We start from the raw sequence: 230686 nt of genomic DNA on the forward strand, positions 1-230686 counted from the left end.
TCAGCAATGTGCTCGTAATACGCCGACATGATGTGCGCAGGGATGTAGACCAAGCCGGTTTTGGGGTTGTAAGACATTGGGTGCCAGTCATGCGCGCCCCAGAATGCGGGGGTCACCAACTTACGCTTACCGTCCTTCCAGTAGGCCGCAGCCTCATCATCCACAATCGGCCGACCGGTCTTCATGTCCATGCCCTTGGTCCAGTTCTGCGGCACGATTCCTTTGGCCGAGAGCAACTCACCTGTGGCCCGATCAATCACATAGAAGAAGCCATTCTTCGGCGCCTGCATCAGCACTTTGCGCTGCTTACCTTTGATCTCAAGCTCAGCCAGGATCATGTGCTGGGTTGCAGTAAAGTCCCACGCATCGCCCGGTGTGGTTTGGTAGTGCCACACGTACTCGCCTGTGTCTGCATTAACCGCGACGATGGACGATAAGAACAGGTTGTCACCCTTAGCTTGACTGCGCCATTTGGGGTCCCACAGCGAGCCATTACCAACCCCGATGTAAAGCAAGTTGAGTTCGGGATCGAAAGCAAATGAGTCCCACGCGGTACCGCCGCCGCCCTGTTCGGCGAAGGCATCGCCAAACCAGGTTTTCGAGGCAATCTCCATGGCCTTGTTTTCAGGTGGTAGCTTAGGATCACCCGGCACGGTGAAGAAGCGCCACACTTGCTTGCCGCTCTCAGCATCGTAAGCGGTCACGTAGCCACGCACCCCAAACTCAGCGCCACCATTACCGATCACAACCTTGCCGTTGACCACACGAGGTGCGCCGGTGATGGTATAGCTGCGATTAACATCGCTGCGTGTGTCTACCGACCAGACCTTCTTACCGGTCTTGGCATCAATAGCTTCAAGGCGACCATCAAGTACGCCGACATAGACTTTGCCGTTCCACACCGCGACCCCTCGGTTGACCGCATCGCAACAGGCTTCACCCGCACGGTTGCGATCAGATTGCGGGTCGTACTTCCAGATCAACTTGCCGTTACGAGCATCCAGCGCATAAACCACTGAAAACGGCCCGGTGGTGTACATGACGCCATCAACGACAATCGGAGTAGCTTCAACACCCCGGTCAATGTCGATTTTGTAGCTCCACGCCAAACCGAGCTTATCGACATTGCCATCGTTAATATTTTCCAAAGGGCTGAAGCGCTGCTCGTCGTAAGTACGGCCGTGGCTCATCCAGTTACCCGGCTCTTTATCGGCAGCGATAATGCGTTTGCCATCCACATCAGCGGGCGTAACAGCCGCCCATGTTGGCGTAGCGAATACGCCAAACAATAAAGCAGCGAGCAAGGGTTTGAGCGCAACACCTACAGGCTGAAGCCGAGAGGTGTGATTTGAGGCAATGGCAATCTGTTGCATGGGGATCTCCCGATTCTTATTAGAGACCGGCGTTTACACGCGGCGGTAACAAGAGAGGGAGCAATCGTTATGCCAGGCCGGTTAACTCATGCCTAGCCCAGCAATTACGGGGAGATACTTGATAAACGAATAGTTGTCGCGCCACAGTATCGCGCTACAGGTGTTGCATTAACCGCTACGGCTGTTGCATGCATAAAACTTTCTGTTGCAAGCCCCATGCAGTTAAGCACTGCCTAATGATGATGCGTTTAACCGCTGAAATTGATTTAACTGCGAGCGATTAGGTTAAGTGCCAAACGGCCCTAGCCTATAAGCGATGTCACACTCAGCACTGTCGTTTTTAAGGGGGGGGCTTAGGTGCTGGCTCGCTCAATGATTTCGAAACCGGTATCCAAACGCAATGGCGTGCGTGCCAGGGATGGATCAGCAAAGCGTGCCAGCAAGGCTTCAGCAACCGACCGACCAATGCGCAGGCCGTCAACACGTACAGTCGACAGCGGTGGATGCGTATGGGCCGCGCTGGATAAATCACCAAAGCCCATCACCGCCAAATCAGATGGCACCGCTATTTGCCGGCTGGCCGCCTCTGCCAACACGCCCTGGGCAATGGTGTCTGAACTGCAAACCACAACATCGCCCGCTTTATGCTTGGCCAACAGGCGACTCAAGCCTTCACGGCCAGTAGCCAAAGTTGCAGGTGCAGATAAATGCTCAACCGCCAAGGCAGTTACACCCTGCTCCGCCAGAGCTTGAGCCAGGCTTTCGCTGCGCCTGATGCCACGCGGGTCGTCGAGGGTGATGACTGAGACACGCCGATAGCCTTTGTCCAGCAAATAATCCGCCACGGCCCGGCCAACCGCTTCATGGGAAAAGCCCACCAACATATCCAGCGGGCGATCGCACAGATCCCAGGCTTCCACCAGCGGAATCCCGACCCGCGCCAAGCGTTGACGACTGTCCAAAGTATGCTCGGTGCCCGTCAGGACGATCCCGTCCGGCCGACGTCCCAACAACGCACTGAGTAAAGCCTCTTCCTGCTCGGCTTCGTAGCCGGTCAGGCCGAGCAGGGTTTGATAGCCCGCCTCGGCCAGGCGCTCGGTGAGCGCTTGCACGGTGTCGGAGAAAATTGAATTGGCAATGGTTGGCAGCATGATCGCCACCAGACGGCTACGGCTCGAAGCCAGTGAACCTGCGGCGAGATTGGGCACATACCCAGTGATGCGTACAGCATCGAGCACACGACGGCGGGTTTTATCGGCAACCACCTCGGGGCGCCCCAGGGCGCGGGATACCGTAATGGGCGAGACACCCGCAACTCGCGCAACATCGATCAGGGTTGGTGGGCTGGAGGGACCAGAACCGGCTGGCTTGTGGCTCGCCATGATCAAGCTCCTGGCAACTGACTAGCGGCCTGACTAGATCGCAGCAGTCTGCTGGGCTTCGCTTTCGGCTTGCTCATGAGCCTGACGCAAACGCTCGCGGCTGTTCGTGAGGTGCAGGCGCATCGCCGCTCGCGCAGCCTCTGCATCCTGGCGCTCGATAGCCTCGAATATCTGCTCATGCTCACGCTCAAGGCGAGCCATGTACAAGCCTTTGTCGTCATGGGCCAGGGTCGCCGAGTTCACCCGCGTGCGCGGAATGATGTTGGTGCCCATGTGACTCATGATGTCAGTGAAGTAGCGGTTACCCGTGGCCTCGGAAATCGCCACGTGGAACTGGAAGTCAGATGCGACTGCATCACTGGCATGGGCCACGCTGTCTTTCAGTGCATCCAGTGCGGCCCGCATCGCCAGCAACTGTTCAGGGCTGCGGCGCTGTGCCGCCAAACCGGCAGACTCAACCTCCAGGCTGATGCGCAGTTCAAGGATATTCAGCACATCGCGCAGGGTAACAATGGTGGCAGGATCAATCCGAAAACCGTTGGCGGTAGGCACATCGATCACAAATGTGCCGATACCGTGACGCGTCTCAACCAGGCCCGAGGCTTGCAGCCGCGACAGTGCTTCGCGAACAACCGTACGACTTACACCCTGCGCCGCCATGATCGCCGACTCGGTTGGCAGCTTTTCACCGCGCTTGATTTCGCCATCGCGAATGCGCTGCGACAGCTCAGCGACAAGCTCTTGGGCAAGGCTACGATGCTTACGACGTGGAAGCTGCTGGTTGTTTTGGTTGAGCATGACTCTTAGGGCCTGTGGGTCAATGTGTATACATCATAACTCAATAGTTGTATGACAACAGCGCAATGATGGCAAGTCAGTTTCAATGCTGGATTGTGGAGCCAATCAAAAGTTTGGAGCAAGCAAGCTTCGTCTGATTTACGCCCCATATATCCCTCCTTGGACAATGGCTTGCCAGCGCCTGCGACTCAACCTTGTCGAAGCACCTGCACATACAAAACCTTCACCCGGATAACCGCTCAACGCGGGAGCGGATGCCAGGTCTAATCAGCCCAGCAATATTTATCTTTGTGTTACAGCCTGCCATGCTTGTTTGATTTGCACTCAGGCGCAGTCAACTTGATCCAGTCTTTAACCGAAGCATGGCGTCACCGCCCAACTCATAAACGCGTGTGGGCACTGGCTGCACCCATGATCCTGTCGAATGTCTCGGTGCCCATGGTCGCCTTGGTCGACAGCGCGGTGGTTGGCCATTTGCCGCACGCTTACCAATTGGCTGCGGTTGCGGTGGGCGGCACGCTATATACCCTGCTGACCTGGGCCATGGGTTTTCTGCGCATGGGCACAACGGGCTTTGCCGCCCAAGCCTCTGGTCGCCAAGATGGTGGCGCATTACGCCAGGTGCTCTGCCAGGGCTTGCTACTCGCCTGCGCCCTCGCGGTGCTGCTGATCATCCTTGCCGTTCCCTTCAGTCACCTCGCTTTAAGCTTGATGCAACCCTCGGCTGAACTTAATCAACTGGCACTCGACTACTTCCAGATTCGTCTGTTTGGCCTACCAGCTGCGCTGGCGACCTATGCCTTGATTGGCTGGTTACTGGGCACCCAGAACGCGCGCGGTCCGCTGGCAATATTGCTGGTCACGAATCTATTGAATGTCGGACTCGATCTGCTTTTAGTCCTGGGCTTGGAGTGGGGCGTCAGTGGGGCGGCATGGGCCTCGGTCGTTGCCGAATGGACAGGTGCCGTGCTCGGTTTATGGCTGGCACGCAAGGCCTTGCGCCCGTATGTGGGTGAGATCAACTGGCCAGTGCTGCGCTGCTGGATAAGCTGGCGGCCATTGCTGGCAGTCAACCGCGATATCTTCATCCGCACCCTCGGGCTACAGCTGGTATTTTTCCTGATCACCGTACAGGGCACCCGACTGGGCGATGCAACTGTCGCCGCCAATGCTCTGCTGTTAAATGGCCTGCTGCTTACCGCCCATGCCTTGGATGGTCTGGCCCATGCGGTGGAAGCGCTCTGTGGACACGCATTGGGCGCCAAGGATCGCAAGGCACTGCGCCGTAGCCTGATCGTTGCCACCGGCTGGTCATTAGTTGCCAGCCTGCTGTTTGCCTTGTTCTTTTTTCTGGCCGGCGACTGGTTCATTCAGTTGCAAACCAATATCGAACCCGTGCGTGACATTGCCCACATCTATTTGCCCTACTTGGCACTCTTGCCGCTGATTGCAGTCTGGAGCTATGTGCTGGACGGTCTTTTTATTGGCGCCACCCGGGCCAGAGAGATGCGTAACGCCATGCTGATTGCAGTCTCTATTAGCTTGCCACTGGGCTGGCTGCTGCAAGGTTTGGGCAATCACGGCCTGTGGCTCGCATTTCTAGGTTTCATGGCGTTACGCGGTATCAGCCTTGGCGCCTATGCTTATCATATGAACCGGCAAAACAGTTGGTGAAACACCGAAGCGAGCACCCCAAATTATGCTAAGTCTCAAACTGCCCGAAAACGAAACACAACGCCAAGCAGCCCTCGACGATCAGGAGTTGCTGGACACACCCGCCGATCCCTATCTGGACACCATTGTGCGCGTGGTGCGTGACCTGTTTTCCGTGCAAACCGTGCTGGTGAGCCTGATCGACCGTGATCGCCAATGGTTCAAGTCGCGCCTCGGCCTTGATGTGGCCGAAACGCCGCGCAGCATTTCGTTCTGCGACCAGGCGATCAAAAGTGCAGATACCTTCGTCGTCAACGACGCCCATGTTGATCCGCGTTTTCGCGATAACGAACTGGTCACCGAAAACCCCTATGTGCGCTTTTACGCAGGCCAGCCGCTGTTCTCCGAAGAGGGCCAGGCGCTGGGTACACTGTGCTTGATTGACCCAAAACCGCGAAAACTAAGCCCGCGCGAAACAGCGCTATTCAAGGACATGGCAACGCTGGCCGAGGGCTACCTGAAACTACGCCGCGTCAGCCACCAGACCGAGCAACTGCGCGACGCCCTGAGCCGCGAACAACGCAAAAGCATGCTCGATCAACTGACCCAGTTGTGGAACCGCGCTGGCCTGGAGCACTTTCTGCTCCATGAGCAACGCGCCGCACAAGAGCGCGGTATTTATCTGGGCATACTGTTTTGTGATCTCGACCGCTTCAAGCAAGTCAACGACACTCACGGCCATGACGCGGGCGATCAAGTCTTATGGCAAACCGCACGGCGAATCTCCAGCGCAGTACGCCCCAATGACATAGTCACCCGAAATGGCGGCGAAGAATTCGTGGTGCTGGCCCAAGTCCATGACGCGCATGAACTGGAACATATAGCCGAACGCATCCGCAGCAAAATTGGCAGCAGCCACTTCACCCTTGAGCAAGCAGAGCTACCATTGACTATCAGCATTGGCTGCGCCCTCATTGGCGAAGCTGAAACCGGAGCCAATGCAATGAAGCGTGCAGACCGAGCACTCTACCGGGCCAAGCACAATGGTCGCGACCGGGTCGAAACCGCAACGGACTGACGCACCACCCTGATTAGCCTGAATAACGACTAAGGAAATAACATGGGCGAAGCAATTGCGGCTTACCTGCATTACCTATCGATTTTTGGCTTGTTCGCGCTGCTCAGCATTGAGCATGTGAACTTCAGCAAAGAGCTGGATGTGGCACGCGCGCGGCGCCTTGTTATCACCGACATGGCTTACGGCGCCTGCGCTGGCCTGGTCCTGCTGACCGGTTTGGCCCGGGTCATCTGGTACGGCAAAGGCTGGCAATACTACCTTTCCAACAGCGTGTTCCACACCAAGGTCGGGCTGTTTATATTGGTCGGCCTACTCTCGGTATATCCCACCTACGTCTACCTGAACTGGCGTAACACGCTAAAAGCAGGACAACCGCCAGTGATCAGCCAGCGCGAAAAATTCCTGGTGACCATGACCATTCGCCTGGAGTTGCTACTGCTTCTGATCATCCCCCTGTTTGCCACATTAATGGCCCGCGGTTTTGGAGTGATCAGTTCAAGCTAAGGCTTGTAGAGGTTCGCCACTTGGGGAACATCTAATATGTTGAAAGTTCTATGCAGCAGCCTAATCGGCTTGCTTGATTATTTCACGGGGTTGAGTTCAGCACACGCGTCAATGCGCTGCAGCAACGGCATTATTGACGAAGGCGATATGACCTTTGTCGTTCTGGAGAAATGCGGCGAACCTAACACTAAACAAATCATCCCACCCCAGACCGAGAGCAATGGCCAGAACACGGCCAAGTCAGTCACCGTCGAAAACTGGGTTTATGGGCCAGATAACGGCGCCTATAAATATCTGAAATTCATTGATGGCAAACTGATGAAAATCGACAGCGGTCGTCTTTAGAACTATTGAAAAAAAACGGAACAGTAAGGGACAGACCACGTTTAATTCTAAAAACCGGCCAGAAAACCGTGGTCTGTCCCCTATTTACGCAGAGCTGTCTCACCAATACCCAGTGAGCGACTGGCCTCGATGAAGCTGTAGTTTTGCTTGAGCACGAGATCAGCAGCCTCTCGTTTGAATTCAGGGGAAAAGGTACGGCGTTGCTTGGTCATATGACACCTCGTTCTGACGAGTATTCTCGCCTAAATGGGTGTCCGGTTTCATTAGACCACTACATCAGCCTGTACAACGACAGGTGTAAGGCAAACACAAGCCCAAAAAGTAGCTAATACAAACTTGTTCATCGATAACTCCTTGTTATTGGGATTTCCCTGAGTGATGAATAGGGCACAGGCCACTGCTTAATCAAAGCCTCAGCTTGAGTAGCTTAAACGGCTTTTCTTCACTCCCTGCAACCCTAAACCAGAAAAACCGGCACATGGCCGGTTTTTTGATCAGCAACAGCTTAAGACGATAAGTACGAGGAGCGCGTCAGGCCCAGGCGTAGCGCATCAAGGAAGGTGGTGCGTTCGCGTGCGGTGATCTTGGCGCTGGCGACTTTGTCGCGGTAATGGGTCATCAACTCTTCTGGCGACAAGTGCACGTAGCGCAACATGTCTTCGATGGTGTCGTGGGTTTCGATACCGGCGTGGTAAACACTGCCGTCCGGATTCTGGTAGATATTCACCGAGTCGGTGTCACCGAACAGGTTGTGCATATCGCCGAGAATTTCCTGATACGCACCGACCAGGAAGATACCCAACAGATAGTCTTCACCCTCGCGCACCTCATGCACCGGCAAGCTGCTTTCGATGCTCTGCTCATCGACGTACTGCCGAATCTTACCGTCGGAATCGCAGGTCAGGTCCTGTAGTACGGCACGGCGCAGAGGCTCTTCCTCGAGACGATTGAGCGGTAGTATCGGCAATACTTGGCCAATCGCCCAGGTATCCGGCAGGCTCTGGAAGACCGAGAAGTTGCAGATGTATTTGTCGGCCAACTTGTCGTTGAGTTCATCAAGCACTTGGCGATGCGAACGCTGGCGCGCCTTCATCGAGTTGTACAGACGACGACACACCGCGAAGTAGCACTGCTCGGCCAGGGCTTTTTCAACCAGGCCAATCTTGCCTTCGGCATACTGGCTGGCGACATCACTCATGTAATGGGTGGCGCGCCAGTAGGTTTCGGTGGCCATTTCAAAATCAGTCGGCGCCAGCAAGTCCGCGAGGTAACCCACGGTTTCCGGAAGGCTTTGGCGATCCTCGATAACCGGCACGTCATCGTTGTGCTTTTCAACGTCGGTGACCTGCACCACCAGCATGGCGTGATGCGCGGTCAGCGAGCGGCCGCTTTCCGAAAAGATATTGGGATGCGGCAACTCCTGCGCATCGCAGAACTCCTTGAGCATGCCGACGACAACGCCTGCGTAGTCATCCATGTCGTAGTTGATCGAGCTGGCATTGCGCGAGTGGGTGCCATCGTAGTCAACGCCCAGGCCGCCGCCCACATCGATGTGATCGACCGGCAAGCCAAGGCCGCGTAATTCGCCGTAGTAACGAATCGCTTCCTTGAAGCCGTGCTGATAATCAGCCAGGTTGGCGATTTGCGACCCCATATGAAAGTGCAGCAGGCGAATGCCCTGATCCAGCTTGGCCGCGCGAAACCGCTCAACCACCGAAAGTAGCTGCGCGGCAGACAGACCAAACTTGGACTTTTCACCGCCCGTATCAGCCCACTTCGAGGAGGCCAGCGACGACAAGCGCACACGCAGACCAATCTGCGGCGCCACCTTGAGCTCAGCTGCCTCATCGATCACCAGCTGAACTTCGGATTCCTTCTCGATGACGATAAATACATTGTGACCGAGCTTCTGGCCCATCAATGCCAGCCTGATGAACTCGCGGTCCTTGTAGCCGTTGCAGACGATGGTGCCGCCCTTCGGCGCCAGCGCCAGCACGGCCAACAGCTCGGGCTTGGAACCGGCCTCAAGACCGATGGCGACGTCCTTGGTGGCGATGATGTTCTCAACCACCGCCTCTTGCTGGTTAACCTTGATCGGGTACAGCGCCATGTACTTGCTCTGGTATTCCAGGCGCGCAATGTTGGCGTCGAATGCGCCGGTCAACTGGCGCACACGGTCTTGCAGAATATCCGGAAAACGCACCAGCAACGGCAAGCTGAGGCCGCTGGCGCGCAGCTCGTCAACCTGCTGATAAAGATCAATCGGTGTACTGTCAGGGCCATTCGGGCGCACTTCTACGCGGCCGCTGTCATTGATGGCGAAATAACCAGCGCCCCAATGACGAATTCCGTAAACGCTACGGCTGTCGGCAACTGTCCATTGGCTGCCGTCATCTTTACGTGTGCGTCGCGCAGACATTGAAGTCTCCCTTGCTTGCGATAGATAGCCCTGGCTAAACCAGTGCCTGTACAGATTAAAGTTTGGAAATGACGATTTCTCAGTAGTTGACTGGCAATCCACCGAGCAAGTTTAGAATAGCCGCTTAGGGAGCCCCTGAAAAAAGGTAGCGAGCGACGATAGGACAAGGCAAAAAAATGCGAAAAACGACCGGGGTCGCGCTCGACTTTAGTGGTCTAAATGAGCATTTTGAGCAGTTTTTTAACGCAGTAATATCGAGCACAGTAGTTTTTCAGAGGTTCCTTAGCTTAGCCGCCAGACTTCTTCGCCTTGAAACCGCGCTTTGTGAGTTCTTCGAGCAGCAGCTCGACGTGATCGCCCTGGATCTCAATCACCCCATCCTTCAGCGAACCGCCACAACCGCAGCGTTTTTTTAGCGCAGTGGCAAGCTCTTTCAGGGGTTCCTCAGGCAATGGCACACCGCTGACGGTGCTCACAGTTTTACCACCACGGCCTTTGGTTTCTCGGCGCACACGGGCAATGCCGTCGCCTTCAGGGACCCGATTGGTTTTACAGATGCAGGCGTCAACCGGCTGACTGCAATCCGGGCAATGCCGGCCTGTGTCAGTGGAATACACCAAACCGCTTAATGCGGCGAATGACGAGGCTTTCTTGACCACCGGCTATCCTCTTTGGCAGGTCAGAAACATGCTGGGCAATAATCAACCCAACAGGTTTGAAAGCGATAGGCTGACAAGCGTCAACCGCGAAGCCCCACTCTGGCAGGGGCAGCGCACCACAACCCTTGGGATCCCCTTGGACTGTGGTTTAAAGGGCGCGCAGTGTAACGAGAAAACAGCCGAATGCTAAGCATAAAAACGCGCCATTAATCGCTGATTTAGCGACGTTTACTGGCAAGCGTTCAACATCATGGACAACCCGCCTGCATATCCTGAACAAAATGGGCCTACGGCCAAAAAATGGCTTAACACCCGCTGTTTTGCTTCTGGACTTCAAGATAGGCGCGCAAGGCTTGCAGTGAGTCTGGGCAGTAGTCTTTGACCGCAGATTCGGCGAGAGCCTGCTCCACGCTGACGAACCGCGCTTCGAGCACTTCTTCGGGCTGCAGGATCAGCGGCGCATCAGAGATGGCGGAAAACACGGCGCACCACAAACGGTTGTCAGCCTGATCAAAAAAGAAGCGCTGGCACTCGCGCAATATGACCCCACCGATACCCAGCTCTTCTTGCAGCTCACGGGCAGCCGACTCAGCGTAGCTTTCATCCGCCATGACCATGCCGCCAGCGGCCACATCCCAGTAACCGGGGTACAGCGCTTTGCTCAGCGTACGCCGATGCACGCAAAGCAAGCCGGCGGAGTTGAATAACAGGATAAAGGTTGCGCGACCAATCAGGCCGCGCTCTCGCAACTGTGCGCGGGGCAAGGCACCGAGTTGACAGTCTTGCTCGTCAACCCAGGCGATTCGCTCCGCGTCTGAGGCCGCTCGATGTGCGATCTCGGCTTGCGAGATAGGCATCGATCAGCCCTGCGACAACAGTTGGCGCAAGTCGATAATCCCAGCGTTGGCGCGGGAAATGTAGTTGGCCATGACCAGCGAGTGGTTGGCCAGCAATCCATAGCCGCTACCATTGAGGATCATCGGGCTCCAAATAGGCTCTTGCGCCGCCTCCAGCTCACGAATGATCTGGCGCACGCTTACCGTGGCATTCTTCTTGGCCAGCACATCGGCAAAGTCGACTTCTACTGCACGCAGGAACTGGGCAAGTGCCCAGGCTTGGCCGCGCGCTTCATAGAACACGTTGTCAATCTGCATCCACGGGGTTTCGTAAGCGCTCTCGTCAACCTTGACCGCAGTACCGGCGGCAACAAGTTCTTGTTTAACCTCGGTATTCAAACGTACTTGACCGACACTGGCCGACAAACGCTGCGACAACGAGCCCAGACGTGTTGCGGCATCGCCCAGCCAGTTGTTGAGGTTATCGGCACGGGTATAAAACTGCGCCGCTGGCTTGGCATCGCCCGACAGGCGTGCGAGGTAGCGATCCAGCGACTGGATACCTGCGCGGTATTCAGACTCGGATGCAGGCAGCGCCCAGCTCTTGTTATCAAAGTTGAAACGTGGCTCAGCCTTGGCCAAATCAGTGTCTTCGGTCGACTGCGACTGCGAGCGCGAGAAGTCTTTACGCATGGCCCGCGACAGGTCACGTACCTGGACCAACACCCCCAGCTCCCAGCTCGGCATGTTATCCAACCACAGGCCAGGAGGCGCGAGGTCGTTGGACAGGTATCCACCCGGCTTTTCAAGCAGGGTTGTGGCCACATATTTAAGGGTTTCAACTGTGGTGTAACCATTGACCATCTGACGCTGTGCATTCTGCGCCGCTGATTCGGCGTGCTGCTGCACAGAGAACTGATCAGGCTCCTGACTCCAATACCAGCCAACAACCAGCGCGGCCAATAGATAGATGCAGAGCAGCGTGCCAAATATCTTGGTCACCCAGCCTCCGCGAAAATAACTGCGTACGTTGCCGACTGAGTCGTCGACACTGTCACGCGCGCCAGTAGTGCGTTTCTTCCAATCCAGCATGGCAATGTCCTTCTTTTACGGCGTTCGGTAGTTCGACCGCAACCTCAGGCAAGGGTTGCGCGACAGGTTTCCACTATAAGGGAAACGCGCAGTAATGCGCACCGTGAACCACAACCTTAGCATTGCACGCTGCGTTATACCCGCGCTCAATACCCAGCGGCGCCCCGCAGCCAATGCAGCACCAACACAAAGACTGGCGCGCTGAGTTGCAGGCCACTTGGCAATTTCCGACAGCGTCATACTCCTGTAATGAAAACGCAATAACTTCATGGACTTACGGCACATCGAAGTCTCTCGATATGCCCATACCGTTACGTTGTCGGTAGAGCCCTATGCGCCTTAAGTTTCTCACCAATCTCAATACCGCCTTGCTCGTCACCGCCTGCATCGCCCTCGGTGCAACGCTCTGGTGGTCTCAACAAGCCCTTGAACGCCCCTACGCGCTGATGGAGCGCTACATGAATTTGTCTGAACGTTTCCAAAAAAACGTCAGCCGCAATATTTATGCGTATCTACAAAGCGGCGATGCGTTGCGCCACAGCGAAGCACTCAAGGCCATTGATGAGCTGCAACCCGAGCTTGACCAGTTACCCGCAGCGCTCGCCGGTGATGTGCGCAGCAACCTCGATTCACTGCGTAGTTTTAGCGCTGGCGAACTGCTGGCTGCCGGCAAACTGGCGGGTGACCCACAAGGCTTGTTGGTTCAGGCCGAGCGAGAAATGGCCAGCGCTCTGGAGCAACTCGCGCAGTATGCCGCCAGCGGTGATCCACAAGCGGCCAGCCGCTACCACGCGCCCCTGTTCAATGCGGCGCAACATTTGCTCAAGCTTGCCCACGCACGTAACAAAATGGTCGCCAGCGCCAACAGCGAATTAGCCGCCGACGTTGAGCGCGAGCACCAGGCATTGGAGCAACAGGCCCAAATACTGGGCGAACTTCCCCTGCTGGGCATAAAAGAGAGCAATGAATCGGCCAGCGAGGGCTTTGCAGCCATGCTCGGGCTCGACACCGCCGACCAGCAAGAGCAGGCAGAGGATCGCGGTATCGGCCTGAAGCGTGAGTTCGCAAGCCTAGTCAGTCGTTATCCGAACGAGCTTAAGCGAACGATCAACCTGATTGAGCAGCGCAATCAGCTGAGCCAGGCCACTCGCACGCAAATCGACAACCTCAGCCAGGCCCTGAACGAACTGGAGCCTCTGGTCCGCGCCGAGCACGGCAAGATCCAGGGCGAAGTCCGTCTCTTGCAGGGCGCGATGATTATACTGATCCTGTGCATTGCCCTGATCATTGACACCCTGCAGCGACGCCTGACGCGCGTTCTGGCTTTGTTGGTTCCAGCACTGTCGAGCTGGGCGCAGGGCAACTTTGCCACGCCGATCAAGCTCAACAACAAAACCCGCGAGCTGGTGGATATCGAGGACTCGCTGAATCACTTGCGCAGCTATCTGGTCGAGCTGGTTGGCACTATTCGCCAGCACGCCGAGCAAGTCGCAGGTTCAAGCCGGACCTTGGCCGACCTTAGCGGCGGAATGCACCAAGGTGCCGAACGCCAAGCCGCGGACACTGCCCAGATCCGCGATGCCCTGGGCAATTTGGAGTCGACCATTGTTCAGGTTGCTGACGATGCCAGCGACGCCGCAGATGCCAGCCGCAATGCCGACAAGGCACTGGAACAAGGCCAACAGGTCATCAGTCAGAGCCTTTCCGGCCTGCACACGCTGGCCGGTGAAGTGCAAAACAATGCCCAGGCCATTGAGCGTCTGGCCGAGGAAACCACCACCATCGGCAATGTGCTGACGGTTATTCGCGGTATCGCCGAGCAAACCAACCTGCTAGCCCTCAATGCAGCCATCGAAGCCGCACGCGCCGGTGAAATGGGCCGTGGCTTTGCGGTGGTCGCCGAAGAGGTGCGTTCACTGTCACAGCGCACCAGCGGTGCAACCGAGCAAATCCAGGAATTGATAGCCCGCCTACAGCAAGCGGCCCGGCATTCGGTCGATGCAATGCGCAGTCAACTGGAGCACGCGCAGGTCAGCGCCAACCAGGCGGCAGAAGCGGATGGCGCCCTGGATGAGATCGTCAATTCGATTCGCACAATCACCTATATCGCCGAGCGCATTGCTGCCGCCACAGCCCAGCAGAGTGGCGCCGTCAGCGAAATCCGCAGTCACAGCGAGCGGATTCACAGCCTCGGCGATGACAATTTGCAACGCATCGGCAAGGGCCGCGACCAAGGCGAACAACTGCTCCAGCTCGGCGCGCAATTGCGCACGGCAGTGCAAGCCTTCCACCTGTAGCCGCTAAACAAGGGCAGCCGCCGGATGCGTATATTTGTCGCACCTGCGCTGCGCCTTGCTATCTGGACGTTTTGCTGCATTTCATCGGCCTGACAAAGCCGCTTACAGCTCAGTCGATGCCATCGCTTACCCGGCTCCGCTATGATGGGCGGATACTTGTTTGTCGAGATCCACATGCGTCGCCTAATCAGCCTGATCCTGCTTATCATCGCAATCCCGGCCAGTGCCAGCCTGCTCGACAGTCGGCCAGCCCTTGCACCTATTGGCGCCGCGCTGAATAACAGCGCCGACTTTTTGCCGGTTCGCGAAGCCTTCAAGCTCAACCTGATCAGCAATTCGGCCGACGGCGTAAAGCTGCGCTTCGTTGCCACCGACGGTTACTACCTGTACAAGCACCGCTTCAAATTCAGCACCGAGCCTGCCGACATTGGCCTCGGTGAAGCGCAGATGCCTGCTGGCGAACAGAAGACCGACGAATACTTTGGCGAGGTCGAGGTTTACCACAACATTGTCGACGTGGACCTGCCTATCAGCTCGCCGACCGATCGCGCCTACACCCTTAATGTCACCTATCAGGGCTGTGCTGACAAAGGCCTGTGCTATCCGCCAGAGACCGAGCAGATTCAAATTGGCGGTGGTGCGGCGACCGACAGCAACAGCACCGGCGCTGTCGCCAGCAAGTCCAGCTGGAAGTGGACAGACCTGGCGCTGTTCTTTTTGGCGGGCCTGGGCCTGACCTTTACCCCTTGCGTCCTGCCGATGCTGCCGATCCTCTCCGGCGTGGTGCTACGCGGCCGCCCGAGCAACCGTCGCGGCCTGGTGCTATCGCTGGCTTACGTGCTGCCAATGGCCGCCTGCTATGCGGCGCTCGGCGCATTGATGGGCCTGTTCGGCGCCAGCCTCAACCTGCAAGCCATGCTGCAATCGCCCTGGGTGCTGATCCCATTCGCCTTGTTCTTCAGCCTGTTCGCCATTGCCATGTTTGGCATGTTCGAGATTCGTTTACCGGCGTTTGTTCGTGAACGACTCGATCGCAAGGCTTCGCAAACCCAGGGTGGCTCAATTGCCGGAGCTGCAACACTGGGCGTGCTGTCCAGCCTGATCGTCTCGCCCTGCGTGACAGCGCCGCTGACCGGCCTGCTGCTCTACATCAGCAGCACTGGCGATGCATTGGGTGGCGGCTTGCAGCTGTTTGCCCTGGGCCTCGGCATGGGTGCGCCGCTGGTGTTGATTGGCGCAGGCGGCGGGGCATTGTTGCCACGCAGCGGTGCCTGGATGAACGGCGTGCGCAACCTGTTCGGCGTGATGTTGCTGGCCGTTTCCATCTGGCTGCTTGATCGCTTGCTACCCGGCCCGGTGACCTTGGCGCTGTGGGGCTTGCTGGCAGCAGGTTCGGCGCTGTTTCTCGGCGCCCTGGAATTCAATGTTAAAAGTTCGAGAGGCAAACTCGCGCAACTCGCGGGCCTTGCCCTGCTGGTCTACGCGCTTACCGCCTGGGTGGGCGCACTGCAGGGGCATGATGACCCGCTGCGTCCACTCGGGCGCATGCAGCTGAGTAGTGCACAGGTTTCCTCAGGCGTACAGGCTCAGCATGGCAGCTGGCAAACCGTTACCAGCGAGGCAGAACTTGATGCCGCACTGGCCTCTGCCAAAAGCAGCGGCAAGCCCCTGCTGCTCGACTGGTACGCGGACTGGTGCATCAGTTGCAAAGTCATCGAGCGCGAAGTACTCACTGATCCCAATGTTGTAACCCGACTGAGCGACTATGCCCTGGTGCGCTTCGACATCACCGACAGCACCCCAGCTCAACGTTCGGTTTTGGATCGCTATTCGTTGTTCGGCCCCCCCGCCATTCTGTTTTTCGATAAAAACAGCGACGAATGGCTGGATCTGCGCGTAGTGGGTGAAGTAGACGCTGAAACCTTCTCTGCCCGGCTGGATAAAGCCCGCGAACGCTTTTAGGCATCTCGGTCATAAAACTGGCGCAAACACCGGCTATCGTGCTGGCTACTGCATAGAACTAGACAGTCACGAGGCGACTCCGGCATAGTTCTGCGTGTAAAAACAACAAGGAACACCGAACATGGCGACCTTATTGGTCCTGCACGGCCCAAATCTCAACTTGCTTGGCACCCGCGAGCCGGGCGTCTACGGCGCCACGACACTGGAACAGATCAACCTTGATCTGGAGCGCCGCGCCCGTGAAGCCGGGCACCATTTGCTGTATCTGCAAAGTAATGCCGAATACGAGTTAATCGAACGCATTCACGCTGCCAGAGGCGAAGGCGTCGACTTTATTCTAATTAATCCAGCCGCTTTCACACATACAAGCGTCGCATTACGTGACGCATTGCTGGCGGTGAGCATCCCATTCATCGAAGTGCATTTATCAAACGTGCACAAGCGCGAAGCATTCCGCCATCACTCCTACTTTTCGGATGTTGCTGTAGGCGTGATCTGCGGCCTTGGCGCCAGCGGTTATCGGCTGGCCCTGGAGGCTGCACTCGAACAACTTGAACGGCCCTGACCCAACTGGGAGTTGAAAAGCTATGGATATTCGTAAAGTCAAAAAACTGATCGAGCTGCTGGAAGAGTCCGGCATCGACGAACTGGAAATTCACGAAGGTGAAGAGTCGGTTCGCATCAGTCGTAACAGCAAGCAACCTGCTTATGCGCAGCAACCTGTGTACGCACCGGCGCCTGCTCCGGCTGCAGCACCTGCCGCGCCAGTCGCCGCCGCTGAAGCCGCCGCGCCTGCAGCGCCAAAACTCAACGGCACTGTAGTGCGCTCGCCGATGGTCGGTACTTTCTACCGCGCTTCATCGCCAACCTCGGGTAACTTCGTTGAAGTTGGCCAGAGCGTTAAGAAAGGCGACATCCTCTGCATCGTTGAAGCGATGAAGATGATGAACCACATCGAAGCTGAAACCAGCGGCGTTATCGAATCCATTCTGGGCGAGAACGGCCAGCCGGTTGAATACGACCAGCCTCTGTTCACAATCGTTTGAACCGAGGAGAGCCAGCGATGTTGGAAAAAGTTCTGATCGCCAACCGCGGCGAGATCGCATTGCGCGTCTTGCGCGCGTGCAAAGAATTGGGCATCAAGACAGTTGCCGTGCACTCCACAGCTGACCGTGAATTGATGCACTTGGCTCTGGCTGACGAGTCTGTTTGCATCGGCCCTGCGGCCGGCACGCAGTCCTACCTGAATATCCCGGCGATCATCAGCGCAGCTGAAGTCACCGGCGCCACCGCTATTCACCCGGGGTACGGTTTCCTTGCGGAAAACGCAGACTTCGCGGAGCAGGTGGAAAACTCAGGCTTTGCCTTTATCGGCCCGAAAGCTGAAACCATCCGCCTGATGGGCGACAAGGTTTCTGCGAAAGAAGCCATGATCAAAGCAGGCGTACCCGTGGTACCTGGCTCCGATGGCCCACTGCCTGAAGACGAAGAAACTGCACTGGCAATTGCTCGTGAAGTTGGCTACCCGGTGATCATCAAAGCCGCAGGTGGCGGCGGTGGGCGCGGTATGCGCGTGGTCTACAAGGAAGAAGACCTGATCAAGTCAGCTCGCCTGACGCGCAGCGAAGCCGGTTCGGTGTTTGGCAACCCAATGGTTTACTTGGAGAAATTCCTCGGCAACCCACGTCACGTGGAAGTCCAGGTCCTCTCCGACGGCCAGGGCAACGCCATTCACCTCGGTGACCGCGACTGCTCGTTGCAACGTCGCCACCAGAAAGTGCTTGAAGAAGCACCGGCGCCATACATCAACGAAAAGGCTCGCGCCGAAGTGCTCAAGCGCTGCGTCGATGCCTGTATCGAAATTGGCTACCGCGGCGCCGGTACATTTGAGTTCCTTTACGAGAATGACAGCTTCTACTTCATCGAGATGAACACTCGTGTGCAGGTGGAGCATCCGGTGACTGAAATGGTTACCGGTATCGACATCGTCAAAGAGATGCTCAGCATCGCGGCTGGCAACAAGCTGTCGTTCACCCAGGATGACGTTGTCGTCCGCGGGCACGCCCTTGAGTGCCGGATCAACGCAGAAGACCCGGATAACTTCATGCCCTGCCCGGGCAAGGTTAAGCACTTCCATGCACCCGGCGGCTTTGGCGTTCGCGTTGATTCGCACCTGTACAGTGGCTACACCGTACCGCCGCACTACGATTCGTTGATCGGCAAGCTGATCACTTACGGTGCTACCCGTGACGAAGCCATGGCGCGCATGCGCAACGGCCTCGACGAAATGGTAGTCGACGGCATCAAGACCAACATCCCGCTGCACCGGATGCTGGTTCGCGACAAAGGTTTCAATGAAGGTGGCGTGAACATTCACTACCTTGAGAAGAAACTGGGCATGGACAAGCACTGATACCAGTGCCTGCATGACCTGCTACAACAAGGGCTGCCGTTTGGCGGCCCTTGTTGTTTATACAGCTCTATATCTGGAAGCGCGCCAGCCCCTACAGTAAGCTTGCCCGCTGAAAAAGTTCACTTCTTTGCGTCTTCGAGGTTCCGCCATGCCCTGGTTACAAGTACGTCTCGCCATCACTCCGGAACAAGCGCCGACCTATGAAGACGCCCTGCTCGAAGTGGGTGCTGTGTCTGTGACCTTTATGGATGCCGAAGACAACCCGATTTTCGAACCCGAGTTGAACACCACGCCCTTGTGGTCGCACACCCATTTGCTGGCACTCTTCGAAGCAGACACCGACGCCAGCGCCCTGCTCGCCCACTTGGAGCTGCTCACTGGCGGCGCGCTTCCCGAGCACCAGATCGAAGAAATTGCCGATCAGGACTGGGAACGCAGCTGGATGGATAACTTCAAGCCGATGCGATTTGGCCAGCGCCTATGGATTGTTCCGAGCTGGACCGATGCCCCCGAGCCCGACGCCGTCAACCTGCTGCTCGACCCAGGCCTGGCATTCGGCACGGGCACGCACCCCACTACCGCCTTGTGCCTTGAATGGCTCGACGGTCAGCCCCTTGAAGACTGCAGTGTTATCGATTTCGGCTGCGGCTCGGGGATCCTGGCAATTGCTGCGCTGCTGCTCGGCGCTCCACAAGCGGTGGGCACCGATATCGACCCGCAAGCGCTTGAGGCCTCGCGTGACAACGCCGGACGCAACGGCATCGACCCAGCGCGTTTCCCACTGTACTTACCAGCCGATATGCCACAACAGCCAGCCGACGTGGTGGTTGCCAATATTCTTGCAGGCCCGTTGGTAGCACTGGCAGCGCAAATCACCAGCCTGGTTAAACCCGGTGGCCGTTTGGCATTGTCTGGAATCCTCGCCGAGCAGGCTAAAGAGGTTCGCGCAGCCTATGCAGGCGACTTCGACCTAGACCCTACCGCGACCAACGACGGATGGGTACGCATCAGTGGCGTACGCCGTTAAACACCTCGCCTCTATGCAGCGCTATCAATACTTGCGTTAGACTTGTGCCAGTTGCCGCTGCATCAACTGGCTTGAGCCAAACAGCAGCAGACCCAACCCAATGTTTTACCGGACCGCCGCATGACCGAGAGTTTTGTCACCCAGTGCCCACAATGCCAAACCAGCTTTCGCGTGAATTCCGCGCAATTGGCTGCTGCGCACGGTGCGGTGCGTTGCGGCGCCTGCCTGAACGTATTTAATGCAGCCCAACAGCTGCAACGCCAGGGTCATATCATTGCACCGGCGACCAGCAAAGCAGTCACTGGCGAAAAAACCACTGCTGTTGCCAAATCCGCGCCACCTGAACCGACCAAGACCAAGGAGCCTGAAGACACCCTGTGGATTCATGACGACCTCGACCTTGGTGAACTGGACCTGGACGAAGAACTGGCCAAGCTTGAAGAACGCGAGCAACAACTCTCACAAGAGATTCTCAACCTTGAGCGCAGCACCCACTTCAGCTCTGTATTCGCCTCACCACCGCGTGACACACAGGTGGAGCACGATGAGCGCTGGGCTGAAGAGTTGCTGCGTGAAGATGACGCCAAGCCAGAACAAAAGCCTGCCTTCGAACCCTTGGGCTTAAAGCAACATGACACCCGCAACAGCCCGCCACCGGCGACCCAGCCCTTTGCGCAACAACCCCTGGCGCCACAACCAATAGAGCGCGAGCCGGAGCTGAAACTAACCGACGCAGATTTCGGCGCGACCGACACCGAGGCAACACACACCCTCAAACGCGATGAGCCGCGCCTGAGCGACATTGAGGATGGCGACGACGAACCGGAACCCGCGCCTTTTATCCCCCTTGCGGTTTCTCGCCAGGAACCCAATGTAAGCCACAACAAACTGTTTGAGCTCGAAGACGAACCCGTTGAGTTCGAATGGCAAAAACCAGGACCTTCCTGGGGCCGTTTTTTTGGCTGGGCAATCTTGATATTGCTGGCTGGCGCAGCATTGGCTGGCCAATATGTGGCCTACCATTTCGAGCAACTGGCGCGCCAGGACCAGTACCGCCCAATTTTTGAGCAACTGTGCCCAAAAATTGGTTGCGAACTGCCATCAAAAGTCGACATCAGCATGATCAAGAGCAGCAACCTGGTTGTACGCTCCCACCCCGAGTTCAGTGGTGCATTGGTGGTCGATGCAATCATCTACAACCGTGCAGCTTTTTCGCAGCCCTTTCCGCTGCTGGAAATTCGCTTTGCCGACATTAATGGCAAGCTGCTTGCCAGTCGTCGCTTTACCCCTGGTGAATACCTGGCAGGCGAACTCGCAGGGCGCACGGAAATGCCCCCGCAAACGCCGATCCACATATCGCTGGATATCCTTGATCCAGGCAGCCAGGCGGTCAACTACAGCCTGAGCTTCCACTCGCCGCAATAGCTTAACCACGGCCATAAAGATACGGCTTATCGCCCTCATAACCCTTGGCGATAAGCTGACAACTGTTCAGATTTTGTTCAAAACAGCCTTTATCCGGTCATCCAGAGCAGGTATGATTCTCCCCCTTTTTCGCCGTCTCCTATTTGTCTCATCAGCTAGTCTCTTGAGCAGGGAACCCTATGTCGACGTTACGCATCGGCCCGTACACACTGCCGAACCAGTTGATCCTGGCGCCTATGGCCGGAGTCACTGACCAACCATTTCGCAAGCTCTGCCAGCGCTTGGGCGCGGGCATGGTGGTATCTGAAATGGTCACCAGCGATGTGCGGTTGTGGAATACGCGTAAATCAAGCCTACGCTTGATCCATCAGGATGATCCCGAGCCACGCTCGGTGCAGATCGCCGGTGGTGACCCGCAGATGCTTGCAGACGCGGCTCAGCGGAACGTCGAATTGGGCGCCCAGATAATTGATATTAATATGGGTTGTCCGGCGAAGAAGGTCTGTAATAAAGCGGCAGGTTCTGCGCTATTGAAAGACCAAAACCTGGTCCGTGAAATCTTGCATGCCGTGGTCGGTGCAGTCGATGTGCCGGTCACCTTGAAGATTCGCACCGGTTGGGACAGAGATAACAAAAACGGCGTTGAGGTGGCAAAGATTGCCGAGCAAGCCGGGATTGTCGCGTTGGCGGTACATGGTCGCACCCGTGCAGACCTTTATACCGGCGATGCCGAATACGACACAATTGCAGCGATTAAACAGGCGGTTTCAATTCCGGTGCTGGCCAATGGCGACATCACCAGCCCGGAAAAGGCCAAGGCCGTACTCGCTGCAACAGGAGCGGATGGACTACTGATAGGCAGAGCTGCTCAAGGGCGGCCCTGGATATTTCGTGAGACCGATCATTACTTGCGTACAGGCGAAAAAATGCCAGCACCAAGCCTGGTCGAAGTAGAAAGCATTTTGCTGGAACACCTCAGCGCACTGCATGCCTTCTACGGCGAGGTGATGGGCGCTCGAATCGCCCGCAAGCATGTGGGCTGGTATCTAGCAACTCTGCCGGGCGCCAGAGAGTTTCGCGCTGAGTTCAATCGCCTTGAATGTACGGACGCACAGTGCGCCAACGTTCGCCAGTATTTCCGCGAACGGCAAAATGATGGAGATGGGGTGGCTGCATGACGATGTTGACCGAGACTTTAGGAAGTGGAATTGCACCTGTGAGTGACAACACCAGCTTGAAACAGCACCTCAACACGCCAAGCGAAGAAGGGCAAACCTTACGCGGCAATGTTGAGAAAGCGCTGCATAACTATTTCGCCCACCTTGAGGGCGCGGATGTCTCTGACGTATACAACCTGGTACTGACCGAGGTTGAGGCGCCACTGCTTGAGACAGTGATGAACTACGTCAAGGGCAACCAAACCAAGGCATCCGAACTGCTCGGCCTTAATCGCGGCACCCTGCGCAAGAAGCTCAAGCAGTACGATTTACTCTAATTTCTTCCTCTCAAAAAGGGCGACCTAAACAGTCGCCTTTTTGTTTATATCTCTGCTCTGATGGACTCTGAAATGACCGACCAGACCACCCGCCTCCCCGTTCGCCGCGCCTTGATCAGCGTATCTGACAAGACTGGCATCCTCGAATTCGCTCGCGAGCTCGTCGCCCTCAATGTGGAAATTCTTTCCACGGGCGGCACCTACAAGCTGCTCAAGGATAACGGCGTCGCGGCAGTTGAAGTCGCTGACTACACCGGTTTCCCGGAAATGATGGACGGCCGGGTCAAGACCCTGCACCCGAAGATTCACGGCGGCATTCTCGGTCGTCGCGCGATTGACGGCGACGTCATGACCGAGCACGGCATCAAGCCGATTGACCTGGTTGCAGTCAATCTGTACCCCTTCGAAGCCACTGTCGCCAAGCCTGACTGCGATTTGGCCGACGCCATCGAAAATATCGACATTGGCGGCCCGACCATGGTCCGCAGCGCTGCCAAAAACCATAAAGACGTGGCCATTGTGGTTAACACCAGTGACTACGCCAGCATCGTCGAAAGCCTTAAAGCTGGCGGTCTGAGCTACGCACAACGCTTCGACCTAGCCCTCAAGGCCTTCGAGCACACCGCCGCCTACGACGGCATGATCGCCAACTACCTGGGCACCATTGACCAGAGCGCCGAAAAGCTCAGCACTGGAGATCGCGGCGCCTTCCCGCGCACCTTCAACAGCCAGTTCATCAAGACCCAGGAAATGCGTTACGGCGAGAACCCGCATCAGAGCGCGGCGTTCTACGTTGAAGCGAAAAAAGGCGAGGCCAGCATCGCCAGCGCCGTGCAGCTGCAAGGCAAAGAACTGTCTTACAACAACGTTGCCGACACTGACGCTGCACTCGAGTGCGTCAAGAGCTTCGTCAAGCCGGCTTGCGTAATCGTCAAGCACGCCAACCCATGCGGCGTGGCCGTTGTGCCTGAAGACGAAGGCGGCATTCGCAAAGCCTACGACCTGGCCTACGCCACCGATACTGAATCAGCCTTTGGCGGCATTATCGCCTTCAACCGTGAGCTCGATGGCGAAACCGCCAAGGCCATTGTCGAGCGCCAGTTTGTTGAAGTGATCATTGCACCACGCATCAGCGCAGCTGCCCGCGAAGTGGTCGCGGCCAAAGCCAACGTGCGCCTGCTTGAGTGCGGTGAGTGGCCAGCCGAGCGCAGCCCGGGTTGGGATTTCAAACGCGTAAATGGCGGCTTGCTGGTTCAGAGCCGCGATATCGGCATGATCACCGCTGACGACCTGAAAATCGTCACCGCACGCGCGCCAAGCGAGCAAGAAATCCATGACCTGATCTTCGCCTGGAAAGTGGCAAAATTCGTTAAATCCAACGCCATCGTCTACGCCAAGAACCGCCAGACCGTGGGTGTTGGCGCCGGGCAAATGAGCCGGGTCAACTCAGCCCGTATTGCCGGTATCAAGGCCGAGCACGCTGGCTTGCCAGTACCGGGCGCAGTAATGGCCAGCGACGCCTTCTTCCCGTTCCGTGACGGTATCGATAACGCGGCCAAGGCTGGTATTACCGCGGTGATCCAACCGGGTGGCTCGATGCGCGACAACGAAGTGATTGCTGCCGCAGACGAAGCAGGCATCGCAATGGTATTCACCGGTATGCGCCATTTCCGTCACTAGGGCCGGTCGCGCTGAAGCATCCGCCTGCGTTGTTAGAAGTTGACTCCCTGATGCTCATTGCCACTTGGCAACTGCGCTCATTGAGCCAACTTCTGCCCAGCATGCAGACGCTTGATCGCAACCTCGTATAAAAGTTGCGAGTGATGTACCAAGATTTTTTGTGGGTGAGTGGTTTTACCGTTCACCAATGGAGCATCAGCTCCACCTCCTGTAGGGGATTGATATGAATGTTTTGATCATTGGCAGCGGCGGTCGTGAACACGCACTGGCCTGGAAAATCGCGCAAGACCCGCGCGTCGAGAAAGTTTTTGTTGCACCCGGCAATGCGGGCACCGCGACCGAGGCCAAGTGCGAGAACGTAGCGATTGATGTGCTGGCGCTCGAGCAACTGGCTGATTTTGCCGAGAAGAACGTCGAGATCACCATCGTAGGCCCGGAAGCGCCGTTGGTTGCTGGCGTGGTTGACCTGTTCAACCAGCGCAGCCTGCATTGCTTCGGCCCCACCGCTGGCGCTGCTCAACTGGAAGGCTCAAAGGCCTTTACCAAGGATTTCCTGGCGCGCCACAAGATTCCTACAGCCGACTACCAGAACTTCACCGAAGTCGAGCCTGCCCTGGCCTACCTGCAACAGGTTGGCGCACCCATCGTGATCAAGGCCGATGGCCTGGCTGCAGGTAAAGGCGTGATCGTTGCCATGACCCTGGCTGAGGCCGAAGAGGCCGTGCGCGATATGCTCGCGGGCAATGCCTTTGGTGAGGCCGGTTCACGGGTGGTGATAGAAGAATTCCTCGACGGCGAGGAAGCCAGCTTTATTGTCATGGTCGACGGCGACAACGTGCTGCCAATGGCCACCAGCCAGGACCACAAGCGGGTAGGCGATCAGGACACCGGCCCGAACACCGGCGGCATGGGCGCTTATTCACCAGCGCCGGTTGTCACCGCTGAAGTGCACAAGCGCGTGATGGATGAAGTTATCTGGCCGACCGTCAAGGGCATGGCCGCTGAAGGTAACCTCTACACCGGCTTTTTGTACGCGGGCCTGATGATTGATAAGTCCGGCGCGCCAAAGGTCATTGAATTCAATTGCCGCTTCGGCGACCCGGAAACCCAGCCAATCATGCTGCGCCTGCAATCTAGCTTGTTGCTGCTGATCGAAGCTGCGCAAGCCAAGGCCCTGAACATTGTCGAAGCGCAGTGGGACCCACGTCCAAGCCTTGGTGTGGTCATGGCGGCAGGTGGTTACCCGGCCAACTACGCCAAAGGTGATGTCATCAAAGGGCTTGATCAAGCCGCGACCACTGACGGCAAAGTCTTCCACGCTGGTACCGCATTGAAAGACGGCCAGATCGTCACCTCCGGTGGTCGCGTCCTGTGCGCAACCGCCCTTGGTGAAACAGTGCAGCAAGCGCAACAGAACGCTTATGCCTTGGCCGCGAAAGTTGATTGGCAAGGCTGCTTCTATCGCAAAGATATTGGCTACCGTGCAATCGCGCGTGAAAACGCCGAAGACTGATCGCTCCCGCACAACAATTGATGACAAAGGCGTCCAATTGGCCGTCTTTGTCATACTTTCCCTCTACTCGATTACCCTATAATCCTTGAACCAACTTTTGAAGGGAATTCACTGTGCGTCGGCCCGGGACTGCCACCAAACTGCTGATCGGCTTACTGCTGACAGTTTTTCTGCACCTGCCGGCATACGCCGCAGCGAGCGCTAAGTGGTCAATCCTCAACGATTCCAGCGGCGAACTGCAACTCAGTGATATCCGCTCCCCGCAACACAGCACCCAGTTCGCACCAGTCGATATCAGTGACCTGCTGACCAGTGGCGGCAATACGGCCGCGTGGCTGCATTACCGACTTGAACCGAGCAATCAGCAAACACTGATTAGAATCTTCGCGCCCTATCTCGCCTACCTAGACCTCTATGTAATGGATGGCGACAAACTGCTCGACCATGTCCGTACTGGTAACAAGCTGCCGCTGTCGAGCCGTCCGTTGAGAAGTCGTGATTTTTTGTTGCCCCTGCCGATTGTCCAGAAACCTATCGACATCTACCTGCGGCTGGCCTCACCACAAATGCTGCGCCCGGCCATTTCATTGAGCAGCGCCCAAGACATTGCCGCCAATGAAAACCGGCCCTTGCTCTATGGCCTTTTATTGGGCTGCGTCGTCATGCTCGCCTTGTATAATTTTGTGCGCTATTGGCTGAGCCGCGAGCTCTCTAACTTATGGCTGTGCGCAATCAATCTATTCCTGTTGTTTGCCGCCTGTACCTTGCTGGGTATCACCAGCTACGGGATTAATGGCCTGCAGCGGTATCAGGTGCTGGCGGCCAACCTGTCGATGTTGGCCGCGCTGGTCTGTTCCCTAGCACTGACCCGGAGCTTCTTCCGCGACGGCCCATCCTATGCTTTTCTCAAGCGCCTGATACTCTCGGAATTTATTCTGATTACGGGTTTGTGTGCGGCCGCGCTGACCACCACATTCATGCCGTTCTCGCTGTTGCTTTATATCTCTTCCGGCCTTTGCGGCCTGAGTATTTTGCTGGTTGCCCTGCACCAGTGGCGCAGCGGCTATGCACCAGCGCGGTTATTTTTCGTCTCGATAGCCATACTCTGCGCGGCTTGCATCGCATCGTTACCCATCCACATTGGCATCTGGCCGATGCCTTCGGACTGGCTGGGCTACAGTTTCCTGCTCACCATCATCAGCAGCAGCAGTGTGCTGTGCCTTGCCATCAGCGAAAGACAGCGCCGCATCACCCAGGAGCGATTCAGCTCAAGCCGCGAGTTGGCAGCCAGCTCAGCCGAACTCAAGGCCAAAGGCGATTTCCTGGCCAAGATCAGCCATGAAATTCGCACCCCAATGAATGGTGTCCTGGGCATGACCGAGTTGCTACTTGGCACCCCGCTCTCAACCAAGCAACGCGACTATGTGCAAACGATCCACAGTTCTGGCAATGAACTGCTCAGCTTGATCAACGAGATCCTCGACATCTCCAAACTCGAATCCGGGCAGATTGAACTGGACGATGTACAGTTCGACTTGAATGCATTGATTGAAGACTGCCTCGACATTTTCCGCGCTAAAGCCGAACAGCAAAAAGTCGAACTGATCAGTTTTATCCAGCCCCAGGTACCGCGTGTTATCAGCGGTGATCCGACGCGCATACGCCAAGCCCTGTTGAGCCTGCTGGACAATGCATTCAAGCAAACCGACGAAGGCGAGATCCTGCTGATCGCAGCACTTGAGAGCAGCGGCGGCAAACCGCGCCTGCGCCTTGCGGTGCAAGACAGCGGCAAGCCAATGGCACCGAGCGAACGTAATGCATTGCTGCATGCCGAACTGCACAGCAAGGACTTCCTCGCGGCCACCAAACTTGGCGGACGCCTGGGACTGATCATCGCCCGGCAACTGATCCGCTTGATGGATGGCGAGTTCGGTATCCAGAATGGCAGCAACCAGGGCTCGACCCTATGGTTGAGCTTGCCAATCGACAGCAAGCTCCTTGAGCAGCCGACCGCCGATCTCGATAGCCCGCTGCAAGAAGCCCGCCTGTTGATCGTCGATGACAACGAGACGTGCCGCAAGGTACTGCTGCAACAGTGCAGCGCCTGGGGACTCAATGTCAGCGCAGTGCCGTCGGGCAAGGAAGCGCTGGCGTTATTGCGTAGCAAAGTGCATATGGGCGAATACTTTGATGTGGTCCTGCTCGACCAGGAAATGCCCGGTATGAACGGCATGCAACTGGCAGCGAAAATCAAAGAAGACCCCAGTTTGAACCGCGACATTTTGTTGATCATGCTCACCGGTATCAGCAACATGCCAAGCAAGATCATCGCCCGCAACGCCGGGATCAAACGCATCCTGGCCAAGCCGGTCGCTGGCTATACGCTGAAAGCAACACTGGCCGATGAATTGACCCATCGTCGCGATGACAAGCCGATCCTGTCAGCTTCAGGCAAGGCTTCCGTCTATAAGCCACCTGCTGACTTCCAGATCCTGGTTGCCGAAGACAACACCATTTCCACTAAAGTCATTCGTGGCATGCTCGGCAAGCTCAACCTTGAACCAGATACCGCCAGCAATGGCGAGGAAGCCCTGCAGGCGATCAAGTCAAAACATTATGATTTGGTGCTGATGGATTGCGAGATGCCAGTACTCGATGGTTTCTCAGCCACCGAACTGCTGCGCGCCTGGGAAGCGGCCGGGCACCGTCCACGCACCCCAGTGGTTGCGCTCACCGCCCACATTCTCAGCGAGCACAAAGAGCGTGCGCGCCAGGCTGGCATGGATGGACACATGTCCAAACCCGTCGAGCTTTCACAGCTGCGTGAACTGATCAATTACTGGATAGAGCAGCGCGCGTCACGCGAAACCACCGCACCTTGATCAACAAACCCCAGGCTCGCGGCTAATCAAGGCTGGAGATCGGTTGCTCAATCGCTGATCATATGCCCCATCGCGGGGCGACGCTCTACACTTGGCCTGAGCCACAACGTTCGCCCATCAACCATTCCTGCAGTTAAGAGCCCGCTAACGGTGTCCGATTTATTCAGCCTGTACCTGAAACTCCTTGTGCTCTACAGCCCGTTCTTCGTGTTGTCGTGCTTTATTGGCCTGAGCCGTGGCTACACGGTGAAGGAGCGCAAGAAGCTGGCCTGGAAAGTCGCCACCGGCGTTCTCATTGCCAGCGTATTGCTGTACCTATTCGGCAAATACATTTTCACCTTGTTTGGCATCACTATCGATGCATTCCGGATTGGCGCTGGCAGCGTGCTGTTTATTTCGGCATTGGGCATGGCCCAGGGAAAATCAGCCGTGCAGACCGATAACGTGCAGCAGGACGTGACCATAGTGCCGCTGACCATCCCACTGACCGTCGGCCCCGGAACCATAGGTGCGTTGCTGTTGATGGGCGCCAGCCAACCGCACTGGGCTGATAAAGTCATCGCGATCCTGGGCATCGCCCTGGCCAGCGTTACCGTTGGCATCGTGCTCTACTTGTCCAACCAGTTTGAGCGCTTGCTCGGCGACCAGGGCTTGCAGATAGTTAGCCGCCTGATGGGGCTTTTTGTCTGCGCATTGGCTGCACAAATCATCTTCACCGGGGTTAAGAACTACCTGATGCCCTAATCCGGTGCGCGACCGTCCGTCGAGTGTTGGTCTCGGCGATTCACGCACCAATGCAGCGCAAAAACCAGTCTTTCGACTGCCTAAAAAACAAATAAAACACTTATAAAACAGACAGTTACATTGTTTGGCACGGATGCTGCCATTGGAATCAAGACTCAAAGTCTCTTCCAACAGCTGCGCATGGAGCCATAAGAATGAAACGCCGTCCTTTTCTGAAAACAACACTTGCCGCAAGTGCATTGCTTCTCAGCGGTCTATTCCCGTTCAGTGCACACGCAGCCGATACCATCAAGGTCGGCATTCTCCACTCACTCTCCGGCACCATGGCCATTTCAGAAACCTCCCTGAAAGACATGGCGCTGATGACCATCGACGAAATCAACGCCAAGGGCGGTGTACTCGGCAAGCAGTTGGAACCAGTGGTGGTGGACCCTGCATCGAACTGGCCGCTGTTTGCTGAAAAAGGTCGCCAATTACTGACCCAGGACAAAGTCGCAGTCACCTTTGGCTGCTGGACCTCGGTCTCGCGCAAATCAGTAATGCCGGTCTACGAAGAACTTAACGGTTTGCTGTTCTACCCGGTTCAGTACGAAGGTGAAGAGCTTTCACCCAACGTGTTCTACACCGGCGCAGCGCCAAACCAACAGGCGATTCCAGCAGTGGAATACCTGATGAGCGAAGACGGCGGCAGCGCCAAACGCTTCTTCCTGCTGGGCACCGACTACGTCTACCCACGCACTACCAACAAAATCCTGCGTGCCTTCCTGCATAGCAAAGGTGTGGCTGACAAAGACATCGAAGAGGTCTACACCCCTTTCGGCCACAGCGATTACCAAACCATCGTAGCCAATATCAAGAAGTTCTCGGCGGGCGGTAAAACAGCGGTTATCTCGACGGTCAACGGCGACTCCAATGTGCCTTTCTACAAAGAGTTGGCCAACCAAGGCATTGAAGCCACAGACGTTCCGGTTATTGCCTTCTCGGTCGGTGAAGAAGAGCTGCGCGGTATAGACACCAAGCCTCTGGTCGGTCAGTTGGCCGCCTGGAACTACTTTGAATCGGTTGAAAACCCGGTCAACGAAGACTTCGTCAACAAATGGAAAGCCTACGCCAAGGCCAAGAACCTGCCAGGCGCTGACAAAGCGGTGACCAACGACCCAATGGAAGCCACCTACGTCGGCATCAACATGTGGGCCCAAGCGGTTGAAAAAGCCGGAACCACTGATGTGGATAAAGTTCGTGACGCCATGGCCGGGCAAACCTTCGACGCGCCATCGGGTTTCACCCTGACCATGGATAAAACCAACCACCACCTGCACAAGCCCGTGATGATTGGCGAGATTCAGGACAACGGTCAGTTTGACGTGGTCTGGCAGACCGACAGCCCAATCCGCGCCCAGCCTTGGAGCCCTTATATCGAGGGTAACGACAAGAAGCCGGACTACGCCGTTAAATCCGAGTAAAGGACTGGCGGCTCGCTTCCGAGCCGCCAGCGTTAATACGCCCAGCGCCTGGGCTTGCTAGACAAGCGCTGGTCACGCCAAAACCTCCATCAAGAGAGGTGGTGCTTTAACAGGAAACTGCATGATGACCTCTGCCCTTTACCGGCTTTTATTCGCGTTCTTGCTCTGCCTGTCATGGTCGAGCAGTCACGCTGGAGACGCTGCTGATTTCAGCGCCGCCAACTCATCCCAAAAGGCCAAGCTGCTGCAAGCCTGGGCGGCTGAACCCGATGCGACTCGCCTGCCATTACTTGAGGCGTTGCAAAACGGCCGCGTTGAAGCCGACAGCAACAAAATCCCCTTTTATAAAACCGACACGGGTTACCAAGCCGCTGAAGGCGGTGATCTGGAACCGGTCGGCAAGCTGCGCAAACTGCGTTTGAATAACCGCTTGCGTGGCTTGATCGCCATCACCATGGCCAGTCACCAATTATTTTCCACAGACTCGGCCGCTCGCCTGCAAGCCGCACAAGAACTGCAGAAAAGTGCCAAGCCCGCACAGCTGCAATTGCTCAATGAACGCGTGGCCCAGGAAGATGATCCCGAGGTCAGCGAAGCATTGTCACTGGCCCTGGCCAGCCTGCAGTTGATTGACAGCGACCCGCAGGTGCGGCTGGCAGCCGTGCGTTTGCTGGGTGAGACCGGCCAGCCGCTGGCCCGTGTACGCCTTGAAAGACTGCTCGCCGACAGCAACGAAACCGATGCGGCTGTGCGCACTGCAGCTGAAACCAGCCTGGCGCAAGTCAAACGTCGTTTGATGGTGGGTGAACTGCTCGGCCAGGCCTTCAGCGGCATGAGCCTGGGCTCGATCTTGCTGCTCGCGGCGCTGGGCCTTGCAATCACCTTTGGCCTGCTCGGCGTGATCAATATGGCCCACGGCGAGATGCTGATGCTGGGTGCCTACTCGACCTACATGGTGCAGGTCATGTTCCAACGCTTTGCCCCTGAAGCGATTGCCCTGTACCCGCTGGTTGCGTTGCCCGTGGCCTTCTTTGTCACCGCAGCCATTGGCATGGCCCTGGAGCGTACAGTTATTCGCCACCTGTATGGCCGCCCGCTGGAAACCCTGCTGGCAACCTGGGGCATCAGCCTGATTCTGATTCAATTGGTGCGCGTGCTATTCGGCGCGCAAAACGTCGAGGTGGCCAACCCTTACTGGCTGTCTGGTGGTATTCAGGTGCTGCCAAACCTGGTGCTGCCCTACAACCGCATCGTGATCATCGCGTTTGCCTTGTTCGTCGTGGTCTTGACCTGGCTGCTGCTGAATAAAACCCGACTGGGCCTCAACGTTCGCGCCGTCACCCAGAACCGCAACATGGCGGCGTGCTGCGGCGTGCCAACCGGACGTGTGGACATGCTCGCCTTTGGCCTCGGCTCGGGCATTGCCGGCCTTGGTGGCGTGGCCCTGAGCCAAATTGGCAACGTCGGTCCCGACCTTGGCCAAAGCTACATTATCGACTCGTTTTTAGTGGTCGTGCTGGGCGGTGTCGGCCAGTTGGCTGGCAGCGTCATGGCAGCCTTTGGCTTGGGTATCGCCAACAAGATTCTTGAGCCGCAGATCGGCGCCGTACTCGGCAAGATCCTCATCCTCGCCTTGATCATTCTGTTTATCCAGAAGCGCCCGCAAGGTTTGTTTGCACTCAAAGGACGGGTAATCGATTAATGACTATGCCCCTGAATCAAACCTTGCTGGCACGCACCAGCGCCAAACTTGGCCCGAGGCTATCAATTGCCATTGGCATTTTAGTCCTGGCGCTGTTGATCGCCCTGCCGCTGCTGCACCTGACGCCCGCTGACAGCGCATTTCACGTTAACGCCTACACCTTGACCCTGGTCGGCAAGATTCTCTGCTACGCCATCGTCGCCCTGGCCCTGGACCTGGTCTGGGGCTACGCCGGGCTGTTATCCCTAGGCCACGGCTTGTTCTTTGCGCTGGGTGGCTACGCGATGGGCATGTACCTGATGCGCCAATCCGCCGGTGATGGTTTGCCAGCCTTCATGAGCTTTCTCGCCTGGAAGGAACTGCCTTGGTACTGGATGGGCACCGACAATTTCATCTGGGCCCTGTGCCTGGTGGTGTTGGCGCCCGGCTTGCTGGCCTTGGTTTTCGGATTCTTCGCCTTCCGTTCACGGATCAAGGGCGTGTACTTCTCGATCATGACCCAAGCACTGACCTTCGCTGGCATGTTGCTGTTCTTTCGCAACGAAACCGGCTTTGGCGGCAACAACGGCTTCACCGACTTCAAGCGCATTCTCGGCTTTGATATCACCGCGCCAGCGACCCGTGCGGCGTTATTTTTAGCCACGGTCATCCTGTTGGTTGCCAGCCTGCTGCTCGGCTGGAAACTGGCCAGAAGTAAATTTGGCCGGGTGCTGACGGCGCTGCGTGACGCAGAAAACCGCTTGATGTTCTGCGGCTATGACCCACGCGGCTACAAGCTGTTTATCTGGGTGCTGTCGGCAGTGCTGTGTGGCTTGGCCGGGGCGCTGTATGTACCTCAGGTCGGCATCATCAACCCCAGCGAAATGTCGCCTACCAATTCGATTGAGGCGGCGGTGTGGGTTGCCTTGGGCGGGCGCGGCACCTTGATCGGTCCATTGCTCGGCGCGGGCGTGGTCAACGGCATGAAGAGCTGGTTCACCGTGGCATTCCCCGAATACTGGCTGTTCGCGCTTGGTGCGCTGTTTATCCTGATCACCCTGTACTTGCCGCACGGCATCATCGGCCTGCTGAAAAGAGGGGAAAAGCAATGAGAGCCACACCCATCCCTGAAGCCATGCTTGAACCTGTTTACGATCCGCTGAGCAGTGCCCGTGATGCAATCGGCGCCGGGCGTCTGGCGGAGAAAGGCCTTAACGTTCGTCACGGCACCATACTGACGCTGGAAGATATCAATGTCAGTTTTGATGGCTTTAAAGCCCTGACCAACCTCAACCTGTACATCGGCGTTGGCGAGCTGCGCTGCATTATCGGCCCCAATGGCGCTGGCAAAACCACGATGATGGATGTCATCACCGGCAAAACCCGTCCGGATAAAGGTAGCGCCTACTTCGGCGAAACGTTGGACCTGACCCGCATGAGCGAAGTCGAAATCGCCCAGTCCGGCATTGGGCGCAAGTTCCAGAAGCCAACGGTGTTCGAGGCGCTTAGCGTGTTTGAAAACCTTGAGCTGGCGCAGAAAACCAATAAGTCAGTCTGGGCCAGCTTGCGCGCCAAACTCAGCGGCGAGCAGCGTGAGCGGATCGATGAAGTACTCGAAACCATCCGCCTGGATGGCTCGCGCGAACGTCAGGCGGGCTTGCTCTCCCACGGCCAGAAGCAGTTTCTTGAGATCGGCATGCTGCTGATGCAGGACCCGCAACTGTTGCTGCTTGATGAGCCCGTAGCGGGCATGACAGATGCCGAAACCGAGTTCACCGCTGAGCTGTTCAAGTCACTGGCTCGCAAGCACTCGCTGATGGTGGTTGAGCACGACATGGGCTTTGTCGGCTCAATCGCCGATCACGTCACCGTCCTGCATCAAGGCAGCGTACTTGCCGAAGGCTCGCTCAATGATGTGCAGGCAGATGAACGGGTGATCGAAGTTTATCTTGGCCGTTAAGCCCATAAGTAGCTGACTCCGGGTGCGAGTCCCCAGCATCCGGAAATACGCACAAGCAAGGAACATCCCTATGCTGCAAGTTCAACAATTGCATCAGTACTACGGCGGCAGCCACATCCTGCGCGGCTTGTCCTTCGACGTCAAAATCGGCGAAGTCACCTGCCTGTTGGGTCGCAACGGCGTTGGCAAGACCACGCTACTCAAATGCCTGATGGGCCTGATCCCCGCCAAGCAGGGCGACATCAAGTGGGAAGACCAGGCCATTACCGGCTTCAAGCCACACCAGCGCGTGCATGCGGGTATTGCCTACGTGCCGCAAGGGCGAGAAATATTCGGCCGCCTCACCGTAGAAGAAAACCTGTTGATGGGCCTTTCGCGCTTTCCCGGCAGCCAAGCCAAGGAAGTGCCAGGGTTTATATATGAGCTGTTTCCAGTGCTCAAAGAGATGAAACTGCGCCGCGGTGGTGACCTGTCAGGCGGGCAGCAGCAGCAACTGGCTATCGGCCGTGCCCTGGCCAGCCAACCACGCCTGCTGATACTCGATGAACCGACTGAAGGTATTCAGCCTTCGGTAATCAAGGAGATCGGCGTGGTGATCAAAAAACTGGCTGAACGTGGCGACATGGCGATCCTGTTGGTCGAGCAGTTCTACGATTTTGCTGCAGAACTGGCCGACCAGTATCTAGTGATGTCACGGGGCGAAATTATCCAGCAAGGTCGCGGTGAAACCATGGAGGCAGACGGCGTAAGAGGCTTAGTGGCGATTTAAAGTTTCGGGCTTTTAAAAGCCGCAAGCAGCACCCAAACTAGCGCATACGCTTAACTGAAGTCTGAATAGCCAGCTCCTTATGAATGCACCTATTACCCAAGGCATTTTCACGCCCAGCTGGCACGCCGAGCTGGAGCTTGGCTATGCCCGTGACGCCGACACCACCCGGCCGGTGATGCGCCGCCACAAAGGCCCGCTGCGGGTGCAAAAGCACCTGTACGCCGAAGGCCCGCAGGTGTGCCAGCACATTATTGTCCACCCGCCGGGAGGGATTGCCGGAGGCGATCGCCTGGATATCGACGTCAACCTCGGTGAGAACGCATGGGCCCAATTAACCAGCCCTGGTGCCGCCAAATGGTATCGCGCCGCTGGCCCGGCTTATCAGCAATTGAATATACGGGTTGAAGCTGGGGCGACACTGGAATGGTTGCCCCAGGAAACCATCGTCTATAGCGCGGCCCAAGCGGAGCTGACAAGCAATATCGAGTTGCTCGGCGATGGGCAATTATTTTATTGGGATATCGTTGCCCTCGGTCGCCCGGCCAGCCATGAACGCTTTGACCTTGGCCACTTTCAAGCCGAGCTCAACATTCGCCGTGACGGCGAACTGCTCTGGCATGAGCGCCAACGAGTCGTCGGCGATGACGGCTTGCTCGACTCGCCGATCGGCCTGGATGGCTACCCGGTATTCGCCACCCTGCTGCTCAGCGCCGAGATCGCCCCAGAGCTGCTTGAGCAATGCCGCGAGCTGGCCGCAGACAACAAGCTGGAGCTACGCGGCGACCTCAGCCAGCTGCCGGGCATGCTGGTCGCTCGCTGCCTGGCCCGCGAAGCCCTGCATGCCCGCGCGTGGTTGATCCAGCTGTGGCAACTTCTGCGCCCTGCGGTGCTTGGCCGCAAAGCGGTACCACCAAGAATCTGGAATACCTAATTATCGACACCTTGTCGGGAGATACACAGATGGATTTAAGTCCACGGGAAAAAGACAAACTGCTGATTTTCACTGCCGGGCTGGTCGCTGAGCGCCGCTTGGCTCGTGGGGTCAAGCTCAACTACCCGGAAGCCATTGCCTTGATTTCCGCAGCGCTGCTCGAAGGTGCTCGCGATGGCAAGACAGTTGCTGAGTTGATGCACTTCGGCACGACCCTGCTCAGCCGCGATCAGGTCATGGAAGGCATACCGGAAATGATCCCGGAAATTCAGGTCGAGGCGACTTTTCCAGACGGTACCAAGCTGGTCACCGTGCACCAGCCCATCGCCTGATCGCCGCATTGCACCAAGGAGCTTCGCGTGAATATCGACAACGCAACCGAAGATGATCTACCTGAGCTGCTGGCGATTTATAACGATGCGGTGCTCAACAGCACCGCTATCTGGAATGAGACAACGGTTGATCTGGAAAACCGCCGCATCTGGCTGCGCGAACGGCAGGGTTCGGGGTTTCCGGTACTGGCCGCACGCAATAGCACCGGGCGCTTGGTCGGCTACGCCACCTATGGCACCTGGCGCAGTATCGAGGGGTTCAAGCACACCGTTGAGCACTCAGTCTATGTCTGCGCCGACCAACGCGGCCTGGGTATAGGTCCGGCGCTGATGAAAGCGCTGATTGAGCGCGCACGCAGCGCCAAGCTGCATGTGATGGTCGCGGCAATTGAGAGCGAAAACCGCGCTTCAATTCGCCTGCACAAACAGCTGGGGTTCAGCACCACCGGGCAAATGCCGCAAGTGGGACGCAAGTTTGACCGCTGGCTCGACCTGACATTCATGCAGCTCAACCTGAACACGGACGAACAGGACGACACCGAGGAGTAACGCCGAATGAGCAGGGCCCAACTACGTCGCGTACACCCGGAAAGCTTTGCCCACTATCGCCAAGGCTTGATTGAACTGCTGCTCGATGCAGTCAAACACGGCGCATCAGTCGGTTTCCTGGCTGACCTGAGTGAAGACGAGGCATACGACTACATGAACCTTGTTCAAGCCGAGGTTAACGCTGGCAACCTGCTGCTTTGGGTGGTCGTCGACAACGAACAGGTGCTGGCCAGTGTACAGCTCGATTTGTGCCAAAAAGCCAATGGCCGCAATCGTGCAGAGGTGCAAAAACTATTGGTTCTGCATCAGTTCCGTCGCCATGGCCTGGGCCAACAACTGATGCGTGCAGTTGAACAAGAAGCCATCAAGCAAAAGCGCGGGCTGCTCTATCTCGATACCGAGGCAGGCTCCAGCGCCGAACTTTTCTATCGCAGCCAAGGCTACCAGCGGGTCGGTGAGCTGCCCAATTATTGCCAAAGCCCCGACGGTAATTACTCACCGACGGCCATTTATTTCAAAACCATGGGACAACCCGCATGATTCCAGGTGAATACCAGGTCCTGCCCGGCGACATCGAGCTCAACCCCGGCCGGCGCACCATAAGCCTTGACGTAGCCAATAGCGGCGACCGCCCGATTCAGGTGGGTTCGCACTATCACTTCTTCGAAACCAATGATGCACTGACCTTTGACCGAGCCGCAGCCCGAGGCATGCGCCTGAATATTCCGGCGGGCACCGCCGTGCGCTTCGAGCCGGGCCAGTCGCGTCAGGTCGAGTTGGTTGACCTGGCAGGCGAACGCCGGGTGTTCGGTTTTGCCGGACGAATTATGGGTGACCTTTGATACGCCAGCCTGACACAGGACATATTCAATGAAAATCAGCAGACAAGCCTACGCAGACATGTATGGCCCGACCGTGGGCGACAAGGTGCGCCTGGCCGATACCGAACTCTGGGTCGAAGTCGAGAAAGACTTCACCCACTACGGTGAAGAAGTGAAGTTCGGCGGCGGCAAAGTGATCCGTGACGGCATGGGCCAGGGTCAACTCTGCGCCAAGGATGTCGTCGACACCCTGATCACCAACGCCTTGATCATCGACCACTGGGGCGTAGTCAAAGCCGACGTTGGCATCAAGGACGGGCGCATCGCGGCCATCGGCAAAGGCGGTAACGCCGATATCCAGCCGGATGTAACCATCGCCGTGGGCGCGGGCACTGAAGTCATTGCTGGCGAAGGCATGATCCTCACCGCCGGTGGTATCGACTCCCATATTCACTTCATCTGCCCGCAACAGATTGAAGAGGCGTTGATGAGCGGCGTGACCACCATGATTGGTGGCGGCACCGGCCCGGCAACCGGCACCAACGCCACCACCTGCACTTCCGGCCCCTGGCACATGGCGCGCATGCTCCAGGCCGCCGATGCATTCCCGATGAATATTGGCTTCACCGGCAAAGGCAACGCCAGCCTGCCGGAGCCACTTATCGAGCAAGTCAAAGCTGGAGCCATTGGCCTCAAGCTGCATGAAGACTGGGGCACCACGCCAGCGGCTATCGACAATTGCCTGAGCGTTGCCGACCAGTACGACGTGCAGGTGGCCATCCATACCGACACACTGAATGAGTCGGGCTTCGTCGAAACCACCCTTGGCGCTTTCAAGGGCCGCACCATTCATACCTATCACACCGAAGGTGCCGGTGGCGGCCATGCACCAGACATCATCAAGGCCTGCGGCTTTCCCAACGTGCTGCCCAGCTCGACCAACCCGACCCGGCCCTTCACCAAAAACACCATTGATGAACACCTCGATATGCTTATGGTTTGCCATCACCTGGACCCAAGCATTGCTGAAGACGTGGCCTTCGCTGAAAGCCGTATTCGTCGTGAAACCATCGCCGCCGAAGATATCCTGCATGACCTCGGCGCGTTCTCGATGATCAGCTCGGACAGCCAGGCCATGGGCCGCGTCGGCGAGGTCATCACCCGCACCTGGCAGACCGCCGACAAGATGAAGCAACAACGCGGCGCCTTGCCCGGTGACGGCGAAGGCAACGACAACTTCCGAATCAAGCGCTATATCGCCAAATACACCATCAACCCGGCGATCACCCACGGCATCAGCCATGAAGTCGGCTCGATCGAAGTCGGCAAATGGGCGGACCTAGTGCTTTGGCGCCCGGCGTTCTTCGGCGTTAAACCAACCTTGATCCTCAAGGGTGGGGCAATTGCCGCCAGCTTGATGGGCGATGCCAACGCCTCGATCCCAACGCCGCAACCGGTTCACTACCGCCCCATGTTTGCCAGTTACGGCGGTTCTCGTCATGCCACTTGCCTGACCTTTATCAGCCAGGCCGCAATGGCAGCCGGGGTTCCTGAGCAGTTGGGTTTGAAGAAACAGATTGCGGTGGTCAAAGGTTGTCGCGAGGTTAAGAAAACCGATCTTATCCACAACGATTACCTGCCCAATATCGAGGTCGATGCGCAGAACTACCAAGTCAAAGCCGACGGCCAGCTGCTCTGGTGCGAGCCCGCGGAAGTCTTGCCGATGGCCCAGCGTTACTTTCTGTTCTAGGAAACTGCTGAAAACGACAGCTCAGCGAAGCAACGGTTGGCTGCACGCGACAAAAACAACAAGGCCCGCAATCGCGGGCCTTGTGCCAGAGTCGTCAACAGCGCCCTAGCGTAGCTGGCTGTCTTTACTGGCGCGGCGATTGTAACCCGTGGCGCCTGCGTTGGCTTTGTCTTCAGCCGCCTGACAGCTCACGCACAGGCGCACACCTTTGATGGCCTCACGCCGCGCCTGCGGGATCGGCGCATCGCACTCTTCACAGTGATGCAGGCTCTCGCCTTGCGGTAACTGGCTGCGCGCCCGCGCGACGGCATCCTCGATACTGCTGTCGATCTGCTCTTGCACCGCACCATCACTTGCCCAGCCGCCTGCCATGGGAACCTCCTGAGAAAGAAGCCTGAAGCATCAGCATATGCGCCAAACCTATGTGATTGGCAAGCGCAGGTCGTCGCTCGGGTTACTCCTTCACGTCCATAAACTCTTCGGCCCAGACAATGTACTCCTCGGGCAGGGTGTACTTGAGCGCCAGCTCCGAGGCGCTCAACTCCGAGGCAACAGCCCCGCGCTGTTCACGCAGGCAATCGTAGGTTGCCTTGATCGCCGCGAAATAAGCGGCGTGGCCATTCACCACGATACGCACGCCAAGCTTGGCCAGGCGCGCGTCATCACGCAGTTTCGGGTTGCCGTAAGTCACCAGCATCAATGGCACGCTCAAGTGCTCGGCAATTTTCTCAAGGTGCTCGAAATCTTCGATACCCACGATGCAAATGCCATCGGCTCCAGCTTGTTGATAGGCCACAGTGCGGCTGATCACCTCATCCACACTCAGTACACCAGCATGGGTCCGGGCGATGATCGCCAAATCGGGATCAACCCGCGCCTCAAGTGCTGCACGAATTTTACCGACGCCTTCCGCGACACTGATCAAGTCTGTTGATTTACGCCCGAACTGCGCTGGCAGCAAGGTATCTTCAATGGTCAACGCGGCGATACCCGCTCGTTCCAACTCAACCACAGTACGCATGACATTAAGCGCGTTGCCATAACCATGGTCGGCGTCGGCAATAACCGGCAAGCGGCTGACGCGGCCAATACGGGTGGCCTGTTCGACAAATTCGCTGAGGGTGATCAAGGCAAAGTCAGGGGCGGCGATGACCTGCAGCGAAGCCACCGAACCGCCGAGAATACCCACTTCAAACCCCAGGTCGGCAGCGATACGGGCAGACATCGGATCAAAAACCGAAGCCGTATGAAAACAACTCTCTGTGGCGAGCAAAGCGCGAAAAGCGCTGCGCAACTCATGGTGGGAAGCTCGTTGCATGATTGGCATAGACTGAATATTCCAAAAAACTGATAGTGAAACGACACTCGCTCTCGCCACGTTCCGTATCGGGCAGGGTCAAAGCTTTCCAGATAGCGCACTTTGCCGAGGATCGGCATTGGGTAGCCAGCGCTTTAAAATGGCTGAGAAACTGCCGTCATGGCGCATATCATCAAAAGCCCGTTGCCAAGCCGCGACAATTTTCGGGTCTGTCTTTAACGAAAAAGCGATGTAATAAGCCGATTGCATAAAGGGCACATGGCTCTGTACCTCAGCAACTTTCAGACCACCCGTGGCCAGTTCGTCCTTGAGCGTGACATCCTGCGTGGCAATCAGCTTAACCCGACCATATTTCAACATGGTCACCATATTCTTCGGGGTGCTGACGCCGTATAGATTTTCAAAGCCCAACTCAGTCAGCGCATCATAGGTGTACCACTTTTTGGGTACAGCCAATGGGCCGCTGGCCTTGGCATCAAGCAAGCTATTGAACTTCAAATTGCGGGATTTGAGCGAGTAAAAGCTGGTTGTACCGACCAGAATCGGCCCCACCCATTGGAACAGTTTTTCACGCTCAGGGGTACGCACCGTTGAGAAAATCGCGGTGTCGGGCTCATGCGAGGCTTTATAGTAGCCGCGCGCCCAAGGCCTGATCTTTATCACCGCATCATGGCTGCCGGTACGCGAAACCAACTCGCGCGCGATCTCCACCGACATGCCACGCAACTGATTATCCTCGGTAAAAGCTAGCGGCGCGGCCTCTTCGGTATACAGGCGTATGGCCGCACTGGCGCTGGCAGTTAACAGACTCAGCAGCAGAACGGCGATACACTTTTGCTGCAATGAACGCATCAAGCCCAACCCCTGTACTCACAATTATGACGGCGGTCATTGACCCCCAATGCTCCAAGGCATTGTCCAGTAGACGTCCGAACAGGCCTGTGCATTACATTGATCCAATGCTATCGGCCAACGCTTGGCGTTTGCTTAGTAAATTCCTCGCGCAGCGCAGTTTATCAATGCGTGTCAAAAACGATCTTTAGACCCTAACATGACTCAATTGGGCACAATTTGCAGCCGAAAACGCGCTCTTTGATGACGCTATTGCCGACAGCCTGAACAAAAATCACACACTTGAACCGACAATCGGACTAGCCTCGAAGGCTCAAGCAGGCGATGATCGCCATTCAACCCAGTGCTATGACAGATATGATCGACACTACAGAAGCCACAACGCCTAAACACAAACCTCGCCCGCTTATTGATTTGCTCGTCAGCATCGTCATACCGTCATTGGTACTGATGAAGCTCAGCGGTGAAACACGTCTCGGTCCAGACGGTGCCTTGATGCTGGCATTGGCATTCCCCATTGGCTGGGGCGCGTTCGAGCTGATCAAGTACCGTAAATTCAATTTCATTGCCCTGCTGGGGCTTGTCAGTGTCTTGCTGACCGGCGGCATTGGCTTGCTACACCTGAATAACCAGTGGCTGGCGATCAAGGAAGCTGCAGTACCCGGCGTAATTGGTATCGCCGTGCTCGTATCGACACGCACACGTTACCCGCTGATTCGCACCATGCTGTTCAACAAGACCGTACTCAATGTCGACAAGATTCAACAACGGCTTGAGGAAGGCGGCAACACTAAGCAGTTTGAGGCACGCCTGCTCAAGGCCACCTACCTGCTCAGCGCCACCTTCTTTTTCTCATCGGTAATGAACTACATTTTGGCGCGCTGGATCGTTGTCAGCCCTGCAGGCAGTGAAGCCTTCAACGATGAACTGGGCCGCCTGACGCTCCTGAGCTATCCAATGATCGCGATCCCGTCGATGATCATGATGATGGCTATCTTCTATTACCTGTGGCGCACCATTCATGGCCTGACCGGTTTGAAGCTAGAAGAAATCATGCACCAAGCTGAGCAAGACAAGCAGTCCTGAGCCCCAGCAACGAGCATGGCGTCTTCTCGCCCAGGCACAGCTGAGCACGCGCCAGTAAAGCGGCGAGTCGTGCCTGCGTGCTGACACTTTCGGTTTACCTGGGTTTATTTCTCTCAGCCCTGGGCGCGGCCACCTTACTGCCGCTGCAGTCTGAAGCCCTGTTGGTTGGCCTGCTGCTCAGCCATGACTACTCGGTCTGGCTGCTGCTACTGGCCGCCAGTCTGGGCAATATTCTCGGCTCGGTGATTAACTGGTGGCTCGGTCGCTACATTGAACACTTCAGTCAGCGCCGCTGGTTTCCGGTAAAGCCGCAGCAGCTTGAGCGCGCGCAGGCTTTTTACGCGCGCTACGGCCGCTGGAGCCTGCTGCTCAGCTGGGCGCCGGTCATTGGTGATCCTCTGACCTTGGTCGCCGGGGTTATGCGTGAGCCGCTGTGGCGTTTTCTATTGCTGGTCACCCTTGCCAAAGTCGCACGCTACGGCATTTTGACCGTGATTACCCTGAATCTCAGCTAGCCAGCAGCCCTTCATTTGTCGCAAAGCGCAACACATGGGGAGCATTCGTGCGCCAGCTCGCATAGAATGCGCGGCCGTTTTTCAGGAACAGCGCGCAGCATGTCTTTTTCTACTCCAGCCCGCGCCTGCGGCATCGACTTCGGCACATCCAACTCAACCGTCGGCTGGCAGCGCCCAGGCGTTGACGCCTTGATTGAGCTCGAAGATGGCAAGATCACCCTGCCCTCGGTTATTTTCTTTAACTTTGAGGAGCGTCGCCCGGTTTACGGCCGACTGGCCTTGCACGAATACCTTGAAGGTTATGAGGGGCGTTTGATGCGCTCCCTGAAAAGCCTGCTTGGCTCAAAACTCCTGAAGAGTGAAACCACGGTGCTCGGCAGTGCCTTGCCCTTCAAGGACCTGCTTGGTTTCTTTATTGGCGAACTGAAAAACCGCGCCGAAACCGTTGCTGAGCGCCCCTTTGAAGAAGTGGTGCTCGGTCGTCCGGTGTTTTTCGTCGACGATGACCCGGTTGCCGATCAGGAAGCGCAAAACACCCTGATCGCCGTTGCCCACAAACTTGGGTTCAAAGACGTTTCCTTCCAGTACGAACCCATTGCCGCCGCATTCGACTACGAAAGCACCATTGCCAAGGAAGAGCTGGTCTTGATCGTCGACATTGGCGGCGGTACTTCCGACTTCTCGCTGGTACGCCTGTCGCCCGAGCGCCGTGCCGTTGCCGAACGTCATGAGGATATTCTGGCCACCGGCGGCGTGCACATCGGCGGCACCGACTTCGACAAACAACTGAGTCTGCAAGGGGTGATGCCGCTGTTCGGTTACGGCAGTCGCATGAAAAGCGATGCATTGATGCCAACCAGCTTTCACCTCAACCTGGCGACCTGGCATACCATTAATGCGGTGTACGCGCAAAAATCCCAGCTGTCGCTGAAAAGCATGCGTTACGACATCGTCGATCCAACGGGTATCGACCGCCTGTTCAAACTGATTGAACAACGCGCCGGCCATTGGCTAGCCATGCAGGTTGAAGACAGCAAGATCGAGCTGACCGAGAAAGATGTGCGGCCGATTGACCTCAAGCGCGTAGAGCCTGGCCTGGTTGCAGAGCTAAGCCGTGAGCTGTTTGACAGCTCTATCGAGCCGCTGCTTGAACGCATCCGCGCCAGCGTCAGCCAACTGCTGAGCAGCGCAGGTGTCGGTGTGGCCGACGTCGATACAGTGTTCTTCACCGGCGGTTCCAGCAGCATTCCGGCGCTGCGCCAAAGCGTCGCGGCCATGCTGCCCAACGCCCGCCATGTTGAAGGCAATAACTTCGGCAGCATCGGCAATGGCCTGGCAATTGAGGCGCACAAACGTTACGGCTAAGGTGAGGGCGACAGACTCAGGCTTGCGGATAGGCGCAAGTACGCGGCTCCAGAGCGCTGGATTCGATATTGAGCATGTCGCCTTACTGAATAATTTCAGGCGCGATGTGGCGGGATCGAGCCTGTTGCCTGCCGGGGTCAGTTGAGCCGCTTTTCGAAGTAGACACGCTTGAAGCCGTCCTCGGTACGACGCCCCACTTGCACATAACCGAGCCTGGAATAGATTGCCAGGTTGGCGCTCATCAGCTCATTGGTATACAGCTGCACGGCATCAATTGCGAGCTTGCGGCCAGCCTGTTCACAAAAACCAATCAACAACTTGCCCACGCCCTGGCCAGCAGCGCTGGGCAAGACAGCCACATTCTCCAGAAGTAGCTTCCCGGCGCTGGCATAAAACACAATAAACCCAAGCAAACTGCCGTTTGCATCAGTCGCGACGTAGACGATACCCGCGGCAATCTGCGCGGCATAATCGGCGAGCATTGGTGCGGGCTTGCGCCCGATCACAGGCACATAGCGCGCATAGGCTTGTTCAGCACAGTCTCGAATGCTCGACTCATCACTGGCGATGGCCAACCTGATCATGGCAACCTCTTGAGCAGTTGATCCACCGATAGATTTAGACGCGCTGCTCTGCAAAGCCCAAAGCCAGGCACGGGATGCCTGGCTTGTGGCTTGACGACTGAAGAGACCAGCAGTGGCACCCGTCAGGAATGCAGGTTAATTAACGCGGAACAGCAGGCGCCTTGGTTGGTTTCTTGCCTTTGCCTTTCTTGGCATTGGCGCGCTCTCTGGCCGCTTCCTGGTTCTTGGCAAAGGCTGCAGCCTTGGCTTGCTCGCGCTTGTCCCATGGCTTGCTGCCATCGCTGGCGCGTGGCGGCAGGCCTGTGTGTTGGGTCAGCATTGGCTTGCCGACTTTCTTGCTACCCGCAGGCGTCGAGTTCTTGCGCCGCGCACTTTGATAACCATCAACCGCTGGCTGGAACGCCGGGATCAGCTGGTTCTTGCCATTACCAATCAAGTCGCTACGGCCCATGCGCTCAAGCGCTTCACGCAGCATTGGCCAGCCACGCGGGTCGTGGTAACGCAGGAAAGCCTTGTGCAAGCGGCGCTGGGCCTCGCTCTTAACAATGGTCACGCCATCGCTCTTGTAGGTCACCTTGCGCAGCGGGTTTTTACCCGAGTGATACATGGCCGTCGCTGTCGCCATTGGCGATGGATAGAAGGCCTGGACTTGGTCGGCACGGAAACCGTTGCCTTTGAGCCAGAGCGCCAGGTTCATCATGTCTTCATCAGTGGTGCCCGGGTGCGCAGCGATAAAATAAGGAATCAGGTATTGCTCCTTACCCGCCTCTTTCGAGTACTTCTCGAACATGCGCTTGAACTTGTCGTAGCTGCCGATACCCGGCTTCATCATCTGATTGAGCGGGCCTTCTTCGGTGTGTTCCGGCGCGATCTTGAGGTAACCACCTACGTGATGGGTGACCAGTTCCTTGACGTACTCCGGTGACTCGACCGCAAGGTCGTAACGCAGGCCGGATGCGATCAGGATCTTCTTCACGCCGGGCAACGCGCGGGCAGAACGATACAACTGGATCAGCGATGAGTGATCGGTATTGAGATTCTCGCAGATGCCGGGGAACACGCAGGATGGCTTGCGGCACGCGGCTTCGATTTCCGGGCTCTTGCAGGCAATGCGGTACATATTGGCAGTCGGTCCGCCGAGGTCAGAAATAACCCCGGTGAAGCCTGGCACCTTGTCGCGGATCTCTTCGATCTCGCGAATAATCGATTCTTCGGAACGGTTCTGGATAATCCGCCCTTCGTGCTCGGTGATCGAACAGAAGGTACAGCCGCCAAAGCAGCCACGCATGATGTTCACCGAGAAGCGAATCATCTCGTAAGCCGGAATTTTCTCTTTACCGTAGGCCGGGTGCGGAACACGGGCGTAAGGCATGCCGAACACGTAATCCATCTCTTCGGTGGTCATCGGGATCGGCGGCGGGTTGAACCAGACATCGACATCACCATGACGCTGCACCAGAGCGCGTGCGTTGCCCGGATTGGTCTCCAAGTGCAGCACGCGATTGGCGTGGGCATAGAGCACGCCATCACCGCGAACTTTCTCGAACGAAGGCAAGCGGATCACGGTTTTGTCACGCTCAAGGCGCGGGTGCGGCAGCAGTTGGACTACCTTGGCTTCATTGGGGTCTTCAACCGGGCCTTTTTCCTGCTCGATGGCGCAGGCCGCAGTATCTTGAGTGTTCACGTACGGGTTGATGATCTTGTCGATCTTGCCCGGACGGTCGATGCGTGTGGAGTCGATCTCCATCCAGCCTTCAGGCGTGTCACGGCGAATAAAGGCGGTGCCGCGAATGTCATTGATGTCTTCGATCTTCTGCCCGTAAGACAGGCGCTGGGCGATCTCGACCACTGCGCGCTCAGCGTTGCCGTACAGCAGGATATCGGCGCAGGCATCAATCAGGATCGAGTGGCGAACCTTGTCCTGCCAGTAATCGTAATGGGCAATGCGGCGCAAGGATGCCTCAATGCCACCGAGCACAATCGGCACGTGCTTGTAGGCTTCCTTGCAGCGCTGGCTATACACCAGGCTGGCACGGTCCGGACGGCTGCCCGCCTGGCCACCCGGGGTGTAGGCATCGTCCGAGCGGATCTTCTTGTCCGCAGTGTAGCGGTTGATCATCGAGTCCATGTTGCCGGCAGCGACGCCGAAGAACAGATTCGGCTCGCCGAGCTTCATGAAGTCGTCTTTGGACTGCCAGTTGGGCTGGGCGATGATCCCGACACGGAAGCCCTGCGCTTCAAGCAAACGGCCAATAATGGCCATGCCGAACGAGGGATGATCGACATAGGCATCACCGGTGACGATGATGATGTCACACGAATCCCAGCCAAGCTGATCCATCTCCTCCCTGCTCATTGGCAGGAAAGGCGCTGGTCCGAAACATTCGGCCCAGTATTTTGGATAATCGAATAATGGCTTGACTGCTTGCATGACGGTAACCGAAAGGTTCATGGATTTTCACGGGCGCGGATAATAGCACAATTTTTAACCAAACCCGACGCCTACGCTCAGGCTTTAACGCTATAAAAACCGCTAAACCCCTCTTCTGCCGGTACAGCAACGCAAATGAGCAAAAGCTGACTGCCCCAGCACAGCGAACTCGACAAGACACAATCAAACTTTTGTATCGACCTGCAAAGCCCAATCAAAACGCACCCGAAGACACGCAACAATCAGTTACATCTGCGTAGCTAAATTGCTATTACACCGTCTTCAGCCACCGCCAAGTGTTACCCGACCAAAGACCCAACACAACTTTAGGCCACTACTGGCCTCTTGCCGAAGACCTGACACTAAAACCGTCTAAACCGAGCGATTACAGGCATGAGCCTGCTCGGCTCAACCAGATATACCGCTTGGCCAATCGAGCATTCCCAGCGAGTGCACATTATTAAATTGGTCACTGAGGGCATAATAGTGAAAGGTCAAAACGAACGAATTTACAGCCGTTTTATCGCGTTAAAGAACCTAACAACAGCCGATATAAATGCGATGTATAGGATTTATTCCACGTTTTACCAAAACACCTCGCACGCTACATTTCTAAGCGATCTGCAGAATAAAACCGGCGCAATCATTGCTCGCACACGTCGTGCAAAACGGATAATCGGCTTCTCTACGCTGACTGTTTTTAACTGCGACATAGACGGCAAGAAAATTCGCGGCATTTTCAGCGGTGACACAATTGTCGAACCCGAATTCTGGGGCAGCCGCTGCCTGCACGTCGCGTTCTACCAGCAAATTCTGCTGGCCCGCCTGCGTCACCCCTTTACCCCGCTGTACTGGTTCCTGATTTCCAAGGGCTACAAAACCTATCTGCTACTGACACGCAACTTTTACGATTACTACCCGGACCGAAACCAGCCAAACAGCAAGCTACGCAATATCGTCAGCGCCTTCAGCAAACAGCAATACCCAAACGCCTTCGACCCGGAGCGCATGCTGCTGGACTTTGGCGAAGGCGCGGCTTGCCTGGATGAAAATATCGCCCAGATAACCCCTGAAATTCGCGCCCAAGAGCCTGACATCGCCTATTTCGAGGACTGCAACCCAAGTTGGCGACAAGGCACCGAACTGCCTTGTGCCGGAGAAATCTCCTTCTCGGCGCTGACAAAGTATTGCTATCACCTAAGCCTCAAAGTCATCCGCCTGAAGCTCAAGCAACGTGCAATAGCCAAAACCCAGACCGCCCCGAATGTGCTCAAGGGCGACACCGCAGGGCCTGAGATATGACTCGATCACTGTCGAGCCGACTTGGCCATGGGCTGCTTAAAACCTTCATGCAGCGCGGCTTGCACCGCTTCGAACGAGAAGCGCCAAAACTGGAACTGATCCAACGAAGCCTGTTGCAAAAATGGCTGCATGGCCACACGCGCACAGTGTCAGCCACCCGTTACCACCTCAAGGCTAACGACAGCTGGGAACAATTCGCCAACAAGCAGCCATGCACGACCTACGACAGCTATCGAAAACTCATAGAGCTACAGCGCAGCCAACAAAATAAGCAGTTGTTCGACAGCCCAGTGAGCCGCTACCAACCCACTAGCGGCTCGACCTCGGCGATTAAGTGGATTCCCTATACCCAGGCTTTTCTAGGCGAACTTGATCAGGCGATTACACCTTGGATTGGCGACCTGTATCGGCAATTCCCAAAGATTGCACAAGGCAGCCATTACTGGTCGCTGTCCTGGATCCCGACCTCACTGCGTGATGCAAGCAGCCATGAACTCAATGATGACATGCAGCTCATGTCCCTCGGCAAACGCCTGATCGCAGGCCTGACCCAAACAGCCCCCGCCTCAATTGCCCTGGCTAGAACTGCTGAGGATTCACTGTTCGCAACCTTGGCCTACCTGGCCGCCGACGAACACCTGAGCGTCATATCAATCTGGAGCCCGACTTTTGGGCTTGGCCTTCTCGAACAACTCGGCAGTTGTCGTGAAGAACTGATAGAGGTTCTTCAACAAGGCACCTGGGGTATGCGCGCCGAAGCCATGGCGGGCCTTAAATGCCCGCGAGCCCATAAAGCAGCACAGCGTTTGAAAGCCTGGAATGGAGTTGCTGACCCCGCCTTCTTTGCAGAGCTTTGGCCCCGCCTGGCCCTGTTGAGCGCTTGGGATACCGCCGCGGCTTCACCTTGGGCACAACAACTGCAAAAGTTGCTGGCGCACGCACAGTTCCAAGGTAAAGGCTTGTGGGCAACAGAGGGCGTCGTCAGCATTCCTTTGCGCAACCACTGCCCGCTTGCCTACCGCAGCCATGTGTATGAGTTTGAAGACCTCGAAAACGGACAGATCCTGGCCCCGTGGCAATTGCGCAAAGGCCAGCAGGTCATGCCCTTGCTCACCACAGGCAGTGGCTTTGCGCGCTACCGTATGAACGATGTCCTGCAGGTGAGCGACCACTGGCGAACCCTGCCTTGCTTCACCTTTCTCGGTCGCAATGATGGCTCCGACCTGGTTGGCGAAAAGATCAGCGCGGCGCTCGCACAAAGCATAATCGACGGACTGAGCTACTCAGGCCAGCTCCCCATTACCTTGCTAGCCCTCAACGACTGCGTGCGAGGTAAACCCGGTTATGTATTGCTGGTTGAAGGCCCGGCCAACTCAAACTCAATGTCTACCACGGCCCTGGCTGCTCAACTTGAGCACGCACTTCTAAAGAACTTTCACTACCGCCTGGCACGCGACCTCGGCCAACTGGCTCCCGCCCACTGCATTTGCCTACCGAACATGCGCCAGATCTATCTGGAGCAATCACGCGCCCGCGGGATGCTTGAAGGCAACATAAAGCTCGAAGCATTGCGGCACTGGAGCGGTCCACTGCCAATGGCGCTTCGCCAGGCACTGGAGGCAACCGCGTGAATAAAGAAATCCGCACACGCCTGGCCACGGCCAAAGACGAAAGCGCCCTGCGTGAATTGCTCAGGCGCGTTCCACAAATGGGCAGCGTTACCCTGACATTTGAACGAGAACCTGATTTTTTTATCGGTGCGCGAGTGAGTTGCGAGCATGAGCACGTACTGGTTTGCGAAGAACTGGATACCCCTGGCGTGCTTATCGCCATGATTGATATTGGCAAACGTCAGCAATACATCAATGGCCAGGTTGAATCCGTCAGGTACCTGCATGACTTGCGTATCGTCCCCGAAAGCCGCGGCGGCAAGGCCTTGAAGGCGTTGTTTATTGCGGTTGCCGAACACATGAGCGCCGAGGATGAGTGGATGGAAGCGGTCATCCTGGAGGAAAACCTGATTCCACTGGGTATTATCGGTCGCGGCCGACCTTGGCTGCCTGGCTTCTATCCTGCTGGTCGTGTCATCACCAGCCTGCTACCCGCCCAGCCACGCAAGACCGTGCAGGATAAAAGCCTGATAATCCGCCCGGCAACACGAGCCGATGCGCCCCTGCTGCAACAACTGTGGGATGGCGCTAGCCATCGCCAAGGATTCCCGGTTTACAAGGTCAATGACCTGCTGGCTGGCACGGGCTACTTCCATGGCTTAACCCTCAATGACTACCTAATCGCCTTCTTCAAGGGCAAAGCGGTTGCATGCATGGGGCTGTGGAACCAGAAGAGCTTCAAGCAAACCCGTGTCAGCGGCTACGCGCCATGGCTCGCCGCTTTACGCATCCCCTACAACCTATACGCCAGGCTGTTCGGAGCAATACATCTACCTTCGCCCGGTGATTGCTTCGACTACTTGACCCTGCACAGCCTGGTAATCGATCAAGATAATCCGAGGATCTTCAAGGCGCTACTCGACTACGTGCTTGAACATCACCTACAAGCGCAACAATGCCTCGCCTGTGGATTCTTTGATGACCATCCACTGGAGGCTGCGCTCGGCGCTTATCGGCGCAAGAAGCTCTACAGCCGCCACTTTCTGATCAGCTATAAACACGACCCTCGCCAAACCCAGGGCTCGACCAACCGCCACATAGAGATAGCCCGCTTGTGAACGCAAGTCAAAGCAGGTCATATGTCGACTCGGCGGATCTCGCGGTGCAGTCGTCTGATGCCTATCAGGGCAATCGCAAGACACAGCGGCGGCTTAGCGCCTTTGCCTGTTTGCTGGCGCTGGTGGCTGTGGCCTATGCAGGTTACTGGCTAGTGCATTTGCGCTTTATCGAAAGCACCGACAATGCTTATGTACGCGCCGACACCATGATTATTTCAAGCCAGCTTGCAGGGCGCGTCGATCAGGTCATGGTCGATGACAACCAATGGGTTGCAGTTGGCCAGCCCCTCGCGCATATCGAAGAGGCGGACTTCAGATTCAATGCAGTGCGCAGCGAAACACAGATCGCACATTTAACTGTGCAACTCGATGACATAGGCAACCAACGCGACCAACAGTTAGCGAATATTGAAGCGCAAAAAGCGGTGATACGTGCGCGCAAAGCCGAGTTGAAGCGTCACCAGCAGGATCTTGAGCGTATCCGTAAAATGCGCAATAACGGCTTTGCGTCTGAGCAGGCCTTCTCGTCGCTTGCAGCGAATGTCAGCATAGCCACCGCCCAGCTTGACCAGGCCAAGTCAGCGCTAAAGGGCATGCAGATCGCCTTGGCGCAACTGGATAACCGCCGCCAACAACTCAACACGCAAATAGCAGGCCGCGAGAACGAGCTGAACCTGGCCAGGCTCAACTTATCACGCACCACAATCAAGGCGCCTGTAGCAGGCAGAGTTGGCAATCGCTCTCTTAACCAGGGTGAATATGTACGCCCCGGCGAAGCCCTGTTATCGCTGGTGCCGCAAACCAAATGGGTTCAAGCCAACTTCAAGGAAACGCAAATTGCGTCTATGCGCAAAGGGTATAAGGCCCAGCTCCGTTTTGATGCCTTGCCCGATCTGGTAATCGAAGGCGTGATCGATAGCATGCAACCCGCTACCGGCTCCCAGTTCAGCTTGCTGCCACCTGACAACGCCACTGGCAACTTCACCAAGGTAATCCAACGTGTTCCGGTAAAGATCCTGCTTCCGGACAACATCTCTGAACTGGAGCAAATACGCCCCGGGCTTTCAGTGGAGGTGACCGTTGATCGGCGCCAATAAACCCACCGCTAGCCTATTGCCCGAACCCAGCTTGCAAGACTGGATCGCCGTGCTCAGCACCATGCTGGGTGCATTCATGGCGGTTATCGATATTTTGATTACCAACGCCTCGCTCAAGGAAATTCAGTCCGCATTGGGTGCGACCATCAATGAAGGATCATGGATTTCAACGGCCTACCTGGTTGCAGAAATCATCATTATTCCGCTGACCGTATGGCTCAATGACCTATTGGGTAAGCGCCGCCTGACGATATGGCTCACCCTTGGCTTTATTGGCTCATCACTACTCTGCTCTTTGGCCTGGTCGCTCAACAGCATGATCGTATTTCGCGCACTCCAGGGCCTGTGCGGCGGTGCATTTATTCCGTTGGCGTTCAGCATGGTACTCACCCACTTGCCCGAGCATCGTCGCCCAACAGGCATGGCCCTGTTTGCCGTAACCGCGACATTTGCACCGGCGATTGGCCCAACCATTGGCGGCTGGCTGACAGAAACACTGGGGTGGCAGTACTTGTTCTACATCAACATACCACCTGGGTTGCTAATGCTCATGGGACTGATGTATGGCCTCAAGCAACAACCGATCAACTGGAAACTGCTTGACCAGGCCGACTACGCAGGTATCTGCACAATGGCTATTGGCTTGGCATCTCTGCAGGTGTTTCTCGAAGAAGGCTACCGCAGTGACTGGTTCAGCTCACGCATGATCCTGAGCCTGGCCATTGTCGCGTTCATCAGCCTCAGCGCATTTATCATCATCGAGCTGTCCCGCGAAAACCCACTGCTCAACCTGCGCATACTCAAAAACCGCAATTTCTTTCTGAGTTGTATCGCAACCGTCGGCCTGGGCATTGGCTTGTATGGTTCGATCTATGCGTTACCGCTGTATATGTCACAAATCCAGGACAACAGCCCACTGCAGATCGGCCGGTTGATCATGTGGATGGGGCTGCCTCAACTGGCGATCATTCCTTGCGTGCCGCTACTGATGCGCTTTATTGATCCACGCATACTCTGCGCCATTGGTTTTAGCCTGTTCGGCTATGCGAGCTTTATCAGTGGCTCGCTCAACCCGGATATGGGTGGAGAGCAATTGCTGCATATTCAGTTGATTCGCGCCGCTGGCCAGCCGTTGATCCTGATTACCTCATCGCTGATTGCAACAAGCTATATCGACGCCAAGGACGCCGGCGCGGCATCGGCCCTGTTCAACATTATTCGTAATCTCACCGGAGCGATTTTCATTGCGCTATTGGTCACCATGCTGCAGAGCGAAACCCGGCACAATTATGAGTATTTGCGCGAGTCAGTCAGCAGCCTTAACCCGCAGGCATTGAGCCGACTGGAGTTCTTGACTGAGAAGTTTGACAGTTCAGAGCGGGCCCTCGCCATTATCGCCAACCAAACTCGCGAGCAGGCCTCCATACTGGCGTATAACGAAGCCTTCCATATCATGGGGGCCGCGTTGATCATCAGTGTGCTGGCGATGTTCTTTACCCGGCGCCTCCCAGCAGGCTTGAAAGCAGGCGGTGTGCATTAGGCACTGGCGCCTCGCATCCTGCCGGAAAATTCCCGAACCTAAACAGCTGCTTGCTGCTGCTCCAAGCTGATCACTGATTACTCAAGTAACGGCGCGGCACTCGCTCAGTCACCTTGGTCAGGAGTTCATAACCAATGGTTCCTGCGGCCTGTGCCACTTCATCGACGGCCAAGTGCCTACCCCACAATTCAACTGGATCCCCCACGGCAGACTGGGCCAGGTCGGTCAGATCGACCGTGAGCATATCCATGGAAACCCGACCGACCAGAGTAACCCGCAGGCCATTGACCAAAACTGGCGTGCCAGCAGGTGCATGGCGAGGATAACCATCGGCGTAGCCGCAGCTTACGGTGCCGATCACTGAGTCACGCGAGGCCACCCAACTGGCACCGTAACCAACGGACTCACCCTGAGCGACATGACGCACCGCAATCAGTTGCGCAGAAAGCGTCATCACTGATTTTAGACCAAGCTGCGCAACGCTCAAATCTGCGAAAGGCGTAGCACCATAGAGCATGATGCCGGGCCGCAGCCAATCCATATGCGCAGCAGGGATGGTCAAAATAGCAGCAGAATTAGCCAGCGAACGCTGATCAAAATCAAGGTCAAGCAGATCCAGGAAACACGCTAGCTGGTGCTCGGTGAGCTCATGACCACGTTCATCAGCACAGGCAAAGTGGCTGATCAGGTTCAGCTCGTTGCATTGCGCGCTATTTCGCAGCGCAACATGCGCGGCACGAACGCCATCGCTGTCAAACCCCAAGCGATGCATGCCACTGTCGAGCTTTAGCCAGATATTCAATGGCTGCCCTGCAGGCGCAGCCAGAACCGCCTCAAGCTGTTGCTGGCTCTGCACGACAAGATCCAGTCGCAATTGCTGGGCCAACTGCACCTCGACAGCCTCGAAGCAGCCCTCAAGCAACAGTATCCGCGCATCTGCATGCATCGCCCGGACTTGAGCCGCTTCCTCCAAGCTGGCCACCGCAAAGCCATCGGCCAGGTCATGCAACGCCGTAACCACCTCGCGCACGCCGTGGCCATAGGCATTGGCCTTGACCACTGCAAATGCCTCACGACCCGGCGCACAGCGCTTGGCGACAGCGTAATTGTGGCAAATGGCAGGCAAATCGATGGTGGCAACAAGGGGGCGCATAAACACAGCATCCAAAAAGAAAAACAGGCAGCCAGTTTAACGTCTGGACGCCTGTTTTTAATTAATTCAAGAAAAGTGTTACCCACACAAGGCGCATCAAGTGCAACCAAGGTGTGCGCACGCCTTTTTAGTCTTCGTCGAACTGGTAACTGCCTGGAGCAAGGTTTTCGAAGCGCGAGTACTTACCCAGGAACGCCAATCTCGTGGTGCCGATTGGGCCGTTACGCTGTTTACCGATAATGATTTCGGCAACGCCTTTGTATTCTGTCTCCGGATGATAGACCTCATCCCGATAGACGAACATGATGATGTCGGCGTCCTGCTCGATCGCACCCGACTCACGCAAGTCGGAGTTGATTGGGCGCTTGTTTGGTCGCTGTTCAAGGCCCCGGTTAAGCTGCGACAGGGCAACCACCGGACAGTTGAATTCTTTCGCCAAGGCTTTTAGCGAGCGCGAAATCTCGGAAATTTCATTTACCCGGCTTTCACTGCTTGAGCCTGGAATCTGCATAAGCTGCAAGTAGTCGACCATGATCAGGCCAATCTCACCGTGCTCGCGAGCCAAACGCCGCGTGCGAGCGCGCATTTCAGAAGGTGAAATACCGGCGGTATCGTCGATAAACAACTTGCGATCGTTAAGCAGGTTTACCGCCGAAGTCAGGCGTGGCCAATCGTCATCATCCAGCCGCCCGGCACGCACTTTGGTCTGATCGATACGACCAAGGGATGCGAGCATACGCATGACAATTGAGTCAGCTGGCATCTCCAGTGAATAAACTACAATCGCCTTGTCGCTGCGCAACACCGCATTCTCAACCAAGTTCATGGCGAAGGTGGTTTTACCCATCGAGGGACGACCCGCGACAATCACCAGGTCAGCGGGTTGCAAGCCACTGGTTTGCGCATCGAGGTCGGTAAAGCCGGTCGACAGGCCGGTAATGTCGTCGCCACTGTTGAACAAGGTGTCGATGCGGTCGATGGCCTTGACCAGAATGTCGTTGATCGCCAATGGCCCGCCCGTCTTGGGTCGCGCTTCGGCAATCTGGAAGATCAGGCGCTCGGCCTCATCAAGAATCTCTTCGCCCGTGCGCCCTTCCGGGGAATAGGCACTGTCGGCGATCTCGCTACTGATGCCAATCAGCTGGCGTAAAGTCGCACGCTCACGAATGATCTGCGCGTAAGCCTTGATATTGGCGACCGACGGTGTGTTCTTCGCCAATTCGCCCAGGTACGCCAAGCCACCGGCAGCAGGCAACTGGCCTTCCTTGTCCAGCTGTTCGGACAGGGTCACCACGTCAAACGGGTGGTTACGCTCTGCCAGCTTGTAGATGGCGCGAAAGATAAGGCGATGATCGTGACGATAGAAGTCACCATCAGAGACCTGGTCAAGCACGCGTTCCCAGGCATTGTTGTCGAGCATCAAGCCGCCAAGCACCGCTTGCTCCGCCTCGATCGAGTGCGGCGGCACTTTTAGAGCCGAGGTCTGCAAGTCGTATTGTTCAGGAATGCTGATGTCGTTCATAAGCTCTGAGAATAATTCTTTGGGTGCATAAAAACAAAAGGCACGACATTGCTTGCGCAATGCCGTGCCTGATTGTCAGCAGACCTGCACCGAAGTGCAAGGCCTACTACGTCGCATACTGCTTAAGCAGCTACAACAACAACCTTAACGGTTGCTTCAACGTCGCTGTGCAGGTGCACGGCTACGTCGTATTCGCCGATTTGACGAATAGTGCCGTTCGGCAGACGAACTTCAGCTTTAGCCACTTCAACGCCAGAGGCGGTCAGGGCATCAGCGATGTCGTGAGTACCGATCGAGCCGAACAGTTTGCCCTCATCGCCCGCAGTAGCGGTGATGGTGACTTCAAGTTCAGCCAGCTGAGCAGCACGAGATTCAGCAGAAGCTTTCTTCTCGGCGGCAATTTTTTCCAGCTCGGCGCGACGTGCTTCAAAAGCAGCAACGTTTGCAGCGGTAGCTGCAGTGGCCTTGCCTTTCGGCAGCAGGAAGTTACGGCCGTAACCAGCCTTAACGTTCACTTTATCGCCCAGGTTGCCCAGGTTGGCGATTTTTTCCAGCAGGATCAGTTCCATTTGGTAATAACCTCTTAACTTTTAACCTTCACCGTTCGCGGAGCCAGAGCCTTTTTTACGCTCATGACGCCCACGAAAATCAAACAGACTGTCGACAATGGCGATTACCACCAGTAACGGATAAGTCAGCTGCATAAACAGCAGCAGCGTGATGTACATCCCCACAAGCCAAAACTTGGACATCCGCCCTTGCGCCACCAGCCCATGAATCAGGGCGATGCCTGCAAACGCCAACGGTACACTGCACAACGGTGTCAGCATGGCCATTTGTGGACCGAGGTTCGGTCCTAACAGCATGCCCACCAGCAGCAACATCGCTAACGGCGGCGGCAGCTTCAAGGTGCGAAATTCGCGCCCGAAACCACCCGGGTTATACAACAACGCCTGCCAGTAACGCCCAAGCATCAGGCTCAACAGGCTGACAATCTGCAACAAAGCTGCCAGCAATCCAGTCAAAACCGGTGCAATCAGGCTGTCCAGACGCGCTCGCTCATCTACCGACATTTGCTGGTAGACCCCATCAAGCACTTGCGGCATGAGTTGTTTCAACTCTCCCGCCATGGCACCGATAGGCTCGCGGAACACCGCACCCAAAACCAACCCATACACCAAGCCCAATGCCACACTGCAAAGCAGTACACGGTTCCACGACATACTGGAGCGCAACAACAACCCCATCCCCAGCGCGCCCAGCAACACCATTAAGGTGCGCGGTTCGCCGAAGTACCACCAGGCAATCGCCGGCAGTAATGCCCATGCGAGGATGCCCAGGGCATCACTCAAACCGCGCCGCAGGAGTACAAGACAACCCGCAGCAGCACTCAACCAGAACAGCAGCGGCAATGCCGCCGATCCAACCACTACAAGAGTGGCCTGCACACGGCCGCGCATAATAAATTCAGCTAAGGCGCGCATGCGTTAATCCCTTACTACTTGTCGAACATCCGGTCTTAGCGGCCGTGGCTGTCGGTGTAAGGCAGCAGGGCCAGGAAGCGGGCGCGCTTGATAGCGGTAGCCAACTGACGCTGATAACGAGCCTTAGTACCGGTGATACGGCTAGGAACGATTTTGCCGGTTTCCGAGATGTAAGCTTTCAGCGTGTTGAGATCTTTGAAATCGATCTCTTTCACGTCTTCAGCGGTGAAACGGCAGAATTTACGACGACGGAAGAAACGTGCCATTTGATAGGCTCCTCAATAGATCCGTGGATTACTCGTCAGCGTTGTCGCTGTCGTTGTTGTCGCTGTCATCGCTGTTCGAGTCATCAGACTCAGCGTTGTCAGGACGGTCACGACGCTCACGGCGCTCACTGCGGTTTTCTTCGGCCTTGAGCATCTCCGACTGTTCAACGACTGCTTCATCGCGACGGATGACCATGTTACGGATCACAGCGTCGTTGTAACGGAAGTTGTCTTCCAGCTCAGCCAAGGCTTTGCCAGTGCACTCAACGTTCAGCATCACGTAGTGAGCCTTGTGAACGTTGTTGATAGCGTACGCCAGCTGGCGACGGCCCCAATCTTCCAAACGGTGGATTTTGCCGCCGTCTTCTTCGATCAGCTTGGTGTAACGCTCAACCATGCCGCCGACTTGCTCGCTCTGGTCCGGGTGAACCAGAAAGATGATTTCGTAATGACGCATAAATGCTCCTTACGGGTTGTAGCCTGCCGCTAAATGCAGTCAGGCAAGGAGTGAATATCACTTGTTTAGTCTTGCTGAACGGAGGGCACAAAAGCGCCTGCCGTCACGGCAAGGGGCGACATTCTAGAGAAGCCCCCGGCGACAAGCAAGGTAAACTGGTGATTATTTGAACAATTGCAGCCTGGGCGCGAAACCACGCTGCGAGATGCTGGGCAAGGCCCTGCACCTCGCGTAGTTCTGTGCGCCTAGCCATAAAGCAGCGAGCCTGACAGCGCCAGACCAGACTACTTTTTGATGCTGCGCCTTTGACGCATGGCTTCAAACAGGCAAACGCCGGTGGCGACCGACACGTTGAGGCTGCTGACGCTACCCGCCATTGGCAGCTTGACCAGGTAATCGCAGTGCTCACGCGTAAGGCGGCGCATACCACGACCTTCGGCACCCATAATCAAGATGGTTGGGCCGGTCAGGTCTTGATCGTAGATTTCTTGCTCGGCTTCGCCAGCAGTTCCTACCACCCACAAGCCGCGCTGTTGGAGTTTTTCCAGGCTGCGCGCCAGATTGGTCACAGCGACCAGCGGGATCACTTCAGCGGCGCCGCAAGCGACTTTGCGCACCGTGGCATTGAGCGTGGCTGACTTGTCTTTCGGAATCAGCACCGCCAGCGCGCCCGCCGCATCAGCGGTGCGCAGGCAGGCACCGAGGTTGTGCGGGTCGGTGACACCATCAAGCACCAGAATCAGCGGCGCACCTTCGGTGCGGTCGAGCAACTCATCGAGCATCGCCTCGCCCCACACCTGGCTCGGACTGACGTCAGCCACAACGCCCTGATGCACGCCTTCAACCCAGGCATCCATCTCACGTCGCTCGCACTGGCCAACCGCCACACGCGACTCAGCCGCCAAAGCAATCAGGGTTTGCACCCGTGGATCACTGCGCCCTTCAGCCAGCCACACTTGCTTGACTCGCTTAGGATGATGACGCAGCAAAGCTTCTACGGCGTGCACGCCGTAGATTTTTTCCAACTGACTCATGATTTCGCCTTACGTTTACGCGGTGCACTGCTGGTCGCCCCACCAGACTTTGGCGGGCCTTTACGGTGTTTGGACGGCGCAGCCGGCCCTTCTGTCTTTGACGCCCCTTTAGCTCCAGCAGCTTTTGGCTTGCCTTTGGCGCCAGCCAGCAATGCGCGCTTAACATCACGGCTTTTTTGCACATCAGCGCTAGGCGCTGGCTTGCTGGAGGATTTGCTTTCACGCTCCCCCTTACCGGCACGCTCAGTCTTACTGCTGCGCTCACCCTTTGCAGAGCGGTCATTACGGCCACGTGTGCTGTCGCCACGCTTGCGACCGACCGGAGCATCGGTAACGCTTTGCGCTATTTCGAAGTCAATTTTGCGTTCGTCGAGATCAACCCGCATCACCTTCACTTCAACACTGTCGCCCAGGCGGAAGTTACGGCCACTGCGCTCACCCGCCAAACGGTGATGAACTGGATCGAAGTGATAATAATCCGCCGGCAGCGCGGTGACGTGCACCAGGCCTTCCACGTAAATATCACTCAGCTCTACGAACAGACCAAAACCTGTCACCGCAGTAATTACGCCCGGAAAGGTCTCGCCAACGCGATCTTTCATAAACTCGCACTTGAGCCAATTCACCACATCGCGCGTGGCTTCATCGGCGCGGCGCTCAGACATTGAGCACTGCTCGCCAAGCTCTTCGAGGATCGCCTCGTCGTACGGATAGATCCGTGCCTTGGGCATGCTCGTGGCACCGGCACGCTGAACGTGCGGGGTGTCCAGCTTGGAGCGAATCACACTGCGGATGGCCCGATGGATCAACAGATCCGGGTAGCGACGAATTGGTGAAGTGAAGTGCGCATAGGCGTCGTAATTGAGACCAAAGTGGCCTTGATTATCGGCACTGTACACCGCCTGGCTCAAAGAACGCAGCATCACGGTTTGAATCAGATGGTAATCCGGGCGGTCCTTGATGGTTTCAAGCAGCGCTTGGTAATCCTTCGGCGACGGACCCTCTTTGGCCTTGCCCCGATGCAGGCTCAAGCCCAACTCGCCAAGGAATGCTTTGAGCTTTTCCAGGCGCTCAGGCGGCGGACCGTCGTGCACACGGTATAGCGCCGGAATTTCATGCTTTTGCATAAATGCGGCGGTGGCAACGTTGGCGGCCAGCATGCACTCTTCGATCAGCTTGTGCGCATCGTTACGCTGGGTCGGGCGAATTTCAGCAATCTTGCGCCCAGCACCAAAGATAATGCGGGTTTCCTGTGTTTCGAAATCAATCGCACCACGCTCGTGACGTGCAGTCAGCAACACGTGATACAACGAATACAATTGCTTGAGATGCGGCAACACCTCTTTGTACTCGCCACACAGAGCCTTGCCATCGGCAGTCTTCGGTTGCTCAAGCATGGTGCTGACTTTGTTGTAAGTCAGGCGCGCATGGGAATGAATAACCGCCTCATAAAACTGATAGTCAGTCATCTTGCCGGTTTTCGAGATGGTCATCTCGCAAACCATGGCCAAGCGATCAACATGCGGATTCAACGAGCACAGGCCGTTGGACAATTCCTCCGGCAGCATCGGGATAACCCGCTCCGGGAAGTACACCGAGTTGCCGCGCACCTGCGCCTCTGCATCCAGCGCCGAACCGATTTTGACGTAATGGGAAACGTCAGCGATGGCGACATACAGCTTCCAACCACCACCGAACAGCCGCCAGTTACCGCCGCCTTTTTCGCAATACACCGCGTCATCGAAGTCACGCGCATCTTCGCCGTCGATGGTGACGAACGGCAGATGGCGCAAATCGACCCGCTTTTCTTTGTCTTTCTCTTCGACTTCAGGCTTCAGCTTGCTGGCTTCTTTAACCACAGCATCCGGCCATACATGGGGGATGTCGTAGCTGCGCAGGGCAACATCGATTTCCATGCCCGGCGCCATGTAGTTACCCACGACCTCAACCACATCACCTTGTGGCTGGAAGCGCTGGGTTGGCCAATGGGTGATTTTCACCTCGACAAACTGACCCTGCTTGGCACCCGCATTACGTCCCTGGGTAACCAATACTTCCTGCTGGATTTTCGGATTGTCAGGAATAACGAAGCCAATGCCGCTTTCTTCGTAATAACGGCCGACGATGGATTCATGGCCGCGTGAGATCACTTCGACCACCGCACCTTCACGGCGGCCACGACGATCGAGACCGGCAACCCGCGCCAAAGCGCGATCACCATCAAAGACCAAACGCATCTGCGCCGGGCTCAGAAACAGGTCATCGCTGCCGTCATCCGGAACCAGGAAGCCAAAGCCGTCGCGGTGACCGCTGACACGGCCCAGCACCAGATCCAACTTATCAACCGGCGCATAGGTGCCGCGACGGGTATAGATTAATTGACCGTCGCGCTCCATGGCGCGCAGTCGACGACGCAGCGCTTCTATCTGCTCGTCAGTTGTCAGTCCGAACTCTTCCAGCAGCTGTTCGCGGTTTGCCGGGGAGCCACGCTCATCGAGATGCTTGAGAATAAGCTCGCGACTTGGAATGGGGTTTTCATATTTTTCCGCTTCACGAGCGGCCTCGGGATCGAGGGATTGCCAATCGGCCATTAGAGAGGATTCACCTTTTCTATATAAATTCGGTTTGTCATGCGCCTATTGAAGCGCGAAACAGGTGTCCGGGTCAGCCCGCAACACATAATATTTTTTTTAACGACGGGGGTTTACAAGTAAAAAACCGATCCGTATTATGCGCGCCACAACGACGGCAAACGTTGTTGTAGTTGATAGTAAAAGAGCAATCTTTGCAATCAATGCCCAGGTGGTGAAATTGGTAGACACGCCAGCTTCAGGTGCTGGTGACCTTACGGTCGTGGAAGTTCGAGTCTTCTCCTGGGCACCAAATTCAAAAAAACCGAGCCAAACAGCTCGGTTTTTTTATGCCTGCGTTTTAGCTTAGCAGCTGCCCAACAGAAACCGCCAAGAATCCTTGGCGGCCTTGTATTCTGGCCCTTAGACCTTGAACTGCCCTAGACTCCGGCCTAGCTGAGAAGCCAGCTCATCCAGCACCCGACCGCTCTTGGCAGTCGCCGCAACAGCCTGGGCCCCACGCTGCGATTCAGCATGAATCACTTCCACTCGCCGGCGAACAGCTGCCGCCCCTTCGGCCTGATGCAGGGCCGCATCCGCCGCCGCACTGATCGCGCCATGCACCTCTTCGACCGACACCTGCACCGAACCTTGCAGCCGCTCGCTGTCATTTAGCGCCGCCAATCCTTGTGCCGCCTGTCGGCTCGCTTGCTCGATTGCCGTTACGGCCTCACGCGCACCCTGTTGCAAGGCACCGATATGCGCCTGAATATCACCCGTTGATTGCTGGGTTTTGCTGGCCAGCGCTCGAACTTCATCGGCCACCACCGCAAAACCACGACCACTTTCACCCGCTCGCGCCGCCTCAATCGCAGCATTGAGCGCCAGCAGGTTAGTTTGCTCGGCGATACCATGAATCACCGTCAGCACCACTTCGATCTGCTCACTTTGCCGTGCCAGGCGCTGGATCACCGCCGCACCGGTATCCACACTGCCGACCAGCTCGGCAATCGAACCACCGACACGCCTGGCGATCGCCGAATTATCCTCAGTCGCTTGGCGAATAGAACCGACGCGTTGCAGCGCCTCTTGCATTGACTGGCTTTCAGCCTGAGCTTCGTCGGCCATCTGCGCCAGCGCCTGCAAGCTGCCCGCCACTTCATCACGCTGGCGTGCCGCCGAAACCTCTGCCGCAGCGCTGCGCACAGCCAGGCTTTCGATCTCGACACCTGTGCGCACGGCTATGTCACCGGCCTCACGAACAATGGGCTGCAATTTACCGACAAAGCGGTTAACCACAGCGGCCATGTCACCGATTTCATCGCGGCTGTCCATCTGCACTCGACGAGTCAAGTCACCCTCACCAGCAGCCCAATCATCCATGACCGCAATCAAGGTATGCAGCTTGCTCACCACGCGACGCCCCAAAACCAAGGCCAGCACCAATAAAATAACCAGCCCGACCAGCGCCAAGCCAATGCTGATATTCCAGCGCAGGCTCTGCGCGGCCGACTCAATAGCCTGTCGACTATTTTCAGCCATGGCTTGCGCGGTTTGCTGGGCACCTTTGAGCCGTGCCGCCAATGCCGCCGCACTGTCACTGGCCGCTGCACTCAAACCGTCCGAAACCAATTGGCCGCTGCTCTGGATGAGTGCAGAAAAACGTTGGTCAAGCTGGACAACGACCTTATCGACATCAACGGTTGAGACACCAAGGATAACCTTGCCAATCTCCGAGCCCATCGGATTAATCGACGCCTCGACCACGTAAACCCCGGAATCGCTGGCAGCCGCATTAAGCAATTTATCCAAAGAACCACGCCCCTGACCTTTGGCGATCAGGGCCTTGACTCGCTCATCCGTACGATTGACGTGACGCGTCAGGCGCTCGCCACTGGCATCGACATAGACGGCAAAGAGCACATTTGAGTTGCGATTGGCCATACGCACCAACTCGGTCAATGCAGGCACGTCATTGTCCCAAATGGCTTTTGGTGCGACCGCCGCCAGAAGTTGCGCCAAATCATCCGCTGACTGCTTGAGATTGCTTTCCAGAATACCTCGCAGCTGTGCCTGCTCCGCACTCAGACGCTCCTTCAAGCCAGCCCCAAGGCTCGCCTGGGTACGACTTGAGAGCCCCTCAAGCCCACCGCGCACTTCAGCGCTGGCCGCCTCAAGATCAGACGACAGTTGCCGGGTATCGCTGCCCAAACGCGCAGACAAGTCCTCGACCAAGGTGCTCACCGTCGTGCGCGTCAGCACCACCGCAACCACCACCTGCACCAACAACGCCAAGCCCAAGGCAATAAATACCGGGCGCAACAAACGACTGCGTAACAACGAAGCGATGGCAAACACGGGAAGACTCCTCAACAACCGTACTTCTATAACGGCGACTTCTGGGATTAGTTGAGTTCAAGCAAGGCTTATGCCCAACTATTTTTCATCCGCATGCAAACCTGCAACACAAGCTGCAGATGCAAAAAGGGCCGCACTAGGCGACCCTTTTTCAACCACAAGCGATATTTACGCGAACGGGTGACGCAACACGATGGTTTCGTTGCGATCAGGACCGGTCGAGATGATATCGATAGGCGCACCCACCAACTCCTCAACTCGCTTGATGTAATTGCGAGCGTTGACTGGCAGTTCCTCAAGGGTCTTGGCGCCCAGCGTCGACTCACTCCAGCCCGGCACTTCTTCGTACACTGGCTGCAGGCCGATGTAGCTGTCCGCATCAGTTGGCGCATCAACCAGAACGTCGCCGTTCTGATCTTTGTAGCCTACGCAGATGTTGATGGTTTCCAGGCCGTCGAGCACGTCCAGCTTGGTCAGGCACAGGCCCGAGATGCTGTTGATTTCGATAGCACGACGCAGGATAACCGCATCAAACCAACCACAACGGCGCGCACGGCCAGTGGTCGCACCAAACTCGTGGCCACGCTTGGCCAGGAACGCACCGGTCTCATCAAACAACTCTGTCGGGAACGGCCCCGAACCCACACGCGTGGTGTAGGCCTTGGTGATACCCAGAATGTAATCGAGGTACATAGGGCCAAAACCAGAACCCGTGGCGATGCCGCCAGCAGTGGTGTTGGAGCTGGTCACGTATGGGTAGGTACCGTGGTCGATATCCAGCAATGAACCCTGAGCACCTTCAAACATGATGTCTTTGGCGTCACGGCGCATTTCGTGAAGAACCGCAGTCACGTCAGCCATCATTGGCTTGAGCAACTCGGCGTATTCCATGCACTCGTCTAAAGTTTTCTGGAAGTCGATTGCAGGCTCTTTGTAGAAGTTCTGCAATACGAAGTTGTGATAGTCGAGCAACTCACCCAGCTTGGCAGCAAAACGCTCGCGGTGGAACAAATCACCGATGCGCAGACCACGGCGCGCTACTTTGTCCTCGTAAGCCGGGCCAATACCGCGACCGGTCGTACCGATCTTGGCGTCGCCACGGGCTTTTTCGCGGGCCTGATCCAGCGCCACGTGATAAGACAGAATCAACGGGCAAGAAGGGCTGATACGCAAGCGCTCACGCACCGGCACACCTTTTTCTTCAAGCTTGATGATTTCACGCATCAGCGCATCCGGGGCAACCACTACGCCGTTACCGATCAAGCACTGTACGCCATCGCGCAGAATGCCTGACGGGATCAGGTGCAGAACGGTTTTCTCGCCGTCGATTACCAGCGTGTGGCCAGCGTTATGACCGCCCTGATAACGAACTACAGCAGCAGCCTGTTCGGTCAGCAGATCGACGATCTTACCCTTGCCCTCGTCGCCCCACTGGGTGCCCAGGACTACGACATTCTTACCCATAACACTTGTCCTCATTCGCGCAAGCTAGATGTCGGTAATAACCGACGGAAACAGATCAGGACGCCAAGGGCGTCACTTGCCAACGACCATCACGCAACTGCAACTGACGGTCACAGCCAGCCTCATGCGCATCAGCCAAATTCTGCTCTGGCAGAGCCTGTACCACCCGCGCACCTTCGCCGCGCAGCTTTTGTACCGCCTGCCAGAGGTAAACATCATGGTGATCAGGCGCCCAAATGCCTGCTGGCGCATCCGCCAGTTGCATGTTGCCCAAGCTCACCAGCGTTTTTAAATCTGTCGAGAAGCCTGTTGCCGGGCGCGCGCGACCGAAGTCTGCGCCGATATCATCGTAACGACCACCCTGGGCAATCGACTGGCCGACACCCGGTACAAAGGCAGCAAACACCACACCGGTGTGATAGTGATAGCCGCGCAACTCGCCAAGATCAAAGTACAGCGGTAATTCTGGATAGCGCAGGCTCAGTTCATCGGCAATCGCCACCAGATCATCCAACGCCGCATGCACATCGTCTGGCGCCTCAACCAGGCACGCCTGGGCCAGGTCAAGCACCTCACGGCCACCGCACAGCTCAGCCAACGCACGCAGCATTTTGCTCAACTCAGCAGGTAACGCGGCGGTCAGCTCGGCAATTTCATCAATGGCCTTGCGCTGCAGAGCATCGAACAACTGCTGCTCGACAGCACCTGACAAGCAAGCAGCCCGCGCCAGACCGCGATAGATACCGACATGACCGAGATCCATGTGCACATCAGGCACAGCAGCCAGCTCAAGCGTATTGACCAGCAGGCTGATTACCTCGACGTCGCTCGCCGGGCTCGCATCACCATACAACTCGGCGCCCAGCTGGATCGGACTGCGCGAGGTGGTCAGCGCACGTGGCTGAGCGTGCAGCACGCTACCGGCATAGCACAGCCGGCTCGGCCCTTCGCGGCGCAGGGTATGCGCATCGATACGAGCAACCTGCGGCGTAATGTCCGCACGGAAACCCATCTGCCGACCCGACAAAGGATCAATCACCTTGAACGTCCGCAGATCGAGATCCTGACCCGCGCCAGTCAGCAGCGACTCAAGGTATTCGATATGCGGCGTTACTACGAATTCATAGCCCCAACGCTGGAACAGATCCAGCACCTGCCGGCGCGCCACTTCGATGCGCGCAGCCTCTGGAGGTAATACTTCTTCGATGCCATCTGGCAGCAGCCAGCGGTCTACCGTCGCCATTTCGCCATTCCCCTCTTGATCCGGGCGGCACAAGCCATCAGTGAAGCCAATAAAGAAGTGCTGTGCCCAGCAACATGCTGGTCAGCCCCATAAGACGCAGTCCGCGATCTGACAATTGAATTAGCTGCTCGACTGCACCCCGCCAACGGCGCGGATAGAGAAAGGGCAGGATGCCTTCCAGCACCAAGACCAAACAGACTGCAATGCCTAATTCCTGCCACATGATTCCCACAGACGCAAAAAAGCCGGGATTTTCCCGGCTGCCGCATCATACCACGTTTTCTTGAACGGTCACCCCGACGGACGACATGCGTCCGTCGGGGCAAACATTATGGCTGCTTGGATTTCTCCAGATAGCGGAAGAACTCGCTACTTGGGTCAAGCACCAGCACGTCACGCTTGTCCGCGAAACTCTCACGGTAAGCCTTGAGGCTACGGTAGAAGGAGTAGAACTCCTGATCCTGACCATAAGCCTTGGCGTAGATGGCTGCAGCCTTGGCATCACCCTCACCGCGCAGCTCTTCAGCTTGACGGTAGGCTTCAGCCAACAGAACACGGCGCTGACGATCGGCATCGGCACGAATACCTTCTGCCAGCTCTTTACCTTTGGCGCGGTGCTCGCGTGCCTCACGCTCACGTTCCGACCCCATACGATCGAACACACTGCGGTTTACTTCTTTAGGCAAGTCGATGGCCTTGACGCGCACATCAACCACTTCGATACCCAGCTCTTTTTGCGCCGCCTTGTTCAGCGATGCAGTCACGTCAGCCATCAACGCATCACGCTCACCCGACACGGACTCGTGCAGGGTACGCTTACCGAACTGGTCACGCAGGGACGCTTCAAGACGACGCGACAGACGCTCGTCAGCCGTTTGCTTGATACCGGAAGTTGCGGTGTAGTACCGCTCGGCATCACGCACACGCCACTTGGCGTAGGCATCAACCATCAATGCTTTCTTTTCCAGGGTAAGGAAACGCGAGCTGCTTGCGTCCAGCGTCATCAAGCGACCATCGAACAGGCGCACTTGGTTGACGTATGGAATCTTCACATGCAGACCCGGCTTGACGTCTGGATTGACGATACGACCGAACTGCAGCAACACCGCACGCTCAGTCTGCGCAACGATATAGAAGCTGTTCCAGGCAACGATTGCCAGAACCACTGCGACGATCAGAGCAACCAGTGATTTATTACTCATCAGCGGCTCTCCCTTGAACGCAGATCAACCGGCTGCGGCGTACGCACGGTACCGACATCCGAGTCACTTGCCGAGGCACTGCCCGAAATTGCGCTTGAGCCACTGCCTTTACGCCCATCAATCATTTTATCCAACGGCAGATAAAGCAAGTTGTTCTGCCCCTTGTCGCCAGTGACCAAAACCTTGCTGGTGTTGCTCATCAGCTCTTGCATGGTGTCGAGATACAAACGCTCACGGGTAATCTCCGGCGCCTTGCGGTACTCGGTAACCAATGCAGTGAAGCGATCAGCCTCACCTTGGGCGCGAGAAACCACTTCATCGCGGTAACCCATTGCATCTTCAACCAGGCGCTGGGCCTGACCACGTGCTTCTGGAACCACACCGTTAGCGTAGGTTTCAGCCTTGTTCTTCTCGCGCTGCTCATCTTCACGAGCACGAATCACGTCATCGAATGCCTCTTGAACTTCACGCGGCGCAGCAGCGCTTTGCAAGTTCACCTGAGTCACCACAATGCCGGTCTTGTAGTTGTCCATGAAACGCTGCAGGCGCTCCTTGACTTCACTGGCCAGCAGCTCACGACCTTCGGTCAGCACCTGATCCATCTCAGTCGAGCCAACCACGTGACGTATCGCGCTATCAGTTGCTTGCTGCAAACTGGTTTCAGGCGAATCCACGTTAAGTACGAAATCCTGCAAATTGCTGATTCTGTACTGCACGGTCAATGGAACTTCGATGATGTTTTCATCTTCGGTCAACATCTGCCCCTGCTTGCTGTATGCACGCTCACGGGTGACGTTTTCCTGGAACTTACGATCAATCGGCGGGAAGTAGATATTCAGGCCCGGCCCAACAGTCTCGTAATATTTACCGAAACGCAGGACAACAGCTTGCTCCTGCTCATCGACAACATAGATCGCGCTGTAAAGCCAAAAAGCCACAACGACCAGGAAGCCGACCAAGAGCATGCCGTAGCCGCCCTTGCTGCCGCCGCCAGTATTACCGTCGCCGCTACCACGTTTTTTACCGCCACCGAACAACCCGTTAAGGCTTTCCTGTAGCTTGCGGAAGGCCTCGTCGAGATCCGGAGGCCCTTTGCGATCGCCGCCGTTGTTACGGCGCCCACCCCATGGATCCTGATTATTCGAGTTGCCACCCGGCTCATTCCAAGCCATAGCGCTCTCCATCTGATAAAGCAAAGACGCGCCCACGACGCGTCAGCCAATGCTACCGAATGCCCAGCCTCAGCGGCACAACCGCTGACACAGGCTTTATTGCAAAGTGTGTTGCTCAATAAACTCCAACGGCTGCAGGCCAGCGCGACTCACCAACCGATTGAGCTCCACCCGCGGCAAACGTACTGCCAGCAAACTACTGCCGTCTTCGCTGTGACCTTCGCTCTGCACGGCGCCCAATTCAAAGAACTGGGCACGCAAGCGTCCAAGTTTTTGCGGCAGCTGTAATGTGCCGACAAACAGGTCATCACTCAAGAGTTCCGCAATTGCCTGCTTAAGTAAAGGTAGACCACGTCCATCGCGTGCCGACAACCATACACGTTGTGGCTTGCCATCGGCATCACGTTGAATTTGCGGCTCAACCCCTTCAAGCAGATCAAGCTTGTTATAGACCTCAAGAATCGGCAACTCATGCGCGCCGATTTCAGTCAACACAGCCATCACCTGTTCAATCTGCGCCATACGCTCCGGTTCATGCGCATCAATCACATGCAGCAACAAATCGGAGTTGCTCGACTCCTCAAGGGTCGCACGAAAGGCTTCAACCAGTTTGTGCGGCAGGTGGCGAATAAAGCCCACGGTATCGGCCAGCACAATAGGACCAAAGTCATTCAAGTCGAGACGACGCAAGGTAGGATCGAGGGTTGCGAACAGTTGATCAGCCGCATAGACCTCGGATTCGGTCACAGCGTTAAACAGCGTCGACTTGCCGGCGTTGGTATAACCAACCAATGAAACCGAAGGAATATCTGCCCGCTGACGACCACGACGCGCTTGTTCACGCTGGCTGCGGACTTTATTGAGCTTTTGTTTGATTTGACGAATGCGAACCCGCAACAAACGGCGGTCGGTTTCGAGCTGGGTTTCACCCGGGCCACGCAAGCCGATACCACCTTTTTGCCGCTCAAGGTGAGTCCAGCCCCGAACCAGTCGAGTACTCAAGTGATCAAGCTGGGCAAGTTCGACCTGCAACTTACCTTCGTGAGTACGCGCACGCTGGGCAAAGATATCGAGAATCAAACCGGTGCGGTCCAATACGCGACACTCAAAAGCACGCTCAAGGTTGCGCTCCTGACTCGGCGTCAGGACGTGGTTGAAGATCACCAGGTCGGCCTCGGCAGACTTGACCTGATCACGCAACTCTTCAACCTTACCGCTACCGATGAGGTATTTCGCAGTCAGCCGATTGCTCGGCACACTAAGAAAGGCCACCGTGTCAGCACCCGCTGAAATAGCGAGTTCCTGAAACTCTTGCGGATCTTCACTCGCCTCTGAGTTCTGGCCATCCAAATGAACCAGGATGGCCCGCTCACCACCTTCATGGCGTTCGAAGAACAATACAGCCCCCTAAAATCAGGCGTTACCTGGCTCGGACTCGGCCTGCTCCGTTTCGCTAGCGGTTGGCAGACGAACCGGGCGGCTCGGCACTACGGTGGAAATTGCATGCTTGTAGACCATCTGGCTGACAGTGTTTTTCAGCAAAATTACAAACTGGTCGAAAGATTCGATTTGCCCCTGCAACTTAATCCCGTTAACCAGGTAAATAGATACCGGTACGCGTTCCTTACGCAGGGTATTTAAGTAAGGGTCTTGTAGCGAATGCCCTTTTGACATGTGCCGCACTCCTTTAAGGATCAATTTCAATAATTTAAGAATCAATAAACAACTTAGTGCCGCCTTCCTCAAGAGTAGACGGCAAACGGCATGGTCTCATTCCAATATGGAGGCCGATGCCAAGTATTTCAAGGCGCGTGACGCATTGTCGCAAGCCAAACTATCCAACCAGTGCACATCAGGCCAACTGCGCAGCCATGTAAACTGCCGTTTGGCCAACTGGCGAGTAGCTATTATCCCCAATTCCTGCATCTTCGAACGACTGACATCGCCGTCAAGGTATTCCCACACTTGGCGGTAACCTACTGCTCGTATAGACGGCAAACCTGGATGCAAGTCACTTCTTTGACGCAGAAGTTCGACCTCTTCAATGAAGCCTTGTTCAAGCATCATCTGAAAACGCAGTGAAATTCGTTCGTGAAGCACACTTCGATCAGCCGGCGCGATGGCCAAGCAAGCGACATTATAGGGTAATTGCCTGCCAGTCGCCGGGTTAACCTCAACATTTTGTTGCGCTTGGCGCTGGCGATGTTCAGTCATGGTCAAACCACTGACTTTGTAGACCTCAAGTGCCCGGGTCAAGCGCTGCGGGTCATTGGGATGGATCCGCGCGGCCGACTCAGGGTCAACAGCGGCCAACTCTTGATGCAATACGCCCCAACCCTCGGCCAGGGCCCGCGCTTCGAGCTCTGCGCGCACCTGTGCATCAGCGCCCGGCATATCAGCCAAACCTTCCTGAAGCGCCTTGTAATAGAGCATGGTACCGCCCACCAGGAGCGGAATCCGCCCCCTGGCGGTGATTTCAGCCATTTCAGCCAAGGCATCGCTGCGAAATTCCGCCGCCGAATAGCTTTGCGCCGGATCGCGAATATCAATCAAACGGTGTGGATATTGCGCCAATGTGGCTTTGTCGGGCTTGGCCGTGCCTATATCCATGCCGGTGTAGATCAGCGCAGAATCAACACTGATCAGGTCACAAGGCAGCGCCCGCGCCAACTCCAGGGCCAAGTCGGTTTTACCGGCAGCCGTAGGCCCCATCAGGAATATTGCTGGCGGCAGAGGCTCAGACATTGATTGTATCTCTTGAGAACAACGAGACTGCGCGGCCAATCAACGCCCGCGCAGGAATAATTTATCCAGATCGTCCATGCCCATTTGCGTCCAGGTTGGACGCCCATGATTGCACTGTCCACTGCGCTCGGTATGTTCCATGTCGCGCAGCAAAGCGTTCATTTCAGGCAACGTCAGGCGTCGATTGGCACGCACCGAGCCATGGCAGGCCATGGTGCCGAGCAATTCATTGATATGGGCCTGAATCCGGTCACTGGTGCCATATTCAAGCAGATCGCTCAGTACATCCTGCACCAGGCGCGTAGCCTCTGCCTGCTTGAGTAACGCCGGAATTTGACGAATTGCCAAGGTTTCCGGCCCCAAGCGCTGCAGTTCAAAACCCAAGGTCTGGAACAGCGCCCCATGCTCTTCGGCACAATCGGCCTCGCGCTGGCTGACAGCAATCGACTCAGGCACTAACAGTGGCTGACCGCGCAAGCCTTCACTGGCCATTGCCACCTTGAGGCGCTCATAGGTGATGCGCTCATGGGCCGCGTGCATATCAACCAACACCATGCCCTGCACGTTTTCAGCGAGGATATAGATCCCCTTGAGCTGCGCGATGGCATAGCCAAGCGGCGGCACATCGCCCTGTTCTGGCGGCAACCCTGCTGGAACAGCCGTCTCAGGCATTGGCGCGAAATACTCGCGATACGCCCCTTGAGCTTCAGCAGCCGGCAACGCCGGGCGCGTACCTTGGAAGCCCGCACCGGGCGAGCGCCACACCGAGTCAGCCTGCGGGCGTTCCAGCACATTGGCGGCCAGCCCCATTTCACCTTGTGGACCGAACTCACCAGCGGCCTGGCCCGTCGGACGCACCATGGTGTTGACCGAAGCAGGCGCAGCCAGTTGATCCTCGGGCCGCACATCACCCAAGGCACGATGCAAGGTGCCATACAGAAAGTCATGGACCATGCGCCCATCACGAAAACGCACTTCGTGCTTGGTCGGATGCACGTTGACATCGACTACGCCAGGATCGATCTCAAGAAACAACACAAAGGTCGGATGACGTCCGTTGAACAGCACGTCGCGATAAGCCTGGCGCACGGCATGGGCGACCAACTTGTCACGGACCATGCGCCCGTTGACGTAGAAATACTGTAGATCGGCCTGGCTACGCGAAAATGTCGGCAAACCAACCCAGCCCCACAGGCGCAGGCCATTACGTTCGATTTCTATCGGCAAGGCCTGCTCGAGAAAGCCATTACTGCACACGGAAGAAACGCGCCGGGCACGGCTGGCCTCGTCATGCGCTTCGTGCAGCGAAAGAATGGTCTTGCCGTTGTGGCGCAACTGAAAACCGACATCGAAGCGGGCGAGCGCCAAGCGCTTGATCACTTCTTGCAGGTGATCAAACTCGGTCTTCTCGGCCCGCAGAAACTTACGCCGCGCTGGGGTATTGAAAAACAGATCCCGCACTTCAACCGATGTCCCGACCGGATGCGCCGCCGGTTGTACCCGGGGCTGCATGTCGCGACCTTCGGTTTCGACTTGCCAGGCTTGCTCGGCATCGGCGGTACGAGAGGTCAGGGTCAGGCGCGACACCGAACTGATCGACGCCAGCGCTTCACCACGAAAACCAAGGCTAAGAACCTGCTCAAGATCCTCAAGCTCACGAATCTTGCTGGTGGCGTGACGGGCAAGCGCCAAAGGCAGGTCATCGGCTGAGATGCCAGTGCCGTCATCACGCACCCGCAGCAGCTTTACACCACCTTGCTCAACATCCACTTCGATGCGCTTAGCGCCGGAGTCCAAACTGTTTTCCAACAGCTCCTTGATGACCGAAGCAGGCCGTTCCACCACCTCGCCAGCGGCGATCTGGTTAGCCAGCCGCGGGCTAAGCAGCTGGATTCGTGAAGCATCGGTCATGGTTGCGCAGCCAAGGAGGTGGCAGGAATTTTCAGAACCTGGCCAATCTTGACCACGTTGGATGTCATCGAGTTGGCGCGCTTGATAGACGCCATGCTGACTTGATAGCGCGTAGCAATCAGCGCCAGGCTATCGCCAGAACTGACCCGATGCTCGCGCGGCCCCTGTGCGATCTTGCCGGAGTCGCGCATCCAGGCAACATAGGTACCCGGCGGTGGATTCTGCTCGAAGAACTGTTTGACGCCGGTCATGATCGAGCGCGCCAGAGTCCGCTGGTGACTCGCAGTGACCAGCTTGTTCGACTCATTTAGATTTGAAATAAACCCCGTTTCCACCAGGATCGATGGAATATCGGGCGACTTAAGCACCATAAAGCCAGCTTGTTCTACCCGGCGCTTGTGCAGCGGTGTTACTTGGCCAATATTGCCCAGCACCTTCTGCCCGACATTCAGGCTCGAAGAAAGGGATGCGGTCATCGACAAGTCGAGCAATACGCCTGCCAGCATTCGATCCTTGTCATCGAGGCTGACGTTGCCAGCACCGCCGATCAAGTCCGACTGGTTTTCAGAGTCTGCCAGCCAGCGCGCGGTTTCGGACGTGGCGCCGCGATCAGACAAGGCGTACACCGATGCACCGAACGCTGCACGCGAGGGCGCGGCATCGGCGTGAATCGAAACGAACAGATCAGCGCCTTTCTTGCGGGCGATTTCGGTACGTTTGCGCAACGGAATAAAGTAATCCCCAGTGCGTACCAACTCGCCACGATAGCCTTTCTCGGCATTGACCTGGCGCTGCAACTCCTTGGCAATGGCCAAGGTGACGTTTTTCTCCACGCGCCCCTTGACCGGCGACAGCGCGCCCGGATCCTCACCGCCGTGACCGGCATCAATGGCAATAACGATGTCACGCTTACCGCTTGGCATTGGGGTCAGCTTCGGCGGAGCCTGAGTCGGGGTGACCGGCACAGGCGCTGAAGGCGATACAGTCGTTGGCGGCAAGTTCGGCGTACTATCGGCGCCTTTATCGTACAAATCGACAACCAAACGGTCGCCGTATTGCTGATTGGGAGCCAAGGTAAAACTCTTTGGCGTGACCGAGTCTTTAAGGTCAATCACCACACGCAGGTCATTGGCGGTTCGCTGCGCCGAACGCACACCAGTAATGGGCGTATTGCTCAAGGACAGCGTATTGAGCGAGGTCGCCATCTTGGCGCCGCTGATATCAATTACGATGCGATCAGGCGCAGACAGGGTAAATACGCTGTGTTTTACCGGCCCGGACAAATCAAAGACCAAACGGGTGTTATCCGGCGCTCGCCACAAACGAACCCCGCGCACATCCGAGGCAGCAATAACCTCTGACGCCAAAGTCGCCAGCACCACCCCTACTAAAACTAAACGCGCGCTTATGCGCATACCCGACCCCATTATTTGATTCATCTCCCAATGGCCAAGTCGGCACACCAGGCAGTACCGCGCGGGCTATGCGCTTGAAAACGCAGCGCTCGCCCTGCTCCCTGCACGCTAATGGTAATGTCCATATCCGCCTTTGGCAAAACGCCTGCTCCGCGCTCTGGCCACTCAACCAGGCACAATGCATCGCCTTCGAAGTAATCGCGTATCCCCAAGAACTCCAGTTCTTCCGGATCGACCAGCCGATACAGGTCAAAGTGATAGACCCGAACATCATCCAATTCGTAGGGCTCGACCAAGGTGAAGGTTGGGCTTTTAACCGCGCCCACATGACCAAAGCCACGGATTATCCCGCGCGAGAATGTCGTTTTACCGGCACCAAGGTCACCGTGCAGGTAGATTACCCCCATGCCAGCCGTGGCGGCAGCAAGGCGCCCTCCCAGATCAACCATGGCCTGTTCATCAGCGGCGTACAGCTCTAACTCAGACAATAGACTGCTCCTGTAATAACTGACGAATGGCATCACACAAATCACTGGCGGCCAGGCCCACGCCCTTGTCCGCCAGGCGCTCACCAGCGCAGGCATGCAACCAGACCGCTAAACTCGCGGCTGCAAAAGGCGTCAGGCCTTGCGCCATCAGCGCGCCGATCAGCCCGGCCAGAACATCACCCAGCCCTGCCCCTGCCATCACCGGATGGCCACGATCACATAATCGCAGTTGCCCGCCAGGGTCAGCAATCAGACTACCGGCCCCTTTTAACACGCATACCGTGTTGAACTGTTTGGCCAGCAGCAGCGCTGTCGCCGGACGATCAGCCTGAACTTGAGCAGTGCTGATACCCAACAGGCGTGCAGCCTCTCCCGGATGCGGGGTGATGACAGCCTGTGCGGGCAATGAGACACAACCTGAAGCCAACAGGTTCAGCGCATCGGCATCCCAGACCTGCGGCGCATCATTGGCTGCCGCCGCCGATAACAAGCTACGGCCCCATGCGCCCTGCCCCAAGCCTGGGCCAATCACCCAGACCGAGGCAGCTTTGCCCAGCGCCAGCAGTTGATTGGCAGACGCCACAGGGGCAGCCATCACTTCTGGAATTCGTGCCTGCGCAGCTACCGCGTGCTCCGCGCGGGTTGCCAGAGAGACCAGCCCGGCGCCGCTACGCAACGCACTTTGCGCGGCGAGCAAGGCGGCGCCGGCAAAGTTACGATCACCGCCCACCACCAGCACATGCCCCAGCTGGCCTTTATGCACAGTCGGCCGGCGTGCTGGCAACAACGGCAGGTTACCCGGTGCCAGACGCTCAGCCGTGGTGGCCTGCGTCGCAACAATAGCCGGGTCCGCCTGCAAGGCATCAAATAGTAGCTGCCCCACGTATTGAGAGGCTTGTCCGGTGAACAGGCCGAGCTTCAGGCCAATCAGGCTCAGGGTAATATCGGCCCGCACAGCGCAGCCAAGTACCTGCCCGGTATCGGCGCTCAAGCCTGAAGGAATATCCACTGCCAGTACCGGCCGGCCACTGTCATTGACCTGGGCGATAGCCGCGTTGTACGGCGCCCGGACCGGGCCATTGAGCCCTGTACCGAGCATTGCATCAACCAGTACGCCACTCAGCTGTGCCCGCTCGGACCAAGGCTCGATCGGCACACCTGCCGCCTGCGCTTGCCTGCACGCCAGCGCTGCATCGCCAGCCAACGTTGCCGGGTCACCAACGGCAAGCACCTTGACCTGCCAGCCAGCGCGCAATGCCAACTCGGCAATCAAGTAGCCGTCGCCAGCATTATTGCCACAGCCCGCCAATACACTCAGCTCGCCGACAGCATCCCAGCGCTGGCGCAAGGCGCGCCAGAGAGCATGCGCAGCACGGCTCATAAGCTCGAAGCCTGGAGTTCCCGCGGCAATCAAACTGGCGTCAAGCTGCCGCACTTGGGCAGCGCTATAGAGGGCTAAAGGAAAATAGCCTGTAGAATCCGGCATGCGAGTCCTCCGTTGTCTGGCAGAATTATACGCACCTCATCTCCTGGTTTGCCGCTGAACATGTCTATCGATACCCTTGACCTCAACCAACTCGCGCAGTCGATAAAAGACTGGGGCCGAGAACTGGGCTTCCAGCAGGTTGGAATCAGCGGGCTCGAACTGGGCGAACACGAGGCCCACTTGCAGCGCTGGCTGGATGCTGGATACCACGGCGAGATGGATTACATGGCCGCGCACGGCAGCAAGCGCTCGCACCCGGAGCAGTTGGTACCCGGTACGTTGCGGGTAATTTCGCTGCGAATGGATTACCTGCCCGGCGACACACAAATGGCCAAGCGCCTGGCCCAGCCGGAAAAAGCCTATATCTCCCGCTACGCGCTGGGGCGCGACTATCACAAGCTGATTCGCAAGCGCCTGCAGCATCTGGCAGAGCGCATCCAGGAGAAAATTGGCCCCTTTGGCTTTCGTGCCTTTGTCGACAGCGCTCCAGTGCTCGAAAAGGCTATCGCCGAACAATCAGGCCTCGGCTGGATTGGCAAGAACACCTTGGTGCTAAACCGCAAGGCGGGCAGTTATTTCTTTTTGGGCGAACTCTTTGTCGATATCGAGCTGCCGGTAGATGCGCCGCATGGCAGCGAACATTGCGGACGCTGCACGGCATGTATGGATATTTGCCCAACCCAGGCCTTTGTCGGCCCCTATGTGCTCGATGCCCGACGCTGCATTTCTTATCTGACGATAGAACTCAAGGGCGCAATTCCCGAAGAGCTGCGCGCGCCTATCGGCAACCGCGTATTTGGTTGTGATGACTGCCAGATGGTCTGCCCCTGGAACCGCTTTGCCAGCCCCACCGAGCAATCAGATTTCAAACCGCGCCACCAACTCGATAATGCCGAGCTGGCGGAGCTGTTTTGCTGGAGCGAAGAAGAGTTTCTCAGCCGCACCGAGGGTTCGCCTTTGCGCAGAGCGGGTTACGAACGCTGGCTACGCAATTTAGCCGTCGGCCTTGGCAATGCGCCCTCGAGCATCCCGGTAATCGAAGCGCTCAAAGCACGACGCGATTACCCATCAGAGCTGGTGCGCGAGCATGTCGAATGGGCACTCAAGCGCCACAATCAAGCCTGATCAGACCTTGAGGAAGTGCTCGCGGTAGTACTGCAGCTCAGCGATGGACTCACGGATATCATCCAGCGCCTGGTGGGTGCCTTTCTTGACAAAGCCCTCCTTGATTTGCGGCGCCCAGCGGTCCGCCAGGATTTTCAGGGTCGAGACATCCAGATAACGGTAGTGGAAATACGCCTCCAGCGTTGGCATGTAGCGATACAGAAAACGACGATCCTGGCCAATGCTGTTGCCGCAAATCGGAGACTTGCCTTTCGGCACCCACTGTTCGAGAAAGGCGATGGTTTGTGCTTCGGCCTCAGCCTGGCTGATCTTGCTCTCACGCACCCGCTGAGTAAGGCCGCTTTCGCCGTGAGTGCGGGTATTCCATTCATCCATGCCAGCCAGCGCTTCATCGCTCTGGTGCACAGCAATGACCGGGCCTTCGGCCAGAACCTTGAGATCACTGTCGGTGACAATTGTGGCCATCTCGATGATGACGTCACGCTCAGGATCCAAGCCGGTCATTTCCAGGTCAATCCAAATCAAGTTGTTTGCGCTTTGCATGTGTCGCTCCTCTGAGTGCCAACAAGTTTAACCAATAAATCAGCCGGGGATACGCCAAAGCAGCAGGCTCGAATCGCGCCAGTCATGTAAATCGAGCTGCCGATCCGCCGGCACATCAGGCACGGCAAAGGTGTTGCTCACAAACAATGAGCCGGGTTGCATCTCGGCACACGCCTTTTGCCAGAGCGCCAACATGGGCGCTGGCGACAAAAAACAGTACACCACATTAAATCCAGCCAAGTCGGTGCGCCAAAGGCTCTGGTAGCGAATGCTGCAATTGTGCTGAAACAGTGAACGAAGCAACGCCAGCAAATAGGATAATGGCGCGGTTTCGACCCCTACAAAGCGCCCTTCAGGAAACTGCCGGGCAAGCGCCAGTAATGGTCCCGCAGGGCCGCAGCCCAAATCGATAAACCGCAGCGGCTCAGGTTGTTGCACAAGGATATCGGTCAGCAATTGCGTACCCTGCGCGCCGGTCAGGTACAGCGGCACCCGCTCGCCAAAGCTATTCCAGTTGAGCAACAGCAAAGTCAAAAACACCAGCAAGAACACCCAGGACGGCAGTGGAGCACCACCAAAGGCCAGCAATGCAGGCACGAACGCCAGGTTCAGCCACCACCACCAACGCGACAACCCCAGCCAACGGCCAATACATGCCGCTATCAAGCCTTGCAGCAAACCAGCGGTCAGCCAGGCAAAGCGCCAGTCAGCAATATAGTTGGCCAGCAGCACAATGACCGCCAGTAACACGGTCGCCGCCAACTGTGCAAGCAGCGCTATCAATGCCGGATAACGCTGGGCCAGTCCGCGCAGCCCCTCAACCAACATCATCAATCCACTCCCACTTGAATACCGACATGATTTTATTGCCTGACTTTGTCGGCTGATGCGCTGCACAGTTTAGCCGGAGCACAAGCCTTTGCCTTGCCCGTGCTAGAATCACCGGCGAAATAAACGGCTGCAACTCTGCCCCCTTAAGCAACATACCTTCGGAACCTTCATGGCCAAACGCCAACTCAATCGCCGGCAAAACTGGCGCATCGAAAAAATCCAGGGCGAGCGTGCTGCCCGCGCCGCCAAGCGCGAATCACAAGCACTGCAAACGCTGGAAGGCGGCGACCTTGGCCCAGAGCAAACCGGGTTGGTCATCGCTCATTTCGGCGTTCAGGTCGAAGTCGAAGCGCTCGAAGGAGAAATGGCCGGCCAGGTCTTTCGCTGCCACCTGCGCGCCAACCTGCCGACCATGGTCACCGGTGATCGTGTGGTCTGGCGTCCAGGCAACCAGGGCATTGGCGTTATTGTTGCGCAACTTGCGCGCAACACTGAGCTGTGCCGTCCAGACACCCGCGGCCAGCTAAAACCGGTGGCGGCCAATGTTGATTTGATCGTCATTGTTTTTGCCCCCCTGCCAGAACCCCATGCCAACCTGATCGACCGCTACTTGGTCGCCGCCGAGCACGCTGGCATCCGCCCGCTGCTATTGCTCAACAAGGCTGACTTGATTGACGAACAAAACGCGGTTGCACTCAATGCAATGCTCGCGGTCTATCGCCAGCTGGGTTATCCGCTACTTGAGGTCTCGGCTCATCAGGGTGACGGCATGGAGCAACTTATGCAGCAGCTTGACGGCCATGTCAGCGTGTTCGTCGGCCAGTCCGGCGTTGGCAAGTCATCGCTGGTCAACAGCTTGCTGCCTGAAGTTGAAACCCGCGTCGGCCCGCTGTCCGAGTTGACCGGCAAAGGCACTCACACCACAACCACGGCGCGCCTGTTCCACTTCCCGGGCGGTGGCGAATTGATCGACTCCCCCGGAATTCGCGAGTTTGGCTTGGTCCATGTCAGCCGTGACGACGTTGAAGCTGGGTTTATCGAGTTCCACGAACTGCTCGGCCACTGCCGCTTTCGTGACTGCAAGCATGACCGAGAGCCAGGCTGCGCGTTACTCAAGGCGCTTGAAGAAGGCCGTATCCAGCCGCAACGCATGGCCAGCTACCGGCATATTCTGGCGAGCCTGCCTGAAGACGAGTATTAAAGAACAGGGCCTGCGCCCGGTGATGCCGGATCAGAATGCTCATGCATCACTCACCAGACAAACAAAAGCCGCGAAAACTCGCGGCTTTTGTTTGTCTGTCACTGCTAAAGCTCGGGCTTGTCGACCTTGAGCGTTCCGTCTTCAAAGATATTCAGACGCTGCTTGATTTCCTCAGAGGGCAAAATATCCTGGGGCGCAGGGCTCTCGGCATCAGGTGTGGCTGAAGCATCAGGCTGGTTAGCGTCCCCGGTGCCCTGCGCGCCATCAATGGCGCGCTGCGCCCGCTTGGTCAACACCACGATATCGATGCGTCGGTTGACTGGATTGAACGGGTCTTCACGATCAAACAGCGCTGAAGAGGCGTAACCCACCACCCGCGCTACCTTATCCGGGTCATACCCGCCCTCGACCAGCACTCGGCGCGCCGCGTTGGCGCGATTGGCCGACAATTCCCAGTTACCAAAGCCACCAGTACCAGCAAAGGGCTTGGCGTCGGTATGGCCGCTGACACTGATTTTGTTCGGCACCGCGTTGATGGTGTCGGTCAGCGCTAGCAGGATATCTTCGAAGTAGGGTTGCAGACGTGCGCTGCCGATGGCGAACATGGGCCGATTCTCGGCATCCATGATCTGGATACGCAAGCCATCCTGGGTGATTTCAAAGAGGATCTGATCCTTGAAATTACGCAATTGCGGGTCTTCGTTGACCTTATTTTGCAACTCCTGCAGCAACAGTTCCAGCCGTTCACGCTCCATCTGCTCGGCAATGCTTTCAGCCTTTTGCGGGTCAACCGAAGTGGAGTCGGCGTCCTCAGGCTGCACATCGGTAGCACTTTCCGACTCCTGGGGCTGCATCTCAGGATTCAATGTGCGGTCAGGCGAAGGGGTTGGCGAACCACCCAGATCAATCACATAAGGACTGGCACTTTCAGTGAAGCCAATCGGGTCTTGAAAGTAGCCGGAGATCAGCTTTTTCTGTTCAGGCGTGGCCGACGACATCAGCCACATGACCATAAAGAACGCCATCATCGCGATTGCGAAGTCGGCAAAGGCAATTTTCCAGGCACCACCATGCCCGCCGCCAACGACTTTCTTGACGCGTTTTACAATGATTGGCTGATTATTCTCCATGACTCAGCCTTTAATTCCCACGCATGGCCTGTTCAAGCTCGATAAAGCTTGGGCGGTGCGCCGGGTACAAGACTTTACGGGCGAACTCGACAGCCAGTGATGGCGGCATGCCGGAAGCAGACGCGACCAAACCCGCCTTGATCGCCTCATAGACGTTGACCTCCTCCTTGGCGTCATGGTCAAGAGAACTGGCCAGCGGGCCAAAAAAGCCGTACGAAGCCAGGATACCCATGAAGGTACCCGCCAATGCAGTACCGACCTTTTCACCGATCTCGGCGTTATTGGCTTCGGCCAGAACTGACATGGTAATCACGATCCCCAATACAGCAGCGACGATACCCATTGCCGGCAAGCCGTCGGCAATCTTCGCAACAGCATGGCTGGGATGCTCAAGCTCTTCTTTGAGGCTGGCGATTTCCATGTCGAACAAACCCTCAAGCTCGTGCGGCGCCATATTGCCGGACGACATGATGCGCAGGTAATCACAGATGTACGCCGTCATCCGCTCATCCTTGAGGATCGCCGGGTACTTGCTGAATATCGGGCTTGCCGCTGGGTCTTCAACATCGGCCTCAATGGCCATCATGCCTTCGCGCCGGCTTTTGTTAAGAATTTCGTAGATCAGTTTCAGCACATCCAGGTAATAGGCGTGCGTGAAGCGCGAGCTGAACATTTTCAACGACTTCTTGAACACCTGCATAAAGGTGCTGCCAGGGTTCGCCTGGAGGAATGCCCCCAAAGCCGCGCCCCCGATAATCAGCACCTCGAAAGGATGCACCAATGCCATGACATGGCCGCCAGACATGATGAAACCACCCAAGACGCTGGCGAACACCACTATGATGCCGATGATTTTTGCCATAATTTAAAACTTATCTGACCTGAAGTAAGGGAACGACCGAAAACCAACCCACGATGAACAAACAAGGTAGCAGGCTCCATGAGCACGACAGCGTTCGCTGGCGCGACTGGTTTTTCAAGCCTGTTACTCGGAATAATTAAAACAGCTCTTCTCTATATCGGAAGAATTGCGCGAGACTATAGTCAGTAAATAATAAAAGCCAGTTTGGCCCACCCAATGCCTAATCAAATTGCTAGACCGCGCACATTGAATGCATGGCTGGAGCTGTTAGAAAAACAGCCGCTGCCGGTACAGATTGAAAGCCGACAAAAAGTTCTGGCAGCGCTGACTGACAGCCGCCGTTCTTTGCGCGAAATAGCTGAATTGATTCAAAGCAGCCCAGCCTTGGCAATTAGCGTCCTGCGCGAAGCCAATACCTCGGAAAACAGCCTGGGCGAGCCGTCTGAAAGCCTCGAAAACGCACTCAACAGGCTTGGACTGCAGCGCACGCAAACCCTGCTTGAGCGCCTACCGGCCTTGAGGCGTGAAGAAATCCCGCTCGCATTGCGCCAAATCCAATTGATTAGCCAGCACGCCTCCCAGCAAGCAAGCGGCCTGTTTTCTAGCCGTCTGGCTCGGCTGTGGCAGGAGATTCACTGGGGAAGCCTGTTATTTCTGGCCCCGGCCTGGGCACTGATATCGGCCTATCCAGAATTGCTCAGCACCTGGGAGCAACGCGTGCTGGTTGAGGCCGAGCCCGCGCAAAAAGTCGAAATCGATATGCTGGGCGTGCCCCTGCTCCAGCTTTGCCTGGCCCTGGCCGAACGCTGGAAGCTGCCTGAATGGATTTGCTACAGCTACCGGCTGCTGCTCAATGACCGGCGGTTTCTGGCCAAAGCCCTGTTGATTGCTCGCGACAACGAACACCCATTGCACCAACAGCAATGCCTGGATGCGGACCCCGATCTGCAACGCTGGCTTGGCCAACCCGCCAACTGCATTCTCCTGGCCAACGGCCTGGCACTTTCAGCACACCACGCCTGGGATGGCCCACACAGCCTGCGCTGGCAGCAACTTACCGGTTTGTACTTGCAAGCTCCGGTTGCAGACCTGCAACAGTGGGTTCACCAACAAGCCGCTATCAGTGCGCGCAAACTGGTGACCACCGACCTTTGGCACCCAGCTCAAGCAATGCTTTGGCCTTGGCACGTCAGCCACCTGCAATCAGCCAAGCCGCCACCGGCCAGTGCTATCGACAAGGACGACTGGCGCCAACTCTGCCAGCAACTGCTCAGCGAGCCGAGTGCGTTTAACAATGTCCTGCAACTTACCTCCTGCGCCAGCCGCGCGCTGCACGCCAGCGGCATGCAGCGCGTCTTGCTGCTTTTGGCTGATCGCACACAAGGCAAGCTGGTCGCGCAACACCCCATTGGCCTCAATCAAACAGCCAACGGTCTGAGTCTTGATCCGCAACATAGCCAGGTGATCCGCACCCTGCTGAGCAAACCCGGCCAGCTTCGTCTGACCCCTGAAAATATGGCGCAGTTCTCGGCCCGCCTGCCCGGCGCGCTCAAGGAGCTATTTGCTGGCGAACATTTGTTGCTCAGGTCACTGGGCGCCAATGGCCGTGTGGTGATGATCGCGATCAGTGATTGCGGCGGTGCTGCGCTTGATGAGAGCCGCCTGCAACTCTTCGCCAAGACCAGCCAATGCATTGAGCGCGCAATCAGTAACTTCGCCAATCGCCGACGTTAAGCGGGCCGCAAAGATGCCGAGCACTCAGGCTTGACGCCTGCTCAGACCGCAACAGCGCAGCGGCAGAAACCTCTCGAATACTTGTTGTTCGAAGCTTATCCAGCCTTTCCGTTACAATGGCGCCCATTACCCCATCAGCAACCTATAACTGAGGTCCGGCATGTCCGCCTTCGCTGAACTCCCACTGGTTATTGAGCCTGCCGAGCTGGCCAGCCGCCTTGACGCACCTGAACTGATACTGGTCGATCTCACCAGTGCAGCGCGTTACGCATCCGGGCATATTCCTGGTGCCTACTTTGTCGATCCCAAGCAAACGCAACTGGGCCTGCCGCCAGCGCCCGGCCTGCTGCCTGATCAGGAAAGCCTGGAGCAGATGTTTAGCGAACTGGGGCATAATCCTAACGCCGTTTATGTGGTGTATGACGATGAGGGCGGTGGCTGGGCCGGACGTTTTATCTGGTTGCTCGACGTCATTGGACACAGCAACTATCACTACCTTGATGGCGGCTTGCTTGCCTGGCTCGCAGAAAGCCGTGAAGTCAGCCTCGTCCAACCGGCGCTGCACGACACCAAGGTTGAACTGACGCTTGATGAGAGCCCAATCGCCAGCCGCGAATACCTGCAAAGCCGCCTCGGCGCCAGCGACTTGGCGATTTGGGATGCGCGCGGGCCGAGCGAATACAGTGGCGAGAAAGTGCTGGCAGCCAAAGGCGGGCATATTCCTGGAGCTATCAACTTTGAATGGACCGCAGGCATGGACCCGGCTCGCTCGCTGCGCATTCGTCGAGACATGGCCGAGGTACTACACAAACTCGGTATCACGCCCGACAAAGAAGTGATTACCCATTGCCAGACGCACCATCGCTCGGGCTTTACCTACTTGGCCGCAAAAGCCCTGGGCTACCCCAATGTCAAAGCCTATGCCGGCTCCTGGGGCGAATGGGGCAACCACCCCGATACCCCGGTAGAATGCTGAGCCATCACGTATACGCACATTAGATTAGTCTGTGCAGTGCTTGCAGCATCGCGGCACTGCACAATCAAGAACGTCCCTAAGGAATTGCAATGAAACAACGCCTGTTCATCATCAGCCAATATTTGCTGCCGCATCATTTATTGTCGCGGCTGATTGGCTGCGCTGCTGAGTGCCGTACAGCCTGGTTCAAAAACCGCCTGATCAACTGGTTCATCAAGCGTTACAACGTCGACATGAGCCAGGCACAGGTCGAAGACCCAACGGCTTTCGAGCATTTCAACGCATTCTTCACCCGCGCACTGAAAAACGATGCCCGTCCGCTCGACGCCAGCAGTGAGGCTGTGCTCTGCCCGGCAGACGGTGCCATCAGCCAGCTCGGTAAAATCGAGCACGGTCGGATATTCCAGGCCAAGGGGCACAGTTTCAGCGTAGTGGAACTGCTGGGCGGCGATACCCAACTGGCGAGCCCTTTCATGGGCGGCGAGTTCGCAACGGTTTACCTGTCGCCTAAAGACTATCATCGCGTGCACATGCCCCTGACTGGCACACTCAAGCAGATGGTTTATGTACCGGGCCGCCTGTTCTCGGTCAACCAGACCACAGCTGAAAATGTGCCAGAACTGTTCGCCCGCAACGAACGTGTGGTTTGCCTGTTTGATACCGAACGCGGCCCAATGGCCGTGGTATTGGTTGGTGCAATGATCGTCGCCTCGGTCGAAACCGTCTGGGCTGGCCTGGTTACGCCACCGAAGCGTGAGCTGAAAACCTTTGCCTACGATGAAGCTGCACGGGCACCCATCCATCTTGAAAAAGGCGCTGAAATGGGTCGCTTCAAACTGGGCTCGACTGCCGTTGTATTGTTTGGCCCTGAACAGGTTAAATGGTGCGAAGATCTGAGCGCAGGCAGCAGTGTGCAAATGGGCCAGCTCATGGGCTCCAAAGCGCTGAAAGCAGGCGTATAGACACCACGCTTCAATGAATAGTGTACAGTTACAAAAACGCTCGCTCAGGAAATACCGAGCGAGCCTGAGCAATACAAGGCTATGCAGCGGGTCGCACTAATAGCGTTGCGACTCAACAACATACAAGTCGCTTTTTACCCATGTCACGCAAGGATGCTGCTAGGGTTTCTAGTATAACCACTAGAATGTTGGCTTTTTGCCAGCATGGAGTATCCAGGTTTGACTGAGACACAAGCACCGCACCTCTTGCTTCGCGTTTCGACGCCGAAAAATCAGAGCCTGTCGTTCTGTGACTCTACGCCGCGTGACCTCAAACGCTGGATTGCGCACCTGCCCAAAGCCAATATTGGCGAGACAGCTCGCCAGCTTTATCAGGCACTGGTCGAAATCAACCAACTGCTGACCCCTTCTGACAATCGCTTGCAGCTTTTGGAATTACTGCGCCCTGAAGTGCACTACGTTTGCCAGCATCTGGAAAAGCATTTCCTCAACCAAGCCATCGTCCTTGATGAGCGCCCACGCAAGGTTGCCAACCTTTGCCAGGCCCTGCAAAACCACCTGGCCAACGGCTACAAGCTGGTTATCTCGCGCAACGTCAGTAAAACCAGCAAAGAGTCTAGGCAGTTGCTGACAATCGCCCTGCAGCGTGCGATTCACAGCCTTTGCGGTCCACTGGTGCGTGCCAGCCAACTGTATTGCCCTGTCCCTGAAGGGCTGTGGTTTGAGCTGCATCAGCTGTATTTGCTTGCCAGGCAGCATGGCTTGAAAAACATCGTGGTACGCGATCCCTTGGCTAGACACAGCCAAGGGCTGAGCGTCGAGCAAAACTACATTGTCGCGGCATTGATCGGCTGCTCGCGCTGTAACCAGATGCGCCAGAGCGCGATTGCACGTGTAGCCGAAGCACTTGAGCAATGGAGCACATTGGTCAACATCGAGGACGGCAACGACCCTGAAAGCCTGTTCGCCATTGCCAGCCAGCTTGATGGCCCGCCTCGCTACACCTCGTTATTTCAAAGCAAAGACCTGCAGGTTGCGATCGGCATCGACACCCATCCGCTGGTCGATGCACTCAAGGAACACCTGCTTCTTGCGCCCGAGGCGGCAGGCAAGTCACGCCTCCTGGTGCCTGAAGGCTTGAGCATCGACCTTTTGCAGCACCTGAGCGCCGCCTGGGGCGATATTTCCGAGCGCACCTTTCAGCGCAGCGCAGGCCAAGGGTCGTTGAACCTGTGCATCGGCATGAGTGCATTGCACTACTTCATCGCTAACAAGCGCACATTTGCCGAGATTCTCAAGCTACCGGTAGAAGCCAGCAAAGTTGAATTTAAAGAATCAACGGGCAAGCCAGACATCTGGTCAAACGCTTTCGACGCCCAGAAAAACCCCTCTTGGGATCATGGCCTGCCTTTAGAAGAAATCGAGTACGAAAAACCTCAAGCCCACGCCCATGCCCATGCCAGCGAGCCAAATGAGCCCGCCCGGCTGGACGCCGAGAGCCCGCAAGTTTTCCCTACGTTCGAACTGCCCATCATCAACCTCAGCCCAGGCGGTTATTGCCTGACCTGGCCAAAGGAAGTCCCCAGCCAGCTACAAGCAGGGGAGCTGCTGGGTATTCAAGACTCTCCAGGGCAGGCCTGGAGCATAGCCGTGGTGCGCTGGATACGTCAGGCACGCGGCGGCGGGACCCAGATGGGGATTGAACTGATGGCCCCTCACGCCCAGCCTTGCGGCCTGCAGCTCATCCGTAAAAGCGAGCAAAACAGCAGTTATCTACGCGGGTTATTGTTGCCTGAAATCAGTGCCATATCGCGCCCGGCCTCGGTCCTGGTACCGCGTCTTCCGTTCCAGGAAGGCAACAAAGTGATGGTCAACATAGCGGGTGTGGAGCATCGCGCCGTGCTGGGCCAGAAGCACGCCTCGACCGGCAGTTTCAATCAATTTGAATACCGCCTAAGCAGCCTTGCAACTGAAGATCCCGGGAAGCCCGTCACACCAGCGGGAAGCCAACGCACCGGTTCAGAGGAAGACTTTGACTCACTCTGGAAGTCGCTGTAGATTCCGTGCATCTTCACTCATTCAGTGAGCCGCCAGCGTAACTAATCCGGTGTGGAAGCTTCGGTTTGCAGCATTGGGCCCAGCGCACAATAACCGAACCTGCACTGATGATTAACCCTTGGCCGAGTGCTCGAATACCTTGGCGCAGATCGAACTGAACAATGGCCATCGAAAAAAAGACAATCCGCCTACTGATTCTCGAAGACTCGCAAAATGAGGCCGAACGCCTTGTCAGCCTATTTCGCAACTCGGGCAGCGCAACACGCGTCCACCGCCTGACCTCCAGCGATGATCTCAATGAAGTGCTGCAACAAACCTGGGATCTGTTGATTTGCGCACCCAGCAGCGAACAGCTATCGCCAACCGAGGCCATCAGCACTATTCGACGGCTTGCCAAGGACGTCCCGGCAATACAATTACTGGCCGATAATGATTCCGACAGCATCACCGAAGCCCTGACCATGGGCGCGCAGGATGCCTTGCCGCAAGGTGATGATGAACGCCTGATCCTGATCGCCAAGCGCGAGTTGCAAAACCTTGAAGAGCGTCGCGCTCGCAGGCGCGCCGAGGTGGCTCTGCGTGAAGCGGAGAAGCGCTGTCAACTGCTACTTGAAAGCTCAGTTGATGCCATTACCTACGTGCATGACGGCATGCATATCTATGCCAACCGCGCTTACCTGGAACTCTTCGACTACGAAGATGCCGACGAGCTTGAAGGCATGCCGATGATCGATTTGATCGACAGCGGCGACCAGGGCGAATTCAAGAACTTCCTGAAAAACTACGCAGACAGCGAAAGCACGACCGAATTCAAGTTCACTGGGGTTAAAGCTGGCGGCAAGCGATTCAAGGCGCGCATGAGCTTTCTGCCTGCCACCTATGATGGTGAGCCCTGCACCCAAGTGGTCATTCGCTCGGATGCCGATAACAGCGAACTCGAAGAAAAGCTGCGTGAAATCAGCAGTCAGGACCTGGTCACCGGGCTGTTTAATCGCCCCCATTTCCTGGAACTGATTGATACCGCCGCAGATCGTGCTGTAAATGCAGGGCAACCCTCCAGCCTGGCCTATATCCGGCTTGATCAGTATGCGGCGCTGCTGGCAGATATTGGCATTGCCGGTATCGATATGCTGCTGGCCGACCTCGCCAGCCTGCTGCGCACCCATTTTGCCGGCGAGGCACAGCTGGCACGTTTCGGCGATGATGTATTTGCAGCCTTGCAGTTGGGCGTCACCCCCGAACAAGCAGAGCCTGGCCTCAAGGTTCTGTTGAAAAAAGTGGAAGGCCACCTTTTTGACGTAAACGGTCGTACCGCGCAAACCACCTTGTCAATTGGTGTTGCCGGGCTCAATGAGACCACGCCGAAAGGACAAATCGTTGTTGATCGAGCGCACCGCTGCGCCGATGAGCAAGAACAGGGCAACAACCTCAAGCTGTTCAACCCGGCTGATGTAATAGCGGCGGCGGCGAATCGTGGTGACGTTGTGGCCATGATTAAACAGGCACTGGATAACAACGGCCTGCGCTTGTTGTTCCAACCCATTATCAGCCTGCGCGGAGATAGCCAGGAGCACTACGAAGTGCTGTTGCGCATGCTCAACTCCAAGGGTGAGGAAGTCCAACCGACCGAATTCCTCGCCGATGCGGTTTCGGCGGGGCTGGGCGAAAAGCTCGATCGCTGGGTGATTCTAAATGCAATCAAGCAACTCACCGAGCATCGCAGTAACGGCCATAACACACGCCTGTTTGTGCATTTATCGAGCGCCAGCCTGCAAGACCAGACGCTGTTGCCATGGCTAAGCGTTGCCCTCAAGGCCGCACGCCTGCCTTCAGACGCCCTGGCCTTCCAACTTAGCGAAACCGATGCCGTCACCTACCTCAAGCAGGCGAAAGCCTTGACCCAGGGTCTCAACGAACTGCACTGCAAAGTGGCCCTCAGCCAATTTGGCTGCGCACTCAATCCATTCAACTCGCTCAAGCACCTGCATATTGACTTCGTAAAGATCGACGGTTCATTCAGCCAGGACCTCAACCGCCCTGAGAATCAGGAAGCACTGAAAACCCTGCTGGACAGCTTGCACTCCCAAGCCAAGCTGACCATCGTCCCTTTTGTTGAGTCAGCCACGACGCTCTCGACTCTCTGGCAAGCCGGCGTCAATTACATTCAAGGTTTCTATTTGCAGGGGCCGACCCAGGCGATGAACTACGACTTCGCACCAGACGACGAGTAGTCAAGACAAGGCCCTCTGGCTCAGCACTTCAGGGCTAGAGCGGCCACTGCGCAAGTGCCCGATAACGCCCCTTGTAAGACTCATACAAAACAAAGTGGTCGGTCTTGAGCCAGAACTCTGGAGGCGTAACCGCCTCTGGAACCGCCATTTTGTAATCTCGAGACAAGGTCAGGTGCGCACGAAACTCACGCGCGCCCAACACCAGGCCAAAAGGCAGTAGCGCCTGTTCCAGTGCATAGACCAAACACCCTAGTGCTGGTGGAGGATCTTGTGGTGCCAACAGCAAAATATTGGATTGGCGCCAGACGTCCAAGGTATCCAGACAAACACTCAAGGGTTTGTTACTAACTGGCATCGAGTCAATTGCTGCGCAGATTGCGCCAATCATGCTGACTGGCACCGAGCCGAGAAACGCCAGGGTCAGGTGGAAATTCTCAGCAGCAACCGGTCGACCGGAGCGCAGTTGCAAATGCCGGCGCCACTGCGAAATAGCGCTACGCTGCGCGGCGGAGCAAGGCAAGGCGAAGAACAAGCGCTTACTAGGCTCAGCACTCAGCACAGACATCGCCCCTCCAATCCCGCAGCCGCGCTAACACCGATTACTCCAGGCCGTCGCGGTCACGGAAACCAAGTAGGTATAAAATCCCGTCAAGGCCCAGGGTCGAGATCGCTTGCTTGGCGGACTGCTTCACCAGTGGTTTGGCGCGAAATGCCACGCCAAGCCCAGCAATCGCCAGCATTGGCAAGTCATTGGCACCGTCACCCACGGCGATGGTTTGCTCTAGGCGTAAGCCTTCTTTGTCAGCGAGCAAGCGCAACAGGTCAGCTTTACGTTGGGCATCAACAATGGGCTCGACCGCCACGCCCGTGACCAGGCCGTCGACAATTTCCAGCTCATTGGCGTAAACGTAGTCAATGCCCAGCTTGGCCTGCAACTGCTTGGCAAAATAGCTGAAACCGCCAGACAGGATCGCCGTCTTATAACCCAGGCGACGCAGCTCGCTGAACAGCGTCTCGGCGCCTTCGGTCAGGCGCAATGAAGCGCCAATTTCGCTTAATACCGACTCCGGCAAGCCTTTTAGCAAGGCCAGGCGCTCCTTGAAACTGGCAGCGAAATCCAGCTCACCACGCATTGCCCGCTCGGTGATTTCAGAAACCTGATCCCCCACACCCGCTGCTTTTGCCAGTTCATCAATGACTTCAGCCTCGATCAGTGTCGAGTCCATGTCGAACACGGCCAAGCGACGGTTGCGGCGAAACAGCGAGTCGCTCTGGAAGGCGATGTCGACATTCAGCTCCTGCGCCACGCTGAGGAACTCAGCGCGCAATGCCGCAGGGTCGGCTGGCTCGCCACGTACGGAAAACTCAATGCAGCCCTTGCCCTGCTCAGCGGGCATGTCCAACGGCATACGCCCGGAAAGGCGGTCGATATGATCGATATTCAAGGCATATTTGGCGGTGATTGCACTCACCCGCTGCAGCTGTTCAGCCGTGACCTTGCGTGTAAGCAGGGTCACGATGTGACGCGCCTTGCCCTGGCCATCGACCCAAAGCTGATAGTCGGCTTCGGAAACAGGCGTGAAGCGCACCTGCTGATCCAGCTCATAAGCGCTGAACAATACATCTTTGAGCACTGAAGAGCCGCGCTCGGTATCAGGAATCTCGACCAGAATGCCAAACGACAAGGTGTCGTGAATGACCGCCTGGCCAATATCAAGAATATTGACGCCACCCTGGGCCAATACCCCTGTGATGGCGGCAGTGAGACCGGGACGATCTTCACCGGTAATGTTGATCAGGACGATTTCGCGCAAGGCGCACCCTCCGAGGCTCAAGAAGTTATAAACAGCCGAAAATGACCGTTAAGACAATTAGTGACGTGCAAAACAGGACGCCAAACGATGATAGCTAGACGAAAAAAGCACTTTCCCAGTCTATTTCGGCACCCACAAAGCCTGACGAATAGTTTTTCAACAGGCGGTTATACCCAGCAGGGCCGGTGAAGCGCTCACATTCTACCCACTTTCCTGGCAATTCGGACATGCGCAGTGCTTTGCCGTACGCGGGGCGCTCGCTATACTGCGCGGCATCTTCAGTCGACAAGAATCGAGCGCTGTGAACCGGCCCGCCCCCGTGAAATCCGATAATTTCTTTATCTTGCTTTTCCAGGCACTGCGCCAACGTCGCGTGCCGCTGGTATTGCGCATCGCTAGCCACAGCTTATTGCTCGTCGCCATGGCGTTGGTCATCTATGCCTGGGTGATAGGCATGCAATTCAAGCAGGCCATGCAGCAACAAGCTGAAGCCTTGGGCACCAGCTTGATCACCCAGACCGCATCCTCTGCCACTGAGCTGCTGGTTTCCAACGATATTCTCAGCCTTAACGTGCTGCTAAATAACCTGGTGAAGAACCCGCTGGTTGCCCATGCCGCCATTTATAGTGTCGACAACCGCATTCTTGCCGAGGCAGGCTCACGCCCAAGCCAGGGCATGCTGGGCGAGACAGAAGGCCTGTACTCGACCCCCATTACCTTTCAAGAAGTGATCGCCGGACAGCTGCGCATCAGCCTGGACATGCGCCAGTTTGAACAGCCCATGACCATTAGCCTGCAAAGCATGGGTATTCTCAGCCTGATTTTGCTGGCGTTGGCCCTGACCCTGAGCCTGCGCCTGGGCCGGTATATTTCAACGCCCCTGTTGCAGCTGCGCGTGTGGCTACGTGACCCTGATGACCCGGCCCCCGGCGCTGGCCGCCAGGATGAAATTGGCGATCTCGCTCGCCAACTGCAAGCCCGACTGGTACCGGCCAAACCTGAACCGGAGCACGAACTGGAACCAGAAGACCTGTACGAAGATGCGGACTATGACGACGAGCATGACGCAGATGAGCTGGCCTACGATGATGACGCCGATGAGCCTGGGTTCTCGATGCCCAACCTCAGCGCCAAAGACGATGACCTGCACGACTTTGACGAGCCTGAGTCACGTCCAGTAGCGAGCCAATCGACATCGGCAACGCAGCACGCCAAGCCCGACCCCTTTGCGGACTTGCACGATATCGACGAGCCAGAAGACGACGTGGCTGCAAAACCTGCCGCCTTCAGCGCAACAGCCGCCAAGACATCCCAGCCAAGCGCGGTGCTGGCAATTCAGCTAGGCGCGCAAGAACAGCTGCGCCGCCTGCCACGCGCGCGCCTGATGGATTTGCTGAAGCGTTATCGCGACTGTTTGGAGCGCGCGGCAAACCTCTATCAAGCTGAGCTGCACACACTCAAGGACGGCAGCAGCCTGATGCTGTTCCACCATCAGGACAGCGGCGAAGAGTTCCTGATTCACGCCATTTGCTGCGGCGAGCTGATGCGTGCACTCGGTCACGCCTTGCAAATCGAGGTTGCCGACAGCGGCATCACCTTGCAGCTGCAACTGGGCATGACCCTGGGCGAAGACCTGGTGGACCTTAGCCAGGGTGAGTTGCTGCTCAACGAAACCTCCCAGGACGCTCTGGCATTATCACAACACAGCCGTAACTTGCTGCTGGTTGAACGTGGCGTCGCTGATGACGAACTGGTTCGCCAACGCGCCCGTACTCGCTCGATTGCCAGCCCTGAAGGTGCCTATTGCGTAGAAAGGCTGCTTGACCCCTATCCGGCCCTGCTGGAGCGTCAGCTAGGCAAGTTACGCGACCACTAAACCACTGAAGATCTACTGCTGGGGCCGCCCAAGCTGAGGCCCCGCAGGGTACGTAACACCAATAAGCTGCTCATTTGCCCCCCTAAAGTCGGACGCGCATTCCAGGCGCTTCTTCCCAGGCTGATGCTCGCTCTTCAAGCCAGCTTGCTTGCACAAGTGCTGTTTATTGCAGGTTGCAAACACAAAAAAACCCGCAATTGCGGGTTTTCAAGTTTGCTGCTAAGCCGTTTTAGAAACGGAACACTTCAGAGTCAATTCGTACCGGCTGAGCCATAGGGATCTTCGGCGGATCTTCTTTCTTGGGCGTGGTCACCGGCGCCTTTTTAGGTGACCGCTCGGCAATTGCCGGGATTTCGCCATCATGGGCCTTGACCGCCGAGGCGACTTGCTCGACCAATTGGCGCATCAGCGTGCTCTGGGCATGTACCTGGTCAGCAATAGAGCCACTGTGAGCCTGCTCAAGACGCACCAATCGACCATCGAGCAATTCACCATTTTTGCCCATCAAGCGCCACTGTGCTTCAAGCACAGCAGGTCGTTGCGGGCCCGAATCAAGCCGGGCAATAGACATCAGAATTTGCACCTGCGGCGTAAAGCCAGGCACCGCAGGCGCCAGCGCCAGACGCTGGCTATTGAGTTGCGAGGACAGTTGCAGGAGCAACTGCTGATCGATATCGGCTGCCAGGCTACCTGCCCAACGCGCGTCTCTCGAAGCGATCAAGCTGCCGTCTTCCTGGCGCTGCAGCAAAGCCTCGCGCTGTAAATAATCAGCGATAGATACCGGGCCCAACAATACCGCCAAACCCTCTTTAGCGGACGGTACCTCAGCGTCGCCACTATCGAGCTGATACAAAGGCACTGGCTGGTAACGTGCACATCCAGCCAACCCGAGTAGAGCTACCAACAGAACCAAGGGGAGTCGTATTGCAATCATCAATATCATCCAGCCAGTCATAAGACCGGTCTATATATCCATAAAGTAAAAATCAAGCACAGGCTAAAACTATAAATTCTTAGCGAACTTAAAACCCTCGATATGACTCGCCTGAAATACAAATACCAACCTTTTGATCAGGTCTACCCCAACCTTTTTGTAGTGGCAATTCACTACTAAATCGGCTAGAGCCATGCCTTGAAAAATGAAACCGCCAGCAGTTTCCAGCGGTCATATCATCCTAGAAAGCAGTGCCAGACTCCAGCGTTGATCTGCCAATCAGTATTTCAGGTGTTACCGCACTACTCAACCAAGAGGCTGTCAACTCGCTGGAAGCCCCGTGGCAGCTTATTACCACGCCGGCCTCGCTCACCCTTGTAATGTTCAAGATCTTCGGCTTTGAGTGACAAAGTGCGCTTGCCTGCTTGCAATACCAGCGTCGCACCAACCGGAAGAACCGCGAGATCTGTCAGGTATTCTTCGCGCGAAGCGACTCGATCTCCCGGGATACCGATAATCTTATTGCCCTTACCTTTACCCAATTGTGGCAAGTCTGCCACCTTGAACAGCAACAACCGACCCTCGGTTGTCACCGCAGCAAGCCAATCATCCTCGCGACTGACCAACGGCTTCGGTGGTATCACTTTCGCACCATTGGGCAGGCTCAGCAGCGCTTTACCCGCCTTGTTCTTGGCTTGCAGGTCTTCGCCTTTAACCACGAAGCCATAGCCCGCATCGGATGCGATCACATACAGCGCCTCATCGTCCGGCAGCATCACACATTCAAAGGTCGCGCCAGGCGGCGGCGTCAAGCGCCCGGTCAGTGGTTCACCCTGCCCGCGCGCCGAAGGCAGTGAGTGCGCAGCCAACGAATAACTGCGCCCGGTAGAGTCGATAAACACGGCAAATTGATTCGAGCGCCCCGGCGCCATGGCCTTGAAACCATCCCCGGCCTTGTACGACAAACCGGTGGCGTCCAGATCATGGCCTTTACCGCATCGTACCCAGCCCTTCTCGGAGATCACAACAGTGACCGGCTCGGCAGGCATGAGCTCGTTTTCAGACAGCGCCTTGGCTTCCGCACGCGCAACAATCGGCGAGCGTCGATCATCACCGTAGGTTTCTGCGTCTTTAATGATTTCGTCACGCACCAGCTTTTTCAGGCGCGCTTCACTGCCGAGCAGCTTGAGCAATTTTTCGCGCTCTTTGGCCAGTTCGTCTTGCTCGCCACGGATTTTCATCTCTTCAAGACGGGCCAACTGGCGCAAACGCGTGTCGAGGATGTAGTCAGCCTGAATATCGGTCAGGGCGAAGCGCTCGATCAGCACTGCCTTGGGCTGGTCTTCAGTCCGGATGATATGAATGACTTCATCCAGATTAAGAAAAGCAACCAATAAACCTTCCAACAGGTGCAAGCGGCGCTCGACCTTGTCCAGGCGGAACTGCAGTCGGCGGCGCACGGTATTGACCCGATACTCCAGCCACTCGCGCAGCAACTGGCGCAGATTCTTCACCTGCGGCTTGCCGTCCAGGCCAATCACGTTGGTGTTGACCCGGTAACTCGACTCCAGCTCGGTGGTGGCGAACAAGTGCTGCATCAGCTCCGCTGCATCAACCCGGTTTGAACGCGGGATGATCACGATACGGCATGGGTTTTCGTGGTCAGATTCATCACGCAGGTCAGCCACCATTGGCAACTTCTTGGCCTGCATTTGCCCGGCAATCTGCTCCAGTACCTTGGACCCCGAAACCTGATGCGGCAGCGAGGTGACAACGATATCGCCATCTTCGATCCGGTAGACCGCGCGCATGCGCACCGAGCCACGACCAGTTTCGTAGATTTTCAGCAAATCCGCCCGTGGCGTAATGATCTCGGCTTCCGTTGGGTAATCCGGGCCCGATACATGCTCACAAAGTTGTTCGACCGTAGCATTGGGCTCGTCGATCAAGCGTACGCATGCAGCGGCAACTTCGCGCAGGTTATGCGGCGGCACATCAGTCGCCATGCCGACAGCAATGCCGGTGGTGCCATTGAGGAGCAAGTTGGGTAAACGTGCAGGCAAGGTTGCCGGTTCATTCATGGTGCCGTCAAAGTTTGGCACCCAATCAACAGTGCCCTGTCCCAACTCGGTCAACAGTACTTCCGAATAGCGTGACAACCGCGCTTCGGTATAGCGCATGGCCGCGAAGGATTTTGGATCATCCGGCGCACCCCAGTTACCCTGGCCATCAACCAGGGTGTAGCGGTAGCTGAACGGCTGGGCCATCAGGACCATTGCCTCGTAGCACGCCGAGTCACCATGCGGATGAAACTTGCCCAGCACGTCACCGACAGTACGTGCCGACTTCTTGTGCTTGGAGTCTGCATCCAGCCCCAGTTCGCTCATGGCGTAGATAATCCGGCGCTGAACCGGCTTCAGACCATCACCAATGTGCGGTAATGCACGGTCCATGATTACGTACATGGAGTAGTTGAGGTAAGCCTGCTCGGTAAAATCGGCAAGGGAGCGGCGCTCAACACCGTCCAGACTCAAATCGAGAGAATCGCTCATGCGTGCCTCATTGCAAGGTTGATTGGCGCAGCAACAATGTGCCGTCGCGCTGGGTAAATTCGAGTTTTTTCAGGGCGCTCATGCCCAACAATACTTCCTCACCGGTCATACCGGGAGCAATCAAAGCGGCGACATCGTGCAGCACGATGTCGCCTAATTTAAGCTGTTTGAGCCGCGTTCTATGGCCCGTGGCCTGGCCATTGGCGGTGCGTACGGTAACCGCTGCACCGGCTGGCAAATCCAATTGGCGGGCAAGTTCTGCCGGAATAGCGACATCGGTGGCGCCGGTATCCAGTAAAAACTCAACGTTTTCACCGTTGATTTGCCCATTTGCGTAATAGTGCCCTTGCCGGCTGCTGGCCAGACGAACTTCGACATAACCATCGGCGTGTATCGATTGCGGATCCCTGTTCGGGTTGCGCTGTTTATCTTCAAAGTTGCCAAAAAAATGCGTCGCAAGGAACAAACCTGCACCCCACGCCAGGAACAGCATCACCCGCCCTGCGCGCTTTCCAGCAGGCTGCGAACTCACTTGCCCTGCCCCCAACCACCTTTCGGCGCGGCAAAGCGCCAAACGACTGGGCGGGCCTCGCCATCGGCACGAACCAGGCCACCGTTATCAACGCCCAGCCATGCGCCTTGTTCATCGATTTGCAGAGCTTCAACCCGCCCGAAAGTGCTTGGGTAGCGTCGCGCATCGGTCAGTACTTCATCGGCAAATGACCAGCAACGCTCAACTTCACCATTACTCAAGGTACGCCGACATATGCGATGCGCCTGACGCTCCAGGGTAAAGAGTTTTTCGGCGTAGTAGCTCACGTCAGAAAAATCCTTGGGTTGTGGTTTTCCGCCAAGCTGTTCCGGCGCAGGCACCTTGCCGCTTTCGCTGAGCAGGACACAGCCACCGGTACACCCCCAAACCGAGTTTTTCTTGTGCAGCACCAACAACCCACGGCGCTGGCGCTCGGCGGCCAGCCACATGCGCTCGCCTTTCGGATCAATTGTGATGCCTTCAAGCAGTGCATTGAAGTGCAGCAGCATGCCACTGCCTCGAGCCTGGCGTACCAATGACTCCGGCAGCCGGACCCACTCTGGATCAGCCGCAACGGGCAACTGCAGCACCGCCATCTTGGCTTCGCTCACCAGGTAACGGTTACCGTTTGAGTCGCAGGTGATGCTCTCAAAATCGAGCGCGCCGCCGCGCACCAGCCCCGTCGCCCAGGCACGCATGCGAATCCCCCAGGGCAAGCCTGAATCGGGTGCGGGCGGTGCCGTAAACAGCTCAGGTTCAGCTTGCCATACCCCTTCACCACCGCTGAGACGGTAGATGCGATCGTCATCCCGGTCTGAAACCGCCCACAAGGCATCACCGCACCAGGCAAAGCCTGACAAATTGCCCGCAGGCATACCATCGACCGGGTGCTCACTGATGAGCTTGAGCGACTCTTCAGGCTGATCCACAGCCAAGGAATCAGCCGCTACAAGCGGCGAGACAGCAAGCAACAGCAGGGCGTAAAGCGTATGCCTCAAAGCAGGACCTCGGCCAGATCACCTTTCGACTCAAGCCATGCCTTGCGATCACCGGCGCGTTTTTTCGCCAGCAGCATGTCCATTATTTCCTGGGTGGCGGGATAATCCTCCAGCGTCAACTGCACCAGCCGTCGAGTGTTCGGGTCCATGGTGGTCTCGCGCAGTTGCGGCGGATTCATCTCACCCAAGCCTTTGAATCGGGTGACCTGCGGTTTGCCGCGACGCTTCTCGGCAACCAGACGATCCAAAATGCCATCACGCTCAGCATCATCAAGGGCGTAGAAAATCTCTTTACCCAAGTCGATCCGGTACAGCGGCGGCATCGCGACGAAGATGTGCCCGGCATCGACCAGGGCACGGAAATGCTGGACAAACAATGCACAGAGCAAGGTCGCGATGTGCAGGCCGTCGGAGTCGGCGTCGGCGAGTATGCAGATCTTGCCGTAGCGCAGTTGCGTCAGATCACTGGAGCCTGGGTCGATCCCGATGGCCACGGCGATGTCGTGCACCTCTTGCGAGGCCAAGACTTCGCTGCCATCGACTTCCCAGGTGTTGAGGATCTTGCCGCGCAACGGCATGATCGCCTGAAACTCTTTGTCACGCGCTTGCTTGGCCGAACCGCCGGCAGAATCACCCTCAACCAGAAACAGCTCGGAGCGCATGGGGTCCTGCCCCGCACAATCGGCCAATTTGCCCGGCAAGGCTGGGCCTTGAGTGATTTTCTTGCGCTCAACCTTCTTACCGGCCTTGAGGCGGCGGTTTGCGTTGCTGATCGCAAGCTCAGCCAACTGCTGGCCAAACTCCGGGTGCGCGTTCAACCAGAGGCTGAAGGCATCCTTGACCACGCCAGAGACAAAGGCCGCAGCTTCACGTGAAGACAAGCGCTCTTTGGTCTGCCCGCTGAACTGGGCGTCCTGCATCTTCATCGACAATACGAAGGCAATCCGCTCCCAAATATCTTCCGGAGCCAGCTTGACCCCACGCGGCAACAGGTTACGAAACTCGCAGAACTCACGCATGGCATCGAGTAAGCCTTGGCGCAAGCCATTTACATGGGTGCCGCCTTGCGCAGTCGGGATCAGGTTGACGTAGCTTTCCTGAACACTGTCGCCACCCTCGGGCAACCACAGCAGCGCCCAGTCGACGGCCTCTTTGTTGCCCGCCAAGCTGCCACAGAATGGCTCATCCGGCAGGCGCGGATACTCGCTGACGGCATCGACCAGATAGGAACGCAAGCCATCTTCAAACAACCACTCGACACGCTCGCCACTGGCCTTGTCTTCAAAGCTGACGCTCAAGCCCGGGCACAATACAGCCTTGGCCTTGAGTACGTGCTTGAGGCGGCTGATCGAAAACTTGGGTGAATCGAAATACTTGCCATCGGGCCAGAAGTGCACGCTGGTGCCGGTATTGCGCTTACCAACAGTGCCGACAACTTCAAGTTCACTGGCCTTGAAGCCATTTTCGAAGGTCATGCGGTATTCGCTGGCATCACGCTTGACCCGCACCTCGACCAAGGTCGATAAGGCGTTGACCACGGAAATACCAACACCGTGCAAGCCACCGGAGAACTGGTAGTTCTTGTTGGAAAACTTGCCGCCAGCGTGGAGCTTGGTGAAAATCAGCTCAACCCCAGGCACCCCTTCATCGGGATGGATATCCACCGGCATACCGCGGCCGTCATCGGTGACTTCGAGGGAGTTATCCTCGTGCAGGATCACCTGAATGCTACGGGCATGCCCAGCGAGCGCCTCATCGACCGAGTTGTCGATGACTTCCTGGGCCAAGTGATTGGGGCGACTGGTATCGGTATACATGCCTGGGCGCTTACGCACCGGGTCAAGACCGGAAAGGACTTCGATGGCATCGGCGTTATAACTGGCCATAGGGTCTCTTAATCATCAGTTAATCGAGAAATTCACAAAGTCGCTGACTGCCTCGCCGAATGTGAACGGCAACGGCAGCAAAGCGGAATCCGAGCCCTTCAAAGGCCAGAAAAATCGATATCGGCCCAAAATTTGGGCGCAATACCGGCAAAAGCAAATAGCATTGGCAAGCGCTGGGCAAACCCTTGGAAACCATGGTCGCCACCCGCTTGAATACGCAACGCACAACCACGGTAAAAAGCCTGGGCCAGACGATAATCCAGGGTTTCATCCGCCGTTTGCAACCATACCTGATAACGCTCGGGGTCCTTAGGCGCCATGACCTCCAACTCAGCCAAAGCGCTGACGTGATCGGCGGTCAGGTCCCAGGTTTCATCGCTGTAAAAGTTCTTTTGCGGTCCGAGGTAACCGTCAAACAGTGTATGCGGACGAACAGCGGGGTTAATCAGCAGTGCTTTCAAGCCGTGACGCTCAGCCAGATGCGTCGCATAGTAGCCGCCCAGTGAGCTGCCGACCAGCAACGGACGCCCCAGGGCTGCAATTTCGGACTCAAGCTGCACAATGGCTTGGCGCGGATGATGATGCAACGCAGGCACCCGCAATTGTTCGGCCAGCCCCATGCTCGTCATCGCGCGGCGCAGCTGACTGGCCTTAAGCGAGTCTGGCGAACTGTTAAGTCCATGCAAATAAAGGATAGTTTCAGTCATGGAGCAGGAGGCTACTCGTTCACGGCCACAGGCTGCAAGCGCCTGGCCGAGATGGCAGTTAATAGCCCTTGACGCTGTAATCGACTTCGAAATCGATTCCAGTCACACGCGATACGCCGGTCTCAATCCGTCCGTCTGCAAACAAGCGCAGCCAGCGATAGCCTGGGGCACTGGTATCGACCTGAAATTCTTCACTACCCGGTGCAAATTGCACGCAGGTCGACGGCGAAGCCAGAAGTCGCACCGAATGGCGCAGTTGATCGAACTCTTGATGGACATGACCCCAAAGCATGCAACGTACCTGTGGAAAACGCGCCACAATTGAAAACAGCGCATCAGGGTTGCGCAAGCCAATCGGGTCCATCCAGCGGCTACCAATGGGGACCGGATGATGGTGCATGCAGATCATATGGTGGCGTTCAGGGGCCTCGCTTAGCGCTCGCTCCAGCAGCGCCAACTGACGATCAGCGAGAAAACCAGGCACAGCTCCAGGAATTGAAGAATCGAGCAGAATCACCCGCCAATTACCAATATCAACCACGGTATCGAGCAAATTACTGCCGACACAGGCCGCTTGCATGGCGTGAAGCTCATCGTGATTACCGGGAAACCAGCGCATTGGCGCGCGGATAACCGAGGTCATTTGCCGAAAACGGGCGTAGGAGGCTTCACTGCCGTCTTGCGACAAATCGCCGCTGGCCAGCACCAAGTCGATTTGCGGCTGCTCTTCGAGAATCCGATCGAGCACGCGCTGCAAGCTATCCTCGGTATCCATACCCAATAGCTTGCCGTTAGCCTCGGCAAAGAGATGACTATCAGATAGCTGAACCAGCAGTACCGATGAGTCAGCAGTATTAGTTTGCACGCTCGGCAAGGCCGTCTCCTTGAGCGGAATAGTTTAATTATGGCGGCTTGCATAGCGAGGGGAAACTCGATTTGCGCGGCCTGGTTCACAGAACCTGCGCACAACTGCAGCAAAATCACCGGTATTAGTGAGCCAAGCCCAGCAAATACCCCCCAACACTGCCCGCCCTATTCAACGACTTCGTCCTTACCCAAGCCTTGCAACCCTCAACGCAAGGCACCGGTCAGCCTGTTGAATCCAGCGTAGCAAATGATGCGGCCCAGTCACCTGAATGACAAATAAACTGGTTTTAGATTTGTGGCTCGGTTTCGTGCCCACATGCCAGGCAATGACTTAGCCATTCACCGAGGAAGAGATTGAGCTGAGTTTTCTCATCGGGCTGGTGCATGTCGGCATTGGGATAGGGGTAGACCCCACGGAAGCGCCGCGAGCTTTCGGCACCTACCACCTCAGCCATGCGCGCATCGTGATACACGCGCACCTCCAGCGCAGGGACCGGCAACCAGGGCAAGCTGTGCTCCTGGCGTACGCGGATCGTCGAGGTGTATGGACAATTTTCCAACACATCCAGCGCCAGCACCCCCAACAGCTTCTCACCCTGACTAACGGCAACACGGCGTGCACTGGGTTCATCACGCATCGCCGGGAGCAAACGCATCAACCGCGCGTAATTAGCCTCGCAAGCTGTTTGCAGCTCGACCAAGTCAACGCGGTAACGATCACGGATCACATTTACTGCCATAACCCCCTAACCTCGGCGCGGTTAAGCGCCAGCCATTGCAAGGCAATAATGCTTGCGGCGTTATCAATTCGCCCATCTTTTACCGCATCCAATGCGTCTTCAAAAGGCCAGACATGCACTTGAATGTCTTCACCTTCCTCGGCGAGCCCAAAGACTCCGCCGACCCCTTCACTGTCACAACGCCCCACAAACAAGTGCACACGTTCGTTGGAACCTCCAGGTGAAGGATAGTACTGAGTGATCGGCCACAGTGCCCCCAACTTCAGCCCAGCTTCCTCCATCGCCTCACGGTGCGCCACCGTTTCAGGCCCCTCATCCTTGTCAATCAGCCCGGCAACCAGTTCCAGCAACCAGGGATTGTCACTCTTGTGCATGGCACCAACCCTGAACTGCTCGATTAACACCACCGTATCGCGCTGCGGATCATAAGGCAGCACGCAGACTGCATCGTGCCGCAGAAACACTTCTCGATTGAGCAACGGTCCCATTTCGCCGGAGAACTGACGATGACGCAAATGCAGGCGATCAAGGCTGTAGAACCCGCGAAAGCATGCTTCGCGCTCAACGATTTCGACCGCATCTGGCCCCGGCTTGAAGGTGTCTGGCATGGCGTCCTCACTCGGCTGTAAACCTGACTTTCACGCATCCTACCCCTGCAACTCGTACAGCGCAGCCTCTTTACATTGGCTCGACCAGCACTTTGCAGATGCATGCGCAACTGGAATCATGCAGCATAGATGGGGTCGCCAAGGCTCGAACTCAAGCGCCTGCCTGTAGTCGAAGCCTGCAACCCTCAACAGCCTTCAGCCAAATGTTGGATTACATGTCACTGACCAAAAAGCTCGCAATCGTCGGCATCAGCCTCTTCCTTGGTGCCTGCCAAAGCATGATGACTGGCGAAAAACCCTTGGTTGCCCAACGCATCGCCTGGGAGCACGTAACGCCGGGTTGCACCGGTGAACCCTGCCCGCTGGTAAATATCGACACACTGCGCTTTGCCCAGGAACAGCAGCTCAATCCATTGATCGAGCAAGCGCTGCTGCGCATGACCACCGACGCACCGGACGCCCCGTTGCCAGCCTCACTGGAATCCTATGAAAAGGACTTCCTGGTGCGCGCCGAACCCGGTTGGAAAACCTACCTGCAAGCCAAATTGCGTGAACAACATGACCAATTGGTGATCATCGAGCTTTCCAGCTACCTGGCGACCGGTGGCGCGCATGGCATGCCGGGTCGCGGTTTTATCAACTACGACCGCGACCAACACAAGGCCCTGGCCCTTAAAGACATGCTCAAACCCGGCACCGAAGACGCCTTTTGGCACCTGGCAGAGCAGGCGCATCAGCGTTGGTTGAAAGCCAACAAGCTCGATCAGGACCCGGATTATGTAAAAACCTGGCCTTTTGCGCGCACCAAGAACATAGCCCTGCTGAAAAAGTCAGTCTTGCTCAAGTATGACGTCTATACCTTGGCGCCATACTCCAGCGGCCACGTGCCCTTGACCATTCCTTACTCGCAGCTGGGGGCAATACTCAAGCCGGAGTACTTACCGGCTTCGCAATAGCCCTGCCAAGCAACCACTGCAACCCGCCAGCAATCACCAGCGCTGGCAGGGTTGCGCCGATATCCGGCAGCAAATTGCTCAGCATGTGATAGACCGCCACCCCGCACGCCCACGCCAGCAAGGTGTCCCAACGCAAATCGACCTTGGGCGCTTGAACAGCTTGACGCTTGCGCAAGATGAAGTGGTCAACCAACACCACCCCGAATAACGGCGCAAACACCGAGCCGATCAACAGCAAGAAGTTCTGGTACTCGGCCAAGGGTGCCAACAAGGCAATCAAGGTGCACAGCGCACCTATTGCCAGCGCCAGATGCTCGACCTTAAACCTGAACAGGATCCCGCCAGAGACCGCCGCCGAATGGATGTCGGCAAAGGCGTTTTCTGATTCATCAAGCAGAATCAGCAACAGTGGAATCCCCAGACCGGCACCCGCCAATGCCAACAGCAGCGCATTGACCTCTCCGCTCGGCGCGAAGGCCAGGGTGTAAGCCACGCCGAGGCTCATCAGCCAGAAATTACCCAGGAAGAAACCCACCGCGGTACCACCAAAGACATTACGCGCCCGCTTGCCGAACCGGGAGTAATCGGCAATCAACGGCAGCCAAGACAGCGGCATGGCGATTGCGATATCAAAGCCCAATGCAAACGGCATCGAACCATCACCAGCGCGCGCCCACAACGCAGACAGATCGGTCTTGTCGAACAGATTCCAAGTCAGCCACAGGCAAGCGCCCAGCAATAACCAAATCCCCCACTTGCGCAAAATACGCCGGACAAATGTCAGCGGCCCGGTCACCGCGAGCAAGGTTGCGATCGCCCCAAAAAACAGGGTCCACAAGGCCGCACTTGTCAGCACACTGCCTTCACCAAAGGCACGGGCCGAGAGCAGGCTAGCCGCATCGCGCATGACAATAATTTCAAACGCCCCCCAACCGACCAGTTGCAGGATATTCAGCACGGCAGGCACCACAGCGCCTTTAGCACCTAGGCTGAGCTTCAGCGCAGCCATTGAAGATAAGCCGGTGTCGACACCGATCACCGCCACAGCACCAAGCAACAACACGCCCACAGCGGTGCCGCAGGCGATTGCCAGCATCGCCCCGGACATGCCCAGGCCCGGCGCCAGCAACGCTCCGAGTTGCAGCACCATCAAACCGATGCCAAGCGAGAACCACAGTGAAAATAAATCACGCGCACCAAACACCCGCTGACTGGCAGGCACCGCATGATGTGGCGAATAAGTACTAGGAGTGTTCACACGCAAGACTCTCGAAAATTAGTATTTAGAAGCCTAAACGCCCGACTGAAGACAGCCGGGCGCTTGCAGCTTTGCTCGCCGTTACCGGATCAGACTTGGCGGTAGATCACCGAGCCTTCCTCTTTAAAGCGCTGGGCCTGCTCCTTGAACCCTGCCTCAATGGCCTTGCTCTCTTCGGACAGGCCATTGACCTTGGCGTACTCACGCACTTCCTGGGTGATTTTCATCGAGCAGAACTTCGGCCCACACATCGAGCAGAAGTGTGCGACCTTGGCCGAGTCCTTAGGCAGGGTTTCATCGTGATAGCTGCGCGCAGTGTCGGGATCAAGACCCAGGTTGAACTGGTCTTCCCAGCGGAACTCGAAGCGCGCCTTGGACAAGGCGTTGTCACGGATCTGCGCACCCGGATGCCCCTTGGCCAAGTCGGCAGCGTGGGCGGCAATCTTGTAGGTGATGATCCCGGTCTTCACATCATCCTTGTTCGGCAGGCCCAGGTGCTCCTTGGGCGTCACGTAGCAAAGCATGGCGCATCCGAACCAGCCAATCATCGCCGCACCAATGCCCGAAGTGATGTGATCGTAGCCAGGGGCAATATCCGTGGTCAGCGGGCCGAGGGTATAGAACGGCGCTTCGTCACAGCACTCCAGTTGCTTGTCCATGTTCTCCTTGATCAGGTGCATCGGCACATGCCCCGGACCTTCGATCATGCACTGCACATCATGCTTCCAGGCAATCTTGGTCAGCTCGCCCAAGGTTTCCAGCTCGCCAAACTGCGCGGCATCATTGGCGTCGGCAATCGACCCCGGACGCAAGCCGTCGCCCAGCGAGAAGCTGACGTCATAGGCCTTCATGATTTCGCAGATTTCTTCAAAATGGGTATAGAGGAAGTTTTCCTGATGATGTGCCAGGCACCACTTGGCCATGATTGAGCCGCCGCGCGAGACAATTCCGGTCACCCGCTTTGCCGTCAACGGCACATAGCGCAGCAAGACCCCAGCATGGATGGTGAAATAGTCGACACCCTGCTCGGCCTGCTCAATCAAGGTATCGCGGAACAGTTCCCAAGTCAGGTCTTCAGCAACGCCGTTGACCTTCTCCAGCGCCTGGTAAATCGGCACTGTGCCGATTGGCACTGGCGAGTTGCGGATGATCCACTCGCGGGTTTCGTGGATGTGCTTGCCGGTCGACAAGTCCATCACGGTGTCTGAACCCCAGCGAATGCCCCAAGTCAGCTTGGCGACTTCTTCTTCGATGGATGAGCCCAGCGCCGAGTTGCCGATATTGCCGTTGATCTTCACCAGGAAGTTGCGCCCGATAATCATCGGCTCAAGTTCGGTGTGATTAATGTTGGCGGGAATAATTGCCCGGCCGCGAGCGACTTCCTCACGCACAAACTCAGCGGTGATCTGCTGTGGAATTGAGGCGCCAAAGCTCTGCCCCGGATGCTGCTCTTTCAACAAGCCAGCGGCGCGGGCCTCTTGCAGCTTGAGGTTCTCGCGGATGGCCACGTATTCCATCTCAGGCGTAATAATGCCCTGGCGCGCGTAATGCATTTGGCTGACATTGCGGCCTTCCTTCGCACGGCGCGGGTTGCGCACATGGGCGAAACGCATTTTGCCAAGCTCTTCATCAGCCAGGCGCAACTGCCCGAAATGCGAGCTCAAACCATCGAGTTGCACTGTGTCGTCACGATCCAGGATCCACGGCGTACGCACATCAGCCAAGCCTTTACGCACATCAATCTGCACCTGCGGGTCGGTGTAGGGGCCCGAGGTGTCGTAGACCAAGACCGGTGCGTTGACTTCGCCGCCGAAATCAGTCGGCGTAACGTCCAGGCTGATTTCGCGCATGGGCACACGGATATCGGCGCGCGAACCTTCTACATAGATTTTGCGCGAGCGGGTAAAGGGCTGGACTGATTGCAGATCAACCTGCGCGGACTCACTGAGATTCTTGTGGCTATTTTGTTGTTGTACGCTCATCGACGGTTCTCTCCTGAGATAGTTGTCGGAGCGAACGTGAACGAGGGAGTACTGGCGCGGGGCACCGGAGCGGTGCACAGAGGACTCGCCGAGGCAATGGCGAGGACATCTTGTTCCCTACGCAGGCCTTAACCTGATCAGGTTCAACGGGATCCGGCAACAGCCAATCTCAGCCCCTCAATTAGGGCACCCCGACAAGAACATCGCCATTCTAATCAGCACGCCCGGGAAATCCAACCCGCCAGTCAAAATAAGCTGACCCGCGCGTCGCTTTTCGACCCAGGCGCTTACGGCAGCTCTATTTATCCACTGATCTATTTGCCTGGATATTCCATTGCCTGTCGATCGATCCGTGACGCGACAATAGAAGAAGTATTAAGATCAACAACAGTGCCTACACTGAGCTGTGAATTGTTGCGGTCAAGCAACATAGCTTGTTGCAAACTACACCCATGACGCTAATTGTCAGCCTTGACCCTCCCGTCAGCGACGCTTAGCCTTGTCGATTACTGCTAATTCTAGGAACACCCCTAATGTTGCGTAGACTTTCTCTGGCTGTCGCTGTTGCGTCCGCGATGACCGGTCAAGCTTGGGCTGCACAAGCGCCAACGACCGCAATGAATGATCTGATATCGGTATATCGGGAAGCTGCGCAGAACAACGCCGATATCGCCGCCGCCCGTGCCGACTACCAAGCACGTCGCGAAGTCGTGCCGCAAGCACGTGCAGGACTGTTGCCCAACCTGTCTGCTGGCGCCGAGCTTGCCGATACCCGTACCAAGCTCGATTCTCCGTCCTACACGGCGAACCGTAGCGGTACCGTGTACCAGGCCAACTTGAGCCAGCCGCTGTTCCGTGCCGACCGCTGGTTCCAGCTGCAAGCCGCTGAAGCGACGAGCGAACAAGCTGCACTGGACCTGTCGGCCACCGAGCAGAACCTGATTTTGCAAAGCGCCGAGAGCTACTTCAACGTGCTCCGTGCTCAAGACAACCTGGCCTCGACCAAGGCTGAAGAAGCTGCGTTCAAGCGTCAGCTGGATCAGTCCAACGAACGTTTTGATGTCGGCCTTTCAGACAAGACCGATGTGCTCGAATCACAAGCCGGTTACGACACCGCACGGGCCAACCGGATCATTGCCGAACGCCAGGTTGACGACGCTTTTCAAGCACTGACCACCTTGACCAACCGCGACTACCCGGCACTTGAAGGCATGCGCCACACGCTGCCGATCCTGGCGCCAACGCCAAACGATGCCAAGGCCTGGGTCGATACCGCAGCAGCGCAGAACCTCAATCTGCTGGCCAGCAACTATGCCGTCGATGCGGCCAAGGAAACCCTTAGCCAGCGTAAGTCGGGCCACGCCCCGACACTCGATGCGGTTGCTAGCTATCAGAAAGGTGACAACGACAGCCTGGGCTTCACCAACAGCGGCTTGAACAGTGGCATCCCACCCTACAGCGGTGATGTTGAGCAAAGCTCGATCGGCCTGCAGTTGAATATCCCGATCTACAGCGGCGGCCTAACCAGCTCGCAAGTGCGCGAGGCCTACCAGCGCCTTGACCAAACCGAGCAACAACGCGAAAGCCTGCGCCGCAAGGTAGTGCAAGACACACGCAACCTGCACCGTGCCGTGAACACCGATGTTGAAACGGTCAAGGCACGCAAACAGTCGATCGTCTCCAACCAGAGCGCGCTGGAAGCGACCGAAATCGGTTATCAGGTGGGTACCCGCAACATCGTTGACGTGCTCGATGCACAGCGCCAACTGTACAGCTCGGTCCGCACCTATAACGATGCGCGTTACGACTACATCCTCAACAACCTGCGCCTGAAGCAGGCGGCGGGCACCTTGAGCCCTGGTGACCTAGAGGCGCTGGATACCTACTTGAAGCCAGACTACAACCCGGACAAGGACTTCCTGCCGCCGGATCTGGCCAAAGCAGCTGAAGCGCAGATGCAAGGCAATCCAAACTACTAAGTCTGGATTGCAGATAATAAAAAACCCGACTGATGTCGGGTTTTTTATAGCTGCAAACAGTCACTCAGCCTTTAGTAGTCGCTGCAAACTTGCCAATAATCGTTCAAGAGCACCTTGATTCGCATGCATCACCAGCACTCCCGCATCGCGCATTGCTTGTGCCTGCTCCGGCGTTTGCCACAACTGGGCAATCTCCCGGGCCAAGCCAGCGGCATCACTTACCTCAAGCAGAGCACCTGCTTCGCGCAACTGATTGGCGATATCGAGAAAGTTGAACAGGTGCGGCCCGCTTAATACGGGTTTGCCCAACGCCGCCGGCTCCAGCAGGTTATGCCCGCCATTTGCCACCAGGCTGCCACCAACGAATGCAACATCGGCCAAGGCATACAAAAACAACAATTCGCCCATGGTATCGCCCAGCAAGACCTGATGCTCAGCAGTGACCTGCGCACCGCTCGAGCGACGCTGAACCTGCAACCCAGCCGCCTTGACCTGCTCGAACACTGGGTTGAACCGCTCGGGGTGACGCGGCACCAAAATCAACAACGCATCTGGCCACTGCTGGAGCAGGATACGATGTGCTGCAATGATCTGCGCATCCTCGCCTTCATGGGTACTGGCGGCAATCCACAGCGGCCGCTCAAGCGCACGCCACTCGGAACGCAATGCCTGAGCTCGCTCGAGCAATGCCGGGTCTATGGTCAGGTCGAACTTGATCGAACCGGTCACTTCAACACAGTCTGGGCGCGCGCCCAACTGGCGGAAACGCTCGGCTTCAACGGCGGTCTGCGTGGCAATCAGACTCATCTGAGCCAACATCGGCGCTGTCAGCTTGGAAAACCTTGCATATCCGCGCGCCGAGCGCTCGGACAATCGCGCGTTGGCCAGCGCCACCGGAATGCCGCGCTTGGCGCATTGGTTAATGTGGTTGGGCCACAACTCGGTTTCCATGATCACTGCAAGTTTGGGCTGCACCCTATCCAGAAACCGCGCAGCAACCCAAGGCAGGTCATACCCCAAATAACAGTGCTGAACGCGGCCTTGGTATTCGGCGCCACCGAATAGCGCCTGGATACGCTCCGAACCGGTTGGCGTCATGCACGTGATGGTAATCGGCAAATCAGGGTAGCGCGCCAGCAATTCACGGATCATCGGCGCGGCGGCAATGCTCTCGCCCACCGAGACGGCATGCACCCAGATTCCGCCCGGCTTGAGCGCTGGCAAAGCAAACGAAAAGCGCTCGCCGATTCGCGACGCATAGGCGGGCGCCTTACGCGCCCGCACGGCCAAACGTACAGCCACCAATGGCAGGCCGAGATGAAATAACAAGGTGTAAAGCAAACGATTCATTAGCGCTCGGCTTAATCAAGTAATGGGCCAGATTTGCAAGGCGCTCAGCTTATCAGAGGCTCAGCCAATTGCGCGCAAGTGCTCGGCAAAGCGATCCGCCAACCAACGCGCCGCTGGCCCCAGGGTTTCATCTCGCCGCCAGACCAACTCAACCACCAGTGGCGGCGGGGTCCAGTCACTGCTCAGTTCAACCAAATGATTTTGATAGGTAGGGTACTGCACAACGTGACGCGGCAACCACGCCCAGCCCAGGTTGCGTATCAACAACTCGGCCATGGCGTAGAAGCTGTCGGCGCGCCACACCGCTGGGCTGATCTGCTCTCCGCCAGGGTAACGGCTGTCCTGGAGTGCCATCAGTAACTGCCGATGGCGAGCCAGCTCGCGCCGATCAACCCGCTTGAGCCCGGCCAGCGAATGCCCGGCACCGCAGACCGTCACCATCTCCACCGTACCCAAGCGCTGACGTTCAAGGCTGTCAGGCATGTGTTCATGGTGAAACAACAGGCCCAGGTCGGCACGGCGCTCCAGTAATTTGCGCGCAACCTCGCCCTGCGCGCCGCTTGCCAACTGAACTTCGATCAAGGGATACGCCTGCGAGAGCGCCTCTAGGCTGTCGAGCACCGGTTGATAGGGCATGGCCTCATCTTGTGCCAGGCGCAAACGCGGCTCTTCGCCACGCACTAGGCCGAGCGTCCTTCCCTCCAGCCGCTGACATTGACGCAGCACCTCGCGCGCCTCTTCCAGAAGCACCGTGCCTTCAGCGGTCAAGCGTGGTTGTCGGCCGCTACTGCGCTCGAACAACAGCACCCCAAGATCCGCTTCGAGCATCGCGATCGAACTGCTGACGGCTGACTGGACCCGATTCATTTGCCGCGCTACAGCTGAGAACGACTGGCCTTCGGCGACACTGACAAATAACCGGATCTGCTCAAGATTCCATTGCACAACCTATCTCCAATTCAGGCAGGTAATGACTTTATCCCATCAGCTTAATAACTAGAATAGCGCGCATTGAAGAGGAGACTGAATATGAGCGGATACCTTTACCTGGCGATTGCAGTGACGGCTGAAGTCATCGCGACAACATCGATGAAAGCCATCAGCGGCTTGAGCAAACCGCTGCCGCTGATACTGGTAGTTGTCGGCTACGCGATCTCCTTCTGGATGCTCAGCCTGGTAGTCAAAACCATTCCGGTGGGCGTTGCCTATGCCGTTTGGGCGGGACTTGGAATTGTGCTGGTGAGCATTGCCGCGACCTTTATCTATCAACAACGCCTCGACCTTCCCGCCATGCTCGGCATGGGGCTGATTGTCGCGGGGGTCATGGTGATTCAACTGTTTTCCCAGACCACAGGCCACTGATCCCGAGCTGGAGCGACGCGGTGAGCCTTGGGTTGCCCGCAGGTTTTCGGCGTCGCTTGGCGAGCCAACCCGCCAGGCAGGTTATACTGGGCGTCTGATATTTTTGATGAGACGCAAGCATGTCCAGCACTCTAAGCACAGACGTTCTAATCATTGGTGGCGGCGTCGCTGGCCTGTGGCTGAATGCACGTTTGCGCAAAGAAGGTTTCGCCACCCTCCTGGTTGAAAAAGACAGCTTAGGGGGCGGCCAAAGCGTTAAATCACAAGGCATCATCCACGGTGGTGCCAAATACGCGCTGCACGGCGCCCTCACCGGTGCATCCGAGGCGATTGCCGATATGCCAAGGCGCTGGCGCGAAGCGCTGGCGGGCACCGGCGAACTGGATCTCAGCGGCGTACGCCTACTCTCCGACGCCCACTATTTATGGTCGCCGGGCACAATTGCCGGCAACCTCACCAGTTTCTTTGCCAGCAAGGCCGTGCGCGGGCGCGTCGACCAGGTAAAAGGCGACCAACTACCACCCGCGCTGCAACACCCCAAGTTCAAAGGCAAGGTCTACCGCCTCGCAGAGTTGGTACTGGATGTGCCCAGCCTGATAAACCGCCTTGCCGAATTGTCTGGCGATAGCTTATTTGCTGGGCAGCGCCTCGAACCGATACTTGAGTCTGACAAATTGGTTGGCCTGCGCGTTGATGGCTGTGAAATTCGTGCACAACGAATTGTTCTCAGCGCGGGCAGCGGTAACGCAGAACTGCTTGAAGCCCTGAATATCAACCAGCCTGCTCAACAACTGCGCCCGCTGCATATGATTTTAGTCAAAGGCCCAACCCTGAAGCCGCTGTACGCTCATTGCCTCGGTGGCGGTCCGAAGCCTCGGGTTACGGTCACCACTCACCCGGCCGCAGACGGTCAGTGTGTCTGGTATCTGGGCGGTGATATTGCAGAAGCTGAAGGCGTAGCTCGGGACCCGGCCGCACAGATCAGAACCGCGCAAAAAGAACTGGGTGACCTGCTGCCTTGGATCGATCTATCCAGCGCGCAGTGGTCAACCTTGCGCGTTGATCGTGCCGAACCCGCGCAGTCGGGCCTGGTGCGCCCCGACAATGCATTTCTTGCAGAGTCAGACCGCTTGCTTATTGGCTGGCCGACAAAGCTGGCGCTTGCCCCAGACTTTGCTGACCGGGTACTTACGGCGCTGGAGCGTGACGGCATCCGGCCATGCTGCTCATCAGAGCTGCCAGAGCTGCCTCGTCCAGTCATTGCCCAACCAGTATGGGAGACTTTATTTTGACTCAAACGCTGCATGGCCTGCATCGCTCGCTTAGCACCACAGGCCTGATGGTTTCCCCGCTTGGCCTGGGCACCGTGAAGATTGGTCGTGACCAAGGCGTAAAGTATCCCAATGGTTTCACCATCCCCGATGATGCCAGCGTGCGCAACCTGCTCGCCCTCAGCCAGGACTTGGGCATCAACCTGATCGACACGGCCCCCGCTTATGGCACCAGCGAGACACGTCTTGGCCCTTTATTGCGTGGTCAACGCCAGGATTGGGTGATTGTCAGCAAGGTCGGCGAAGAGTTTGAAAACGGCTTGTCGTATTTTGATTTCAGCCCGGCGCACACTCGCTTGTCAGTCGAACGCAGCCTGAAACGCCTGGAAACCGACTACATTGATATGTTGCTGGTGCATTCTGACGGCAACGACGTATCCATACTTCGCGACAGCGGTATTTACCTCACGCTTGCAGAGCTGAAGCGCGAAGGCAAGATTCGCGGTTTTGGCTTATCAGGAAAAACCGTTGAAGGCGGCCTATTGGCGCTGGCTGATGGCGATTGCGCGATGGTGACCTATAACCTCAACCAACAAGACGAACGGCCGGTACTGGATTACGCACAGCAACACAACAAAGGCATTTTGATCAAAAAAGCACTGGCCAGCGGCCATGCGTGCCTGACCCTGGGTCAAGACCCTGTGCGCGCCAGCTTCGAGTTGATATTTGCGCATCAGGCTGTTTCCAGTGCCATTATTGGAACCATCAACCCGCAACATTTGATCGCTAACGTCGCAAGCGCAGCAGCCGTGATTCGAGACATCAGCTGAAACACATGCTGCCTGGCTTATCGCTTAGGGAACAGTGAAGTTGTGGCAGGCTTGAGTATCTGGAGAGCGTCTGAAAATGGTAGCGAGCTACGATAAGACAAGACGCAAGACCAACGGGAGTAACAGCCAAAGGCTGGCCCCGTAATATCTGGCGCAGTAGTTTTTCAGAGGTTCCTTAGAGCCCTCACCCACTGCACCGGGGCTAAACGCATAGGAGTTGAGATGTCGCGCACCTTAATCAGCAAAGACCCTGGCAACTTTAAAACCTTGCCATTGCGTGTTGAAGCCACTCCCGACGGTCTGACTTACCAAGGTTATGGTTGGCCACTCAATTTCGATGAAATGCTTGAGCGCCGAAAAGATGTCGCTATTGCTGACCCTCAACGCTTTTCAGTTGAACTGGCCAATCTAGGCGTTTCAGTGCGCCTGACGCTGAACTGGCAAGGCCGAGAATACTGGGTCTTGGTCCGCCAACGCCGCCTCGACCGTGGCGACGTGGTGCTCAAGCTGATCTCAGGCTATGTACCGGCCCACGAACTCAACCTGCCACTGCTCACCGCTATACAAGAAGTCGCGGAGGAATGCCTGCTGGAGACACCGGAAGGCTGGCTCAGCGGCCGGTTTGGCGACACTTGGCTACCCGCACCCTACCAAGGCAGCCTGCATTATCGTGAAGCGGCCAACTTTGGGTTAAGCCCACTTTCTGGCGCTGCGCGCCCGGTACAGTGCGGCAACCTGAGGTTGCTGGAGCGCCCTCGTGCGTATGTGCATCTGCCGACGGCTTCATTGCAGTTGGTTTACGACCTCAGCCTGGAATTGCCAAAAGAAGTGAAGCAATTAAGCTTGTTCCATGTTGATGAATGCCTTGAAGATGGCAAGCTGGTAGCACGCTTGCAACGCACCCGGCCCGATCTGTTCCTGATGCCCCTGGAGCAAGGGCGCCCAACCGGCGAGCTGTTCACCTTGCGTAAAGGTGTGCTCAAAGCCGCAACGACTCGCGGCATTTGGCTAGCCGAGAGTTTTGCCCCCCAGGATGGCTGGCTGGTTCGAGACTCGCACATTCGCTGGAAGGACTGGCTACAGCAGCAACAGCTGCAGGCAAAGACCAAGCCGGTGCCTAAAGCCGCACCCAGCAACATGCCTCACAATCCGCCACTCAAGACAGCGGCTCATGCATAGAGCCGCTTTACCGCAGACAGACAGCTACTTCAGTTCTGACGAAGTTTTACCCAGTAAACGGCGGGCAATAATCAATAGCTGAATTTGTTGGGTGCCCTCAAAAATATCCAGGATTTTCGAGTCACGCGCCCACTTTTCCAGCAGCTCATCCTCGCCATAACCCAAGGCGCCGACCAACTCGATGCACGCCAAGGTCACTTCGTTGGCCACCCGTCCGGCCTTGGCCTTGGCAATGGATGCTTCTTTCGAGTTGGCAATCCGATTGTCTGCCATCCAGGCGGCTTTGAGGGTCAGCAATCGGGCGGCTTGCCAATTGGCTTCGAGCTCATACAACCTGGCCTCGGCATGACTGACATGCAGCAGCGGCGTTGTGTAATCAAGTTTGAAGTTTTTCTTGAGTAGCTGACGGGTACGGTCAAGCGAGGCTTTGGCCACGCCAATGGCCATGCCTGCAACCAGCGGCCGGGTGTTATCAAATGTCTCCATGACCCCGGCAAAACCTTTCTCAACATCGATTTCTGGCCGCCCCAACATGTTGCTGGCAGGCACCCGACAATCGTTAAAGCTGATGGAGGCAGTGTCCGAAGCCTTAATGCCGAGTTTTTTCTCTAATCGCGTGACAGTCATACCCGGCGTACCCTTCTCAACCACGAAGGACTTGATTGCCGCACGGCCGAGAGCCTTGTCCAGCGTAGCCCAAACAACGACTGCATCGGCGCGCTCACCTGAGGTGACGAAAATCTTTTCACCATTGAGCACGTACTCATCACCCTGCTTGGTTGCGGTTGTGCGGATGGCTGCGGAATCCGAGCCACAGCCGGGCTCAGTGATCGCCATTGCCGCCCAAACACCCTTGAAGCGCTCAAGCTGTTGAGGATTGGCCACAGCGGCAATTGCAGCATTACCCAAGCCTTGGCGCGGCATCGCCAGCAACAAGCCGACATCACCCCAGCACAGCTCCATAATGCCCAGCAAGGCAGCCATATTGCCGCCGTTTTGATTAGTTTGATCCGCGACATTCCCACTGCGCTTGCTGGCCGAGGTTGCACCTACAGCCTCAGGCGAGCTGGCATTCATGCCATCAAGCAACCCGGCAAGTAGGTCCAACTCACGTGGGTAACTGTGTTCGGCTTTATCGTACTTGCGCGAGATCGGCCGGTAGTAACGCTCGGCTACCTGGTGAGCCTGATTCACCAACCCGCTGAACTTCTTTGGGATATCGAGATTCATCGTCATTCCTCTTGGCAAAGTGGCCGGGGGCGCACATGTCACGGGCTATATCTGCAATCCACCTTTGATCAGGGAGATAGCGCGAATGTCTCGATACCAACGCTCCACCGGATGCTCTTTGGTGAAACCGTGCCCCCCGAGCAACTGCACCGCGTCGGTTGCAATGGTCATCGCCTTGTTGGCACACAGCAGATGGCTCAGGTAACTGGCCTGCTGAAAGGATTTACCGCGCTCGGCCAGCGAACAGGCGTTCCACACCATAAGACGCATGGCGTCGAGCTCTATTGCCATGTCGGCGATCATAAATGCCACTCCTTGGCGGTGGCTGACCGGCTCGCCAAAGGCTACTCGTTCATTGCAGTAGCCAATGACATAGTCCAGGGCCGACTGAGCGGCGCCCACAGCCAGCGCACACCATGCCAGGTCGGCGTAGCCAAGGAAGCTTTGATAATTGAAGTCCTGCGCACTCAAACGTGCTTCAAGCGGTACTTTCACCGCATTTAACTGCACCCTGCAGGTGCCGGTTGCCTTCAAGCCCATCGCCGGCTCGGCTTTACGCTGTACCCCCTTGCTCCCCGCCTCGACAATAAACAGGGCAGGCCCGCGCGCAGCCTGCGCAGCGATAATCAAGTGGCTGGCATCAAGCCCACCGACCACCAGGCACTTTTCCCCCCTGAGCACGTAATGCTTTCCCTTGCGCCTGGCTCGGGTCGTCAACTTATGTGGGTTGAACATGGCGTGAGGCTCATTGACCGCAATCGCCATATGCGGTCGGTCGTTGTCGGTGAGGAACCGTGGCAACCAGTAGCGCTGCTGTTCAGCCGAGCCCCAACGGCGAATACAGTTGGCGCTAGACAATGGCACCAACATTGTCGCAGCGAGGGATAAATCACCCTTGGCGAGCGCTTCGGCCATCAACGCATTGGTAAGCGCCGTGCGCTCACCCGCCATGCCGCCGTCAAGCTCAGTCACCGCATAATGAACCAGACCCAGTTCATCCATTTGCTTAAGTAACTGTGGCGCGACTGCCGCTTGCTCATCAGCCTCATAGGCCTCGGCCAGCAGCACCTCGGTGGCGAAGCCCTCAAGCATCTCCACCAGCATTTTCTGCTCATCGGACAAGGACAGATCAAACAGTGCGCTCGAATCCTGCAAGGCCAGGCGTGGCTCGGCCTTGGTCGAGCGCCGCGCAGCAAGTCTAAAACCTGCTCGCGCACTGCTGTAAACCAAAGTTTCGAAGGGTTTGCGTAGCTTTAGGTAGTCGGGCCAATCAGCCTGGGCAAAACGATTAAGCAGCGCCAAGGCATGGCCGTTAACAGTCGATGGCATGGCATCACGCTCCTTGAGCGGTGAATGATGCCGAAGATCATGCCGCTAGGCGGATAACCAGACCATGACCGCACAGCCAGTGGCCAGTGGCGATGGAGCCAGTGGCCAGCATTTGCGCAGGCTTAGCGATTACGGATTTTGTCGACGATTGCAGTGGTGGAGCTATTTTCGACCAAGCCCAGCACCTTCACTTCGCCGCCATAGGCGGTGACGATATCCGCGCCAACGACTTTATCAATGGAGTAATCGCCGCCCTTGACCAAGACATCCGGCTGAACCAGCTTGAGCAAGTTTTCAGGGGTGTCTTCTGTAAAACTTACCACCCAGTCAACCGCGCCCAGCCCCGCCAGCACTGCCATGCGCCGATCAACCGAGTTTATCGGCCTGCCCGGCCCCTTGAGTCGACTGACCGAAGCGTCGTCATTGACTGCCAACACCAGGCGATCACCCTGCGCACGCGCTTGTTCCAAATAGGTCACGTGCCCGGCATGAAGGATGTCGAAGCAGCCGTTGGTGAAGACTATTTTCTCGCCATGGGCACGGGCATCTTCAATTGCGATCAGCAGTTGATCAGGGCGCATCACGCCTCGCTCGGAACCTTGCTCGCGCTGAACCGCACGGCGTAACTCCGGTGCGCTGATGGCGGCCGTGCCGAGCTTGCCCACAACGATGCCCGCGGCCAGATTGGCCAGCGCCACCGCCTGCGGCAGTTCTTCGCCAGCCGCAATGGAAGCGGCCAGAGTTGAAATAACAGTGTCACCCGCGCCGGTAACATCGAACACCTCGCGCGCTCGAGCGGGAAGGTGCAGAGGGGCATATTGTGGGCGCAGCAGCGTCATGCCGTGCTCGCCACGGGTGACCAGCAAGGCTCCTAGCTCAAGCTCCTGCATCAGCTTGGCGCCTTTGCTGACCAACTGGGCTTCATCGGTACAGATACCCACAATTGCCTCAAACTCACTGAGGTTGGGCGTGATCAGGCTGGCCCCCCGATAGACCGAAAAGTCCTTGCCTTTCGGGTCAGCCAGTACTGGAATGCCACGTTTGCGCGCGAGCTGGACCAGGGCTTGATGATTTCTCAGTGCGCCTTTGCCGTAATCAGACAGCACCAGCACCTTGACCCCGTCAAGCAGCGAATCGACATCCTTGGCAAGTGCATCGGAGTCGGTATTGAACAGCTCTTCGAAGTCCATGCGCAGCAATTGCTGGTGACGACTCATGACCCGCAGTTTGACTATGGTCGGCTGGTCATGGATACGCTGGAAACGGGTCTTGACGCCCACGCAGCTCAAGCTGGCGCTGAGGCTGTCGGCGGCTTCATCCTCGCCCGTGACGCCCACCAGAGTGGCAGGCGCACCCAGCGCAGCAATGTTCAAGGCAACGTTGGCTGCACCGCCCGGACGGTCTTCAATTTGGTCGACCTTGACCACTGGCACCGGCGCTTCGGGGGATATCCGCGAAGTTCCGCCATGCCAATAACGGTCAAGCATGACATCGCCCACAACTAAAACCGGGGCTTGTTCAAAACGTGGCATGGACAACTTCATTTGGACTCCGAAGGCCTTCGATGGCGGTCGATAGTTTATCAGGCGTGATCGAGTGGTGCGTTTTCATCCAGACCCAAGGCATGCAAACGGGCGTAATAACCGTTCAGAGCCAAGAGTTCGACATGAGTGCCCCGCTCAACAATCTGCCCTTGATCCATAACCAAGATAAGGTCTGCTTTTTCAATCGTCGACAAGCGGTGGGCAATCACCAAGGTCGTACGTCCTTTCATCACGCGGTCCAGTGCCGCCTGAATGTGTCGCTCTGACTCGGTATCCAGCGCCGAGGTGGCCTCGTCAAGCACCAGTACCGGTGAGTCCTTGAGCAAGGCCCGGGCAATCGCCAAACGCTGGCGTTGGCCTCCGGAAAGCAACACACCATTTTCACCGACTTCGGTATCGAGCCCTTTGGGAAGCTTGTCGACAAACTCCTTGGCGTACGCGGCTTCCACGGCCTGCTCAATCGCTTCACGCGGTGCGCCAGCCAAATCGCCATAGGCGATGTTGTTGGCAACTGTGTCGTTGAACAATGTGGTCTGCTGGGTCACCAAGCCAATGTGACGGCGCAGGTTGCGCAGCTTGTAGTCTTCAACGTCGACGCCGTCGAGCAGGATTTGCCCGCTTTCATGATGATAGAAGCGCGGAATCAGGTTTGCCAGGGTCGATTTACCACTGCCAGAGCGCCCGACCAAGGCGATCATTTGTCCGGGCTCAGCTGAGAAATTGATATTCTGCAGCACCTGTTTTTCGGCACTTGGGTACTTGAAGTTGAGATCCTTGATCTCAAGGCGGCCTATGGCTTTTTCGACCTCATAGCTACCCGTATCGACTTCAGGCGCCTCATCCAACTGTTCGAAGATACTGTCTGCAGCCGCCAGGCCTTTCTGGATGGTGGCGCTCACCTCTGACAGCTGGCGGATAGGCTTTGGCAACAAGCCGGCAGCCGTGATGTAGGCGACCAAGTCCCCCGCCGTTGCATCACCGCGCAGGTATAGAACCAAGAACAGTAAAACAGCCATGGCGATGTAGATGACCAACTGCAACATCGGGGTGTAGACCGCCCCGGTTTTAGTCATTCTCAGCTGCTTGAGGGTGTTGTCGCGACTGGCAGTCCCAAAGCGGGCGGATTCATAGGTTTCTCCGCCGAAACTGCGCACCACCCGATAACCTTGAATGGTTTCCGAGGCAACGTGAGTGACATCACCCATCGCAACCTGGATCTTCTTGCTTTGTTTGCGGAATTTTTTGCTGGCACTGCTGACCATTACCGCGATGACCGGCAAGATCGCGAGCATGACTAGCGTGAGGTGCCAGTTCATCCACAATAAATAGCCGAACAGGAAGACAACGGTCAGGCCTTCACGAATCACAACCTTGATCGCATCCGTGGCAGCCCCGGTAACCATGGTTACGTTAAAGGTAATCCGTGAAATCAAGTGACCCGAGTTATGACTGTCAAAATAACGATTGGGCAGGCTCAGCAGGCTATTGAACAGGGCGGTACGTAGGTCATGGACCAGGTTCAACGAGACCTTGGCCAAGTAGAAGTTACCCAGAAACGAACCCAGGCCCTGCCAGGCGGCAATCAGCACGATCAATAGCGGCACGGCCTGTAACAACTGCAAATCTTGCAGATAGGGCACGTTGGGAAAGAGCACCGCTTGCGGGTTCGACAAGCCATCAACGAAATACTTGAGAATCCCCGCAAGCATGGGTTGAGTCGAGGCAAAAATCACATAGCCAAGGATGCTCAGGCTAAAGTAGCCGATGTAAGGTTTTACATAGCTCAGTAGGCGAAAATATATTTTCAGACTGGTTGAGGCAGGAGTTTTAACGCTCATAGGGCTCGACGCACCGGTAGGATAAAAAAGTATATCACAGGCCCTCTATGTCTCGAGATGCACCTGTACTGCACGCATAAAACTGATCACAAATCAGCGCATAAAGCCTACAAAAGCTCCATCTTTTGGGCAGATGAATTATGCTACGCGCCTTTCTAACAACCCCGTCCTGACAATGCAATCTACCTCGACAGCAAAAATAAGTGCAGGTACACGACTACACACGCTGGTTGAGCAGTACTGGATACCGCTTGGCTACATGGTGCTACTGACTGGGCTGATCTGGGTGTCCGACACCAGTCTCTATACCAAGCTGTACTACGGTCTCTTTGCGTTTCCTGCACTGCTGGGGCTGGTCTTGAGACCGCGCTATATAAAGCAGTTGCTGCGCGAGCCTATTGTCATTTGCTTTGTGCTGTTTTCGGCCTGGCTACTGATCAGCCTAGCTTGGAGCCTCACTGACTCCAGCCCCTCAAGCGTAGCAAAACGTCCCGTGTATGTGCTGATGCTGTTTGTCGGATGCGCAATGATGGCGTGTCGGGATGAACAACTGTTGCTCAAGGCATTACAGTTCAGTGCGATCATCATGGCCATTGGCGCCGTGGTTAACCTGATTCAGTTTTTGCCGAACGCCAGCAGCAGTGCCCGCCTTATCGGTACCGGCGCCATGCGCAACCCATTGCTGTCATCCCACGTGTTCGGCTTTTTCTGCACCTATTGGCTAGCCTTTTGGGTTACGCAACAAGGTCGATTCAACCGCTTTAGCATCCTCCTGGCCCTGCCATTGCTAGCGGTTCTGATTGAAACGGGATCGAGAACCCCATTGATGGCGCTTTTTGCCGTAACCATCTGGCTGATGCTGATATCAGGCAAGAAAGGCCTTTATCTGTTTCTCGCTGTCTGTCTGGCGGGCGCCGCACTGTATTTTTTCCTGCCCGGCACACTGATGTCCCGAGGTTTTTCCTACCGCCCGGAAATCTGGCAGCAAGCCCTGACCATTGCTCAAGAGAAGCTCTGGCTGGGCCATGGCTACCAAAGTGAATTCATTTTCAATGCTGGCGGACGCAAGCTGGAAGACCCGCACAATGTCGAGCTGGCAGTGCTGCTCGATACCGGCCTGATCGGCCTGACGCTCTGGTTTGCGATGTATGCGGCGCTGTTACGCAAGACCGTAGAACTGCGGCACAACAAGACCATTCAACTGGTGTCTGCCCTGGCCTGTTATGGGGTATTCGCCGGGCTCACCGAGGGCAGCGCCTTTCTTTCAAGGCCCAATGAGAACTGGTTTCTGACCTGGATCCCGGTTGCACTGTTTGCAGCCTTGTCTATCCGCCAACGTATGCAGGCCCCAGCATGACCACGCTGACGCAGGCACAACTGAAGGCAAGGCTGGAAGGCTCGAAAACCATTGAGGCAGATGGTCATGGCCTGAAGGTCGCAGAGCTTGCTGATGGTAGTTTCCTCAAGCTGTTTCGACGTAAGCGCCTGATATCCACGGCATTGTGGGCGCCACCTTCAGTGCGTTTCGCCCGTAATGCCGAGCGCTTGATCGCACTGGGCATTCCTGCGCCAGTAACCCTGGAACTAATTGTGGTGCCGGAGTTGGAGCTCAATGGCCTGCGATACGAACCCGTTGCCGGTGTCACCCTACGCAACCACTGGCGCGAGCTCAGCCCTGAGCAACTGGCAGATCAGTTGTTCAAATTCGGTATTTTTCTAGGCCGCGTGCATCAGTCCGGTATTTATTTCCGCTCACTGCATCTGGGTAATGTCTTGAGCATGCCCGATGGCCAGTATGCCTTGATAGATGTATCAGACATGAAGATCTTCTCGCGACCACTCTCAGCATGGCAGCGCGCGCGCAATGTCCAGCATCTGGTGCGCTATCAAGAAGACGCCACCTGGCTGACCAATGAGCATCAGGAAACACTGCTACGCGGCTACGCGCAAAGTGCGGGAGAATCGGCAGCCGAGCAGCTAGCCCAGGCCTTTGCCAGACATAAACAGCGCGCCGGTTAGGCCGCGCTGCTTAATCTGTTGTTCAGGCAGGCATCAGGTAGCGGCCAAATGCCCGCAGCGTCTTGGTGTTCCAGGCACTGACAGGCAAACGCTTGATAAGCTCTCGGGCCAGTTTTTTATCTGTGCGAGCGCATCTGACCAGCATCGAGTTAATGAACCGGTTGCATACGTCTGGGTAGCGCGGATGATCACTGAAGCAGGCGTAGGTGGCCAGTACGTTATCAATCATGAATCGCAAGTTCTTATAGGTATTGGTGTCGTGCATCCGGTATTGCGCCAACACCTCCTCCAGCACATCGATATAGTAGCCAGCCTGGGTAATTTTCAGCTCGATATACAGGTCTTCGAGGCGAATTGCCGGGTTAAAGCCGCCAACTTTCTCCAGCGCTTCACGACGAAACAGCAAGGTGGGTGCAGGCGCGATCGGTTCGGTCTTAAGGAATACAGCATCAAAATCCATGCGCCTCGCGGCGCGAATGCGCTGTCTTTCCCTAACCTGCCCCTGGCTGTCAATTCTTTCAATATTACCTGCGCAGATGCCCGCCTCGGGCGCCGTTGCCATGTGCGCGACCTGCAGCGCTATGCGCTCAGGGAACATGATGTCATCCGAACCGAAAGGCGCGATAAGGCTGCCCTTGGACAAGGCGATGGCCTGATTCAAGGTTCTTGAGAGCCCTTGATTCTGCTGCGCCTTGAAATAGAAACCATGCTGCGTTTGCAATGCGCTAATGCGCTCAACGCTGTCATCGCTTGAGCCGTCATCAATCACCATCAGCTCAATATTTGGGTAGGACTGGGCCAATACACTCTTGATGCTTTCTTCGATGTACTGGGCATGGTTATACGAGGCGATAATCACCGTAACCAAAGGGGACTCAAGCAACTTATCCATGGGGTAAAGCCTCTGCAATGCTTATCTGTTCGATCAAGTCTCGGTAGTGTTGCTGATAGTCAGCGATAGAGTGAGACCGACACACGTAGGCATAGGCACGACTCCCCTTGGCGTGTAGTTCTTCAGCGGACAGGGATAACACTGTCTCCATCTGCCCAGCCAGCGCAGGGACATCCTTGACTGGGAACAGATAGCCCTGGCTGTCTTCAAGAATGGATTTGAGGCTGTCGATATCAGAGCCGATAACCGTCAAATGCCCAGCCATTGCCTCAAGCATCGCCAGCGGCAAGCCCTCGGAAAGCGAAGGCATCATAAAGACATCAAATGCCTTAACGTATTGCTGTGCATCGCTGCGATCCCCCAGTAGGTGCACGCGCCCCTGCAACCCCAGCCGTTCAATGCCGTGTTCCAGTTCAGCCCGCGAGCGGCCCTCACCGATAATGACCAGTTGCGCATTCGGGTGGCCATCCTTGATCAAGGCGAACGCTTCGAGCAGATAGACATGCCCCTTGACCGGAACCAAGCGACCGATGGCACCGAAAATAAAAGGCTCTGGCGCAAGCCCCAGCGCTTCACGCGCCTGCTGACGCGACAACTGCATGCTTTCAGCGCGCTGAATATCAATGGCGTTGTCAATTCTCAGGGTATTGGCCGGTGTGAAGCCACCACCGCATCCGAGCAGGTATTCATAAACGGCGCGGGAAACCCCGACAATCCGCCAATTTTCAGTCAGCAGCCGGCGTGTTTCCCAGCGTCGGTAAGCACGATCGAAATCGCCAACGCCATGCTGGACGCCGATACAGAGCGCAATATTCAACCAACGGTTGAGCAGCATCATCAGGTTTATAGGCTTGAACCGATGGGCAATGACCACATCGAATGATTCGGCGCGGCAGAACGCATACAGGCGGAACAAGGCCCGGAGCCGTAACCCTTTGAGCTGCGACTGGCTTAGATCAAAGTAAACCGTGCGAGAAGCGACGCTTTGCGCTGGCTCCTCGTCCGGAGCACTCGACAGGAAAGCATTTACCACTTCAACCCGATCTGCTGGCAGGCCTTGAATGATCTGTTCAGCCAAACCCGATATGCCCGCATTGTAGCTGCCCTGCAATTGTAGAACCTTGAGTCTGCGCGACATTAACGCCCTCTCAGCAAGAGCTTCAGTGCCTTGCGGGTATAAGACCAATTTGTTATTAGACGCCAGTCTGCTTGTAGCGCTTTACGGTAGAAGCCCAGGCTGGCTTCCCGCTCACCGGCACTGTAGAAGGTGCGGAACAATGAAGCGCAACGCTGCGCGGTGAAGCTACGCTTCAAGTCCTGTAACTCAGCCGGCATGCGAGCCGGGTCAAATACTTCGTCAACCAGAGCCAGCCCGGTTTCATAAGCAAACTTCAAGTTATGCCGCAAACTCGTTGGGTGTTTATAAATAAACGCCAGGGGCTGATCCAAGGATGTACAGGGAAAGCGCGCCAACACCTGAGCAAATACCGGGATATCCTCGGCACTGCGAAATGTTTCGGGATAGTTGCCTGGCACAAAGACCTCGCGGTGCATGGCGCAAGCACCATTGCTCACTGCAATGGTTTTCTTTATCAGGTAGCCAGAGACGCGCTCATGCGCAGTGCGGGGAATGACTGGTGCCTGGCGCAGGCGGTGTTTGCCATCGACCGCCACTGACCAGAACCCGCCAATGACCATGCGCGTCTCAGGATTGCCCTGGATGTGCTCGGTCAAGGCCGCCAAGGCACCAGGCGCCATTTCATCATCAGCATCAAGAAAGACCAGGTACTGGCCGGTGGCTTGCATAATTCCAAGGTTACGCACTGAAGCCGAGCCACCATTGGCCTTGCTCACAATCCGAAAACCCCCTTGGTGTTGAGCCTGTAACTGTTCGAGCACCTGCAAGGTATGATCAGTGGAGCCATCATTTATCACCAGCAGGTCAGCGCCAGCGTCGCCAAGCTGCGACACCACCGACTCGACTGCCCGCGATATTTTCTCCGCGTAGTTATACGCAGGGATGATCACACTGATCAGGGGCTCAGACATCGTCGAACCAGTCCACGCCGTCTTTGACCACCAGAATATCCTCCATGATCAGGTACTGCAGGTCCGAGCCATAGAACATGTTGAGCGCATCGGTTGGCGAGCAGATCATGGCCTCGCCGCGCCGGTTCAATGAGGTATTCAACGAAACGCCGTTGCCGGTGAGGTTTTCCAGCTCTTTCATCATGTCGTAGTAACGCGGGTTGTATTCACGCTTGAGCACTTGGGCGCGTGAAGTACCGTCTTCGTGAACCACTTCAGAAACCCGGGTTTTCCACTCTTCATTGACTTCAAAGGTGAAGGTCATGAAGGGCGAAGGATGATCGACCTTGAGCATCTGCGGGCCTACGGTATCCAGCATCGACGGGCAGAATGGGCGCCAGCGCTCACGGAATTTAATCTGTTCGTTAATCCGGTTGGCCACACCCGCAATGCTCGGGCAACCGACAATGGAACGACCACCCAATGCGCGTGGACCGAACTCCATTCGGCCCTGAAACCAGGCCACGGGATTGCCCGCGACCATGATCTTGGCGATGCGCTGGGGCATGTTGTCGATCTGCTTGAAGACCGGCTTGCTCGGATGACGCGCACAGGCGGCAATCACATCTTCATTGGAGTACGACGGGCCGAGGTAGACGTGTTCCATTTTTTCAACCGGTACACCGCGTTGGGTCGACACGTAAGCCGCGGCGCCAACTGCGGTCCCGGCATCACCAGCGGCAGGCTGCACAAACAGCTCCTTGACCTCTGGACGGGCGATGATTTTCTGGTTGAGCTTGACGTTCAAGGCGCTGCCACCGGCAAAGGCAATCTTGCCGGTCTGCTTGATGATGTCACCCAGGTAGTAATCCATCATCTGCAACGCCAGCTTCTCAAACAGTGCTTGAATGCTGGCGGCATAGTGAATGTATGGGTCATCCGCGATATCGCCTTCACGCTTTGGACCGAGCCAGTCGATCAGTTTTTGCGAGAAGTAGAAGCCCTTGCCATTTTCTTTGTAACGACGCAGGCCAATCACGTTGGCGTATTCGGTGTTGATCACCAATTCGCCGTTTTCAAAGGAGGCCAGGCGCGATAAATCGTACTTGGATGCGTCGCCATAAGGCGCCATGCCCATGACCTTGAACTCGCCATCAAGCATTTCAAAGCCAAGGAACTCGGTCATCGCGCCATAGAGGCCACCGAGCGAGTCCGGATCAAAGAACTCCTTGATCTTGTGGATCTTGCCGTTCTCGCCATAACCGAAGAAGGTCGTCGCGTACTCGCCCTTACCATCGATGCCGAGGATCGCCGTTTTCTCGGTGAAGCCAGAGCAGTGATAGGCGCTGGAAGCATGGGCCAAATGGTGCTCCACGGCTTCGATCTTGACCTTCTTCAAGTCAAAACCAAGCTGTTCCAGGCACCATTTGATCTTGTTGCGGTAGCGCTTGTAGCGACGGTTGCCAGTCAGGATCGCATCCAGTGCACGATCAGGCGCATACCAGTACCGCTTGGCGTAGTGCCAACGTGCCTTGTCAAAAATGCTGATCGGCGCAAAGGGAATGGCGACAACATCAACATCAGACGGCTTGATCCCCGCTTGTTCAAGGCAGAACTTTGCCGATTCATAGGGCATACGGTTTTTCGCATGCTTGTCTCGCACGAAGCGCTCTTCTTCAGCGGCTGCGATCAACTTGCCGTCGATGTACAGTGCAGCCGATGGGTCATGGCTCAGTGCGCCAGATAATCCAAGAATCGTCAGTGCCACAGGGTAAACCTCTTGAAATCTGCCGTGCATAACAAAGCACGGCGCAAAATTTATTTACATAGCCTTAAGTGGCTACTTACACCAGCGGGCCTCGACCTTCAGTCTTCAGCGGCCTCACCGGGCTTGGGTAAACGTTGATCAAGTAGCTTGTGCAAGCCACTGTCTGCTGGCCAATTACGTAGAAACCGTGCCCGGTCACGGGCAAATGCCGGCGCAAAACTGCTGTCAGAGCCATGCTGTTGCATCGAATCAAGATCAATCAAGGCCCAGCGATTCTCGTGCCACAGTATGTTGGTGCCCTTGAGATCGCCGTGGCTGATTCGCTCACGCTTGAGCGCTGCAAACAGCTCATCCAGGGCGCCAAGCTCGGATTCTGCTGGCATCGACTGCGAATCTGCTGCGGCATAGGGCTCAAAACGGCAGATTATATCCTCACCGGCAAGATGTTCGGTAATCAGATATGCCCGGCGTCGTAACCAAAAGCTGCGCAACTCCAACATGGCCAGTGGTTGGGGAGTGGCAATGCCCAAAAACGCCAGGCGATTACCTTCACACCAGCTATGCCAGGCCCGACTAGGACGCCAGAAACGCTTGAGCCAGTGCATGAAGTTTTTAATGTTATAGCGCTTAACCACCAGCTTGCGCTCGCCCAGCTGTACTTGGCTGACCGTCGACGAGCCACCAAGCTTGAGCGCCTTGCCCGCCTCGATTGCCACGTCTGGATTGGCCAACAGCGGCTCAAGTCGGGCCTGCTCATCGCGCTTGAAAATGCGCAGCTGCGATGCCCCACGCTGCACGCTGAATAGACTGCAGTCACGCCCCAGCTTTTGCATGTAATCGCCCATGCGCCAGCGACGAACCTTGGCTATTTCCTTCTGCAAGGCCTCTAGCGGCAAGGCATGCTCGCCATTGACCAGCACATAGTGAACCAACAACTCTTCAATGTAGCTGTCGACACTGGCCGGTAACTGTGCAAAGAAAACGCCCAGATTGGCTAACACCTTGTCGCGACTCAGTGCTTGGCCCGGTACTTCAGCACGAACGCCACCACCGTCAATCAGGTACAGCTCGTCGGCACGGCGCATCAGGTTATCGAGGTGTAAATCATCCTGCCAAAGGCCACGGCTGTGCATCTGTGCAATGACCGCAAGCGCCTCTCCCAAAAGATCTTGTTGAGCCGCGCTGAGTGCAGCCTGTGCCGGTAACTGGCGCCATGCATCGGCAAGGCTCTGCGCATTGTCCAGGTATTCGAAGAGCAGCCAGCCACCCTCGGCGCTTGAACCATGCTCCAACAACCTGGGCGTCAACAAGCCTTGTGCCGCGAGCGCCTGAGCGCCGTCAAGCTCGCGTTGGAAATGCCGCTGGGCGCTACCGCCCACCAGAATTTTCGCCAGCACTGGCTGTTCATTCCACAAAGCCTTGCCGACATAACGCTGGCCGGGAAGCACGCGCAACAGGCTCTGCAACTGTATTGCGGACTGGGCGACGCCCTCAACGAGCAAGGGTAGTTTAGGTGAGCGCCCCGCCCCTTTGAGCTCGCTGAGCATCATGCGCTCACCGCCTTGGCTTTGCGGCGCTTGGTCAAGCGCTCAAGCCAATGATCCATATTTGCCCGGGAGCCCAGGTAGGCGCTCAGGAAGCGCTGAATATCAGCGTCCTGCCAGACCTGTGCACGACGCAACAAGGGCTCGATATCCTTGACCCGGTCACGCTCACCCCACAAGGCAGGGCGGGTTTTCTCAAGATCAATCAGCTGTGCTGCAAATGTCTCACCGCGAGGCTGCAAAAAAATATGCTTGGGATAAAAACAGCCGTGGATCTGGCCACGCGCGTGCAGTCGCCGAGCCAGTAGCCCACATGCGTCGAGCACCGCATTGCGTTGCGCCAGGGGCATTGCAGACCAGTCTTGCAATACCTGATCGAGGTCTTGCCAGTTATCCAGGGCGCGGGTCAGCAACACTGCTCGCTGCTCACCGGCCACTTTACGCTGGGCATAGAACACGGCCTGCAACGCCGGAATGCCAAGCTCGGTATAACGCAGGATATTGCGAAACTCACGCGAAAAGGTCGGTTCGCCCAATGGATGCGACAAGGTGTGCGTCAGGTAATTGCTCTGGCGCTTGAGGTAGAAGGCCTTATCTTCCAGCTCCAGGCGAAACACCGTACTCCAACCGCCACGCTCGGTGTTTGGCTCGTCCACGGCCTCAAGGTTGAGCGCCCAAAGTGCATCAAACGTATCCAGGCCATTGCGTGCAAGGAGTTGCTGTTCCTCGCTGGCGATAAAATCTTTCACTCTCGCCCCTCGAAGAATTTCAGGATTTGGCCAATATTCTTTTTATCACGCATATCCAACCGCTGATGCCCGCTGTATTGCATATAAAAGCGCAAGCGCTGGGTGCGCGACAAGGTGTACTTGGCCACTTTATCGAGGCAAGCCAAGTCTTTGATGATGCGGTACTGCAGGAAAACGCCCCACCAAAAACCACCCGTCGGGCAATCAATCAGAAAGACCTTGCCCTGGCTGTCGACCAGCACGTTGCGCCACTTTAGATCATTGTGCGTGAAGTTATTGTCATGCATGCGACGTGTCAGCGTCGCGATCTGCTTGCTCACCTGACGCACCCAGCCACCCTGCTTCAAGCGCGGGTCCTGTGCATAAGCCATGGCCGCCAGATCTTGCGTATTCGGCAGTTCCTGAGTCACCAACGCACCACGCACAAAGGCGCCGTTGTTACGCTCAAGGCCCGAGGCAACCACTTGCGATGTAGGTATATCCCACTTGGCGAAGCGCTTTAAATTGCGACATTCAGTGCGCACCCGTGTACGCCCGATATAACGCCGAAAGCCCTTTCCAGCGCTCTTGTAACGCTTGACGTAAAAGCGCACACCCTCACGTTCAACCCGAATAACCTCGGAAATTGGATCACGGGTAATTGAGTCGCCCTGCAAAGCAAAAACCGCATCCAAACTGCCAAAATCCTTGGCCAAACCACTGTAAGCGGTCTCCAGTTTCCAACCCGCCATTACAGTGCGCCCCCATAACGCTCTTTACGTGCATAAAGCTTTGCCACCTGACGTTCGAGCTGCGCCAGTAAAGGTTGTTCTTCGGCGAGGATTTGCCGCAGCGGCCGTGCACGACCAGCAGCGGCAAAATAGTCACGCAGAAAACGATATTTATCACGCTGGGTCAGACCAATCTCCAGCGCTGAATAGTACAAAGCGCTGAGGTCTTTATCGCGCCAGCGACGCGGCACAGCATCGCGCAGTTGGGCACGGTGCAGGTCAATTACCGAGAGTTTGAAATCATCGGCCACAACAGCCTTGTCAGTGTGCAGCAAGAAGTGGCAAATGTAGCAGTCACGATGGTTCACTCCGGCGCGATGCATTTCCCCAACCATCTGCGCCACACGCTTGATCAGCGCACGTTTTAGCTCGGGCTGTGGCGGTTGCGTCGGCCAATCGACAGCGTAGTCTTCAAGACTGATGGTCGGCGCCAGCTCATCGGTGATGATGAATGAGTGCTGCTGCGCCGGGTTGCTGCCGCGCTCACCAAATGCCACGCAGGTCATGGTGTCAATGCCTACCCTTTGCAGACGCTCGATCGCATCATGCTCTTGGCGCGCGCCCAGCACGGGCAACTTGGCCACAAGCAGGTTCTTGACGATCTCACCCCAGCCAATGCCACGGTGGATCTTTACAAAAAAGCCACGGCCATCCACCACTGTGCGCAACGTGCGACGACCATCCAGTTCACGATAAACCTCACCTTGCAGCTGCTCGACCTCGACAAAAGGGTCTTTGCCAGCCCACAGGGTTTTAAACGGTTCGCTCAATATCACTTGCATGGGCGCTCCGCCAATATCACATCGGCCGCATGTTGCGGCATGCTGTATAGATCTGCGTGATCGGCATAGGCCAATGCATTTCGCTGCCAGCTTGCCCGCTGTTGATCATCGGCCAACATCTCGGCCAATAGCTTGTTCAAGCGTTCCTGTTCAAACGGGCTGGGCACTACTCTGCCTGCATCTGCATCGCTGATGTAGTGGGCATAGCCGCACACATCGGTCACCAACACCGGCAGCCCGGCGACCAGCGCCTCAAGCAATACCGTGCCGGTGTTTTCGTTATAGGCGGGGTGAATCAATAGATCAGCCCCCAGCAAGAAACGCGGAATATCACTGCGCCCCTTGAGGATCTGCACCTGGTCCGACAAACCCAGGGCCTTGACCTGCAGTAAAAAGGGTGTCGGATCATCCTGACCGATAACAATCAGCCGTGTGCGTTTTTTCAACTCGCGCGGCAGTGCGGCCAGCGCCTTCAAGCTGCGATCAAGGCCTTTGGTCTTGAACCCTGAACCAATCTGCACCAACAACAGATCATCATCGGCCAGCTTGAATTCGCGGCGGAACTCGGCACGGATCTCAGCGGCGTTAGGCGGTGCGCGACGGTCCTGGGCGATCCCCGGAGGCAGCAGGTGGAAACGCTCAAGCGGGGTTTGATAATGCTTGATGAACAGCGGCTGCTGGACTTCAGAGATCATCAGCACCTCGGTCTTTGACTCCGGCGCAAACACCGCGCGCTCATAATCGGCGAAGTGCTTGTAGCGCCCCCACTTGCGGTAGATCGAGTTGCGCAGGTTTTGCGCCTTGTCCTCAAAGCAGCCGTCAGCGGCGTAATAGACGTCGAGCCCAGGCATCTTGTTGAAACCGACCACGCGGTCAACCGGACGTCGTTCCAGGTCCGCCTTGATCCAAGCGGTAAGTTTCTTGTTGCGCCAATGATTGAACAGCGCCTTGACCGGCACCACCACGACTTCGAAACCTTCGGGTATCTCGCCTTCCCAAATCGGTGTGTACACGCGAATGCTGTGGCCGCGCTGCTGGCACTCAAGGGCGATGCGCATAAAATCACGCTGCAAGCCGCCAAAGGGGAAGTATTTGTAGAGGATAAAAGCCAGACGCATTACACCGCCTCCCGGTTTGAAAGCAGTGTATCCAGCTCAGCCGCAACCTGGCTCGCTGGTAGATTTTCAAAGCACGGCTTGTGCCGGTCGCCCGACCCTGCATTCGGGCCTGTGGCGCACAGATGCACCTGCGAGCGACCGTATGCGCCGACCCGTCCGGGCAATGTTGGCCCGTACAACGAGATGCTCGGCACATCCAAAGCCGCCGCCAGATGGCCAAGACCTGTATCCACTGCAACGCAGGCTTGCGCCCCGGCAATGACCTTGGCCATGCCCGCCAGATTCAACTTAGGCAAGACCTGGGCCTTGTCAAAACCACTGGCAATACGTTCGGCGCGAGCCTTCTCGGCCTCATTGCCCCACGGCAGGCGTACGGCCCAGCCTTGCTGGTTCATTAGCCCTACCAGCTCGCGCCAGTTGGCTTCCGGCCAATGCTTGCTGGCCCAGGTCGTGCCGTGCAGGAACAACAAATAAGGTTCGCTCACGTCCCCGGCCATTGCCGCACGGTCAAGGCCGTAATCAGCTGCGTGACCGGCAAGTGAATACCCCAGCGCCTGGGCAAACAGCTGACGCACTCGCTCCAGGGCGTGCTGCTCGCACGGCACGGCAAAGCGACGATCATAAAAACGGCAGGCAATCGGCTCGCGCGCCGAGTCACGATCAAGCCCGGCAACCGGCGCATCGACATAACGCGTCAACAAGGCACTTTTCAGCAGGCCCTGGGCATCTATGACCAGGTCATAGCGGGTTTCGCGCAAGCGTGCCTTGAACCGGCTCCATTCGCCACTCTTCAGGGTTTGCAGCAGGTTTTTCCGCCAGCGACGGATCGCCACGGGAATGACCTGGGCCACAGCAGGATGCCATGCCGGTATTTCGGCAAAGCCTTCCTCAACCATCCAGTCAAACTGGATACCGGGAATTGCCCGCGCAGCATCGGTCAGCGCAGGCAAAGTGTGCACCACATCGCCAAGCGACGATGTTTTGACTAGCAGAACTCGCACTATTGCACCTCAGCCGGGTCAGCCACCAAGCGATCCAACGCTTCAATGACCGGACGAGGCTTTAGCTGGCGCAGGCAATTGTAGTGACCGAATCGACAGGTGCGATCAAAGCACGGGCTGCACTCGATCCCCAGGCGGACGATTTCCACCTGCTCGGCCAGCGGCGGGGTGAACTGCGGCGAGGTGGAGCCGTACACCGAAACCAGCGGACGGCCCAGCGCGGCGGCAACATGCATCAAGCCGGAGTCGTTGGAGACCACCGCCTGGGCGCATGAGAGCAAATCAATCGCTTCGGCCAGGCTGGTATCGCCCGACAGGTTGCTGACCTCTTCACGCAAGCCGGGGATCAGGCGGCTACGAATATCTTCACCAACAGCATGGTCATTCTTCGAGCCAAACAGCCACACCTGCCAGCCCGCACGAATCTTCAGCTCTGCGACTTTGGCGTAATGTTCGCTCGGCCAGCGCTTGGCCTCACCAAATTCGGCGCCAGGACAGAGCGCCAGCACCGGACGATCAAGGCTCAGCCCAAACTTGGCCAGCGCCGCATCACGGCTGACTGGATCAATCTGCAGCAATGGCCTCGGATACGGCTTTGGCAGTTCAGCACCCGGTTCGAATGCCAGCGCCATAAAGCGCTCGATCATCAGCGGGTAACGTTCTTTGTCCAGCGTTCGCACATCATTGAGCAGGCCGTAGCGCATCTCGCCTTTCCAGCCTGTGCGCTTGGCAATACCGGCAAAAAACGGCACCAATGCCGACTTCAACGAATTAGGCAGCAAAATAGCCTGGTCGTACTGACCCTTGAGCGACTTGCCGATTTTGCGCCGCGTCGCCAACTGCAGCACGCCATGGCCCAGGGGAAAGCTGAGCGCGTTGCGCACTTCAGGCATGCGCTCAAGAATCGGCCGGCTCCAATCGGGTGCCAGGACGTCAATTTCGCAGTCGGGATAGCGCACCTTGAGACACTGAAACAGTGTCTGCGCCATCACCATGTCACCCACCCAACTAGGGCCTACGATCAGTATTTTCATGCTCATTCCAGAAACGACCAAGGAGGCAGACCGGCCGGCAAACGTCGCGAACAACGCTTAACCGGCCTGAATGCCTCCCTGTTTCAGGTTAACTCCAGACCTTATTTAACCAACGTGCGCCACTGCGCGTGAGCACTGGTCTGGCCGGTAACCAGGTCAAAGTAAGCCTTCTGCAACACTTCGGTTACAGGGCCACGACGACCTTCGCCAATCTGACGACCGTCAACCTCACGAATCGGTGTCACTTCAGCAGCAGTGCCGGTGAAGAACGCCTCATCTGCGATATAGACTTCATCACGGGTAATGCGCTTCTCAACCACCTTGATACCATGCTCTTCAGCCAAGGTCAGAATGGTGTCGCGAGTAATGCCATTGAGGCACGAAGTCACTTCCGGCGTGTACACCACGCCATTTTTGACCAGGAAGATATTCTCGCCCGAACCTTCGGCAACATAGCCTTCCGGATCAAGCAGCATCGCTTCATCAGCGCCGCCGGAGATTGCTTCTTGCAGCGCCAGCATCGAGTTGATGTAGTTGCCGTTAGCCTTGGCACGGGTCATCGAGATGTTGACGTGATGACGGGTAAAGGAACTGGTACGCACCTTGATACCCACCTGCAAGGCCTCATCACCCATGTAGGCGCCCCAATTCCAGGCCGCGACTATCACTTGGGTTTTCAGGCCGTGAGCACGCAAGCCCATGGCTTCAGATCCGTAAAACACCATTGGCCGGATATAGGCACTCTCAAGGCTGTTCTCACGCACTGCGGCACGAGTGGCTTCGTTGATCTGCTCTTTGCTGAACGGAATCTTCATGCCCATGATGTGGGCCGAATCAAACAGGCGGTCTGTGTGCGCTTCCAAACGGAAGATCGCAGTGCCTTCAGGTGTGTTGTAGGCACGGACACCTTCGAAAACACCCATGCCGTAATGCAGCGTGTGGGTCAGCACATGCGTGGTCGCATTGCGCCACGGAACCAGTTCGCCGTCATACCAAATCACGCCATCACGGTCGGCCATCGACATAGTTGCCAGTCCTCAAGTTTGATTCAAACACACCAGCCCAGAGCGCTTCGCGCTGCACAGCCGAGCTAAATTCAGGTTAAACCCAGTACCTGCCAGATTCGCAGGACGCTGCGTCTTTGTTCATGAAACTGATCACCGCTGACCACCCCTGGCTGCTTCTGCAGCGCCTGACGGTGAGCGGCTGAACGGTAAGCCTTGTAGACATCCTGCAACAACAGAACATCTTCTCCAGCCAGGGCGCCAACCTGCTCCAATCCCTCTAATATGCGGATATTGTCGGTAAATTCAAGGAGTTCAGGGTGTTCATGCGACCAGGCAAGGGCCGCGTATTGCACCATAAATTCAATATCGACGATACCTCCAGCATCCTGCTTGAGGTCAAACACCGAATCCGCACTGAAGGCACTTTCAGCCGTTCCGGCTGCTGTTTTCCGGGTTCCAAGGTTGTCGCGCATCTTTGCACGCATCTCGCTGACCTCTGCGCGCAGCTTGTCCAGATCACGCTTGCGCCCCAAAACAGACGCCCTGACCCGCTCAAACTCTGTCGCCACCAGCTTACAGCCCACCAGCATACGGGCGCGCACCAGCGCTTGATGTTCCCATGTCCAGGCTTCGTTTTCCTGATAGCGCTCAAAGGCACCGAGCGAACTGACCAACAGGCCGGATGCACCCGATGGGCGCAGGCGCATATCCACCTCGTAAAGCTGGCCCGAGTTGGTCTGGGTGGTCAATAAATGAATAATGCGCTGGCCCAGGCGGGTGAAGAACTGCGCAGTATCGATCGACTTGGGACCATCGGTCTCAGCCTGCGGATCGCCGTCGTGGATAAACACCAGGTCAAGGTCCGAGGTATGGCCCATTTCAATCCCGCCGACCTTGCCGTAACCGACAATAATGAAGCCCGGATCACAATCGCTGCCATCCACACGCTTGGGCGTGCCGTATTTGGCACAGGTGTGGCGCCATGACAAGGCCAGCACCTGGTCAAGAATCGCCTCGGCCAGCCAGGTCAAATAGTCACTGACCTTCATCAGCGGCAAGGTTCCGGTAATTTCAGAGGCCGCAACCCGCAAGCGATGGGCCAGCTTAAAGTGGCGCAAGGCTTCCATCTGCTGCTCGAGATCATCCTCCGGTATCCGCGCCAGCCGCTCACGCAGCTCGGCCGCGAGCTCAGGCGCCAAAGGCGGGTTGAATAGTCGCCCCTCGTTCAGTAATTCATCAAGCAGCAGCGGGAAACGGGTGATCTGCTCGGCAATCCAGGGGCTGCCCGCACAGAGGTTAAGCAACCGTTCAAGCGCACCCGGGTTTTCAGTGAGCAACACCAAATAGGCCGAGCGCCGCGCCACGGCCTCGATCAGCGGCAGCACCCGCTCCATTACCAAGTCAGGGTCGTCGTGCTCAACCGCCTGGGCCAGCAGCCTGGGAATAAAGGCATCCAGGCGCTCGCGCCCCAAGCGCTGCATGGCGCGCACCTGATTACCCGTGCGCAAATCAACCAAGCGTCGCCACGCCGCCTGGGCATCACTGAAGCCAGCATCCGCCAGTTGCCGACAGGCCGACTCCTCGTCCTGAACGTCATCCCACAGCGGCATCCATTCACAACCGACCACTTCATCGGAGTCGGCTGCATTCTCATCTTCATCGGGGTCAGCGATAACCTGACGAAAGTGCCAGTCGACCCGACCCCGCCAATACATCAACTGCTGGTGGAATGCATCCCAGTCGTCGAAACCCAACATCAGCGCCACCCGCTGCTTGTCCTGCTGATTGTCGGGCAGCATCTGCGTCTGCCGGTCATCAATCGCTTGCAACGCATGCTCGGTGTAGCGCAGAAACTCGTAACCCTGACGCAGTTCGTCGGTTACTGCGCCAGGCAGATAACCTTGGCCTTCAAGGGTAGAAAGCACCTTCAGCAGCGGCCGCTGCTGCAAGCTCAGGTCACGCCCGCCATGAATCAACTGGAACGCCTGGGCGATAAACTCGACCTCACGGATACCGCCGGAACCGAGCTTGATATTGGCCGCCATGCCTTTGCGGCGCACTTCCTGCTGGATCAACTGCTTCATATTGCGCAGCGCTTCGATCGCCGAAAAATCCAGGTAGCGCCGGTAGACAAAGGGGCGCAGCATTTCCAGCAGCTCGGCGCCCTTGGCCTGGTCACCACCGACCACCCGCGCCTTGATCATCGCGTAGCGTTCCCAGTCACGCCCCTGATCCTGGTAATACTGTTCCAGCGCATTGAAGCTGAACACCAGCGAACCCGAAGATCCGTACGGACGCAGGCGCATGTCGGTGCGAAACACAAAACCATCGACCGTGATGACATCCAAGGCCTTGATCAAGCGCTGCCCCAGGCGAATAAAGAACTCCTGATTATCCAGCGGCCGCTTGACCCCTTCTGTCTCGCCGCCTTCGGGATAGCCAAAGATCAGGTCGATATCAGAAGACAAATTAAGCTCATGGGCGCCGAGCTTGCCCATGCCAAGGATGACAATGTGCTGCGTCTCGCCCGTTCGTCGCCCGACTGGCGTGCCGAACTGCTCGCAGTGGCGCGGGTACAACCAATGGTAGGCAAGGTCGATGCTTGAATCGGCCAGATCAGAAAGGTCGCGACAGGTTTCACGCAAATCCGCCAGGCGATTGATATCACGCCAGATGATGCGCACCTGCTGACGATTGCGAAAACGCCGCAAGCTGCTCGACATGCCCTCTTCGTCACTGCACTGATCAAGCTCGGCAGCCAGTTGGCCGCGCAGCTCACCGGGCGCAAGGGTGCGTTGCAACTCGCCACTGGCTTGCAGATCAAGCAACATCTGCGGATCACGCAAAGACTGCTGCAGCACAAAGTCACTGCACGCACAGACACGTTGCAGCGCCTCCTGGTGTTCTGCTGGCCAGTTGTCGAACCGGGCACGGGCATCGGCCGACAGCTCGCTCATGGCACTACACAGCGATTGCTTCGCACTGTTTGCCAGGGCTTGCAAGGTAGCGGGTAAAGCGACCAGCATGGGCAGGCTCATGGTCTATCCTTTTTGACAGGTTGCAATCATGTGGAAAGGCTAAACCCTTGATTTAGAGCGCTTTACACAGGCTGCAACCAAATAATTTGTAGTTTAGCTACTAAAGATTGTATCCAAAGTGCTGAAATAAACGTCCAAATGTAGTAAAACTACACGGCGCCGGTCCTACCTCCGGTACATCCAAGAATTTTAAATGGCCAGTTTACAAAACCGGCTGTGAATCCTGGCCTCCGATTCTGGAAGCCTTTCCGCCCTGGAGCAAGCCATGCAAGACCTCGATCCCGTCGAAACCCAGGAATGGCTGGACGCACTTGAGTCTGTACTCGACAAAGAAGGCGAAGACCGCGCTCACTACCTGATGACTCGCCTAGGCGAACTGGCCACCCGCAGCGGTGCCCAACTGCCTTACGCAATCACTACGCCCTATCGCAATACTATCCCGGTAACCCACGAAGCACGCATGCCTGGCGACCTGTTCATGGAACGCCGCATTCGCTCGCTGGTACGCTGGAACGCAATGGCGATGGTGATGCGCACCAACTTGTTCGACCCCGACCTGGGCGGCCACATTTCCAGCTTCGCCTCCAGTGCGACCCTGTATGACATCGGTTTCAACTACTTCTTCCAAGCCCCGACTGAAGAGCACGGCGGCGACCTGATTTACTTCCAGGGCCATGTCGCACCCGGCATCTACGCCCGCGCATTCATGGAAGGCCGGATCAGCGAAGAGCAAATGGTCAACTTCCGCCAGGAAGTCGACGGCAAGGGCTTATCCTCATACCCGCACCCTTGGTTGATGCCTGATTTCTGGCAGTTCCCTACTGTATCGATGGGCCTCGGTCCGATCCAGGCGATCTACCAGGCACGTTTCATGAAGTACCTCGAAGATCGCGGCTTTATCCCTGCAGGTAAGCAGAAAGTCTGGTGTTTCCTGGGTGACGGCGAATGTGACGAGCCGGAATCGCTCGGCGCCATCTCCCTGGCTGGCCGCGAGAAGCTCGACAACCTGATCTTTGTCATCAACTGCAACCTGCAGCGCCTCGACGGCCCGGTTCGCGGCAACGGCAAGATCATCCAGGAACTCGAAGGCGTATTCCGTGGCGCCCAGTGGAATGTGAACAAAGTGGTTTGGGGCCGTTTCTGGGACCCACTGCTGGCCAAGGACACCGACGGCATTCTGCAGCGCCGTATGGATGAAGTGATCGACGGTGAATACCAGAACTACAAGGCCAAAGACGGCGCCTTCGTTCGCGAGCACTTCTTCAACTCCCCAGAACTCAAGGCGATGGTCGCAGACCTCTCCGACGACGAGATCTGGAAGCTCAACCGTGGCGGCCACGACCCGTACAAGGTGTATGCCGCGTACCATGATGCAGTCAACCACAAAGGTCAGCCGACCGTGGTTCTGGCCAAGACCATCAAAGGTTACGGCACCGGCGCAGGCGAAGCGAAAAACACAGCGCACAACACCAAGAAAGTGGATGTTGATAGCCTGAAGAAATTCCGCGATCGCTTTGACATCCCAGTCAATGACGACCAGCTTGAGAACCTGCCGTTCTTCAAACCAGAAGAAGGCAGCGCCGAAGCCAAGTACCTGCACAAGCGTCGCGAAGCACTGGGCGGTTTCGTGCCTCAGCGTCGCGCCAACAGCTTCAATATCCCAACGCCACCACTGGATACGCTCAAAGCGATCCTTGATGGCTCGGGCGACCGTGAAATCTCCACCACCATGGCTTTCGTGCGGATTCTCGCGCAACTGGTCAAGGACAAAGAGCTCGGCCAGCGCATCGTTCCGATCATCCCGGACGAAGCCCGCACCTTCGGTATGGAAGGCATGTTCCGTCAGCTTGGTATCTACTCATCTGTAGGCCAACTGTACGAGCCGGTCGATAAAGACCAGGTGATGTTCTACCGCGAAGACAAGAAAGGCCAGATTCTCGAAGAAGGCATCAACGAAGCCGGCGCAATGTCTTCGTTCATCGCCGCGGGCACCAGCTACAGCTGCCACAACCAGCCAATGCTGCCGTTCTATATCTTCTACTCGATGTTTGGCTTCCAGCGTATTGGCGACCTGGCCTGGGCCGCAGGCGACAGCCGCACCCGTGGCTTCCTGATCGGCGGTACAGCGGGACGCACCACGCTGAACGGTGAAGGCTTGCAGCACGAAGATGGCCACAGCCACATCATGGCGGCGACCATTCCGAACTGCCGCACCTTCGACCCAACCTACGGCTACGAGCTGGCGGTGATCATTCGTGAAGGCACGCGCCTGATGATGGAAGAGCAGCAGAACATCTTCTATTACATCACCGTGATGAACGAAGCCTACCAGCAGCCAGCCATGCCAGAAGGTGCCGAAGAAGGCATCATCAAAGGCATGTACCTGCTTGAAGAAGACACCAAGGAAGCCGCCCACCACGTGCAGCTTCTCGGTTCCGGCACCATCTTGCGTGAGGTGCGTGAAGCGGCGAAGATCCTGCGTGACGAGTTCAACGTCGGCTCTGACGTGTGGAGCGTTACCAGCTTCAACGAACTGCGCCGCGACGGCCTGGCTGTTGAGCGTCGCAACCGCCTGCACCCAGAACAGAAACCAGAGCAGACTTACGTCGAGCAGTGCCTGACTGGCCGTAAAGGCCCGGTTATCGCCAGCACCGACTACATGAAGCTGTTTGCTGACCAGATTCGCCAGTGGGTTCCAAGCAAAGAGTACAAAGTCCTGGGCACTGACGGTTTTGGCCGCAGTGACAGCCGCAAGAAGCTGCGTCACTTCTTCGAAGTTGACCGTCACTTCGTCGTGCTGGCCGCGCTTGAAGCCTTGGCTGATCGCGGTGATATCGAACCTAAAGTGGTGGCTGAAGCCATCGCCAAGTTCGGCATCAACCCAGAAAAACTCAACCCACTGGACTGCTAAGGAGCGAAACGATGAGTGAATTGATTCGCGTACCCGACATCGGCAGTGGTGAGGGTGAAGTAATTGAGTTGTTCGTTAAGGTCGGCGACACCATTGAAGCCGAACAAAGCCTGCTGACCCTTGAGTCTGACAAAGCCAGCATGGAGATCCCGGCGCCTAAAGCCGGGGTCGTCAAAAGCATCAAGGTCAAGCTCGGCGACACCTTGAAAGAAGGTGACGAACTGCTTGAGCTTGAGGTTGAAGGCGAAAGCGCAGCCGCCGAGCCTGAGAAAAAAACTGAGCCTGAAGCTGAGAAAGCCCAGGCGCCAAAAGCTGAAGCAGCCCCAGCGCCAGCCGCGCAAAGCAGCTCAAGTATCGAAGAAGTGCGCATTCCGGACACCGGTTCAGATGCCAAGGGCAAGATCATTGAGATCTTCGTCAAGGCTGGCGACACCATCGAAGTTGATCAATCCTTGATCACCCTCGAATCGGACAAGGCCAGCTTTGAAGTCCCTTCGCCCTCTGCTGGCGTGGTTGAAAGCGTCGAAGTCAAACTTGACGACGAGGCCGGCACTGGCGACCTGATACTCAAGCTCAAGGTTGCAGGCTCCGCCCCAGCAGCCAAAGAGCAGCCTGCAGCCGCGCCCGCCAAGGAAGCGCCAACTGCAGCTGCGGCACCGACACCGGCCAAGGGCGCTTCGATTGAAGAAGTGCGCATCCCGGATACCGGTTCGGACGCCAAAGGCAAAGTCATTGAGCTGTTCGTCAAGGCTGGCGACACCATCGAAGTTGATCAGTCCCTGCTCACCCTTGAGTCAGACAAAGCCAGCTTTGAAGTGCCTTCGCCATCTGCTGGCGTGGTTGAAAGCGTCGAGATCAAGCTGGACGACGAAGCCGGTACTGGCGACCTGATCCTCAAGCTCAAGGTTGCTGGCAGCGCACCTGCCGAAGCCGCACCTGCCCAGGCGCCAGCCAAAGCAGAGGCAGCGCCTCAAGCACCGGAAAAAGCTGCAGCTCCGGCTGCCGCAGCCAGTTCGGCCCCAGTGACCAGCGGCAAGGTTCACGCCGGTCCTGCTGTTCGCCAACTGGCGCGCGAGTTTGGTGTTGACCTGGCAGATGTGCCGGGCAGCGGTCCGAAAGGCCGAATCCTCAAGGAAGACGTGCAGGTATACGTCAAATCCATGATGAACAAGGCCAAGCAAGCACCAGCAGCCGCTGGGGCAACGGGCGGCGCTGGCATTCCTCCGGTTCCGGCAATCGACTTCAGCAAGTTCGGTGAAATCGAAGAAGTGGCGATGACTCGCCTGATGCAGATTGGCGCCGCCAACCTGCACCGCAGTTGGTTGAACGTGCCACACGTGACTCAATTCGACTCGGCCGACATCACCGAGCTGGAAGCCTTCCGTGTTGCGCAGAAAGCAGTTGCCGAGAAAGCCGGGGTCAAACTGACCGTGCTGCCATTGCTGCTCAAGGCCTGCGCCTTCCTGCTCAAGGAAATGCCTGACTTCTGCAGCTCGCTGGCGCCTAGCGGCAAAGCCTTCATCCGCAAGAAGTACGTGCACATTGGCTTCGCCGTGGATACCCCGGATGGCTTGCTCGTTCCGGTTATCCGTGACGTCGACAAGAAGAGCCTGCTGCAATTGGCGGCTGAAGCGGCTGAACTGGCGGATAAAGCGCGCAACAAAAAGCTTTCTCCAGATGCCATGCAAGGCGCCTGTTTCACCATCTCCAGCCTTGGCCACATTGGCGGCACCGGCTTCACGCCGATCGTCAACGCGCCTGAAGTTGCGATCCTTGGTGTCAGCAAGGCGACCATCCAGCCGGTTTGGGATGGCAAGGCCTTCCAGCCAAAACTGATGCTACCGCTGTCGCTGTCCTACGATCACCGTGTAATCAACGGCGCTTCTGCGGCGCGCTTTACCAAGCGTTTGGGCGATGTTTTGGGCGATATCCGCACCATGCTCCTGTAACGACTTAGCAATACGTTTCGAGCACGCCACGCTCGCATCCTCAACCCCGCCATTGGCGGGGTTTTTTATCCTGCTGCGCTGGTGCGTCAACCTTTTTGCACATTGCGAATCAAAAAGCTCATGGCTTTGGCCAGTTCTGCCGCGCCAGTGTGATCGCGCACTATGGTGATCATGGCGCTGCCGCTGTGCGGATTATTCAGGGTGCAGCTGATCCCGCTCGTCGGGCAGTCGTAGCGGATATAAGGATCAACCCCAAACACATCGATACGCTGATTGCGCACGGCGATATCAGTGCTGCTTTCACCACGGCTTTCCTCACGCAATAGCAACTCGCTCTTGGCGCTGAGCGCAACGCTGTATATGAGGTCGCGGCGATCGGCCTGGCCGACCTGGTAACCGGCGCGCAGGGCATAGGTCATGAGCAATTTATTGACATGGGCAAGCAGCGCTTTGCGCTCGTCCTGGGTGTTGTAGAGACGCTTTATCTCATGCAGGTAATTGGCTTGCTCAGGACTGCTCAAGCCCGCGGCTGGGTCGGCCGATACAGTGGATGTAGAAACCAAACCGCTGCTGATCAATAAGGCAAAAATTAGTTTTCTTGTCAGTCGCATTTGCATAATGCACCCTTACTTGACGCTATAGTGAATTGGGCAGACTTTCTCGCCCTGCGCAGCATACTGGAAGCAAGCCATTTAATGAGAAGCCATCCCACCGCCGCCAACCAACTGGCGGCCGAGGTTGTGACGCAGTTGCCAGTACCATCACGACTGGGCATGCTGCGTTTCGAACGGATGAATGAGGCCAGTTGGGCCTTGCTGTTTCTTGACCCTTCTTGTGAGCGTCAACTGGGCATTGCTGCGAGCGATTTATGTGCCCTGGTCGAATCACCCTATGCCAGCCTGATGGAGCCAGAAGCGCGCCACTCACTGCACGACCAGATCCAGCAGCAACTGAGCCAGCAACCCCACTATCTCGTGAATTACACCCTGCATACGCCACTGGGCGCGCTTAACCTCATTGAAATGGGCGAGGCGTTCAAGCAGCGTGGGCATAATCTGCTGCGCGGCTACCTGCTGGTAACTGCAACACGCCAACCGGAGCTGACAGCAGGCGTTCAACCAGGCCCCGCCCATGCGTTGCCAGAACAACTCATGCCGCAGATCGAGGATCCGCTACAACAGAAAAAGCGTACCCTTGCCCAGCAAAAGCTGATCCTGCGCCTGGCCAGCCACATCTACCAGGAAGACGCGCTACAGGATGCAGCCAGGCTGATTACCCAGGCGGCGTGCGAAACCTATGCACTCAAGCGCGCATCCATTTGGCTGGTCAATGGGGAATATTTGCAGTCGGTGACTGTGTATCAGGCTGACACCCAGCAACATCATCAAGAAACGCACCTGAGCCTCAAGCTCTTCTCGAACTACATGAACTTCATGCGTGCAGGGCGCTCGCTGCATATCGAGGATGCACTCAATGATCCGCGAACCATTGAGCTGCAGCACTACCTGAAGCCGCTGAATATTGGCGCCCTGCTGGACGCAGGCATTCGTGTGGACGGTGAAGTCGTGGGCCTTCTGTGCCTCGAACACCTTGGTGGGCCGCGCCAGTGGAAATCCGACGAGATCGCCTTCTGCGGCGAACTGGCTGACCAGTATGCCCAGGTGTTGTCCAACCAGGAACGACGCACGGCGACCCAAGCGCTCTACCTGTTTCAGCGTGCGGTCGAGCAAAGCGCCAGCGCATTTATATTGCTCAACCGCGATGGCCTTGTTGAGTACGTGAACCCGAGCTTTACCGCGATCACCCTGTACAGCGCTGAAGAGGTACAAGGCCGGCTTATTTCCGAGTTACCGGCGCTGGAGAACCTGAGCGAATTGTTATTCAGCAGCCAGTCGGGCCTATCGGGTCATAATAGCTGGCAAGGTGAATTCAAGAGCCGGCGCAAAAACCTCGAGCCCTACTGGAGCCAGCTGTCGATCTCCAAGGTCCATGCCGATGACGGCGCGCTGACCCACTACATCGGCATCTACGAAGACATCACCGAAAGCAAGAGCGCATTGCAGCGCATTGAACGCCTGGCCTTTCGCGATAACCTGACTGGCCTTGGCAATCGCTATTCCTTTATCCGCGCCCTGGAAAAACGCTTTGCGGTGCCCGACAAGACGGGTATCAGCCTGTTGTTGGTGGACATCGACAACTTCAAGCGGATCAACGACAGCCTGGGTCACCAAACCGGCGACAAACTCCTGTCCAGCCTGGCCAAGCGCCTGCGCAACACCCTGAGCCCAGCGGCGATCCTGGCGCGCTTTGCCAGCAATGAATTTGCCATCTTGCTTGATAAGCACGACCTTGATGCAGGGCAAGCCGTGGCCGCGCAGGTTCTGCAAACCTTGGACAAACCACTGTTTGTCGATAACCAACTGATCAGCATTACCGGCTCAATCGGGCTGGCCTGCGCCCCCGCCCATGGCACGGACCCACAAATACTGACCAAGCACGCCGGGCTGGCGCTGCATAAGGCCAAGGCCAACGGCAAGCACCAGGTCTGCGTGTTCACCGAGGCACTGAATGCCGAGGCCGACCATAAGCTGTTTGTCGAGAACAACTTGCGCCGCGCCCTGACGCAGAATGAACTTGAAGTGTTCTATCAACCCAAGCTGTGCCTCAAAACCGGCTCACTGGTGGGTATTGAGGCGCTGTTACGCTGGAACCATCCACAAAAAGGCATGATCAGCCCGGACCACTTCATTGGCGTTGCCGAAGAAACGGGACTGATCATCCCCATTGGCAAATGGGTATTGCGCCAAGCCTGCCGGATGAGCGTGCAACTTGCGGCCGTGGGCATGGGCGCCATTCAGGTCGCGATCAACGTCTCGCCCAAGCAATTTACCGATCCAGACCTGGTCGGCGCGATTCGAACCATTATCGAGGAAGAGCAGCTCCCGCCTGAGCGAGTGGAGCTTGAGCTGACAGAAAGCCTGCTGCTGGAGGCGACCAGCGACACCCGCAGCCAACTGATCAACCTGAAGAACCTCGGCTTGAGTCTGGCCATGGATGACTTCGGCACAGGCTATTCGTCGCTTAGCTATCTGAAAAAATTCCCGATCGATGTGATCAAGATCGACCGCAGTTTTATCAAGGACATCCCGGAGAATCAGGACGACATGGAGATCACCTCGGCGGTGATCGCCATGGCCCACAACCTGAAAATCAAAGTGGTCGCCGAAGGCATTGAAACCAGTGCCCAGCTGAAATTCCTGCGTCGCCAGCACTGCGATATTGGCCAGGGTTTTCTGTTCGACAAGGCAATCGCCGGGCGTAACCTGATTGATAGCCTCAAGCGCTATATTCGCAACTGAATCGGCAGAAGGCTCCGCTTAGGGGCCCTCTGAAATTATTGGCCAATGCTCAATACGGGCTGGCCGATTTTGTAACGTCGTCGCACAATGGCGGTCTACCAGTACATGAAAATGATGTTGAGGAAATGGCTCATGGCTCTGCGTTCGCAAATCCTTGTTAACAAACTAGAACTCCCTACGGCCGAGCAGGCATTGCCGGGCCGTGATGTGCCGATGACCGTTCCAGACGCTCACTTCGTCAATGGCAACCCACTCAAGGGCCCATTCCCGCAAGGCCTGGAAACCGCAGTGTTCGGCCTGGGCTGCTTCTGGGGGGCGGAGCGCCGCTTCTGGCAACAGCCTGGCGTTTGGAGCACCGCAGTCGGTTACGCTGGCGGAATCACCCCCAATCCGACCTACGAAGAAACCTGCTCTGGCTTGACCGGGCATGCTGAAGTCGTATTGGTGGTCTTTGACCCTAAAATCACCAGCTTTGAAGCCTTGCTCAAGGTTTTCTGGGAAGCGCATAACCCGACCCAAGGCATGCGCCAGGGCAACGACCAAGGCAGCCAATATCGCTCAGCGATTTACTGCAACAGCGATGAGCAACTGGCCAAAGCACTTCAAAGCCAGGAAATGTTCCAGGCTGAACTGGACAAGGCCGGCTTGGGCAGCATCACCACTGAAATCGCTAAAGCCGGTGATTTCTATTATGCCGAAGCCTATCACCAGCAATACCTGGCAAAAAATCCAAGCGGCTACTGCGGCTTGGGCGGAACCGGCGTGTGCCTGCCCGCGTAATTTAGCCGCTGCAAGCAGGCGACCTCGTTTCGACCAGGTCGCCTTTTTTATGGATGACTCAACCCGAGGCTTTTTCTTCGATCAGCCAGTCCATGCGCCAGCCACCTTGTGTCAAACCCAGCCGCTCGGCCATCCAAGGCAGCAATTGCTTGAGCTCATCCTCAAGGCCCCACGGCGGATTACTGATCACCAACCCAGAACCATTCAAGCGCAGCGACTCATCGGTTGGGTGCACATAGAGCTCAACGCGCAGCAGCTTGGGTGCGCCGCTTTTTTCCAGGTCGCGATAAAACTTGCGCAGTTGACGCAAATCCTTGATTGGATACCAGATCGCAACTATTGCCTGACGCATGCGGGCAATCGCATCGCTGAGTGACTCGACACAGCGATCCAACTCATCGTCTTGCTCAAAGGGGGGATCAATCAGCATCAGCATGCGTTTTTCCTGGGTCGGCAACAACGCACGGGGCACATGCCAGCCCTCACCCAGGTGCACAGCCACACGCCGATCACCTTTCATGTTGTCCTTGAGCAGACGCCCGTCTTCGGGGTGCTTTTCATTGAGCTGCAAGCGGTCCTGCTCGCGGGAAAGCATGCGCGCCAACTCTGGCGAGCCTGGGTAGTGACGCAACTCACCTTCAGGATTCATTGCACGAATCACCTCCAGGTAGTCAGCGAACTGTTCAGGCACCTCTTCGGCCTGCCAAATCTTGGCGATCCCCTCAAACCACTCACCTGTGCGTGATGCCTGATCCCCGCGCAGGTCATACAAGCCCACACCCGCATGACTGTCGAGATAGGCAAATGGTGCCTCCTTTCGCGACAACAGGGCAATTATCCGGCATAAAACCAGGTGTTTCAGGACGTCGGCGTGGTTGCCGGCGTGGTAGGCGTGACGGTAATTCATGGCAATAGGCTCCTCGAAGCCCTACAGTTTAACTGCTTGGATAATTTTCGCAGTCGTTGTTTATTCGCAAGCTTGCACCATGCTTTACAATTGCCTGCCCGGCGCACCTGCCGTTAACTCCTGCCTACAACCGCTATCAGGATTGCAGGCAGTCAACCATTAAGCCTTTGCATGAATTCTCTGCCGCAGCGCCACGTGATTTTGGCCCTACTCGCTGGCGCAAGCGCGCTGGTAGTCGTCCATGGGTTGGGCCGCTTTGCCTACACGCCACTGCTGCCTTACCTGATCAGCGATGGCTTGCTGACGCTTGAGCAAGGCGCCAGAGTCGCGACCTGGAATTATATCGGCTACCTGATCGGCGCCTTGCTCGCGCTGGTCCTGCATGCGCCTGCACGCATGCGCATTGCCTTGCCCTTGGCGTTGCTGATCAATGCCCTGCTGACGCTGGCGCAAGTCTATGCAACGTCGGTAGAGAGCCTGACTTGGTTGCGCCTGGCCAACGGCATCAGTAATGGCGTGGTGTTTGTCCAAGCCCCGGCGCTGGTCCTTGAGTGGCTCGCACAGCACCAGCGCACCCGTCTCAGTGGCTTGATCTACCTGGGCCTGGGCGGTGGCTTGCTGCTTTCAAGCGCGACCGTTACCTGGCCGGCCAATTGGCTGAGTGGTGCGGACCGCTGGTGGCCAATGGCAATATTGAGCCTGCCGCTGGCGCTGTTGAGCATTGGCTTACTGAGTCGCCTGAAACTGCATGCGCCTGCGGTAAAGGCCCAACAGCATGCTCGGTCCAGCTTGTTTGACCGAGCGAGCACGCCGCTGTTTCTTGCCTATACCGGCGCGGGGCTGGGCTACATCTTGCCCATGACGTTTTTACCCTCGCTGGCCAAGGATCAACTGACGCCGGGTGATCCGCTGATCAACGGGGCCTGGTTATGGACGGCCAGTGCCAGCCTCATCTCGATTGCCTTGTGGAATAGCCTGGGCGCACGCATTGGCGATCGCCGAGCCCTGCTGTGCAACTACGCCGCGCAAGGGCTCGGTGCCGCAGCGCCAATGCTCTGGCCTGGCTCTGTGGGCATTATGCTGTGCGCCGTATTGGTCGGCGGGGGCTTTATCGGCACTGTGTTCCTGACTCAGCGCCTGGCCCGCCAGCTTCACCCGCACCAAGGCCCGCGCCTGTCTGCCGCGCTAATTGCCCTGTATGGCGCGAGCCAGTTGCTTGGCCCCTGGCTGGCAGAACAAGCCTTGCAAATGGGCGCCACGCTCACTCAATGCTTTGCCATTGGTGCTACGGCGCTGTTCTGGGGCCTGTGCTGGACATTTATGATTCCGAGCCGCCAAACAGCCTGAGCAAAGGCCAAGACGGCAATCTCACAAGGCACGGGTTGCCATATGAATGCAAAATCAAGCATGTAGAGCTTTATCACGCCGATGGATAATACTGGGCAGCCCCGCGACGCCTGCCTAGACTCGGCGCGACTAACAGGAGGCCTATCATGTCCGAGACTCTGCTTAACGCCCGCAATCTTGCATTCGAACTCTACGAAGTGCTCGATGCTGAGGCATTGACCCAACGCGAGCGCTTTGCCGAGCACAGCCGTGAAACCTTCGACGCGGCAATCGATACGGCCCGCAGCATCGCAGAAAACCTGTTTGCTCCGCACAACCGCAAGAATGATGAGAATGAACCTGAATACGTCGATGGCGCGGCCAAGCTGATACCGGAAATCAAACCGGCCGTCGACGCCTTCCTTGAAGCTGGATTTCTCAACGCTACTCGCGAATTTGACGTCGGCGGCATGCAGTTGCCCAACCTGTTATCCCAAGCCTGCTTTGCCCACTTCCAATCTGCAAACATCGCCACATCGTCCTATGCGATGCTGACCATGGGTGCTGCCAACCTGATTGAAGCCTTCGGCGACGAAGCGCAAAAACAACGCTTTCTAGCCCCCATGATCGAAGGGCGCTTTTTCGGCACCATGGCCTTGACCGAGCCCCATGCAGGTTCCTCGCTTTCAGACATTCGCACCCGTGCCGAACCGGCCGCGGATGGAAGCTACCGGCTCAAGGGCAACAAGATCTTTATTTCTGGCGGCGATCATCCTTTATCCGAAAACATCGTGCACATGGTGCTGGCCAAGCTGCCCGATGCGCCGCCTGGCGTCAAAGGCATTTCACTGTTTATCGTGCCCAAGTTTCTGGTTAACGACGACGGCTCGCTCGGCAAGCGCAATGATGTCTTGCTGGCCGGTTTGTTCCACAAGATGGGCTGGCGCGGCACCACTTCAACTGCGCTCAACTTCGGCGATAATGGCGAGTGTGTCGGCTATTTGGTGGGTAAACCGCACCATGGCCTGAGCTATATGTTCCAAATGATGAATGAGGCGCGGATTGGCGTCGGCATGGGCGCGGTCATGCTCGGCTATGCGGGGTATCTGTACTCACTGGACTATGCCCGGCAACGTCCGCAAGGCCGTCTGCCAGATGGCAAGGACCCTGCCTCATCCCAGGTTGCAATCATTGAACACGCAGACGTTCGCCGCATGCTATTGACCCAAAAGGCCTACGTTGAGGGCGCTTTCGATCTGGGGTTGTACGCTGCCCGTCTGTTCGATGATACCCAGACACTGGAAACCGAAGAGCAACGCAGCGCGGCTCTGGAATTACTGGACTTGCTGACGCCGATTGTTAAGTCGTGGCCATCGCAGTATTGCCTCAAGGCCAACGAGCTGGCGATCCAGATCCTCGGCGGCCACGGTTACACCCGCGAATATCCGGTGGAGCAGTATTACCGCGACAATCGCCTCAATCCGATTCACGAAGGCACCCACGGCATTCAGTCTCTCGACTTGCTCGGCCGCAAGGTGTCGATGAATAAAGGTGCGGCGCTAAAGCAGCTGGTCAAGCTGATCGAGCAATGTTGCGAGCGCGCCAGCGCTTACCAGTCGCTGAACAACCTACGCGCGCCGCTTGAGCAGTTGCTGGCCAGGCTGTCCAAGGTCACCCTGGCGCTGCTCGGCGACCTGATGACCGGCAAGGTCAACCAGGGCCTGGCAAATTCGGCCCTGTACCTGAACGTATTTGGCCACGCGGTCATCGGCTGGCGATGGCTTGAGCAGGCCATCCGCGCCGAGCAAGGATTGGCAAAAGGTAATAGTGCCGACCAAGACTTCTATCAAGGCAAGCTGCAAGCCGCCCGCTACTTCCTCACATGGGAAGTGCCGAGTTGCCAGCACGAGCTGGACATACTCGAAAACCGCGACGACACCTGCCTGAACATGCAAGACAACTGGTTCTGACCCTCACCCCTTGTGCATGCAATGTGCGCAAGGGGGATCTTTCCTTCGCCACGCTTGTCACAGATGCCTGCGAGCGCCTCGCCAACCCAGGCAAACAGCCCGCTTGCACCTTTGTATATATAACGCCATGTGTTTTTTTAACCACGCGACAAACTCACAGGTTATTATCTATGGCACGTGCCATGCATAGGCGCCCAGCCAGTCGATAAAGGAGAGTGCCGCTTTGGATGCCAGTACCATCAACAGTTTGTTCTTGATCGGTGCATTGCTGGTAGCCATGAGCATCCTGGTGAGTGCGTTTGGCTCGCGTTTCGGCATCCCGATTCTGGTGATATTCCTCGGCGTAGGCATGCTTGCGGGCGTCGACGGTCCTGGCGGCATCGGTTTCTCCAATTACCCGTTGGCCTATCTGGTCGGCAACCTTGCGCTGGCCATTATTTTGCTTGATGGCGGGATGCGCACCCGGGTTTCAAGCTTTCGTGTAGCCCTCTGGCCATCACTTTCGATGGCCACGGTCGGCGTCATGATTACCGCTGGGCTAACCGGCGTCGCAGCTGCATGGCTATTCAACCTGAGCTGGATGGAAGGTCTGCTTATTGGTGCGATTGTCGGCTCAACCGACGCCGCCGCCGTATTCAGCCTGCTGGGAGGGCGTGGCCTGAACGAACGGGTAAGCTCAACCCTGGAGATTGAATCAGGCAGTAACGACCCGATGGCGGTGTTCCTGACTGTGACCCTGATTTCCATGCTGCAAGCAGGGCAAACCGGCTTCAGTTGGGATCTGCTGATCCACCTTGGCCTGCAGTTTGGCTTGGGTGCATTTCTCGGTCTGGTCGGCGGCTGGTTGCTGTTGAGTCTGGTCAATCGCATCACTCTGGCCAATGGCCTGTATCCGCTGCTCGTGGTCAGTGGCGGCCTGATCATCTTTGCCATCACCAACGCCTTGGGCGGCAGTGGCATCCTTGCGGTCTACCTCTGCGGCCTATTGCTCGGCAACAAGGCTATCCGCTCGCGCCATGGCATCCTGCACATGCTCGACGGCCTGACATGGCTCGCGCAAATCGGCATGTTCTTGGTTCTGGGCTTGTTGGTAACTCCGCACGAACTGCTGAAAATCGCCCTCCCCGCACTAGGCTTGGCGTTGTGGATGATTCTCATCGCGCGACCACTTTCGGTCTACCTTGGATTGTTGCCCTTCCACGCCTTCCATGACCGGGAGCGTGCATTTATTGCATGGGTCGGCCTGCGCGGCGCGGTACCTATCATTCTGGCCGTGTTCCCACTGATGGCCGGGCTTGAGAATGCCCAACTGTTTTTCAACGTGGCGTTCTTTATCGTCATCGTCTCGCTGCTGCTCCAGGGCACCAGCTTGCCTCTCGCGGCCAAGTTCCTTCGGGTCACGGTTCCACCTGAGCCAGCGCCATTCTCACGCTCAGGCCTGGAGATTTACCCAACCAGCCAGTGGGAACTGTTCGTCTATCGGTTAGGCGCCGAAAAATGGTGCATCGGCTCACCTATACGTGACTTGAAAATGCCAGAGGGCACTCGGGTTGCGGCACTTTTCCGCGGCAATGAATTACTCCATCCGTCGGGCAGCACCACGCTGGACGCCGGCGATCTACTCTGCGTGATCGGCCACGCATATGACCTGGAAGCACTCGGCAAGCTGTTCAGCCAAGCTCCGAAACGCGGCCAGGATCTTCGCTTCTTCGGCGACTTTGTCCTCGAAGGCGATGCCGAGGTTGGCGCAGTTGCAGCGCTTTACGGCCTCAAGCTGAATGATGTCGAGGGCGATATGCTGCTCGGACGCTTCATCGCTCATGAAATCGGTGGTGAACCAGTTATTGGCGACCAGGTCGAATGGCAAGGTTTAACCTGGACAGTCGCCGCTATGGAAGGCAACAAAATCCGCAAGGTTGGCGTTAAATTTCCCGAAGGCAGCCGCCCCGGCCCCGGTCTATTCCTCTAAACTCATTTAATTTCGAGCCGCCCGTACGCGACCATGCCCTCATTCCGTTATTTTATCGCCGTCACCTTCATCAGCCTTCTGCTGGGCAGCTCCCTGGCACTTGCCGCTACGCCGCCATCCTATGACGACGTGCAAAGCCAACTGTCTTCGCTGGCCGACAGCAAGCTGCCCGAAGGGGAACAAACGCAGTTAAAACAAACCCTTGAGAAAACCCTCAGCCTGTTGCGCCTCAAAGAACAAAGCGAGAAGAGCCTTGAGGATCTCAACAAGCAACTGGACGCAGCGCCTCGTTTGATAGGCGAGGCCCAGCGCGAGCTAACACGCCTCAAGGCCAGCCAACCGACGCCGGTTGCCGATCGTTATGCCAACAGAAAGGTGTCGGAGCTTGAGCAAATGCTCAGTGACCGCAACAACCAGCTCAGCGATTGGCAAAAGCAAATCATTGACGCCAACAGCCTGATCATCACCTCCCAGACACGCCCCGAGCGCGCACAGGCGGAGATCAGCAGCATCCAGACTCGTACCCGCGAAATCAGCGAAGCGCTCAAGGCAGGCAAGCTGGCCGGTGCACCACTGACCAGTGAAATCCGTGACCAGCTCAACGCCGAGTTGGCCCAATTGGAGGCACAGACCAAGCTGCGCCGCCAAGAGCTGAGTGGCAACAGCCTGTTGCAAGACTTGGGCACCAGCCAGCGAGCCCTGCTGGATGAACGCATCAAGCGTCTTGAACTAGAACTGATCAACCTCCAGCAACTGATCAACCAAAAACGGCGCGAACAGTCCGAGATGACTGTTGCCGAGCAATCCCAAAGCGCCGAAAAACTGGGCAATAGTGGGTTGTTAAGCCGCGAAAGTGCGCTGAACGTCAAATACTCCGATTATTTGCTCAAGGCCACTAACCGCCTCAACCAAGTCACCCAGAAAAACCTGCAAACCAAGCAACAGCTGGATGCACTGACCCAAAGCGACCAAGCGCTGGATCAACAGATCAGCGTGCTGCAGGGCAGTATCTTATTGTCGAAAATCCTCTACCAGCAAAAGCAAGCCCTGCCGCAGCTGGATATCGATAAAAACTTGTCCGATGAAATTGCCGACATTCGTCTCTACCAGTTTGAGCTCAACCAACAACGAGAGCTGGCAAGTAATCCTGAAGCCTATATCGACAACCTGTTGAAAGCCCAGCCCGAAGATGAGGTCAGTCCGGAACTGCGCAGGTCCCTACAGAGCATCATCCAGAGCCGCCGTGAATTGCTTGACCGGGTAAGCACTGAACTGGGGGCGCTGCTCAATGAGTCAATTACCCTGCAGCTCACCCAAAAACAGCTGCAAAGCACTGCCAAGGCGTTGAGTGAAACACTTGACGAACAGATGTTCTGGATACCCAGCAATAAACCTCTCAATCTGGACTGGTTTAAAAGTGTCCCGGCCAAGCTCAAGCGCCAGATGGCTGAAATGCCTTGGCTATCGAGCACCCGGGACTTCGGCGCCGGCTTGATCGGCGCCCCTTTGCTGTTCTTGCCGCTACTGTTACTGATCGCTTTGCTGTTATGGCGTCGTAATGCAATTACGCGCAAGCTTTCAGCCATTCACCTGGATATTGGCCACTACAAAAACGATAACCAGCTGCATACGCCAATGGCGATCTTGCTGAATATCCTGCTGGCATTGCCGGGAGGGCTATTCCTGACGCTCTGTGGCTTTGCCCTGCAAATAGACGCGCGCGGACAAAACGCCAGCATCAGCTCAGCATTCTTTAGCATGGCGCAAGCCTGGATGGTGCTGTACACCTGCTACCGAATCTTGTCGCCAAGCGGCGTCGCTGAACTGCATTTCCGCTGGTCGCGGCCGCATGTCGCTTACTTGCGCCGCTATATTCGCTACTTGGGCCTGGTAATTCTTACACTTGTAGCCGTGGTGGCCATTGCCGGGCATCAACCCGCAGAACTCGCAGATGATGTGCTGGGCATCGCCACGTCCGTAACCTGCTATGCACTAATCGCCTGGCTGCTAAGTCGTGTCCTGTTGACCGGTCCGACCCGTGAGAACAGCTCACTGTTCCGAACCGTCATAGCTTGTGCGATCTGCATCTTACCGCTGGCACTGATCGTGATGGTCGCCATGGGCTACTTCTACACCGCGATCAAGCTCACCGACCGCCTGCTCTTTACCCTCGGCCTGATGATGATCGGCTTGATCGTCGAAGCGACCTTCGTTCGCGGTCTTTCGGTTGCGGCTCGTCGCCTTGCTTACCAACGAGCAATCGCAAAACGCCAAGCGGCCCAAGCCGCCGAAGAGTCCGACAGCGGCGAGGTTGTGACCGAAGAGCCAACCCTGGATATCGATCAAGTTAACCAGCAATCCCTAAGGTTGGTGCGCCTGGCCTTGCTGGGCGTATTTATCAGCCTGCTCTGGTTGATCTGGGCGGACCTGATTTCAGTGTTTTCCTACCTTGATAACGTCACGCTCTATGAATATGTCAGCGGCACCGGGGCGATGGCCAGCATGGTGCCAATCAGCCTCAGTGACGTACTCGGCGCATTGGTGATCATTGGTATTACCATCGCCTTGGGGCGCAACCTGCCCGGCCTGCTTGAAGTATTGGTGCTGTCGCGCATGAAGCTCGCCCAAGGCAGCTCATACGCAACCACAACCCTGCTGTCCTACGCCATCGTCGCCATAGGTACGGTGACGACCCTCTCGACCCTCGGCGTGAGCTGGGACAAGTTGCAGTGGCTGGTTGCAGCGCTATCGGTAGGCCTGGGTTTTGGCTTGCAGGAAATTTTCGCCAACTTTATTTCCGGCCTGATCATCCTGTTCGAGCGCCCGGTGCGCATCGGCGATGTTGTGACCATCGGCAACCTCTCCGGTACGGTGAGCAAAATCCGCATTCGGGCAACGACAATTACCGACTTTGATCGTAAAGAAATCATTGTGCCGAACAAAACCTTCGTCACCGACCAACTGGTCAACTGGTCGCTCAACGACACCATTACCCGCATCACCATCATGATCGGCCTGGCCTATGAGTCAGACCTTGAGCTTGCGCGCAAACTGATGATGCAGGCAGCCATGGAAAACCCGCGCGTACTGCGTGACCCCGAGCCGCTGCTGTTTTTCCTGACGATTGGCGCAAGCACCTTCAACTATGAACTGCGGGTGCATGTGCGTGACCTTGGCGACCGTAATGCCGCGACAGACGAACTGCTGACCCGCATCGCCATGAGCTTTCGCGAGCACAACATCGAAATGGCGTTCAATCAATTGGATGTGATGGTCAAGAACCTCAACGGCGCCGAGCTGAACCTGAAGACCACCAGCCCGATCGTGGTACAGAACAGCCCCCAGGCCGAGCCAGAGGTAGAGCCCGAGATAGAAGATAAAACTCAGGTGACACTGACCAAATCGACGCCACCTGCGGTCGACCCGAACTAAACATCGCGTTATTGTGGTTTTTCAATTCGACGGCTGAGCTCACCTCTCAGCCGTTTTTGCTTGGCCGGAGTAGCGCCTTGAAACAACTTAACGAGCTGACTTTTGACAATCGCTTTGCACGCCTGGGGGATGCATTTTCAACCCATGTGTTGCCCGAGCCAATTGCCGAGCCACGCTTAGTCGTCGCCAGCCAATCAGCCATGGCGCTGCTGGACCTGGACCCGGAAGAGGCCAACACTGAGGTTTTCGCGCAGATATTTGCCGGCCACAAGCTTTGGAGTGATGCCGAGCCACGGGCGATGGTCTACTCCGGCCATCAGTTTGGCGGCTACACCCCACGCTTGGGTGATGGCCGTGGCCTGCTGCTCGGCGAAGTGGTCAATCAAGCTGGCGAGCACTGGGACCTGCACCTCAAAGGCGCCGGTGCCACACCCTACTCGCGCATGGGCGATGGCCGTGCCGTACTGCGCAGCTCAATCCGCGAATTTCTTGCCAGCGAACACTTGCATGCGCTGGGTATCGCCAGCTCACGCGCACTCTGCGTGACTGGTTCTAGCACACCGGTCTGGCGCGAAAAGCAAGAAACCGCGGCCATGGTCCTGCGCCTTGCCCAGAGCCACATTCGCTTCGGCCACTTCGAGTACTTCTATTACACCCAGCAACATAAGTTGCTGGAGCAACTGGCTGAGCATGTGCTGCACAACCACTTCGAGGCATGCTTGCAAGAGCAGGCCCCCTACTCGGCGATGTTCCGCCAGATCGTTGAGCGCACGGCTGAAATGATTGCCTACTGGCAAGCCTATGGCTTTTGTCACGGCGTTATGAACACCGACAACATGTCGATCCTGGGCATCACCTTCGACTACGGCCCTTACGCCTTTCTCGACGACTTTGATGCCAAGCACATCTGTAATCACTCCGACGATACCGGCCGCTATAGCTTTAGCAACCAAGTTCCCATCGCACAGTGGAACCTTGCGGCACTCGGCCAGGCGCTAACACCACTGGTTAGTGTCGATGAACTGCGCACCAGCCTCGATCTATTTCTACCGCTGTATCAAAGCCACTATCTGGATCTGATGCGTCGTCGTTTAGGCTTTACCAGCGCCGAGGACGACGACCAAGCCTTGGTCCAGGAGCTTCTGCAATTGATGCAGAACAGTGCCATTGACTACAGCCTGTTCTTCCGCGAGCTGGGTGAAAGTGAACCACAGGCTGCCCTGGCACGCCTGCGCGATGACTTCACTGATTTAGCCGGGTTCGATGCCTGGAGCCAGCGATATATGGATCGCGATCCATTACAGGGTCAAACACAACAACAGCGGCGCGAACGCATGCACGGGGTCAACCCCAAGTTCATCCTGCGCAATTATCTGGCCCAGCAAGCCATCGAGGCTGCGGAAAAAGGCGATTACAGCGTCGTGCGTGAGCTGCACCAAGTGCTCAGCCAACCCTTTGCCGAACAACCGGGCAAAGAACGTTTTGCCCAGCGCCCGCCAGATTGGGGCAAGCACCTGGAGATCAGTTGCTCGTCTTGAACCAAGGCGCCAGCCTACTCGCCAAGCAGCCAGTCGAGGCCCATCTCGACATGCAACTCGGTACTGTCGAGCATCTCTAGCGCAGCCTGGCTGCCCTCAAGCAACAAACCGATCTCGGTGCAGCCAAGTATTGCGACCTCGGCACCACGCTCATGCAATTGCGCCATGCATTGCAGGTAGTAATCACGCGAGGCCGTCTCGAAGCGTCCTTGGCACAGTTCGGCAAAAATCACCCGATCCACTTCTTCGATCTGGTCTTCAGACGGGATCAGCACTTCGATCGCAAAACGCTCAGCCAGGCGTTGACGATAAAAATCCTCAAGCATGGTAAAGCGCGTCCCGAGCAATGCTGCACGTTTAATGCCGCGTTGTTGCAGGGCCTGACCAACCGCATCGCCGATATGCAGCAAAGGAATGTCCACCGCCGCCTCAATCGCGGGTGCGACCTTGTGCATGGTATTAGTCGCAAGCAACAAGGCGCTGGCGCCAGCACCTTGCAGACGCCGGGCAATGTCAGCCAGAACCTGGCCGGCCGCGTCCCAGTCACCTTGCTGTTGCAACGCCGCAATCTGCGCAAAATCAACCGAGTGAAGCAGCAATGGTGCTGAATGCAGGCCGCCCAACCGCTGACGTACTCCCTGATTAAGCAATCGATAATAACTGCTGGTCGACTCCCAACTCATACCGCCCAAAATACCTAGCTGACGCATTGGCTGCTCCTTACCAATCACAGAGATCGAGTTTCTCAGCCTATCGCGCATCTATTTCGAGGCACAGCAACAGTGGTGATCAGTATTGGGGATACAGCTTATCTGTTAAACCGAAAAGGCATATAAACCTTCTCAAACATTCTTAGACTCTCTAAGCAAACCCAACTATCTTGGCGACCTAGCGCAATCGGCAACACAACGCTTGATGCCTCACACGAGATTCAACGCTTAAGGACGCCCATGTTCGGGGACTCACTACCACTGTTATTTGTTGGCGCACTGCTTATATGGGTGCTGGTTGCCTTCATCAGGGAAAAGTGGAGCCCGGATATCGTTGCCGCGATTGCAGTGGCCGCGCTATTGGTCACACAACTGCTGAGCCCGGCAGAAGTACTCAGCGTGCTCTCCAACTCAGCGCCTGTGACTATTGCCTGCATGTTCGTGCTCTCGGCAGCACTTGAACGCACCGGATGCATCGACGCTCTGGGCAATTGGCTCGGCAACCTGGTTGGCACCAATCCGGTTCGCGTCCTGGCCGGCTTGACGATCACCGCACTGGTTATCTCAGCCTGCCTGAACAACACGCCAGTCGTTGCGATTCTGACGCCTGTCGCCATATCACTGGCGCGCCGTGCTGGAACCATGCCCTCCAAGCTGCTGATTCCACTGTCATACGCGACCATTCTTGGCGGCACGCTGACCATGATTGGTACCTCAACCAATATCCTGGTTGACGGCGTTGCCCGTAAAGCCGGGCTGGCCCCCTTTGGCATCTTCGAGATCACCGGCGCCGGCCTGATTCTGGCGACGGCGGGCATGGCTTATTTGCTATTGGTTGGCCGCCACCTGCTACCCAATCGCGATACCCTTTCGCGACAGTTGCGCCCAGACCTCGACCGCACCTTCATGACCGAACTGCTGGTGCCCCATGACTCGCCAGTGATCGGCAAAACCCTTAGTGAAGCCAATCTCAATGGCGGCAGCGGCCTGCAAGTGCTCAAGCTGTTTCGCGCCGACCAAGAGTTCACCGAGCCGGCGCACGACACCCTGCTCGCCACCGGCGACCGCCTGGTACTCCATGGCCAGGTCAAAAATGTGGTCGAACTGCGCGAGAGCGGTCATTTGTCGTTCAATCGCACCGACGCCTTTGAAACCATCAGCAGCCACGATGTGATACTCGCCGAAGCCATAGTCGGTCGAAACTCACGCTACAGCCACCGCCCAATGCGCGACCTCGACTTGACCGCGCGTTACGGTATCGCCGTGCTTGCCGTGCATCGTCAGGATGAAAATGTACAAGGCAACCTAGACGACTTCGAACTACAGTTTGGCGATGTGATGCTGGTTGAGGGCACCCCTGCACAGATCAAGCGCTTCGCTGACAACGGCGAGCTGATCAGCCTTAACGCCGTGCAAGAACGCGCATTCCGCCGCGACAAAGCCCCGATCGCAATCATTGCAACATTTGCGGTGATGATTCTGGCTGCCTTTGGTGTGATGCCGATTGAAGGGCTGGCCATCATCGGTGCAGTCACTGTGCTGGCGACACGTTGCCTGGACGTTGAGGACGCTTACAAAGCGGTCGACTGGAAAATTCTCAGCCTGATTTTCGGCATGCTGGCCATCAGCATCGCCATGGACAAAGTCGGGCTGGTCAAGATTCTGGTTGAGAACATGATGGGCTGGCTGCCATGGGCTGGACCGCTAATGATGCTTTCAATGTTGTATCTGTTCACCTCAATACTGACCGAGATGCTTTCAAATAATGCCGTAGCCGTATTGGTGACGCCTATCGCAATTGGCTTGGCGCAACATCTTGGTGTCGATCCACGAGCCTTTGTGGTCGCGGTTATGTTTGCCGCCAGTGCCAGCTTTGCCACGCCAATTGGCTACCAGACCAACACCTTTGTGTATAACGCTGGCGGCTATCGCTTTACCGATTTCATGAAAGTCGGTATTCCGCTCAATCTATTACTCTGGGTGGTGGCGACCCTGGTCATCCCGCTGTTCTGGCCATTGGTTCCGGTCTAATCACCGCTACCTTGAAAAGGCCCAAGGGTGACCGCAGATAGCAGCAATAGCCCTGGAGTTGATCATGTCCGAACCATTGCTTATTCCCTGCCCCAGCTGCAATGCACTGAATCGCATCCCAAGCCAGCGCCTGGCTGACAAACCAAGCTGTGGCCGCTGCAAGCAAGCCTTGCTTAACCCCACGCCAATTGAACTGACCCAGGCCAACTTTACCAGCCAGACCAAAGGCGACCTGCCATTGCTCGTCGACGTGTGGGCCAGCTGGTGCGGCCCGTGCCAGGCATTTGCCCCCACATTCAACCAGGCAGCCGTACAACTGCAAGGGCAATACCGCTTGGGCAAACTCGACAGTGAGGCCCATCAGCAACTCGCGGGGCAACTGGGTATCCGCTCCATTCCGAGCTTGATCCTGTTTCGCCAAGGTAAAGAGGTGGCTCGCCAGAGCGGAGCGTTGCCGTTACCCCAGTTGCTGGCGTGGCTTAAAAGCAACTAGCCCCACAACCACTGCGCACTCCTCGGCTCCAGGTGAGTTGAGCACTGTGGTCAAGCCCAACGACAGATACGGTCAATTGCAAGCTGAGATCCAGGGTTTAGGCTAAGTGGCATAACTCCGATGAGGCCTAGCCATGTCATTGCCGTTCGAGATAGCTCGCCAACTGACGGAAGAACAAATTGCTTTTGTAAAGCGCAGCGGCCTCAAAGCTGAAGCCCTTGAGCCTGGCTTTGTCAGGCTACGCATGCCTATGGCTGGTAATGAAAATCACATCGGCAGCATGTACGCAGGCGCGCTGTTCACCCTCGCAGAAATTCCTGGAGGCGCGCTATTTCTCACGAGCTTTGATGTAAAGCGCTTCTACCCGATCGTAAAAGAGATGAACCTGCGCTTTCGACGCCCGGCCAAAGGTGATATCACTGTTGAGGCGAATTTAAGCGCAACTGAAATACAACAACTGCAAGATGAAGCCCAACGTCTGGGAAAAGCCGAGTACAAACTGGAACTTCAGCTTAAGGATTCAAGTGGGGAAGTGGTCGCTGAAAGTTGTGGTCATTACCAGTTACGAATGCACTGACACATGACCTTGCTATAGGTCAAAAGACCAGCTAATTGATGGGTAATAATAAAGCGTGTCGACCGGAGAGTTCTTTAATGACTGCACATATTCTTATTGCCCACGATTTAAGGGAAACCGCCGATCTCGCTTTGAGCCGAGCCGCTCAACTCGCTACGCAACACAATGCCAAGCTGACCGTCCTGCACGTCCTTGACCCCGCACAAAGCAAGCAGCAACACGAAGCGGCCAAGCGTGCCCTGGATCACAGCCTGAGTACACTGGCACCGAAAACGGCGACGCTGCGTATTCTCAGCGGCAAGCCATCGGAAATCGTCTTGCAACAAATCAACGAACTTGGCTGCGACCTACTGGTTCTCGGCGCACACCACTCGCGCCATGACTATTTTTCCGGCACCAGCCTCGACCGTATCGCCCGGCGCAGCAACGTTCCAATGCTGATTGTTGCGCGCAATGATGTGAAACCCTACAAACGCTCACTGGCCGCCATCGATTTTTCAGTCTGTGCTTGCTGCGCCCTTAGCAAAGCCTATGAACTGCTGCCCAGCTCAGCCGAACTGCACGCCTTGCATGTATTCGAACCCGATAAAGGCAACGCTAAACAAATCGAACTGCAACTACAGACCCAGAGCGCATTGATCGACCAGTTAATGGAAGATGAAGCGCTCAAGCTGCAGTCAAACGGCCCGAAACTCAGTCATTCGGTGCAGCAAGGCAGTATCTTGAGAGCGCTGCAGGAGCAGCTCAATAGCCGTCGTGCGGAGTTGATGGTGCTCGGCAGCCATGGCCGAAGTGCATTATCACAAGCGCTGCTGGGCAGCCTTGCCCAGCATTTTCTGCACAAGGCGCCCTGCGATATTTTTGTCGTGCGCTAGGCATTTTCTAGCCATAAAAAAAGCGCCTCGCAGGCGCTTTTTGTTTGCCCGACAAACCTAATCAGCGTTATTAAGCAAGTCGTGCAACTCAACAAACTGCTGAGTCAGTTTATGCCGAGGCTCCAAATAGATGAGTGGCATACAGGCTTGGTGCGACTCGCGCATTTTCACCGAACTCATCAGGTTAATAGGTAGCACGGGCAGTCCCTCGGCAATCAACTCATCAAGCAATTGCTGGGGCAAGGTCGCACGCGGCTGGAACTGATTGACCACAATGCCTTCGACTTCAAGACCCTCGTTGTGATCTTCCTTCAGTTCTTCAATCTCCTGCAATAAGCCATAGAGGGCATTACGGGAAAAACTGTCGCAATCAAACGGAATAAGCACTCGATCTGCCGCGATAAGCGCTGAAACTGTATAGAAATTTAAAGCGGGCGGGGTGTCGAGGTAGATCCGCTCATAATCTTCAGACAAGTCTTCGAGCAGCTTTCGCAGCTTGTTGATCTTGTGTTTGGCTTCAAGCTTGGGCTGCAGGTCTGCAAGCTCGGCCGTGGCAGTGATTACATGCAGGTTGTCGAACGGGGTTTCATAGATATCGACTTTGCCCTTCTTGGCGAAAGGCCCTCCCGACAATGTTTGATTGAAGAACTCGGAGATACCCAATGGAATCTCATCGCCAGTCAATCCGGTGAGGTAATGGGTTGAGTTGGCTTGCGAATCAAGGTCAATCAGCAGTGTCCGATAGCCTTGCGAAGCACTCACAGCTGCCAAGTTGCAGGCAATACTGGATTTACCAACACCGCCCTTCTGGTTAAAGACCACACGCCGCATGTTAATTGCTCCCAATCCCTGAATAATCGTGAACATTAGCGAAAGTACATGACAAGGCTGGTGTAACCTAGCACTTCGGACTAATCCTACAAAAATAACTACCCCAACGTTTGCGCAAGCCCCCAGCCATCTAGATAATGCCACTACTTTGCCAGATTAGGCTTCTAACCTTGCTACAGAAGCCCTGACAATAATTGGTTTTTGCCCGCGATAAGTTGTGCTGGCAAAGATGTCCCAAAGGCCAGGTATTTCCTTCCGTGATGCATTTCAAGATACAGCAATGGCGTGCCTGGGCACCGACCCTGGAAAGTGCGCAACAGTGGCGTGACTGGTGTCAGTCACCTGTGCCTGTGTCTGACGAACGGCAACAACCCGATGTCAGCTTTATTGCCCCGATGCAGCGCAGACGCCTGAGTCGCCTGGCCCGCATGGTCTTTAATGTCGCATGGCCATTAGCCGAGCCCTACCCGAGCTTGCCGCTGATCTTTGCCTCGCGCCATGGCGAAACGCCACGTACCTTGGCCCTGCTTAACGACCTTGCGCAAGATGAGCCGCTGTCGCCCACGCAGTTTAGTTTATCGGTGCATAACGCCATTATTGGTCAATGGTCGATATTGCGCGGCGACACCAGTGAAATGACCGCCCTCGCCGCGTCCAGAGACAGCCTTGAACATGCAGTGCAGGAAGCCAGCTTATTGCTAAACGAAGGCGCACCTGCAGTATTGGTAGTCATTGCCGAAGAGTCCCCGCCAAGCATCTACACGCCTTTTATCGATGATGTCCCCTTTGCTTATGCCGTTGGGCTTCTACTCACGCCTGGCGACGACTGGCAGTTACAACTGCAAGCTGGAAATGGCCCAATTAGCCAATGGCCACACGCCTTAAGTTTGCTCGGGGCGCTTTGCAGTGGCCAGAGCCTTACTCACTACTGGAGCCGACGGCAATGGACCTGGTCACGCAAGCCAAGCTAAGCCCATACAGTCCGCCCTATGTTTGGCGGCTTGTAGCCACGGCCTTGTGTTTTATCCTGTTCGGAATCGGCGGGATATTGCTGCGTGTCTTGGTCTTCCCGCTGTTGGCACTCTTGCCCGGTGATGCCAATGCGCACCGGGCAAGAGCACGCAAAACCATCAGCCTGAGCTTTCACTGGTTTGTGCAGTTGATGTACCGCAGTGGCGTTCTGACTTACAGCATAGAAGGTGCAGAGCACCTGGGTAAGCCAGGACAAATGATCATCGCCAACCACCCATCACTGATTGATGTAGTTGTGCTGATATCCTTGATTCGCGATGCCAACTGCGTGGTCAAGCAAAGCCTGTGGAACAACCCATGTATGCGCGGTCCGATCCGGGCGGCTGACTACATCAGCAACAGCGGTAGCATGGAAATGCTTGATGAAGCCGCTGCGGCGCTACGCGGTGGACAGTGCTTAATTGTGTTCCCTGAGGGCACACGAACCCCCCCGGGCGAGCCACCCAACTTTCATCGCGGAGCCGCGGCCATCGCTATCCGTGGAGCACAACACATCACGCCGGTGACCATCAGCGTGTCGCCCACCACACTGACCAAGGCCGAGCCCTGGTACAGCATTCCGGCACGGCGTTTCCACTTCCAGCTGCGTGTTGGCGCGAATATCGACCTAGAACCATTCAAGGCATCGGGCGCAGCGCCGATAGCTTCACGCAAGCTCAATGATTACCTTCACCACTATTTTATTAAGGAGCTCGCAACAGATGAGCGAATTACAGCTCGAAATCAAGAACCTGATCATTGAATCACTGGGGCTTGAAGACATTGCCGCAGAAGACATCAAAGCCGAACAACCGCTCTTCGGTGATGGCCTGGGGCTCGACTCGGTAGATGCGCTTGAATTGGGGCTGGCTATACAAAAGCGCTTCGGTATCAAGATTGATGCGGAAGACAAGAACACCCGTGAGCACTTCGCCAACGTTGCCAACCTGGCGGCTTTTGTATCTGCACGTCAGGCCGTTTGAGAGCGTTATTAGCATGCAAAATCGTGATGAAATATTTAACACCCTGCGCGATGCCCTCGTCGAATTGTTCGAGCTGGACGCAGCGGATATCAACCTTGATGCCAACCTTTATCAGGACCTGGAAATCGACAGCATTGATGCAGTCGATCTGATTGATCACATCAAGCGCAAGACCGGCAAGAAAATCGCTGCTGATGAATTCAAATCGGTGCGCACAGTAGGCGATGTGGTCGAAGCCGTGTTCAAGCTGGTTAACCCAGAACCCGCATGAACCGCCTGCTAGGCCTGATCTTGCTACTGGCCGGACTGGCATACCCCTTTGCCGTGTACTACGGCATTGAGCATTTATCACCGCGCGCTTTTGCAGCGCTACTCGGCAGCCTGTGGCTCGCCCGGCTGTTGCTGGGTGAAAAGCGTCCTGGCAACCGCTGGATGGCACTTGCTGCGCTGCTGTTCTGTACCTTGTTAGGTATTGCCGGTGAGCCTGCTTTACTGCGCTGGTACCCCGTGTTGTTGAGCGCCATATTGCTCTGTCTATTCGGCTTGAGCCTCAAGTTTGGTCCACCGCTGGTGGAGCGCCTTGCACGCCTGCGTGAACCCCAGCTGCCCGACATAGCCGTGCGCTATACCCGCAAAGTTACTCAGGTTTGGACGGTTTTTTTCCTGTGTAACGGCCTGATCGCAACAGCACTGACCTTGTGGGCACCGCTGGCGTGGTGGACGCTGTACAACGGCTTGATTGCCTATTTATTGATGGGGCTGCTATTCGCTGTTGAATGGCTGGTTCGCCAACGAGTTAGAAAATTCGCATGAGATGGATTTCCCCCGAGGCCTTGTTACTCGAACCGCAGGCCCAGCGCAGCGTCACCCTCGATCCAGCGCTGAACCATCAACAGTTTTGTCAGCGAGTACTATCGTTGGCGGGCCACTTCAATGCCCGGCGGATTCAACGCATTGCCGTTCATCTTGACGACGCCGCCGAGCTGGCAATTGCCCTGTTTGCCGCCTGGCAGGCAGGCGTGACGATTTTTCTCGCCGCCGACGCACAACCGCACACCCGCTCAAGGTTGTCAGAGCAGGTTGATATCTGGCTCGACGCCCTGCCTGACATCACCGACGCCAATCCAGCCACAGCGATCCATCTGGACAGTGATGCCTGCCGCCTGGTGCTGTGCACATCCGGCTCAAGTGGCGAACCAAAGCTGATTGAAAAAAGCCTCAGGCAACTGGCCACCGAGGTCAGCGCTCTGGAACAACTTTGGGGTGACGCAATAGGTCCGGCTGTAGTGGTCGCCAGTGTCTCGGCACAGCACATCTATGGGCTGCTTTTCCGGGTGTTATGGCCACTCTGCGCTGGACGCACTTTTCTGCGCCGTGCCCAGCCCTTCAGTGAAGACATGCAGCGTGCCAGCCTCGCGCACCAAGACTTTATCTGGGTCGCTAGCCCAGCGCTGCTCAAGCGCATGAGCGATAACCTCGACTGGCCAGCCTTGAGCCATGTGCGCGCAGTGTTCTCATCGGGCGGTGTATTGCCCAATGCAGCAGCGCAGAGCCTGGATTCACGCCTGAAACAACTGCCCATCGAGATTTACGGCAGCTCGGAAACCGGCGGCATCGCCTGGCGCCAAGCCAGCGAACACTGGCAACCCTTTGCCGGCGTAGAGGTTGGCGTCACCGCGCAAGGCGCACTGACACTGACTTCGCCGTACCTGCCTGCTGGCCAGCGCGAGGAAACCGCCGATGCCGTGCAGATTGAAACCGATGGCCGGTTTTTGCTCCGTGCCCGGCTCGACCGCATTATCAAGCTGGAGGAAAAGCGCGTATCGCTGCCCATGCTTGAGCACGTACTGAGCAGCCATGCCTGGGTCAGCGACGCCCGCGTCGGCGTCTTACAGCAAGGCAGGGCATTTCTTGGCGCGCTGATTGCGCTCAGCCCGGCCGGCCTTCATGCACTGCGCAATCGCGGCCGACGTGTCGTCACCCAAGCCCTGCGCAACCATCTCGGCGAGCATGTTGAACCCATCGCCCTGCCCCGGCGCTGGCGACTGGCTGCCGAGCTGCCCTATAACAGCCAGGGCAAGCTGGCGCAGTCGCAGATCGAACAGCTTCTGGCCGCGCCCCGAACCACACAGATAACACCTGAAACCATCACTGAAAACAATAACGAATTCCTGCTGACGCTTCGCGTGCCGGTTGACCTTGCTCACTTCAGCGGCCACTTCGCAAACACGCCGGTGGTCCCCGGGGTGGTGCAAATCGACTGGGTGATGGGCCTGTCCCGTCAGTTGCTCAAGACGCTCCCCCCACGATTTGCCGGAATGGAAGTTCTCAAGTTTCAACAACTCATGCGCCCCGGCGATGCTATTGAGCTATCGCTGCGTTTCGACACGAATCGCGGCAAGTTATATTTCGCATTCACTCAGAACAATGCAGCCTGTTCATCCGGACGCATCTTATTGGTTGATCATGCATAACCCCTGCGCAGTGATCCCGGTGTTCAATCACGAGCGGGCCTTGGTGCACGTGGTCGCCGCGTTGCACAAGGCCAAACTGCCCTGCATCCTGGTCAATGACGCTTCCAGCCCCGCCTGTACAGCCGTGATCGAAGCACTTGCCACACAGGCTGATTGTTATGCGGTGCACCTGCTGCAGAACCAGGGCAAAGGCGGTGCGGTAATGGCCGGGCTACGCGAAGCTCAGCTGCTCGGCTTCACCCATGCCCTGCAAGTCGATGCCGACGGCCAGCATAATCTGGATGACCTTGATGCGTTTCTCGCCTGCTCGCGCCTGCATCCGCAAGCGCTGGTTTGTGGCTATCCGGTGTATGACGCGAGCGTCCCCAAAAGCCGCTTATATGCACGCTACCTGACCCATGTCTGGGTGTGGATAAACAGTTTGTCGCTGCAGATACGCGACTCCATGTGCGGCTTCAGGGTTTACCCACTGGCCAGTACCCTGGAGCTGATCAACCGGGTAAAGCTGGGCAAGCGCATGGATTTTGACTCGGAAATCCTTGTGCGTCTGGCGTGGCAGAACCAACCCATGCAATGGCTACCGACCCGCGTGCAATATCCATTGGACGGTGTTTCGCATTTTCGCCTGGTCCACGACAACCTGCTGATCTCGAAAATGCACGCCAAGCTGTTCTTTGCCATGTTGTTGCGGGCGCCGCTGATTATCTGGCGCAGGTTGCGCCAATGAGCCAGACAAACAAGCCTCGGCACTGGGCGAAACAGCAAGAGCGTGGCAGCCTGCTGCTGATGAAGTTCACCGTATCGGCAACGCGTATTCTCGGTCGCCGCCTGATCAGCCCCCTGCTCTACCTGATCGTGCTGTACTTCTTTTGTTTCGGCGCCAAGGCTCGGCGCAGCATTGCCGAGTATCAACGCAACCTGATGCACTGGAGCGGTAAAACCGCCGCGCCGACGCAACGCTCGGTGTTTGCGCAGTTCATGGCATTTGCTGAGGCCTTGCTCGACAAGCTGGACATCTGGCGTGGCCAGTTAAAAGCCAGCGACATCGAGCTGATCGACCGCCATCAACTGCGCCAGCAAATGCACGGCAAGCGCGGACAAATGCTGGTCGGCGCGCACTTGGGCAACCTTGAGGTCTGTCGCGCCCTGGCCGAGTTGGGTGACAAGGTCAGCATGAACGTATTGGTGCACACCAAGCACGCCGAACAGTTCAACACACTCCTTGGCGAGGCCGGTGCCCGCAATATGCGCCTGATTCAGGTCAGCGAGCTGAGTCCTGCGGTAATGCTGCAATTAGCTGAGCGCCTTGAACAAGGTGAATGGCTGGCCATAGCGGGGGACCGCGTCCCGTTGCACGGCGGACGGCATGTCAGCGTCGACTTTCTCGGTAAACCGGCCGCCTTCCCGCAAGGCCCTTGGTTACTGGCCGGGCTATTGAAATGCCCGGTCAACTTCATCAGTTGCGTAAAAATCGCCGGCCAGTACCAGATCTTGCTTGAGCCGTTCGCCGCCAGCGTAGAGTGGAAACGTAGCAACCGCGAGCTGGTCATCCGCGAGTGGACGCAACGCTTTGCCGACCGCCTGGGTCAGCGCTGTCTGGATGCACCCGAGCAGTGGTTCAACTTCTATCCGTTTTGGAATACAGATGACAACACATCAGCCTGAGCCGGTCATTTTCGGCGAAACGCACCTGACGATCGAGAACGTTGTCGCGCTGTCGCAGCAACGCGCCAAGGCGCACTTGCAGCATGATGCCGACTACCGGGAAAAAATCGCCAAAGGTGCGCGATTCCTCGACACGCTGCTGGATAAGGAAGGTGTGATTTACGGCGTCACCACAGGCTATGGTGACTCCTGTGTGGTAGCCGTGCCGCTGCATCAGGTCGAAGCCCTGCCACGCCACCTTTATACATTTCATGGCTGCGGCCTGGGCAAACTACTCGACCCGGACGCCACCCGCGCAGTGCTGGCGGCGCGCCTGCAATCACTGTGTTTTGGGGTTTCCGGGGTGCGCATCGAATTGCTCGAGCGTCTGCAGGCATTTCTCGAACACGACATCCTGCCGTTGATACCTGAAGAAGGCTCGGTAGGCGCCAGCGGCGACCTGACGCCTCTGTCTTATGTGGCCGCGACCCTCAGCGGTGAGCGCGATGTGCTCTACCAAGGCCAACGACGCAGTGCCCGCGAGGTGCATGAAGAACTCGGCTGGACGCCGCTGACCTTGCGCCCGAAAGAGGCACTGGCGTTGATGAATGGCACGGCGGTCATGACCGCGCTGGCGTGCCTGGCCTATTCCCGCGCCGATTATTTACTGCAACTGGCCACCCGTATCACTGCACTCAACGTGGTTGCGCTGGAAGGCAACCCGGAACACTTCGACCAACGGCTGTTTGCCGCCAAGCCGCATCCGGGGCAAATACAGGTCGCCGCCTGGCTGCGCGAAGACCTGGCGATTACCGGGCCGACAGCAGCGCTGCACCGCCTGCAGGATCGCTACTCGCTGCGCTGCGCCCCGCATGTACTGGGAGTGATGGCCGACAGCCTGGGCCTGCTGCGTCAATTTATCGAAACTGAACTCAACAGTGCCAATGACAACCCGCTAATCGACGCAGAGACCGAACGTGTCATGCACGGCGGGCATTTCTACGGCGGGCATATCGCCTTTGCCATGGACAGCCTGAAAAACCTGGTGGGCAATGTTGCCGATTTGCTCGATCGCCAGCTCGCCCTGCTGGTCGATGTTCGCTACAACCATGGCCTGCCAAGTAATCTGTCCGGCGCACCTGCCAGCAGCGCAATGATCAACCATGGTTTCAAAGCCGTGCAGATCGGCGCCAGCGCCTGGACGGCAGAAGCCTTGAAAAACACCATGCCCGCCAGTGTCTTTTCACGCTCAACCGAGTGCCACAACCAAGACAAAGTCAGCATGGGCACCATCGCCGCGCGCGATGCCTTGCGCAGTCTCGAACTGACCGAGCAGGTTGCTGCCGCCACCTTGCTGGCGGCCAATCAGGGCGTCTGGCTACGCCTGCAAACCAGCCCGCGGCAACTGCCACAACCGCTGCTGGAGATGTGCGAGCAACTGGCACAGGACTTCCCGCCAGTCATACAAGACCGCGCCCTGGAAGGCGAGCTAAGGCTGTGCTTGCAGCGTATTCGCAATCAACACTGGAGGCTCTATGCGCAGTAATGGTGTATTGCAGGTTGAAAGTGAAATCGTCGTGCCATTCTTCGATGTCGACATGATGGAAGTGGTCTGGCATGGCCATTACGTCAAATACCTCGAAATCGCGCGCTGCGCCCTGCTCGACAAAATCGGCCACAACTACTCGCAGATGCGTGATGCCGGGTTTGCCTGGCCAATCATTGACCTGCAATTACGCTACATCCGTGGCGCCGCGTTCGGCCAGAAACTCATTGTCCGTGCTGATCTGGTCGAGTGGGAAAACCGCTTGAAAATCCACTACCTGATCAGCGACGCCGCAACCGGAGAGCGCATGACCCGCGCCAGCAGCGTGCAGGTGGCCGTTGAGATTGCCAGCCGTGAAATGCAACTGGCATCGCCGCCCGTATTTGTTCAAGCGGTTGAGCGGGCACTGGCATGAGCGGTTCAGTCCGGCGTATGGCGCTTGCCCTCTGCTGTTTGTTGATGGCTCCTATTGCCTGCGCTTTCGACCTGAACGAACTCAGCCAGCAACTGGCTAAAAACAGCGTTGTGCGCGGCCCATTCATTCAAGAAAAACACCTGCGAGCAATGGCCCAGCCCCTGACCAGCCGTGGCCAGTTTGTCCTCGCAGCGGACAAAGGCCTGCTCTGGCAGCTACAGAGCCCGATTGCGCAGGATTATCGAATCACCCCTGAAGGCATCGCCAAACGCACCGGCGCGGGCTGGCAGGCACAACCCGGTAACAATGCAGCAGCGCAACAGAGCCGGCTGTTTCTGGCGTTATTGCGCGGCAACAGCTCAGGCCTTGAAGCCGATTTTGAGCTGCAACTGCAAGGTCGCGATCATGACTGGACCCTGACCCTGACGCCGCGCGCAATGCTGCTCAAGCAGATTTTCAGCCGCATTGAAATCCAGGGCGGCGAATTGGTGCAGCGCATCGAGCTGTTCGAAACCCAAGGTGATCGCACGCTTTTGCAACTGCCGAACAGCCAGGTCGCAGCCACGCTGACCCCGTCCGAGCGAGACGACTTTGCAGACTGAACGCAGCCTGCCGCGCCTGTTCAGCGTGTTACTGCTGGCGCTCGTCTGCCTCGTCGCCTGGCAATGGCGCAACGGCCCGCCCGTGACCGCGAGCCTGCTTACCTTGCTGCCGCAAAGTCAGGCTGGCGCACAGGTTCAGGCGGCAGAGCAACGCATGCAGGCGCCGCTCAATCGCGAGTTGCTGCTCCTCGTCGGCCATCCCAAACGTGCGCAAGCCATCCAATTGGCCGAGAAGATTGGGCAGCAGATGAGCGCCAGCGACACCTTCGCCAAGGTGCAGTGGAGCCTGCAAAGCGATGTGCCGAGCCTGCGCCGGCAGCTCCTTGATGAACGCCTGGCGTTGCTTCCAGCTGCCGACAAACAGCTGCTGATCAATCAGCCACAGGCATTCATTCAACGCAGGCTAACTGAACTTTTCGATACCTTCGCCGGTAACGCGCTGGTGCCCGTGGAGCAGGATTGGCTAGGCTTGGCGGCGCGGGCGCAAGCAACCTTGAACCCGCATAGCAATGTACAGGCTGACCTTGGCAGCGGCGCGCTATTGATCGCTGACAAGGATATGAATTGGGTGCTGCTGCGCGCGCAGAGCCATGGCAATGCATTTGACCTGCAAGCACCTGCCTTGGTGGCGGCGCAAGTAACAGAAGCTCGCCAGCTTGCCCAGATCGCGGGCGGCCAGTTACTCGCAAGTGGCGGTGTGCTCTATGCCAATGCCGGGCAATCCCAGGCCAGCCGTGAAATCAGCCTGCTTGGCGGCAGCGCAGTTATCGCCCTGATCGCACTGTTGTATTTCGCCTATCGCCGGGCACGCGTGCTGTTGAGTCTGCTGCCGGTGGCCGTAGCGCTGTTGGCGGGCAGTGCGGCCTGCGTCATAGTGTTTGGCCAGATCAATGCCTTGACCCTCATTCTCGGCGCCAGCCTGATTGGCGTGGCCATTGATTACCCGCAGCATTACTTGAGCAAATGCTGGGCGCGGCCAGACTGGCAAAGCTGGTCGTCAATGCGCGCGACCCTGCCCGGCTTGAGCTTGAGCCTCGCGACCAACCTGCTTGGTTATATCGCGCTGGCGTTTACCCCCTTCCATGCCCTGACCCAAATTGCAGTCTTCTCCGCAGCAGGCCTGATCGGCGCCTACTTGTGCGCCATTTGCCTGCTGCCAGCCTTGTTTAAAGGGATGCGCCTGCAACCGGCTCCGGTGCTGCTTGATCTTGCTTCTCGGCTGCTGGCCTGGCGCTCGCAGGTGACGGGCCGTGCACGCTGGCCGCTAATGATCGGTTTGGGGCTGTTCTGTCTTGGCGGCATATTACAACTGCACGCGCAAAACGACTTGCGCCAGTGGCTGGGTAAATCACCGGAACTTGCAGCGCAGGCGCAGCGCATTGCCGATCTGACCGGGCAGCAACCCACCAGCCAGTTTTATCTGGTTCACGGGACTGACCAACAACAGTTGCTGCAACGCCAGGCGGCACTCAGCGAACGCCTCGACAAACTTGTCGCCAGCAAAGAGCTGCGTGGTTACCGCTCACTCAACCAACTGGTCCTGCCTGATGCACAGCGCAAGCAGCTGGATGATGCGCTTATTGCCTTGAAACAGCACTGGCAACCCCTGCTCGATGCCGGCATCCCACAATCAGCACTCAGCACCGAGCTTGATTCCTTAGTGCAACAACCTGCCCAAACACTTGATGTGGTGCTTGCAGAGACTTTGGCTGAGCCGTGGCGGCCATTATGGATGGGCGCCAATGCGCAAGGGGTAAGCGGCTTGGTCAGCCTCGACGGGCAGACCAGCACGGCACGCCTGCAAGACGCAGCAGAAGGTCTTGAAGGGGTTGAATTGATCGATCGCCTGGGCGAGCTGAATCAACTGTTCGCCCAGACTCAAATCAGCGCAGCCACCCTGAAACTGATCTCCTGCGCCGCCATTGTCCTGCTGCTGTGCATTCCATTTGGCCTGAGCGGCGCACTGCGCGTGGTCAGCTTGCCACTACTTGCTGCGCTTACAGCGCTCGCCTGCCTGGGTTGGCTGGGCCAGCCATTGACCTTGTTCAGTGCGTTTGGCCTGCTGCTGATCACCGCCATCGGTATCGATTACGCGATCCTCATGCGCGAATCCGTCGGCGGCGCAGCGGTAAGCCTGATTGGCACCTTGCTTTCGGCGCTCACCAGCTGGTTGTCTTTCGGCCTGCTGATGTTCAGCAGCACACCAGCCATTGCCAACTTTGGCCTGACGGTCAGCCTGGGCTTGCTCCTGAGTTTTATCTTCTCGCCCTGGGCAAGTCCAAAGCCCACTAAAAACAATCATGCAGGGATAGCATCATGAAGTTTGTTGAACGCGAAAATCGCACAGTCGTGGTGATTGGCGCAGGCCCGGCAGGTGCGATCGCCAGCGCGCTGCTTAAACGCAAGGGCCACGATGTATTAGTGCTCGAGCGCCAGCGATTCCCACGCTTCTCGATTGGCGAAAGCCTGCTTTCACACTGCCTCGACTTTATCGAAGAGGCAGGCATGCTCGAAGCAATCCAGAGCGCCGGCTTCCAGATTAAGCACGGCGCTGCATTTGCCTGGGGTGAGCGCTACACAGAGATTGATTTTCGCGACGGTTTTACCGTCGGCAAGGGCTCGACCTTTCAAGTCGAGCGGGCCAAGTTTGACAAGATTCTCGCTGATGAAGCTGAACGCCAAGGTGTCGAGATTCGCTATGAAGAACAAGTCGTGGCGGCCGACTTCGAGGCAAGCCATCCGCAATTGCGCGTCAAGCGTTTAAAGGATGGCGAAGAATATTCAATCAATTGCAGCTTTGTGCTCGATGCCAGCGGTTACGGCCGCGTGCTGCCAACGTTGCTTGAACTTGAGCTGCCTTCGAACTTCCCTGTGCGCAAAGCATTGTTCAGCCATATCGAAGACCGTATCGACAGCCCGGCATTCAACCGTGAACGCATCCTTATCACCACTCATCCACAACTGCGGGATGTTTGGTACTGGACCATTCCCTTCAGCAATGGCCGCAGTTCGGTTGGCGTCGTCGCTGATGCCAAGCGCTTCGAAGGCTTGAGTGATGACCCGAATAGCTGTCTGCGTGAGCTGATAAATCAGGCGCCCTCGCTGAGCACTGTTTTGGCCAATGCCATCTGGGACACACCGGTCAGTACGCTCGGCGGCTACTCGGCAAACGTCAAGCGCCTGCACGGCCCCGGCTATGCCTTGCTGGGTAACGCAGCAGAATTTCTCGATCCGGTATTTTCTTCAGGCGTCACCATAGCCATGCGTTCTGCAAGCATGGCTGCCGACGTCCTGCATCGTCAGTTGAGCGGTCAGCAGGTTGATTGGCAAAGCCAGTTTGCCGAACCATTGAAGTGTGGCGTGGACACTTTTCGTGCCTATGTCGAAGGCTGGTATAACGGCACTTTTCAAGATGTGATCTTCTTTGAGAATGCCGCGCCACACATTCGCCGCATGATCAGCTCAATCCTTGCAGGCTATGCCTGGGATCAAAGCAACCCCTATGTGGCCGAGCCCAAGCGGCGCCTGAGCGTACTGGCTCAACTATGTTCTCCAACTGGACACGCACCCTTATGAATCCTGCTGCCAATACGTACGTTGAGGAAACCGGATTTGGTTTCTGGTTTCTGCAAAGCCATGTCTGGCAACATCATGTACTGCGTGTCGCGATTAATGACCTGAAGTCCCTGGCGGGCTCAAGCCTGCCAACAGCGCCTGTCGTACTGGATGCAGGTTGCGGCCAAGGCAAGTCATTCAGGCTCTTGCAGCAGGCATTCACCCCGAGCAAGTTGATGGGGCTAGACGCTGATCCACAGAGTTTGCAGTGCTCGCAAACCGAAGCCCGCGACGCCGGTATTGATGTGCAACTGATCAGCAGCGACTGCGCGGCAATACGCTTGGCGGATGCCAGCGTCGACATCCTGTTTTGTCACCAGACCTTCCATCACCTGGTTGAACAAAAAAAAGCCCTGGCCGAGTTCTACCGCGTGCTCAAGCCAGGCGGGCTGTTGCTGTTTGCCGAGTCAACCCGTTTCTATATTGATACCTGGGTAATCCGCTGGTTATTCCGCCATCCCATGCATGTACAAAAAACCGCAGAACAGTACCTGGACATGCTGCACCAACAAGGTTTCGAGTTTTCCTCCGAACAGGTTTCATACCCCTATCTGTGGTGGAGTCGCGCTAAAGACTTCGGCCTTCTGGAGCGCTTGCGCCTGCGTAAACCCAAACCCTTTGGCCAGCGCGATGAAACCCTGGTCAATGTCGTGGCGCGCAAACCCATGCAGGTAAATCCTTGATGATCCGTGGCCTGCTCATTGGTATCTGCTTGCTGCTAGGTGCTTGCGCCGCGCGCACACCCGTGCCACCAACCACACCACAACTGCAAAGCCAGTTACCGCTGACCCTGCAGATCCAGCGCCAAACCGAGGCTGACAGGCAAACCTGGCTGCTGGTCATCCAGGCGCAAGGCCGTGCATTGCGCTGGTCGTTATTCGATCCAATGGGCACGCCTCTGGCACGTCAACAACTGGTCGCAGGTCGCTGGCAAGCCGAAGGTTTGTTACCACCCAACCCCGCTGCCCGTGAACTGTTCGCCGCCTTGTTATTTGCCTTGAGCACACCCGAAAGCCTTGCTGACAACTATCCTGCAAACAGTTGGACAGTTACCGGCGACACACAACGGGAGCTGAGCCCGGACTGGCGGATCGACTACAGCACAGCCCTTGATTTCACCCTTGAAGCAGGCGACCAGACGCGTTATCACGTCACTCCAATCGCCTCGCACGAGACACCCTAATGCCCAGTTACCTGAATAACCTAGGGGTCATTTGCGCACTCGGCGCCAATACCCAGACAGTCGCCCAGGCACTTTTCAATGGCGATACTTCGGGGATGCGCAAGCAAGACGGCTGGGGCACGGGGCGAGAACTGACCCTTGGCGCCGTAAACAGCCCGCTGCCGCCCATGCCAACCGGCATGGAGACATCCCAGAGTCGCAACAACCAACTATTGCTGGCCGCTGCATTGCAAATCGAACCGCAAATCCGCCAGGCAATCGAGCAATTTGGCAGCCACCGAGTGGCGGTGGTGATCGGCACCAGCACCTCGGGAATTGACGAGGCGACGCAGGCTATAGGCTTACACAGCGTCCAAGGCGTCTTGCCTGCCGACTACGCCTACGCCCAACAAGAAATCTCTGCACCTGCCACCTTTCTTAGCGATTGGCTCGGCCTCAGTGGGCCGGCCTACAGCATTTCGACAGCCTGCACCTCAAGCGCCCGGGCACTGCTTAGCGCCCATCGTTTGCTGGAACAAGATGTTTGTGACCTGGTGCTATGCGGTGGCGCCGACAGCCTTTGCGGGCTGACCTTGAATGGCTTTGCTGCACTGGAAGCCGTGAGTGCAGAACGCTGCCAACCCTTCTCGCGCAACCGCCAAGGCATCAATATCGGTGAAGGCGCGGCATTGTTTCTGATGTCCCGGCACACCAATGGCGAAGGGGCGAAAACTATCGCGCTGCTCGGTGGTGGCGCCACCTCGGATGCCCATCATATTTCCGCGCCTGAACCGAACGGCCGCGGGGCGCAACAGGCCATGCGCATAGCCCTCAACGCAGCCAAACTTGAAGCTTGCGACATCGATTATCTAAACCTGCACGGCACCGCGACGCAGCATAACGATGCCATGGAATCAATCGCAGTCCAGGCCGTGTTTCCTGAAGGTGTCAGCTGCTCATCAAGCAAAGCGCTCAGCGGTCATACACTCGGCGCAGCAGGAGCACTGGAGGCGGCTTTCTGCTGGCTGACCTTGAGCCAGCACAACCCGAATAAACAGGTACCGCCGCACATTTGGGATGCAGAGCCTGACCCGCTGCTCCCGCCGCTCAAACTTGCCGCCCCCGGCAGCCAGTTCAATACGGCTCCGCGCTATGCAATGAGTAACTCATTTGCCTTCGGTGGCAGCAACGTCAGTCTCATATTAGGAGTCGTGCCATGAGCCTGTTTCCAATGGCCGAGTTGGTCCCTCATTCTGGCGATATGGTTTTGCTTGATGAGGTCGTACGTTATGACGTCGATGAAGTCGAAACCCGCGTAAAGGTGAAGGCCGGTGGATTATTCAACCAGGCAGACGGCAGCTTGCCCGCCTGGTTGGGCGTGGAACTCATGGCACAAAGCATTGCCGCATTTGCCGGTTGTCACGCACGCGAAGCGGATAAACCCGTAGCCTTGGGTTTTTTACTGGGCACACGCAAATTCGAGTGCAATGTCGAAGCCTTCCCGTTGGGCGCAGAACTGCACATCAAGGCGCTGCGCTCACTGCAAGATGACAATGGCATGGCGGTTTTCGAATGCCACCTGAACGGGCCCGGCATTCACGCAACCGCGCGACTCAATGTCTTCCAGCCACCTGATGCAACCCAGTTTTTACAAGAATCCTGCGAGGCCACACAGCATGTCTGACCCTATATTGGTAACCGGCTCCAGTCGCGGTATTGGCCGTGCCATTGCCCTGCGTCTGGCCCGCGCAGGGCATGATCTGGTTTTGCATTGCCGGACCCGACGTGAAGAGGCACAAGCAGTGCAAGCCGAGATTATCGCGCTGGGGCAAAGCGCGCGGATCATCCAGTTTGATGTTGCCGACCGTGCCGCCTGCCGCGAGCAGTTGGAAGCCGACATCGAACAGCATGGCGCTTATTACGGCGTGGTATGCAATGCCGGGCTTACCCGAGACGGCGCCTTTCCGGCGCTGAGCGAAGACGATTGGGACCAGGTGTTGCGCACCAACCTGGATGGTTTTTATAACGTCCTGCAGCCGCTGACCATGCCCATGATTCGCCGCCGCAAGCCTGGGCGAATTGTCTGCATCACCTCGGTTTCCGGGCTCATCGGCAACCGTGGCCAGGTCAACTACAGCGCCTCCAAAGCCGGGGTGATTGGTGCAGCCAAAGCCCTCGCCATTGAGCTTGGCAAACGCAAGATCACAGTCAACTGCGTAGCCCCGGGCCTGATTGATACCGACATGCTTGATGAGCATGTACCGGTGGATGAATTGCTCAAGATGATTCCGGCGCAACGCCTCGGCACGCCCGAGGAAGTCGCAGGCGCAGTGAACTTTCTGATGTCTGATGAAGCCGCCTACATCACCCGTCAGGTCCTTGCCGTCAACGGAGGCCTGTGCTGATGAGTCCGTTCAAACGCGTCGTCGTTACAGGCATGGCTGGCGTCACCTCCTTGGGCGATGACTGGAACAGCATCGAAGCCAACTTTCGCGCCAATCGCAGCGGCATTCGGCGCATGGATGAATGGGACCGTTACAGCGAGCTGAATACGCGTTTGGGCGGGCCTATTGATAATTTCAGCGTGCCCAAACACTGGACGCGCAAGCAAGTACGCAGCATGGGCCGGGTCTCGAAACTGGCGGTATATGCTGCGGAACGCGCACTTGATGACGCCGGTTTACTGGGCGACCCGAGCATACAGGATGGGCGCATGGGCGTAGCCTGCGGCTCATCAACCGGCAGCACGGAAGAGATCAAGGCCTTCGGTAACATGCTGCTCAACTCGGTCGCCGACGGCCTCAACGCCAACTCCTACATTCGCATGATGCCGCATACCACGGCGGCCAATATCAGCATTTTCTTCGGTCTCAAAGGCCGGCTGATCCCGACCTCAAGCGCCTGCACCAGCGGCAGCCAGGGCATTGGCTACGCCTATGAGGCGATCAAGTTCGGGCGCCTGCCAATGATGCTGGCCGGTGGTGCCGAAGAGCTGTGCCCGACCGAGGCCATGGTCTTTGATGCGCTCTACGCCACCAGCCTGCAAAACGATACGCCACAGCTTTCGCCACGCCCCTATGACACGAATCGCGACGGTTTGGTCATTGGTGAAGGCGCCGGGATATTGGTCCTTGAAGAGCTTGAACACGCCCTCGCCCGCGGCGCCCGGATTCATGCCGAGATTGTCGGCTTTGGCTGCAACGCAGATGGCCTGCACATTACCAAGCCTGAACAGGCGACCATGCGCCAAGCCATGCAACTTGCCTTGGATGATGCGGGGCTACAGCCTCAGGCAATTGGTTATGTGAATGGTCACGGCACCGCCACCGAACAAGGCGATATTGCTGAAACCCTGGCCACCAGCAGTCTATTCGGTGAACAAATGCCAATCAGCTCGCAGAAGAGCTTTTTCGGTCATACCTTGGGGGCCTGCGGCGCATTAGAGTCCTGGTTCAGTATCGAGATGATGAATCGCGATCAATACGTGCCAACTCTCAACTTAGAGCATGTTGACCCACGTTGTGGCGCGCTGGACTATCTGCGTGGGGATTTTCGGCAGATGCACAGCGATCACGTGATGAATAACAATTTCGCCTTTGGCGGGGTTAATACCTCGTTGATTTTCAAACACTGGGGTTAGACGAGCATTTCGCAGCACAACAGATAACAGCCATCGATAAGGCTGAACACAACCAACAAGGAAATAACAATGCAGCTTAAACACTGGAGTTTTGCCCTGGCGGTACTGGCCGCTATTCCCAGCCTGAGCCAGGCACGCGACACCACCTTGTTCCGCGACTTCCACACCATTGTGGTCGATGCAACTGAAGAAGGTCGCCTTGATGGCAGCGTCAAGTTCTACCTGGCCGGTGAGAAAGTGCCAGGCAAAGCCAGCACGTTGCACGAGGTCGTTACCAATAAAAAAACCAACGCCTTTAACAAATCAGACGATGAGGCGTGCTCCTGGGTTCTGAAGTCTGCGTTGATCGCCTTACAAGATGAGGCCAAGAAAGCCGGGGCCAATGCTGTCGTGGATATCAGCAGTTACTACAAGCGCAAGGAGATGCGTGACAGCAAGAACTACGAATGCCATGCTGGCGCATTCGTGGCGGGCGTTGCGCTCAAGGGCAAGCTCGCCAAGCTCAAGTAAGCGGGTCAAGATGCTGCGCGGCCCGGCCGCGCAGCAACACAGGTTATTGGTGATACCGCGCCGACAACTCGTGCACCGCTTCCAGGAAGGCGCCTGCATGGGTTGGGTCAACTTCCGGGGTGATGCCATGGCCGAGGTTGAAAACATGGCCCGTACCGTTGCCGTAGCTGGCGAGAATACGTGCAACCTCTTTACGGATCGCGTCTGGCTTGGCGTACAGCACGGTTGGGTCCATGTTGCCCTGTAGCGCAACCTGACGGCCCACGCGCTTGCGCGCCTCGCCAATATCGCAGCTCCAGTCCAGGCCCAGCGCATCAGCACCAGTTGCAGCCATCGACTCCAGCCACAGGCCGCCGTTCTTGGTGAACAAGATGACCGGGATCTTGCGCCCCTCATGCTCCCGAATCAGACCGCTGACGATCTTCTGCATATAGGCCAGCGAAAATTCCTGATAGGCCGCAGACGACAGGTTGCCGCCCCAGGTATCAAAGATCTGCACCGCCTGGGCACCCGCCAGGATCTGCCCGTTGAGGTAAGCCGTGACTGACTGCGCCAGCTTATCCAGCAAGTTGTGCATGGCCTGCGGGTTGTCATACAGCATGGCTTTGGACTTGCGGAAATCCTTCGAGGAGCCGCCTTCAACCATATAGGTGGCCAAGGTCCAGGGGCTGCCCGAGAAGCCAATCAGCGGCACGCGACCATTAAGCTCGCGGCGGATGGTACGCACGGCATCCATCACATAACCCAGGTCTTTCTCCGGATCAGTCACCTGCAAGGCATCGACATCAGCGGCGCAGCTGATGACTTTCTTGAAGCGCGGGCCTTCGCCGGTTTCAAAGTAAAGTCCCTGGCCCATCGCGTGCGGGATGGTCAGGATGTCAGAGAACAGGATGGCGGCGTCCAGCTGTGGATAACGATCCAGCGGCTGCAAGGTGACTTCGCAGGCGAACTCGGGGTTCATCATCAAGCTCATGAAATCACCGGCCTTGGCCCGGCTTGCCCGGTATTCGGGCAAGTAGCGGCCAGCCTGGCGCATCATCCACACGGGGGTGACATCCACAGGCTGCTTGAGCAGGGCGCGCAGGAAACGGTCGTTTTTCAAGGCAGTCATGTTCAGAGTTCTCTGTAATTCATCAAATTCATTAGCTTTCACAGCCTGCGCGGGGACATTCACAACAGTCCGCAATCGCCAGCAAGAGAAAAAAGTACGGGTATTTTCGCAGACCACAATGCAAAAGGCACGGCGAGTGCCGTGCCTTTTGTCAATCGTGACGATTTGCCGCGTCTGGTAAGGCCTGCAATGACCTGATTAGACGCCCAGATAGTCGAGAATGCCTTCGGCGGCGTTACGGCCTTCGAAGATCGCCGTCACCACCAGATCGGAACCGCGAACCATATCGCCACCGGCGAAAATCTTCGGGTTGCTGGTCTGGTGCTTGAAGGTGCTCTGCTCCGGTGCAACCACACGGCCCTGGCTGTCGGTTTCGATTTCAAACTGAGCAAACCATGGCGCCGGGCTTGGACGGAAGCCGAACGCGATCAGCACCGACTCAGCCGGGATGATCTCCTCCGAACCCGGAATAGGCTCTGGGCTACGACGGCCACGGGCGTCTGGCTCGCCAAGACGGGTTTCAACCACCTTGACGCCTTCGACCTTGTCTTCACCGACAATGGCGATTGGCTGGCGGTTGAACAGGAACTTAACCCCTTCTTCCTTGGCATTCTTCACTTCTTTGCGCGAGCCCGGCATGTTCTCTTCGTCGCGGCGATAGGCACAGGTCACGGACTTGGCGCCTTGACGGATCGAGGTGCGGTTGCAGTCCATGGCCGTGTCACCACCGCCAAGCACGACAATGCGCTTGCCCTTCATGTCGATAAAGTCTTCAGGCGACTTTTCGAAACCAAGGTTGCGGTTAACGTTGGCAACCAGGAAGTCCAGCGCATCGTGAACGCCAGGCAGGTCTTCGCCCGGGAAGCCACCTTTCATGTAGGTGTAGGTGCCCATGCCCATGAAGACAGCATCGTACTCGGCGAGCAGCTGATCCATGCTGATGTCTTTACCGATTTCGGTATTGAGACGGAACTCGATGCCCATGCCGGTGAAGACTTCACGGCGATGGCTGAGCACAGTCTTTTCCAGCTTGAACTCTGGAATACCAAAGGTCAGCAGGCCGCCGATTTCCGGGTTCTTGTCGAACACCACCGGGGTCACGCCGCTGCGCACCAAAACATCGGCGCAACCCAGGCCAGCGGGGCCGGCGCCAATCACGGCGACGCGCTTGCCAGTCGGTTGAACGCCCGACATATCCGGGCGCCAGCCCATGGCGAAAGCGGTGTCAGTGATGTACTTCTCGACCGAGCCAATGGTCACCGCGCCGAAACCGTCGTTAAGGGTACAAGCCCCTTCACAGAGCCGGTCTTGCGGACATACACGGCCACAAACTTCCGGCAAGGTGTTGGTTTGGTGGGACAGTTCGGCAGCGGCCAGAATGTTGCCTTCGGACACCAGCTTCAACCAGTTGGGGATGAAGTTGTGCACCGGACATTTCCATTCGCAATACGGGTTACCACAGCCCAGGCAACGGTGCGCCTGATCAGCCGCAACAGCCGGCTTGAAGCTGTCGTAGATTTCGACAAACTCTTTTTTACGTTGACGCAACAGCTTCTTTTTTGGGTCTTTACGCCCAACTTCGATGAACTGGAAGTCGTTATTCAGACGTTCAGTCATTTCAAAACCTCTCAACAGCATGCGCTCGGTTTAAAGCGGCGCAGCAAGACAATCACGGTGAGCGCCTGACCTGCATATTCAGGTCAGGCGCTTGAAGCTGTTTTATTGCGGGTTAGCACGCATGCTCGACAGCAAGGACTTGAGGCTCGCGGCCTTCGGCTTGACCAACCAGAACTTACGCAAGTAATCGTCCAGGTTTTCGAGCAGGTTAGCGCCCCACTCGCTGGCCGTTTCAGCCACGTACTCGGCCAACACAGTTTGCAGATGGCTACGATAAGCCTCCATCGCTTCACTGTTGATGCGCTGGATTTCTACCAGCTCATGGTTGACCTTGTCGTAGAAGCTGTTGTCCAGATCAAGTACGTAAGCGAAACCGCCGGTCATGCCCGAACCGAAGTTGTAGCCCGTTTTGCCCAGCACACAGATGAAACCGCCGGTCATGTACTCGCAGCAATGGTCGCCCGTGCCTTCAACAACCGCATGGGCACCCGAGTTACGCACGCCAAAACGCTCGCCCGCAGTACCTGCCGCAAACAGCTTACCGCCGGTTGCGCCGTACAGGCAGGTGTTGCCGATGATGGCGCTTTCCTGAGTTGCAAACGGGCTGCCTTTAGGCGGCGTGATCACCAGCTTACCGGCGGTCATGCCTTTACCGACGTAGTCGTTGGCATCACCCTGCAGGTACATGTTCAAGCCGCCAGCGTTCCACACCCCAAAGCTCTGGCCAGCAGTGCCTTTGAAGCGGAAGGTAATCGGCGCTTTGGCCATGCCCTGATTGCCATGCTTGCGGGCAATCTCACCGGAAACCCGGGCACCAATGGAACGGTCACAGTTGCAGATGTCGAGCTCGAACTCACCGCCACTGGACGACTCGATCGCCGCAGACGCCAGCTCCACCATTTTCTCAGCCAGCAGGCCTTGGTCAAACGGCGGGTTGCGATCCACAGTGCAGAATTGTGGCTTGTCGGCCGGAATCAGGTCACTGCCGAGCAGCGGGCTGATATCCAGGTTGTTCTGCTTAGCCGTTTCGCCCGGCAGGATATCCAGCAAGTCTGTGCGACCGATCAGCTCTTCCAGACTGGCCACGCCAACCAGCGCCAGCCACTCACGGGTTTCTTCGGCCACGAACTTGAAGAAGTTCATCACCATTTCAACCGTACCGATGAAGTGATCCTTGCGCAGCTTGTCGTTCTGGGTTGCTACACCGGTCGCGCAGTTGTTGAGGTGGCAGATACGCAAGTATTTGCAGCCCAACGCAACCATCGGCGCCGTACCGAAACCGAAGCTTTCAGCACCAAGAATCGCAGCCTTGATCACGTCGAGACCGGTTTTCAAGCCGCCGTCAGTCTGCACCCGAACCTTGCCGCGCAGGTCGTTGCCGCGCAGGGTTTGGTGAGTTTCAGCCAGCCCCAATTCCCAAGGTGCGCCCGCGTATTTGATAGAGGTCAGTGGCGATGCACCCGTACCGCCGTCGTAGCCGGAAATGGTGATCAGGTCAGCGTAAGCCTTGGCCACGCCCGCAGCGATGGTGCCGACACCAGCCTCGGCTACCAACTTGACCGAAACCAATGCAGATGGATTGACCTGTTTGAGGTCATAGATCAGCTGCGCCAGGTCTTCAATCGAGTAGATATCGTGGTGCGGAGGTGGCGAAATCAGGGTGACGCCCGGCACTGCGTAACGCAGGCGTGCGATCAAACCATTGACCTTGCCGCCCGGCAGCTGCCCGCCCTCGCCCGGCTTGGCGCCTTGTGCGACCTTGATCTGCAGCACTTCGGCATTGACCAGGTATTCCGGGGTAACCCCGAAACGACCGGTTGCCACCTGCTTGATCTTGGACATGCGGATGGTGCCGTAACGCGCCGGATCTTCACCGCCTTCACCGGAGTTGGAGCGCGCGCCCAGGCGGTTCATTGCCTCAGCGATGGCTTCATGAGCTTCTGGCGACAATGCGCCCAGCGAAATACCCGCCGAGTCAAAGCGCTTGAAAATCGATTCCAGCGGTTCAACCTGGTCGAGACTCAATGGCTTGTCGGCCATTTTCAGCTTGAGCAGGTCACGGATCATCGACACCGGACGCGTATCAACCAGTGCGCTGTATTCCTTGTACTTCTCGTAGTTGCCCTGCTGCACGGCAACCTGGAGGGTATTGACCACATCCGGGTTGTAAGCATGGTATTCGCCGCCGTGGACAAACTTCAGCAAGCCACCTTGCTGAATCGGCTTGCGGTTACTCCAGGCTTCCTGGGCCAACAGCTTCTGTTCGGCTTCAATATCGACGAAGCGCGCGCCCTTGATGCGACTGGCAACGCCGCGGAAGCTGAGGTTGACCACCTCATCGGACAAGCCAACCGCTTCAAACAGCTGTGCACCGCGATAGGAGGCAACGGTTGAGATCCCCATCTTGGAAAGGATCTTCAACAGGCCTTTGGAAATGCCTTTGCGGTAATGCTTGAACACTTCGTAAAGGTCGCCCAGCACTTCGCCGGTGCGGATCAGGTCGCCCAGCACTTCGTAGGCCAAGAACGGATAAACCGCCGAAGCACCGAAGCCGAGCAACACGGCGTAGTGATGCGGGTCACGAGCGGTGGCCGTTTCGACCAGGATGTTGCAGTCGCAACGCAGGCCTTTCTCGGTCAGGCGGTGATGCACTGCGCCAACCACCAAAGAGGCGTGCGCCGGCAGCTTACCCGGCTCGATATTACGGTCGCTGAGCACCAACAGGACTTTGCCACTGCGCACAGCTTCTTCTGCCTGGTCAGCCATATTGCTGACTGCAGCCTGCAAGCCGATGCTTTCGTCATAGTTCATGTCGATGAAGTGACGTTCAAAGCCTGGAGTCTCCAGGTTCATCAACGTCCGCCACTTGGCCGGCGAGATGACTGGCGAGCTGAGGATCACGCGGGTGGCGTGCTCTGGCGATTCTTCAAAGATGTTGCGCTCGGCGCCGAGGCAAATCTCCAACGACATGACAATGGCTTCACGCAGCGGGTCGATCGGCGGGTTGGTCACCTGCGCGAACTGCTGGCGGAAATAGTCATAAGTCGAGCGAACGCGCTGCGACAACACCGCCATTGGCGTGTCGTCACCCATGGAGCCAACGGCTTCCTGGCCTTGTTCGCCAAGTGGACGCAGGACCTGGTCGCGTTCCTCGAAAGTCACCTGATACATCTTCATGTATTGCTTCAGGCGCTCAGGTGAATAGAAGTCCGAACCATGGTCGTGGTCGTCCATGGTCGCCTGAACACGCACGCCGCTCTTACGCAACCATTGCTTGTATGGGTGACGTGACTTCAAGCGATTGTCGATGTCGTCGGCGTTAAGCACCTGGCCGGTTTCAGTGTCGACAGCCAGCACCTGGCCCGGACCGACACGGCCCTTGGCGATTACGTCTTCGGGCTTGTAATCCCACACGCCAATTTCCGACGCGAGGGTGATATAGCCATTGCTGGTGGTAACCCAGCGGGCCGGGCGCAGACCATTACGGTCAAGCAGGCACACAGCGTAGCGGCCATCGGTCAGCACAACGCCGGCCGGGCCATCCCACGGCTCCATGTGCATTGAGTTGTACTCATAGAACGCGCGCAAATCGGCGTCCATGGTTTCAACGTTTTGCCACGCAGGTGGAATGATCATGCGCACGCCGCGGAACAGGTCGATGCCGCCGGTGACCATCAACTCGAGCATGTTGTCCATGCTCGATGAGTCCGAACCCACGCGGTTGACCAACGGGCCCAACTCATCAAGGTCGGGAATCAAGCCATTGGCGAACTTGGTGCGACGCGCCTGCGCCCAGTTACGGTTGCCGGTAATGGTATTGATTTCACCGTTGTGCGCCAGGAAGCGGAACGGCTGCGCCAATGGCCACTTGGGCAAGGTGTTGGTTGAGAAGCGCTGGTGGAAGACACAAATGGCCGTCTGCAAGCGTTCATCACCCAGATCTGGGTAGAACTGCTGCAAGTCAGCCGGCATCATCAGGCCTTTATAGATGATGGTCTTGTGCGAGAAGCTGCAGATGTAGTGCTCGGTGTCTTGCGCATTGGCGACCGAGGAACGACGGCGGGCACAGAACAGCTTGATGGCGAATTGCTGATCGCTAAGACCTTCACCGCCAATGAAAACCTGCTCAATCTGCGGCAAGCGCTCCAGCGCCAGTCGGCCCAGCACACTGGTGTCGACCGGCACTTTACGCCAGCCGATCAGACTCAGGCCAGCGGCCAGAATCTCTTTGTTCATGTTCTCGCGAGCAGCGTCTGCCTTGGCCGGATCCTGGTTTAGAAAAACCATGCCGACGGCGTATTGCTCAGGCAACTCAACCGACAACTGCTCTTGGGCGATAGCCCGCAGGAACGCATCAGGCTTCTGCATCAGCAGACCACAGCCATCGCCAGTCTTACCATCAGCGTTGATCCCACCACGGTGGGTCATGCATGTCAGGGCTTCGATAGCGGTCTGCAGCAGGTGATGGCTAGCCTCGCCCTGCATATGGGCAATCAGGCCGAAGCCGCAGTTATCCTTGAACTCATCAGGACGGTACAAACCTGCTTTCATAGGGACTCTCACCAGGCTGCCTCCTTTTTTAGGGAGGTAATTACTTTCTAATTCAACAACTTACCGCGCACGCAGGGCACTGCCCCAACTTTGCGCAGGCAAAAGGGTGGTCATTGTACATAGCAGATCGGATCGTCACAAATTTTAGTGACGACCTAATGCAATCATATGTCGCGAAAACGATGTTCTAGACCAGACAGTCGTGCTAACGACTGTCTGGTCATGTCAACCCAAGCCGTGCAATTAACGCGCTTGAGCGATTTCCAGCTTGATGCTGGCAAAAGTGCGCGGCCATGGTTTTCCTGCCTGCACCTTGGCCGGCATTTTAGCGATAGCGGCTTTGGCAGCTTCGGCAGTTGCAAAGCTACCATGGGTTACTACGTACAAAGGCTTTCCATTGTACAGTTTCTTGAAGTAGTGATAGTCGCCGCCATTCTCACTGATAAACGCCTTGGCATTGGTTTCTGAGCTGGTGCCCACAACTTGCAAGGTGTAGCGCGACCCTGCCTGATCAGCATACCAACCCGTGATATTTGCTGGCTTGGCAGCGGGCGCGGCGGTTTGCGTTTTTGTCTCAGGTTTTGCCGCTGGCGCAGCGGCTTGCACTGTTTTCACTGGTGTATCGGCAGGCATCTGTTCACGGGTGTCGACGAGCAAACGCGAGTTTGTGTCTGGAGCAGGCTTGGCAACCGGCTCAGCCTCAGGCTCTGAAGCCTCTTGGGCCTGGTTGTTGCTCACTTCAGGATCACGGATAACCGGCTGCGCCTTACCCACGAGCGGCAGCGGCATTGGCTCGCCGGAACCCGCAAACTCGACTGCCGGAGCATCCGGATTGCTGTTTTGGGCAACGCTGTCAGTCGCAGGCTCTGCCGTCGGCTGTTGCTGCGGCTGGGCATTTTCTGTCGGCGCCTGAACCTGCTGCGCAGGCTCTGCCGGCTGTTCGCGCCCCTGCATCATCCAAGCAACCAACACGCCGACTACAACCACGGCCAATGCGAGCATATGCTTGCGCGGGATATTCAAAGAGAATCCCGCGCTTTTGCCCGCAGCGCGTTTTGCTTGCATGGCATCAACCAGAACCTCACGTGCAACCTGATTGATCGCGCCGGGCCAGCCTTCTGACTGCTCATGAATAGTCGTGAGCTGCTCCTCGGTGAAGATATCCAGCCCCTGCGCGGCACCGTCAAGACGCTGTGCAAGGTACTCACGCGTGTCCTCTTCGGTATAAGGCTGCAGCTCAATGATGTGGAACTGTTCTTCGCCGTCAGATACCTGATCAAACAGTGGCAACATTGCAGTGTCGGCAAACAGGAACACATGCGGACGCCCTTCTGGACCGCCAGCAGACAGCGTCACAAGGTTACGCAAGTCGCTGTCGCTAAGCTGCTCGGCATCATCCACCAGGATATAAACTTCCTGACCGGTTATGGCCAACTGCCCGACCTGGGCCAGGATTGACTGCATGTCCGGCTGCGCAACCTGCAGGCCTTGAGCGACTTGGCGCAACACGCCCATGCCCTCGCCGGCATTTTGGGTAACCACCACGCTCAGCACTGCCTGCTTGTTGGTACTGGCAACCAGTGCCTGACGCAACAGCGTCTTGCCGCTGCCTTGCGGGCCGCTTACCACAAGCAGTAACTGGCTGTAGCGTGCCAGGTGATGCAATTGCCCCAGCACCGGCTTACGTTGTGCAGGGAAGAACTTGAAGCCTGGCACCCGCGCGGCAAATGGGTCATGGCTAAATTGGTAATGGTCGAGGAACGCCTCGTCAGCGTGCAAACTAGTCATGGGACACTCTTTAATTTTTTAGCTGTTCAGCCATCGCTGCATAATCGGCGTTTAGCGTGGCACTTAAAATCTCGCGTGGATACTCACTGGTGACCACTGCGTCGCCCATCTGACGAAGCAACACCAACCTTAATTGACCATCGAGCACTTTCTTATCGACAGCCATATGCTCAAGAAAGTGCGCAGGCGTCATAACTTTCGGCGGAACCACAGGCAAGCCAGCGGCCTGAAACAGGCGAATAGCCCGATCACGCTCGGCAGGCTCTATCCAGCCAAGGCGCGTCGACATCTCCAGCGCCATGACCGTACCGGCGGCAACTGCTTCACCATGCAGCCATACGCCATAACCCATATGTGTCTCGATCGCATGACCGAAGGTATGCCCAAGGTTGAGCGTTGCCCGCACTCCGGACTCCCGCTCATCGGCCGCGACTATACGCGCCTTTGCTGCACAAGAACGCTCAATTGCTTGGGTCAAGGCTGCTTGATCAAGCGCACGCAGCGCAGGCATATTCGCTTCCAGCCACTGCAAAAAAGGTTCATCGCAAATCAGGCCGTATTTAATCACCTCGGCCAAGCCCGCGGAAAGCTCTCGCTGCGGCAGCGTCACCAGGCTTTTAGTATCGATCAATACCGCCTGTGGCTGGTAAAACGCCCCAACCATGTTTTTGCCAAGCGGATGATTGATCCCGGTCTTGCCGCCCACCGAGGAGTCTACCTGCGACAGCAGCGTCGTGGGGATTTGCACAAAATTGACCCCGCGCTGGTAACAGGCCGCGGCAAAGCCAGCCATATCACCCACAACACCGCCACCAAGGGCAACGATTGTCGTACGCCGGTCATGTCGCGCAGTCAAAAGCCCATCAAAGATCTGCTGCAGCACTTCCCAGGTCTTGAAGACCTCACCATCGGGCAAAACCACTGAAGTAACACTAAAACCACTCAGCGCAGCTTCCAACGCCTGCAAATACAAAGGGGCAACCGTTTCATTGGTGACAATCGCCACCTGGCGACCGGCAATATGCTGGGCGAGCAGTTGTGGCTGCGCAAGCAGATCGGCACCGATATAAATAGGGTAACTACGCTCACCTAGCTCGACTTGAAGAATTTGCATGCCGCCCCCTGTCAGAAAAGGGCTCTAGGATAGCGCAGTTCTCGCTGCGCTTTAACGGGGAGGAAGCGCTTCTAGTCGCTCAAGTATCTCTTGCACGACCATTCGGGGCGGTCGCTCGTCGGTTTCGATGACGATATCGGCGATTTCGCGGTACAGCGGATCGCGCAGAGCCAGCAAGTCTCGCAGGACTTTACCTGGGTCATGGGCGCGAAGAAGGGGGCGATTACGATCTCGTGCAGTGCGGTTGATCTGCTGTTCTACCGAGGCATGCAAATAAACCACTCTGCCGCCCCGATACAACGCAGCACGGTTCTCCGGGCGCATCACCGCACCACCACCGGTGGCCAGCACGATACCCTGAGACTCGCACAGTTCAACGATTACCGACTGTTCACGCTCACGAAAGCCTTGCTCACCTTCAACATCAAAGATCCAGGGAATATCTGCCCCGGTGCGGTGCTCGATTTCTTTATCGGAATCTTTAAAGGGTAAACGCAGCTCTTTGGCTAACAAACGCCCGATGGTGCTTTTTCCAGCGCCCATCGGGCCAACAAGTATCAGATTTTGCACTTAATCAACGGCTCACCGCGACAGCTTGGGTGTTCATGATGCGCGGGGTGAGAAAGATCAGCAACTCAGATTTTGAATCCTCGACGATATCGCGTCGAAACATGCGGCCAAGGTATGGCAGGTCACCCAAAAACGGCACCTTATCAACCCCTTTGCGCTGCTCGTTGGAGAACACGCCACCGATCACGATAGTCTCGCCATCGTTGACCAACACCTTGGCATTGACCTCATTCTTACGAATGGTTGGCGTGCCGTTGACCTGGTTGGCGAAGTCCGGCTCATCCTTGTTCACTTTGACTTCCATGATGATCCGGTTGTCAGGCGTGATCTGCGGAGTCACTTCGAGCGAGAGCGCGGCCTCAACGAAGGTTGTAGAAGTCGCACCGCTTGACGAGGCTTCCTGATAAGGAATATCCGCACCCTTGAGGATCTTCGCGGTTTCTTTATCCGAGGTCACAACTTTGGGCTGCGATACAACTTCGCCGTTACCGGTTTTTTCCATTGCCGACAGTTCAAGGTCAAGAATGGTGTTGTCGGTTACAAAGCCGATACCCAGCGACGAAGTGGCGTTAGTCACCCCCATGTCGACGAAGTTACCCAATGCAGTTGCCGGGTTGCCACCAGAGCCAACACGGTCACCGCCACTGCCGCCGACAATGAAGTTGCCGTTGCCAACCTGTGCGCCGCGCCAGTTCACACCCAGCGACTTGTCATAATCGACGTTGGCTTCAACAATCCGCGCCTCGATCATGACCTGACGCACAGCAACGTCAAGCTGGGCGACGACACGACGCAACTCATCAAGACGCTCTTGGGTCTGGTAGGCAATGATGCTGTTGGTGCGGTCGTCGACCGTGATCGAACCACGATCATCAGCACTGCCGTTAGCACTGGTCACCGACTGGAACAGCTTGGCCATATCGGAGGCCTTGGCGTAGTTAACCTGGATCAACTCACGACGCAGCGGTGCCAACTCGGCGATTTGTTTTTGCGACTCCAGTTCTTGACGCTCGCGGGCAGCGATTTCATCTGCCGGAGCGACCAGCAAGACGTTGCCGACCTTGCGCTTATCCAGGCCTTTGGTTTTCAGCACCAGATCCAGCGCCTGGTCCCAAGGCACGTTTTGCAAACGCAGGGTAATGTTACCGGCGACGGTGTCACTGGCCACCAGGTTGAGGTCGGTAAAGTCTGCGATCAACTGCAGCACCGAACGCACATCGATGTCCTGAAAGTTCAGCGAGAGCTTTTCACCGCTGTAGGCAAAGCGCTCGGTCTTGCGTTTTTCAGCATCGTCTTTGGTCAGCGGCTTGATGCTCAGCGTCAGCTTGTTGTCGGTCTGAAAGGCCAGGTAATCATAAAAGCCGGTTGGCTCGATAACGATGCTGGCTTTGTCGGCCGAGCCAGTGGCACTAACAAACTGCACTGGCGTTGCGAAATCCTTGACATCCAGACGTACGCGCAGCGCTTCAGGCAACTGGGTCTTGGCAAAGTCCAAACGGATCTTGCCGCCCTGCTCTTGAATATCCGGGCTTACCGAAGGGTCGGACAAGGTGATAACCACGTTGCCCTCACCCTGATCGCCACGCTGGAAATCGATGTTGCTGATTGCCTTTGTCTGAGCGACATAGCTTCTGGTTGGTGGCTTTTTATAGGTCGTAGCGGCTGGCTTAGCTGGAGCTGCAGAAGCGGTTGCTGCACCTACGTTCGCACCGACCAGGACAAACAGATTGTTGCCCTCGACGCGGGTGCTGTAAGGGGCCAGATCGGACAGGTTAATGATCAGGCGCGTTCGATCTTTGGCTTCAACCACTGTCACGCTGCGTGCATTACCCACGCCCAGCTCACGGTTTTTGGTGCCCAGCTTGTTGGCCACGCCAGGCAGGTCGAGAGCGATGCGCGCCGGCTGTTCGATAGTGTAACCACGTGGCGCCGCTACAGGCTCGTCGAACGACATCTTCAACTCAACGCGATCACCTGGCAACGCAGCAACATCAAGCGCCTCTAGATTAGCTGCCAACAGCACAGGCGAAAGCAGAACTCCCAACAAGGAGATACTTAGACGTGTAAGGGAGCTATTCATTCTCAGGTTCCGTTTGGCAGACAGATTATTTTTTTTCATGTTCTCTCCGCTCATTTAAGAGCGCTCCTTGAGGGAGAGGCTTCGCGGCCGTTCCAGCCAGCCACCTTCACCATCGGGAACGATTTCAATCACATCAATTTGTGATTCGCTGATAGCAGTGATGCGCCCGTTATTTCGGCCCAGGTAATCCCCCACCTTGACGCGATGAACGCCTCCTGCACCGCTAACCAAAGCATAGGTTCCGCGATTGTTGGCCAAAGTACCGACCATCTCGAAAACTTCAATATTGAAGCCTTCAAGGAACTGTTTCACCCGTGTTTCGTCGGGCTTGATTTCTTTCGAGCCCTTGGCCCGCTGCACCATGTCGATCTTCACTGGCGGCTGAAACGGGCTTCTCAGTGACGCGGCGCTGTAGGTAAAGCTTTCATAGGGCTGAAATTTCGGCAGCGGCTCAATAGAACCCTTGGGCCGAGCACGCACTTCATCCATATAAGCCTGCAGGTCCGCAAAATCACTGCTCGATCCACAACCGCTAAGCGTCAATACCGTTAGGAAAGTTGCTAAATGGGCGCGTTTCATTTCTGCACCCCCTTATCGTTATAACGGTAGGTTTTAGCAAGAATCGACATACGCAGCTTGCTCGTTGAGTCTTTACTGGCCGGCACGAGATCAAAATCATGTAGCGTTACAATACGCGGCAAGCTGGCAACCCCGCTGACGAAGGTAGCCAAGTCGTGGTAGGTACCAACTACTTTGATCTGTATCGGCAGCTCGATATAAAACTGTTGTGTCACCTCTGGCAGGAGCTTGATCTCTTCGAACTCAAGACCACTGCCCAGGCCGGTGCGAGTAATGTCTTCGAGCAAGCCAGGCACTTCAGTGTCACTCGGCAGCTGTTTAAGCAGCGCACCAAAGGAGACTTCCATTTCCTTCATTTGCTCTTTGTAAGCCTCCAGGTTTGCAGCCTGGAAAGCCTTGGACGAGAACTGCTCCTTGAGCGTGACCTCTTCTTGCTGCTTGCCTGAGAGCTGGGTTTGCAAATCTTCCAAATGGAACTTGTAACCCAGCGCCAGCACCAGAATTAACAACAGCGCGCCTGCAATCACCTTGACGGCTGCTGGCCAGGAGCCAACGTTATTCAGATCAAGGTCGTTAATATCGACCTGCTTCAAACTTTCCAGCGATTCTCTCAGGCTCATTTTTTAGCTTCCTCGCCTTCAAGCTTCGGCTGGGTTTGCTGCACCGTCAGCTGAAACACGTTTGCCTGATCAACTGCTCCAGCAGTCACCGCCTTGACTTCAGTCAAGTTAGGTTCGGTTAACCATTGTGATGAGTCGAGATTACGCATTAAATTGGAAACACGGTTATTGGATTCAGCGGCACCGACAATCGCGATGTTCTTGCCGGTCATTTTAAGCCCGGTGAAGTAAACGCCATCGGGCAGAGTTCTCACTAACTGATCAAAAACCCGGCCAATAATCGGTCGATTGCCCTGCAAGTCTTGAATGATTTTCATCCGTTCAAGTAATTGCTCGCGGCGCTTTTTCAGCTCACTGATTTCTTTGATCCGAGTGTCGAGCACAGCGATTTCTTTACGCACAAATTCATTACGCGCATTTTGCTGTTCTATCGCACTGCTAAAGTACTGATCGCCCAAAAACACCAGGCCAGCTGATATCGCCAGCACGCCGCCGAGAGCAACCAGGAAACGCTGCTTGCGCTCCTCGCGTAACTGCTCTCGCCACGGAAGTAAGTTGATCCGTGCCATTAGTCGAAACTCCTCATCGCCAGACCACAAGCAATCATCAGTGCTGGTGCATCACTAGCAAGCGCACCCGCATTGACCTTGCTACTTAACGCCATATCAGCGAACGGATTGGCGACCAATGTCTGGGTGCCGATCTTCTGCTGAATCAAGCGGTCGAGATCAGGAATGGAAGCCGTACCTCCGGCCAACAGAATGTAATCAACGTCGTTGTACTGACCCGCAGCGAAGAAGAATTGCAGCGAGCGCGAAACCTGCTGCACAACCGCTTGCTTGAACGGTTGCAAAACCTCGCTGTCATAGTCATCCGGAAGTCCGCCTTGCTTTTTCGCAAGACCGGCTTCTTCAACAGATAGCCCGTAACGGCGCTGAATCTCTTCAGTCAGTTGCTTGCCACCGAACATCTGCTCACGCGTATAAATAGTCTTGCCGTTGTGCAAGACACTCAGCGTGGTCATGGTTGCGCCGATATCAACAACAGCCACGGTCAAGTCATCATCACCCGCCCCCAGTTGTTCTGCGAGCAAAGCGAAGGAGCGTTCGAGTGCATAAGCCTCAACGTCCACCACCTTGGCGGTCAGACCGGCGAGCGCCAATGCGGCTTCGCGAACCTCGACATTCTCTTTGCGGCACGCCGCGAGCAAGACTTCAACTCGTTCAGCATTGCGCGGCGACAATCCCTGCACTTCAAAGTCGATAGCAACTTCTTCCAGTGGATAAGGGATGTATTGATCCGCCTCGATCTTCAATTGATTCTCAAGATCATCGTCGGAAAGCCCGGCTTCCATTTCGATAGTCTTGGTAATCACCGCAGAGCCCGCGACTGCAACAGCTACAGTCTTGACTCCGGTTTTAGCTTTGGCGAGCACGCGCGTAAGTGCCTGGCCGACCCCCTCCATCTCGGCGATGTTCTTTTCAACTACAGCATTAGGTGGGAGTGGCTCAACAGCATAGGCCTCTACTTTGTAGCGGCCTCCTGAGCAACTCAACTCGAGGAGCTTTACCGAGGTCGAACTGATATCAATCCCCAGCAGCGTATTCGCTTTCTTATTGAAGAGCCCTAGCACGACCGATTTCCTATTGGCATCCGTTACTTACGGACTATTTATGTTTTTCTACATTAAATAACAGTCTTGACAGAAGCGCAAATGGCTCCCAGTGGAAAAAAACGCTTATAATGTGATCGATTTTTTCCTTTTAGCGTTGTCTTGTTCTTAACTCATTCTTTTATCTGGAAATCCAAAAATCTTGATGCGTTTGCTGAAATTCTTTGCTTGGTCCTGCGTCGCCATTTTTTGTGGCCTGTTACTCAGTTTAAGTGGTGCTTTTCTCTACCTAAGCCCGAGCCTGCCCTCTGTCGACTCATTACGTAGCATCCAGCTGCAAATACCTTTAAGGGTATTTAGCAGCGACGGAAAGCTGATCGCCGAATTTGGTGAGATGCGACGCTCCCCCATCGAATTCAAAGATATCCCGCCCGACTTCATCAACGCACTACTGGCTGCCGAAGACGACAACTTCGAGCATCATTATGGCGTCGACCCGAGCAGTTTGATGCGCGCTGCCACGCAAATTTTAAAAAGCGGCCAAATTCAAACCGGTGGTAGCACTATTACCATGCAGGTCGCAAAAAACTACTTCTTGACCAATGAGCGCAGTTTTTCACGGAAAATCAACGAAATTCTGCTGGCCCTGCAAATAGAACGCGAACTCAGCAAAAACGAAATTCTCGAACTGTATGTCAATAAGATTTACCTCGGCCAACGCGCCTACGGTATCGAAGCAGCATCACAGGTTTATTACGGCAAACCCATCGGAGAGTTGACCCTCTCCCAACTGGCAATGATTGCCGGGCTGCCCAAAGCGCCATCGCGCTATAACCCGCTGGTAAACCCGACCCGCGCCAAAGAACGTCGCGACTGGATTCTGGGCCGTCTCCACCTGCTCGGCAAAATCGACGAACAACGCTATCAGGCAGCACTCGCCGAGCCCGTCAACGCCAGCTATCACGTCGCCACCCCGGAACTCGCGGCACCCTATATAGCCGAGATGGCCCGCGCCGAAATGGTCGGTCTCTATGGTAGCGAAGCCTACACCGAAGGTTTCAACGTCTACACCACAGTACCCAGCAATCTGCAAGAAACGGCAAACGATGCACTGCGCAGCGGCCTGCTGTCTTACGATCAGCGCCATGGCTATCGCGGCCCGGAAAGCCGCCTGCCGGGTATGACCAAGGAAACCTGGCTGACTGAACTGGCAAAGAAATCCCAACTTGGCGGTCTTGAACCTGCAATTGTCACTCAGGTTGAGAAGAGTGGCATTCTGGTCCTGACCCGCGACGGCAAAGAAGAAGCCGTGAGTTGGGAAAGCATGAAGTGGGCACGCCCCTTCCTTAATACCAACAGCATGGGCCCTCGCCCCAAGCAGCCGAGTGACGTAGCCCAGGTTGGCGATCTTATTCGCGTGCAGCGCCAGGAAGATGGCAGCCTCAGCTTTGTACAAATGCCAGCCGCCCAAGGCGCGCTGGTTTCGCTTGATCCCAAGAACGGTGCAATTCTCGCATTGGTCGGCGGCTTCTCGTTCGAGCAAAGTAACTACAACCGTGCAATTCAGGCTAAACGCCAGCCGGGCTCAAGCTTCAAACCTTTCGTTTACAGCGCCGCCCTCGACAAAGGCTACACCGCTGCAACCCTGGTTAACGACGCCCCAATCGTTTTCGCCAGCAGCAACACCGATGAAGTCTGGCGCCCGAAGAATGACAACAACACCTTCCTCGGCCCGATCCGCTTGCGTGTCGCCCTGTACAAGTCGCGCAACCTGGTTTCGATCCGCCTGCTACAGGCGATTGGCGTTGAATACGCACGCAACTACGCAACCAAGTTCGGTTTCAACAAGCAAGATTTACCACCCAACCTGTCCCTGGCCCTCGGCACCGCTGACCTGACGCCGATGGAGATTGCGGGTGGCTGGTCGGTATTCGCCAATGGTGGCTACAAGACCCAACCCTACTTGATCCAGAAAATTGATGATCGTCACGGCAAAACCGTATTCACAGCCAACCCGCCGACAGTGCCCAGCGTTGAGCAAACTGAAGACGAGCAATTGCAAGAGCTAGCCGAAGACAATGCCGGCCAGGCAGCACCTGAAGCACCAGCACTGGACACTGGCGTTGCAGCGCCAACCGAGACTGTCGATCCACAAGCGCCGGTTGAGCCCGCTGTAGCCAAGCGCATCATCGATGCGCGTACCGCCTACATCATGACCAGCATGCTTCAAGACGTGATCAAGCGTGGCACCGGTCGACGCGCACTCGCACTTGGCCGCGATGACCTTTCCGGCAAAACCGGTACCACCAACGAGTCGAAGGACAGCTGGTTCTCCGGCTACAACGCCGACTACGTAACCACCGTATGGACCGGCTTTGACCAACCAGAAAGCCTAGGCCGGCACGAGTTTGGTGGCACAGTCGCCCTGCCAATCTGGATGAAGTACATGGGCGCCGCGCTCAAGGACAAACCCAGCAACCCACCGAAAGAGCCACCTGGAATACTGACGCTGCGCATCGACCCTTTCAGTGGACGCACCGCATCACCCGGAACGCCTGGCGCCTACTTCGAACTATTCAAGAACGAAGACACGCCACCGTCGATGGGCGAGCTCGACCCCAACCTCGGCGTTCCCGGCAGCCCATTGCCAGCCGATGACTCGGCCCCGATCGACCTGTTCTAAAGCATCGGGCTCACGCCATGCGTGAGCCCGAACAGCAGGCATTAAAAAACCCGCCGAAGCGGGTTTTTTAATGCGCCTGACTTAACCCTTGAACACGTCATCTACCGATTGCAGCGGATAGTGTGCAGGATATGGCAGCGTAGCCACACCGCTCTCGATTGCTGCTTTAGCAACAGCGTCAGAGATCAGGGTGATCAAGCGAGCATCCATCGGCTTCGGAATGATGTACTCGCGACCAAAGGACAACTCAATACCACCGTAGGCCTCGCAAACTTCCTTAGGCACCGGCAGCTTGGCCAGATCACGCAGCGCAACTGCAGCAGCGATCTTCATCTCTTCGTTGATGCGCGTGGCACGAACGTCCAAGGCGCCACGGAAGATAAATGGGAAGCCGAGTACGTTGTTGACCTGGTTCGGATAGTCGGAACGGCCCGTCGCCATGATCACGTCGCTGCGTGTGGCGTGCGCCAGTTCTGGCTTGATTTCCGGGTCTGGGTTGGAGCAAGCAAAGACGATTGGGTTTGCCGCCATACGCAGCAGACCTTCAGGGCTGAGCAGGTTTGCGCCAGACAGGCCAACAAATACGTCAGCGCCATCAAGCGCATCATCCAGGGTGCGCTTGTCAGTTTCGCTGGCGAAGACTGACTTGTACTGATTGAGGTCGTCACGACCGGCATGAATGACGCCCTTGCGGTCGATCATGTAGATGTTTTCAACCTTGGCACCCATGCTCACCAACAGCTTCATGCACGAGATCGCAGCAGCACCAGCACCGAGGCAAACAATCTTGGCCTCTTCAACTGTCTTGCCGGCAATTTCCAGAGCATTAAGCATGCCCGCAGCCGTTACGATCGCGGTGCCGTGCTGGTCGTCATGGAATACCGGAATGTCACACTGCTCGATCAGCGCACGCTCGATCTCAAAGCACTCGGGAGCCTTGATGTCTTCAAGGTTGATACCACCGAAGGTGATGGAGATACGCTTGACGGTGTCGATGAATGCCTGCGGACTTTCAGAGTCGACTTCGATATCGAACACATCGATACCTGCGAAACGCTTGAACAGAACACCTTTACCTTCCATGACAGGCTTGGAAGCCAAAGGGCCCAGGTTACCCAGACCTAGAATTGCGGTGCCGTCAGAGATTACCGCAACCAAATTACCTTTACCGGTGTACTGGTAGGCCAACTCAGGATCGCGGGCAATTTCACGCACAGGCTCGGCAACACCTGGGCTGTAGGCCAAAGACAAATCACGAGCAGTTGCAGTTGGCTTGGTCAGCTCTACGCTCAGCTTACCCGGACGTGGCTGGGCATGATATTCGAGAGCGGCAGTTTTCAAATCAGACATATTGGCGTTCCGCTTTTTTGGGCTGTTAATGCAGGCCGTCGAGGATACGCAAATTGTATACAGCTGCACAAGACTGTTCGGTCAGCCTTAGCACTGAAGCACCCTGTATTGCCTACTGCAAAGGTGCTTTAATCCGGCTAAAACCGAACCTTGGATATGCATAAGTTGCGGCTTTAAGGCACCAATTGCATCATTGACTCATGGCCCAGCGTCAACATCCAGCGGGCCTGCTTTTTCGTTTTGGCTGAACTTCGAAGCCGATCGACCACCCAGCCGCGCGCCTCAAATGATCGCCCAGACAAGGCGCTGCCATGTATCCGGGTAAAGTCATCTGCCTGCTCCAGCGGCACACGCAGCACCAGCGAACCGCCCATCTCCAACCAAATGCCACCACGGTTACGCTGCACCTGCTTGATCCTGCCGCGCACGATGGCGAAGCCACCTGCCTTCAGCGACCCAGGCGCGACCACCGGGGATTTGCGCCATAACCCAAGCCTGGCCGCTCGGGCGGATTGTTCTGCCCCTTGCAAGCATTGCCGCTGCCCAAGATTGGGCGTTACAGCCACCCAATAGCCAAGTCCTTCGGCTAGCAACTGTGCCTCAAGACTGCGCCCCTGAACATCAAACACATGGGCAAGCGTGCGCCCATAGCGATCTTTCGGCTCAACCCCTAGCTGCAAGGTTATTTGCCCGCCACTGGCAGCAACCAATGCACTGAGGCGCCGCCTAGCCTGCTCGGCATAGGGCTCAACGCTTCGTCCTTTACCGGCCATCTCGGGCGCATTGATACCGATCAGGCGCACGCTACGCCCATCAGCCAGGCGCAGCGTGTCGCCATCGACTACCCGAGTGACATCCACCGGCGCCCCTACAACCGCTGCGGGACAAAGCGCCATGGCGGGAGAAAGGTAAAACCCGGAAACAAAAAAGGCGCCCACCAGGGACGCCTTTTTTAGTTTCGAGAAGAGCACCATCGGGCGACTCTTGACGATTCGGCTGCTTACTTGGCGCCGAACACACCGAAACGCTGCTTGAAGCGGTCGATACGGCCGCCAGCGTCCAGTACTTTCTGCTTACCGGTGTAGAACGGGTGGCACTCAGAGCAAACGTCGAGGCTCAGAGGCTTGGCCAGAGTCGAGCGAGTCTGGATAACGTTACCGCAGCTGCAAGTAGCTTCGATAGCGACGTATTCTGGATGGATATCGGCTTTCATCGGGTATTCCTCAATAATGTGTGCCGCCACCTAACCGGATGTCAGGTACCGCACGGAACGGGTTGCGGACTATACCAGACCCACAAACCCACGCAAGCAGTGTAAAGCACCGGCTGTCGCTTGATCACATGCTAATATTCGGCTCCTTCTCACCGGGAGCCTGTGTGTGAACCACGCTATCTTGCGCCTCGCATTGCCTTCGCCACTGCGCCGACTATTCGACTACCTGCCGCCTGCAGGCGTCGCGCTTGAGGCTTTGCAGCCAGGTGCCCGGCTGCGCGTGCCGTTTGGCCGCCGTGAGATGGTCGGTATTCTGGTTGAGGTCTGTGAACATAGCGACATACCAGCCGACAAGTTGAAACCGGCACTGGAGCTGCTTGATCCACAATCAGCGCTGCCCAGCGCATTTTTCAAATTTTGCCTGTGGACGGCACAGTATTACCAACACAGCCTGGGCGACACCTTCAGTTGGGCGCTGCCAATCCTGCTACGCCAGGGTGAACCCGCTCAGGCGCGCCAGGAACGCTTTTGGCTGGCCAATGATGGCGCCAGCATCGACGACCCGCGCCTGAGCCGCGCACCGCGCCAGCGTGATGCCTTGAAAACCATCGCCCAACACCCGCATGGTGTCGCACATGGTTTGCTCAGCCAGTTACAACTCAGCAAAGACAGCCTTGAGTTGCTCCGCGATAAGGATCTGGTACGCGTCGAGGTGCGACGCCACGCCGCCCATCCGCGACCAAGCAACTGGCTGGCGCAGCCCGAACTGAGCTTGAACCCCGAACAAAGCGCGGCCGCCACGGCGATTCGCTCAGGGCTTGGTAGTTTTAACACCTACCTGCTCGCAGGCGTCACCGGCAGCGGCAAGACCGAAGTCTACTTGCAACTCATCCGCGAAACGCTGGAGGCTGGCAAGCAGGCGCTGATCTTGATTCCCGAGATCAATCTAGGCCCACAAACCCTGGAGCGCTTCGAACGGCGCTTCAATGCCCGCATCGCTTTACTGCACTCGGCCGTCAATGACCGCGACCGCCTCGACGCCTGGCTGGCGGCGCGCGACGGCGAGGCCGACATTATTATCGGTACTCGCTCGGCACTGTTTACGCCGATGAAGAATCCAGGGCTGATCATTATCGATGAGGAGCACGACGCCTCCTACAAGCAACAAGAAGGCCTGCGCTACCACGCCCGTGACTTGGCCATTGTCCGCGCCCACCAAGAAAACATCCCGATTGTGCTCGGCTCGGCCACGCCCTCTCTTGAAAGCCTGCACAACGCCAACATCGGCCGCTACGCCCTGCTGCGCCTCAACCAGCGCGCGGGAAGCGCCAAGGCACCGAAGTTCCTGCGGCTCGACGTAAAGAGCTTGCCGCTCGACTCGGGAATTTCCGGCCCCATGCAGCAAGCCATTCGCAAAACCCTGGAGGCAGGCCAGCAAGTGTTGGTATTCCTCAACCGTCGCGGCTTTGCGCCGACCCTGCTCTGCCATGACTGTGGCTGGTTATCCGAGTGCCCGCGCTGCGATGCCCGGATGACGGTACACCAGCGCTCTCGCGAACTGCGCTGTCATCACTGCGGTCACGCTGAACGTCAACCGCACAACTGCCCGAAATGCCAAAGCGTCGACCTGCGTCCAGTCGGTGCCGGCACTGAACGCGCAGAAGAACGCCTGGAAATACTTTTCCCGGACGTTCCAGTGTTACGCGTCGACCGTGACAGCACTTCACGTAAAGATGCGATGAGCAAGCTGTTCAACACTGTCCAAAAAGGCGAACCCTGCATCTTGGTCGGCACCCAGATGCTTGCCAAAGGTCACCACTTCCCGCGGGTGACACTGGTGGCGATCCTGGATGCGGACGGCGGCCTGTTCTCCGCAGACTTCCGCGCCAGCGAGCGCATGGCCCAGTTGATCGTACAGGTTGCCGGGCGTGCAGGCCGCGCCGAAGAGCCGGGCAAGGTAATCATCCAAAGTCACCTGGCTGATCATCCGTTGCTGGTGCAACTCACCGAGCAAGGTTACTTTGCATTCGCCGAACAAGCCCTCAGCGAACGGCGCAGCGCAGGCTTACCGCCCTTTAGCCACTTGGCGCTGCTGCGCGCAGAAGCGCATAAACCGGGTCAGGCTGAAGGTTTTCTCGATCAGGCCTGCACCGAGGCCGAGTTACAGCTTGAAGAACTGCAACTGGGCGGCATCGAATTACTGGGGCCTGTACCCGCACCAATGGAGCGTCGAGCTGGGCGTTACCGTGCGCAACTTCTAATCCAAAGTAATGCCCGAGTGCCCCTGCACCGTTTGCTTAACAGCTGGCTCAACGCGCTGGAACAAATGCCCAGCGGCCGAGCGGTGCGCTGGTCGCTGGATGTCGATCCAATAGACCTGTTCTAATCGCCAAGGCTAGATTACCGGCATCAACACGCTAGGCTTAAATGAGCAAAGCGATCAGGGTTTTAACCACCGCAGAGTGCTTTGCCCTTGATGCGAGCCCCCCAAGCTGCCGATAATGTGCAGTTTTCAACCAGTGCCCCACGCGCAGCCGCGCCAGATCGGCCGACAGAGCAGACCATGAAAGACAGCATTCGCCACCTGATTCAACAAGCCCTGACCGTCCTGACCGCTGACGGCGTGCTGCCAGAAGGCTTGACCCCGACGATCCAGGTGGAGAACACCAAAGACAAGAGCAACGGGGACTTCGCCAGTAACATTGCCATGATGTTGGCCAAGCCTGCGGGTATGAAACCGCGCGATCTGGCTGAAAAGCTGGTTGCCGCGCTACCGGCCGACCCACAAATCAACAAGGTCGAGATTGCCGGCCCCGGCTTTCTCAATTTTTATCAGAACAACGCCGCACTGGCTCAGCGTCTTGAGGCAGCTCTTGCGGACTCGCACCTCAATGTACGCAAGGCCGGCGCAACGCAACGGGTTGTTGTCGACCTGTCGTCACCGAACCTGGCCAAAGAAATGCACGTTGGGCACCTACGTTCGACCATCATTGGTGACGCCGTGGCGCGCGTGCTCGAGTTTCTCGGCGATGAGGTCATCCGCCAAAACCACGTGGGCGACTGGGGCACCCAGTTCGGCATGCTGCTGGCCTACATGGAAGAAAACCCTGAAGCAGCCCAAAGCGAGCTGTCCGACCTTGAAGTCTTCTACCGCGCCGCGAAAAAGCGTTTCGATGAGTCAGAAGACTTCGCCAACCGCGCCCGCGAGTTGGTGGTTCAGTTGCAAGCCGGTGAGCCTGAGTGCATGCGCTTGTGGAACCGCTTCAATGAGATCTCACTGAGCCACTGCCAGAAAGCCTACGACCGCCTCAACGTCAAACTGAGCCCAGCCGATGTTCGCGGTGAAAGCGCCTACAACGATGACCTGGCCAATGTCGTCGCAGACCTGCAAAGCAAGGGCCTGCTCAGCGAAAGCGAAGGCGCCAAGTGCGTATTCCTCGACGAATTCAAAAACGCTGAAGGCAATCCATTGCCGGTAATAGTGCAGAAAGCCGGTGGCGGTTACCTGTACTCGACCACCGACCTTGCGGCCATGCGTTATCGCAGCCAGACGCTCAAGGCTGATCGTGCCCTGTATTTTGTCGACCAACGCCAGGCGCTGCATTTCCAGATGGCATTTGAGGTGGCGCGTCGCGCCGAGTTTGTTGCCCCGCACATGCAGCTCGAACACATGGGCTTTGGCACCATGAACGGCGCAGACGGCCGCCCCTTCAAGACCCGCGATGGCGGTACGGTAAAATTGATCGACTTGCTCGACGAGGCCGAAGAACGCGCCTATCAGTTGGTCAAAGCGAAAAACCCCGATATCGCCGAAGATGAGCTGCGCACTATTGCCCACGCCGTTGGCATCGGTGCGGTTAAGTACGCCGACCTGTCAAAGCATCGCACCAGCGACTACAGCTTCAACTTCGAGCTGATGCTCAGCTTTGAAGGCAACACCGCGCCCTATTTGCTCTACGCCTACACCCGTGTCGCCAGCGTACTGCGCAAGCTCGGCAAATCATTTGACGAGATCAAGGGCCCGCTCGACCTGCAGGCGCCACAAGAAATCGACTTGGCAGGCAAGCTTGCCCAGTTTGGCGAAGTACTCAACAGCGTTGCCGACAAAGGCACTCCGCATATTCTCTGCACCTACCTTTACGATGTGGCAGGCCTGTTCTCAAGCTTCTACGAGCACTGCCCGATCATCAACGCCGAAACCCCGCAAGCCCAGCAAAGCCGCCTGCGACTGGCGGCACTGAGCGGCCGAACACTTAAACAAGGTCTGCAGTTACTTGGCCTGGAAACATTGGAGCGCATGTAAGTGGCAGCCCGCAAAAAACCGGCCCCCAAGCGCGGGGCCAGTCGCTATAAAGCACCCGCAAAGAAACCCATTCCCGGATGGATCTGGCTCGCCTGTGGCTTGGCCATCGGCGTGTTTGTAATGCTCCTGATGAACCTCAAGCCCGGCAGCGGCGAAGTGCAACGCGATCGCACAGAGCAGGCGCGCAACGCAAAACCAGCCAAACCTGTTGCCAAGCCTGAAGCAAGCAAGCCCAAGTATGACTTCTACACCTTGCTGCCCGAGTCAGAAGTCATAGTGCCGCCTGAAGCGGTGCCGCCAAGCCAGCCAGCGCAGAAACCGGTAACCCCTGCAGAAGCTGCAAAGATCGATGCTGCGCGAGCTGAAGCGGCGCTCAAGGGTGAAACGCCACCACCGCCACCGGTCATCGCCCAAGTGGCACCGGTGACGACTCAGTTTTTCCTGCAGGCCGGCTCGTTCCGGCGCAAGGACGACGCTGAAAGCGTGCGGGCGCAGATCACCCTGCTCGGGCAAAACGTACGAGTAGAAGCCGGCACAGTCAAAGACGAAACCTGGCACCGCGTTTTAGTCGGGCCCTTCTCGTCGCGCGAGCAGCTGTCGCAATCGCAAAAAACCTTGGCCGCCAACGGTTTTAGCAACCTGTTGCTGCAACAACGCCAGGCCAACTAGGCACTGGCTACACATCAGGCATGACCGGCTGAACACAGCCGGTCAGTAATGATCTGTTACGCCCATCAACAACCATTCAGGCAAAAATCCCCTCGCCCAGGTTGAAAAGCCGCCACCGCCCCCCCATTTGTTTCTACATTGGGCATTTTCGCCCCGCAGCGTGGAGACTCTCCCCTTGACCACAATCGTATCAGTGCGCCGCCACGGCAAAGTCGTCATGGGCGGCGACGGCCAGGTTTCCTTGGGTAATACCGTGATGAAAGGCAACGCGAAAAAAGTTCGCCGCCTGTACCACGGCCAGGTCCTTGCAGGTTTCGCAGGCGCAACTGCAGACGCCTTCACCTTGTTTGAACGTTTTGAAGGCAAGCTGGAAAAACATCAGGGCCATTTGGTCCGTGCCGCTGTTGAGCTGGCAAAAGACTGGCGGACCGACCGCTCACTAAGCCGCCTCGAAGCCATGCTCGCGGTCGCCAACAAAGATGCCTCGCTAATCATCACCGGCAATGGCGATGTGGTTGAACCTGAACACGGCTTGATCGCCATGGGCTCTGGCGGTGGATTCGCCCAGGCCGCGGCAATCGCCCTGCTGCAAAATACCGAGGAGATGTCAGCGCGCGAAGTGGCTGAAAGCGCCCTCAACATTGCCGCCTCTATTTGTGTGTTCACCAATCAGAATTTGACTATCGAGGAACTGGACTCGGCGGTTTAACCCGCCTGAGCGCCGTTTGGAGCCTATTACCCATGTCCATGACACCCCGTGAAATTGTCCACGAACTCAATCGCCACATCATTGGCCAGGATGATGCCAAGCGCGCCGTCGCGATTGCCTTGCGCAACCGCTGGAGACGCATGCAGCTGCCTGCTGAATTGCGTGCGGAAGTCACTCCCAAGAACATCCTGATGATTGGTCCAACGGGGATCGGTAAAACCGAAATCGCCCGCCGCCTGGCCAAGTTGGCCAACGCTCCGTTCCTGAAGGTGGAAGCGACCAAGTTCACCGAAGTGGGCTATGTTGGCCGCGATGTCGAGTCGATCATTCGCGATTTGGCCGATGCAGCACTGAAAATGCTCCGCGAGCAGGAAATCATCCGCGTGCGCCACCGTGCCGAAGATGCCGCGGAAGATCGCATCCTCGACGCCCTGCTCCCGCCTGCGCGCACTGGATTCCAGGAAGAAGCAGCACCGAGCACTGACTCCAACACCCGCCAACTGTTCCGCAAGCGCTTGCGTGAAGGCGAGTTGGATGACAAAGAAATCGATATCGAAGTCGCCGATAGCCCAGCCGGTATTGAAATCATGACCCCGCCGGGCATGGAGGAAATGACCAGCCAGCTGCAAAACCTGTTCTCGAACATGGGCAAGGGCAAGACCAAAAGCCGCAAGCTCAAGGTCAAGGACGCCTTGAAGATGGTCCGCGACGAGGAGGCGGCACGCCTGGTCAATGAGGAAGAGCTCAAGACCCGCGCCCTGGAAGCCGTTGAGCAGCATGGCATTGTCTTTATCGACGAAATCGACAAGGTCGCCAAGCGTGGCAACACCGGCGGCGCCGATGTATCGCGCGAAGGCGTCCAGCGCGACTTGCTGCCGCTGATCGAAGGTTGCACCGTCAATACCAAGCTGGGCATGGTCAAGACCGACCACATCCTGTTTATTGCCTCTGGCGCCTTCCATCTCAGCAAGCCAAGCGACCTGGTGCCGGAGTTGCAGGGCCGCCTGCCGATTCGGGTCGAGCTCAAGGCCCTGAGCCCGGAAGATTTCGAGCGCATCCTCACCGAGCCGCATGCCTCGCTCACCGAGCAATATGCAGCACTGCTCAACACAGAAGGGCTGGGTATTGAGTTTCTCGGCGACGGTATAAAGCGCATCGCCGAGATCGCCTGGCAGGTCAACGAAAAGACCGAAAATATTGGTGCCCGGCGCCTGCACACCTTGCTTGAGCGCCTGCTCGAAGAAGTGTCGTTCAGCGCTGGCGATATGGCGGCCGAGCATACTGGCAAGCCAATCCAGATCGATGCAGCCTACGTCAACAGCCACTTGGGCGACCTGGCTGAAGACGAAGACCTGTCGCGCTATATTCTCTAACTATGTCGTAGGGTGGGTAATGCTTTTTTGCCCACCAAACTGGCTAGACTGTAGGGTGGATGATGCTTTCATCCGCCCTTTTGCCAGCAGGCAGTTGAGCAAATGGCGGACAAGCTTCGCCTTGTCGCACCCTACGCAATACCAATGACTGCTTTTAACCTATGCAAGGCGTAAGCAATGACCATGGCGAAAATCCCCAGCGCAATCGAACTGCACAAAGCATCGAAAACCCTGACGCTGAAATACGCCGAGGACAGCTACACCTTGTCCGCCGAATTCCTACGCGTCCACTCTCCCTCAGCCGAGGTGCAGGGCCATGGCAACCCAATACTGCAAACCGGCAAGATCAACGTCGGCTTGAGCCGCATCGAACCCGCCGGCAATTACGCACTAAAACTGTGCTTCGACGACGGCCATGACAGCGGTCTGTACAGCTGGGACTATCTGTATCAGCTTGCCACTCGTCAGGAACAGCTCTGGGCAGACTATCTTGCCGAACTGCAAGCCGCCGGAAAGTCACGCGACCCCAACGAGTCAATTGTCCGACTCATGCAGTAGCAACCACGGCCTGCCGCACAGAACACCGCGCACCAAAGCTGTTATTTCAGCGCCCTCGATCGACGCCTCGTGCACAGTTAGAACGCATTTTCTAATCTCTGAAGGCATACTGCTGCCAAGCAGAAGCTGCACACGCCTTGCGTAAAGTTAAAAACTCGGGTAACCAAGTAACTGGCAAGTTACCTGCATCTGGAGCCCCAGATGCACACAGTAGTGATATTAATTGCACACGGTAACCCGAGTCATACCGAGTCCTGCATTATGTCCATGCGCATCATGCAGCGGCGGTAGGTGTCTCAGGACAATGGAGCGTCAAATGGCTGATAAAAATAATGATGCCCTGAAGCAACAAGCTTCAGAACATACCCTTGGCCTTAATCCCGTTGTTGGGATCCGCGGTAAAGACCTGCTGACAACGGCGCGGATGGTTCTGTCCCTGGCGCTTAAACAACCTTTGCACAGCGCCAAGCACGTCGCGCATTTTGGTCTTGAGCTCAAGAACGTCATGTTTGGCCAGTCTGACCTGGAGGCCGACCCGACCGACCGGCGTTTTAGTGACCCGGCCTGGAGCCAGAACCCGCTCTATCGGCGCTACCTGCAAACCTACCTTGCCTGGCGCAAGGAACTGCACCAGTGGATCGACGAAAGCACCTTGTCGCCACAGGATGCCAGCCGTGGCCATTTCGTGGTCAACCTCATGACCGAAGCCATGGCGCCCAGCAACTCCCTAGCCAACCCAATGGCGGTCAAGCGCTTCTTTGAAACGGGCGGCAAAAGCCTGCTCGACGGCCTCTCCCATCTCGCCAAGGACCTGGTCAATAACGGCGGTATGCCGAGCCAGGTCAATATGTCGGCCTTTGAGGTGGGTAAGAATCTGGCGACTACTGAAGGCGCCGTGGTCTTTCGCAATGACCTGCTCGAACTGATCCAGTACGCCCCCGTCACCGAGCAAGTTCACCAGCGACCGCTGCTGGTGGTGCCACCGCAGATCAACAAATTCTATGTATTCGACTTGTCGGCGGAAAAAAGCGTCGCCCGCTTTCTCCTGCGCAGCAGCGTGCAAACCTTCGTCGTCAGCTGGCGCAACCCGACCAAAGCCCAGCGCGAGTGGGGCCTGAGCACCTACATCGAAGCCCTTAAACAAGCGATCGATGTGGTATGCGCCATTACCGGCAGCAAAGATATCAACATGCTCGGCGCCTGTTCCGGCGGCTTGACCACCACCTCCTTGCTCGGCCACTACGCTGCGCTGGGCGAGCAGAAAGTCCATGCCTTGACCCTGCTGGTGAGTGTGCTCGATACCCAGATGGATACCCAGGTCGCGCTGTTTGCCGATGAGAAAACCCTTGAGGCTGCCAAGCGCCGCTCGTATCAAGCGGGTGTGCTCGAGGGCAGCGACATGGCCAAGGTATTTGCCTGGATGCGGCCCAATGACCTGATCTGGAATTACTGGGTCAACAACTATCTATTGGGTAATGAGCCGCCAGTTTTCGACATCCTGTACTGGAACAACGACACCACGCGCTTGCCGGCAGCCTTGCATGGCGAGTTCATTGACATGTTCGTGACCAATCCATTGACGCGCGCGGGCGCACTCGAAGTCTGCGGCACGCCGATCGACCTGAAACAGGTTACAAGCGATCTATTTTGCGTTGCAGGCACCACTGACCACATCACGCCTTGGGAATCTTGCTACAAGTCAGCCAAGTTATTTGGAGGTGAATGCGAGTTTGTTCTGTCCAACAGCGGCCACATCCAGAGCATTCTCAATCCGCCGGGCAACCCCAAGTCACGCTACATGACCAATAGCGAAATGCCTGATGACGCCAAAGACTGGCAGGCCAGCGCAACCAAACATACTGATTCCTGGTGGCTGCACTGGCAACAGTGGCTCGCGCAGCGCTCAGGGGAAACCAAACCGGCGAAAGCCCAGCTAGGCAATAAAAAATACCCGGCAGCTGAAGCCGCACCGGGCACATATGTACACGAACGTTAACTAATTGCGCACTGCGCACCCATGCCTGCAGCGCAACCGAGCGCTGCTCGCTGAAACTCAGCGGACCAGGATTCTCTGGTGGCTATAGCCGGGACCGTCCAATTCAACGGTTTAACTGATAGGGTTATGCGTATGTCGCTACCATTTGTATTTCGTACCATCGAACTGGATGGCCAGACAATCCGGACTGCTGTTCGGCCCGGGAATAGCAAGATAGCGCCGCTGTTGATCTTCAATGGTATCGGCGCCAACCTTGAACTGGTCATGCCGTTCGTTAAAGCGCTCGACCCTGAGCTCGAAGTCATTGCCTTCGATGTGCCCGGTGTGGGCGGCTCATCCACGCCGAGCACGCCGTACCGCTTCCCCGGACTGGCCAAGCTCGCGGCGCGGATGCTCGACTACCTCGACTACGGCCAGGTCAATGTGATCGGCGTATCCTGGGGCGGCGCATTAGCCCAGCAATTCGCCTACGACTACCCTGAACGCTGTAAAAAGCTGGTATTGGCAGCGACCTCAGCCGGTGCATTTATGGTTCCGGGCAAACCTAAGGTATTGCTGCGCATGGCCAGCCCGCGGCGCTATATCCAACCGTCATACGGAGTGCAAATCGCGCCAACTATCTACGGCGGCGCCTTCCGTCGCGATCCAAAACTGGCCATGGCCCATGCCAGTAAAGTGCGCTCATCCGGCAAAGTCGGTTATTACTGGCAGCTGTTCGCAGGACTGGGCTGGACCAGCATCCATTGGCTGCACAAGATTCACCAACCGACCTTGGTGCTGGCTGGCGATGACGACCCGATCATCCCCTTGATCAATATGCGCATGCTGGCCTGGCGCATTCCCAATGCGGAACTGCATGTGATTGATGACGGTCACCTGTTTCTGGTGACCCGGGCAGAAACGGTTGCACCACTGATCATGAAGTTCCTTGATGAAGAGCGCCAACGCGCGGTCATGCACCCGGTTCCTGTCGCTGCATCATCTCACTAGCCGTACAGCCTGATTAAAGCGTGCGCCGTCATCTGACTGTCGCACTCTTGTAGTGCTCGCCCCCTATAGTTGACTCATTTAAGGGCTCTGTATTTTTTGCCTCAGAGCCCCGCAGGCTCTGCAATGCAGCTTTGCCTACATTGGTACAAGCCTTGCTGCTCAAACAACACAATGAGTCCTGACACCCGGATATGCCTTCACCTTTTGCTTACCGCTGTGAATGCTCAGCGGCAAAGCCAAGGAAATGGATACAAGGATTCGCAGCGTAATAACGACGGAGTGTTATTTCATGCCTGATAAAATTAACAAAAGCGGCTTGCCAAGTTCAGCCAGAGCCATGAATGCGCAAAACGCTATTTCCGGCCTTCGCGGCCGCGATGTTATTTCCACATTCCGGGTCTTGGCGCTTCAGGGACTCAAGCAGCCAGTGCACAGCGCCAAGCACCTGCTGGCGTTTGGCGGTCAACTAGGTCGCGTACTGGTGGGCGATACACCGCACAAGGTCAACCCGCATGACAGCCGCTTCAGTGATCCGACCTGGCACCACAACCCCTTCTATCGCCGCAGCTTGCAAGCCTATCTGGCATGGCAAAAACAACTGAACAGCTGGATAGATGAAAGCGCCTTGTCAGCCGATGACCGCACACGCGCGCGCTTTGTATCATCATTGCTGAACGATGCGCTGTCGCCGTCCAACAGCCTGCTCAATCCACTGGCCTTGAAAGAACTTTTCAACAGTGGCGGCAGCAGCATTTTCAAAGGACTCAACCATCTATTTGACGACTTGCTGAACAACGGCGGCATGCCCAGCCAGGTCAGCAAACATGCATTTGAGGTCGGTCGGAACCTGGCGACGACACCTGGCTCGGTGGTGTTTCGCAATGAAATGCTGGAGCTGATCCAATACAAGCCAATGAGCGAAAAACAGTACGCCAAGCCGCTGTTGATTGTGCCGCCGCAAATCAACAAGTACTACATTTTCGACCTCTCGCCCGAGAAAAGCTTTATCCAGTACGCCCTGAAAAACAACCTGCAAACCTTTGTTGTCAGTTGGCGTAATCCAGACCCGCAACACCGCGAGTGGGGCCTTTCAAGTTATGTACAAGCCCTTGAAGAAGCGCTCGATGTCTGCCGCGCCATCACCGGCAGCAAGGACGTTAACCTGCTCGGTGCCTGTGCTGGCGGGCTGACCATTGCTGCATTGCAAGGGCACCTGCAGGCCAAACGGCAGCTGCGGAAAATTTCCAGTGCGACTTACATGGTCAGCCTGCTCGACAGCCAGATCGAAAGCCCGGCCATGCTATTTGCCGACGAGAAAACCCTAGAAGCAGCCAAGCGTCGTTCCTACCAACAAGGCGTGCTCGACGGACGTGACATGGCCAAGGTGTTTGCCTGGATGCGGCCCAACGACTTGATCTGGAATTACTGGGTCAACAACTACCTGATGGGCAAGCAACCGCCCGCGTTCGACATCCTGTACTGGAATAACGACAACACGCGCCTGCCAGCAGCACTGCATGGCGACTTGATCGAGTTCTTCAAGTACAACCCCTTGACCCGTGCCGGCGCCCTGGAAATTTGTGGCACGCCGATAGACATGCAGAAGGTCAACGTCGACAGCTTCAACATCGCTGGGATCAACGACCACATCACGCCCTGGGATGCGGTCTATCGCTCGACCTTGCTTTTGGGCGGCAACCGGCGCTTTATCTTGTCCAATAGCGGGCATATCCAAAGCATTCTCAATCCGCCCGGCAACCCAAAAGCCAACTTCTTCGAAAACCCAAAGCTGACCTCCGACCCACGCGCCTGGTACCACGACGCGAAAAATCAGCAAGGCAGTTGGTGGCCGCAATGGCTGGAGTGGATCCAGGCTCGCTCTGGCACTGAGCACGAAACCATCATGGCCATCGGCGACCAAAATCATCCGCTGCTGGCTGATGCGCCCGGTAACTATGTGCATGTGCGCTAAGACGCCGAACAGCTGAGGGGCGCGTATTGCAATCGCAAAAGGCTCGCCCCGGATGCGCGGACACAATTCGCTACTGTTCGAAATCCCGTGGCACAGTTATCTTCAAGGCATGAGCATCAAGATTAAGAAATCAGCATGAAAACTCGTGAACGGATTCTCGAATGCGCCCTGATGCTGTTCAATCAGGAGGGTGAGCCTAATGTCTCAACCCTTGAAATTGCCAACGAGCTCGGCATCAGCCCGGGCAACCTGTATTACCACTTCCATGGCAAGGAACCCTTGATCATTGGATTGTTTGAACGTTTTCAGGCCGAGCTTGCACCTTTGCTCGACCCGCCTGAGGACGCGCAGCTGGACGTTGAAGATTACTGGCTATTCCTGCACCTGATTGCCGAGCGAATGGCCCACTACCGCTTCCTCTTTCAGGACTTGTCCAACCTGACTGGGCGCCTGCCCAAGATTGCCCGTGGCATGCGCCACTGGCTAAATGCACTAAAACGCACGCTGGCCGCTCTACTGGCGCGACTCAAGGCCGAAAACCAGTTGCTTAGTGATACCCAATCACTTGGCCAGTTGGTTGAGCAGATAACCCTGACACTGCTGTTCTCGCTCGACTACCAGCGCATTATTGGCAGTGAAGGCGAAAGCCGCCTGGTGGTTTATCAAGTCATGATGCTGGTCGCGCCACACCTGAGCACCGAGTCGCGCTTTGCCGCCGAGCACTTGGCTCAACGCTACCTTGAAAGCTAATTCACAGATAACAAAAAGCCCGGCACTGATGCCGGGCTTTTTGTTTTACCGCTAAAGGCTTACGACTGTGTAGTCGGCGTTACTGGCGTTGCCGCCGGTGTAGCTGCGGCTGGTGTAGCAGGTGTAGCCGGAGCCGCTGGCGTGGCTGAAGCGGCAGGCTTGGCCACAGCGGGCTTGGCTGCAGGTTTAGCAGCTGGTTTACGCGCTGCTGGTTTCTTTGCCGCTGGCTTGGCAGCTGGTTTAGCAGCTGCTTTGACCGCAGGTTTTGCTGCAGCCTTGGCTGCGGGTTTAGCCGCCGGCTTGGCCGCCGCTTTTGCGGCAGGTTTAGCAGCAGCCTTTGGCGCTGGTTTTGCGGCAGGCTTGGCGGCTGGCTTAGCAGCGGCCTTGGCCACAGGCTTTTTCGCTGCAGGCTTGGCAACGGGTTTAGCCGCCGCCTTTGGCGCTGGCTTGGCCGCAGTTTTAGGAGCAGGTTTAGCTGCGGGCTTGACTGACTTTACCGAGACGCCAGTGAGCTTTTCGATTTGCTTGGTCAGGCTTTCAACTTTGGCGTTCAGTGCTTTGACTTCATTGCGGCTCGGAACCCCAAGACGTGAAATCGCATTGTTCAAACGCTTGTCAAAAGCCTCTTCCAGCTCGCCCCACTTGCCGATGGCCTTGCCACGTACTTCTTCAACGCGCGACCTGGCAGAGCCTACACGTGCGTCAACCGAAGATTTAGCAGCGTCAACCTGTTTGTCGACTTCAGTCTTGGCTTGCTTCTCAGCTTTCTCACCATCCTTGACCAGCGTATCGAACAGCTTGGTGCCATCCTTGCTGACTTTGGAGTAGGCGCCCAAACCGGCAAGCCAAATTTGGCGTGAATATTTTTCTACGCCGCCGATCCACGAACTAGCTTCTTTTTCGACTTTCTTCTTAACAGCCATTCGACTCTCCTTATTTGGTACGCGAGACGTGATCAAGCAATGCACTCAACTCATCCAGCTTAGCAGAGAGAACATCGATGTCCTGCTTCGACGGAATACCAATACGGTTCAGAGCAGAGGCAACACGAGTGTCGAATGCCTTCTCGATTTTGTCGAGTTGCAATTCCACCTTGCCTTTGACGCTGCTGACATTACTGCGCACGCTGTTCTTGGCGCTGTCGATCTGGCTATTGGCCGCATCGACTTGTTGATCAACGATTTTCTTGCCTTTTTGCTCGACGCTCTCACCGGACTTGATCAGGTCTTTCAGGTACTCGGCGCCTTCCTGACCGGCTTTGGCATATGCACCCAAACCCGCCAGCCAGATTTTCCGCGCATAGACTTTGGCGTCGCTCAGCACGGAAGCTTTGTCTTCGACCACAACTTTCTTTTTGATAGCAACTTTGGACATGGTGCACCTCACTCAGAAATTAAGAGGAAACGCCCACGAAGTGCAGGCTTGAGACACACCATATCGATGAAAATTAGAAACCACATACTAAGAGCTGTATTTAATACGCAACCCCAAACGACTAGGCGCTGAGGTGCTTATCCAACACCTGCTCAATCTCACGCTTGATAGTTCCGCTCAAGGCCGAAAGCATTAAGCCAAGGTTTAGCTGCACACGAACCTGATCCTCGCCCACCTCGATTCGACCATCAGCGCCGCTACGCTTGAACTCGAGCACATCATCTTTCCACTGATAGCGCACGCCATACTCGTTGGCCAGGCGCTGCGCCAGATACTCCGCTTTCTCGCGGGCGGCTTCACGGCCCAGTGAATGGGGGCGTTGAATGTCAATTTTGGCCATTGGGTTCCTCGTGGCTGCGACCTTATTTGGCCAGACTATAGCAGGCCTGTTGGTCGCTCTGCTCGCGGCCATGCAGCGCATGCCAAGACATAAGCCTCGTCGCAGGTTTAGAATGTAGCCCACTATGATTCAAGTGAGCGCAACATGAACGATCCGCGCAAGAACAGCGACAGCGAACCGACCACACACTTTGGCTTTAAAGACGTACCAGAAAGCCAAAAAGCTGAAAAAGTCGCAGAAGTGTTCCACTCGGTGGCTGCAAAATACGATGTCATGAATGATCTGCTTTCAGGCGGCATGCATCGCCTGTGGAAGCGCTTCACCATTGAACTGTCCGGCGTTCGGGTCGGCAACAAGGTGCTCGACATCGCTGGCGGCACTGGCGACCTCACTCGCCAGTTTTCACGCTTGGTGGGGCCTACCGGCGAAGTAGTGCTGGCCGACATCAATGACTCCATGCTCAAGGTCGGTCGCGACCGCCTGCTAGATCGCGGTGTTGCCAATAACGTCCAGTTTGTCCAGGCAGATGCTGAAAAGCTGCCATTCCCGGACAATCACTTTGATTGCGTGACCATCGCCTTTGGCCTGCGCAACGTGACCCACAAAGAAGATGCCATCCGCTCCATGCTGCGGGTACTCAAGCCGGGCGGGCGCCTGCTGATTCTTGAGTTCTCCAAGCCATCGAGCGCCTTGCTGTCGAAAATTTACGACCGCTACTCGTTCACCGTCATGCCGCTGATGGGCAAGTTGATCACCAATGACTCAGAAAGCTATCGCTATCTGGCCGAGTCGATCCGCATGCACCCCGACCAGGACACGCTGAAGGCGATGATGATTGATGCCGGTTTTGAGCGCACCACGTACCACAACATGACCGGCGGTATCGTAGCGCTGCACCGGGGTATCAAGCCCTGATGCTGCTGAGCGGGCTACTGGCCGGGGTTGAAACCGGCCTCAACCGGGTGCTGGCGATGGACAGCACGGCACTGCCGCGCCTTGAGCATTTGGCAGGCAAAGTGATTGCCGTGGACTGCCTGTCGCCAGCAATGAGCCTGTTTATCATGCCCGACGGTGAAGGCCTGATGCTTGCTGCACACTGGGAAGGTGAAGTCGATTGCCGGCTGCGTGCGCCAGCATCCAGCTTGATTCGCCTGGCCACCAGCCGTGACAAGACATCGGTGCTGCACAGCCCGGAAGTCGAACTCGACGGCGACAGCGCGGTGCTGCTTGATCTTGCTGCCGTGCTCCAAGACCTGGAGCTCGACTGGGAATACGAGCTGTCGCGCTGGCTTGGCCCAGTCGGCAGCCAATTGCTCGGTAGCCACCTGCGCAGCCGCGCCAGTTGGACCACACAAACACTGGATACCTTGCGTTTGAATCTCGCCGATTATCTCAGCGAAGAGTCGCGCACCTTGGTTGGCCAACGTGAAGCCAATGCACGCTTCGCCGAACTGGATGACCTGAAGTTAGCCCTCGACCGTCTCGATGCCCGCATCGAACGTCTCGCCCAACGTAATAAGCCCAACGAATGAAGCTGCTCGCCGCACGTCGCTTGTTCCGAATCCTGCGTGTAATCATCCGCTACCAGCTTGATGATTTACTCTTCGCCCTGCCGTTGCCACTGTGGCTGCGCGTGCTCAGCTATGCCCTGCCGTGGCGCTGGCTACCGCGCAAAGACCTGGGCCTGAGTCGTGGTGAACGATTGCGCCTGTCCCTTGAAGAGCTCGGGCCAATTTTTATCAAGTTTGGCCAACTGCTCTCCACCCGCCGCGATTTAATGCCGCTCGACGTCGCCGATGAGCTGAGCAAGCTGCAAGATCAAGTGCCGCCATTCGATCCAGCCCACTCCCTGGCGCTTATCGAAGAGCAGCTCGGTGCCAAGGTTGCTGACACCTTTGCCCGTTTTGATCCACAACCTCTGGCTTCCGCTTCAGTTGCTCAAGTTCACGCAGCGCGTCTGAAAACAGGCGAAGAAGTAGTAATCAAGGTTATTCGCCCCGGCCTCAAGCCAGTCATTCGCCAAGATATCGCCTGGCTGTTCATCATCGCCAAGGTGGCTGAAAAAGCCTCTGCAGATGCCCGCCGCCTGCGCCCGGTTGAAGTGGTCAGCGACTACGAGAAAACCATTTACGACGAACTGGACCTGCTGCGCGAGGCGGCGAACGCCAGTCAGCTGCGGCGCAACTTTGAAGGCTCGTCACTGCTCTACGTGCCGCAAATCTACTGGGACTATTGCCGCCCGAAAGTTTTGGTCATGGAGCGCATATATGGCATTCCGGTAACTGATCTGGCGACATTGGCGGATCAACGCACCGACATGAAGCTGCTGGCTGAGCGTGGGGTTGAGATTTTCTTTACCCAGGTCTTCGACCACAGCTTTTTCCATGCCGACATGCACCCAGGCAATATCTTCGTCAGCACCAGCCAACCCTGGAATCCGAAGTACATCGCCATCGATTGCGGCATCATCGGCAGCCTGACCCCAGAAGATCAGGACTATTTGGCGCGCAACCTGCTCGCATTCTTCAAACGCGACTATCGCCGCGTCGCCCAACTGCACATCGACTCGGGCTGGGTGCCGGCGCAAACCAAGGTCAATGATTTCGAAGCGGCGATTCGCACCGTTTGCGAGCCCATCTTCGAACGACCACTCAAGGATATTTCCTTCGGACAGTTGCTGATGCGCCTGTTCCAGACGGCTCGACGCTTCAACATGGAGGTCCAGCCGCAGTTGGTGCTGCTGCAAAAAACCTTGCTCAATATTGAAGGCTTGGGCCGCCAGCTCTACCCCGATCTTGACTTGTGGAGCACCGCCCAGCCGTTTCTGGAGCGCTGGATGCGTGAGCGCATCAGCCCGCTGCATCTGCTGCGTAACCTGCAGCAGCAAGCCGAACAAGTTCCACACCTGTCGCAGATTGCCCGCGATACACTGGAAAAACTCAATCAGCAACAGCTCACAGTCAAGACCGTTGAGCAAAGCTATTCAATCTGGCCTGCTCGCCTGATCGGCGCGGCCTTGATTGCAGGCGCAGTGAGCCAGGGGTTATCGCTTGAACTAATGGCTTGGCCGAGCTGGACGATGCTCGTCGCCGGCATTTATCTGGTGCTGCGCCGATAGCCACGCCTGAGCTGTACTGGCAAACTAGAGACTCGAAGAGCCCAAATTGGGCGGAACCTGTAATGAACGATTGGCTTGATGAAATAAACTGGAACAGCGATGGCTTGGTTCCAGCAATTGCCCAGGATCACCAAACTGGCCGCGTGCTAATGATGGCGTGGATGAACCGCGAAGCATTGGCGCTGACCGCCAGTGAAAACCGCGCTATTTACTGGTCACGCTCGCGCGGCAAGCTGTGGCGCAAAGGCGAAGAATCCGGGCACGTACAAAAGCTCCACGAGCTGCGCCTGGATTGCGATGCCGATGTGATCATCCTCAAAGTCGAGCAGCTCGGCGGGATCGCTTGCCACACCGGACGGGAAAGCTGTTTCTATCGCGTTTTTGAAAACGGCGCGTGGAAAACAGTCGACGCAGTGATCAAAGACCCAAAAGCAATTTATGCCGAAGGACACAGCCATGACTGATACCCTGACCCGCCTGGCTGAAGTACTTGAGGCGCGCAAAGGCGCAGCGGCAGATTCCTCCTACGTGGCGAGCCTGTATCATAAGGGCTTGAACAAGATTCTAGAGAAAGTCGGTGAAGAATCGGTTGAAACCATCATCGCCGCAAAGGATGCTGCAACCAGTGGCGATTGCAGCGACGTAATTTACGAAACAGCCGATCTGTGGTTTCACAGCATGGTTATGCTAGCCGCCCTTGGGCAACATCCCCAGGCCGTGCTGGACGAGTTGGATCGACGCTTTGGATTGTCCGGGCATGCAGAAAAAGCTGCACGCCCTGAGTCCTGAACCTTATTAAATCGGAGAGTGCATCATGGGTTTCGGTGGAATTAGCATTTGGCAACTTCTGATCATCCTGCTGATTGTGGTCATGCTGTTCGGCACCAAGCGTTTGAAAGGTGTCGGCTCTGACCTCGGTGACGCAATCAAGGGTTTCCGCAAGTCGATGGGTAATGAAGACGCGGACAAGCCGCCGGTTGAGGACGAAAAAGGCCAGACCTTTGACGCTCAGGCGCGCAAGGTTGAAGACCCGGCAAAGAAAGACTAAGCCCGCGCCAGACGCTCGCCTTAGCCAAATGGCCGCCTGATGCTGCGCCGGTTCAACGCGTAGCATTTGCTGGCTGTTTACCCGTTTTTCAGCAGGTCCTGTTTTACAGGTCCAAAGAGTCGCCTCATGTTTGATATCGGTTTCACTGAACTGCTTTTGTGCGGGCTTGTGGCGCTCGTGGTGCTCGGCCCTGAGCGCTTGCCGGGCGCAGTACGGACAGCGGGCTTATGGATTGGCCGGATTAAACGTAGCTTCAACGCGATCAAGGCTGATGTCGAGCGTGAGATTGGCGCAGATGAAATACGTCGCCAATTGCACAACGAGCAGATTCTCGACCTTGAGCGCGAAATGAAGTCAATGCGCAACGACATTCTCGCCCCGGGCAAAAGCTCAGAAAAACCGGCTGCCGCAACCCCGCAAACGACCACCAGCATCGAGCCAGCCAATGCGGCACCAGCCCCTTTTGGCGAATCACCTAGCCCAAGCTCGCCGGACGAGTCAGCGCCTGCGGCGACAACGCCAGACCCAGCGCCCAGCACGGCTGCCAGCCAGGATAAAGCCCAACAACCATGAGCCGTTTACCTGAACACGACGACGAAATGCCGCTCGTCTCGCACCTCACCGAACTGCGCACTCGCCTGCTGCGTTGTGTGTTGGCGATATTTGTCCTGTTTGCCGGGCTGTTTTACTTCTCGCAAGACATCTACGCGCTGGTAGCAGCGCCGCTTCGCACCTATTTGCCAGCGGGCGCGACCATGATCGCAACAGGCGTGGCGTCGCCGTTCCTGACCCCTTTCAAGCTGACCCTGATGGTTGCGCTGTTCCTGGCGATCCCGGTGATCCTGCACCAGATCTGGGGCTTTATCGCGCCCGGCCTGTACAAGCACGAAAAGCGCATTGCCGTGCCCTTGCTGATCTCCAGCATCCTGCTGTTCTACGGCGGCATGGCGTTCGCCTACTTCGTGGTCTTCCCGATCATGTTCGGCTTCTTCGCCAGCGTCACCCCGGAAGGGGTCGAGATGATGACGGACATCGGCCAATACCTCGACTTTGTATTGACCCTGTTCTTCGCCTTCGGCGTAGCCTTCGAGATTCCCGTCGCCACCTTTTTGCTGATCTGGGTGGGTATCGTTGATGTGCCGACCCTGCGCAAAGGCCGCCCCTACGTTGTGGTCGGCTGTTTTGCAATCGGCATGGTGCTGACGCCACCCGATGTTTTCTCGCAAACCCTGCTCGCCGTGCCGATGTGGATGCTGTTTGAGGCCGGTCTACTTTGCGGCGCAATGGTCAAGCGCCGTGAAGAACAAGAAGCCGAGACAGCTGAAGCCAGCGATAAAACCGATCAGCCGCCTGCTACCAAGCCGTGAACCTACTGCTGCTTGAAGACAGCGATTGCATTAGCGCCGACCAAGCCATCCTCAGCGGTCGGCGGCTAAAGCACATGCAGGAAGTGCATCGCGCCGAGGCCGGGGACAGCCTGCGTGTCGGTCGCATCAATGGGCTGATGGGCAATGCACAGATCCTGCAAATGGATGCACAGCAGGCGCATATCCGATTCGAGCTTGACCAAGCACCGCCAGCCAAACTACCACTAACCTTGCTGCTGGCACTGCCTCGCCCGAAAATGCTCCGCCGCGTGCTACAAGGCATCAGCTCGATGGGCGTTGCCCGCGTGGTACTGCTTAACAGTTACCGGGTTGAGAAAAGCTTCTGGCAGACGCCATTCCTGCAGCCAGAGGCCATTCGCGAGCAACTGATCCTGGGGCTGGAACAAGCCCGCGATACGGTGCTGCCCGAGATCAGCATCGAAAAGCGCTTCAAGCCTTTTGTCGAAGATCATCTGGCGCAGATGGTTGGCGACAGCCTGGGCCTGGTCGCTCATCCCGGTGATTACCCGCCATGTCCTCGCGCAGTGGAGCGCCCGGTAACGCTGGCCATAGGTCCCGAAGGCGGCTGGATTCCTTACGAAGTGGAAAAACTGCAGGAGTCAGGCTTGAACCCGGTTCAACTCGGCGAGCGCATCCTGCGCGTCGAAACCGCTGTTACCACGCTGCTCGCCCGCCTCTTTTAACAACGCTTAATCGCCAAGCGCACGCACCGACCAATGGGCAGGCAGCAGCTTGCCGCGATACTTTGGCGACTCCTCCAATTGCACATCCTGCGGCCGCAATGGCTCAGCACAGTGTGAACAGACCATCAGCCCATGCATCTGCTCGCCGCACGCCACATGACGATGGCGAATTGGCGCTTCGCCCGCCTCGCTCATATGCACATCCCCCCAATGCACCAGCGCCATGATTGCTGGATACAGGTCGCGACCCTTGGCGGTGAGGCGATATTCCTCGCGCACCGGCCGCTGTTGATAGGCCTGTTTGCTCAACACCTGCGCTTCAACCAGCTTCTTCAGGCGATCAGACAACAGGTGCCTGGTCACGCCGAGGCGTTGCTCAAAGTCATCAAAGCGACGAATCCCCATAAAACATTCGCGCAGCACCAGCAATGTCCAACGGTCGCCGACCACCGATAAGGTGCGGGCCAAGGAGCAAGGCTGCTGATCAAGTTCTTCCCAGCGCATAGGCCGCCTCCACAAATTATTGGATAAGAATAACTTGACAGGTTCTAAAATGGAACTGACTATTCAGGTTAGTTCCAAAAAAGAACCAACAATCGGAGCAGCCATGACAACTCAACGCAAAGCAGTCTTAGTAGTAGGCGCAGGTGACGCAACCGGTGGCGAGATCGCCAAACGATTTGCCCGTGAGGGATTCGTCGCCTGCGTGGCCCGGCGCAACGCGGAAAAACTTCAGCCCTTGGTCGATAGCATCGAACAAGCCGGCGGCGCCGCCCGGGCGTTCGGTTGCGATGCCCGTATTGAAGAACAAGTGATTGAGATGTTTGCCACCATTGAGCGTGAAATCGGCCCCTTGCACGCGGTGATCTTCAATATCGGCGCCAACGTGAATTTCTCCATCACCGAAACCACCGAGCGGGTGTACCGCAAGGTGTGGGAAATGGCGACACTAGCCGGCTTCCTGACCGGACGAGAGGCCGCCAAGGTGATGCTGCCACGCGGCCAAGGCACAATCATCTTTACTGGCGCAACGGCTTCACTGCGCGGCGGCAAAGGTTTTAGCGCCTTTGCCGGGGCCAAGTTTGCCTTGCGCGCACTCGCCCAAAGCATGGCCCGTGAGCTCGGCCCGCAAGGTATCCATGTGGCCCATCCGATTATCGATGGCGCCATCGACACTGCGTTTATCCGCGAAAACTTTCCGGAGCGTTACGCCCAGAAAGAGCAAGACGGCATTCTCAACCCCGAACATATCGCCGACAGCTACTGGCAATTGCATTGCCAGCCGCGCGACAGTTGGACCCATGAGCTGGATTTACGTCCCTGGATGGAAACCTTCTAAAGCCGCGCGCAAGTCAAAATACTAGGAGTGATTCGATGAGCAAACAGGTTGAGTTTTTCTTTGACTTCGGCAGCCCTGCCAGCTACCTGGCCTGGACCCAACTGCCAAAGATTGCAGCCAGCGCGGGCGCACAAATCAACTGGCGCCCCATGCTGCTGGGCGGTGTATTCAAAGCCACCGGTAACAGCTCACCGGTACAAGTCCCAGCCAAAGGTCGCTATATGCTGCAAGACCTTGGCCGCTTCGCCAAACGCTACAACGTACCCATGAGGTTTAACCCAAACTTCCCGATCAATACCCTGACCTTGATGCGCGGTGCGGCCGGTTACCTCGATGACGAGCGCTTTGGGCTGTTTGTCAAAGTCATATTCGAAGCGATGTGGGTAGACGCCAAGAACCTGGCCGATCCACAACAAATTGCAGAAGTGCTCACAGCAGCAGGCTTCGAGCCTGAAGAATTCGCGCGATTGGTTGCAGACGAGAGGGTCAAGGAGCGCTTGAAAGCCAATACCGAGGAAGCCATCCAGCGCGGTGTGTTTGGCGCACCGAGCTTTTTTGTCGACGGCGAACTGCACTTCGGCCAGGACCGCCTCGACTTTGTCGCCGAGGCGTTGGCACGCCAGTAGTTTTAAAGGCGTTGCTCAAAGACGGGCAACGCCTTTTTATCTAGCACTTTGGCATTCGCAATCAGGGCAAACTTTGTGGACATTTCGGTGGACAAGCTACGCGTTGTCACACCCTACTCGCTAAAGCTTATGTCTCAAGCAGGAAAGTCACGGGGCCATCGTTGGTCAACTGCACTTGCATGTCCGCGGCAAAGCGACCTGTGGCGACAATAGCGTGCTGGCTTCGCGCTTGTTCAACCAGCAAATCAAACAGCTCGGTTGCCAAAGCAGGAGGCGCGGCCGTCGAGAAGCTTGGGCGTAGGCCACTTTTGGTATCCGCCGCCAAGGTGAACTGCGATACCAGCAACAAGCCGCCAGCGACATCGGTCAATGAACAGTTCATCTTGCCATCGGCATCACTGAACACCCGGTACTTGAGCAACTTGTGCAGCATTTTGCTGACACTGGCTGGAGTGTCGTGTGGCTCAACGCCAACGAGCGCCAGCAAGCCTTGTTCAATCGCACCAACCACTTCGTTTTCAACCGTGACTTGCGCGCTGCTGACGCGCTGGATCAGGGCCTTCATGCTTCATCCGGTGCCAAATCAAGGATACGCCGGGCGACTTGATCTGCTGCGCGCACCAGGGCATCGGTAATTCCGACTTCAGCCGCTGCATGACCAGCATCGCGAATAATTTGCAGCTCACTGTTTGGCCAGTTCTGATGCAGCTCCCAGGCGTTGTCCAGCGGGCAGATCACATCATAGCGGCCGTGCACGATAATTCCGGGCAGATGGGCGATCTTGTGCATGTCGCGGATCAGCTGGTCGGGCTCAAGGAAGCCATTGTTGACGAAGTAATGGCTCTCGATTCGCGCAATTGACAAGGCCCGGTGTGAGTCAGAAAAGCGATCCACCACTTGCGGATTGGGTCTAAGTGTCGCGGTGCGACCTTCCCAGGTAGACCATGCCTTGGCGGCGTGCATCTGGGCGATCTGATCGCTCCCGGTCAGGCGCTTGTGAAAGGCCTGTACCAGGTCGCCACGCTCTTCCTGCGGAATCGGCGCGATGTAATCTTGCCAGTAATCCGGAAACAGGCGGCTGGCACCTTCTTGATAAAACCACTGCAACTCTTGCGGACGGCAGAGGAATATCCCGCGCAAAATTAATGCATGGACGCGCTCGGGATGCGCTTGGGCGTAAGCCAGGCCGAGGGTCGAGCCCCATGAACCGCCGAACAGCACCCACTTGTCGATGCCCAGGTGCTGGCGAATGGTTTCAAGGTCCGCGACCAAGTCCCAAGTGGTGTTTTTTTCAACGCTTGCATGGGGGGTTGAGCGTCCACAACCGCGCTGGTCGAAGGTGACAATGCGATACAGGTTCGGGTCAAAAAAACGCCTGCTCAGCGCATCACAGCCCGCCCCAGGACCGCCGTGGATAAACACCACGGGCAAACCATCCGGTGATCCGCTCTCGTCCACATAAAGCACATGCGGCGCCTCCACCGCCAGCTCGTGGCGGGCGTAGGGCTTAATCTCCGGATACAAGGTTTGCATGGTCAGCTCCTTTAATTTTTTTATACAGTGTCATCAGCACTGGCAGCGCATTGTGCCGGCCAC

The 230686-nt window shown here is 56.8% G+C and carries 200 protein-coding genes, 1 tRNA gene, 2 pseudogenes and 1 riboswitch (1 of these 204 only partly in view); of the genes and pseudogenes, 108 read left to right on the forward strand and 95 right to left on the reverse strand.

Annotated features, from left to right (window positions below; translation table 11 throughout):
- The 3 genes from AACY26_RS16965 to AACY26_RS16975 form a co-directional block, all read right to left on the reverse strand.
- Positions 1–1373: the 5' portion of a PQQ-dependent dehydrogenase, methanol/ethanol family gene (locus AACY26_RS16965; RefSeq protein ID WP_339515784.1), read on the reverse strand. The gene continues 805 nt to the left of window position 1, outside the view; only the first 1373 of its 2178 coding nucleotides appear in the window; its start codon is at positions 1371–1373; its stop codon lies beyond the left edge, outside the window.
- A gap of 353 nt (positions 1374–1726) precedes the next feature.
- Positions 1727–2755 (reverse strand): LacI family DNA-binding transcriptional regulator, encoded by a 1029-nt coding sequence (locus AACY26_RS16970; protein WP_339515785.1) that lies wholly within the window; start codon positions 2753–2755, stop codon positions 1727–1729.
- A gap of 33 nt (positions 2756–2788) precedes the next feature.
- Complete coding sequence (locus tag AACY26_RS16975) at positions 2789–3553, reverse strand: FadR/GntR family transcriptional regulator (RefSeq protein WP_339515786.1); 765 nt, start codon at positions 3551–3553, stop codon at positions 2789–2791.
- A gap of 411 nt (positions 3554–3964) precedes the next feature.
- Here AACY26_RS16975 and AACY26_RS16980 point away from each other — a divergent pair, with 411 nt between their 5' ends.
- Genes AACY26_RS16980 through AACY26_RS16995 form a run of 4 tightly spaced genes read left to right on the forward strand, consistent with a single transcriptional unit; the run spans position 3965 to position 7133 of the window.
- A complete protein-coding gene (locus tag AACY26_RS16980) occupies positions 3965–5227 on the forward strand; it encodes an MATE family efflux transporter (RefSeq protein WP_445261320.1) in 1263 nt (420 codons plus the stop codon).
- Between the two features lie 25 nt (positions 5228–5252).
- Complete coding sequence (locus AACY26_RS16985) at positions 5253–6284, forward strand: sensor domain-containing diguanylate cyclase (RefSeq protein WP_339515787.1); 1032 nt, start codon at positions 5253–5255, stop codon at positions 6282–6284.
- A gap of 42 nt (positions 6285–6326) precedes the next feature.
- Positions 6327–6788 (forward strand): DUF2214 family protein, encoded by a 462-nt coding sequence (locus tag AACY26_RS16990; protein WP_339515788.1) that lies wholly within the window; start codon positions 6327–6329, stop codon positions 6786–6788.
- Between the two features lie 36 nt (positions 6789–6824).
- On the forward strand, positions 6825–7133 hold the full coding sequence (locus tag AACY26_RS16995; RefSeq protein ID WP_339515789.1) for a DUF2845 domain-containing protein: 309 nt from the start codon (positions 6825–6827) through the stop codon (positions 7131–7133).
- Positions 7134–7216: 83 nt separating this feature from the next.
- Here AACY26_RS16995 and AACY26_RS17000 read toward each other — a convergent pair.
- From AACY26_RS17000 to AACY26_RS17020, 5 genes and pseudogenes are all read right to left on the reverse strand, one after another.
- Positions 7217–7345, reverse strand: a pseudogene (locus tag AACY26_RS17000) (transposase); the annotation flags it as partial.
- 293 nt (positions 7346–7638) lie between these two features.
- Positions 7639–9552: an arginine decarboxylase gene (gene speA / locus AACY26_RS17005; RefSeq protein WP_339515790.1), complete on the reverse strand. Its 1914-nt coding sequence runs from the start codon at positions 9550–9552 to the stop codon at positions 7639–7641.
- 287 nt (positions 9553–9839) lie between these two features.
- Positions 9840–10211, reverse strand: a complete 372-nt coding sequence (locus AACY26_RS17010) for a translation initiation factor Sui1 (protein WP_339515791.1) — start codon at positions 10209–10211, stop codon at positions 9840–9842.
- A 305-nt stretch (positions 10212–10516) separates the two neighbouring features.
- Positions 10517–11068, reverse strand: coding sequence for an NUDIX hydrolase (locus tag AACY26_RS17015; RefSeq protein WP_339515792.1), 552 nt, complete (start codon positions 11066–11068; stop codon positions 10517–10519).
- Between the two features lie 3 nt (positions 11069–11071).
- The gene (locus AACY26_RS17020; RefSeq protein ID WP_339515793.1) at positions 11072–12139 is read right to left on the reverse strand and encodes a DUF2333 family protein; all 1068 of its coding nucleotides are present in this window, start codon (positions 12137–12139) and stop codon (positions 11072–11074) included.
- 1529 nt (positions 12140–13668) lie between these two features.
- Here AACY26_RS17020 and AACY26_RS21400 point away from each other — a divergent pair.
- The 24 genes from AACY26_RS21400 (at position 13669) to ureC (ending at position 39833) form a co-directional block, all read left to right on the forward strand.
- Positions 13669–14436, forward strand: a complete 768-nt coding sequence (locus AACY26_RS21400) for a methyl-accepting chemotaxis protein (protein WP_445261329.1) — start codon at positions 13669–13671, stop codon at positions 14434–14436.
- A 174-nt stretch (positions 14437–14610) separates the two neighbouring features.
- The gene (locus tag AACY26_RS17030) at positions 14611–16398 is read left to right on the forward strand and encodes a protein-disulfide reductase DsbD (RefSeq protein WP_339515795.1); all 1788 of its coding nucleotides are present in this window, start codon (positions 14611–14613) and stop codon (positions 16396–16398) included.
- A gap of 121 nt (positions 16399–16519) precedes the next feature.
- Complete coding sequence (gene aroQ, locus AACY26_RS17035; RefSeq protein WP_010488261.1) at positions 16520–16963, forward strand: type II 3-dehydroquinate dehydratase; 444 nt, start codon at positions 16520–16522, stop codon at positions 16961–16963.
- A gap of 22 nt (positions 16964–16985) precedes the next feature.
- Complete coding sequence (accB, locus tag AACY26_RS17040; RefSeq protein WP_339515796.1) at positions 16986–17444, forward strand: acetyl-CoA carboxylase biotin carboxyl carrier protein; 459 nt, start codon at positions 16986–16988, stop codon at positions 17442–17444.
- A gap of 17 nt (positions 17445–17461) precedes the next feature.
- Complete coding sequence (accC, locus tag AACY26_RS17045) at positions 17462–18811, forward strand: acetyl-CoA carboxylase biotin carboxylase subunit (protein ID WP_087518336.1); 1350 nt, start codon at positions 17462–17464, stop codon at positions 18809–18811.
- A gap of 148 nt (positions 18812–18959) precedes the next feature.
- Complete coding sequence (prmA, locus tag AACY26_RS17050) at positions 18960–19838, forward strand: 50S ribosomal protein L11 methyltransferase (RefSeq protein WP_339515797.1); 879 nt, start codon at positions 18960–18962, stop codon at positions 19836–19838.
- Positions 19839–19958: 120 nt separating this feature from the next.
- Complete coding sequence (locus AACY26_RS17055) at positions 19959–21263, forward strand: DUF3426 domain-containing protein (protein WP_339515798.1); 1305 nt, start codon at positions 19959–19961, stop codon at positions 21261–21263.
- Between the two features lie 179 nt (positions 21264–21442).
- Positions 21443–22441, forward strand: a complete 999-nt coding sequence (gene dusB / locus AACY26_RS17060; RefSeq protein ID WP_339515799.1) for a tRNA dihydrouridine synthase DusB — start codon at positions 21443–21445, stop codon at positions 22439–22441.
- Entirely contained in the window at positions 22438–22758 is a 321-nt protein-coding gene (fis, locus tag AACY26_RS17065) for a DNA-binding transcriptional regulator Fis (protein WP_010488273.1), read from the forward strand. The genes dusB and fis overlap by 4 nt, the downstream gene beginning before the upstream one ends.
- Before the next feature lie 72 nt (positions 22759–22830).
- Positions 22831–24438, forward strand: coding sequence for a bifunctional phosphoribosylaminoimidazolecarboxamide formyltransferase/IMP cyclohydrolase (gene purH / locus AACY26_RS17070; protein WP_339515800.1), 1608 nt, complete (start codon positions 22831–22833; stop codon positions 24436–24438).
- A gap of 223 nt (positions 24439–24661) precedes the next feature.
- Positions 24662–25951, forward strand: coding sequence for a phosphoribosylamine--glycine ligase (gene purD / locus AACY26_RS17075; protein WP_339515801.1), 1290 nt, complete (start codon positions 24662–24664; stop codon positions 25949–25951).
- Positions 25952–26064: 113 nt separating this feature from the next.
- On the forward strand, positions 26065–28833 hold the full coding sequence (locus AACY26_RS17080) for a hybrid sensor histidine kinase/response regulator (RefSeq protein WP_339515802.1): 2769 nt from the start codon (positions 26065–26067) through the stop codon (positions 28831–28833).
- Positions 28834–28983: 150 nt separating this feature from the next.
- Positions 28984–29577, forward strand: coding sequence for a MarC family protein (locus tag AACY26_RS17085; protein ID WP_339515803.1), 594 nt, complete (start codon positions 28984–28986; stop codon positions 29575–29577).
- 194 nt (positions 29578–29771) lie between these two features.
- The gene (urtA, locus tag AACY26_RS17090; RefSeq protein ID WP_339515804.1) at positions 29772–31040 is read left to right on the forward strand and encodes an urea ABC transporter substrate-binding protein; all 1269 of its coding nucleotides are present in this window, start codon (positions 29772–29774) and stop codon (positions 31038–31040) included.
- A 124-nt stretch (positions 31041–31164) separates the two neighbouring features.
- Complete coding sequence (gene urtB / locus AACY26_RS17095) at positions 31165–32742, forward strand: urea ABC transporter permease subunit UrtB (protein ID WP_445261330.1); 1578 nt, start codon at positions 31165–31167, stop codon at positions 32740–32742.
- Positions 32742–33833 (forward strand): urea ABC transporter permease subunit UrtC, encoded by a 1092-nt coding sequence (urtC, locus tag AACY26_RS17100; RefSeq protein WP_445261321.1) that lies wholly within the window; start codon positions 32742–32744, stop codon positions 33831–33833. The genes urtB and urtC overlap by 1 nt, the downstream gene beginning before the upstream one ends.
- Positions 33830–34681 (forward strand): urea ABC transporter ATP-binding protein UrtD, encoded by an 852-nt coding sequence (urtD, locus tag AACY26_RS17105; protein ID WP_339515806.1) that lies wholly within the window; start codon positions 33830–33832, stop codon positions 34679–34681. The genes urtC and urtD overlap by 4 nt, the downstream gene beginning before the upstream one ends.
- Before the next feature lie 70 nt (positions 34682–34751).
- On the forward strand, positions 34752–35450 hold the full coding sequence (gene urtE, locus AACY26_RS17110; protein ID WP_339515807.1) for an urea ABC transporter ATP-binding subunit UrtE: 699 nt from the start codon (positions 34752–34754) through the stop codon (positions 35448–35450).
- Positions 35451–35529: 79 nt separating this feature from the next.
- On the forward strand, positions 35530–36381 hold the full coding sequence (locus tag AACY26_RS17115; protein ID WP_339515808.1) for an urease accessory protein UreD: 852 nt from the start codon (positions 35530–35532) through the stop codon (positions 36379–36381).
- Positions 36382–36410: 29 nt separating this feature from the next.
- Positions 36411–36713 (forward strand): urease subunit gamma, encoded by a 303-nt coding sequence (gene ureA / locus AACY26_RS17120; RefSeq protein ID WP_339515809.1) that lies wholly within the window; start codon positions 36411–36413, stop codon positions 36711–36713.
- A 27-nt stretch (positions 36714–36740) separates the two neighbouring features.
- Positions 36741–37262 (forward strand): GNAT family N-acetyltransferase, encoded by a 522-nt coding sequence (locus AACY26_RS17125; RefSeq protein ID WP_339515810.1) that lies wholly within the window; start codon positions 36741–36743, stop codon positions 37260–37262.
- A gap of 6 nt (positions 37263–37268) precedes the next feature.
- Positions 37269–37802, forward strand: a complete 534-nt coding sequence (locus tag AACY26_RS17130; protein WP_339515811.1) for a GNAT family N-acetyltransferase — start codon at positions 37269–37271, stop codon at positions 37800–37802.
- Complete coding sequence (locus AACY26_RS17135) at positions 37799–38104, forward strand: urease subunit beta (protein WP_339515812.1); 306 nt, start codon at positions 37799–37801, stop codon at positions 38102–38104. The genes AACY26_RS17130 and AACY26_RS17135 overlap by 4 nt, the downstream gene beginning before the upstream one ends.
- Before the next feature lie 28 nt (positions 38105–38132).
- Positions 38133–39833: an urease subunit alpha gene (gene ureC / locus AACY26_RS17140; protein WP_339515813.1), complete on the forward strand. Its 1701-nt coding sequence runs from the start codon at positions 38133–38135 to the stop codon at positions 39831–39833.
- Between the two features lie 105 nt (positions 39834–39938).
- Here ureC and AACY26_RS17145 read toward each other — a convergent pair whose 3' ends face one another.
- From AACY26_RS17145 to AACY26_RS17155, 3 genes are all read right to left on the reverse strand, one after another.
- A complete protein-coding gene (locus AACY26_RS17145; RefSeq protein WP_339515814.1) occupies positions 39939–40205 on the reverse strand; it encodes a DksA/TraR family C4-type zinc finger protein in 267 nt (88 codons plus the stop codon).
- Between the two features lie 82 nt (positions 40206–40287).
- Complete coding sequence (locus tag AACY26_RS17150; RefSeq protein WP_339516102.1) at positions 40288–41151, reverse strand: isocitrate lyase/PEP mutase family protein; 864 nt, start codon at positions 41149–41151, stop codon at positions 40288–40290.
- 78 nt (positions 41152–41229) lie between these two features.
- The gene (locus tag AACY26_RS17155) at positions 41230–42003 is read right to left on the reverse strand and encodes a substrate-binding periplasmic protein (protein WP_339515815.1); all 774 of its coding nucleotides are present in this window, start codon (positions 42001–42003) and stop codon (positions 41230–41232) included.
- Between the two features lie 357 nt (positions 42004–42360).
- On the opposite strand from AACY26_RS17155, the gene AACY26_RS17160 reads away from it, so the two are divergent.
- From AACY26_RS17160 to AACY26_RS17170, 3 genes are all read left to right on the forward strand, one after another.
- Entirely contained in the window at positions 42361–43089 is a 729-nt protein-coding gene (locus tag AACY26_RS17160) for a VC0807 family protein (RefSeq protein WP_339515816.1), read from the forward strand.
- A 77-nt stretch (positions 43090–43166) separates the two neighbouring features.
- Entirely contained in the window at positions 43167–43604 is a 438-nt protein-coding gene (locus AACY26_RS17165) for a YqaA family protein (protein ID WP_339515817.1), read from the forward strand.
- Positions 43605–43703: 99 nt separating this feature from the next.
- A complete protein-coding gene (locus AACY26_RS17170) occupies positions 43704–44969 on the forward strand; it encodes an Hsp70 family protein (protein ID WP_339515818.1) in 1266 nt (421 codons plus the stop codon).
- Between the two features lie 137 nt (positions 44970–45106).
- Here AACY26_RS17170 and AACY26_RS17175 read toward each other — a convergent pair whose 3' ends face one another.
- Both AACY26_RS17175 and AACY26_RS17180 read right to left on the reverse strand, forming a co-directional pair.
- A complete protein-coding gene (locus tag AACY26_RS17175; protein WP_339515819.1) occupies positions 45107–45553 on the reverse strand; it encodes a GNAT family N-acetyltransferase in 447 nt (148 codons plus the stop codon).
- Between the two features lie 139 nt (positions 45554–45692).
- Complete coding sequence (locus AACY26_RS17180; protein ID WP_339516103.1) at positions 45693–47984, reverse strand: YgiQ family radical SAM protein; 2292 nt, start codon at positions 47982–47984, stop codon at positions 45693–45695.
- Positions 47985–48545: 561 nt separating this feature from the next.
- On the opposite strand from AACY26_RS17180, the gene AACY26_RS17185 reads away from it, so the two are divergent.
- The 5 genes from AACY26_RS17185 to AACY26_RS17205 are packed head-to-tail and all read left to right on the forward strand — an operon-like array spanning position 48546 to position 54651.
- A complete protein-coding gene (locus AACY26_RS17185; protein ID WP_339515820.1) occupies positions 48546–49286 on the forward strand; it encodes a hypothetical protein in 741 nt (246 codons plus the stop codon).
- The gene (locus tag AACY26_RS17190; protein WP_339515821.1) at positions 49283–50917 is read left to right on the forward strand and encodes a GH3 family domain-containing protein; all 1635 of its coding nucleotides are present in this window, start codon (positions 49283–49285) and stop codon (positions 50915–50917) included. Before AACY26_RS17185 ends, AACY26_RS17190 begins: the two co-directional genes overlap by 4 nt.
- The gene (locus tag AACY26_RS17195) at positions 50914–52014 is read left to right on the forward strand and encodes a hypothetical protein (protein ID WP_339515822.1); all 1101 of its coding nucleotides are present in this window, start codon (positions 50914–50916) and stop codon (positions 52012–52014) included. The genes AACY26_RS17190 and AACY26_RS17195 overlap by 4 nt, the downstream gene beginning before the upstream one ends.
- A 44-nt stretch (positions 52015–52058) precedes the next feature.
- Entirely contained in the window at positions 52059–53111 is a 1053-nt protein-coding gene (locus AACY26_RS17200; RefSeq protein ID WP_339515823.1) for an HlyD family secretion protein, read from the forward strand.
- On the forward strand, positions 53095–54651 hold the full coding sequence (locus AACY26_RS17205; protein WP_445261322.1) for a DHA2 family efflux MFS transporter permease subunit: 1557 nt from the start codon (positions 53095–53097) through the stop codon (positions 54649–54651). The genes AACY26_RS17200 and AACY26_RS17205 overlap by 17 nt, the downstream gene beginning before the upstream one ends.
- A gap of 70 nt (positions 54652–54721) precedes the next feature.
- Here the strand turns inward: AACY26_RS17205 and alr are convergent, their stop codons facing one another.
- The 8 genes from alr to rnr form a co-directional block, all read right to left on the reverse strand.
- Positions 54722–55804 carry an alanine racemase gene (gene alr, locus AACY26_RS17210; RefSeq protein ID WP_339515824.1) on the reverse strand — a complete coding sequence of 361 codons (1083 nt, stop codon included), beginning with the start codon at positions 55802–55804 and terminating at the stop codon, positions 54722–54724.
- Between the two features lie 127 nt (positions 55805–55931).
- Positions 55932–57326, reverse strand: coding sequence for a replicative DNA helicase (dnaB, locus tag AACY26_RS17215; RefSeq protein WP_339515825.1), 1395 nt, complete (start codon positions 57324–57326; stop codon positions 55932–55934).
- Between the two features lie 122 nt (positions 57327–57448).
- Positions 57449–57895, reverse strand: coding sequence for a 50S ribosomal protein L9 (gene rplI, locus AACY26_RS17220; RefSeq protein WP_089359783.1), 447 nt, complete (start codon positions 57893–57895; stop codon positions 57449–57451).
- 21 nt (positions 57896–57916) lie between these two features.
- A complete protein-coding gene (locus AACY26_RS17225) occupies positions 57917–58810 on the reverse strand; it encodes a hypothetical protein (RefSeq protein ID WP_339515826.1) in 894 nt (297 codons plus the stop codon).
- 35 nt (positions 58811–58845) lie between these two features.
- On the reverse strand, positions 58846–59076 hold the full coding sequence (gene rpsR, locus AACY26_RS17230; protein WP_003246847.1) for a 30S ribosomal protein S18: 231 nt from the start codon (positions 59074–59076) through the stop codon (positions 58846–58848).
- 28 nt (positions 59077–59104) lie between these two features.
- Positions 59105–59533: a 30S ribosomal protein S6 gene (gene rpsF / locus AACY26_RS17235; protein ID WP_339515827.1), complete on the reverse strand. Its 429-nt coding sequence runs from the start codon at positions 59531–59533 to the stop codon at positions 59105–59107.
- A 284-nt stretch (positions 59534–59817) separates the two neighbouring features.
- The gene (gene rlmB, locus AACY26_RS17240; protein ID WP_339515828.1) at positions 59818–60567 is read right to left on the reverse strand and encodes a 23S rRNA (guanosine(2251)-2'-O)-methyltransferase RlmB; all 750 of its coding nucleotides are present in this window, start codon (positions 60565–60567) and stop codon (positions 59818–59820) included.
- Positions 60564–63158 carry a ribonuclease R gene (gene rnr / locus AACY26_RS17245; RefSeq protein ID WP_339515829.1) on the reverse strand — a complete coding sequence of 865 codons (2595 nt, stop codon included), beginning with the start codon at positions 63156–63158 and terminating at the stop codon, positions 60564–60566. Before rnr ends, rlmB begins: the two co-directional genes overlap by 4 nt.
- A gap of 205 nt (positions 63159–63363) precedes the next feature.
- Here rnr and AACY26_RS17250 point away from each other — a divergent pair.
- Positions 63364–63450 (forward strand) — tRNA-Leu (locus AACY26_RS17250).
- Between the two features lie 110 nt (positions 63451–63560).
- On the opposite strand, the gene AACY26_RS21405 is transcribed toward AACY26_RS17250, so the two are convergent.
- From AACY26_RS21405 to AACY26_RS17315, 14 genes and pseudogenes are all read right to left on the reverse strand, one after another.
- Positions 63561–64445 carry a methyl-accepting chemotaxis protein gene (locus tag AACY26_RS21405; protein ID WP_445261331.1) on the reverse strand — a complete coding sequence of 295 codons (885 nt, stop codon included), beginning with the start codon at positions 64443–64445 and terminating at the stop codon, positions 63561–63563.
- A pseudogene (locus AACY26_RS21410) lies at positions 64419–65081 on the reverse strand (HAMP domain-containing protein); the annotation flags it as partial. The gene AACY26_RS21405 and the pseudogene AACY26_RS21410, both read right to left, overlap by 27 nt.
- A gap of 582 nt (positions 65082–65663) precedes the next feature.
- Positions 65664–66959, reverse strand: coding sequence for an adenylosuccinate synthase (locus AACY26_RS17260; RefSeq protein ID WP_339515831.1), 1296 nt, complete (start codon positions 66957–66959; stop codon positions 65664–65666).
- A 55-nt stretch (positions 66960–67014) separates the two neighbouring features.
- Entirely contained in the window at positions 67015–68202 is a 1188-nt protein-coding gene (locus AACY26_RS17265; RefSeq protein WP_339515832.1) for an ATP phosphoribosyltransferase regulatory subunit, read from the reverse strand.
- Between the two features lie 37 nt (positions 68203–68239).
- Positions 68240–68425 carry a DUF2065 domain-containing protein gene (locus tag AACY26_RS17270; protein ID WP_339515833.1) on the reverse strand — a complete coding sequence of 62 codons (186 nt, stop codon included), beginning with the start codon at positions 68423–68425 and terminating at the stop codon, positions 68240–68242.
- Between the two features lie 106 nt (positions 68426–68531).
- Positions 68532–69404, reverse strand: a complete 873-nt coding sequence (gene hflC, locus AACY26_RS17275; protein ID WP_339515834.1) for a protease modulator HflC — start codon at positions 69402–69404, stop codon at positions 68532–68534.
- The gene (hflK, locus tag AACY26_RS17280) at positions 69404–70576 is read right to left on the reverse strand and encodes an FtsH protease activity modulator HflK (protein WP_339515835.1); all 1173 of its coding nucleotides are present in this window, start codon (positions 70574–70576) and stop codon (positions 69404–69406) included. Before hflK ends, hflC begins: the two co-directional genes overlap by 1 nt.
- Before the next feature lie 96 nt (positions 70577–70672).
- Positions 70673–71974, reverse strand: a complete 1302-nt coding sequence (gene hflX, locus AACY26_RS17285) for a ribosome rescue GTPase HflX (protein ID WP_339515836.1) — start codon at positions 71972–71974, stop codon at positions 70673–70675.
- A 15-nt stretch (positions 71975–71989) separates the two neighbouring features.
- A complete protein-coding gene (hfq, locus tag AACY26_RS17290; RefSeq protein ID WP_010488369.1) occupies positions 71990–72250 on the reverse strand; it encodes an RNA chaperone Hfq in 261 nt (86 codons plus the stop codon).
- Between the two features lie 96 nt (positions 72251–72346).
- Positions 72347–73321, reverse strand: a complete 975-nt coding sequence (gene miaA / locus AACY26_RS17295; protein ID WP_339515837.1) for a tRNA (adenosine(37)-N6)-dimethylallyltransferase MiaA — start codon at positions 73319–73321, stop codon at positions 72347–72349.
- 39 nt (positions 73322–73360) lie between these two features.
- Entirely contained in the window at positions 73361–75232 is a 1872-nt protein-coding gene (mutL, locus tag AACY26_RS17300; protein ID WP_339515838.1) for a DNA mismatch repair endonuclease MutL, read from the reverse strand.
- On the reverse strand, positions 75229–76659 hold the full coding sequence (locus tag AACY26_RS17305) for an N-acetylmuramoyl-L-alanine amidase (RefSeq protein WP_339516107.1): 1431 nt from the start codon (positions 76657–76659) through the stop codon (positions 75229–75231). Before AACY26_RS17305 ends, mutL begins: the two co-directional genes overlap by 4 nt.
- An 8-nt stretch (positions 76660–76667) precedes the next feature.
- Positions 76668–77135 carry a tRNA (adenosine(37)-N6)-threonylcarbamoyltransferase complex ATPase subunit type 1 TsaE gene (gene tsaE / locus AACY26_RS17310; protein ID WP_339515839.1) on the reverse strand — a complete coding sequence of 156 codons (468 nt, stop codon included), beginning with the start codon at positions 77133–77135 and terminating at the stop codon, positions 76668–76670.
- Complete coding sequence (locus tag AACY26_RS17315; RefSeq protein WP_339515840.1) at positions 77128–78621, reverse strand: NAD(P)H-hydrate dehydratase; 1494 nt, start codon at positions 78619–78621, stop codon at positions 77128–77130. Before AACY26_RS17315 ends, tsaE begins: the two co-directional genes overlap by 8 nt.
- A 60-nt stretch (positions 78622–78681) precedes the next feature.
- Between AACY26_RS17315 and queG the strand changes: the two genes are divergently transcribed.
- Positions 78682–79746, forward strand: a complete 1065-nt coding sequence (gene queG / locus AACY26_RS17320; RefSeq protein ID WP_339515841.1) for a tRNA epoxyqueuosine(34) reductase QueG — start codon at positions 78682–78684, stop codon at positions 79744–79746.
- On the opposite strand, the gene orn is transcribed toward queG, so the two are convergent.
- Both orn and AACY26_RS17330 read right to left on the reverse strand, forming a co-directional pair.
- Positions 79747–80289, reverse strand: a complete 543-nt coding sequence (gene orn, locus AACY26_RS17325) for an oligoribonuclease (protein ID WP_339515842.1) — start codon at positions 80287–80289, stop codon at positions 79747–79749.
- Positions 80290–80328: 39 nt separating this feature from the next.
- Complete coding sequence (locus tag AACY26_RS17330; protein WP_339515843.1) at positions 80329–81120, reverse strand: class I SAM-dependent methyltransferase; 792 nt, start codon at positions 81118–81120, stop codon at positions 80329–80331.
- A gap of 169 nt (positions 81121–81289) precedes the next feature.
- On the opposite strand from AACY26_RS17330, the gene rsgA reads away from it, so the two are divergent.
- Complete coding sequence (rsgA, locus tag AACY26_RS17335; protein ID WP_339515844.1) at positions 81290–82321, forward strand: small ribosomal subunit biogenesis GTPase RsgA; 1032 nt, start codon at positions 81290–81292, stop codon at positions 82319–82321.
- Positions 82322–82425: 104 nt separating this feature from the next.
- On the opposite strand, the gene motB is transcribed toward rsgA, so the two are convergent.
- Both motB and motA read right to left on the reverse strand, forming a co-directional pair.
- A complete protein-coding gene (motB, locus tag AACY26_RS17340; protein WP_339515845.1) occupies positions 82426–83451 on the reverse strand; it encodes a flagellar motor protein MotB in 1026 nt (341 codons plus the stop codon).
- A 10-nt stretch (positions 83452–83461) separates the two neighbouring features.
- Positions 83462–84313 (reverse strand): flagellar motor stator protein MotA, encoded by an 852-nt coding sequence (motA, locus tag AACY26_RS17345; RefSeq protein WP_339515846.1) that lies wholly within the window; start codon positions 84311–84313, stop codon positions 83462–83464.
- Positions 84314–84529: 216 nt separating this feature from the next.
- Between motA and AACY26_RS17350 the strand changes: the two genes are divergently transcribed.
- The 5 genes from AACY26_RS17350 (at position 84530) to AACY26_RS17370 (ending at position 92274) form a co-directional block, all read left to right on the forward strand.
- Positions 84530–86047, forward strand: coding sequence for an HDOD domain-containing protein (locus AACY26_RS17350; protein WP_339515847.1), 1518 nt, complete (start codon positions 84530–84532; stop codon positions 86045–86047).
- A 160-nt stretch (positions 86048–86207) separates the two neighbouring features.
- Entirely contained in the window at positions 86208–87023 is an 816-nt protein-coding gene (locus AACY26_RS17355) for a rhodanese-like domain-containing protein (protein WP_339515848.1), read from the forward strand.
- 83 nt (positions 87024–87106) lie between these two features.
- Positions 87107–87985, forward strand: a complete 879-nt coding sequence (gene asd, locus AACY26_RS17360) for an archaetidylserine decarboxylase (RefSeq protein ID WP_339516109.1) — start codon at positions 87107–87109, stop codon at positions 87983–87985.
- 204 nt (positions 87986–88189) lie between these two features.
- On the forward strand, positions 88190–90043 hold the full coding sequence (locus AACY26_RS17365; protein ID WP_339515849.1) for a molecular chaperone: 1854 nt from the start codon (positions 88190–88192) through the stop codon (positions 90041–90043).
- A gap of 161 nt (positions 90044–90204) precedes the next feature.
- Positions 90205–92274 carry an EAL domain-containing response regulator gene (locus tag AACY26_RS17370; RefSeq protein ID WP_339515850.1) on the forward strand — a complete coding sequence of 690 codons (2070 nt, stop codon included), beginning with the start codon at positions 90205–90207 and terminating at the stop codon, positions 92272–92274.
- A 34-nt stretch (positions 92275–92308) separates the two neighbouring features.
- On the opposite strand, the gene thpR is transcribed toward AACY26_RS17370, so the two are convergent.
- Together thpR and serB are read right to left on the reverse strand one after the other, a co-directional pair.
- Complete coding sequence (gene thpR, locus AACY26_RS17375) at positions 92309–92839, reverse strand: RNA 2',3'-cyclic phosphodiesterase (protein WP_339515851.1); 531 nt, start codon at positions 92837–92839, stop codon at positions 92309–92311.
- A 34-nt stretch (positions 92840–92873) separates the two neighbouring features.
- Positions 92874–94088: a phosphoserine phosphatase SerB gene (gene serB, locus AACY26_RS17380; protein ID WP_339515852.1), complete on the reverse strand. Its 1215-nt coding sequence runs from the start codon at positions 94086–94088 to the stop codon at positions 92874–92876.
- A 301-nt stretch (positions 94089–94389) separates the two neighbouring features.
- Between serB and AACY26_RS17385 the strand changes: the two genes are divergently transcribed.
- Positions 94390–95964: an AhpA/YtjB family protein gene (locus AACY26_RS17385; RefSeq protein ID WP_339515853.1), complete on the forward strand. Its 1575-nt coding sequence runs from the start codon at positions 94390–94392 to the stop codon at positions 95962–95964.
- Positions 95965–96193: 229 nt separating this feature from the next.
- Here AACY26_RS17385 and AACY26_RS17390 read toward each other — a convergent pair whose 3' ends face one another.
- The 9 genes from AACY26_RS17390 to AACY26_RS17430 form a co-directional block, all read right to left on the reverse strand.
- Positions 96194–96898, reverse strand: a complete 705-nt coding sequence (locus AACY26_RS17390; protein WP_339515854.1) for a PqiC family protein — start codon at positions 96896–96898, stop codon at positions 96194–96196.
- 302 nt (positions 96899–97200) lie between these two features.
- The gene (parC, locus tag AACY26_RS17395; RefSeq protein ID WP_339515855.1) at positions 97201–99450 is read right to left on the reverse strand and encodes a DNA topoisomerase IV subunit A; all 2250 of its coding nucleotides are present in this window, start codon (positions 99448–99450) and stop codon (positions 97201–97203) included.
- A gap of 7 nt (positions 99451–99457) precedes the next feature.
- Positions 99458–99982, reverse strand: coding sequence for a retropepsin-like aspartic protease family protein (locus tag AACY26_RS17400; RefSeq protein ID WP_339515856.1), 525 nt, complete (start codon positions 99980–99982; stop codon positions 99458–99460).
- Positions 99979–100980 (reverse strand): esterase-like activity of phytase family protein, encoded by a 1002-nt coding sequence (locus AACY26_RS17405; RefSeq protein ID WP_339515857.1) that lies wholly within the window; start codon positions 100978–100980, stop codon positions 99979–99981. Before AACY26_RS17405 ends, AACY26_RS17400 begins: the two co-directional genes overlap by 4 nt.
- Positions 100977–102866, reverse strand: a complete 1890-nt coding sequence (parE, locus tag AACY26_RS17410; protein WP_339515858.1) for a DNA topoisomerase IV subunit B — start codon at positions 102864–102866, stop codon at positions 100977–100979. Before parE ends, AACY26_RS17405 begins: the two co-directional genes overlap by 4 nt.
- Positions 102867–102964: 98 nt before the next feature.
- Positions 102965–103573 carry a YqiA/YcfP family alpha/beta fold hydrolase gene (locus tag AACY26_RS17415; protein ID WP_339515859.1) on the reverse strand — a complete coding sequence of 203 codons (609 nt, stop codon included), beginning with the start codon at positions 103571–103573 and terminating at the stop codon, positions 102965–102967.
- A gap of 58 nt (positions 103574–103631) precedes the next feature.
- Positions 103632–104447, reverse strand: a complete 816-nt coding sequence (cpdA, locus tag AACY26_RS17420) for a 3',5'-cyclic-AMP phosphodiesterase (RefSeq protein ID WP_339515860.1) — start codon at positions 104445–104447, stop codon at positions 103632–103634.
- Between the two features lie 280 nt (positions 104448–104727).
- Positions 104728–105180 (reverse strand): DUF1249 domain-containing protein, encoded by a 453-nt coding sequence (locus tag AACY26_RS17425; protein WP_339515861.1) that lies wholly within the window; start codon positions 105178–105180, stop codon positions 104728–104730.
- Positions 105171–105788, reverse strand: a complete 618-nt coding sequence (locus AACY26_RS17430; protein ID WP_339515862.1) for an NUDIX domain-containing protein — start codon at positions 105786–105788, stop codon at positions 105171–105173. The genes AACY26_RS17425 and AACY26_RS17430 overlap by 10 nt, the downstream gene beginning before the upstream one ends.
- Before the next feature lie 215 nt (positions 105789–106003).
- On the opposite strand from AACY26_RS17430, the gene AACY26_RS17435 reads away from it, so the two are divergent.
- Positions 106004–106744 (forward strand): RsiV family protein, encoded by a 741-nt coding sequence (locus AACY26_RS17435; protein ID WP_339515863.1) that lies wholly within the window; start codon positions 106004–106006, stop codon positions 106742–106744.
- Here the strand turns inward: AACY26_RS17435 and cytX are convergent.
- Both cytX and thiC read right to left on the reverse strand, forming a co-directional pair.
- Positions 106713–108002: a putative hydroxymethylpyrimidine transporter CytX gene (gene cytX / locus AACY26_RS17440; protein ID WP_339515864.1), complete on the reverse strand. Its 1290-nt coding sequence runs from the start codon at positions 108000–108002 to the stop codon at positions 106713–106715. The two genes, AACY26_RS17435 and cytX, sit on opposite strands and share 32 nt — an antisense overlap.
- A gap of 89 nt (positions 108003–108091) precedes the next feature.
- Positions 108092–109984 (reverse strand): phosphomethylpyrimidine synthase ThiC, encoded by a 1893-nt coding sequence (gene thiC, locus AACY26_RS17445; RefSeq protein ID WP_339515865.1) that lies wholly within the window; start codon positions 109982–109984, stop codon positions 108092–108094.
- A gap of 97 nt (positions 109985–110081) precedes the next feature.
- A riboswitch (TPP riboswitch) is annotated at positions 110082–110188 on the reverse strand.
- Positions 110189–110517: 329 nt separating this feature from the next.
- Here thiC and AACY26_RS17450 point away from each other — a divergent pair.
- Positions 110518–111963 (forward strand): TolC family outer membrane protein, encoded by a 1446-nt coding sequence (locus AACY26_RS17450; protein ID WP_339515866.1) that lies wholly within the window; start codon positions 110518–110520, stop codon positions 111961–111963.
- Positions 111964–112023: 60 nt separating this feature from the next.
- Here AACY26_RS17450 and waaA read toward each other — a convergent pair whose 3' ends face one another.
- A complete protein-coding gene (gene waaA, locus AACY26_RS17455; protein ID WP_339515867.1) occupies positions 112024–113313 on the reverse strand; it encodes a lipid IV(A) 3-deoxy-D-manno-octulosonic acid transferase in 1290 nt (429 codons plus the stop codon).
- A 60-nt stretch (positions 113314–113373) separates the two neighbouring features.
- On the reverse strand, positions 113374–114258 hold the full coding sequence (locus tag AACY26_RS17460; RefSeq protein ID WP_339515868.1) for a LysR family transcriptional regulator: 885 nt from the start codon (positions 114256–114258) through the stop codon (positions 113374–113376).
- Between the two features lie 84 nt (positions 114259–114342).
- Here AACY26_RS17460 and AACY26_RS17465 point away from each other — a divergent pair, with 84 nt between their 5' ends.
- From AACY26_RS17465 to AACY26_RS17480, 4 genes are all read left to right on the forward strand, one after another.
- Entirely contained in the window at positions 114343–114675 is a 333-nt protein-coding gene (locus AACY26_RS17465; protein ID WP_339515869.1) for a DMT family transporter, read from the forward strand.
- A gap of 119 nt (positions 114676–114794) precedes the next feature.
- Complete coding sequence (locus AACY26_RS17470; RefSeq protein ID WP_339515870.1) at positions 114795–115967, forward strand: NAD(P)/FAD-dependent oxidoreductase; 1173 nt, start codon at positions 114795–114797, stop codon at positions 115965–115967.
- Positions 115949–116776: an aldo/keto reductase gene (locus AACY26_RS17475; protein WP_339515871.1), complete on the forward strand. Its 828-nt coding sequence runs from the start codon at positions 115949–115951 to the stop codon at positions 116774–116776. Before AACY26_RS17470 ends, AACY26_RS17475 begins: the two co-directional genes overlap by 19 nt.
- A 222-nt stretch (positions 116777–116998) precedes the next feature.
- On the forward strand, positions 116999–117955 hold the full coding sequence (locus AACY26_RS17480; RefSeq protein WP_339515872.1) for a metal ABC transporter ATPase: 957 nt from the start codon (positions 116999–117001) through the stop codon (positions 117953–117955).
- 24 nt (positions 117956–117979) lie between these two features.
- On the opposite strand, the gene AACY26_RS17485 is transcribed toward AACY26_RS17480, so the two are convergent.
- The 4 genes from AACY26_RS17485 to msbA form a co-directional block, all read right to left on the reverse strand.
- Positions 117980–119185, reverse strand: a complete 1206-nt coding sequence (locus AACY26_RS17485; protein WP_339515873.1) for an acyl-CoA dehydrogenase family protein — start codon at positions 119183–119185, stop codon at positions 117980–117982.
- Between the two features lie 45 nt (positions 119186–119230).
- Positions 119231–120514 carry an acyl-CoA dehydrogenase family protein gene (locus AACY26_RS17490; protein WP_339515874.1) on the reverse strand — a complete coding sequence of 428 codons (1284 nt, stop codon included), beginning with the start codon at positions 120512–120514 and terminating at the stop codon, positions 119231–119233.
- A 122-nt stretch (positions 120515–120636) separates the two neighbouring features.
- Entirely contained in the window at positions 120637–122058 is a 1422-nt protein-coding gene (gene hldE / locus AACY26_RS17495) for a bifunctional D-glycero-beta-D-manno-heptose-7-phosphate kinase/D-glycero-beta-D-manno-heptose 1-phosphate adenylyltransferase HldE (protein WP_339515875.1), read from the reverse strand.
- Positions 122059–122096: 38 nt separating this feature from the next.
- Positions 122097–123896: a lipid A export permease/ATP-binding protein MsbA gene (gene msbA / locus AACY26_RS17500; protein ID WP_339515876.1), complete on the reverse strand. Its 1800-nt coding sequence runs from the start codon at positions 123894–123896 to the stop codon at positions 122097–122099.
- Between the two features lie 175 nt (positions 123897–124071).
- On the opposite strand from msbA, the gene AACY26_RS17505 reads away from it, so the two are divergent.
- Together AACY26_RS17505 and AACY26_RS17510 are read left to right on the forward strand one after the other, a co-directional pair.
- A complete protein-coding gene (locus tag AACY26_RS17505; protein WP_339515877.1) occupies positions 124072–125253 on the forward strand; it encodes an O-antigen ligase family protein in 1182 nt (393 codons plus the stop codon).
- Entirely contained in the window at positions 125250–125915 is a 666-nt protein-coding gene (locus AACY26_RS17510; RefSeq protein ID WP_339515878.1) for a polymerase, read from the forward strand. Before AACY26_RS17505 ends, AACY26_RS17510 begins: the two co-directional genes overlap by 4 nt.
- A 22-nt stretch (positions 125916–125937) precedes the next feature.
- Here the strand turns inward: AACY26_RS17510 and AACY26_RS17515 are convergent, their stop codons facing one another.
- The 13 genes from AACY26_RS17515 to glnE all read right to left on the reverse strand — a co-directional run bounded on the left by AACY26_RS17515 (position 125938) and on the right by glnE (position 141646).
- Positions 125938–126807, reverse strand: coding sequence for a glycosyltransferase (locus tag AACY26_RS17515; RefSeq protein ID WP_339515879.1), 870 nt, complete (start codon positions 126805–126807; stop codon positions 125938–125940).
- Positions 126800–127945 carry a glycosyltransferase family 4 protein gene (locus tag AACY26_RS17520; protein ID WP_339515880.1) on the reverse strand — a complete coding sequence of 382 codons (1146 nt, stop codon included), beginning with the start codon at positions 127943–127945 and terminating at the stop codon, positions 126800–126802. Before AACY26_RS17520 ends, AACY26_RS17515 begins: the two co-directional genes overlap by 8 nt.
- Positions 127945–128856 carry a glycosyltransferase family 2 protein gene (locus AACY26_RS17525; protein ID WP_339515881.1) on the reverse strand — a complete coding sequence of 304 codons (912 nt, stop codon included), beginning with the start codon at positions 128854–128856 and terminating at the stop codon, positions 127945–127947. Before AACY26_RS17525 ends, AACY26_RS17520 begins: the two co-directional genes overlap by 1 nt.
- Positions 128849–130603: a carbamoyltransferase family protein gene (locus AACY26_RS17530; RefSeq protein ID WP_339515882.1), complete on the reverse strand. Its 1755-nt coding sequence runs from the start codon at positions 130601–130603 to the stop codon at positions 128849–128851. The genes AACY26_RS17525 and AACY26_RS17530 overlap by 8 nt, the downstream gene beginning before the upstream one ends.
- A 98-nt stretch (positions 130604–130701) precedes the next feature.
- Entirely contained in the window at positions 130702–132153 is a 1452-nt protein-coding gene (locus AACY26_RS17535; protein ID WP_339515883.1) for a lipopolysaccharide kinase InaA family protein, read from the reverse strand.
- On the reverse strand, positions 132150–132896 hold the full coding sequence (locus AACY26_RS17540; RefSeq protein WP_339515884.1) for a lipopolysaccharide kinase InaA family protein: 747 nt from the start codon (positions 132894–132896) through the stop codon (positions 132150–132152). The genes AACY26_RS17535 and AACY26_RS17540 overlap by 4 nt, the downstream gene beginning before the upstream one ends.
- Positions 132893–133627, reverse strand: a complete 735-nt coding sequence (locus tag AACY26_RS17545; RefSeq protein ID WP_339515885.1) for a lipopolysaccharide kinase InaA family protein — start codon at positions 133625–133627, stop codon at positions 132893–132895. The genes AACY26_RS17540 and AACY26_RS17545 overlap by 4 nt, the downstream gene beginning before the upstream one ends.
- Positions 133627–134448, reverse strand: coding sequence for a lipopolysaccharide core heptose(I) kinase RfaP (gene rfaP / locus AACY26_RS17550; RefSeq protein WP_339515886.1), 822 nt, complete (start codon positions 134446–134448; stop codon positions 133627–133629). The genes AACY26_RS17545 and rfaP overlap by 1 nt, the downstream gene beginning before the upstream one ends.
- Positions 134439–135566 (reverse strand): glycosyltransferase family 4 protein, encoded by a 1128-nt coding sequence (locus AACY26_RS17555; RefSeq protein ID WP_339515887.1) that lies wholly within the window; start codon positions 135564–135566, stop codon positions 134439–134441. Before AACY26_RS17555 ends, rfaP begins: the two co-directional genes overlap by 10 nt.
- Complete coding sequence (gene waaC, locus AACY26_RS17560; protein WP_339515888.1) at positions 135566–136567, reverse strand: lipopolysaccharide heptosyltransferase I; 1002 nt, start codon at positions 136565–136567, stop codon at positions 135566–135568. The genes AACY26_RS17555 and waaC overlap by 1 nt, the downstream gene beginning before the upstream one ends.
- Complete coding sequence (waaF, locus tag AACY26_RS17565; RefSeq protein ID WP_339515889.1) at positions 136567–137601, reverse strand: lipopolysaccharide heptosyltransferase II; 1035 nt, start codon at positions 137599–137601, stop codon at positions 136567–136569. The genes waaC and waaF overlap by 1 nt, the downstream gene beginning before the upstream one ends.
- A gap of 101 nt (positions 137602–137702) precedes the next feature.
- Entirely contained in the window at positions 137703–138626 is a 924-nt protein-coding gene (locus tag AACY26_RS17570) for a branched-chain amino acid transaminase (protein WP_339515890.1), read from the reverse strand.
- Positions 138627–138697: 71 nt separating this feature from the next.
- Positions 138698–141646 (reverse strand): bifunctional [glutamate--ammonia ligase]-adenylyl-L-tyrosine phosphorylase/[glutamate--ammonia-ligase] adenylyltransferase, encoded by a 2949-nt coding sequence (gene glnE / locus AACY26_RS17575; RefSeq protein WP_339515891.1) that lies wholly within the window; start codon positions 141644–141646, stop codon positions 138698–138700.
- 265 nt (positions 141647–141911) lie between these two features.
- Between glnE and aceE the strand changes: the two genes are divergently transcribed.
- Both aceE and aceF read left to right on the forward strand, forming a co-directional pair.
- On the forward strand, positions 141912–144557 hold the full coding sequence (gene aceE / locus AACY26_RS17580) for a pyruvate dehydrogenase (acetyl-transferring), homodimeric type (RefSeq protein ID WP_339515892.1): 2646 nt from the start codon (positions 141912–141914) through the stop codon (positions 144555–144557).
- 11 nt (positions 144558–144568) lie between these two features.
- Complete coding sequence (gene aceF / locus AACY26_RS17585; RefSeq protein ID WP_339515894.1) at positions 144569–146506, forward strand: dihydrolipoyllysine-residue acetyltransferase; 1938 nt, start codon at positions 144569–144571, stop codon at positions 146504–146506.
- A gap of 86 nt (positions 146507–146592) precedes the next feature.
- Here aceF and AACY26_RS17590 read toward each other — a convergent pair whose 3' ends face one another.
- Positions 146593–147123 (reverse strand): hypothetical protein, encoded by a 531-nt coding sequence (locus tag AACY26_RS17590; protein ID WP_339515896.1) that lies wholly within the window; start codon positions 147121–147123, stop codon positions 146593–146595.
- A 78-nt stretch (positions 147124–147201) separates the two neighbouring features.
- On the opposite strand from AACY26_RS17590, the gene AACY26_RS17595 reads away from it, so the two are divergent.
- Together AACY26_RS17595 and msrA are read left to right on the forward strand one after the other, a co-directional pair.
- On the forward strand, positions 147202–149865 hold the full coding sequence (locus tag AACY26_RS17595) for a putative bifunctional diguanylate cyclase/phosphodiesterase (RefSeq protein ID WP_339515898.1): 2664 nt from the start codon (positions 147202–147204) through the stop codon (positions 149863–149865).
- Between the two features lie 132 nt (positions 149866–149997).
- Complete coding sequence (msrA, locus tag AACY26_RS17600; protein WP_339515899.1) at positions 149998–150645, forward strand: peptide-methionine (S)-S-oxide reductase MsrA; 648 nt, start codon at positions 149998–150000, stop codon at positions 150643–150645.
- 58 nt (positions 150646–150703) lie between these two features.
- On the opposite strand, the gene AACY26_RS17605 is transcribed toward msrA, so the two are convergent.
- Positions 150704–151552 (reverse strand): 23S rRNA (adenine(2030)-N(6))-methyltransferase RlmJ, encoded by an 849-nt coding sequence (locus tag AACY26_RS17605; RefSeq protein ID WP_339515900.1) that lies wholly within the window; start codon positions 151550–151552, stop codon positions 150704–150706.
- Between the two features lie 180 nt (positions 151553–151732).
- Between AACY26_RS17605 and AACY26_RS17610 the strand changes: the two genes are divergently transcribed.
- The 5 genes from AACY26_RS17610 (at position 151733) to selO (ending at position 161787) form a co-directional block, all read left to right on the forward strand.
- A complete protein-coding gene (locus tag AACY26_RS17610; RefSeq protein ID WP_445261332.1) occupies positions 151733–152899 on the forward strand; it encodes a YbfB/YjiJ family MFS transporter in 1167 nt (388 codons plus the stop codon).
- 146 nt (positions 152900–153045) lie between these two features.
- A complete protein-coding gene (locus AACY26_RS17615; RefSeq protein ID WP_339515902.1) occupies positions 153046–154848 on the forward strand; it encodes an acyl-CoA dehydrogenase in 1803 nt (600 codons plus the stop codon).
- Between the two features lie 223 nt (positions 154849–155071).
- Complete coding sequence (locus AACY26_RS17620; RefSeq protein WP_339515904.1) at positions 155072–156817, forward strand: potassium/proton antiporter; 1746 nt, start codon at positions 155072–155074, stop codon at positions 156815–156817.
- A gap of 33 nt (positions 156818–156850) precedes the next feature.
- Positions 156851–160249: a mechanosensitive channel MscK gene (gene mscK / locus AACY26_RS17625; protein WP_339515906.1), complete on the forward strand. Its 3399-nt coding sequence runs from the start codon at positions 156851–156853 to the stop codon at positions 160247–160249.
- A 77-nt stretch (positions 160250–160326) separates the two neighbouring features.
- Positions 160327–161787: a protein adenylyltransferase SelO gene (gene selO, locus AACY26_RS17630; protein WP_339515908.1), complete on the forward strand. Its 1461-nt coding sequence runs from the start codon at positions 160327–160329 to the stop codon at positions 161785–161787.
- A 14-nt stretch (positions 161788–161801) separates the two neighbouring features.
- Here selO and AACY26_RS17635 read toward each other — a convergent pair whose 3' ends face one another.
- Positions 161802–162497 carry an aspartate/glutamate racemase family protein gene (locus tag AACY26_RS17635; RefSeq protein ID WP_339515910.1) on the reverse strand — a complete coding sequence of 232 codons (696 nt, stop codon included), beginning with the start codon at positions 162495–162497 and terminating at the stop codon, positions 161802–161804.
- A gap of 240 nt (positions 162498–162737) precedes the next feature.
- Between AACY26_RS17635 and AACY26_RS17640 the strand changes: the two genes are divergently transcribed.
- The 4 genes from AACY26_RS17640 to AACY26_RS17655 all read left to right on the forward strand — a co-directional run bounded on the left by AACY26_RS17640 (position 162738) and on the right by AACY26_RS17655 (position 166473).
- Positions 162738–164528 carry an SLC13 family permease gene (locus AACY26_RS17640; RefSeq protein WP_339515911.1) on the forward strand — a complete coding sequence of 597 codons (1791 nt, stop codon included), beginning with the start codon at positions 162738–162740 and terminating at the stop codon, positions 164526–164528.
- A gap of 64 nt (positions 164529–164592) precedes the next feature.
- The gene (gene trxC / locus AACY26_RS17645; protein WP_339515912.1) at positions 164593–165021 is read left to right on the forward strand and encodes a thioredoxin TrxC; all 429 of its coding nucleotides are present in this window, start codon (positions 164593–164595) and stop codon (positions 165019–165021) included.
- A gap of 133 nt (positions 165022–165154) precedes the next feature.
- Entirely contained in the window at positions 165155–165598 is a 444-nt protein-coding gene (locus AACY26_RS17650) for a YiiD C-terminal domain-containing protein (RefSeq protein ID WP_339515913.1), read from the forward strand.
- Between the two features lie 77 nt (positions 165599–165675).
- Entirely contained in the window at positions 165676–166473 is a 798-nt protein-coding gene (locus AACY26_RS17655; RefSeq protein WP_339515915.1) for a universal stress protein, read from the forward strand.
- A gap of 57 nt (positions 166474–166530) precedes the next feature.
- Here the strand turns inward: AACY26_RS17655 and AACY26_RS17660 are convergent, their stop codons facing one another.
- Positions 166531–167304 carry a ParA family protein gene (locus tag AACY26_RS17660; RefSeq protein WP_339515917.1) on the reverse strand — a complete coding sequence of 258 codons (774 nt, stop codon included), beginning with the start codon at positions 167302–167304 and terminating at the stop codon, positions 166531–166533.
- A gap of 260 nt (positions 167305–167564) precedes the next feature.
- Here AACY26_RS17660 and AACY26_RS17665 point away from each other — a divergent pair, with 260 nt between their 5' ends.
- The 20 genes from AACY26_RS17665 to AACY26_RS17760 all read left to right on the forward strand — a co-directional run bounded on the left by AACY26_RS17665 (position 167565) and on the right by AACY26_RS17760 (position 184906).
- Positions 167565–168275, forward strand: a complete 711-nt coding sequence (locus tag AACY26_RS17665) for a beta-ketoacyl synthase chain length factor (RefSeq protein WP_445261323.1) — start codon at positions 167565–167567, stop codon at positions 168273–168275.
- On the forward strand, positions 168248–169078 hold the full coding sequence (locus AACY26_RS17670) for a lysophospholipid acyltransferase family protein (RefSeq protein WP_339515919.1): 831 nt from the start codon (positions 168248–168250) through the stop codon (positions 169076–169078). The genes AACY26_RS17665 and AACY26_RS17670 overlap by 28 nt, the downstream gene beginning before the upstream one ends.
- Complete coding sequence (locus AACY26_RS17675; protein WP_339515920.1) at positions 169038–169298, forward strand: phosphopantetheine-binding protein; 261 nt, start codon at positions 169038–169040, stop codon at positions 169296–169298. Before AACY26_RS17670 ends, AACY26_RS17675 begins: the two co-directional genes overlap by 41 nt.
- Before the next feature lie 13 nt (positions 169299–169311).
- Positions 169312–169569, forward strand: a complete 258-nt coding sequence (locus AACY26_RS17680) for an acyl carrier protein (RefSeq protein ID WP_339515921.1) — start codon at positions 169312–169314, stop codon at positions 169567–169569.
- Positions 169566–170111, forward strand: a complete 546-nt coding sequence (locus AACY26_RS17685) for a hypothetical protein (protein WP_339515923.1) — start codon at positions 169566–169568, stop codon at positions 170109–170111. Before AACY26_RS17680 ends, AACY26_RS17685 begins: the two co-directional genes overlap by 4 nt.
- Complete coding sequence (locus tag AACY26_RS17690) at positions 170108–171772, forward strand: AMP-binding protein (protein ID WP_339515924.1); 1665 nt, start codon at positions 170108–170110, stop codon at positions 171770–171772. Before AACY26_RS17685 ends, AACY26_RS17690 begins: the two co-directional genes overlap by 4 nt.
- Positions 171765–172499: a glycosyltransferase family 2 protein gene (locus AACY26_RS17695; protein ID WP_339515926.1), complete on the forward strand. Its 735-nt coding sequence runs from the start codon at positions 171765–171767 to the stop codon at positions 172497–172499. Before AACY26_RS17690 ends, AACY26_RS17695 begins: the two co-directional genes overlap by 8 nt.
- Positions 172496–173437 (forward strand): LpxL/LpxP family acyltransferase, encoded by a 942-nt coding sequence (locus AACY26_RS17700; RefSeq protein WP_339515928.1) that lies wholly within the window; start codon positions 172496–172498, stop codon positions 173435–173437. The genes AACY26_RS17695 and AACY26_RS17700 overlap by 4 nt, the downstream gene beginning before the upstream one ends.
- Positions 173418–174962 (forward strand): HAL/PAL/TAL family ammonia-lyase, encoded by a 1545-nt coding sequence (locus tag AACY26_RS17705; RefSeq protein ID WP_339515930.1) that lies wholly within the window; start codon positions 173418–173420, stop codon positions 174960–174962. The genes AACY26_RS17700 and AACY26_RS17705 overlap by 20 nt, the downstream gene beginning before the upstream one ends.
- Positions 174952–175377 (forward strand): acyl-CoA thioesterase, encoded by a 426-nt coding sequence (locus AACY26_RS17710; RefSeq protein ID WP_339515932.1) that lies wholly within the window; start codon positions 174952–174954, stop codon positions 175375–175377. The genes AACY26_RS17705 and AACY26_RS17710 overlap by 11 nt, the downstream gene beginning before the upstream one ends.
- Positions 175374–175979, forward strand: coding sequence for an outer membrane lipoprotein carrier protein LolA (locus tag AACY26_RS17715; protein WP_339515933.1), 606 nt, complete (start codon positions 175374–175376; stop codon positions 175977–175979). The genes AACY26_RS17710 and AACY26_RS17715 overlap by 4 nt, the downstream gene beginning before the upstream one ends.
- Positions 175969–178299: an MMPL family transporter gene (locus tag AACY26_RS17720; RefSeq protein WP_339515934.1), complete on the forward strand. Its 2331-nt coding sequence runs from the start codon at positions 175969–175971 to the stop codon at positions 178297–178299. Before AACY26_RS17715 ends, AACY26_RS17720 begins: the two co-directional genes overlap by 11 nt.
- Positions 178296–179555 (forward strand): NAD(P)/FAD-dependent oxidoreductase, encoded by a 1260-nt coding sequence (locus tag AACY26_RS17725; protein WP_339515935.1) that lies wholly within the window; start codon positions 178296–178298, stop codon positions 179553–179555. The genes AACY26_RS17720 and AACY26_RS17725 overlap by 4 nt, the downstream gene beginning before the upstream one ends.
- Positions 179552–180277 carry a class I SAM-dependent methyltransferase gene (locus AACY26_RS17730; RefSeq protein ID WP_339515936.1) on the forward strand — a complete coding sequence of 242 codons (726 nt, stop codon included), beginning with the start codon at positions 179552–179554 and terminating at the stop codon, positions 180275–180277. Before AACY26_RS17725 ends, AACY26_RS17730 begins: the two co-directional genes overlap by 4 nt.
- Positions 180277–180777, forward strand: coding sequence for a DUF3261 domain-containing protein (locus AACY26_RS17735; protein ID WP_339515937.1), 501 nt, complete (start codon positions 180277–180279; stop codon positions 180775–180777). The genes AACY26_RS17730 and AACY26_RS17735 overlap by 1 nt, the downstream gene beginning before the upstream one ends.
- Entirely contained in the window at positions 180777–181976 is a 1200-nt protein-coding gene (locus AACY26_RS17740; RefSeq protein ID WP_339515938.1) for a beta-ketoacyl-[acyl-carrier-protein] synthase family protein, read from the forward strand. Before AACY26_RS17735 ends, AACY26_RS17740 begins: the two co-directional genes overlap by 1 nt.
- The gene (locus tag AACY26_RS17745; RefSeq protein WP_339515939.1) at positions 181973–182440 is read left to right on the forward strand and encodes a hotdog family protein; all 468 of its coding nucleotides are present in this window, start codon (positions 181973–181975) and stop codon (positions 182438–182440) included. Before AACY26_RS17740 ends, AACY26_RS17745 begins: the two co-directional genes overlap by 4 nt.
- A complete protein-coding gene (fabG, locus tag AACY26_RS17750) occupies positions 182433–183161 on the forward strand; it encodes a 3-oxoacyl-ACP reductase FabG (protein WP_339515940.1) in 729 nt (242 codons plus the stop codon). Before AACY26_RS17745 ends, fabG begins: the two co-directional genes overlap by 8 nt.
- Positions 183161–184396: a beta-ketoacyl-ACP synthase gene (locus AACY26_RS17755; RefSeq protein ID WP_339515941.1), complete on the forward strand. Its 1236-nt coding sequence runs from the start codon at positions 183161–183163 to the stop codon at positions 184394–184396. The genes fabG and AACY26_RS17755 overlap by 1 nt, the downstream gene beginning before the upstream one ends.
- A gap of 69 nt (positions 184397–184465) precedes the next feature.
- Positions 184466–184906, forward strand: a complete 441-nt coding sequence (locus tag AACY26_RS17760) for an excinuclease (RefSeq protein WP_339515942.1) — start codon at positions 184466–184468, stop codon at positions 184904–184906.
- Positions 184907–184949: 43 nt separating this feature from the next.
- On the opposite strand, the gene hemE is transcribed toward AACY26_RS17760, so the two are convergent.
- The 11 genes from hemE to AACY26_RS17815 form a co-directional block, all read right to left on the reverse strand.
- On the reverse strand, positions 184950–186017 hold the full coding sequence (hemE, locus tag AACY26_RS17765) for a uroporphyrinogen decarboxylase (protein WP_339515943.1): 1068 nt from the start codon (positions 186015–186017) through the stop codon (positions 184950–184952).
- A gap of 198 nt (positions 186018–186215) precedes the next feature.
- Positions 186216–187634, reverse strand: a complete 1419-nt coding sequence (locus AACY26_RS17770) for an FAD-dependent oxidoreductase (RefSeq protein WP_339515944.1) — start codon at positions 187632–187634, stop codon at positions 186216–186218.
- A 102-nt stretch (positions 187635–187736) separates the two neighbouring features.
- A complete protein-coding gene (gene gltB / locus AACY26_RS17775; protein WP_339516110.1) occupies positions 187737–192185 on the reverse strand; it encodes a glutamate synthase large subunit in 4449 nt (1482 codons plus the stop codon).
- Between the two features lie 243 nt (positions 192186–192428).
- A complete protein-coding gene (locus tag AACY26_RS17780; RefSeq protein WP_339515945.1) occupies positions 192429–193973 on the reverse strand; it encodes an AAA family ATPase in 1545 nt (514 codons plus the stop codon).
- A 10-nt stretch (positions 193974–193983) separates the two neighbouring features.
- On the reverse strand, positions 193984–195087 hold the full coding sequence (gene aroB / locus AACY26_RS17785) for a 3-dehydroquinate synthase (protein WP_339515946.1): 1104 nt from the start codon (positions 195085–195087) through the stop codon (positions 193984–193986).
- A 51-nt stretch (positions 195088–195138) separates the two neighbouring features.
- Positions 195139–195657 (reverse strand): shikimate kinase AroK, encoded by a 519-nt coding sequence (gene aroK, locus AACY26_RS17790; protein WP_339515947.1) that lies wholly within the window; start codon positions 195655–195657, stop codon positions 195139–195141.
- Between the two features lie 4 nt (positions 195658–195661).
- Positions 195662–197737 carry a type IV pilus secretin PilQ gene (pilQ, locus tag AACY26_RS17795; protein ID WP_339515948.1) on the reverse strand — a complete coding sequence of 692 codons (2076 nt, stop codon included), beginning with the start codon at positions 197735–197737 and terminating at the stop codon, positions 195662–195664.
- Between the two features lie 54 nt (positions 197738–197791).
- Entirely contained in the window at positions 197792–198316 is a 525-nt protein-coding gene (gene pilP, locus AACY26_RS17800) for a type 4a pilus biogenesis lipoprotein PilP (RefSeq protein WP_339515949.1), read from the reverse strand.
- Positions 198313–198936, reverse strand: a complete 624-nt coding sequence (gene pilO, locus AACY26_RS17805) for a type 4a pilus biogenesis protein PilO (protein ID WP_339515950.1) — start codon at positions 198934–198936, stop codon at positions 198313–198315. Before pilO ends, pilP begins: the two co-directional genes overlap by 4 nt.
- Positions 198933–199505, reverse strand: a complete 573-nt coding sequence (gene pilN / locus AACY26_RS17810) for a type 4a pilus biogenesis protein PilN (protein WP_339515952.1) — start codon at positions 199503–199505, stop codon at positions 198933–198935. Before pilN ends, pilO begins: the two co-directional genes overlap by 4 nt.
- Entirely contained in the window at positions 199505–200569 is a 1065-nt protein-coding gene (locus tag AACY26_RS17815) for a pilus assembly protein PilM (RefSeq protein ID WP_339515954.1), read from the reverse strand. The genes pilN and AACY26_RS17815 overlap by 1 nt, the downstream gene beginning before the upstream one ends.
- 184 nt (positions 200570–200753) lie before the next feature.
- On the opposite strand from AACY26_RS17815, the gene AACY26_RS17820 reads away from it, so the two are divergent.
- Positions 200754–203231 (forward strand): penicillin-binding protein 1A, encoded by a 2478-nt coding sequence (locus tag AACY26_RS17820; RefSeq protein WP_445261324.1) that lies wholly within the window; start codon positions 200754–200756, stop codon positions 203229–203231.
- 81 nt (positions 203232–203312) lie between these two features.
- Here AACY26_RS17820 and AACY26_RS17825 read toward each other — a convergent pair whose 3' ends face one another.
- The 3 genes from AACY26_RS17825 to rpmE all read right to left on the reverse strand — a co-directional run bounded on the left by AACY26_RS17825 (position 203313) and on the right by rpmE (position 205794).
- On the reverse strand, positions 203313–204581 hold the full coding sequence (locus tag AACY26_RS17825; RefSeq protein WP_339515958.1) for a malic enzyme-like NAD(P)-binding protein: 1269 nt from the start codon (positions 204579–204581) through the stop codon (positions 203313–203315).
- 173 nt (positions 204582–204754) lie between these two features.
- On the reverse strand, positions 204755–205555 hold the full coding sequence (locus AACY26_RS17830; protein WP_339515960.1) for a thermonuclease family protein: 801 nt from the start codon (positions 205553–205555) through the stop codon (positions 204755–204757).
- A gap of 26 nt (positions 205556–205581) precedes the next feature.
- A complete protein-coding gene (gene rpmE, locus AACY26_RS17835) occupies positions 205582–205794 on the reverse strand; it encodes a 50S ribosomal protein L31 (RefSeq protein ID WP_087518472.1) in 213 nt (70 codons plus the stop codon).
- Between the two features lie 166 nt (positions 205795–205960).
- Here rpmE and AACY26_RS17840 point away from each other — a divergent pair, with 166 nt between their 5' ends.
- The 10 genes from AACY26_RS17840 to AACY26_RS17885 all read left to right on the forward strand — a co-directional run bounded on the left by AACY26_RS17840 (position 205961) and on the right by AACY26_RS17885 (position 219114).
- Entirely contained in the window at positions 205961–208180 is a 2220-nt protein-coding gene (locus AACY26_RS17840; RefSeq protein ID WP_339515963.1) for a primosomal protein N', read from the forward strand.
- 177 nt (positions 208181–208357) lie between these two features.
- Positions 208358–210097, forward strand: coding sequence for an arginine--tRNA ligase (gene argS, locus AACY26_RS17845; protein ID WP_339515965.1), 1740 nt, complete (start codon positions 208358–208360; stop codon positions 210095–210097).
- Positions 210098–210766 (forward strand): SPOR domain-containing protein, encoded by a 669-nt coding sequence (locus AACY26_RS17850; RefSeq protein ID WP_339515967.1) that lies wholly within the window; start codon positions 210098–210100, stop codon positions 210764–210766.
- A 175-nt stretch (positions 210767–210941) separates the two neighbouring features.
- On the forward strand, positions 210942–211475 hold the full coding sequence (gene hslV / locus AACY26_RS17855) for an ATP-dependent protease subunit HslV (protein ID WP_339515969.1): 534 nt from the start codon (positions 210942–210944) through the stop codon (positions 211473–211475).
- 32 nt (positions 211476–211507) lie between these two features.
- Positions 211508–212848, forward strand: coding sequence for an ATP-dependent protease ATPase subunit HslU (gene hslU, locus AACY26_RS17860; RefSeq protein ID WP_339515970.1), 1341 nt, complete (start codon positions 211508–211510; stop codon positions 212846–212848).
- Between the two features lie 183 nt (positions 212849–213031).
- Positions 213032–213406 carry a DUF971 domain-containing protein gene (locus AACY26_RS17865; protein ID WP_339516111.1) on the forward strand — a complete coding sequence of 125 codons (375 nt, stop codon included), beginning with the start codon at positions 213032–213034 and terminating at the stop codon, positions 213404–213406.
- A gap of 316 nt (positions 213407–213722) precedes the next feature.
- Complete coding sequence (gene phaC, locus AACY26_RS17870; RefSeq protein ID WP_339515972.1) at positions 213723–215402, forward strand: class II poly(R)-hydroxyalkanoic acid synthase; 1680 nt, start codon at positions 213723–213725, stop codon at positions 215400–215402.
- Positions 215403–215534: 132 nt separating this feature from the next.
- Complete coding sequence (gene phaZ, locus AACY26_RS17875; RefSeq protein ID WP_339515974.1) at positions 215535–216392, forward strand: poly(3-hydroxyalkanoate) depolymerase; 858 nt, start codon at positions 215535–215537, stop codon at positions 216390–216392.
- 289 nt (positions 216393–216681) lie between these two features.
- Positions 216682–218364 (forward strand): class II poly(R)-hydroxyalkanoic acid synthase, encoded by a 1683-nt coding sequence (gene phaC, locus AACY26_RS17880; protein WP_339515976.1) that lies wholly within the window; start codon positions 216682–216684, stop codon positions 218362–218364.
- Positions 218365–218499: 135 nt separating this feature from the next.
- Positions 218500–219114, forward strand: coding sequence for a TetR/AcrR family transcriptional regulator (locus AACY26_RS17885; RefSeq protein WP_339515977.1), 615 nt, complete (start codon positions 218500–218502; stop codon positions 219112–219114).
- A gap of 59 nt (positions 219115–219173) precedes the next feature.
- Here the strand turns inward: AACY26_RS17885 and AACY26_RS17890 are convergent, their stop codons facing one another.
- The 3 genes from AACY26_RS17890 to AACY26_RS17900 all read right to left on the reverse strand — a co-directional run bounded on the left by AACY26_RS17890 (position 219174) and on the right by AACY26_RS17900 (position 220888).
- Positions 219174–220037, reverse strand: a complete 864-nt coding sequence (locus tag AACY26_RS17890; protein WP_339515978.1) for a phasin family protein — start codon at positions 220035–220037, stop codon at positions 219174–219176.
- Between the two features lie 10 nt (positions 220038–220047).
- Positions 220048–220488: a phasin family protein gene (locus tag AACY26_RS17895; RefSeq protein ID WP_339515979.1), complete on the reverse strand. Its 441-nt coding sequence runs from the start codon at positions 220486–220488 to the stop codon at positions 220048–220050.
- A 121-nt stretch (positions 220489–220609) separates the two neighbouring features.
- Entirely contained in the window at positions 220610–220888 is a 279-nt protein-coding gene (locus AACY26_RS17900; RefSeq protein ID WP_339515981.1) for a polyhydroxyalkanoic acid system family protein, read from the reverse strand.
- 144 nt (positions 220889–221032) lie between these two features.
- Here AACY26_RS17900 and ubiE point away from each other — a divergent pair, with 144 nt between their 5' ends.
- The 9 genes from ubiE (at position 221033) to AACY26_RS17945 (ending at position 227125) form a co-directional block, all read left to right on the forward strand.
- Positions 221033–221803: a bifunctional demethylmenaquinone methyltransferase/2-methoxy-6-polyprenyl-1,4-benzoquinol methylase UbiE gene (ubiE, locus tag AACY26_RS17905; RefSeq protein WP_339515983.1), complete on the forward strand. Its 771-nt coding sequence runs from the start codon at positions 221033–221035 to the stop codon at positions 221801–221803.
- Positions 221803–222420, forward strand: a complete 618-nt coding sequence (locus AACY26_RS17910; RefSeq protein ID WP_339515984.1) for a ubiquinone biosynthesis accessory factor UbiJ — start codon at positions 221803–221805, stop codon at positions 222418–222420. The genes ubiE and AACY26_RS17910 overlap by 1 nt, the downstream gene beginning before the upstream one ends.
- Entirely contained in the window at positions 222417–224006 is a 1590-nt protein-coding gene (ubiB, locus tag AACY26_RS17915) for a ubiquinone biosynthesis regulatory protein kinase UbiB (RefSeq protein WP_339515985.1), read from the forward strand. Before AACY26_RS17910 ends, ubiB begins: the two co-directional genes overlap by 4 nt.
- A 62-nt stretch (positions 224007–224068) precedes the next feature.
- Entirely contained in the window at positions 224069–224470 is a 402-nt protein-coding gene (hisI, locus tag AACY26_RS17920; RefSeq protein WP_339515986.1) for a phosphoribosyl-AMP cyclohydrolase, read from the forward strand.
- On the forward strand, positions 224463–224795 hold the full coding sequence (locus AACY26_RS17925) for a phosphoribosyl-ATP diphosphatase (RefSeq protein ID WP_339515988.1): 333 nt from the start codon (positions 224463–224465) through the stop codon (positions 224793–224795). The genes hisI and AACY26_RS17925 overlap by 8 nt, the downstream gene beginning before the upstream one ends.
- Before the next feature lie 25 nt (positions 224796–224820).
- Entirely contained in the window at positions 224821–225054 is a 234-nt protein-coding gene (gene tatA, locus AACY26_RS17930) for a twin-arginine translocase TatA/TatE family subunit (protein ID WP_339515989.1), read from the forward strand.
- Between the two features lie 126 nt (positions 225055–225180).
- Positions 225181–225627, forward strand: coding sequence for a Sec-independent protein translocase protein TatB (gene tatB / locus AACY26_RS17935; RefSeq protein WP_339515990.1), 447 nt, complete (start codon positions 225181–225183; stop codon positions 225625–225627).
- Entirely contained in the window at positions 225624–226421 is a 798-nt protein-coding gene (tatC, locus tag AACY26_RS17940; RefSeq protein WP_339515992.1) for a twin-arginine translocase subunit TatC, read from the forward strand. Before tatB ends, tatC begins: the two co-directional genes overlap by 4 nt.
- On the forward strand, positions 226418–227125 hold the full coding sequence (locus AACY26_RS17945) for a 16S rRNA (uracil(1498)-N(3))-methyltransferase (RefSeq protein ID WP_339515993.1): 708 nt from the start codon (positions 226418–226420) through the stop codon (positions 227123–227125). Before tatC ends, AACY26_RS17945 begins: the two co-directional genes overlap by 4 nt.
- 6 nt (positions 227126–227131) lie before the next feature.
- Here the strand turns inward: AACY26_RS17945 and AACY26_RS17950 are convergent, their stop codons facing one another.
- Positions 227132–227629, reverse strand: coding sequence for a winged helix-turn-helix transcriptional regulator (locus AACY26_RS17950; protein ID WP_339515994.1), 498 nt, complete (start codon positions 227627–227629; stop codon positions 227132–227134).
- A 103-nt stretch (positions 227630–227732) separates the two neighbouring features.
- On the opposite strand from AACY26_RS17950, the gene AACY26_RS17955 reads away from it, so the two are divergent.
- Entirely contained in the window at positions 227733–228464 is a 732-nt protein-coding gene (locus AACY26_RS17955; protein ID WP_339515995.1) for an SDR family oxidoreductase, read from the forward strand.
- 35 nt (positions 228465–228499) lie between these two features.
- Positions 228500–229090, forward strand: a complete 591-nt coding sequence (locus AACY26_RS17960) for a 2-hydroxychromene-2-carboxylate isomerase (protein WP_339515996.1) — start codon at positions 228500–228502, stop codon at positions 229088–229090.
- Between the two features lie 127 nt (positions 229091–229217).
- Here AACY26_RS17960 and dtd read toward each other — a convergent pair whose 3' ends face one another.
- On the reverse strand, positions 229218–229655 hold the full coding sequence (dtd, locus tag AACY26_RS17965) for a D-aminoacyl-tRNA deacylase (RefSeq protein WP_339515998.1): 438 nt from the start codon (positions 229653–229655) through the stop codon (positions 229218–229220).
- On the reverse strand, positions 229652–230623 hold the full coding sequence (gene pip, locus AACY26_RS17970; RefSeq protein WP_339516000.1) for a prolyl aminopeptidase: 972 nt from the start codon (positions 230621–230623) through the stop codon (positions 229652–229654). Before pip ends, dtd begins: the two co-directional genes overlap by 4 nt.
- Positions 230624–230686 lie beyond the last annotated feature (63 nt).

Source organism: Pseudomonas sp. RL_15y_Pfl2_60, from assembly GCF_963970595.1.
In the GTDB taxonomy this organism is placed as follows: domain Bacteria; phylum Pseudomonadota; class Gammaproteobacteria; order Pseudomonadales; family Pseudomonadaceae; genus Aquipseudomonas.

Coding starts and splice junctions, on each gene's coding strand:
- prmA (WP_339515797.1), top strand. CDS start 18,960: ATGCCCTGGTTACAAGTACGTCTCGCCATCACTCCGGAACAAGCGCCG.
- AACY26_RS17330 (WP_339515843.1), bottom strand. CDS start 81,120: ATGATGTTGGTTGAGGGGCTGCGCGGACTGGCCCAGCGTTATCCGGCA.
- AACY26_RS16985 (WP_339515787.1), top strand. CDS start 5,253: ATGCTAAGTCTCAAACTGCCCGAAAACGAAACACAACGCCAAGCAGCC.
- tatC (WP_339515992.1), top strand. CDS start 225,624: ATGAGCCGTTTACCTGAACACGACGACGAAATGCCGCTCGTCTCGCAC.
- AACY26_RS17465 (WP_339515869.1), top strand. CDS start 114,343: ATGAGCGGATACCTTTACCTGGCGATTGCAGTGACGGCTGAAGTCATC.
- hldE (WP_339515875.1), bottom strand. CDS start 122,058: ATGAAGTTGTCCATGCCACGTTTTGAACAAGCCCCGGTTTTAGTTGTG.
- aroB (WP_339515946.1), bottom strand. CDS start 195,087: ATGCAAATTCTTCAAGTCGAGCTAGGTGAGCGTAGTTACCCTATTTAT.
- AACY26_RS17505 (WP_339515877.1), top strand. CDS start 124,072: ATGCAATCTACCTCGACAGCAAAAATAAGTGCAGGTACACGACTACAC.
- AACY26_RS17155 (WP_339515815.1), bottom strand. CDS start 42,003: ATGCGTTCATTGCAGCAAAAGTGTATCGCCGTTCTGCTGCTGAGTCTG.
- urtB (WP_445261330.1), top strand. CDS start 31,165: ATGACCTCTGCCCTTTACCGGCTTTTATTCGCGTTCTTGCTCTGCCTG.
- pilQ (WP_339515948.1), bottom strand. CDS start 197,737: ATGAATAGCTCCCTTACACGTCTAAGTATCTCCTTGTTGGGAGTTCTG.
- AACY26_RS17670 (WP_339515919.1), top strand. CDS start 168,248: ATGGACCTGGTCACGCAAGCCAAGCTAAGCCCATACAGTCCGCCCTAT.
- AACY26_RS17725 (WP_339515935.1), top strand. CDS start 178,296: ATGAAGTTTGTTGAACGCGAAAATCGCACAGTCGTGGTGATTGGCGCA.
- AACY26_RS17890 (WP_339515978.1), bottom strand. CDS start 220,037: ATGGCTGTTAAGAAGAAAGTCGAAAAAGAAGCTAGTTCGTGGATCGGC.
- fabG (WP_339515940.1), top strand. CDS start 182,433: ATGTCTGACCCTATATTGGTAACCGGCTCCAGTCGCGGTATTGGCCGT.
- fis (WP_010488273.1), top strand. CDS start 22,438: ATGACGATGTTGACCGAGACTTTAGGAAGTGGAATTGCACCTGTGAGT.
- AACY26_RS17570 (WP_339515890.1), bottom strand. CDS start 138,626: ATGTCGATGGCCGACCGTGATGGCGTGATTTGGTATGACGGCGAACTG.
- AACY26_RS17265 (WP_339515832.1), bottom strand. CDS start 68,202: ATGGCGACGGTAGACCGCTGGCTGCTGCCAGATGGCATCGAAGAAGTA.
- AACY26_RS17730 (WP_339515936.1), top strand. CDS start 179,552: ATGAATCCTGCTGCCAATACGTACGTTGAGGAAACCGGATTTGGTTTC.
- AACY26_RS17020 (WP_339515793.1), bottom strand. CDS start 12,139: ATGCTGGATTGGAAGAAACGCACTACTGGCGCGCGTGACAGTGTCGAC.
- AACY26_RS17685 (WP_339515923.1), top strand. CDS start 169,566: ATGAACCGCCTGCTAGGCCTGATCTTGCTACTGGCCGGACTGGCATAC.
- AACY26_RS17655 (WP_339515915.1), top strand. CDS start 165,676: ATGACTGCACATATTCTTATTGCCCACGATTTAAGGGAAACCGCCGAT.
- AACY26_RS17515 (WP_339515879.1), bottom strand. CDS start 126,807: ATGGATAAGTTGCTTGAGTCCCCTTTGGTTACGGTGATTATCGCCTCG.
- mscK (WP_339515906.1), top strand. CDS start 156,851: ATGCCCTCATTCCGTTATTTTATCGCCGTCACCTTCATCAGCCTTCTG.
- AACY26_RS17705 (WP_339515930.1), top strand. CDS start 173,418: ATGACAACACATCAGCCTGAGCCGGTCATTTTCGGCGAAACGCACCTG.
- mutL (WP_339515838.1), bottom strand. CDS start 75,232: ATGACCGATGCTTCACGAATCCAGCTGCTTAGCCCGCGGCTGGCTAAC.
- AACY26_RS17925 (WP_339515988.1), top strand. CDS start 224,463: ATGACTGATACCCTGACCCGCCTGGCTGAAGTACTTGAGGCGCGCAAA.
- motB (WP_339515845.1), bottom strand. CDS start 83,451: ATGGAGAATAATCAGCCAATCATTGTAAAACGCGTCAAGAAAGTCGTT.
- AACY26_RS17150 (WP_339516102.1), bottom strand. CDS start 41,151: ATGCAACGAGCTTCCCACCATGAGTTGCGCAGCGCTTTTCGCGCTTTG.
- AACY26_RS17715 (WP_339515933.1), top strand. CDS start 175,374: ATGAGCGGTTCAGTCCGGCGTATGGCGCTTGCCCTCTGCTGTTTGTTG.
- AACY26_RS16975 (WP_339515786.1), bottom strand. CDS start 3,553: ATGCTCAACCAAAACAACCAGCAGCTTCCACGTCGTAAGCATCGTAGC.
- AACY26_RS17615 (WP_339515902.1), top strand. CDS start 153,046: ATGTCCGAGACTCTGCTTAACGCCCGCAATCTTGCATTCGAACTCTAC.
- AACY26_RS16980 (WP_445261320.1), top strand. CDS start 3,965: ATGATCCTGTCGAATGTCTCGGTGCCCATGGTCGCCTTGGTCGACAGC.
- tatB (WP_339515990.1), top strand. CDS start 225,181: ATGTTTGATATCGGTTTCACTGAACTGCTTTTGTGCGGGCTTGTGGCG.
- AACY26_RS17910 (WP_339515984.1), top strand. CDS start 221,803: ATGCTGCTGAGCGGGCTACTGGCCGGGGTTGAAACCGGCCTCAACCGG.
- phaZ (WP_339515974.1), top strand. CDS start 215,535: ATGTCGCTACCATTTGTATTTCGTACCATCGAACTGGATGGCCAGACA.
- pilN (WP_339515952.1), bottom strand. CDS start 199,505: ATGGCACGGATCAACTTACTTCCGTGGCGAGAGCAGTTACGCGAGGAG.
- aceF (WP_339515894.1), top strand. CDS start 144,569: ATGAGTGAATTGATTCGCGTACCCGACATCGGCAGTGGTGAGGGTGAA.
- AACY26_RS17690 (WP_339515924.1), top strand. CDS start 170,108: ATGAGATGGATTTCCCCCGAGGCCTTGTTACTCGAACCGCAGGCCCAG.
- AACY26_RS17555 (WP_339515887.1), bottom strand. CDS start 135,566: ATGCGTCTGGCTTTTATCCTCTACAAATACTTCCCCTTTGGCGGCTTG.
- urtD (WP_339515806.1), top strand. CDS start 33,830: ATGAGAGCCACACCCATCCCTGAAGCCATGCTTGAACCTGTTTACGAT.
- AACY26_RS17115 (WP_339515808.1), top strand. CDS start 35,530: ATGAATGCACCTATTACCCAAGGCATTTTCACGCCCAGCTGGCACGCC.
- rpsR (WP_003246847.1), bottom strand. CDS start 59,076: ATGGCACGTTTCTTCCGTCGTCGTAAATTCTGCCGTTTCACCGCTGAA.
- AACY26_RS17365 (WP_339515849.1), top strand. CDS start 88,190: ATGGAGTATCCAGGTTTGACTGAGACACAAGCACCGCACCTCTTGCTT.
- tatA (WP_339515989.1), top strand. CDS start 224,821: ATGGGTTTCGGTGGAATTAGCATTTGGCAACTTCTGATCATCCTGCTG.
- rplI (WP_089359783.1), bottom strand. CDS start 57,895: ATGGAACTGATCCTGCTGGAAAAAATCGCCAACCTGGGCAACCTGGGC.
- AACY26_RS17180 (WP_339516103.1), bottom strand. CDS start 47,984: ATGCAAGCAGTCAAGCCATTATTCGATTATCCAAAATACTGGGCCGAA.
- AACY26_RS17865 (WP_339516111.1), top strand. CDS start 213,032: ATGGCGAAAATCCCCAGCGCAATCGAACTGCACAAAGCATCGAAAACC.
- AACY26_RS17370 (WP_339515850.1), top strand. CDS start 90,205: ATGGCCATCGAAAAAAAGACAATCCGCCTACTGATTCTCGAAGACTCG.
- AACY26_RS17545 (WP_339515885.1), bottom strand. CDS start 133,627: ATGGCGGGTTGGAAACTGGAGACCGCTTACAGTGGTTTGGCCAAGGAT.
- AACY26_RS17315 (WP_339515840.1), bottom strand. CDS start 78,621: ATGCCGGATTCTACAGGCTATTTTCCTTTAGCCCTCTATAGCGCTGCC.
- rnr (WP_339515829.1), bottom strand. CDS start 63,158: ATGGCCGATTGGCAATCCCTCGATCCCGAGGCCGCTCGTGAAGCGGAA.
- accC (WP_087518336.1), top strand. CDS start 17,462: ATGTTGGAAAAAGTTCTGATCGCCAACCGCGGCGAGATCGCATTGCGC.
- AACY26_RS17780 (WP_339515945.1), bottom strand. CDS start 193,973: ATGACTAGTTTGCACGCTGACGAGGCGTTCCTCGACCATTACCAATTT.
- AACY26_RS17450 (WP_339515866.1), top strand. CDS start 110,518: ATGTTGCGTAGACTTTCTCTGGCTGTCGCTGTTGCGTCCGCGATGACC.
- AACY26_RS17055 (WP_339515798.1), top strand. CDS start 19,959: ATGACCGAGAGTTTTGTCACCCAGTGCCCACAATGCCAAACCAGCTTT.
- ubiB (WP_339515985.1), top strand. CDS start 222,417: ATGAAGCTGCTCGCCGCACGTCGCTTGTTCCGAATCCTGCGTGTAATC.
- phaC (WP_339515972.1), top strand. CDS start 213,723: ATGGCTGATAAAAATAATGATGCCCTGAAGCAACAAGCTTCAGAACAT.
- AACY26_RS17525 (WP_339515881.1), bottom strand. CDS start 128,856: ATGTCTGAGCCCCTGATCAGTGTGATCATCCCTGCGTATAACTACGCG.
- pilP (WP_339515949.1), bottom strand. CDS start 198,316: ATGAAACGCGCCCATTTAGCAACTTTCCTAACGGTATTGACGCTTAGC.
- AACY26_RS17650 (WP_339515913.1), top strand. CDS start 165,155: ATGTCATTGCCGTTCGAGATAGCTCGCCAACTGACGGAAGAACAAATT.
- dusB (WP_339515799.1), top strand. CDS start 21,443: ATGTCGACGTTACGCATCGGCCCGTACACACTGCCGAACCAGTTGATC.
- AACY26_RS17190 (WP_339515821.1), top strand. CDS start 49,283: ATGACTCGATCACTGTCGAGCCGACTTGGCCATGGGCTGCTTAAAACC.
- miaA (WP_339515837.1), bottom strand. CDS start 73,321: ATGTCTGAGCCTCTGCCGCCAGCAATATTCCTGATGGGGCCTACGGCT.
- AACY26_RS17735 (WP_339515937.1), top strand. CDS start 180,277: ATGATCCGTGGCCTGCTCATTGGTATCTGCTTGCTGCTAGGTGCTTGC.
- AACY26_RS17660 (WP_339515917.1), bottom strand. CDS start 167,304: ATGCGGCGTGTGGTCTTTAACCAGAAGGGCGGTGTTGGTAAATCCAGT.
- AACY26_RS17270 (WP_339515833.1), bottom strand. CDS start 68,425: ATGTGGCAGGAATTAGGCATTGCAGTCTGTTTGGTCTTGGTGCTGGAA.
- AACY26_RS17185 (WP_339515820.1), top strand. CDS start 48,546: ATGTATAGGATTTATTCCACGTTTTACCAAAACACCTCGCACGCTACA.
- AACY26_RS17895 (WP_339515979.1), bottom strand. CDS start 220,488: ATGTCCAAAGTTGCTATCAAAAAGAAAGTTGTGGTCGAAGACAAAGCT.
- AACY26_RS17485 (WP_339515873.1), bottom strand. CDS start 119,185: ATGAATCTCGATATCCCAAAGAAGTTCAGCGGGTTGGTGAATCAGGCT.
- alr (WP_339515824.1), bottom strand. CDS start 55,804: ATGCGCCCCCTTGTTGCCACCATCGATTTGCCTGCCATTTGCCACAAT.
- AACY26_RS17130 (WP_339515811.1), top strand. CDS start 37,269: ATGAGCAGGGCCCAACTACGTCGCGTACACCCGGAAAGCTTTGCCCAC.
- AACY26_RS17430 (WP_339515862.1), bottom strand. CDS start 105,788: ATGCCAGACACCTTCAAGCCGGGGCCAGATGCGGTCGAAATCGTTGAG.
- thpR (WP_339515851.1), bottom strand. CDS start 92,839: ATGTCTGTGCTGAGTGCTGAGCCTAGTAAGCGCTTGTTCTTCGCCTTG.
- hfq (WP_010488369.1), bottom strand. CDS start 72,250: ATGTCAAAAGGGCATTCGCTACAAGACCCTTACTTAAATACCCTGCGT.
- aceE (WP_339515892.1), top strand. CDS start 141,912: ATGCAAGACCTCGATCCCGTCGAAACCCAGGAATGGCTGGACGCACTT.
- purD (WP_339515801.1), top strand. CDS start 24,662: ATGAATGTTTTGATCATTGGCAGCGGCGGTCGTGAACACGCACTGGCC.
- AACY26_RS16990 (WP_339515788.1), top strand. CDS start 6,327: ATGGGCGAAGCAATTGCGGCTTACCTGCATTACCTATCGATTTTTGGC.
- AACY26_RS21400 (WP_445261329.1), top strand. CDS start 13,669: ATGCACCAAGGTGCCGAACGCCAAGCCGCGGACACTGCCCAGATCCGC.
- gltB (WP_339516110.1), bottom strand. CDS start 192,185: ATGAAAGCAGGTTTGTACCGTCCTGATGAGTTCAAGGATAACTGCGGC.
- AACY26_RS17510 (WP_339515878.1), top strand. CDS start 125,250: ATGACCACGCTGACGCAGGCACAACTGAAGGCAAGGCTGGAAGGCTCG.
- AACY26_RS17225 (WP_339515826.1), bottom strand. CDS start 58,810: ATGCGCGCCTTAGCTGAATTTATTATGCGCGGCCGTGTGCAGGCCACT.
- hemE (WP_339515943.1), bottom strand. CDS start 186,017: ATGACTGCCTTGAAAAACGACCGTTTCCTGCGCGCCCTGCTCAAGCAG.
- hflK (WP_339515835.1), bottom strand. CDS start 70,576: ATGGCTTGGAATGAGCCGGGTGGCAACTCGAATAATCAGGATCCATGG.
- AACY26_RS17680 (WP_339515921.1), top strand. CDS start 169,312: ATGCAAAATCGTGATGAAATATTTAACACCCTGCGCGATGCCCTCGTC.
- AACY26_RS17595 (WP_339515898.1), top strand. CDS start 147,202: ATGAGAAGCCATCCCACCGCCGCCAACCAACTGGCGGCCGAGGTTGTG.
- AACY26_RS17770 (WP_339515944.1), bottom strand. CDS start 187,634: ATGACTGAACGTCTGAATAACGACTTCCAGTTCATCGAAGTTGGGCGT.
- waaA (WP_339515867.1), bottom strand. CDS start 113,313: ATGAATCGTTTGCTTTACACCTTGTTATTTCATCTCGGCCTGCCATTG.
- AACY26_RS17710 (WP_339515932.1), top strand. CDS start 174,952: ATGCGCAGTAATGGTGTATTGCAGGTTGAAAGTGAAATCGTCGTGCCA.
- AACY26_RS17260 (WP_339515831.1), bottom strand. CDS start 66,959: ATGGGTAAGAATGTCGTAGTCCTGGGCACCCAGTGGGGCGACGAGGGC.
- AACY26_RS17355 (WP_339515848.1), top strand. CDS start 86,208: ATGTCCGCCTTCGCTGAACTCCCACTGGTTATTGAGCCTGCCGAGCTG.
- motA (WP_339515846.1), bottom strand. CDS start 84,313: ATGGCAAAAATCATCGGCATCATAGTGGTGTTCGCCAGCGTCTTGGGT.
- aroQ (WP_010488261.1), top strand. CDS start 16,520: ATGGCGACCTTATTGGTCCTGCACGGCCCAAATCTCAACTTGCTTGGC.
- AACY26_RS17825 (WP_339515958.1), bottom strand. CDS start 204,581: ATGTCTGATTTGAAAACTGCCGCTCTCGAATATCATGCCCAGCCACGT.
- AACY26_RS17695 (WP_339515926.1), top strand. CDS start 171,765: ATGCATAACCCCTGCGCAGTGATCCCGGTGTTCAATCACGAGCGGGCC.
- AACY26_RS17170 (WP_339515818.1), top strand. CDS start 43,704: ATGTCTTTTTCTACTCCAGCCCGCGCCTGCGGCATCGACTTCGGCACA.
- AACY26_RS17145 (WP_339515814.1), bottom strand. CDS start 40,205: ATGGCAGGCGGCTGGGCAAGTGATGGTGCGGTGCAAGAGCAGATCGAC.
- AACY26_RS17015 (WP_339515792.1), bottom strand. CDS start 11,068: ATGCCTATCTCGCAAGCCGAGATCGCACATCGAGCGGCCTCAGACGCG.
- rsgA (WP_339515844.1), top strand. CDS start 81,290: ATGGCCAAACGCCAACTCAATCGCCGGCAAAACTGGCGCATCGAAAAA.
- parE (WP_339515858.1), bottom strand. CDS start 102,866: ATGGCCAGTTATAACGCCGATGCCATCGAAGTCCTTTCCGGTCTTGAC.
- AACY26_RS17900 (WP_339515981.1), bottom strand. CDS start 220,888: ATGGCCAAAATTGACATTCAACGCCCCCATTCACTGGGCCGTGAAGCC.
- ureC (WP_339515813.1), top strand. CDS start 38,133: ATGAAAATCAGCAGACAAGCCTACGCAGACATGTATGGCCCGACCGTG.
- orn (WP_339515842.1), bottom strand. CDS start 80,289: ATGCAAAGCGCAAACAACTTGATTTGGATTGACCTGGAAATGACCGGC.
- ureA (WP_339515809.1), top strand. CDS start 36,411: ATGGATTTAAGTCCACGGGAAAAAGACAAACTGCTGATTTTCACTGCC.
- trxC (WP_339515912.1), top strand. CDS start 164,593: ATGTCCGAACCATTGCTTATTCCCTGCCCCAGCTGCAATGCACTGAAT.
- AACY26_RS17950 (WP_339515994.1), bottom strand. CDS start 227,629: ATGCGCTGGGAAGAACTTGATCAGCAGCCTTGCTCCTTGGCCCGCACC.
- speA (WP_339515790.1), bottom strand. CDS start 9,552: ATGTCTGCGCGACGCACACGTAAAGATGACGGCAGCCAATGGACAGTT.
- AACY26_RS17175 (WP_339515819.1), bottom strand. CDS start 45,553: ATGATCAGGTTGGCCATCGCCAGTGATGAGTCGAGCATTCGAGACTGT.
- hslU (WP_339515970.1), top strand. CDS start 211,508: ATGTCCATGACACCCCGTGAAATTGTCCACGAACTCAATCGCCACATC.
- ubiE (WP_339515983.1), top strand. CDS start 221,033: ATGAACGATCCGCGCAAGAACAGCGACAGCGAACCGACCACACACTTT.
- AACY26_RS17415 (WP_339515859.1), bottom strand. CDS start 103,573: ATGACTGAAACTATCCTTTATTTGCATGGACTTAACAGTTCGCCAGAC.
- AACY26_RS17030 (WP_339515795.1), top strand. CDS start 14,611: ATGCGTCGCCTAATCAGCCTGATCCTGCTTATCATCGCAATCCCGGCC.
- AACY26_RS17605 (WP_339515900.1), bottom strand. CDS start 151,552: ATGAATTACCGTCACGCCTACCACGCCGGCAACCACGCCGACGTCCTG.
- queG (WP_339515841.1), top strand. CDS start 78,682: ATGTCTATCGATACCCTTGACCTCAACCAACTCGCGCAGTCGATAAAA.
- AACY26_RS17305 (WP_339516107.1), bottom strand. CDS start 76,659: ATGGGGTCGGGTATGCGCATAAGCGCGCGTTTAGTTTTAGTAGGGGTG.
- AACY26_RS17745 (WP_339515939.1), top strand. CDS start 181,973: ATGAGCCTGTTTCCAATGGCCGAGTTGGTCCCTCATTCTGGCGATATG.
- AACY26_RS17740 (WP_339515938.1), top strand. CDS start 180,777: ATGCCCAGTTACCTGAATAACCTAGGGGTCATTTGCGCACTCGGCGCC.
- AACY26_RS17760 (WP_339515942.1), top strand. CDS start 184,466: ATGCAGCTTAAACACTGGAGTTTTGCCCTGGCGGTACTGGCCGCTATT.
- AACY26_RS17675 (WP_339515920.1), top strand. CDS start 169,038: ATGAGCGAATTACAGCTCGAAATCAAGAACCTGATCATTGAATCACTG.
- pilO (WP_339515950.1), bottom strand. CDS start 198,936: ATGAGCCTGAGAGAATCGCTGGAAAGTTTGAAGCAGGTCGATATTAAC.
- AACY26_RS17665 (WP_445261323.1), top strand. CDS start 167,565: ATGCATTTCAAGATACAGCAATGGCGTGCCTGGGCACCGACCCTGGAA.
- AACY26_RS17590 (WP_339515896.1), bottom strand. CDS start 147,123: ATGCAAATGCGACTGACAAGAAAACTAATTTTTGCCTTATTGATCAGC.
- AACY26_RS21405 (WP_445261331.1), bottom strand. CDS start 64,445: ATGGCCGCTGTGGTTAACCGCTTTGTCGGTAAATTGCAGCCCATTGTT.
- hflC (WP_339515834.1), bottom strand. CDS start 69,404: ATGAGTAATAAATCACTGGTTGCTCTGATCGTCGCAGTGGTTCTGGCA.
- AACY26_RS17490 (WP_339515874.1), bottom strand. CDS start 120,514: ATGCCATCGACTGTTAACGGCCATGCCTTGGCGCTGCTTAATCGTTTT.
- AACY26_RS17475 (WP_339515871.1), top strand. CDS start 115,949: ATGGGAGACTTTATTTTGACTCAAACGCTGCATGGCCTGCATCGCTCG.
- AACY26_RS17885 (WP_339515977.1), top strand. CDS start 218,500: ATGAAAACTCGTGAACGGATTCTCGAATGCGCCCTGATGCTGTTCAAT.
- thiC (WP_339515865.1), bottom strand. CDS start 109,984: ATGAGCGTACAACAACAAAATAGCCACAAGAATCTCAGTGAGTCCGCG.
- rpmE (WP_087518472.1), bottom strand. CDS start 205,794: ATGAAAGCCGATATCCATCCAGAATACGTCGCTATCGAAGCTACTTGC.
- argS (WP_339515965.1), top strand. CDS start 208,358: ATGAAAGACAGCATTCGCCACCTGATTCAACAAGCCCTGACCGTCCTG.
- rlmB (WP_339515828.1), bottom strand. CDS start 60,567: ATGAGTCAGTTGGAAAAAATCTACGGCGTGCACGCCGTAGAAGCTTTG.
- msbA (WP_339515876.1), bottom strand. CDS start 123,896: ATGAGCGTTAAAACTCCTGCCTCAACCAGTCTGAAAATATATTTTCGC.
- AACY26_RS17820 (WP_445261324.1), top strand. CDS start 200,754: ATGCGTTTGCTGAAATTCTTTGCTTGGTCCTGCGTCGCCATTTTTTGT.
- rpsF (WP_339515827.1), bottom strand. CDS start 59,533: ATGCGTCATTACGAAATCATCTTTCTGGTTCACCCGGACCAGAGCGAG.
- hisI (WP_339515986.1), top strand. CDS start 224,069: ATGAACGATTGGCTTGATGAAATAAACTGGAACAGCGATGGCTTGGTT.
- AACY26_RS17700 (WP_339515928.1), top strand. CDS start 172,496: ATGAGCCAGACAAACAAGCCTCGGCACTGGGCGAAACAGCAAGAGCGT.
- AACY26_RS17960 (WP_339515996.1), top strand. CDS start 228,500: ATGAGCAAACAGGTTGAGTTTTTCTTTGACTTCGGCAGCCCTGCCAGC.
- AACY26_RS17470 (WP_339515870.1), top strand. CDS start 114,795: ATGTCCAGCACTCTAAGCACAGACGTTCTAATCATTGGTGGCGGCGTC.
- AACY26_RS17435 (WP_339515863.1), top strand. CDS start 106,004: ATGTCACTGACCAAAAAGCTCGCAATCGTCGGCATCAGCCTCTTCCTT.
- AACY26_RS16995 (WP_339515789.1), top strand. CDS start 6,825: ATGTTGAAAGTTCTATGCAGCAGCCTAATCGGCTTGCTTGATTATTTC.
- urtA (WP_339515804.1), top strand. CDS start 29,772: ATGAAACGCCGTCCTTTTCTGAAAACAACACTTGCCGCAAGTGCATTG.
- parC (WP_339515855.1), bottom strand. CDS start 99,450: ATGAGCGATTCTCTCGATTTGAGTCTGGACGGTGTTGAGCGCCGCTCC.
- dtd (WP_339515998.1), bottom strand. CDS start 229,655: ATGAAGGCCCTGATCCAGCGCGTCAGCAGCGCGCAAGTCACGGTTGAA.
- urtE (WP_339515807.1), top strand. CDS start 34,752: ATGCTGCAAGTTCAACAATTGCATCAGTACTACGGCGGCAGCCACATC.
- AACY26_RS17135 (WP_339515812.1), top strand. CDS start 37,799: ATGATTCCAGGTGAATACCAGGTCCTGCCCGGCGACATCGAGCTCAAC.
- urtC (WP_445261321.1), top strand. CDS start 32,742: ATGACTATGCCCCTGAATCAAACCTTGCTGGCACGCACCAGCGCCAAA.
- AACY26_RS17520 (WP_339515880.1), bottom strand. CDS start 127,945: ATGTCGCGCAGACTCAAGGTTCTACAATTGCAGGGCAGCTACAATGCG.
- AACY26_RS17640 (WP_339515911.1), top strand. CDS start 162,738: ATGTTCGGGGACTCACTACCACTGTTATTTGTTGGCGCACTGCTTATA.
- AACY26_RS17390 (WP_339515854.1), bottom strand. CDS start 96,898: ATGATTGCAATACGACTCCCCTTGGTTCTGTTGGTAGCTCTACTCGGG.
- waaF (WP_339515889.1), bottom strand. CDS start 137,601: ATGAAAATACTGATCGTAGGCCCTAGTTGGGTGGGTGACATGGTGATG.
- phaC (WP_339515976.1), top strand. CDS start 216,682: ATGCCTGATAAAATTAACAAAAGCGGCTTGCCAAGTTCAGCCAGAGCC.
- AACY26_RS17535 (WP_339515883.1), bottom strand. CDS start 132,153: ATGATGCTCAGCGAGCTCAAAGGGGCGGGGCGCTCACCTAAACTACCC.
- AACY26_RS17955 (WP_339515995.1), top strand. CDS start 227,733: ATGACAACTCAACGCAAAGCAGTCTTAGTAGTAGGCGCAGGTGACGCA.
- AACY26_RS17830 (WP_339515960.1), bottom strand. CDS start 205,555: ATGGTGCTCTTCTCGAAACTAAAAAAGGCGTCCCTGGTGGGCGCCTTT.
- AACY26_RS16970 (WP_339515785.1), bottom strand. CDS start 2,755: ATGGCGAGCCACAAGCCAGCCGGTTCTGGTCCCTCCAGCCCACCAACC.
- AACY26_RS17425 (WP_339515861.1), bottom strand. CDS start 105,180: ATGGCAGTAAATGTGATCCGTGATCGTTACCGCGTTGACTTGGTCGAG.
- pip (WP_339516000.1), bottom strand. CDS start 230,623: ATGCAAACCTTGTATCCGGAGATTAAGCCCTACGCCCGCCACGAGCTG.
- AACY26_RS17160 (WP_339515816.1), top strand. CDS start 42,361: ATGATCGACACTACAGAAGCCACAACGCCTAAACACAAACCTCGCCCG.
- AACY26_RS17350 (WP_339515847.1), top strand. CDS start 84,530: ATGCCTAATCAAATTGCTAGACCGCGCACATTGAATGCATGGCTGGAG.
- msrA (WP_339515899.1), top strand. CDS start 149,998: ATGGCTCTGCGTTCGCAAATCCTTGTTAACAAACTAGAACTCCCTACG.
- glnE (WP_339515891.1), bottom strand. CDS start 141,646: ATGAGCCTGCCCATGCTGGTCGCTTTACCCGCTACCTTGCAAGCCCTG.
- purH (WP_339515800.1), top strand. CDS start 22,831: ATGACCGACCAGACCACCCGCCTCCCCGTTCGCCGCGCCTTGATCAGC.
- AACY26_RS17755 (WP_339515941.1), top strand. CDS start 183,161: ATGAGTCCGTTCAAACGCGTCGTCGTTACAGGCATGGCTGGCGTCACC.
- AACY26_RS17635 (WP_339515910.1), bottom strand. CDS start 162,497: ATGCGTCAGCTAGGTATTTTGGGCGGTATGAGTTGGGAGTCGACCAGC.
- dnaB (WP_339515825.1), bottom strand. CDS start 57,326: ATGAACGACATCAGCATTCCTGAACAATACGACTTGCAGACCTCGGCT.
- accB (WP_339515796.1), top strand. CDS start 16,986: ATGGATATTCGTAAAGTCAAAAAACTGATCGAGCTGCTGGAAGAGTCC.
- AACY26_RS17480 (WP_339515872.1), top strand. CDS start 116,999: ATGTCGCGCACCTTAATCAGCAAAGACCCTGGCAACTTTAAAACCTTG.
- rfaP (WP_339515886.1), bottom strand. CDS start 134,448: ATGCAAGTGATATTGAGCGAACCGTTTAAAACCCTGTGGGCTGGCAAA.